Source organism: Rhodoferax koreense (genome assembly GCF_001955695.1).
GTDB classification, from domain to species: Bacteria; Pseudomonadota; Gammaproteobacteria; order Burkholderiales; family Burkholderiaceae_C; genus Rhodoferax_B; species Rhodoferax_B koreensis.
The window spans coordinates 5,594,093-5,800,473 of sequence record NZ_CP019236.1 but is presented as its reverse complement, the minus strand read 5'-3'; the positions used below and the strand labels follow the sequence as shown (position 1 = coordinate 5,800,473).

General features: G+C 66.9%; 188 protein-coding genes and 1 riboswitch (1 of these 189 cut by a window edge). Of the genes, 112 read left to right on the top strand and 76 right to left on the bottom strand.

Going from position 1 to position 206,381, the window contains the following annotated elements:
* Window positions 1-308 precede the first annotated feature (308 nt).
* The 7 genes from rpmH to RD110_RS26745 all read left to right on the top strand — a co-directional run bounded on the left by rpmH (window position 309) and on the right by RD110_RS26745 (window position 5,799).
* Entirely contained in the window at window positions 309-443 is a 135-nt protein-coding gene (gene rpmH / locus RD110_RS26775) for a 50S ribosomal protein L34 (RefSeq protein WP_066096666.1), read from the top strand.
* Between the two features lie 76 nt (window positions 444-519).
* On the top strand, window positions 520-975 hold the full coding sequence (locus RD110_RS26770) for a ribonuclease P protein component (RefSeq protein ID WP_076204084.1): 456 nt from the start codon (window positions 520-522) through the stop codon (window positions 973-975).
* A complete protein-coding gene (yidD, locus tag RD110_RS28435) occupies window positions 972-1,244 on the top strand; it encodes a membrane protein insertion efficiency factor YidD (RefSeq protein ID WP_076204082.1) in 273 nt (90 codons plus the stop codon). The genes RD110_RS26770 and yidD overlap by 4 nt, the downstream gene beginning before the upstream one ends.
* Window positions 1,241-2,956 (top strand): membrane protein insertase YidC, encoded by a 1,716-nt coding sequence (gene yidC, locus RD110_RS26760; protein ID WP_076204079.1) that lies wholly within the window; start codon window positions 1,241-1,243, stop codon window positions 2,954-2,956. Before yidD ends, yidC begins: the two co-directional genes overlap by 4 nt.
* Before the next feature lie 63 nt (window positions 2,957-3,019).
* On the top strand, window positions 3,020-4,393 hold the full coding sequence (gene mnmE, locus RD110_RS26755) for a tRNA uridine-5-carboxymethylaminomethyl(34) synthesis GTPase MnmE (protein ID WP_076204076.1): 1,374 nt from the start codon (window positions 3,020-3,022) through the stop codon (window positions 4,391-4,393).
* A gap of 71 nt (window positions 4,394-4,464) precedes the next feature.
* On the top strand, window positions 4,465-4,956 hold the full coding sequence (locus tag RD110_RS26750; RefSeq protein ID WP_076204073.1) for a Crp/Fnr family transcriptional regulator: 492 nt from the start codon (window positions 4,465-4,467) through the stop codon (window positions 4,954-4,956).
* Window positions 4,957-5,079: 123 nt separating this feature from the next.
* Window positions 5,080-5,799, top strand: a complete 720-nt coding sequence (locus RD110_RS26745) for a hypothetical protein (RefSeq protein ID WP_239467138.1) — start codon at window positions 5,080-5,082, stop codon at window positions 5,797-5,799.
* An 18-nt stretch (window positions 5,800-5,817) separates the two neighbouring features.
* Here the strand turns inward: RD110_RS26745 and RD110_RS26740 are convergent, their stop codons facing one another.
* Complete coding sequence (locus RD110_RS26740; protein ID WP_076204068.1) at window positions 5,818-7,806, bottom strand: monovalent cation:proton antiporter family protein; 1,989 nt, start codon at window positions 7,804-7,806, stop codon at window positions 5,818-5,820.
* A 102-nt stretch (window positions 7,807-7,908) separates the two neighbouring features.
* On the opposite strand from RD110_RS26740, the gene RD110_RS26735 reads away from it, so the two are divergent.
* From RD110_RS26735 to RD110_RS26720, 4 genes are read left to right on the top strand one after another with little or no spacing between them, the layout of a single operon-like run.
* Entirely contained in the window at window positions 7,909-8,910 is a 1,002-nt protein-coding gene (locus RD110_RS26735) for a KpsF/GutQ family sugar-phosphate isomerase (protein ID WP_076204066.1), read from the top strand.
* Between the two features lie 34 nt (window positions 8,911-8,944).
* Window positions 8,945-9,490, top strand: a complete 546-nt coding sequence (locus RD110_RS26730) for a KdsC family phosphatase (RefSeq protein WP_076204064.1) — start codon at window positions 8,945-8,947, stop codon at window positions 9,488-9,490.
* Complete coding sequence (gene lptC, locus RD110_RS26725) at window positions 9,487-10,104, top strand: LPS export ABC transporter periplasmic protein LptC (protein WP_076204061.1); 618 nt, start codon at window positions 9,487-9,489, stop codon at window positions 10,102-10,104. The genes RD110_RS26730 and lptC overlap by 4 nt, the downstream gene beginning before the upstream one ends.
* Window positions 10,105-10,118: 14 nt before the next feature.
* Window positions 10,119-10,895: an SDR family oxidoreductase gene (locus tag RD110_RS26720; RefSeq protein WP_239467137.1), complete on the top strand. Its 777-nt coding sequence runs from the start codon at window positions 10,119-10,121 to the stop codon at window positions 10,893-10,895.
* Between the two features lie 135 nt (window positions 10,896-11,030).
* Here the strand turns inward: RD110_RS26720 and RD110_RS28280 are convergent, their stop codons facing one another.
* Window positions 11,031-11,564, bottom strand: coding sequence for an RNA recognition motif domain-containing protein (locus tag RD110_RS28280; RefSeq protein ID WP_076204058.1), 534 nt, complete (start codon window positions 11,562-11,564; stop codon window positions 11,031-11,033).
* Window positions 11,565-11,821: 257 nt separating this feature from the next.
* Window positions 11,822-12,184: an RNA recognition motif domain-containing protein gene (locus RD110_RS28880; protein ID WP_076204056.1), complete on the bottom strand. Its 363-nt coding sequence runs from the start codon at window positions 12,182-12,184 to the stop codon at window positions 11,822-11,824.
* Window positions 12,185-12,429: 245 nt separating this feature from the next.
* A riboswitch (yybP-ykoY riboswitch) is annotated at window positions 12,430-12,569 on the top strand.
* 94 nt (window positions 12,570-12,663) lie between these two features.
* Here RD110_RS28880 and RD110_RS26705 point away from each other — a divergent pair.
* From RD110_RS26705 to otnI, 9 genes are all read left to right on the top strand, one after another.
* Entirely contained in the window at window positions 12,664-13,236 is a 573-nt protein-coding gene (locus tag RD110_RS26705; protein ID WP_076204053.1) for a TMEM165/GDT1 family protein, read from the top strand.
* A gap of 129 nt (window positions 13,237-13,365) precedes the next feature.
* Window positions 13,366-14,508, top strand: a complete 1,143-nt coding sequence (gene metX, locus RD110_RS26700; RefSeq protein ID WP_076204051.1) for a homoserine O-succinyltransferase MetX — start codon at window positions 13,366-13,368, stop codon at window positions 14,506-14,508.
* A complete protein-coding gene (gene metW, locus RD110_RS26695; protein ID WP_076204049.1) occupies window positions 14,505-15,089 on the top strand; it encodes a methionine biosynthesis protein MetW in 585 nt (194 codons plus the stop codon). Before metX ends, metW begins: the two co-directional genes overlap by 4 nt.
* A gap of 89 nt (window positions 15,090-15,178) precedes the next feature.
* On the top strand, window positions 15,179-15,973 hold the full coding sequence (locus RD110_RS26690) for a FadR/GntR family transcriptional regulator (RefSeq protein ID WP_076204046.1): 795 nt from the start codon (window positions 15,179-15,181) through the stop codon (window positions 15,971-15,973).
* 75 nt (window positions 15,974-16,048) lie between these two features.
* Entirely contained in the window at window positions 16,049-16,966 is a 918-nt protein-coding gene (ltnD, locus tag RD110_RS26685; protein ID WP_239467136.1) for an L-threonate dehydrogenase, read from the top strand.
* A gap of 17 nt (window positions 16,967-16,983) precedes the next feature.
* Window positions 16,984-17,817, top strand: a complete 834-nt coding sequence (locus RD110_RS26680; protein ID WP_076204043.1) for a shikimate dehydrogenase family protein — start codon at window positions 16,984-16,986, stop codon at window positions 17,815-17,817.
* 20 nt (window positions 17,818-17,837) lie between these two features.
* Window positions 17,838-19,112, top strand: a complete 1,275-nt coding sequence (gene otnK / locus RD110_RS26675; protein ID WP_076204041.1) for a 3-oxo-tetronate kinase — start codon at window positions 17,838-17,840, stop codon at window positions 19,110-19,112.
* 4 nt (window positions 19,113-19,116) lie between these two features.
* Window positions 19,117-19,779 carry a class II aldolase/adducin family protein gene (locus RD110_RS26670; RefSeq protein ID WP_076204038.1) on the top strand — a complete coding sequence of 221 codons (663 nt, stop codon included), beginning with the start codon at window positions 19,117-19,119 and terminating at the stop codon, window positions 19,777-19,779.
* A 23-nt stretch (window positions 19,780-19,802) separates the two neighbouring features.
* A complete protein-coding gene (gene otnI, locus RD110_RS26665) occupies window positions 19,803-20,630 on the top strand; it encodes a 2-oxo-tetronate isomerase (RefSeq protein ID WP_076204035.1) in 828 nt (275 codons plus the stop codon).
* Here otnI and RD110_RS26660 read toward each other — a convergent pair.
* Window positions 20,627-21,538 carry a LysR family transcriptional regulator gene (locus RD110_RS26660; RefSeq protein ID WP_076204032.1) on the bottom strand — a complete coding sequence of 304 codons (912 nt, stop codon included), beginning with the start codon at window positions 21,536-21,538 and terminating at the stop codon, window positions 20,627-20,629. The genes otnI and RD110_RS26660 overlap by 4 nt on opposite strands.
* A gap of 96 nt (window positions 21,539-21,634) precedes the next feature.
* Here RD110_RS26660 and RD110_RS26655 point away from each other — a divergent pair, with 96 nt between their 5' ends.
* Both RD110_RS26655 and RD110_RS26650 read left to right on the top strand, forming a co-directional pair.
* Window positions 21,635-23,266: a GMC family oxidoreductase gene (locus RD110_RS26655; protein ID WP_076204030.1), complete on the top strand. Its 1,632-nt coding sequence runs from the start codon at window positions 21,635-21,637 to the stop codon at window positions 23,264-23,266.
* Complete coding sequence (locus RD110_RS26650; RefSeq protein WP_204250011.1) at window positions 23,263-25,011, top strand: FAD-dependent oxidoreductase; 1,749 nt, start codon at window positions 23,263-23,265, stop codon at window positions 25,009-25,011. The genes RD110_RS26655 and RD110_RS26650 overlap by 4 nt, the downstream gene beginning before the upstream one ends.
* 54 nt (window positions 25,012-25,065) lie before the next feature.
* Here RD110_RS26650 and RD110_RS26645 read toward each other — a convergent pair whose 3' ends face one another.
* From RD110_RS26645 to RD110_RS26615, 7 genes are all read right to left on the bottom strand, one after another.
* Entirely contained in the window at window positions 25,066-26,130 is a 1,065-nt protein-coding gene (locus RD110_RS26645; protein ID WP_076204025.1) for an ABC transporter ATP-binding protein, read from the bottom strand.
* Between the two features lie 39 nt (window positions 26,131-26,169).
* On the bottom strand, window positions 26,170-26,988 hold the full coding sequence (locus tag RD110_RS26640) for a carbohydrate ABC transporter permease (protein ID WP_204250010.1): 819 nt from the start codon (window positions 26,986-26,988) through the stop codon (window positions 26,170-26,172).
* A 16-nt stretch (window positions 26,989-27,004) separates the two neighbouring features.
* Entirely contained in the window at window positions 27,005-27,868 is an 864-nt protein-coding gene (locus tag RD110_RS26635; protein WP_076204021.1) for a carbohydrate ABC transporter permease, read from the bottom strand.
* Between the two features lie 89 nt (window positions 27,869-27,957).
* The gene (locus RD110_RS26630) at window positions 27,958-29,271 is read right to left on the bottom strand and encodes an ABC transporter substrate-binding protein (protein ID WP_076204019.1); all 1,314 of its coding nucleotides are present in this window, start codon (window positions 29,269-29,271) and stop codon (window positions 27,958-27,960) included.
* A gap of 21 nt (window positions 29,272-29,292) precedes the next feature.
* Entirely contained in the window at window positions 29,293-30,207 is a 915-nt protein-coding gene (locus RD110_RS26625) for a dihydrodipicolinate synthase family protein (protein ID WP_157900336.1), read from the bottom strand.
* Window positions 30,204-31,073, bottom strand: coding sequence for a GntR family transcriptional regulator (locus tag RD110_RS26620; RefSeq protein WP_239467135.1), 870 nt, complete (start codon window positions 31,071-31,073; stop codon window positions 30,204-30,206). The genes RD110_RS26625 and RD110_RS26620 overlap by 4 nt, the downstream gene beginning before the upstream one ends.
* Window positions 31,070-31,495: an RbsD/FucU family protein gene (locus tag RD110_RS26615; RefSeq protein WP_076204015.1), complete on the bottom strand. Its 426-nt coding sequence runs from the start codon at window positions 31,493-31,495 to the stop codon at window positions 31,070-31,072. The genes RD110_RS26620 and RD110_RS26615 overlap by 4 nt, the downstream gene beginning before the upstream one ends.
* 125 nt (window positions 31,496-31,620) lie before the next feature.
* Here RD110_RS26615 and RD110_RS26610 point away from each other — a divergent pair, with 125 nt between their 5' ends.
* From RD110_RS26610 to RD110_RS26585, 6 genes are all read left to right on the top strand, one after another.
* Complete coding sequence (locus RD110_RS26610; RefSeq protein WP_239467134.1) at window positions 31,621-32,691, top strand: aldo/keto reductase; 1,071 nt, start codon at window positions 31,621-31,623, stop codon at window positions 32,689-32,691.
* Window positions 32,688-33,500, top strand: coding sequence for an amidohydrolase family protein (locus RD110_RS26605; RefSeq protein WP_076204011.1), 813 nt, complete (start codon window positions 32,688-32,690; stop codon window positions 33,498-33,500). Before RD110_RS26610 ends, RD110_RS26605 begins: the two co-directional genes overlap by 4 nt.
* Window positions 33,501-33,617: 117 nt before the next feature.
* A complete protein-coding gene (locus RD110_RS26600; protein ID WP_076204009.1) occupies window positions 33,618-35,609 on the top strand; it encodes a methyl-accepting chemotaxis protein in 1,992 nt (663 codons plus the stop codon).
* 109 nt (window positions 35,610-35,718) lie between these two features.
* Window positions 35,719-37,200, top strand: coding sequence for a M20 family metallopeptidase (locus tag RD110_RS26595; RefSeq protein WP_076204006.1), 1,482 nt, complete (start codon window positions 35,719-35,721; stop codon window positions 37,198-37,200).
* A 26-nt stretch (window positions 37,201-37,226) separates the two neighbouring features.
* Window positions 37,227-38,093, top strand: a complete 867-nt coding sequence (locus RD110_RS26590; protein ID WP_204250009.1) for an alpha/beta hydrolase — start codon at window positions 37,227-37,229, stop codon at window positions 38,091-38,093.
* Between the two features lie 64 nt (window positions 38,094-38,157).
* Window positions 38,158-38,706 (top strand): DsbA family protein, encoded by a 549-nt coding sequence (locus RD110_RS26585; RefSeq protein ID WP_076204001.1) that lies wholly within the window; start codon window positions 38,158-38,160, stop codon window positions 38,704-38,706.
* Window positions 38,707-38,755: 49 nt separating this feature from the next.
* On the opposite strand, the gene RD110_RS26580 is transcribed toward RD110_RS26585, so the two are convergent.
* The 3 genes from RD110_RS26580 to RD110_RS26570 form a co-directional block, all read right to left on the bottom strand.
* Window positions 38,756-39,229, bottom strand: a complete 474-nt coding sequence (locus tag RD110_RS26580; RefSeq protein WP_076205767.1) for a YidB family protein — start codon at window positions 39,227-39,229, stop codon at window positions 38,756-38,758.
* 114 nt (window positions 39,230-39,343) lie between these two features.
* Complete coding sequence (locus RD110_RS26575; RefSeq protein ID WP_076203998.1) at window positions 39,344-40,069, bottom strand: 16S rRNA (uracil(1498)-N(3))-methyltransferase; 726 nt, start codon at window positions 40,067-40,069, stop codon at window positions 39,344-39,346.
* 60 nt (window positions 40,070-40,129) lie between these two features.
* Window positions 40,130-41,251, bottom strand: a complete 1,122-nt coding sequence (locus RD110_RS26570) for an aminoglycoside phosphotransferase family protein (protein WP_083686605.1) — start codon at window positions 41,249-41,251, stop codon at window positions 40,130-40,132.
* Window positions 41,252-41,357: 106 nt separating this feature from the next.
* Here RD110_RS26570 and RD110_RS26565 point away from each other — a divergent pair, with 106 nt between their 5' ends.
* Genes RD110_RS26565 through rsmA form a run of 3 tightly spaced genes read left to right on the top strand, consistent with a single transcriptional unit; the run spans window position 41,358 to window position 45,932 of the window.
* A complete protein-coding gene (locus RD110_RS26565; protein ID WP_394329431.1) occupies window positions 41,358-43,742 on the top strand; it encodes an LPS-assembly protein LptD in 2,385 nt (794 codons plus the stop codon).
* 12 nt (window positions 43,743-43,754) lie between these two features.
* Entirely contained in the window at window positions 43,755-45,122 is a 1,368-nt protein-coding gene (locus RD110_RS26560; protein WP_076203991.1) for a peptidylprolyl isomerase, read from the top strand.
* An 18-nt stretch (window positions 45,123-45,140) separates the two neighbouring features.
* The gene (rsmA, locus tag RD110_RS26555; RefSeq protein WP_076203988.1) at window positions 45,141-45,932 is read left to right on the top strand and encodes a 16S rRNA (adenine(1518)-N(6)/adenine(1519)-N(6))-dimethyltransferase RsmA; all 792 of its coding nucleotides are present in this window, start codon (window positions 45,141-45,143) and stop codon (window positions 45,930-45,932) included.
* A 72-nt stretch (window positions 45,933-46,004) separates the two neighbouring features.
* Here the strand turns inward: rsmA and RD110_RS28205 are convergent, their stop codons facing one another.
* The 4 genes from RD110_RS28205 to RD110_RS26540 all read right to left on the bottom strand — a co-directional run bounded on the left by RD110_RS28205 (window position 46,005) and on the right by RD110_RS26540 (window position 49,611).
* Window positions 46,005-46,217 (bottom strand): hypothetical protein, encoded by a 213-nt coding sequence (locus RD110_RS28205; protein WP_157900335.1) that lies wholly within the window; start codon window positions 46,215-46,217, stop codon window positions 46,005-46,007.
* Window positions 46,196-46,618 carry a barstar family protein gene (locus RD110_RS26550; RefSeq protein WP_076203986.1) on the bottom strand — a complete coding sequence of 141 codons (423 nt, stop codon included), beginning with the start codon at window positions 46,616-46,618 and terminating at the stop codon, window positions 46,196-46,198. Before RD110_RS26550 ends, RD110_RS28205 begins: the two co-directional genes overlap by 22 nt.
* A gap of 72 nt (window positions 46,619-46,690) precedes the next feature.
* The gene (locus RD110_RS26545) at window positions 46,691-47,104 is read right to left on the bottom strand and encodes a guanyl-specific ribonuclease (protein WP_076203983.1); all 414 of its coding nucleotides are present in this window, start codon (window positions 47,102-47,104) and stop codon (window positions 46,691-46,693) included.
* A 176-nt stretch (window positions 47,105-47,280) separates the two neighbouring features.
* Window positions 47,281-49,611: an NADP-dependent malic enzyme gene (locus RD110_RS26540; RefSeq protein ID WP_076203980.1), complete on the bottom strand. Its 2,331-nt coding sequence runs from the start codon at window positions 49,609-49,611 to the stop codon at window positions 47,281-47,283.
* A 184-nt stretch (window positions 49,612-49,795) separates the two neighbouring features.
* On the opposite strand from RD110_RS26540, the gene RD110_RS26535 reads away from it, so the two are divergent.
* From RD110_RS26535 to RD110_RS26515, 5 genes are all read left to right on the top strand, one after another.
* The gene (locus RD110_RS26535; RefSeq protein ID WP_076203978.1) at window positions 49,796-50,827 is read left to right on the top strand and encodes an SPFH domain-containing protein; all 1,032 of its coding nucleotides are present in this window, start codon (window positions 49,796-49,798) and stop codon (window positions 50,825-50,827) included.
* An 85-nt stretch (window positions 50,828-50,912) separates the two neighbouring features.
* The gene (locus tag RD110_RS26530; protein WP_076203975.1) at window positions 50,913-52,430 is read left to right on the top strand and encodes a DUF4178 domain-containing protein; all 1,518 of its coding nucleotides are present in this window, start codon (window positions 50,913-50,915) and stop codon (window positions 52,428-52,430) included.
* A 51-nt stretch (window positions 52,431-52,481) separates the two neighbouring features.
* Window positions 52,482-52,703, top strand: a complete 222-nt coding sequence (locus RD110_RS26525) for a DUF350 domain-containing protein (protein ID WP_076203973.1) — start codon at window positions 52,482-52,484, stop codon at window positions 52,701-52,703.
* Window positions 52,703-54,253, top strand: coding sequence for a polyamine aminopropyltransferase (locus RD110_RS26520; RefSeq protein ID WP_076203970.1), 1,551 nt, complete (start codon window positions 52,703-52,705; stop codon window positions 54,251-54,253). Before RD110_RS26525 ends, RD110_RS26520 begins: the two co-directional genes overlap by 1 nt.
* On the top strand, window positions 54,250-55,821 hold the full coding sequence (locus RD110_RS26515) for an FAD-dependent oxidoreductase (protein WP_076203968.1): 1,572 nt from the start codon (window positions 54,250-54,252) through the stop codon (window positions 55,819-55,821). Before RD110_RS26520 ends, RD110_RS26515 begins: the two co-directional genes overlap by 4 nt.
* A 10-nt stretch (window positions 55,822-55,831) precedes the next feature.
* Here the strand turns inward: RD110_RS26515 and RD110_RS26510 are convergent, their stop codons facing one another.
* The 5 genes from RD110_RS26510 to RD110_RS26490 all read right to left on the bottom strand — a co-directional run bounded on the left by RD110_RS26510 (window position 55,832) and on the right by RD110_RS26490 (window position 61,264).
* The gene (locus tag RD110_RS26510) at window positions 55,832-57,952 is read right to left on the bottom strand and encodes a putative bifunctional diguanylate cyclase/phosphodiesterase (RefSeq protein ID WP_076203965.1); all 2,121 of its coding nucleotides are present in this window, start codon (window positions 57,950-57,952) and stop codon (window positions 55,832-55,834) included.
* A gap of 204 nt (window positions 57,953-58,156) precedes the next feature.
* Window positions 58,157-58,741 (bottom strand): MOSC domain-containing protein, encoded by a 585-nt coding sequence (locus RD110_RS26505; RefSeq protein ID WP_076205765.1) that lies wholly within the window; start codon window positions 58,739-58,741, stop codon window positions 58,157-58,159.
* 14 nt (window positions 58,742-58,755) lie between these two features.
* On the bottom strand, window positions 58,756-60,150 hold the full coding sequence (locus tag RD110_RS26500; protein WP_076203962.1) for an aminopeptidase P N-terminal domain-containing protein: 1,395 nt from the start codon (window positions 60,148-60,150) through the stop codon (window positions 58,756-58,758).
* Window positions 60,147-60,845 (bottom strand): N-acetylmuramate alpha-1-phosphate uridylyltransferase MurU, encoded by a 699-nt coding sequence (murU, locus tag RD110_RS26495; protein WP_076203959.1) that lies wholly within the window; start codon window positions 60,843-60,845, stop codon window positions 60,147-60,149. Before murU ends, RD110_RS26500 begins: the two co-directional genes overlap by 4 nt.
* Window positions 60,842-61,264 carry an S-adenosylmethionine decarboxylase family protein gene (locus tag RD110_RS26490; protein WP_076203957.1) on the bottom strand — a complete coding sequence of 141 codons (423 nt, stop codon included), beginning with the start codon at window positions 61,262-61,264 and terminating at the stop codon, window positions 60,842-60,844. Before RD110_RS26490 ends, murU begins: the two co-directional genes overlap by 4 nt.
* A gap of 102 nt (window positions 61,265-61,366) precedes the next feature.
* Here RD110_RS26490 and RD110_RS26485 point away from each other — a divergent pair, with 102 nt between their 5' ends.
* The gene (locus tag RD110_RS26485; RefSeq protein WP_076203954.1) at window positions 61,367-63,529 is read left to right on the top strand and encodes a transketolase family protein; all 2,163 of its coding nucleotides are present in this window, start codon (window positions 61,367-61,369) and stop codon (window positions 63,527-63,529) included.
* Window positions 63,530-63,580: 51 nt separating this feature from the next.
* On the top strand, window positions 63,581-64,582 hold the full coding sequence (gene gap / locus RD110_RS26480) for a type I glyceraldehyde-3-phosphate dehydrogenase (RefSeq protein WP_076203951.1): 1,002 nt from the start codon (window positions 63,581-63,583) through the stop codon (window positions 64,580-64,582).
* Between the two features lie 74 nt (window positions 64,583-64,656).
* Here the strand turns inward: gap and RD110_RS26475 are convergent, their stop codons facing one another.
* Complete coding sequence (locus RD110_RS26475; protein ID WP_076205762.1) at window positions 64,657-65,130, bottom strand: hypothetical protein; 474 nt, start codon at window positions 65,128-65,130, stop codon at window positions 64,657-64,659.
* A 140-nt stretch (window positions 65,131-65,270) separates the two neighbouring features.
* On the opposite strand from RD110_RS26475, the gene RD110_RS26470 reads away from it, so the two are divergent.
* Complete coding sequence (locus RD110_RS26470; RefSeq protein ID WP_076203949.1) at window positions 65,271-66,668, top strand: tetratricopeptide repeat protein; 1,398 nt, start codon at window positions 65,271-65,273, stop codon at window positions 66,666-66,668.
* Window positions 66,669-66,766: 98 nt separating this feature from the next.
* Window positions 66,767-67,630, top strand: coding sequence for a gamma-glutamyl-gamma-aminobutyrate hydrolase family protein (locus RD110_RS26465; RefSeq protein ID WP_076203946.1), 864 nt, complete (start codon window positions 66,767-66,769; stop codon window positions 67,628-67,630).
* 28 nt (window positions 67,631-67,658) lie between these two features.
* Here RD110_RS26465 and RD110_RS26460 read toward each other — a convergent pair whose 3' ends face one another.
* Window positions 67,659-68,255, bottom strand: a complete 597-nt coding sequence (locus RD110_RS26460) for a TetR/AcrR family transcriptional regulator (RefSeq protein WP_076203944.1) — start codon at window positions 68,253-68,255, stop codon at window positions 67,659-67,661.
* A 102-nt stretch (window positions 68,256-68,357) separates the two neighbouring features.
* On the opposite strand from RD110_RS26460, the gene RD110_RS26455 reads away from it, so the two are divergent.
* The 3 genes from RD110_RS26455 (at window position 68,358) to RD110_RS26445 (ending at window position 71,174) form a co-directional block, all read left to right on the top strand.
* The gene (locus RD110_RS26455; protein ID WP_157900334.1) at window positions 68,358-69,173 is read left to right on the top strand and encodes an SDR family NAD(P)-dependent oxidoreductase; all 816 of its coding nucleotides are present in this window, start codon (window positions 68,358-68,360) and stop codon (window positions 69,171-69,173) included.
* 21 nt (window positions 69,174-69,194) lie between these two features.
* Window positions 69,195-70,337, top strand: a complete 1,143-nt coding sequence (locus RD110_RS26450) for a thiolase family protein (protein ID WP_076203941.1) — start codon at window positions 69,195-69,197, stop codon at window positions 70,335-70,337.
* A gap of 87 nt (window positions 70,338-70,424) precedes the next feature.
* On the top strand, window positions 70,425-71,174 hold the full coding sequence (locus tag RD110_RS26445; RefSeq protein ID WP_076203938.1) for a hypothetical protein: 750 nt from the start codon (window positions 70,425-70,427) through the stop codon (window positions 71,172-71,174).
* A 2-nt stretch (window positions 71,175-71,176) separates the two neighbouring features.
* Here RD110_RS26445 and RD110_RS26440 read toward each other — a convergent pair whose 3' ends face one another.
* The gene (locus RD110_RS26440; protein ID WP_076203935.1) at window positions 71,177-74,116 is read right to left on the bottom strand and encodes a DNA topoisomerase III; all 2,940 of its coding nucleotides are present in this window, start codon (window positions 74,114-74,116) and stop codon (window positions 71,177-71,179) included.
* A 168-nt stretch (window positions 74,117-74,284) separates the two neighbouring features.
* Between RD110_RS26440 and RD110_RS26435 the strand changes: the two genes are divergently transcribed.
* The 3 genes from RD110_RS26435 to RD110_RS26425 are packed head-to-tail and all read left to right on the top strand — an operon-like array spanning window position 74,285 to window position 75,841.
* Complete coding sequence (locus RD110_RS26435; RefSeq protein WP_076205757.1) at window positions 74,285-74,803, top strand: SET domain-containing protein; 519 nt, start codon at window positions 74,285-74,287, stop codon at window positions 74,801-74,803.
* Between the two features lie 7 nt (window positions 74,804-74,810).
* Complete coding sequence (locus tag RD110_RS26430; RefSeq protein WP_076203933.1) at window positions 74,811-75,584, top strand: biotin--[acetyl-CoA-carboxylase] ligase; 774 nt, start codon at window positions 74,811-74,813, stop codon at window positions 75,582-75,584.
* Window positions 75,581-75,841 carry a hypothetical protein gene (locus RD110_RS26425; protein WP_157900333.1) on the top strand — a complete coding sequence of 87 codons (261 nt, stop codon included), beginning with the start codon at window positions 75,581-75,583 and terminating at the stop codon, window positions 75,839-75,841. The genes RD110_RS26430 and RD110_RS26425 overlap by 4 nt, the downstream gene beginning before the upstream one ends.
* On the opposite strand, the gene RD110_RS26420 is transcribed toward RD110_RS26425, so the two are convergent.
* From RD110_RS26420 to RD110_RS26410, 3 genes are all read right to left on the bottom strand, one after another.
* On the bottom strand, window positions 75,825-77,264 hold the full coding sequence (locus tag RD110_RS26420; protein ID WP_076203928.1) for a sensor histidine kinase: 1,440 nt from the start codon (window positions 77,262-77,264) through the stop codon (window positions 75,825-75,827). The two genes, RD110_RS26425 and RD110_RS26420, sit on opposite strands and share 17 nt — an antisense overlap.
* Before the next feature lie 10 nt (window positions 77,265-77,274).
* Entirely contained in the window at window positions 77,275-77,940 is a 666-nt protein-coding gene (locus tag RD110_RS26415; RefSeq protein ID WP_076203925.1) for a response regulator, read from the bottom strand.
* Window positions 77,941-78,030: 90 nt separating this feature from the next.
* Window positions 78,031-78,516 (bottom strand): MarR family winged helix-turn-helix transcriptional regulator, encoded by a 486-nt coding sequence (locus RD110_RS26410; protein ID WP_076203923.1) that lies wholly within the window; start codon window positions 78,514-78,516, stop codon window positions 78,031-78,033.
* A gap of 140 nt (window positions 78,517-78,656) precedes the next feature.
* On the opposite strand from RD110_RS26410, the gene recA reads away from it, so the two are divergent.
* Both recA and recX read left to right on the top strand, forming a co-directional pair.
* A complete protein-coding gene (gene recA / locus RD110_RS26405) occupies window positions 78,657-79,754 on the top strand; it encodes a recombinase RecA (protein WP_076203920.1) in 1,098 nt (365 codons plus the stop codon).
* 25 nt (window positions 79,755-79,779) lie between these two features.
* The gene (gene recX, locus RD110_RS26400) at window positions 79,780-80,235 is read left to right on the top strand and encodes a recombination regulator RecX (protein ID WP_076203917.1); all 456 of its coding nucleotides are present in this window, start codon (window positions 79,780-79,782) and stop codon (window positions 80,233-80,235) included.
* An 8-nt stretch (window positions 80,236-80,243) separates the two neighbouring features.
* On the opposite strand, the gene argC is transcribed toward recX, so the two are convergent.
* Window positions 80,244-81,155, bottom strand: a complete 912-nt coding sequence (argC, locus tag RD110_RS26395) for an N-acetyl-gamma-glutamyl-phosphate reductase (RefSeq protein WP_076203915.1) — start codon at window positions 81,153-81,155, stop codon at window positions 80,244-80,246.
* Window positions 81,156-81,315: 160 nt separating this feature from the next.
* Between argC and sucC the strand changes: the two genes are divergently transcribed.
* From sucC to RD110_RS26340, 11 genes are all read left to right on the top strand, one after another.
* Window positions 81,316-82,479: an ADP-forming succinate--CoA ligase subunit beta gene (gene sucC / locus RD110_RS26390; RefSeq protein WP_076203912.1), complete on the top strand. Its 1,164-nt coding sequence runs from the start codon at window positions 81,316-81,318 to the stop codon at window positions 82,477-82,479.
* Between the two features lie 9 nt (window positions 82,480-82,488).
* Window positions 82,489-83,382: a succinate--CoA ligase subunit alpha gene (sucD, locus tag RD110_RS26385; RefSeq protein WP_076203909.1), complete on the top strand. Its 894-nt coding sequence runs from the start codon at window positions 82,489-82,491 to the stop codon at window positions 83,380-83,382.
* Between the two features lie 89 nt (window positions 83,383-83,471).
* Window positions 83,472-84,167: a TerC family protein gene (locus RD110_RS26380; protein ID WP_076203906.1), complete on the top strand. Its 696-nt coding sequence runs from the start codon at window positions 83,472-83,474 to the stop codon at window positions 84,165-84,167.
* Between the two features lie 275 nt (window positions 84,168-84,442).
* The gene (locus RD110_RS26375; RefSeq protein WP_076205754.1) at window positions 84,443-85,228 is read left to right on the top strand and encodes a Stp1/IreP family PP2C-type Ser/Thr phosphatase; all 786 of its coding nucleotides are present in this window, start codon (window positions 84,443-84,445) and stop codon (window positions 85,226-85,228) included.
* A gap of 42 nt (window positions 85,229-85,270) precedes the next feature.
* Window positions 85,271-85,969: an FHA domain-containing protein gene (locus RD110_RS26370; RefSeq protein WP_076203902.1), complete on the top strand. Its 699-nt coding sequence runs from the start codon at window positions 85,271-85,273 to the stop codon at window positions 85,967-85,969.
* Window positions 85,970-86,038: 69 nt separating this feature from the next.
* Window positions 86,039-88,291 carry a CHASE2 domain-containing protein gene (locus RD110_RS26365; RefSeq protein ID WP_338053078.1) on the top strand — a complete coding sequence of 751 codons (2,253 nt, stop codon included), beginning with the start codon at window positions 86,039-86,041 and terminating at the stop codon, window positions 88,289-88,291.
* A gap of 9 nt (window positions 88,292-88,300) precedes the next feature.
* A complete protein-coding gene (locus RD110_RS26360) occupies window positions 88,301-89,092 on the top strand; it encodes a 3',5'-cyclic-nucleotide phosphodiesterase (RefSeq protein WP_076203900.1) in 792 nt (263 codons plus the stop codon).
* Between the two features lie 159 nt (window positions 89,093-89,251).
* The gene (locus tag RD110_RS26355; RefSeq protein ID WP_076203897.1) at window positions 89,252-89,692 is read left to right on the top strand and encodes a pilin; all 441 of its coding nucleotides are present in this window, start codon (window positions 89,252-89,254) and stop codon (window positions 89,690-89,692) included.
* Between the two features lie 165 nt (window positions 89,693-89,857).
* Window positions 89,858-91,537 (top strand): PglL family O-oligosaccharyltransferase, encoded by a 1,680-nt coding sequence (locus RD110_RS26350; protein ID WP_076203894.1) that lies wholly within the window; start codon window positions 89,858-89,860, stop codon window positions 91,535-91,537.
* 119 nt (window positions 91,538-91,656) lie between these two features.
* The gene (locus RD110_RS26345; protein WP_239467133.1) at window positions 91,657-93,087 is read left to right on the top strand and encodes a PglL family O-oligosaccharyltransferase; all 1,431 of its coding nucleotides are present in this window, start codon (window positions 91,657-91,659) and stop codon (window positions 93,085-93,087) included.
* Window positions 93,088-93,185: 98 nt separating this feature from the next.
* On the top strand, window positions 93,186-94,136 hold the full coding sequence (locus tag RD110_RS26340; protein WP_076203888.1) for an IS481 family transposase: 951 nt from the start codon (window positions 93,186-93,188) through the stop codon (window positions 94,134-94,136).
* Here RD110_RS26340 and moaC read toward each other — a convergent pair.
* A complete protein-coding gene (gene moaC, locus RD110_RS26335; protein WP_076203886.1) occupies window positions 94,133-94,612 on the bottom strand; it encodes a cyclic pyranopterin monophosphate synthase MoaC in 480 nt (159 codons plus the stop codon). The genes RD110_RS26340 and moaC overlap by 4 nt on opposite strands.
* Before the next feature lie 185 nt (window positions 94,613-94,797).
* Between moaC and RD110_RS26330 the strand changes: the two genes are divergently transcribed.
* Entirely contained in the window at window positions 94,798-96,327 is a 1,530-nt protein-coding gene (locus RD110_RS26330; protein ID WP_076203883.1) for a M48 family metalloprotease, read from the top strand.
* A 24-nt stretch (window positions 96,328-96,351) separates the two neighbouring features.
* Here the strand turns inward: RD110_RS26330 and RD110_RS26325 are convergent, their stop codons facing one another.
* Window positions 96,352-96,693, bottom strand: a complete 342-nt coding sequence (locus RD110_RS26325) for a phage holin family protein (protein WP_076203880.1) — start codon at window positions 96,691-96,693, stop codon at window positions 96,352-96,354.
* A 37-nt stretch (window positions 96,694-96,730) separates the two neighbouring features.
* Complete coding sequence (locus RD110_RS26320) at window positions 96,731-97,426, bottom strand: cysteine hydrolase family protein (protein WP_076205748.1); 696 nt, start codon at window positions 97,424-97,426, stop codon at window positions 96,731-96,733.
* A gap of 323 nt (window positions 97,427-97,749) precedes the next feature.
* On the opposite strand from RD110_RS26320, the gene RD110_RS26315 reads away from it, so the two are divergent.
* Window positions 97,750-98,976, top strand: coding sequence for a CaiB/BaiF CoA transferase family protein (locus RD110_RS26315; protein ID WP_076203877.1), 1,227 nt, complete (start codon window positions 97,750-97,752; stop codon window positions 98,974-98,976).
* 25 nt (window positions 98,977-99,001) lie between these two features.
* Here the strand turns inward: RD110_RS26315 and RD110_RS26310 are convergent, their stop codons facing one another.
* The 10 genes from RD110_RS26310 to RD110_RS26265 all read right to left on the bottom strand — a co-directional run bounded on the left by RD110_RS26310 (window position 99,002) and on the right by RD110_RS26265 (window position 112,904).
* On the bottom strand, window positions 99,002-100,222 hold the full coding sequence (locus RD110_RS26310) for an ABC transporter substrate-binding protein (protein ID WP_076203875.1): 1,221 nt from the start codon (window positions 100,220-100,222) through the stop codon (window positions 99,002-99,004).
* 61 nt (window positions 100,223-100,283) lie between these two features.
* Window positions 100,284-101,789, bottom strand: a complete 1,506-nt coding sequence (locus RD110_RS26305; protein WP_076203872.1) for an acetyl-CoA acetyltransferase — start codon at window positions 101,787-101,789, stop codon at window positions 100,284-100,286.
* Window positions 101,786-102,610 carry an enoyl-CoA hydratase-related protein gene (locus RD110_RS26300; protein WP_076203869.1) on the bottom strand — a complete coding sequence of 275 codons (825 nt, stop codon included), beginning with the start codon at window positions 102,608-102,610 and terminating at the stop codon, window positions 101,786-101,788. Before RD110_RS26300 ends, RD110_RS26305 begins: the two co-directional genes overlap by 4 nt.
* A 79-nt stretch (window positions 102,611-102,689) precedes the next feature.
* The gene (locus RD110_RS26295; protein ID WP_076203867.1) at window positions 102,690-103,868 is read right to left on the bottom strand and encodes an acetyl-CoA C-acetyltransferase; all 1,179 of its coding nucleotides are present in this window, start codon (window positions 103,866-103,868) and stop codon (window positions 102,690-102,692) included.
* Between the two features lie 104 nt (window positions 103,869-103,972).
* On the bottom strand, window positions 103,973-104,755 hold the full coding sequence (locus RD110_RS26290) for an SDR family NAD(P)-dependent oxidoreductase (protein ID WP_076203864.1): 783 nt from the start codon (window positions 104,753-104,755) through the stop codon (window positions 103,973-103,975).
* 61 nt (window positions 104,756-104,816) lie between these two features.
* The gene (gene fadB, locus RD110_RS26285; RefSeq protein WP_076203862.1) at window positions 104,817-106,967 is read right to left on the bottom strand and encodes a fatty acid oxidation complex subunit alpha FadB; all 2,151 of its coding nucleotides are present in this window, start codon (window positions 106,965-106,967) and stop codon (window positions 104,817-104,819) included.
* A gap of 92 nt (window positions 106,968-107,059) precedes the next feature.
* Entirely contained in the window at window positions 107,060-108,823 is a 1,764-nt protein-coding gene (locus RD110_RS26280) for an enoyl-CoA hydratase-related protein (protein ID WP_076203860.1), read from the bottom strand.
* A 22-nt stretch (window positions 108,824-108,845) separates the two neighbouring features.
* Window positions 108,846-110,051 carry an acetyl-CoA C-acetyltransferase gene (locus RD110_RS26275; RefSeq protein WP_076203857.1) on the bottom strand — a complete coding sequence of 402 codons (1,206 nt, stop codon included), beginning with the start codon at window positions 110,049-110,051 and terminating at the stop codon, window positions 108,846-108,848.
* A 135-nt stretch (window positions 110,052-110,186) separates the two neighbouring features.
* Window positions 110,187-111,335, bottom strand: coding sequence for an acyl-CoA dehydrogenase family protein (locus tag RD110_RS26270; RefSeq protein WP_076203855.1), 1,149 nt, complete (start codon window positions 111,333-111,335; stop codon window positions 110,187-110,189).
* A gap of 15 nt (window positions 111,336-111,350) precedes the next feature.
* A complete protein-coding gene (locus tag RD110_RS26265) occupies window positions 111,351-112,904 on the bottom strand; it encodes a long-chain-fatty-acid--CoA ligase (protein ID WP_076205746.1) in 1,554 nt (517 codons plus the stop codon).
* A 148-nt stretch (window positions 112,905-113,052) separates the two neighbouring features.
* Between RD110_RS26265 and RD110_RS26260 the strand changes: the two genes are divergently transcribed.
* From RD110_RS26260 to RD110_RS26240, 5 genes are all read left to right on the top strand, one after another.
* The gene (locus RD110_RS26260; RefSeq protein WP_157900332.1) at window positions 113,053-113,697 is read left to right on the top strand and encodes an FAS1-like dehydratase domain-containing protein; all 645 of its coding nucleotides are present in this window, start codon (window positions 113,053-113,055) and stop codon (window positions 113,695-113,697) included.
* Window positions 113,694-114,131: a hotdog family protein gene (locus RD110_RS26255; RefSeq protein WP_076203852.1), complete on the top strand. Its 438-nt coding sequence runs from the start codon at window positions 113,694-113,696 to the stop codon at window positions 114,129-114,131. The genes RD110_RS26260 and RD110_RS26255 overlap by 4 nt, the downstream gene beginning before the upstream one ends.
* Before the next feature lie 93 nt (window positions 114,132-114,224).
* Window positions 114,225-116,909: a winged helix-turn-helix domain-containing protein gene (locus RD110_RS26250; protein WP_076203849.1), complete on the top strand. Its 2,685-nt coding sequence runs from the start codon at window positions 114,225-114,227 to the stop codon at window positions 116,907-116,909.
* Between the two features lie 107 nt (window positions 116,910-117,016).
* Entirely contained in the window at window positions 117,017-118,054 is a 1,038-nt protein-coding gene (locus RD110_RS26245) for a CaiB/BaiF CoA transferase family protein (RefSeq protein WP_204250008.1), read from the top strand.
* Window positions 118,055-118,061: 7 nt separating this feature from the next.
* Window positions 118,062-119,771, top strand: a complete 1,710-nt coding sequence (locus tag RD110_RS26240) for a long-chain-fatty-acid--CoA ligase (protein ID WP_239467132.1) — start codon at window positions 118,062-118,064, stop codon at window positions 119,769-119,771.
* A 34-nt stretch (window positions 119,772-119,805) separates the two neighbouring features.
* On the opposite strand, the gene RD110_RS26235 is transcribed toward RD110_RS26240, so the two are convergent.
* Window positions 119,806-120,273 (bottom strand): hypothetical protein, encoded by a 468-nt coding sequence (locus RD110_RS26235; RefSeq protein WP_076203847.1) that lies wholly within the window; start codon window positions 120,271-120,273, stop codon window positions 119,806-119,808.
* A 69-nt stretch (window positions 120,274-120,342) separates the two neighbouring features.
* Window positions 120,343-121,056, bottom strand: coding sequence for a TerC family protein (locus RD110_RS26230; RefSeq protein ID WP_076203844.1), 714 nt, complete (start codon window positions 121,054-121,056; stop codon window positions 120,343-120,345).
* A gap of 566 nt (window positions 121,057-121,622) precedes the next feature.
* Between RD110_RS26230 and RD110_RS26225 the strand changes: the two genes are divergently transcribed.
* Together RD110_RS26225 and RD110_RS26220 are read left to right on the top strand one after the other, a co-directional pair.
* On the top strand, window positions 121,623-122,084 hold the full coding sequence (locus RD110_RS26225) for a DUF3717 domain-containing protein (protein WP_076203841.1): 462 nt from the start codon (window positions 121,623-121,625) through the stop codon (window positions 122,082-122,084).
* Complete coding sequence (locus RD110_RS26220) at window positions 122,084-122,386, top strand: putative signal transducing protein (RefSeq protein ID WP_076203839.1); 303 nt, start codon at window positions 122,084-122,086, stop codon at window positions 122,384-122,386. The genes RD110_RS26225 and RD110_RS26220 overlap by 1 nt, the downstream gene beginning before the upstream one ends.
* Before the next feature lie 214 nt (window positions 122,387-122,600).
* Here RD110_RS26220 and RD110_RS26215 read toward each other — a convergent pair whose 3' ends face one another.
* Together RD110_RS26215 and purB are read right to left on the bottom strand one after the other, a co-directional pair.
* The gene (locus RD110_RS26215) at window positions 122,601-123,161 is read right to left on the bottom strand and encodes a YaeQ family protein (protein ID WP_076203836.1); all 561 of its coding nucleotides are present in this window, start codon (window positions 123,159-123,161) and stop codon (window positions 122,601-122,603) included.
* Window positions 123,162-123,170: 9 nt separating this feature from the next.
* The gene (gene purB, locus RD110_RS26210) at window positions 123,171-124,550 is read right to left on the bottom strand and encodes an adenylosuccinate lyase (protein WP_076203833.1); all 1,380 of its coding nucleotides are present in this window, start codon (window positions 124,548-124,550) and stop codon (window positions 123,171-123,173) included.
* Window positions 124,551-124,690: 140 nt separating this feature from the next.
* Between purB and RD110_RS26205 the strand changes: the two genes are divergently transcribed.
* Entirely contained in the window at window positions 124,691-125,305 is a 615-nt protein-coding gene (locus RD110_RS26205; RefSeq protein WP_076203831.1) for a glutathione S-transferase N-terminal domain-containing protein, read from the top strand.
* A gap of 138 nt (window positions 125,306-125,443) precedes the next feature.
* Here the strand turns inward: RD110_RS26205 and RD110_RS26200 are convergent, their stop codons facing one another.
* From RD110_RS26200 to glnE, 3 genes are all read right to left on the bottom strand, one after another.
* A complete protein-coding gene (locus RD110_RS26200; protein ID WP_083686721.1) occupies window positions 125,444-125,872 on the bottom strand; it encodes a CinA family protein in 429 nt (142 codons plus the stop codon).
* A gap of 62 nt (window positions 125,873-125,934) precedes the next feature.
* Window positions 125,935-126,471 (bottom strand): phosphatidylglycerophosphatase A family protein, encoded by a 537-nt coding sequence (locus RD110_RS26195; RefSeq protein ID WP_076203826.1) that lies wholly within the window; start codon window positions 126,469-126,471, stop codon window positions 125,935-125,937.
* A gap of 31 nt (window positions 126,472-126,502) precedes the next feature.
* Window positions 126,503-129,205 carry a bifunctional [glutamate--ammonia ligase]-adenylyl-L-tyrosine phosphorylase/[glutamate--ammonia-ligase] adenylyltransferase gene (glnE, locus tag RD110_RS26190; protein ID WP_076203823.1) on the bottom strand — a complete coding sequence of 901 codons (2,703 nt, stop codon included), beginning with the start codon at window positions 129,203-129,205 and terminating at the stop codon, window positions 126,503-126,505.
* A 153-nt stretch (window positions 129,206-129,358) separates the two neighbouring features.
* Here glnE and RD110_RS26185 point away from each other — a divergent pair, with 153 nt between their 5' ends.
* Genes RD110_RS26185 through RD110_RS26170 form a run of 4 tightly spaced genes read left to right on the top strand, consistent with a single transcriptional unit; the run spans window position 129,359 to window position 137,141 of the window.
* The gene (locus tag RD110_RS26185) at window positions 129,359-133,543 is read left to right on the top strand and encodes a YhdP family protein (RefSeq protein ID WP_076203820.1); all 4,185 of its coding nucleotides are present in this window, start codon (window positions 129,359-129,361) and stop codon (window positions 133,541-133,543) included.
* Window positions 133,540-134,352 (top strand): carbon-nitrogen hydrolase family protein, encoded by an 813-nt coding sequence (locus tag RD110_RS26180; protein WP_076203817.1) that lies wholly within the window; start codon window positions 133,540-133,542, stop codon window positions 134,350-134,352. The genes RD110_RS26185 and RD110_RS26180 overlap by 4 nt, the downstream gene beginning before the upstream one ends.
* Before the next feature lie 5 nt (window positions 134,353-134,357).
* Window positions 134,358-136,481 carry a two-component system sensor histidine kinase NtrB gene (locus RD110_RS26175; protein ID WP_394329430.1) on the top strand — a complete coding sequence of 708 codons (2,124 nt, stop codon included), beginning with the start codon at window positions 134,358-134,360 and terminating at the stop codon, window positions 136,479-136,481.
* Between the two features lie 24 nt (window positions 136,482-136,505).
* Window positions 136,506-137,141, top strand: coding sequence for a response regulator transcription factor (locus tag RD110_RS26170; protein WP_076203814.1), 636 nt, complete (start codon window positions 136,506-136,508; stop codon window positions 137,139-137,141).
* A gap of 44 nt (window positions 137,142-137,185) precedes the next feature.
* Here RD110_RS26170 and RD110_RS26165 read toward each other — a convergent pair whose 3' ends face one another.
* From RD110_RS26165 to RD110_RS28430, 3 genes are all read right to left on the bottom strand, one after another.
* Entirely contained in the window at window positions 137,186-137,617 is a 432-nt protein-coding gene (locus tag RD110_RS26165; RefSeq protein ID WP_076203811.1) for a type II toxin-antitoxin system VapC family toxin, read from the bottom strand.
* Window positions 137,614-137,859, bottom strand: coding sequence for a FitA-like ribbon-helix-helix domain-containing protein (locus RD110_RS26160; RefSeq protein WP_076203808.1), 246 nt, complete (start codon window positions 137,857-137,859; stop codon window positions 137,614-137,616). Before RD110_RS26160 ends, RD110_RS26165 begins: the two co-directional genes overlap by 4 nt.
* A gap of 68 nt (window positions 137,860-137,927) precedes the next feature.
* The gene (locus tag RD110_RS28430; protein WP_204250094.1) at window positions 137,928-138,077 is read right to left on the bottom strand and encodes a hypothetical protein; all 150 of its coding nucleotides are present in this window, start codon (window positions 138,075-138,077) and stop codon (window positions 137,928-137,930) included.
* Here RD110_RS28430 and mltA point away from each other — a divergent pair.
* Both mltA and RD110_RS26150 read left to right on the top strand, forming a co-directional pair.
* Window positions 138,010-139,203 (top strand): murein transglycosylase A, encoded by a 1,194-nt coding sequence (gene mltA / locus RD110_RS26155; RefSeq protein WP_083686719.1) that lies wholly within the window; start codon window positions 138,010-138,012, stop codon window positions 139,201-139,203. The two genes, RD110_RS28430 and mltA, sit on opposite strands and share 68 nt — an antisense overlap.
* Window positions 139,204-139,320: 117 nt before the next feature.
* Window positions 139,321-140,073: a TerC family protein gene (locus tag RD110_RS26150; protein ID WP_076203802.1), complete on the top strand. Its 753-nt coding sequence runs from the start codon at window positions 139,321-139,323 to the stop codon at window positions 140,071-140,073.
* A 59-nt stretch (window positions 140,074-140,132) separates the two neighbouring features.
* On the opposite strand, the gene RD110_RS26145 is transcribed toward RD110_RS26150, so the two are convergent.
* The 6 genes from RD110_RS26145 to RD110_RS26120 all read right to left on the bottom strand — a co-directional run bounded on the left by RD110_RS26145 (window position 140,133) and on the right by RD110_RS26120 (window position 145,995).
* The gene (locus RD110_RS26145) at window positions 140,133-140,318 is read right to left on the bottom strand and encodes a CsbD family protein (RefSeq protein WP_076203799.1); all 186 of its coding nucleotides are present in this window, start codon (window positions 140,316-140,318) and stop codon (window positions 140,133-140,135) included.
* Window positions 140,319-140,491: 173 nt separating this feature from the next.
* A complete protein-coding gene (locus tag RD110_RS26140) occupies window positions 140,492-140,740 on the bottom strand; it encodes a hypothetical protein (RefSeq protein WP_076203796.1) in 249 nt (82 codons plus the stop codon).
* Between the two features lie 83 nt (window positions 140,741-140,823).
* Window positions 140,824-142,248, bottom strand: coding sequence for an efflux transporter outer membrane subunit (locus tag RD110_RS26135; protein WP_239467131.1), 1,425 nt, complete (start codon window positions 142,246-142,248; stop codon window positions 140,824-140,826).
* Window positions 142,245-144,209 (bottom strand): MacB family efflux pump subunit, encoded by a 1,965-nt coding sequence (locus RD110_RS26130; protein WP_076203791.1) that lies wholly within the window; start codon window positions 144,207-144,209, stop codon window positions 142,245-142,247. Before RD110_RS26130 ends, RD110_RS26135 begins: the two co-directional genes overlap by 4 nt.
* Window positions 144,206-145,405 (bottom strand): efflux RND transporter periplasmic adaptor subunit, encoded by a 1,200-nt coding sequence (locus RD110_RS26125; protein WP_076203788.1) that lies wholly within the window; start codon window positions 145,403-145,405, stop codon window positions 144,206-144,208. The genes RD110_RS26130 and RD110_RS26125 overlap by 4 nt, the downstream gene beginning before the upstream one ends.
* Before the next feature lie 107 nt (window positions 145,406-145,512).
* Window positions 145,513-145,995, bottom strand: coding sequence for an Lrp/AsnC family transcriptional regulator (locus RD110_RS26120; RefSeq protein WP_076203785.1), 483 nt, complete (start codon window positions 145,993-145,995; stop codon window positions 145,513-145,515).
* Window positions 145,996-146,171: 176 nt separating this feature from the next.
* Between RD110_RS26120 and RD110_RS26115 the strand changes: the two genes are divergently transcribed.
* From RD110_RS26115 to RD110_RS26090, 6 genes are all read left to right on the top strand, one after another.
* Window positions 146,172-149,762 (top strand): indolepyruvate ferredoxin oxidoreductase family protein, encoded by a 3,591-nt coding sequence (locus RD110_RS26115; protein WP_076203782.1) that lies wholly within the window; start codon window positions 146,172-146,174, stop codon window positions 149,760-149,762.
* Between the two features lie 146 nt (window positions 149,763-149,908).
* Window positions 149,909-151,966 (top strand): GumC family protein, encoded by a 2,058-nt coding sequence (locus RD110_RS26110; protein WP_162277376.1) that lies wholly within the window; start codon window positions 149,909-149,911, stop codon window positions 151,964-151,966.
* 195 nt (window positions 151,967-152,161) lie between these two features.
* The gene (yajC, locus tag RD110_RS26105) at window positions 152,162-152,494 is read left to right on the top strand and encodes a preprotein translocase subunit YajC (RefSeq protein ID WP_076203777.1); all 333 of its coding nucleotides are present in this window, start codon (window positions 152,162-152,164) and stop codon (window positions 152,492-152,494) included.
* Between the two features lie 50 nt (window positions 152,495-152,544).
* Window positions 152,545-154,425: a protein translocase subunit SecD gene (gene secD, locus RD110_RS26100; RefSeq protein ID WP_076203775.1), complete on the top strand. Its 1,881-nt coding sequence runs from the start codon at window positions 152,545-152,547 to the stop codon at window positions 154,423-154,425.
* A 104-nt stretch (window positions 154,426-154,529) separates the two neighbouring features.
* Window positions 154,530-155,486, top strand: a complete 957-nt coding sequence (gene secF / locus RD110_RS26095; RefSeq protein ID WP_076203772.1) for a protein translocase subunit SecF — start codon at window positions 154,530-154,532, stop codon at window positions 155,484-155,486.
* 15 nt (window positions 155,487-155,501) lie between these two features.
* Window positions 155,502-157,862: a DUF1631 family protein gene (locus RD110_RS26090; protein ID WP_076203770.1), complete on the top strand. Its 2,361-nt coding sequence runs from the start codon at window positions 155,502-155,504 to the stop codon at window positions 157,860-157,862.
* 6 nt (window positions 157,863-157,868) lie between these two features.
* On the opposite strand, the gene RD110_RS26085 is transcribed toward RD110_RS26090, so the two are convergent.
* From RD110_RS26085 to RD110_RS26075, 3 genes are all read right to left on the bottom strand, one after another.
* A complete protein-coding gene (locus RD110_RS26085) occupies window positions 157,869-158,375 on the bottom strand; it encodes a Smg family protein (RefSeq protein ID WP_076203768.1) in 507 nt (168 codons plus the stop codon).
* A 65-nt stretch (window positions 158,376-158,440) separates the two neighbouring features.
* On the bottom strand, window positions 158,441-159,574 hold the full coding sequence (gene dprA / locus RD110_RS26080; RefSeq protein ID WP_076203766.1) for a DNA-processing protein DprA: 1,134 nt from the start codon (window positions 159,572-159,574) through the stop codon (window positions 158,441-158,443).
* 52 nt (window positions 159,575-159,626) lie between these two features.
* The gene (locus RD110_RS26075; protein ID WP_076205732.1) at window positions 159,627-160,847 is read right to left on the bottom strand and encodes a LysM peptidoglycan-binding domain-containing protein; all 1,221 of its coding nucleotides are present in this window, start codon (window positions 160,845-160,847) and stop codon (window positions 159,627-159,629) included.
* A 205-nt stretch (window positions 160,848-161,052) separates the two neighbouring features.
* Here RD110_RS26075 and def point away from each other — a divergent pair, with 205 nt between their 5' ends.
* The 7 genes from def to RD110_RS26040 all read left to right on the top strand — a co-directional run bounded on the left by def (window position 161,053) and on the right by RD110_RS26040 (window position 166,020).
* On the top strand, window positions 161,053-161,565 hold the full coding sequence (gene def / locus RD110_RS26070) for a peptide deformylase (protein WP_076203763.1): 513 nt from the start codon (window positions 161,053-161,055) through the stop codon (window positions 161,563-161,565).
* 11 nt (window positions 161,566-161,576) lie between these two features.
* Window positions 161,577-162,047, top strand: a complete 471-nt coding sequence (locus RD110_RS26065) for a hypothetical protein (RefSeq protein WP_076205729.1) — start codon at window positions 161,577-161,579, stop codon at window positions 162,045-162,047.
* Between the two features lie 19 nt (window positions 162,048-162,066).
* Window positions 162,067-163,038 (top strand): methionyl-tRNA formyltransferase, encoded by a 972-nt coding sequence (gene fmt, locus RD110_RS26060; RefSeq protein WP_076203761.1) that lies wholly within the window; start codon window positions 162,067-162,069, stop codon window positions 163,036-163,038.
* The gene (locus tag RD110_RS26055; protein WP_076203758.1) at window positions 163,039-163,773 is read left to right on the top strand and encodes an AzlC family ABC transporter permease; all 735 of its coding nucleotides are present in this window, start codon (window positions 163,039-163,041) and stop codon (window positions 163,771-163,773) included.
* On the top strand, window positions 163,770-164,117 hold the full coding sequence (locus RD110_RS26050; RefSeq protein WP_076203756.1) for an AzlD domain-containing protein: 348 nt from the start codon (window positions 163,770-163,772) through the stop codon (window positions 164,115-164,117). Before RD110_RS26055 ends, RD110_RS26050 begins: the two co-directional genes overlap by 4 nt.
* 61 nt (window positions 164,118-164,178) lie before the next feature.
* On the top strand, window positions 164,179-165,372 hold the full coding sequence (locus tag RD110_RS26045) for a phosphoglycerate kinase (protein ID WP_076203754.1): 1,194 nt from the start codon (window positions 164,179-164,181) through the stop codon (window positions 165,370-165,372).
* Window positions 165,373-165,528: 156 nt separating this feature from the next.
* Complete coding sequence (locus RD110_RS26040; RefSeq protein WP_076203751.1) at window positions 165,529-166,020, top strand: hemerythrin domain-containing protein; 492 nt, start codon at window positions 165,529-165,531, stop codon at window positions 166,018-166,020.
* A 78-nt stretch (window positions 166,021-166,098) separates the two neighbouring features.
* Here the strand turns inward: RD110_RS26040 and RD110_RS26035 are convergent, their stop codons facing one another.
* Window positions 166,099-167,274 carry a fatty acid desaturase gene (locus tag RD110_RS26035; protein WP_239467130.1) on the bottom strand — a complete coding sequence of 392 codons (1,176 nt, stop codon included), beginning with the start codon at window positions 167,272-167,274 and terminating at the stop codon, window positions 166,099-166,101.
* Between the two features lie 261 nt (window positions 167,275-167,535).
* On the opposite strand from RD110_RS26035, the gene pyk reads away from it, so the two are divergent.
* Complete coding sequence (gene pyk, locus RD110_RS26030) at window positions 167,536-168,996, top strand: pyruvate kinase (RefSeq protein ID WP_076203749.1); 1,461 nt, start codon at window positions 167,536-167,538, stop codon at window positions 168,994-168,996.
* Here the strand turns inward: pyk and RD110_RS26025 are convergent.
* Window positions 168,989-169,717 carry a phosphatase PAP2 family protein gene (locus RD110_RS26025; RefSeq protein WP_076203747.1) on the bottom strand — a complete coding sequence of 243 codons (729 nt, stop codon included), beginning with the start codon at window positions 169,715-169,717 and terminating at the stop codon, window positions 168,989-168,991. The genes pyk and RD110_RS26025 overlap by 8 nt on opposite strands.
* 102 nt (window positions 169,718-169,819) lie before the next feature.
* On the opposite strand from RD110_RS26025, the gene RD110_RS26020 reads away from it, so the two are divergent.
* The 4 genes from RD110_RS26020 (at window position 169,820) to RD110_RS26005 (ending at window position 174,125) form a co-directional block, all read left to right on the top strand.
* Window positions 169,820-170,503, top strand: a complete 684-nt coding sequence (locus RD110_RS26020) for a response regulator (RefSeq protein ID WP_076203745.1) — start codon at window positions 169,820-169,822, stop codon at window positions 170,501-170,503.
* A gap of 52 nt (window positions 170,504-170,555) precedes the next feature.
* The gene (locus RD110_RS26015) at window positions 170,556-171,926 is read left to right on the top strand and encodes a histidine kinase dimerization/phospho-acceptor domain-containing protein (RefSeq protein ID WP_076203743.1); all 1,371 of its coding nucleotides are present in this window, start codon (window positions 170,556-170,558) and stop codon (window positions 171,924-171,926) included.
* A 96-nt stretch (window positions 171,927-172,022) separates the two neighbouring features.
* On the top strand, window positions 172,023-173,087 hold the full coding sequence (gene fba, locus RD110_RS26010) for a class II fructose-bisphosphate aldolase (RefSeq protein WP_076203741.1): 1,065 nt from the start codon (window positions 172,023-172,025) through the stop codon (window positions 173,085-173,087).
* A gap of 132 nt (window positions 173,088-173,219) precedes the next feature.
* Window positions 173,220-174,125: a phosphoribosylaminoimidazolesuccinocarboxamide synthase gene (locus tag RD110_RS26005; RefSeq protein WP_076203739.1), complete on the top strand. Its 906-nt coding sequence runs from the start codon at window positions 173,220-173,222 to the stop codon at window positions 174,123-174,125.
* A 3-nt stretch (window positions 174,126-174,128) separates the two neighbouring features.
* Here the strand turns inward: RD110_RS26005 and trxA are convergent, their stop codons facing one another.
* Entirely contained in the window at window positions 174,129-175,088 is a 960-nt protein-coding gene (gene trxA, locus RD110_RS26000) for a thioredoxin (RefSeq protein ID WP_076203737.1), read from the bottom strand.
* A 155-nt stretch (window positions 175,089-175,243) separates the two neighbouring features.
* Here trxA and purE point away from each other — a divergent pair, with 155 nt between their 5' ends.
* The 5 genes from purE to RD110_RS25975 all read left to right on the top strand — a co-directional run bounded on the left by purE (window position 175,244) and on the right by RD110_RS25975 (window position 179,524).
* A complete protein-coding gene (gene purE / locus RD110_RS25995; protein ID WP_076203734.1) occupies window positions 175,244-175,732 on the top strand; it encodes a 5-(carboxyamino)imidazole ribonucleotide mutase in 489 nt (162 codons plus the stop codon).
* Window positions 175,729-176,919, top strand: coding sequence for a 5-(carboxyamino)imidazole ribonucleotide synthase (locus tag RD110_RS25990; protein WP_076203732.1), 1,191 nt, complete (start codon window positions 175,729-175,731; stop codon window positions 176,917-176,919). Before purE ends, RD110_RS25990 begins: the two co-directional genes overlap by 4 nt.
* Window positions 176,919-177,944 carry an L-threonylcarbamoyladenylate synthase gene (locus RD110_RS25985; RefSeq protein ID WP_076203730.1) on the top strand — a complete coding sequence of 342 codons (1,026 nt, stop codon included), beginning with the start codon at window positions 176,919-176,921 and terminating at the stop codon, window positions 177,942-177,944. Before RD110_RS25990 ends, RD110_RS25985 begins: the two co-directional genes overlap by 1 nt.
* Window positions 177,913-178,434: a GNAT family N-acetyltransferase gene (locus RD110_RS25980; RefSeq protein WP_239467129.1), complete on the top strand. Its 522-nt coding sequence runs from the start codon at window positions 177,913-177,915 to the stop codon at window positions 178,432-178,434. Before RD110_RS25985 ends, RD110_RS25980 begins: the two co-directional genes overlap by 32 nt.
* Window positions 178,435-178,573: 139 nt before the next feature.
* On the top strand, window positions 178,574-179,524 hold the full coding sequence (locus tag RD110_RS25975) for an SGNH/GDSL hydrolase family protein (protein ID WP_076203728.1): 951 nt from the start codon (window positions 178,574-178,576) through the stop codon (window positions 179,522-179,524).
* A gap of 192 nt (window positions 179,525-179,716) precedes the next feature.
* Here the strand turns inward: RD110_RS25975 and RD110_RS25970 are convergent, their stop codons facing one another.
* The 3 genes from RD110_RS25970 to dacB all read right to left on the bottom strand — a co-directional run bounded on the left by RD110_RS25970 (window position 179,717) and on the right by dacB (window position 183,214).
* Window positions 179,717-180,394, bottom strand: coding sequence for an OmpW/AlkL family protein (locus tag RD110_RS25970; protein ID WP_076203726.1), 678 nt, complete (start codon window positions 180,392-180,394; stop codon window positions 179,717-179,719).
* Between the two features lie 27 nt (window positions 180,395-180,421).
* On the bottom strand, window positions 180,422-181,525 hold the full coding sequence (locus tag RD110_RS25965) for an SGNH/GDSL hydrolase family protein (protein ID WP_239467128.1): 1,104 nt from the start codon (window positions 181,523-181,525) through the stop codon (window positions 180,422-180,424).
* Between the two features lie 162 nt (window positions 181,526-181,687).
* Window positions 181,688-183,214, bottom strand: a complete 1,527-nt coding sequence (gene dacB / locus RD110_RS25960) for a D-alanyl-D-alanine carboxypeptidase/D-alanyl-D-alanine endopeptidase (RefSeq protein WP_076203722.1) — start codon at window positions 183,212-183,214, stop codon at window positions 181,688-181,690.
* A 42-nt stretch (window positions 183,215-183,256) separates the two neighbouring features.
* Here dacB and tsaB point away from each other — a divergent pair, with 42 nt between their 5' ends.
* From tsaB to RD110_RS25945, 3 genes are all read left to right on the top strand, one after another.
* Window positions 183,257-183,973: a tRNA (adenosine(37)-N6)-threonylcarbamoyltransferase complex dimerization subunit type 1 TsaB gene (tsaB, locus tag RD110_RS25955; protein WP_076203719.1), complete on the top strand. Its 717-nt coding sequence runs from the start codon at window positions 183,257-183,259 to the stop codon at window positions 183,971-183,973.
* A 94-nt stretch (window positions 183,974-184,067) separates the two neighbouring features.
* Window positions 184,068-184,535 carry a ribosomal protein S18-alanine N-acetyltransferase gene (gene rimI / locus RD110_RS25950; RefSeq protein WP_076203717.1) on the top strand — a complete coding sequence of 156 codons (468 nt, stop codon included), beginning with the start codon at window positions 184,068-184,070 and terminating at the stop codon, window positions 184,533-184,535.
* Window positions 184,536-184,545: 10 nt separating this feature from the next.
* A complete protein-coding gene (locus RD110_RS25945) occupies window positions 184,546-185,457 on the top strand; it encodes a uracil-DNA glycosylase (protein ID WP_076203714.1) in 912 nt (303 codons plus the stop codon).
* 30 nt (window positions 185,458-185,487) lie between these two features.
* On the opposite strand, the gene RD110_RS25940 is transcribed toward RD110_RS25945, so the two are convergent.
* From RD110_RS25940 to RD110_RS25930, 3 genes are all read right to left on the bottom strand, one after another.
* Window positions 185,488-186,375 (bottom strand): hypothetical protein, encoded by an 888-nt coding sequence (locus RD110_RS25940; RefSeq protein WP_076203711.1) that lies wholly within the window; start codon window positions 186,373-186,375, stop codon window positions 185,488-185,490.
* Window positions 186,376-186,407: 32 nt separating this feature from the next.
* Complete coding sequence (locus RD110_RS25935) at window positions 186,408-186,659, bottom strand: DUF3297 family protein (protein ID WP_076203709.1); 252 nt, start codon at window positions 186,657-186,659, stop codon at window positions 186,408-186,410.
* A gap of 130 nt (window positions 186,660-186,789) precedes the next feature.
* Window positions 186,790-187,329 carry a cysteine hydrolase family protein gene (locus RD110_RS25930; RefSeq protein WP_076203706.1) on the bottom strand — a complete coding sequence of 180 codons (540 nt, stop codon included), beginning with the start codon at window positions 187,327-187,329 and terminating at the stop codon, window positions 186,790-186,792.
* Window positions 187,330-187,455: 126 nt separating this feature from the next.
* On the opposite strand from RD110_RS25930, the gene RD110_RS25925 reads away from it, so the two are divergent.
* From RD110_RS25925 to RD110_RS25905, 5 genes are all read left to right on the top strand, one after another.
* Window positions 187,456-188,973: an efflux transporter outer membrane subunit gene (locus tag RD110_RS25925; protein WP_083686596.1), complete on the top strand. Its 1,518-nt coding sequence runs from the start codon at window positions 187,456-187,458 to the stop codon at window positions 188,971-188,973.
* Between the two features lie 5 nt (window positions 188,974-188,978).
* The gene (locus RD110_RS25920; protein ID WP_076203702.1) at window positions 188,979-190,175 is read left to right on the top strand and encodes an efflux RND transporter periplasmic adaptor subunit; all 1,197 of its coding nucleotides are present in this window, start codon (window positions 188,979-188,981) and stop codon (window positions 190,173-190,175) included.
* Window positions 190,172-193,363, top strand: a complete 3,192-nt coding sequence (locus tag RD110_RS25915; RefSeq protein WP_076203699.1) for an efflux RND transporter permease subunit — start codon at window positions 190,172-190,174, stop codon at window positions 193,361-193,363. The genes RD110_RS25920 and RD110_RS25915 overlap by 4 nt, the downstream gene beginning before the upstream one ends.
* A gap of 140 nt (window positions 193,364-193,503) precedes the next feature.
* Window positions 193,504-194,229 (top strand): heavy metal response regulator transcription factor, encoded by a 726-nt coding sequence (locus RD110_RS25910; RefSeq protein WP_076203697.1) that lies wholly within the window; start codon window positions 193,504-193,506, stop codon window positions 194,227-194,229.
* Window positions 194,226-195,617: a heavy metal sensor histidine kinase gene (locus RD110_RS25905; RefSeq protein WP_076203695.1), complete on the top strand. Its 1,392-nt coding sequence runs from the start codon at window positions 194,226-194,228 to the stop codon at window positions 195,615-195,617. Before RD110_RS25910 ends, RD110_RS25905 begins: the two co-directional genes overlap by 4 nt.
* 1 nt (window position 195,618) lies before the next feature.
* On the opposite strand, the gene RD110_RS25900 is transcribed toward RD110_RS25905, so the two are convergent.
* Window positions 195,619-196,140, bottom strand: coding sequence for a hypothetical protein (locus RD110_RS25900; RefSeq protein WP_076203692.1), 522 nt, complete (start codon window positions 196,138-196,140; stop codon window positions 195,619-195,621).
* A 226-nt stretch (window positions 196,141-196,366) separates the two neighbouring features.
* Between RD110_RS25900 and RD110_RS25895 the strand changes: the two genes are divergently transcribed.
* Both RD110_RS25895 and RD110_RS25890 read left to right on the top strand, forming a co-directional pair.
* On the top strand, window positions 196,367-198,502 hold the full coding sequence (locus RD110_RS25895; protein WP_076203690.1) for a putative bifunctional diguanylate cyclase/phosphodiesterase: 2,136 nt from the start codon (window positions 196,367-196,369) through the stop codon (window positions 198,500-198,502).
* The gene (locus RD110_RS25890; RefSeq protein ID WP_076203687.1) at window positions 198,499-199,653 is read left to right on the top strand and encodes a M14 family metallopeptidase; all 1,155 of its coding nucleotides are present in this window, start codon (window positions 198,499-198,501) and stop codon (window positions 199,651-199,653) included. The genes RD110_RS25895 and RD110_RS25890 overlap by 4 nt, the downstream gene beginning before the upstream one ends.
* On the opposite strand, the gene RD110_RS25885 is transcribed toward RD110_RS25890, so the two are convergent.
* The gene (locus RD110_RS25885; protein ID WP_394329429.1) at window positions 199,654-200,109 is read right to left on the bottom strand and encodes an FKBP-type peptidyl-prolyl cis-trans isomerase; all 456 of its coding nucleotides are present in this window, start codon (window positions 200,107-200,109) and stop codon (window positions 199,654-199,656) included.
* Window positions 200,110-200,258: 149 nt separating this feature from the next.
* On the opposite strand from RD110_RS25885, the gene gorA reads away from it, so the two are divergent.
* Window positions 200,259-201,638 carry a glutathione-disulfide reductase gene (gene gorA, locus RD110_RS25880; RefSeq protein WP_076203684.1) on the top strand — a complete coding sequence of 460 codons (1,380 nt, stop codon included), beginning with the start codon at window positions 200,259-200,261 and terminating at the stop codon, window positions 201,636-201,638.
* 45 nt (window positions 201,639-201,683) lie between these two features.
* On the opposite strand, the gene RD110_RS25875 is transcribed toward gorA, so the two are convergent.
* Window positions 201,684-201,920, bottom strand: coding sequence for a hypothetical protein (locus tag RD110_RS25875; RefSeq protein WP_157900331.1), 237 nt, complete (start codon window positions 201,918-201,920; stop codon window positions 201,684-201,686).
* A 196-nt stretch (window positions 201,921-202,116) separates the two neighbouring features.
* On the opposite strand from RD110_RS25875, the gene RD110_RS25870 reads away from it, so the two are divergent.
* Window positions 202,117-203,616 (top strand): AMP nucleosidase, encoded by a 1,500-nt coding sequence (locus RD110_RS25870; RefSeq protein ID WP_076203679.1) that lies wholly within the window; start codon window positions 202,117-202,119, stop codon window positions 203,614-203,616.
* A 37-nt stretch (window positions 203,617-203,653) separates the two neighbouring features.
* Window positions 203,654-204,820 carry a GGDEF domain-containing protein gene (locus RD110_RS25865; protein WP_076205718.1) on the top strand — a complete coding sequence of 389 codons (1,167 nt, stop codon included), beginning with the start codon at window positions 203,654-203,656 and terminating at the stop codon, window positions 204,818-204,820.
* Window positions 204,821-204,846: 26 nt separating this feature from the next.
* Here RD110_RS25865 and nudK read toward each other — a convergent pair whose 3' ends face one another.
* Window positions 204,847-205,449, bottom strand: coding sequence for a GDP-mannose pyrophosphatase NudK (gene nudK / locus RD110_RS25860; protein WP_076203676.1), 603 nt, complete (start codon window positions 205,447-205,449; stop codon window positions 204,847-204,849).
* A 111-nt stretch (window positions 205,450-205,560) separates the two neighbouring features.
* On the opposite strand from nudK, the gene RD110_RS25855 reads away from it, so the two are divergent.
* Window positions 205,561-206,316, top strand: coding sequence for a DeoR/GlpR family DNA-binding transcription regulator (locus tag RD110_RS25855; RefSeq protein ID WP_076203674.1), 756 nt, complete (start codon window positions 205,561-205,563; stop codon window positions 206,314-206,316).
* Here RD110_RS25855 and RD110_RS25850 read toward each other — a convergent pair.
* Window positions 206,313-206,381, bottom strand: the 3' end of a protein-coding gene (locus RD110_RS25850) for a mechanosensitive ion channel family protein (protein ID WP_076203671.1). Its footprint extends 1,020 nt past the window's final position; the window shows 69 of its 1,089 coding nt (coding positions 1,021-1,089); its start codon lies off the right edge, out of view; its stop codon occupies window positions 206,313-206,315. The two genes, RD110_RS25855 and RD110_RS25850, sit on opposite strands and share 4 nt — an antisense overlap.

Genomic DNA, 206,381 nt, shown 5'->3' with positions numbered 1-206,381 from the left:
TGTGGCGTTCTTCTTCTGTGGATAAATTTGTTTTTGTGCACCCGGCATTATCCTTTATCAAACCCTTATCCACAATCGCGCGCCGACCATTCACGGCAGGCGCCAAGGGCTTGAAACACAAAGTGTCTTGTCGGGGCCGTGGAAATTTGCCATAATCATTGGTTTCCCTGAGCGCCGCATTTTTGTGCTTCATCAGGGGCATTCAACCAGAACACCGGAACAAGCCTCAGGGCTCCGGCTCGCTCTTCGGCGATGTGCTTCTCTCTTTTGTAGGGCGCCGCTGATTCGAACCCTTCAAGGAAGTCATCATGAAACGCACTTATCAGCCATCCAAAATCAAACGCGCCCGCACCCACGGTTTCCTGGTCCGCATGAAGACCCGTGGCGGCCGCGCCGTGATCAACGCGCGCCGTGCCAAGGGCCGCAAGCGCCTGGCTGTCTAAGCCGGCGGCGCTTCAAGGCGCGATCTCGGCCTTTGGGACCCTTGTCTTCAGCTTGTTTCCGTCGTGAGGCCTTGTTGTGCAGCGTTTGAAGACGCGCGCGCAGTTTCAGGCGGTCATGGGCGGCAAAACGGTGTCACGCACGGCGCATTTCGTGCTGCACCGGCTGAATCTTCCCGTGCCGTCACAGCCATCCGCATCCGCTACCGCTGCTTCGGCAGCCACAGGGCCCGAGTCCACGCGACCGCAGGCCCTGTTTGCCGTGGACGGCGTGTGGATCGGTGCGCTCGTGCCCAAGCGATGGGCCAAGCGGGCCGTTACGCGCAACGCCATCAAGCGCCAGATCTACACGGTGAGTCAGGCTTTCGAGCCGCGCTGGCCCGAGGCGGCGCATGTGGTACGGCTACGCAGCGGATTCGACCGCAAGCAGTTCATCAGTGCGACTTCGGAGGCATTGAAGCTGGCCGTGCGAACGGAGCTGTTGCAGTTGTTCGAACGCGCCGAAGTCGCACCTCTTCCGGTTGCCGCCGCATGATCAAGGCCGCGTTGATGGGGCTGGTGCGTGGCTATCGGCTGCTGTTGAGCCCATGGCTGGGCTCGGCCTGCCGTTTCGAGCCCAGCTGCTCGGCCTATTCGCTCGAAGCGCTGGAACGACACGGCGCTGCAGCAGGCACTTATTTGACCGTGCACCGTCTGATGCGGTGTCACCCCTGGTGCGCGGGCGGGCACGATCCCGTGCCGGCGCGGCCACCCCGGTTTTTCACCCAACTGCTTTCTCCCCCTTCACAGAAGAAGTCTTCATGAACGATATTCGCCGAACCATCCTGTGGGTGATTTTTGGTTTCTCCATGGTGTTGTTATGGGACCAATGGCAGGTTTACAACGGGCACAAGGCCACCTTCTTCCCCTCCGGCGCCAAGCCAGCCGAGGTCGTGAAGGCGCCGGCTGCAGGCGCATCGGCGGGTGCTTCCAGCGTGCCCGCGCCGGTGGCGTCGAGCACACCGGGTGCCGCGCTCCCGGCCCAGGTGCCTGGTGCCAACCCACCCGCCGTTGCCGCACCGCGTGAAAAGCTCGAAGTCAGCACAGACGTGCTCAAGCTGACTTTCGACACCGAGGGTGGTTCGCTCATCGGTTCGGAACTGCTGAAGTATTTCGACACGGTCGACAAGGCCAAGAACTTCGTGCTGCTGGATGAGAGTGCCAGCCGTGTCTACCTGGCCCAGACCGGCCTGATCGGCGGTGCCGCGGGCGGCAGCTTCCCGAGCCACAAGACGGTGATGACCGCCGTGCCTGGCGAGCGCAGCCTGAAGGACGGCGTGAACGAACTGGTGGTGAAGTTCGAATCGCCCGAAGTCGGCGGCGTGAAGCTGGTCAAGACCTATACGCTGGAGCGCGGCTCCTACGCCATCCGCGTGCAGCACGACGTGGTCAACGTCGGAACGGTGCCGGTGTCGCCGCAGCTCTACCTGCAACTCGTGCGCGACGGCACCAAGCCGCCGGGCGAGTCGTCGTTCTACTCCACCTTCACCGGCCCGGCGGTCTACACCGATGCCAAGAAGTACCAGAAGGTCGAATTCAAGAAGATCGAGGACAACAGCGTCGACATCGAAAAACATGCGACCAACGGCTACGTCGCCATGGTGCAGCACTATTTCGCTAGCGCCTGGCTGCTGGGCGACAACATTCCGCGCGACCTGTTCATGCGCAAGGTCGATACCAACCTGTATTCGGTCGGCATGATCACGCCGGTGGACAACATCGCACCCGGCACCACCAAGTCGGTGTCGGCGCGCATTTTTGTCGGCCCGCAACTCGAGAAGGTGCTCGAGTCGCTCTCGCCCGGCCTGGAACTGGTGAAGGACTACGGCTGGCTGACGATCCTGTCCAAGCCGCTCTACTGGCTGCTCGACAAACTGCACAGCTTCATCCAGAACTGGGGCTGGTCCATCGTGGCGCTCGTGGTGCTGCTCAAGGCCGCGTTCTACTGGCTCAACGCCAAGGCCTATGCCAGCATGGCCAAGATGAAGGCCGTCAACCCACGTATCACCGAAATGCGTGAGCGCCTGAAGGACAAGCCGCAGGAAATGCAGCAGGCCATGATGAAGATCTACCGCGAGGAAAAGATCAACCCGATGGGCGGCTGCTTCCCGATCATGATCCAGATCCCGGTGTTCATCGCGCTGTACTGGGTGCTGCTGTCCAGCGTGGAAATGCGCGGCGCGCCGTGGGCGCTGTGGATCCATGACCTGTCCTCGCCCGATCCGTACTTCATCCTGCCGCTGGTGATGACCTTCACCAGCTTGCTGCAGACCGCGCTGAACCCCGCGCCGCCGGATCCGATGCAGGCCAAGCTGATGTGGTTCATGCCGCTGATCTTCTCGGTGATGTTCTTCTTCTTCCCGGCCGGCCTGGTGATGTACTGGATCACCAACAACACGCTGTCGATCGCCCAGCAATGGCTGATCAACAAGCGCATGGGTGTGCCACCGAAGTTCCATCTGCCTAAATTCCGCTGATCCGGCGTTAGGCTCAGGGGCCGCCTCCACCGAGGCGGCCTTTTTCATTTCAGGAGATTGCCCATGCTGGCCCGCCACGCTGACCCGATCGCCGCCATCGCCACCGCCCCCGGCCGCGGCGGCGTGGGCATCGTGCGCATCAGCGGCAAGAACCTCGCGCCGCTGATCGAAGCGGTCTGCGCGCGGTCGCTAAAGCCGCGCGAAGCCACTTATCTGCCGTTCCGCGACGCGCAGGCCCAGCCCATCGACCAGGGCCTGGCCATCCATTTCCCCGCGCCGCATTCCTATACCGGGGAGGACGTGCTCGAACTGCAGGCCCATGGCGGGCCGGTGGTGCTGCAGTTGTTGCTGGCGCGGTGCCTGGAGGCCGGCGCGGCGATCTGCGTGCGCGTGGCGCAACCGGGCGAATTCACCGAGCGTGCCTTCCTCAATGACAAGATCGACCTGGCGCAAGCCGAGGCCGTGGCCGACCTGATCGACGCCAGCACCGAGGCCGCGGCGCGCAGCGCGAGCCGCTCCTTGTCCGGGGCGTTTTCCAGCGAGATCCACGCCCTGCGCGATGCCCTGATCCACCTGCGCATGCTGGTCGAGGCCACGCTCGATTTTCCTGAGGAAGAAATCGACTTCCTGCAGAAGGCGGACGCGCACGGGCAGCTATCGAAATTGAAGCACACCTTGGCCGGCGTGATGCGCCGCACCGAACAGGGCGCGCTGCTGCGCGACGGCATCAAGGTGGTCATCGCCGGCCAGCCGAACGCGGGCAAGTCTTCGCTGCTGAATGCTTTGGCGGGCGCCGAACTGGCCATCGTCACGCCGATCGCCGGCACCACGCGCGACAAGGTGGCGCAGACCATCCAGATCGAAGGGGTGCCGGTGCATGTGATCGACACCGCCGGCCTGCGCCACAGCGAGGACGAGGTGGAAAAGATCGGCATTGCGCGCGCCTGGACGGAAATCGAGGCTGCGGACGCCGTGCTGTTCCTGCATGACCTCACCCGCGCAGGCGGCGCGGACTACCAGGCGGCGGATGCCGCGATCGCCGCCCTACTGACCGAAAAACTGCCGCCGCGCGTGCCGGTGATCGATGTGTGGAACAAGGCCGATGTGGAGGCGACGGCGCCTGCCGCTGGCTTGCGCCTGTCGGCCAAAACGGGCGCCGGGCTCGACACCCTGCGCCGCAAGCTGCTGGAGGTTGCGGGCTGGCAATCCGCTCCCGAAGGCGTCTACATCGCCCGCGAGCGCCATGTGCAGGCCCTGCGCCGGGTCGATGCGCACCTGTCGCAGGCCGAAACCCAGCTCGCGGCGCAGGCGCAGATGCTGGATCTGCTGGCCGAGGAACTGCGGCTGGCGCAGAACGCGCTGAACCAAATCACCGGCGAATTCAGCTCGGACGATCTGCTGGGCGTGATCTTCTCCAGCTTCTGCATCGGCAAGTGAGCTTTCCCCCGGCCATCGGGCTCGCAAAAAGACCGCTTGCAGCCCGCGCCCATCCACAGTAACTTCATGCCATGAACACACCACTGCCGGCATCGGACGCACTGGAGGTGCAAGGTCTGATCGATGCCATCACCCACAACCAGGGCGACGACTCGCTCATGCTGGTGTTGTCGCCGAGCCAATGGGAGACCTTGGCGAGCTACATGCAGCCCGTCACCATGGCCGCAGGCCAGATGCTGTTCAAGCAGGGCGCGACCGACCGCACGCTGTACTTTGTCGAAAGTGGTTCCTTGAGCGTGCATTTCGAGGACAGGCAGGGCCACACGCGGCTGGCCACCATCGGTGCCGGCTCGGCCGTGGGCGAAGGTGGCTTTTTCTCTCACATGCCGCGCAGCGCCACGGTGCAGGTCGGCAGCGCCTGCAGGCTGTGGAGCCTGTCGCCGATGCGTTTCGCCGAACTGTCGCACCGCAAACCCGAAATCGCGCTGCAGGTGGCCATGGCCGCGGGTTCGGTGGTCGCCAAGCGGCTGTTCAGCAGCAAATACCGCGCGGCCGTGACCTGATCCCCGCCGGCAGCGCGGCGGAGGGCCGGTTAAACTGGTGTCGCAAAGGTTCCATGGCCTTCCTGCCATCGCCTGGATGAAAGAAGCAGCATGTCCTTGTTGAGTTGGTTTTCACGTAAATCGATGCCCAGGCGCAAGGACGCTGGCGCCACCTCGGGTTTTTCGACGCCCGTGGCGGAACGATCCGTGAAGGGCGGCAGCGGCGGCGCCAACCAGGACCAGGCCAAGATTCTCAAGAACGAACGCATGGAACGCCGCGAATGGCTGTACAGCGTGGTGCGCGAAGCCATGCTGCATGCGGGTGTGCTGACCGCGAGCTTCAAGTTCAAGGTGCTCGCGCTCGACGAACGCGGCCGGCAATTCCTGGTGATGGTCGACCTGGCGCCGCAACTCGGCGGCGACACCGGTCGGCTGTCCAAGATCGAGTCCCAGATCATCCAGACCGCCAAGGCGCGTTACGACCTGGTGATCACCGCCGTCTATTGGCGTACCAACGACCATGTGGCCATGGGCCTGCCGAAGACGACCCCGACCCCGGCCGTGTTCGCGGCCAAGCCCAAGCCTGCACCGGCCAGCACGCCTGCGCCTCTGGCGGAACCCGCGCTCGGCACGCCGGCCAAGTCGACGGGCCGGTTCGAGCCGATCCAGGCCGACGAGGTGGAGGCGTTCAAGCGCGCGCTGGCCGCCGCCGGGCAGGGCGTCGCCATGCCGGGGGGGGCGGTGGTGCGCTCCGGGCCGCGCAGCAAGCCACCTTCGGACAGCGGCTTCGACGACACCGAAATGCAGCATCCCGACCACCGCCCCGACGCGTTGAGCGCCACGCAATACGGCGATCTGCGTTGACGTCGGATCGCCGCGCCTTCAGTGGCCGGCGAAGAACTTGCCCTCGGCCAGCGCCAGCGTCTCGGCCTTGCCCGACAGCACCAGCGTATCGCCATCCTGCAGCAGCAACTCGTCGTTGGCGGGCTCGAGCTTGCCATTCTGGCGGCGCAGGCTGACCACGCGCACGCCCAGCGCATGCAGGGCCAGGCGGCCCAGCGGCTTGCCGAGCGACTTGGCGGCGATGGTCAGCGTGACGGTGGACAGGCGCTCGTGGTGCAGTTCATCCAGCCCGTCGTCGTCGGCGCCGTGGAAATAGCCGCGCAGCAGGTTGTAACGTGCGTCGCGCTGGTCCTGCACCACCCGGATCACGCGCCGCATCGGCACGCCGACCAGGGCCAGGGCATGGCTGGCCAGCATCAGCGAGCCTTCGATGGCCTCGGGCACGACCTCGGTGGCGCCGGCATCGCGCAGGCGTTCGAGGTCGTGGTCGTCCTGCGTGCGCACGATCACCGGCACCTGCGGCGCATGCGCGCGGATGTGTGACAGCACCTTGATCGCACCCGGCACGTCGAGGTAGGTGACGACGACCGCACTCGCGCGCGCCAGGCCGGCGGCGATCAGCGCCTGCATGCGTGCGGCGTCGCCGAACACCACCGAGTCGCCAGCGGCGGCGGCCTTGCGCACGCGGTCGGGGTCGAGGTCGAGCGCCATGTAGGGAATGCCTTCGCGCTCCAGCATGCGTGCCAGGTTCTGGCCGCAGCGGCCATAGCCGCAGATGATCACGTGTTTGTTGGCATTGATCGACTTGCGCGCGATGGTGGTCATCTGGAGGGACTGCTGCAGCCACTCGCTGCTGACCAGCTTCATTACCACCGTGTTGCTGGCCATGATGATGAACGGCGTGGCCAGCATCGACAGCACCATGCTGGCCAGGATCGGATTCAGCAGGTTCGGTGGCACCAGGCGGCTTTCCTGCGCCAGCGTGAGCAGCACGAAGCCGAACTCCCCCGCCTGCGCGAGGTACAGCCCGGTGCGCAGCGACACGCCCGCCGTGCCGCCCAGGCCCTTGGCCAGCGCGGTGATCATCACCAGCTTGAACAGCACCGGCAGGGAGAACAGCAGCAGGACCAGCGCCCAGTTTTCCAGCACCAGCCGCCAGTCGAGCTTCATGCCGATGGTGATGAAGAACAGGCCGAGCAGCACGTCGTGGAATGGCCGGATGTCGGTTTCCACCTGGTGCTTGTATTCGGTCTCCGAGATCAGCATGCCGGCGATGAAGGCGCCCAGCGCCAGGCTCAGGCCGGCCTGTTCGGTGAGCCAGGCCAGGCCGAGCGTGATGAGCAGCAGGTTCAGCACAAAAAGTTCTTCGCTCTTGCGCCGCGCCACGATGGTCAGCCACCAGCGCATCACCTTCTGGCCGCCGACCAGCAGCACCGTGATCAGCACTGCGGCCTTGAGCGTGGCCAGCGCCAGCGCGAAGAAAAGCCTCTCCGGCGAGGAGCCGAGCGCCGGGATCAGCACCAGCAGCGGCACCACGGCCAAGTCCTGGAACAGCAGCACGCCCATCACGCGCTTGCCGTGTTCGGACTCCATTTCCAGCCGCTCGGCCATCAGCTTGACCACGATGGCCGTGCTGCTCATGGCCAATGCGCCCGACAGCGCCAGCGCCGTCTGCCAGCGCATGTTCCAGACCGTCGGCGCCATCGCGGCGAACATCAGCGAGGCGAAGGTGGCCAGCAGCATCGTCAGCGTGACCTGGAACAGGCCGAGCCCGAACACATGGCGGCGCATCGCGCGCAGCTTGGGCAGGTTGAATTCGAGGCCGATCACGAACATCAGGAACACGACGCCGAATTCACCCAGGTGCGAGATGCCCTCGGAGTTCTGCGCCAGCGCCAGCGCGTTCGGCCCGATGATCACGCCGACCACGAGGTAGCCCAGCATCGGCGGCAGCTTCAGCGAACGGAACGTGACCACGCCCAGCACGGCGGCCAGCAGGTACAGCAGCGTGAGTTCGAGCGAGGTCATGTCAGGGGGCGGTTCATGCCACTATGCTAGCAAGGCATAGGCCTGGTACGGCTACCTTTCTGCGCGAGGCTGTGCTCCAGAGTGCGCCGATAGAATCGGCGCATGATCCAAGTGCCCGAGTCTGCCCCGTCCTTCGATGCCGCCGCCATCCTGCGCCGGGCCGGGGAAACCTTCGACATCGAGGCTGCGGCCGTGCTCGGCCTGAAGGCGCGGCTCGGCGACGGCTTCGTGCGGGTGGTGCAGACCATCCTCGCGCTGCGTGGGCGCGTGGTGGTGATGGGCATGGGCAAGAGCGGCCATATCGGGCGCAAGATCGCCGCCACGCTGGCCTCCACCGGCACGCCCGCGTTCTTCGTGCATCCCGCCGAGGCCAGCCATGGCGACTTGGGCATGGTGCAGGCGGACGACCTGGTGCTGGCGATTTCCAACAGCGGCGAGAGCGCCGAACTCACCGTGCTGCTGCCGGCGCTCAAGCGCCAGGGCGTGCCGCTGGTGGCGATTACCGGCGGCCTGCAGTCCACGCTGGCCCGACACGCCACCGAGGTGCTCGACGGCGGCGTCGACAAGGAGGCGTGTCCGCTGAACCTCGCGCCCACGGCCAGCACCACGGCGCAACTGGCGCTCGGCGACGCGCTCGCCGTGGCCCTGCTCGAGGCGCGCGGTTTCGCACCGGATGATTTCGCGCGCTCCCATCCCGGCGGTGCGCTCGGGCGCAAGCTACTGACCCATGTGAGCGACGTGATGCGCATCGGCGACGCGGTGCCGCGCGTGACGGCGGACACGCCGTTCGGCGAGCTCATGCGCGAAATGAGCCGCAAGGGCCTGGGCGCCTCGGCCATCGTCGATGCCAACGACGGGGTGCTCGGCATCTTCACCGACGGCGACCTGCGCCGGCTGATCGAGCGCGGCATCGATCTGCGCGGCCTGCAGGCGCACGAGGTCATGCACCCTGGCCCGCGCACCATCGCCAGCCACGCCCTGGCCGCCGAGGCCGCCGAGCTCATGGAGCAGCACCGCATCACCAGCGTGCTGGTGGTGGACGAACAGCAGCGGCTGTGCGGCGCGCTCAACACCAACGACCTGCTGCGCGCCAAGGTTATCTGATGCTTCGTCTCCGTCTTTTGCTTCCGTCCATCCCATGCTGCCTGCCCTGACCCTGCCCCCCGAATTGCTGCTGAAGGCCCAGGGTGTGCGCGTGGCCTTCTTCGACGTGGACGGCGTGCTCACCGATGGCGGCGTGTATTTCACCGAGTCGGGCGAAACCCTCAAGCGTTTCCACACGCTCGACGGTCAGGGCCTGAAGCTGTTGCGGGCCATCGGCATCACGCCAGCGGTCATCACCGGCCGCGATTCCAAGCCGCTGCGCCATCGGCTCGCGGCGCTGGGCATCCAGCATGTGTTCTACGGTACCGAAGACAAGCGCCCCGCGGCCGAACAGATCCTGGCCACGCTGGGCCTGGACTGGTCCCAGGCCGCGGCCATGGGTGACGACTGGCCCGATCTGCCGGTGCTGACGCGCTGCGCGTTTGCGTGTGCCCCGGCCAATGCCCACGCCGAGGTGGCGGCACGGGTGCACCACGTGACCTTGCGCCAAGGTGGTTTCGGCGCGGCGCGCGAGTTCTGCGACGTGTTGCTGATGGCCAGCGGCCGCTATGCCGGACTGCTGCAGGAGTCGCTCGCGTGATGGCCTTGTTGCGTGCGGCCTGGGAGCGCGTTTCGATCTACCTGCCGCTGATCCTGATGGGGCTGCTCGCGCTGGGCACCTATTGGCTGGTGCGCAACGCGCCCATGCTCGGCCTGCCCGAGGTGACGGCGCCCGTGCGGCACGAGCCCGACTATTTCATGCGCGAGTTCTCGATCAAGACTTTCGATGCCACCGGCCGGCTCAAGAGCGAAATCCTCGGCGTCGAAGCGCGCCACTACCCCGATACCGACACCATCGAGATCGACAAGGTGCGCATCCGTTCGATCAACCCGGAGGGCCGCGTGACCAACGCCACGGCCAACCGGGGGCTGAGCAATGCCGACGGCAGCGAAGTGCAACTGTTCGGCAACGCCGTCGTCACGCGCCAGGCGACGACCGATGCGGCAGGCCGGCGCCAGCCGCAGCTGGAGTTCCGTGGCGAATTCCTGCATGCCTTTTCCGATGCGGAGCGTGTGACGTCGAACAAGCCGGTCACGCTCATCCGCGACAACGACCGGTTCACCGCCGACGCCATGGATTACGACAACCTGGACCGTCTGATGGAACTCAGGGGTCGGGTGCGCGGCGTCTTGCCGGCGCGTGCGGGCAAATAGGCTGGCGAACGGCTGTGTCCAAACTGGTTTTCATCACCGGCGCATCGAGCGGCATCGGCCAGGCCCTGGCCCTGCAATTCTTTCGAGCCGGTTACCGGCTGGCCCTCGTGGCGCGCCGGGAAGAAGTGATCCATTCGTGGGCTAAGGCGCATGGCATCGGCGCAGAGTGGTATCAAATCTATAGCGCCGACGTGGCCGAACCGGGTCGGATCATGGCCGCAGGCGTCCGCTGCCTGGCCGAGCAGGGTTTGCCGGATGTGGTGCTGGCCAGCGCCGGCATCAGCATCGGCATGGACACCCGCTTCGCGTCGGACATCGCGGTGATGGCGCAGACGTTTGCCATCAACAACACCGGCATGGCGGCGACATTCCAGCCATTCGTCCAGAAAATGAGCGAACGCGGCCATGGCGTGCTGGTCGGCGTCGCCAGCGTGGCGGCCATCCGCGGACTGCCCGGCCATGGCGCCTACTGCGCGAGCAAGGCTGGCGTCGTGGCGTATTGCGAAAGCCTGCGCGGGGAATTGCGCGCCAGCGGCGTCAAGGTGGTCACCCTGGTGCCTGGTTATGTCGACACGCCGCTGACGCAGGTCAACCGCTACAGCATGCCATTTCTGATGCGGCCCGAAGATTTCGCCGTGCGGGCCTTGACAGCCATCGAGACGGGCGTGAGTTACCGCGTGATCCCGTGGCAGATGGGTGTGGCCGCCAAGCTGCTGCGGATCCTGCCGAACGCGCTGTACGACCGGCTGCTGCAGGGCCGGGGTCGCAAACCGCGCATCGACGCCACGTAGGGAAGCAAAGAAAGACCGGCAGTTTGGGATTCGGGCGGTTTGCCGCCGCGAGATCTCACCGTGATCGGACGCAAAAAAGGCCCTTGTCGGGCCTTTGTGACAGGAGCGCGCATTGCTCTGCGCGCGCTGCTGCGATCAGTAACCGCCGCGGTTGCCACCGCCGCCACCACCGCCACCACCGCCGCCGCCACGTGGGCCGGAGCCGTAGGGGCTGCGGAAACCGCCGTCGCCACCACCGCCACCGCTGCGTCCGCCGCCGCCACCACCGTAGCCGCCGCCATTGCCGCCACCGCCGCTACGGCCACCGCCGCCACCGCCGCCGTATCCACCACCACCGCCGCCTCCGCCGTAGCCGCCACCACCGCCGTATCCACCGCCGCCACCGCCATAACCGCCGCCGCCGCTACGCGGAGGACGTGGCTCCATGGGGCGAGCTTCATTGACGACGCAGCTGCGGCCACCGAGGGACTGGCCGTTCATGCCATTGATGGCTGCCTGGGCTTCGGCATCGCTGCCCATTTCGACGAAACCAAAGCCCTTGGAGCGGCCGGTGTCGCGTTCCATCATCACCTTGGCGCTGGTCACACTGCCGAATTGGCTGAAGGACTGCTCCAGATCGCTGTCGCGCACCGAATACGGAAGGTTGCCAACGTACAGTTTGTTGCCCATCACGGGACTCCTCAAAAACACATTAATAAAGCGATGGAGTCCTGCAAGAAACAAACCGAACTCTAGGGCGCGAAACCGACCGACACCGCAAACTTGCGCAGTTTTTGCAACCACACTTTTGCATTATGCGACCACTCCGCCTGAAATCAAACAAAAAAAACGTGATGGATTTCCATGCCCGATAAGGGCAACAAAAAAGGGCCCGAAGGCCCCTTTTTGATGCATTGCCTGGCGCGGAGCCAAGCTGGTGCAAGTGCTTAGTAGCTGTTGCGGCCACCGCCGTAACCGCCGCCGCCGCCACCACCACCGTAGCCGCCACCACCGGAACCGCCGCCGTAGCCGCCACCGCCGCCAGTGCGGGGAGGACGCGCTTCCATCGGACGAGCTTCGTTGACAACCAGATCACGGCCGCCGACGGAGTGACCGTTCATGCCCTTGATGGCTGCTTGTGCTTCGGCATCGTTGCCCATTTCGACAAAGCCGAAACCCTTGGAGCGGCCGGTGTCGCGTTCCATCATGACCTTTGCGGAGGTGATCGAACCGAACTGGCTGAAGGCCTGGTGCATGTCGTCGTCGCGGAAAGAATAGGGCAGGTTGCCCACGTAAAGTTTGTTGCCCATGGAAGGACTCCTTGAAAAAAAGCGCAAACGCGATGGAGTCCGATAACCGCAATCAACAAACCAATGAAGACTTAACAGACGCGAAACTGACTAATCACCGCAAACCTGTGCTGCTGTATTCAGCAGGCACGCGAGCATTATGCGCCATCTTCGGCGGTTTTCCTAAAAAGTTCCTCGCAAGTGCAAGTGGTTATTGTTAAAGACTTTTTTTGGGGGTTTACCCGAAGGTTGCAGCAAGCGGCCTTACACTGGGGTTGTCATTGGGGAGTAGCCACCCTTCTTCATTGAGAGGGGCTTGCATCAACAGACTTGTACGACCGTCGCCTTCGCGCTGCGGCCCGGACATGGTGCAAGCGATTCTTCGGATTTCCCGCCCCGGGAAGTTTTCGGATTCAGCGAGACCTTTGACTGCATAGCCTCCGTTTCAGGCCGGGGATGCCGTGCAGTCATTGGTTCGTGTTGACCGGCCGGAGTACCCCATGGAAGCTTTTCTCGTCTCAACCGGTATCGTCGCCCTCGCGGAAATGGGTGACAAAACCCAGCTGCTCGCCCTCGTGCTGGCCGCCCGGTTCAAAAAACCCTGGCCGATCGTGCTCGGCATCCTGACCGCCACCCTGATCAACCACGCGCTGGCCGGCGCGGTCGGCGCCTGGGTCACCACGCAGCTCGGCCCCGATGTGCTGCGCTGGGTGCTCGGCCTGTCGTTCATCGCGATGGCCGGCTGGATGCTGATCCCCGACAAGCTGGACGACGACGAGGCCGACAAGGTGCCGCGTTTCGGCGTGTTCGGCACCACGGTGCTGATGTTCTTCCTGGCCGAGATGGGCGACAAGACGCAGATCGCCACGGTGATGCTGGCCGCGAAGTTCAGCGCCTACGCCTGGGTCGTCGCGGGCACCACCTTCGGCATGATGCTGGCCAACGCGCCTGTGGTCTGGCTCGGTGAACGCGTGACGCGCCTGGTGCCCATCAAGATCGTGCACCGCGTGTCGGCGCTGTTCTTTCTCGCGCTCGGCTTGCTGGCGCTGTTCAACGGCGTTTCGCTGGGCTGAGGCGATGCGCTAAAATTCCAGTCGCGCCGATTTGTTTCCAGCTTGCGGGCGCTTTAGAAATTCAGCTAAAGACGACATCGGACCCCATGACCCGGCCTCGTTTTTAGCGATGCCGGGTTTTTTGTTGCCATGTCCTTTATTGCGATACCCCAATCCATGCCGTTTGCCGAGCCGCTGGCCCTGCAGAGCGGTGCGTCCATCCGCGACTATGCGCTGAGCTACGAGACCTACGGCGCGCTGAATGCGGCGCGTTCCAACGCGGTGCTCGTCTGCCACGCGCTCAACGCTTCCCACCACGTGGCCGGTGTCTACGAAGGCCAGCCCGGCAGCGAGGGCTGGTGGGACAACATGATCGGCCCGGGCAAGCCGCTGGACACCGACCGCTTCTTCGTCATCGGCGTGAACAACCTCGGTTCGTGTTTCGGCTCCACCGGGCCGATGCACACCAATCCCGACACCGGCGAGGTCTATGGCGCCGACTTCCCCGTGGTCACCGTCGAGGACTGGGTCAACGCCCAAGCCCGCCTGCTCGACGCGCTGGGCATCACGCAGCTGGCCGCGGTGATGGGCGGCAGCCTCGGCGGCATGCAGGCGCTGTCCTGGACGCTGCAATACCCCGAGCGCGTGCGCCATGCGGTGGTGATCGCCAGCGCGCCCAACCTCACGGCGGAGAACATCGCCTTCAACGAAGTCGCGCGCCGCGCCATCGTCACCGACCCCGACTTCCACGGCGGCCACTTCTACCGGCACAACGTGGTGCCCAAACGCGGCCTGCGCATCGCGCGCATGATCGGCCACATCACCTACCTCAGCGACGACGTGATGAACGAGAAATTCGGCCGCGAGCTCCGGGAAGCCGTGGTCGGCAGTGCCACCGGCTACCGCTATTCGACGCAGGACGTCGAGTTCCAGATCGAGAGCTACCTGCGCTACCAGGGCGACAAGTTCAGCGAATACTTCGACGCCAACACCTACCTGCTGATCACGCGCGCGCTCGACTACTTCGATCCGGCGCTGGCTTTCAACGGCAACCTGAGCCAGGCCCTGGCGCGCGCTACCTGCAAGTTCCTGCTGGTGAGCTTCAGCACCGACTGGCGGTTCTCGCCGCAGCGCAGCCGCGAGATGGTGCGCGCCTTGCTCGACAACCAGCGCAACCTGAGTTACGCCGAGATCGATGCGCCGCATGGTCACGACGCATTCCTGCTCGACGATGCGCGTTACATGAACGTGGTGCGGTCCTACTTCGAAGGCATCGCGAAGGAATTGGCATGAGCGACATGACCACCATCCACTCGATCGCCGAACTGGTGCCGCCAGGCTCGCGCGTGCTCGACCTGGGCTGCGGCGACGGCGCGCTGCTGGCGCACCTGCAGACGCACCGCGGCTGCACCGGCTACGGCGTGGAGATCGCCGATACCAACGTGCTGGCCTGTGTGCAGCGCGGCGTGAACGTGATCCAGCTCAACCTCGACCAGGGCCTGGCGCTGTTCGAAGACGCCTCCTTCGACGTGGTGCTGCAGATCGACACCTTGCAGCACCTGCGCAACGCCGAAGTCATGCTGCGCGAAACCGCGCGTGTGGGACGTACCGGCATCGTCGCCTTTCCCAACTTCGCGCACTGGCCCAACCGCATGAGCGTGCTGCGCGGCCGCATGCCGGTCACCAAGCGCCTGCCCTACCAGTGGTACGACACGCCCAACATCCGCGTCGGCACCTTCAAGGATTTCGAGGTGCTGGCCGCGAAGAACGGCCTGCGCGTGGTCGATGCCTTCGGCCTGCAGGAAGGCCGCGAGGTGCGCAGCCTGCCCAACCTGCGGGCCAGCACCGCGGTGTTCAAGTTCCAGAAGGGATAGCACCGTCATTGGGTTGCCACCGGGTAGACACTGGGTAGGGCCGCTCGGCAATTGGTTATGCTGGACGCATTCCCGATGCTGTCTTTTGTATGACCACTCAGTTCTCGCCCGTGACCAGCGGCGCCCGCCTCTCCGACCAGGTCGCGCAGCAGCTTGCCGCTGAAATCCACACCGGCCGGCTCGCGCCCGGCGCTCGCCTGCCGCCCGAGGCCCGGCTCGTCGAGCAGTTCCAGGTGAGCCGCACCGTGGTGCGAGAGGCCGTGTCGCGCATGAAGTCGCTGGGCCTGGTCGATTCGCGCCAGGGCAGCGGGGTGTTCGTCAGTGCCACGCGGCCGTTTGCGCCGCTGAACTTCGACGCCCACCATGCCGAGAGCAAGACCGCCGTGATCCAGATGGTCGAAGTGCGCCGCGCGCTGGAAGCCGAGGTCGCGGGGCTGGCCGCCGAACGCCGGCGCGCGGCCGACATCCGCCACATCCGCCAGACGGTGCGCGCGCTGGACCGCGCCGTGCGCGCGGGCGGCGACGGCGTGGAGGAGGACGTGCTGTTCCACCGTGCCATCGCCGATGCGGCGCGCAACCCCTTCCTCATTGGCACGCTCGATTACCTGGCGCAGTTCCTGCGCGGCGCCACGCGGGTGACACGGGCCAACGAGGCCCGCCGCGCCGACTTCATGGAGCAGGTGCTGGCCGAACACGCGGCCATCGTCGACGCCATCGAAGCCGGCGATGCGCTGCAGGCCCGCACCGCGGCCGCGGCCCACATGGGCAATGCCATCCGGCGCATCGAACTCGCCGATTCCTCGTTCTGGCGCCAGGCTGGCGACCGGCTCGCCGAACCGCTGGTCAAGGCCCTGCCGGCAGGCGCGGCGAGCGCGGGACGCTGAGCCGCCACGGGGGTTACCCGGACATCGGCCATGGCCCAAAGTTGTATGATAACCAGCTCAATTCAGGAGGTGGACATGGCAGAACCGGCGGATGGGAACATGGAAGCTCGGCACATCGGCGTGATCGGCCTGGGCGCCATGGGCGGTGGCATGGCCCGGTCATTGCGCCGCGCCGGCCATCGCGTGCATGTGTTCGACGTACGCCGCGAGGCGGCCGAGGCTTTCGCGGCGGAAGGCGGCGTGGCCTGCACGTCGCTGGCCGAACTCGGCGCGGCCTGCGACGTGGTGGTCTCGGTGGTGGTGAATGCCGCGCAGACCGAGGCCGTGTTGTTCGGCCAGGCCGATGGCCCGAGCCTGGCGGCCTCGCTCAAGCCCGGCAGCGTGTTCGTGATGTGCTCCACCGTCGACCCGAACTGGTCCATCGCGCTCGAAGCCCGGCTCGCCGCGCTGGGCCTGCTCTACATCGACGCGCCGATTTCCGGTGGTGCCGCCAAGGCCGCGTCCGGCGAGATGACGATGATGACCGCCGCCACGCCCGAAGCCTATGCCCGGGCCGGCGATACCCTGGACGCCATGGCCGCCAAGGTGTACCGGCTCGGCGACAAGGCCGGCGCCGGCAGCCAGGTGAAGATCATCAACCAGCTGCTGGCCGGCGTGCACATCGCCGCCGCCGCCGAGGCCATGGCGCTCGGCCTGCGCGCGGGCGTGGACCCGGCTTCGCTGTACGAGGTCATCACCCACAGCGCCGGCAACAGCTGGATGTTCGAGAACCGCATGGCCCATGTGCTGGCAGCCGACTACACGCCGCTGTCGGCCGTCGACATCTTCGTGAAGGACCTGGGCCTGGTGCTCGACATGGCGCGCGCGAGCAAGTTCCCGCTGCCGCTGTCCAGCACGGCGCACCAGATGTTCATGCAGGCCTCGACCGCCGGCTTCGCCAAGGAAGACGACAGCGCGGTGATCAAGATATTCCCGGGCATCGAGTTGCCCTAGGCCAAGGCGCACGATTGATGGCCGAGGTGCAGACACAGGTCGATTTCGTCTCGGGCAGGACGCGGCTGTTCGGCATCGTCGGCGACCCGATCGAGCAGGTGCGCTCGCCCGAGATGGCCACCTTCGAGCTGCAGCGGCGCGGCCTCGACGCGTTGCTGCTGCCGCTGCACGTGCGGCAGGCCGATTTCGACCGCGCCATGCCCGAGATCCTGAAGATCCATAACCTCGACGGCCTCATCTTCACCATTCCATACAAGGCCCGCGCGCTGGCGCTGGCGCAGGAGATCGGACCGCAGGCCCGCGCCGTGGGCGCGCTCAACGCCCTGGCGCGCCGGCCCGACGGCCGCTGGGCCGCGGAAATCTTCGACGGCATCGGTTGTGTCGAAGCCTTCCGCCGCCGCGGCTACGGCCTGGCTGGCCAGCGCGTGATGCTGATCGGCCTGGGCGGTGCGGGTTCGGCCATCTGCGCCGCGGTCGCCAGCGAGAAGCCACGCACCATGCGGCTGTTCGACCTGGATGGTGCGCGCGCCGAACACATGGCCGCGCAGGCCCGCGCCATGAGCCCGGCCACCGAAGTGTCCGTCGGGCCGCCCACGGTCGAGCACATCGACATCTTGTTCAACGCATCGCCGGTCGGCATGCTGGACGACCCGCGCCGCCCGATCGAGCTGGACCGCCTGCCCCCCGAACTCATCGTCTTCGATGCCATCGTCAAGCCCGAACGCACGCCCCTGCTGGCGCTGGCCGAAGCCTGCGGTTGCCGCACGGTGCGCGGCCGTGAAATGATGAACGGGCAGATGGCCAAGATCGTCGATTTCTTCGTGCGCACCACCTCGCCCGCCGCGGCCTGAAACCTCCGAGGAGCCCACCCATGCCCATCCGACTCGGCTGCATCGCCGACGATTTCACCGGCGCCACCGACCTCGCCAACAACCTCGTGCGCGCCGGCATGCGCGCGGTGCAGACCATCGGCGTACCGGGAACGCCGCTCGACACCGAAGCCGATGCCGTGGTGGTGGCGCTGAAGTCGCGCACCCTGCCGGCCGCCGAGGCCATCGACCAGTCGCTGGCCGCGCTCGCCTGGCTGCAGGCCCAGGGCGCCGAGCAGATCTACTTCAAGTACTGCTCCACCTTCGACAGCACGGCCGCCGGCAACATCGGCCCGGTGGCCGAGGCGCTGATGGAAGCGCTCGGCACCGATTTCACGATCGCCACGCCGGCCTTTCCCGACAACGGGCGTACCGTGTTCAAGGGTTACCTGTTCGTCGGCGACGTGTTGCTGAACGAGAGCGGCATGCGCGACCATCCGCTCACGCCGATGCGCGACGCCAACCTGGTGCGTGTGCTGCAGGCGCAAAGCCGGAAGAAGGTCGGCCTGATCGACCACTCGGTGGTGGCGCAGGGCGCCGATGCCGTGACGGCGCGCATCGCCGCGCTGCGAGCGCAGGGTGTCGGCCTGGCGGTGGTGGACGCGGTGTCGAATGCCGACCTGCTGCGCCTCGGCCCGGCGCTCAAGGGCATGCCGCTGGTCACCGCGGGCTCGGGCGTGGCCATCGGCCTGCCAGCCAACTTCGGGATCGCGCCTTCGAACACCGCCAGCGTGCTGCCGCCGCCGCGCGGCCGACAGGCCGTGGTGTCGGGCAGCTGTTCGGTCGCGACGAACCGCCAGGTGGCAAATTTCATCGCCAGCGGCCGGCCCGCGCGCGCCATCGATCCGCTGCGCCTCGCCGACCATGGCGATGCCGCCGTGGCCGAGGTGCTGGCCTGGGCCGGGCCGCTGCTCGCCGATGGCCCGGTGCTCGTCTATTCGACGGCCGAGGCCGGCGCCATCCAGGCCGTGCAGAGTCGGCTGGGCGTGGCCGAGGCCGGAGCGCTGGTCGAGCATCACCTGGCGGCCATCGCGCGCGGCCTGGTGGCCGACTGCGGCGTGCGCCAACTGGTGGTGGCCGGCGGAGAAACCTCGGGGGCCTGTGTGCAGGCGCTCGAGGTCACGCAGCTGAGGATCGGCCCGCAGATCGACCCCGGCGTGCCGTGGTGCCATGCGCAGTCGCCGGCCACGCGCGGCGACGGCTTGCATCTCACGCTCAAGTCGGGCAACTTCGGGACCGACGACTTCTTCACCAAATCCTTCCAGCTGTTGACGTGACGCCATGACCGAATCCCAGGCCCGCGAGGAAATCTGCCGCATCGGCGCGAGCCTGTTCGCGCGTGGCTATGTGCATGCCACGGCGGGCAACATCAGCGTGCGGCTCGACGACGGCTTTCTCATCACGCCCACCGACGCCTGCCTGGGGCAGCTCGACCCGGCGCGGCTCGCGTGGCTCGATGCCAACACGCAGCAGCTCGGTGGCGACAAAGCTAGCAAAACCATAGCGCTCCACGCAGGCATCTACAGCGCTGCGGGCCAATTTGATGCCAAAACCCGCTGTGTCATCCACACGCACAGCACCCATTGCGTGGCGCTGAGCCTCCGGGTGGCAGGCGCGGAACTGCTGCCCGCGCTCACGCCCTACTTCGTGATGAAGGTCGGCCATGTGCCGCTGATTCCCTACCACCGGCCCGGCGACCCGGCCGCGGCCGCGCTGGTGGCGCAGGCCATCGCGCGTTATGGCGCAGAAGGCACGCCGATCCGTGCCGTGATGCTGGCGCGGCTCGGCCCGAACGTGTGGCACGACAGCCCCGCGGCCGCCATGGCCACGCTCGAGGAACTCGAGGAAACGGCACGGCTGATGCAGCTTTGCCCGGCGGCCACGCCATCTTTGACCGAAGCACAGATCGCAGAACTGCGCGCCACTTTCGGCGCGCGCTGGTAATCCATTTTCTGAAGCGAGACACCATGCCCAGATTCGCCGCCAACCTGTCGATGATGTACAACGACGTGCCGTTCCTCGATCGTTTCGAGGCGGCCGCGAAAGACGGCTTCAAGGCCGTCGAATTCCTGTTCCCCTACGCCTGGCCGGCCGAGGACATCGCCGCCCGGTTGCAGCACCACGGCCTGGAACTTGCGCTGTTCAACATGCCGCCGGGCGGCACCGACGCGGCGTCCATCGACAAGGCCTGGAACAGCGGCGTGCGCGGCACCACCGCCCTGCCCGGGCACGAGGCCGAGTTCCGCCAGGGCGTGGCGCTGGCCCTGGCCTACCAGCGGCTGCTGAAATCGCCGCGCATCCACCTGATGGCCGGCCTGATCGGCGCGGAGCCCGAGATGATGCGCGCCACCTACATCGCCAACCTGCGCTGGGCCGCCGCCGAGGCCGCGCAGCAGGGCGTGGATGTGCTCATCGAGCCGATCAACACGCGCGACATCCCCGGCTTCTTCCTGAACCGGCAGGACCAGGCGCACCTGATCGTGCACGAGGTCGGCGCGGCCAACCTCAAGGTGCAGATGGACCTGTACCACTGCCAGATCGTCGAAGGCGACGTGGCCATGAAGATCCGCCAGTACGTGCCCACCGGCCACGTCGGCCACATCCAGATCGCCGGCGTGCCCGAGCGCCACGAGCCCGATACCGGCGAGGTCCACTACCCCTATCTGTTCGATGTGCTGGACGAGGTCGGCTACACCGGCTGGATCGGCTGCGAATACCGGCCGCGGCGCGGCGGCGAGCCGGGCGGCACGTCGGCGGGGCTGGGCTGGGTGCAGCCCTACCTGAAGAGGCCCTAGATCGCAGGCCTCGGCTGCGCCAGTTGATGCGCAGCGCGGTGCAGATGGGCCATGAAATGCCGGACCACCGGTGACACCGAGGCGTCGTTGCGCGCGATCGCGCAAACCTTCATCGGTACGCCCGCTTCCTTCAGGGGCACGACTTCCAGCAGGTGTTCGAACATACGGTCGCCGATGAGGTGGCGCGGCATCAGCCCGACGAAATCGCCACCGCCCACCAGCGCCAGCAAGCCCAGCGTCGAGTTCACCACGGCACCCACCGGCGGCGCCGGCAGGCCATGCTGGGCGAAGAAGAGCTGGGCGTAGCCCGAGGCGCCCGCGGGCCCGGTGTAGACCCATTTCGCACCCGCCAAGGCGCCGAGCGACTTCGCCTGCGCCAGCGGGCTGCCGCGGCGCACGACGACGACGGTGCAGGTCGTGATCAGTTCCTCGACGATGAACTCGCCCAGCGGCAGGCCTTCGGGCATGGTGCAGACGGCCACGTCCATCTGGTCCATGCGCAGCTTCTGCAACTGCGAGAAATACAGTTCCTCGCTGAGCCGGATCTGCACCTGCGGGAACTCCGCGCTGAAAGTGCGCAAGGTCTCGGGCATCAGCAGCATCACGGCCAGCGGCATGGCGCCCACATTGAGTTCGCCGGTGAAATGGCCGCCCAGCTGGTTGATCTCGTCGACCGCCGCGCCGATCTCGCGCTGGATGGCGAGCGCGCGCGCGTGCAGCGCCTTGCCCTGCGCCGTGGGTGCCACGCCGACGGTGGTGCGCGTGAACAGGCTGGCCGACAGCTCCACCTCGAGCTCGCGCACCAGCCGGGTGACGGCGGGTTGCGACAGGCCCAGGCGGCGCGCCGCCGCCCGCAGGCTGCCCTCTTCCACGGCGGCCACGAAAGCTTTCAGCCCAGACAACTTCATCGGGTGATGATAACGACCCGTTATCGCCTTGATGCCCGTGGCATCTTCCCTGGCCGGGTGCGCATGGCCATACTCGACCGCCTCAAGAGGAGAACCATGGCGACCAATCCGGGTGACGATGCAGGAACGTTCGACTTCGTGGTGGTGGGCGCCGGCACGGCGGGTTGCGTGCTGGCCAACCGGCTCAGCGCCTCCGGCCGGCACTCGGTGCTGCTGCTCGAAGCCGGCGGCGAAGACCGCAATCCCTGGATCGGTGTGCCGCTGGGCACGGGCAAGGTCTTCAACAACCGCGCGCTGAACTGGAACTACCAGGGCGAGCCCGAGCCGGCGCTGGCCGGCCGGCGCATGTTCCAGCCGCGTGGCAAGGTGCTCGGGGGTTCCGGCGCCATCAACGGCCTGATCTACACCCGCGGCCACCGCGACGACTTCGACGGCTGGGCGCGGGCCGGCTGCACGGGCTGGGCCTACGAGGACGTGCTGCCGTGGTTCATGCGCGCAGAGGACCAGGCGCGCGGCGCCGACCGCTTCCATGGTGTGGGCGGCCCGCTGTCGGTCTCCGGCCCGATCTACCGGCATGCGCTGGCCGACGCCTTCATCGCCGGCGCGGCCGAACTGGGCCATGCGGTCAATCCCGATTTCAACGGCGCCAGCCAGGAAGGCGCGGGCTACTTCCAGTACACCATCCGCAAGGGCCGGCGTTCGAGCCCGGCCTCGGCCTACCTGCGTCCCGCGCGACAGCGGCGCAACCTGACGGTGCTCACCGGCGCGCTCGCGCACCGCGTGGTGTTCGACGGGCGGCGCGCCAGCGGCGTCGTCTTCGAGCAGCAGGGCCGCCGGCGCACGGCCCACGCGCGGGGTGAGGTCGTGCTCTGTGGCGGCGCCTTCAATTCGCCGCAGTTGCTGCAGTTGTCGGGCATCGGCCCGGGCGCGCTGCTGCAGGAGCTGGGCATCGCGGTGCTGCACGACAGCGCCCGCGTGGGCGAGAACTACCAGGACCACTTCGGCCTGCGCATGGCCTGGCGCTGCACGCGGCCCATCACGCTCAACGACCAGGTCGGCAGCTTTTGGCGGCGCATGGCCATGGGAGCGCGCTACGTCTTCACCCGCACGGGCTATATGGCGTCGCCGGGCATCCTCGCCGGGCTGTTCGCGCGCTCCCGGCCCGAACTGGCCGCGCCCGATCTCGAACTCGTGCTTTCGCTCTGGACCATGGTGCAGGGCGACCTGAACAAGGCCCGCATGATCGATCCCTTCTCCGCCTTCGGCATCGTCATCGAAGACCTGCAGCAGCAGGGCCGTGGCTGGGTGCGGCTGCAGAGCCCGGACCCGCGGGTGGCGCCCCGGATCCTGTCCAACCTGTTCTCCACCGGGCGCGACCAGCGGACGATCGTCCAGGCGGTGCGGCTGGCGCGCGCGCTCTTCGCCTCGGCGGCGCTACGCCCCTTCGCCGGTGCCGAGTTGCAACCCGGCCCCGAGGTGCGCAGCGACGAGGATATCGTCGACTACGCGCGGCACAACGGCTTCGGCCTGTACCACCCCGCAGGCACCTGCGCCATGGGGCCCCGCGAGGACGACGTGCTCGACCCGCGCCTGCGCGTGCGCGGGGTGCAGGGCTTGCGCGTGGCCGATGCCTCGGTCATGCCGGCCATCACCCGCGCCAACATCCAGGCCGCCGTCGGCATGATCGGCGAGAAGGCCGCGGCGATGGTGCTCGAAGACCACGCATGAGAGATCCCCATGAAAGCGATGCCATGACCGCCACCACGCTCCCCCGCTGGGACCGGGAAACCGACGTGCTCGTCTTCGGCAGCGGCGCTGCCGGTATGACGGCCGCACTCGTCGCCGCGCAGGAGGGCCTGCAGGTGCTGCTGTGCGAGAAAGCGGCGCAACTCGGCGGCACCACCGCCATCTCCGGCGGCGAGATCTGGCTGCCCAACAGCCGCCAGAGCCGCGCCATCGGCATCGAGGACAGCGTCGAGCGCGCGCTCGCTTACTGGAACGCCGAGGCCGGACAAGCCGCCTCGGCCGAGCACCGGCGCGCCTACCTCGAAACCGGGCCGGAAGCCATCGACTACCTGGCGCGCCACAGCGAGGTGCGCTTCCAGGCCGTGAACCCGCATCCCGACTACCACCAGAGCCAGCCGGGCGCCTCCATCGGCGGCCGGCCGCTGGGCACCGTGGCCTTCGACGGCCGCCGGCTCGGCCCGGACTTCGCGCTGCTCAAGCCCGCACGCAAGGACTTCATGGTGTTCGGCGGCATGATGGTCTCGCGCGACGACATCGCGGCCCTGCTCAAGCCGCTCGCATCCTTCAAAGCCTTCATCCACAGCGCGGCGCTGGTGGCGCGTTACCTGCGCGACCGGCTCAGCCACCCGCGCGGCACCCGCCTGGTGCTGGGCAACGCGCTGGTGGCGCGCCTGCTCTACAGCCTGCGGCAGAAGCAGGTGGGCATCGAGGTGGAGGCCTCGCTGCAGGGCCTGGTGCGCGAAGGCGATACCGTTACCGGCGCCGTCGTGCGGCATCAAGGCCGCGAGCTGCGCGTGCGGGCGCGGCGCGGCGTGGTGCTGGCCACCGGCGGCTTCGCCGGCAATGCCGCGCTGCGCCAGCGCTACATGCCGGGGCTGCCGATCGAGCATGCCTTGTCCGCCGAAGGCAACGTGGGCGACGCGCTCACCGCCGCCTGCGCCATCGGCGCCGCGGTCGATGCCGACATGCAGACGCCCGCCTACTGGATGCCGGCTTCGCTGCGCAAGGTGGGGGATGGCAGCGTGTCCGTGTTCCCCCACATCCGGGATCGCGCCAAGCCCGGGTTGATCGCCATCAACGCCGAAGGCCGCCGCTTCGTGAACGAGTCGGCCTCGTACCACGACGTTTCCCTGGCGCTGTGGGCTGAAGCTGCGCGCAGCGCCGACGCACCGGCCTGGTTCGTCTGCGACCGCGCCTTCATCCGCACCTACGGGCTGGGCATGATCAAGCCGATCTGGCAGCGCCTGGGGCCCTATGAACGCGAAGGCTACCTCATCAAGGGCCGCACGCTGGAACAGCTGGCACGGCGCATCGGCGTGGAGCCGGCCGTGCTGGCGGTCACGGTGGCGCGCCACAACCAGGCCGCGGACACCGGCACCGACACCGCCTTCGGCAAGGGCAGCAACGCCTACAACCGGCATTACGGCGATGCGGCGCATGCGCCCAACCCGTGCCTGGCGGCGATCGCGCACGGGCCGTTCTTCGCCGTGCGGGTCAAGCCCGCGCCGATCGGCACCACCGTCGGCCTCCAGGTCGACACCCAGGCCAACGTGCTCGACACCATGGGCCGCCCGATCGCCGGGCTCTACGCCTGCGGCAACGACATGGCTTCCGTCACGCGCGGCGCCTATCCCGGCCCCGGCTCCACCATCGGACCGGGGATGGTGTTCGCCTACCGGGCGATGCGCAGCCTGACGGCGCGGGCGCAGGCCGCTCGCGCCGTGTGAGGCTGGCGTTTTTCCGGACCCGATCCACCGGCCCCGGAGCGGCCGCCGGTGCGCTTACAAACGCGCCTGCGTGGCTTCGTCGAACACGTGCACCAGGTGCGGTTCGATGGCCAGGGTGACGGCATCACCGGTTTTCACCAGCAGCCGGTCGTGCACCAGCGCCTGCACCATGTGGCCCTGGGCATCGCAGGTCAGCAGCGTGTCGGCGCCGCTGAATTCGACCACCTTGACGGTGCAGGGAATGCCGCTGGCCGCGCCAGCTTCGCGCACACGCAGGTGTTCGGGCCGCAGGCCAAGTACCACGCGGCGCTCGCCGAGCGAAGCGAAATTGGCCGTCAGCGCCAGCGTGCCGCCCGCGTCTGCCGTCGCGGTGGCGCCATGGACGCGGCCCGGCACCAGGTTCATCGACGGTGAGCCGATGAAGGTCGCGACGAAGGTGTTGCACGGGTTGTCGTACAGGTGGGCCGGCGTGCCGATCTGCTCGACCAGGCCGTCGCGCAGCACGATGATGCGGTCGGCCATGGTCATGGCTTCGATCTGGTCGTGGGTCACGTAGATCGACGTGGTCTTCAGGCGCTGGTGCAGCGCACGGATCTCGGTGCGCATCTGCACGCGCAGCTTGGCGTCGAGGTTGGACAGCGGTTCGTCGAACAAGAACACCTGCGGGTCACGCACCATGGCGCGGCCCATGGCCACGCGCTGGCGCTGGCCGCCGGAGAGCTGGCGCGGCAGGCGGTCGAGGAGTTTGTCCAGGCCGAGGATCTTGGCCGCGCCGGCGACCTTGCTGCCGATGGTGCTCTGGTCGGTGCCGGCGATCATCAGGCCGAAGCCCATGTTGTCCTTGACCGTCATGTGCGGGTACAGGGCGTAGGTCTGGAACACCATGGACACGCCGCGCTCCTTCGGTGGCAGGCCGTTGACGGTGCGCTCGCCGATGCGGATGGTGCCGGCGGCCGGGTCGTCGAGCCCGGCGATCATGCGCAGCAGCGTGGACTTGCCGCAGCCGCTCGGGCCGACGAAGACGGCGAACTCGCCGTCGCCGATGGCGATGTCCACGCCCTTGATGACGCGGGTGTCGCCGAAGTTTTTCTCGATGCCGGAAAGGGTGACTGATGCCATTTGGGGAACTCTTGAATTTCTAGGAAGACACGGAGGCGATCAGCCGCCCTTGACGCCGCCGGCGGTCAAGCCACCGACGATCTCTTTTTGAATCACCAGCGTCAGCAGCAACACCGGCAGCGTGACCAGCAGCGCCGCGGCCGCCAGCGGCCCCCAGGCGATCTGCTCGAAGGTCAGCACGTTGTAGATGGCCACCGGCAGCGTGCGCGTCTCGCGCCCGGCCAGCACCGCGCCGAAGATGAAGTTGTTCCACGAGAAGATGAAGGCCAGGATCGCCGCCACGGTGATGCCGGGCCGGGCCAGCGGCAGCGCGATGTGCTTGAAGCGCTGCCAGGGCGAGCAGCCGTCGACCACCGCGGCTTCTTCCAGTTCGTGCGGCAGCGTCTCGAAATAGCCGGAGACGATGTAGACCGTGATCGGCACCGTGATCACCAGGTGGGTGATGATCACCGGCGCCAGCGTGCCGGTCAGGCCCAGCGCCTGGAACAGCGTGAACAGCGGGATCAGGAAGCTGATGGCCGGTGTCATGCGCGCGATCATGATCACCATCAGCAGCTTCTTGGCCTTGAGCCGCGCGATGCCGTAGCCCGCGGGCACGCCGATCAACAGCGCGATACCCGTCGCCAGGCCCGAGACCACGATGCTGTTCAAGAGGTACTTGAAGAACGGGCCGCTGTCGAACACCTTCACGAAGTTGGCGAAGGTCGGCGGGCTCGGGATGAATACCGGCGGATAGGCCAGGTTGTCCACCTCGTTCTTGAAAGCGAGGGACAGCATCCACAGGAAGAAGCTGATGGCCGGCGACACCAGCAGGATGACGCAGACGCCGAGCAGCAGTTTGTCGAGTGTTTTTTTCATGATGGTTCAGCCTGCTTCACTCGTAGTATTTGGAACGCTCGCGCAGCCAGAACAGCAGCATCGACAGCGCCACCACCAGTACGAAGAACACCACGACAACGGCCGATGACTTGCCGATCTGGTAGAACGAGAACGCCTGCAGGTAGAGGTAGATGTTGATGGTTTCCGACGCGGTGCCGGGGCCACCTTGGGTGATCACGTAGATGGTGTCGAAGGTCTTGAGCGCGTCGATCATGCGCACCACGCCGGCCACCAGGATGAAGGGCAGCAACATCGGCAGCGTGACGTAGCGGAAGGTCTGCCAGCGGCTGGCGCCTTCCATCAGCGCGGCTTCGAAAGGGTCGGCCGGCAACGAGGCCATGCCGCCGAGCACGATCAGCATCACCAGCGGCGTCCACTGCCAGATGTCGACCAGCACCAGGCAGGCGATGGCCAGGCGCGGCGAATACACCCATTCGCTCGGGCCGATGCCCACCAGCGACAACAGGTAGTTGAGCACGCCCTGCTGCGGGTGGAACATCATCACCCACACCAGCGCGATCGCCACCGGCGTGGCCATCATCGGCAACACGAAGGCACCGCGCAGGAAGCCGCGCATCGGGAATTCCTGGTGGAACACCAGGGCCGCGGCGGTGCCCAGCACCAGCGGCGCGGCCACGGCCAGCGCGGTAAAGATCAGCGTGTGCGCGATGGATTCGAGAAACCGGGTGTTGGTGGCCAGCTCGGCATAGTTGGAGAGGCCGGCGAAGCGCGGCACGGAGCCGATCTTCCAGTCGAACAGGCTCATCCACAGCGTGAACAGCCAGGGGAAGACGATCACCGCGACGATGACGATCACGGCCGGCACGATGAACCAGATGAAAGGCGAAATTTTCCGCATGCAGGGGTATCCCGTCCGCCCGAAGGCGGCGTGCGTTGGTCGAATCAGACAGAAAAAGCCGGCGACCGCAGCCGCCGGCCGCTAAACCATCAGCTGGCCTTGGCCAGCACCGGCGCGAATTCCGTGGTGGCCTTCTTCAGCTCGGCACCCACGTCGTTGCCGGTCAACATGTTGTTCAGTGCGATGCCATAGGTGTCGCGGAACTCGGTCACGGGCTCGATGATCGGCAGGCCGGGCCGGGCGATCTTCAGCGATTCGGCCACGGCCGTCAGCCATTCCGGCGGCACCGTCAGGTTGGCGATGGCTTCGGCGTTGGAATAGGCCGACAGACGCACAGGCGCCCCCGAGCCCGTGGCCAGCATGCGCGCCTGCATGGCCTTGCCCGTGGCCCACATGATGTAGTACCAGGCCGGGCCCTTCTTGTTCGTATAGGCCGAGACGCCGATGCCATCGCCGAAGGTGGCCGACACCTGGGCCTTCGGACCGGGCGGCATCACGCCGTAGCCGACCTTGCCCTTGACCTTGGACTTGGAGGCATCTTCCAGCGGTGGCGCGAAGCCCGAGCCGTCGATCCACATCGCCGCCTTGCCTTGCAGGAACAGGCTTTGGGCTTCGTTCCAGTTGTAGCCCGCCACGCCGGCCGGGCCGGTGTTCTTCAGCAGGTCACGGTACATCGTGGCCGAGGCGATGGCCTCCGGTGTCTCCGTGGCGAGCTTGCCGTTGGCATCGAAGAACTGGCCGCCATAGCCGAGGAAGAAACCGGTCCACAGCGGCACGTTGGCGTTCTTCAGCCCGCGTCCCACGAAGCCGACCACGCCGGTGGCCGGGTCGTGCAGCTTCTTGGCCGCGGCCATGATTTCGGCGAAGTTCTTCGGATAGGCCACGCCCTTGGCGGCGAACAGTTCCTTGTTCCAGTACAGGATCCACGGGTCCAGGTTGAATGGCAGGCTGTCGATGCGGCCGTCGGCCTGCGTGGCGTAGAACATGCCGCCAGCCGAAAAATCCTTCACGTCGAAATCCGCGGGCGCACCCGAGGCGATCAGCGGGCGCAGATCCTCCATCCACTTGCCCTTGGCGAACTGGCTCTTCTGCACGTGGTAGCTCAGGTGCACCACGTCGAAGCTGGTCTTGCCCGAGTTGAACTCGATCACCGTCTTCTGGCGCGACTGCTGCTCGGGCACCTGCTCGGCACCGACCTTGATGCCGGTCATGTCCTCGAATTCCTTCTGGTGCTTCTGCAGCAGCTCGCCGCGCGGGCTCTTGATCAGATGGACTTCGATGGTCTGGCCGCTGTAGCGCTTCCAGTCGAAGCCCGCCTGGCCGAACACGGTGGGCACGGCCGACAGGGCCGTGGCGCCCGCGCTCGCCTGCAGGACGGTGCGGCGGTTGATCTGGTTCTTCATGGCTTGTCTCCTGGTGTTGATTTAGATGGTGTCGAAGCTCTGATTCGTCGCGCGGTACACCTCGCGCACGGCTTTTTCTTCTTCGGGCTCGAGTTTGGTCAGCGGTGCACGCACGTTGAGCCAGACGTCGTCGCCCATCTGCTCGGCCAGGCCGACCTTGTAGGCGCTGACGAAAGGCATGCCGGGCAGCACGGTCATCAGGCGCAGCAGGTCGAGCACCAGTTGTTCGTCGGCCTTGGACACGGTCTGCGGCGAAGAGATGATGCGGCGCAGCAGGTGTGGTGCCACGTTCGCCATGCCGTTGACCGAACCCGAGCCGCCAGCACGCATCACCGGCGCGATGTGCGGCTCGGAGCCGACGAAGATCGACAACGCGGGGAAAGCCTTCACCAGACCGAGCGAATGTTCGAGGTCGCCCGAGCTGTCCTTCACGCCGATCACCTGTTTCGGATGGCGGCGCACCAGCTCGGCGATGGCCGTGTGCGAGAAGCCCACGTTGGCCAGCGACGGAAAGTGGTAGAGCAGCATCTGCAGGCTGTCGTTGCCGATGCCCTGGATGACCTGGCTCACGCATTCGACCACACCCGCATCGCGCGGATGGTTGAAGAAGAACGGCGGCATGTAGAGCTGGCGCTTCACGCCGAGCGCGATCGCGTGGCGGCCGAGGTCGATGGCCTCCTCGAGCGCGCAGGCCGTGGTGGTGGTGATGACCTGGTCGGGCGTGATGCCGGCGGCCAGCACCGCTTCGAGCACCCGCTTGCGCTCGGCCACACTGAAGGCCAGGCCTTCGCCCGTGGTGCCGAACAGCGTGACGCCGTCGCTGCCCGCGGCCATCATGCGTTTGGCGTGGGCGATGGTGCGGGGAAGGTCGAGCTGGCCGTCCGGTTGGAACGGCATCAGCAATGCGGGCCAAAGGCCTTCGATGGCATGGGTCAAGGGTGTCTCCTGGTGGTGTTCGAGGGGGTGGTTTTGCGGGGTGCGGCGGGCGCTGCGGTGGCGGCAGGCCAGTCGCTGCGCAGCACGTCGGGCGAGGTGCTGAGCACACGGCTACGCGCGCTTTCCATGTGTTCTTCGAGCCCGGCGATGGCGGCGGCCTCGTCGCGCCGCTTCAGGGCCGAGATGAAGACCAGGTGCTCTTCCATGGCCGGGATCAGCCGTGCGGGGGTGATCACCGTCTGCTCCAGCGTGATGAGCCGCACGCGCAGGCTGTTCACGCGGTAGATCTCGGAGAGGATTTCATTGCCCATGGCGTCGACCATGCGGTCGTGCAGACCCCAATCGACGGACTGCGCGTCGTCGAGCAGGTCGGCGTCGGGCCGGTCCACGCCGGCGCGGCGCGCGCGGTTCAGGATGTCGTGGTGCGCGGCCTCGATCTCGTCGAGTTCGGTCGCGCTCACGCTGCGCACGAACAGCCGCACCGCCTCGCGCTCGATCATGGCGCGCAGCTGGAAGGCGTTGCGGATCAGCTTCAGGTCCACATGCGCGATCTGCAGGCCGCGCTGGGGCACGGTCTTGACGAGGCCGCCGGCTTCCAGGCGCGGGATCATCTCGCGCACCGCACCGAGCGGCATGTCGAGCAGCGTCATGAGTTCGCGTTGCGACACGAACTGGCCGGGGCGGATGCTGCCGCTCAGGATCTGCTGGGTGAAGCCCTGGTAGGCGCGCGCTCGCTGGCTCGATGCGCCCGAAGGCACGGCGGCCAGCGTGCGGTTGGCCACCGACTTGGCCACCGGCTTGGCAGCGCTCTTGCGCGGCGCGGCGCGGGCCGGCGCCATCGCCGGGTTGGATGCGCGTGCGTTCATGGTGCGGCCACGCCTTTCTTCAGCAGGATGTTGCCGTAGGTCCGCGTTTCGCCGGTGGCCACGATGGCGAAGGCCTGGGCCGCACGTTCGTAGAAGGCGAAGCGTTCGAGGGTGGCCGGCGCATCACCGCCATGGCGCCGCAGCGTGGCGGTGAAATCGGCCACGGCCGGCGGAACGGCGGTCGCGTCGCCCACCACCTGCATGGTGAACGCGGCATGCGGCACGAAGTCGTCGAGCGGGAACACGGACAACACGGCATTGAGTACATCGTTCGCCGCCACACCGGGCAGCCGCACCAGGCGCTTGGCATGGGTGGCCGCGGGGAAGAATGCGTCGGCCAGCACGATCTCGTCGCCATGGCCCATCGAGGCGAGCACGTGCAGCAGATCGGGAGACAGCAGGGGAGACAGGCCTTTGAGCACGGTGACGTGAGCTGGAAATGAATGGATCGACGGGGGTGGCGAGCTTCTGGCGATTTCAGGGAATCTACTGTAGACGCACTGACATGTTAGTTCTACTATAGGTCAACGCAAACGATCGCCTATCCGTGAAAACCCCTGCCTCCACCACGACGCCCACTGTTTCCGGCCCGCCGCCCTGCGCGGCAGCCAACATCTACCCGCCGATGGCGAATGGCCTGCCGCTCGGCCTCGGCGGCGCCGCGCTCGGCAACCTGTTCACCGCCATCTCGGACGAAGCCGCCGAAGCCGTGATCAGCGCCGCGCTGCAGGCCGGCTGCCGCACCTTCGACACCGCACCGCATTACGGCAACGGACTGAGCGAGCACCGTTTTGGCCATGCGCTGCGCGGCGTGCCGCGCGAGAGTTTCGTGTTGTCCACCAAGGTCGGCCGCGTGCTCGTGCCCGATGCGCACGCCGCGCGCGCGCAGAACAGTTACATCGAGGTGTTGCCTTTCAACCAGCGCTGGGACTATTCCGCCGCCGGCGTGCGCCGCAGCGTGGAAGACAGCCTGCAGCGGCTTGGCCTGGCGCGGCTGGACGTGGCCTATGTGCACGACTGCGACGCTGCCTGCCATGGCGATGCCTATCCGCAGGTGCTGCGCCAGGTGATCACCGAAGCGCTGCCCGAGTTGCGGCGCATGCGGGCCGAAGGCCTGGTGCGCCACATCGGCCTCGGGGTGAACGACGTACAGGTCTGTCTCGACGTGTTGCATGAAGCCGAGCTGGACTGCCTGCTGCTCGCCGGTCGTTACAGCCTGCTCGACCACGCGGCCCTGCCGGCGTTGCTGCCGCTGTGCGAGCAGCGCGGTGTGCGCATCGCATTGGGCGGCGTGTTCAATTCCGGCATCCTCGCCACGGGTGTGAAAGGCGTGACGGCCGGGCATCCGGTGCGCTTCAACTATGGGCCGGCGCCGGAGGCGTGGATCGCCCGCACCGCTGCGATCGAGGCCGTTTGTGATCGCTTTCAGGTTCCGCTGCGTGCCGCGGCGCTGCGGTTTCCGTTGGCGCATCCCGCGGTGGAGATCGTCATGGCCGGTCCGCAGACCATCGCGCACTGGCAGGACGCGGTGACGATGATGGGCCACGCCATTGCGCCGGCCTTCTGGCAAGCCCTGCGCGACGAAGCGCTGATGCCTGCCGAGGCGCCGCTGCCATGATCGACGCGCATTTCCACATCTGGCGACTCGCGCGCGCCGACTACGGCTGGCTCACACCGGCACTCGCACCGATCTACCGCGACGTGGCGTTCGACGACTGGCGCGCCGTGAGCCGGCCCTGCGGCTTCCGCGCCGGCATCGTGGTCCAGGCCGCGCCGACCGAGGCAGAGACGGCCTTCCTGCTCGAGCAGGCCGATGCGGCGCCCGACGTGCTCGGTGTCGTGGGCTGGGTCGACATGCTCGCGGCCGATGCGCCGCGGCGTATCGAGATGCTGGCGCGCCGGCCCAAGCTCAAGGGCCTGCGGCCGATGCTGCAGGACATCGCCGACCCCGACTGGATCCTACAGCCGGGCGTGCAGCCGGCGCTGCACGCCATGGCGGCGGCCGGCCTCGTCTTCGACGCGCTGGTCAAGCCGGTGCACCTGCCGCGCATCCTCGCGCTGGCCATGCGCCATCCCGACCTGCGCATCGTGATCGACCATGGCGCCAAGCCCGACATCGCCGCGGGCCAGTGGGACGACTGGGCCGAAGGCCTGCGTCGGCTGGCCGGCGACACCTCGGCCTTCTGCAAGCTTTCGGGCCTGTGGAACGAGGCCGGTCCCGGCGCGAGCGGACAGGCACTGCGGCGCCATGCCGGCTTCGTGCTCGAATGTTTCGGGCCCGCGCGCACACTCTGGGGCAGCGATTGGCCGGTGCTGGAACTCGCCGGCGGCTACGCCGAGTGGTTCGGGCTGGCGCAGGCGCTGGTGCCGCCCGAGGCGCGGGAGCAGGTCTTCGGCGCAACGGCGCGGGTCGCCTACGGTCTGTAGCCAGGGCGGGCCGGCGCAGGAATTGCTTCTGGTCAGGACGGTACGGCCGTATAGCATGCGCGCTCACTGCGCCGTGCGGCGTCTTGCACCGCCCACGATTCAACCTGGAAGGAAGCCATGAAACCCACCTCGACCGGCTCCCGCTCCGTCGCCCGCCAGCTTGCATGGCGCGCCATCGCGCTGCTGGCCATCGTCCTGTTCGCCATCAGCATGGCCCTCAGCGTCATCGAAGAACGCAACGCGCGCGCCGACGTGCGCCGCAATGTCGCCGACAAGGTGCAGAGCATCGTGACCGTGGTGGATTCGGCCGACCAGATGAGCCGCGACATCCTGTTGCGGGCCTTCGGCGGATTCAAGGCGTATTTCGATGCGAAGCTGGTGCTGGAGCCGTCCAGCGGCGAACTCCTGAGCGGCGGCAAGCCCATCAACAACGATTTCAGCACCGTCGACAAGTTCACCCGGGACACGGGCAGCGTGGCCACGGTGTTCGCGCGCAAGGGCGACGATTTCCTGCGCGTCACCACGTCGCTGAAGAAGCAGGACGGCGAACGCGCCATGGGCACGCTGCTCGACCGCGCGCATCCGGCCTACGCCTTGATGCTCGCCGGCCAGACCTACACCGGCCGCGCCGTGCTGTTCGGCAAACCCTACATGACCCATTACGAACCGGCGCTGGATGCGGCCGGGCAGGTGGTCGGCATCCTGTTCGTCGGCACCGATGTCTCGGCTTTCGATGCGTCCGTGGCCAAGCAGGTGGCCGAAGTGCGCTTCTTCGAGACCGGCGGCCTGTATGTGGTCGACCCGCGCTCGGGCCTGTCGGAGGCGGTGTTCCTGGTGCATCCGCAGGCCAAGGGCAAGAAGGTCCTCGAGGCTTTCCCGCAGGCCGAGAAATTCCTCGCCGCACTGGCCGCCGCGCCCGACGGTTACGCCGAGGCCGCGCCCAACCTCGTCGGCCCGCCGGCTGACGACGAATGGTCGCTGCTGCGCAAGGCACAGGCGAGCAAATGGTGGGTGGTGGCCGAGGTGTCGGACGCCGAGGCCATGCGCGCGCCACGCGAGGCCATGCGGGTGATCTGGGGCTTGCTGGCCTTGGCCACCGCATTGCTGGGCCTCGGCCTGTACCTGACGATCCGCCGGATGGTGAGCCAGCCGCTGGCGGGCCTGACCACGGCCGTGACAGCGGTCGGGCAGGGCGACCTGACCCAGGCCTTCCACAGCGACCGCACGGACGAGATCGGCACCCTGGTGCGCGAGGTCGAGGGCATGCGGCGGCGCTACCTCGACACCCTGCGCCAGGTGCAATCGTCGGCGCAGCGCATCCATGCGGCCAGCGCCGAAATCGCGGGCGGCGCACAGGACCTCTCGGCACGCACCGAGCAGACGGCCAGCAGCCTGCAGCAGACGGCGGCCAGCATGGAGCAGCTCACCAGCACCGTGCGCCAGTCGGCCGATGCCTCGCAGCAGGCCAACCGGCTGGCGGCTTCGGCTTCCGAGGTGGCCGCGCGCGGCGGCGAGGTCGTCGGGCAGGTGGTGGCGACGATGAGCGACATCAACGACAGTTCGCGGCGCATCGGCGACATCATCGGCGTGATCGACGGCATCGCCTTCCAGACCAATATCCTGGCGCTCAATGCCGCGGTCGAAGCCGCGCGCGCCGGCGAACAGGGCCGGGGTTTTGCGGTGGTGGCGAGCGAAGTGCGCAGCCTGGCGCAGCGCTCGGCCACGGCCGCGCGTGAGATCAAGGCGCTGATCGGCAGCTCGGTGGAGAAGGTGGACAACGGCGAGCGCCTGGTGCGCCAGGCTGGCAGCACCATGGACGAGATCGTCGCCTCGGTGCAGCGGGTCGGCGCGATGCTGGCGGAGATCACGGCGGCCGCCTCCGAGCAGTCGCAGGGCATCGCGCAGGTCAACACCGCCGTCACCCAGCTGGACCAGATGACGCAGCAGAACGCGGCCCTGGTCGAGGAGTTTGCCGCCGCCTCGGAGAGCCTGAAGGAGCAGGCCGAGCGGCTGTCGGAGGCGGTGAAGGTGTTCCATCTCGGCCACGCCGCGGACCCGACCGCTCGGATCGCTCCACCGCCGGCCAACGCCCATCCCCGGTTGAAGTAACACCGCGTTACCGAAGCCCCGGCGAATGGCACGGCGGGGCGGGCTTGTGGTGCAATAAGGCATACGGTTTCCGGCCTGGAAAACCCAACCCAACCTGCAGGAGCCCACCATGAACGCCCGTGTCCCCGCCGCCGTGTTGAACGCGACCGAAGCCTTGTCCCAGGTCAGCCGCGCCTGGGACGAAACGCTCGTACCCGAGCTCACCAGGTACATCGAGATTCCCGCCAAATCGCCGTCCTTCGACAAGGAATGGGCGGCCCATGGCTACCTGGAAACGGTGATGCGCAATGCCGCGGCCTGGGTGGAGTCGCAGAAGGTCGAAGGCCTGAAGCTCGAGATCGTGCGCCTGGAAGGCCGTACGCCGGTGTTGTTCTTCGAAGTCGCGGCCAGCGGCACGCAGACGGTGGAGACGGTGCTGATGTACGGCCACCTCGACAAGCAGCCCGAGTTCAACGGTTGGCGCAACGACCTCGGCCCATGGACGCCGAAGTACGAGGACGGCAAGCTGTTCGGCCGCGGCGGCGCAGACGACGGTTATGCGGTCTACGCCAGCATCACCGCGATCCAGGCGCTGAAGGCGCAGAACGCACCGCATCCGCGCATCGTCGGCCTGATCGAGACCTGCGAGGAAAGCGGCTCCTACGACCTGCTGCCCTACGTGGACGCGCTGCGGCCGCGCCTGGGCGAGGTGGCGCTGGTGATCTGCCTGGATTCGGGCGCGGGCAACTACGACCAGCTCTGGCTCACCAGCAGCCTGCGCGGCATGGCCAGCGGTGTGCTCAAGGTCGAGGTGTTGACCGAAGGCGTGCATTCCGGTGACGCCAGCGGCCTGGTGCCGTCGAGTTTTCGCATCATGCGCCAGGTGCTCGACCGGCTGGAAGACAGCGCCACCGGCCGCCTGCTGCCGGCCAGCTTCCACTGCGAGGTGCCGGCCGACCGGCTGGCCCAGGCGCGCGCCACGGCCGCCATCCTGGGCGACGAAATCTACAAGCGGTTTCCATGGGCGCACTACGATTGCGACGGCGCCACCGCCTTTGCGCTGCCCACCACCACCGAGCCGGTTCAGGCGCTGCTCAACCGCACCTGGAGTCCCACGCTGAGCGTGACCGGCGCCGATGGCTTCCCCGAGCTCAAGAACGCCGGCAACGTCCTGCGCCCCTACACCGCGTTCAAGCTGTCGCTGCGCCTGCCGCCCCTGGTGGATGCGCCCGAGGCCGTGCAAAAGCTCAAGGCCCTGCTCGAGGACAACGCGCCCTACCAGGCCAAGGTCACCTTCCACCCCGAAGGCGCGGCCACCGGCTGGAACGCGCCGAGCACCGCACCCTGGTTCGAACAGGCGCTGAACGAGGCCTCCTCCGCGCACTTCGGCGCACCTTGCGGCTACATCGGCCAGGGCGGCACGATCCCGCTGATGAACATGTTGTCGCAAGGATTCCCGAAGGCCCAGATGATGGTCTGCGGCGTGCTCGGCCCCAAGAGCAATGCCCATGGCCCGAATGAATTCCTGCACGTGCCGTATGCGAAGAAGCTCACCGCCGCGGTGGCGCAGGTGATTTCGCGCTTCGGCCAGGGCGGTGCCAGCGGCTCCTGAAATCACGTTCCGACGACGGCATCCGGATGAACGTCGAATCCACGCTGTCCACCTTCACCGCCGGCGACGGCGAAAACCTGGCGGTGCAAGACTGGCCGCTGGGCGAAGACCGGCCGATGCGTGGCGTGGTCGTGCTGGTGCACGGCCTGGGTGAACACGCCGCGCGTTACGACCACGTCGCCCAGCGGCTCAATGCCTGGGGTTTCGCCGTGCGCGGCTACGACCAATACGGCCACGGCGAATCCGGCGGGTCCCGTGGGCGGCTGCCCAGCGCCACGCGGCTGATCGACGATCTCGATGACGTGCTCGAGAGCACCCGCGCCCGCATGCCGCGCGGCATGCCGCTGGTGGTGCTCGGCCACAGCCTGGGGGCGCTGGTGGCCGCGCGCTTCGCCGCCATGGGGCGACGCCCGATCGAAGGATTGGTGCTGTCTTCCCCGGGGCTGGACCACGGCCTGAACGCGGTGCAGCGGCTGGCCCTGGCCACCGTGCCCGCCATCGCGCCGCATCTGCGGCTGCACAACGGGCTCGACCCGGCCTTCCTGTCGCACGACCCGGCCGTGGTGCAGGCTTACCGCGCCGACCGGTACTGCCACAACCGCATGTCCGCGCGCATGGCGCGCTTCATCACCGACAGCGGGCCGATCCTGCTCGCGCGCGCGGCGACCTGGGCGGTGCCGACCCTGCTGCTGTATGCGGGCGGCGACAAACTCGTGCCACCCGATGGCAGCCGCGCCTTCGCCAGCGCCGCGCCGCCGCGCATCGTCACGGCCCATTGTTTCGAGGGCCTGTACCACGATCTCTTCAACGAGCTCGACAGCGAGCCGGTGTTCGCCCTGCTGCGGCAATGGCTCGACCGGCGTTTTCCCATGGGCCGCGATACCGCAGCCTAGGGCAAGCGGGGTAAGAAATTGTGGCCCGGCTGTCAAAAAGACCGGGCCGCGTCACAATGCCAGCATGTCCAAGCCAGCCCCCAATCCCCTGCTCGCCATCGACCGCGCCACCGACCACGTGCTGGGCTCGCCCGACGCGCGGGTCAGTCTTGTCGAATATGGCGACTTCGAATGTCCGTCCTGCGGCCAGGCCCATGCGGCGGTGAAGATTTTGCGCGAGCATTTCCACGACCGGGTGGCCTTCGTCTTTCGCCATTTCCCGTTGCGGGAAGTGCATCCGCATGCGGAACTGGCCGCAGAGGCGGCCGAGGCCGCTGGTGCGCAAGGCAAGTTCTGGCCCATGCACGATCTGCTGTTCGAGCACCAGCGCCATCTGGACGCCGGCCATTTCCTCGGCCATGCCAGGGATCTCGGCCTGGACGTCGTCCGCTTCGAGAACGAAATGCGCGACCACGTCTACCTGCAGCGTGTGCAGGAACAGATCGCCGTGGCCGAGCAGTTGCGTGTGCGCGCCACGCCCACCTTCTATGTGAACGGCGTGTTCGTCGACGTGTCGATGGGCCTGGCCCATCTGCGCGATGCGATCGACGCGGCGCTGGCCAACAGCGGCTGAGCAACCGGCCACCGCGTCTCAGGGCGCCATGCGCACGGCGCCCACCCTGCTATTTCTGCTGCAGCAGCCCGCCGAGCATGCCGAACAGATCGCCTTCGTTGCCCAGGCCCTGCGCAGGGGCTTGGCCCTGCGGCGTGAGCTTGTCGATCAGGCCGGGCAGCACGTGCGACAGCTGGCTGGCGGCTTCATTCGGCTGCACGCCGAGTTGGGACGCGATGTTGGACAAGGTGTCCGAACCCAGCACCTGGCCGAGCTGATCGCCGGAAATCGGTTGGTTGTGGCCCGCACCGATCCAGGAGCCGATCACGTCGCCCATGCCGGCCTGCTGGAATTTTTCCACCAGGCCGCCCAGCCCGCCCTGGGCGCTGCCATTGCTCAACATGCCGGTGATCACCTGCAGCAGTTGCGGATTGCTGGCGAGCACGCCGAGCAAGCCGCCCAGGCCACCCGCCTCGCCCGGCTGTGACGGTTGCTGTTGGCCGTTGTTCAGGACGGCGCCGAGTACGGAATCGAGTAAGCCCATGGTGTTTCCTTTGGTGGTGGCAAAAATCCGCTGTGCGGGCAGCATGCAACGCGTGTACAAAAATCGCGTTGACCGATCATTGTCAACCACTTCGCCTCATTGTGACCAGCGGTTTCAGCACAGCAGGCGGGCCAGCACCGCCAGCGGCGCGGTTTCGGCGCGCAGGGTGCGCGGCCCCAGGGTCACCGGCGTGAAGCCGCAGGCAATGGCGGCGTCCTCTTCCGCAGGGCTGAGGCCGCCTTCGGGCCCGCTCAGGAACTGGACGGCGCCGTCGTCGCCCTCGAACGACGACAGCTGCCGTGTCCCGGGGCGCAGCGACAGCAGGCCACGCGCCTGTCCCTGGGCGGGCGGCAGGCCGCGCAGCCATTCGGCCAGGCTCTTGACTTCGAACACCTGGGGGACGTGGTTGCGGCCCGACTGTTCGCAGGCGGCCACGGCCACGCCCCGCCAATGGGCGATCTTCTTTTCCGCGCGCTCGCCGGCCAGGCGCAGCACGCTGCGTTCGGTGATCAGCGGCTGCAGGCTGGCCATGCCGAGTTCGGTGGCCTTCTCGACGAGCCAGTCCATGCGGTCGTTGGCCGGCATGCCCAGGGCCAGGTGCACCGGGCGCTGGGCCGCGCGGGGATCGTCGGGCTGGTAGGCGCCGATGCGCACCACCACGTCGCTGCGGCCCATGCTTTCGATGCTGGCCTCGAAGCTGCCACCCGCGGCGTCGTCGCCGAACAGGGTCAGCGTCTGGCCGGGTTGCATGCGCAGCACCTGCACGTGGCGCGCCGGGCCGGGTGGCAGTTCGACGCGTGTGCCGGTGGCCAGCGGCGCGGCGCAATGGAAACGGGGCATTTTGCTATGTTTTTGGAAGCTACTGGCGCAGCATCCATCTGCGTCAGCGGCTGATTTGGTTCACATCCGGCCGTAGGCGAAGCCGGTCACCGGCGTCGTGCCTTCGATGTCGTCGATCAGGCGCATCAGCGGGCGCAATTCGTTGTAGCGGCCCGTCGTGGCGCGGATATAGGCGATGAAGCGGGGGGTATCGGCCAGGTAACGGGGTTTGCCGTCGCGCAGGGTCAGTCGGGCGAAGATGCCGGCCACCTTCAGGTGGCGCTGCAGGCCCATCCATTCGACGCCGCGGTAGAACTCGCCGAAGTCGTCGCCCACCGGCAGGCCGGCCTTGCGCGCGCGCTCCCAATAACGGATGGTGATGTCGAGCACGAAGTTCTCTTCCCAGCTCAGGAAGGCGTCGCGCATCAGGCTCGCGATGTCGTAGGTGATCGGGCCGTAGACGGCGTCCTGGAAGTCGAGCACGCCCAGGCCCTGGTCGGCGAGCATCAGGTTCCGGGGCATGTAGTCGCGGTGCACGTAGACGCTGGGAGCGGCCAGGTTGTGGGCGACGATCTTGTCGAAGGCCGTGTTCAGCGTGGCCGTTTGCGCGGCGTCCAGCACCACGCCTTTGTGCTGGACAAGGTACCAGTCGGGAAACAGCGCCAGTTCGCGCCGCAGCAGCGCCTCGTCGTAGGGTGGCAGCACGCCGGGCCTGGAGGCGACTTGCAGGCGGATCAGCGTGTCCACCGCCGCCATGTACATGGCGTGGCTGGCCTGCGGCACCTCGGGATCGATGACCTCCATCATGGTTTTCGCACCGAGGTCGCTGAGCAGCATGAACCCGTTGGCCTCGTCCCAGGCCAGCACCTCGGGCACGCGCAGGCCGGCGTCGGCCATCAACCGTGCGATGCGCACGAAGGGTTCGCTGTTTTCCTTGGCCGGCGGCGCGTCCATGACGATGCAACTGCCCTGGGCGGCGTCGATGCGGAAGTAGCGGCGAAAACTCGCATCGGCCGAGGCGCTGCGCAGGGATGGCACCCGGAGCTGGAAAGCGGGCGCGGTCGCGGCCAGCCAGGCCCCGAACGCGGCCTCGCGTGCCGCATCGGCCCAGGCGACAGGGCCGCCGGCCGCCGGCGAAGGCACTGGATCGGTGGCCGTATCGGCGGCGGTTGCCTGACTTGGGGAGGGAGTAATAGGGCTCATGGATAATCCATTCTACAAATCCGGTTCCTGCGGACGGTGCCGTGCCGCCCCGATGGACCGCCAGAACCGTTGAACCCTTCGATCCACCTGACCGATGCCCGCCCCGATGCCTGACCGCCTGCGTCTCCCCCGCCCTCCGAGCCGCGGCCGTTTTGTCCTGACTCCCGTTGCCATGGTCGCCGCGGCGGTGTGCGCATGGCTGCCAGCGGTCGGCGTACACGCGCAGACGGACGACGGCCTGGTGCTCAAGCCCTCGGCGCAACTGCAGGAGCAGCTCCCGCGCACCGCGCGCGACCAGGTGCCGATCTTTTTCTCGGGTGACAGCACCACCGGCCGGCCGGATCTGGACACGGTCATCGAGGGCAATGCGGTGATGCGCAAGGGCGACCTCGTCATCAAGGCCGACCGCATGGAGTACTACCAGCCGGACGATCTGGCCAAGGCGCGCGGCAACGTGCACATCAACCAGGCCGGCAACATCTATGAAGGTGAAACGCTGGAACTCAAGGTCGAGGCCTTCGAGGGGTTTTTCCAGAAGCCGAGCTACCAGTTCCTCGCCAACGGCGCCTACGGCAATGCGGACCGGGCCGACTTCATCGACGACAAGCGCATGGTGATGCACAACGCCACCTACAGCACCTGCCGGCGCGAGGGCGGCCCGAGCTGGATGCCGGCCTGGATCCTGCGCGCGACCACGCTGCGCATCGACAACGACGAAGAGGTCGGCATTGCCGAAGGCGGTGTGCTGCGCTTCCAGGACGTGCCGATCCTGGCGCTGCCGGAGATGAGCTTTCCGCTGTCCAACAAGCGCAAGTCGGGTTTCCTGCCGCCGACCATCGCGGTGGACAGCGTCAACGGCGCCGAACTCACCGTGCCCTACTACTGGAACATCGCGCCGAACCGCGACGCGACCTTCTTCCCCACGGTGATGGCCCGCCGCGGTGTCGATCTCGGCGGTGAGTTCCGCTACCTCGAGCCCTCGTACAGAGGCCAGGTCCGCCTCGACTACATGCCTACCGATTCGCTGCGCGACCGCTCGCGCTGGAGCTACGGCCTGCTGCATTCGGGCACGATCCAGACCGGTCTGGCGCCGATCGGCGCGCTGGGGCTGAACCTCAACCTGAACCGCGTCAGCGATGACAACTACTGGAGCGATTTCGGCCGCGAAGGCACCTCGCTGACCCAGCGGCTGCTGACCAGCGAGGCGGGGCTGTCCTGGGGCAAGGGCAATTTTTCGACGAGCATTCGGGCGCTCAAGTACCAGACGCTGCAGGACGTGACGGCGCCGATCGTGCCGCCGTACGACCGCATGCCGCAGGCTCAGGCCCGTTACGCGCGCTACAACGTGGGCGGATTCGATTTCTCGCTGGACGGCGACTACTCCGATTTCCGCGCCGACCGCAGCCTGACGCTGCAGCCCAATGCGAAACGCAGCTATGCGCTGGGCCAGATCAGCCGGCCCTGGGTGCGGCCGGGCTGGTTCGTCACGCCCAAGGTGATGCTCAACACCACCAACTACCAGTTCGACGCGCCGCTGGCGGCCAACGCCGCCACCAGCGCCAACCGCACGGTGCCGACCTTCAGCCTGGACAGCGGGCTGATCTTCGAGCGCGATGCCAACTTCTTCGGGCGCGCCCTGCGCCAGACCCTGGAGCCGCGCGCGTTCTACGTGAACACGCCGTACCGCGACCAGAGCGCGCTGCCGATCTACGACACGGCGCAGAACGACTTCAACCTGGCGACCATCTATACCGAGAATTCGTTTTCGGGCAACGACCGCATCGCCGACAACAACCTGCTCACGCTGGGCGTGAACTCGCGTTTGTTCGAGCCCGACACGGGCGCCGAACTCCTCAACGTGGGCGTGGCCCAGCGCCTGCGTTTCAAGGACCAGCGCGTCGTGCTGCCCGGCCAGCCCGTGGTGACGGACCGCATCAGCGACTTCCTGGCCGGGGCCTCCATCAACTGGGACCCGCGCTGGACCTTCGACGGCACGGTGCAGTACAACCAGAAGACCAACCGTTCCGAGCGCGCCTCGATCAGCGGGCGCTGGAGCCCGGGCAACTACCGGGTGATCAGCGCCGCCTACCGGTACCAACGCGGCCTGAGCGAGCAGATCGACGTCGGCTGGCAATGGCCGATCAACGACCTGTGGGGCGACAAGGGCAAGGATCTCGGCCCGGGAGCAGGTCTGGGCGAAGGCCGCTGGTACAGCGTGGGCCGGCTCAACTACAGCATGTACGACCGCAAGCTCGTCGATTCGGTCCTCGGGTTTGAGTACGATGCGGGTTGCTGGCTCGGCCGCATCGTGCTGGAGCGGCTGCAGACCAGTTCCAATTCGACGAACTCGAAGATCCTGTTCCAGCTTGAATTCGTCGGCTTCACGCGCCTGGGTTCGAGTCCGCTCAGGACCCTCAAGGAAAACATCCCGCGTTACCAGTACCTGCGGGAAACCATCACCACCCCGAGCCGCTTCGGGCAATACGACTAGAACCCTCACAACATGATGCATCGTTTCTTCGCTGTGACGCTGGCCGGCCTGGCCACGCTCGCGACCTGGCCCGCGCAGGCCCAGGGCCTGCGGCCTTCGCTCCCGTCCGGCATCTCGCTGTCCCCAGGCCTGGCTCGCCCCGCAGGGCCGCGCCAGGCCGACTACATCGTGGCCGTGGTCAACTCCGAGCCGATCACCAACAACGAGGTCCGCGCGCGTGTCGTGCGCGTGGCGCAGCAGATGGCCCAGCAGGGCGCCAACGCCATGCCCAGCGAGGCCGAACTCACTCGGCAGGTGCTGGAGCGGCTGGTGCTCGAAAAGGCGCAATTGCAGGCGGCGCGCGAGGGCGGCATCAAAGTCGAGGACACCGCGGTGGACCTGGCCGAGCAGAACGTGGCGCGGCAGAACCGGATCGACGTGCCCGAGTTGCGCCGGCGCCTGGCGCAGGACGGCCTGACCCTCGCGCAGTTCCGCGAAGAGTTGCGCAACCAGCTCATCGTGTCGCGGCTGCGCGAACGCGAGGTGGACGGGCGCGTCAAGGTGAGCGACCAGGACATCGACACCTACCTGCGTGAACAGCAGAGCGAGGGCGCGCAGGCGCCGCAGGAAATCAACCTGGCCATGCTGCTGGTCGCCGTGCCGGAAAACGCGAGCGCCGAACGCGTCAAGGAACTGCAGGCCAAGGCCCAGGGCCTGCTCGACCGGGCCAAGGCCGGCGAGGATTTCGCAGCACTGGTGCGCCAGTACACCGATGGCCCCGACCAGAAGGGCGGCGGCGTGCTCGGCATGCGCAGTGCCGAACGCTATCCGCAACTGTTCGTGGATGGCGTGCAGGATCTCCCTGTCGGCGGAGTGAGCCCCCTGCTGCGGTCGGCCGCGGGTTTCCACATCCTGAAGCTGCTGGACAAGCGCCAGGGCGGGGTGCCGGCCGCCGTGCCGCAAACCCATGCGCGGCACATCCTGCTGCGCCCGAGCCCGCAGCTCAGCGAAGCCGCGGCGCGCGACAAGCTGCTCGATTTCAAGAAACGCGTCGAAGCCGGCACGGCCGACTTCGCCGCGCTGGCCCGTGAGAACTCGCAGGACGGCAGCGCCAAGGAAGGCGGCGATCTCGGCTGGGCCAGCCCGGGGCAGTTCGTGCCCGAATTCGAGGAAGTGCTCGATTCGCTCAAGCCAGGCCAGATTTCCGACCCGGTGGTCTCCCGCTTCGGCATGCACCTGATCCAGCTGCTCGAAACCCGCGAGCGCGCACTATCGCCGCGCGAGCAGCGCGAAGTGGTGCGCAACATCGTGCGCGAGAAGAAGCTCGACGAGGCCTATGCCAACTGGGCGCAGGAACTGCGCGCGCGGGCCTACGTGGAATATCGGGAGCCGCCCCAGTAACGGGGTGCCACCGGCGTTTTGAAATCCAGTTCCCACATCCCGCGCAAGCGTTTCGGCCAGCACTTCCTGTCCGACCAGGGCATCATCGGCGCCATCGTCGACGCCATCGCGCCCGAGCCCGGCCAGCCCATGGTCGAGATCGGCCCCGGCCTGGCCGCGCTGACCCAGCCTCTGGTCGAACGCCTGGGCCACCTGACGGTGATCGAGCTCGACCGCGACCTGGCGGTACGGCTGCGCGCCCACGGGCAGTTGACGGTGATTGAATCCGATGTATTGAAAGTCGACTTCACGCAGATCGCTGCTGCGTTGGTTGCTCCTGATTCAGGAGCGGTCGTGAAGCCAAAGCTGCGTGTCGTCGGCAACCTGCCCTACAACATCTCGACGCCCATCCTGTTCCATCTGCTGGCCCAGGTGGACGTGGTGCAGGACCAGCATTTCATGCTGCAGAAGGAAGTCATCGACCGCATGGTGGCGCGGCCGGCCACCAGCGACTACGGCCGGCTCAGCGTGATGCTGCAGTGGCGCTACGCCATGGAAAACGTGTTGTTCGTGCCGCCCGAGTCCTTCGATCCGCCGCCGCGGGTCGACAGCGCCGTGGTGCGCATGGTGCCGCTCTCCGCGCCGCCGGCGGTCGATGTGGGGTTGCTGAGCGAACTGGTGCAGGTCGCGTTCAGCCAGCGCCGCAAGATCTTGCGCCACACCCTGGGCCGCTGGCTCGAGGCGCGTCATTTCGCGGGGGCGTTCGACGTGCAGCGCCGCGCTGAGGAAGTCCCCGTGCAGGAATACGTGGATCTGGCGCTCACGGCGTGAACAACGCCAATTGAAAAAGCCCGTCAGCTTGCGCTGACGGGCTTTTTCAATTCTGACGACGCGGTGCGTTGCTTACGCTGCCGCCAGCCAGTACCCCGCGTTGAAAGGGCTGCTCATGCGCAGCGCCAGCGGTGAAACATCGACCAGCTTGTCCGTCGGCATCTTTTCGCCGGACTCGGTGGTGTTGTTCAACTCGATGCCCGAGACGACGTTGCTGTCTGCCTCGTTCGCCCGTTCTGCTTGGCTGTTTTGTGCAGAACGGGCTACAGAAAAGAATAGAAGCACCGGAACGGAATCTTCCGGTCCCCCCAGTAGTCAGCGGCATCACGGAAGATGTCCAGCAATTGTTCGCGGGCTTCCTTGTCGAACTTCGCGTGCGCCGGGATCTGTTCCAGCACCACGATGAAGCCCGGCTGCGGGCCCGATTTGTGCAAGGGATCCGTCATGCAGTCGTACAGCGCATCGAAGTTCTTGCCGAAATGCGTCGGGAAGGTGAACTGCTGGGCGATCATGTCCAGGACGTCCTGCTTGCTCTGGGCGTTGGCCAGGTTGGCATACAGAAAGTGCTGGCCGAGCCCGAGCGCCGCGTCCTGCAGATCCTGCACACGGAATGCGCGGATCGACTGCACGATGTTGGTTCTGACATTGCGGAGCGGCAAATCCGTCTCCGCCTTTTTCTCATTCATCAAAGGTACCCCGGCTTCTGATCTATTGGGCGTCTGCGACGCATTGCTTAGCATGATTAACTCGACAATCTCTCATTCGACGATCTTGCGAAAACTCGCATAGTGGTCGCTCGTGTAATAACAACCGTCCGGCGTGCGGGGCTCGCCGCCGCAGACGATGCGGCGCGCGCCACGATGGCTCAAACCCGAAGTCTCCACGGTGTATTCACGGTAATAACCACGCGGCTGCCGGGGCAGGATGCGTTCGCGATTACCGAAAACCACACCGTCTTTGCTATAGCGGAACGGTCCTCCCTGCCGGATCAACTTGTAAGTTTCACGGCCCTGCGGTGGCAACTCGACCACCGAAATGGTGGCAATCGACACATCAGGTGAAGGAGAACGGGGGGAACGGGCTTGCACCAAACCAGTGCAAAAAACCAGCGCAATCCCGGAAACTACCGCCAGAAGATGCTTGGCTATCTTCTTTTTCTCTTTCTGCGCCATGCGTTCCAACCTTTAGAACCTTCCGATGCTTCTTGGCGACCTCGGGTTTACCCCGAAATTTCAAGGCGCTAGTGTGACGCATGCGCCCCCAAAAAGCAAGGGGCTGCCCAAATATTGGGCAGCCCCCAGGGGTCAATATCGACCTGAGTTAGTACTTGCTATCTCATTGCGGGCGGTTAACGCACCACATTGGCGTCCGCTACCGTCAAGGCTGTCATGTTCACAATCCGGCGAACCGTGGTGCTGGCCGTCAGGATGTGTACAGGTTTTGCGGCGCCGAGCAACACGGGCCCGATGGCGATGTTGCCGCCCGCCGCCGTCTTGAGCAGGTTGTAGGAAATGTTGGCGGCATCGATGTTGGGCATGACCAGCAGGTTCGCATCGCCGGCGAGCGTGCTGTGCGGCATGGTCGCCGCGCGCGCGGCACCGTCGAGCGCCGCGTCGCCGTGCATTTCACCATCGACCTCGAGCCATGGGGCCTGGGTCTGCAGCAGCCCGAGCACGCGGCGCATCTTGATCGCGCTCGGCTGGTTGCTCTGGCCGAAGTTGCTGTGCGAGAGCAACGCCGCCTTGGGCTTGAGGCCGAAGCGCATCATCTCCTCGGCTGCCATCACGGTGATCTCGGTCAGTTCCTCGGCGGTCGGATCGTAGTTGACATGGGTGTCGACCAGGAACACCTGCCGGCCCGGCAGCATCAAGCCGTTCATGCAGGCGTAGATCTGCACGTCCTGCGGCGTGCTCGGGCTGCCGCCAGGCCGCTTGCCGATCACCTGGTCGATGTATTGCAGGTGGTTGTGCGTCGTGCCCCAGGTGCCGCAGATCATGCCGTCGACCTCGCCCTTTTGAAGCAGCATGCTGCCGATGAGCGTGAGGCGCCGGCGCATTTCGATCTTGGCCACCTGCACCGTGACGCCCTTGCGCTCGGTCATGCGGTGGTAGGTCTGCCAGAAGTCGCGGTAGCGATGGTCCTGCTCGACGTTGACGATGTCGTAGTCGAGTTCCTCGCGCAGGCGCAGGCCGAACTTGGCGATGCGCTCGGCGATGACGGTGGGCCGGCCGATCAGCGTCGGCCGGGCGATGCCTTCGTCGACGACGATCTGCGCCGCGCGCAACACGCGTTCCTCTTCGCCTTCGGCATAGGCCACGCGTTTGCGGGTCGCCTTCTTGGCCGCGTCGTAGATCGGCTTCATCATCGTGCCCGAGGCATAGACGAAGCTCTGCAGGCGGTCGCGGTAGGCGTCCATGTCCTTGATCGGACGCAGCGCCACGCCACTCTCTTCGGCGGCCTTGGCCACGGCCGGCGCGATCTTCATCATCAGCCGCGGATCGAAGGGCTTGGGGATCAGGTATTCGGGGCCGAAGGCCAGCTTTTCACCGGCGTAGGCCGCGGCCACGACTTCGCTCTGCTCCGCCTGTGCGAGGTCGGCGATGGCGTGTACCGCCGCGATTTCCATCTCGTCGGTGATGGTGGTGGCGCCCGAATCGAGCGCGCCGCGGAAGATGTACGGGAAACACAGGACGTTGTTGACCTGGTTCGGGTAATCGGTGCGGCCCGTGGCCATCACCACGTCACCGCGCACGGCATGTGCGTCTTCCGGCGAAATTTCGGGATTCGGGTTGGCCAGCGCGAAGATCACCGGGTTCGCCGCCATCTTCGACACCATGGCCGGCTTGAGCACCCCCCCCGCCGACAGGCCGAGGAACACGTCGGCGCCTTCGATCACGTCGGACAGCGTGCGCGCCGTCGTGTTCTGCATGTACTGGCGCTTGTCGTCGTCCATCAGCTCGGTGCGGCCCTCATAGACCACGCCGGCCAGGTCGGTCACGTAGACGTTCTCGCGCTTGAGGCCGACCTTGAGCAGCAGGTTCAGGCAGGCCAGTGCCGCGGCGCCGGCGCCCGAGGTGACGAGCTTGACTTCGCCGATGTTCTTGCCGACGACCTTCAGGCCGTTGAGCATGGCCGCCGCCACGGTGATGGCCGTGCCGTGCTGGTCGTCGTGAAACACCGGGATCTTCATGCGCTTGCGCAACTCGCGCTCCACGTAGAAGCAGTCGGGCGCCTTGATGTCTTCGAGGTTGACGGCGCCGAAGGTGGGCTCGAGCGAGGCGATGATGTCGACCAGCTTGGCCGGGTCCTTTTCATCGATCTCGATGTCGAACACGTCCACCCCGGCGAACTTCTTGAACAGCACGCCCTTGCCTTCCATCACCGGCTTGGACGCCAGCGCGCCGATGTCGCCCAGGCCGAGCACGGCCGTGCCGTTGGTGATCACCGCCACCAGGTTGCCGCGGCTGGTGTACTTGAACGCGGCGTTCGGGTCCTTGACGATTTCCTCGCAGGGCGCGGCCACGCCGGGCGAGTAGGCGAGTGCCAGGTCACGCTGGTTCACCAGTTGCTTGGTGGCTGCGACGGCAATCTTGCCCGGAGTGGGAAACTCGTGGTATTCGAGCGCGGCGCGGCGCAGTTCTGCGCGTTTTTCTTCGGTGTTCACCGTCTTGTCGGTCATCAAAAGTCTCCCCGCCGAAACCGGACTTGCACCACGCGGGCAGCCGTCAGCATCGTAAGTCATGGGATTGTAGACCTCTGCAATCGACGAATTTCATGCGGTTTGTACGCAGATGGCATGCGAATTCAGCATGCGCCCGCGGGTATCATTCCGCGACCATTGCCCATCCCCACAGGAGACTCTCATGGCCTTGATGGACTTCATCCGCAAACAGTTCATTGACATCATCCAGTGGACGGAGTCCGGCGATGGCACGCTGGCCTGGCGCTTCCCCATGGCCGACATGGAAATCCAGAACGGCGCCTCGCTCACCGTGCGTGCATCGCAGATGGCCGTGTTCGTCAACGAAGGCCAGGTGGCTGATGTGTTCGGCCCCGGCACCTACAAGCTGACGACGCAGACGCTGCCGGTGCTCACCTACCTCAAGAACTGGGACAAGCTCTTCGAGTCGCCGTTCAAGAGCGACGTCTACTTCTTCAGCACGCGCCAGCAGATCGACCAGAAGTGGGGCACGCCGCAGCCCATCACGATTCGCGACCAGGACTTCGGCGCGGTGCGGCTGCGCGCCTTCGGCAACTACAGCTTCCGCGTGGCCGACCCCAAGCTGTTCCACACCGAGATCTCGGGCACGCGCGACGTGTACGGCGTGGCCGACCTCGACGGCCAACTGCGCGGCCTGGTGATGCAGAACATCAGCAACGCCATCGCCGCCAGCGGCATTCCGTTTCTGGACCTGGCGGCCAACCAGATCATGTTCGCGCAGGCCCTGTCGACGCAGCTCGCGCCCGAATTCGCCAAGATCGGCATCCAACTCGACGGCCTCACGGTGCAGAGCGTGTCGCTGCCCGAGGAACTGCAGAAGATTCTCGATCAGAAGATCGGCATGGGCATGGTCGGCAACGACATGGGCAAGTTCATGCAATACCAGACCGCGCAGGCGATCCCGAAATTCGCCGAAGGCGCGGGTGGCGGCGGCGGCGTGGCCGGGGACGCCATGGGCCTGGGTGCCGGCGTGGCGCTGGGCCAGGTGCTCGCGCAGAACCTGCAGGCCGGCCTGCAGCCCCAGGCCGCCGCGCCGGCGGTTGCGGCGGTGGGGGTCAAGCCCGAGGAGGTGATGGCCACGCTGGAGAAACTCGGCGAACTCAAGGCCAAGGGCATCCTCACGCAGGAAGAATTCGACAGCAAGAAAGCCGAACTGCTGAAGAAGCTCGTCTGACTTTTTGCTATGTTTTCCGGAGCTGCACGCGCAATATCCATCAGCGGTGAAGGCATCAAAGACTTGAAGCCAAGCCGCGCACCCCATGGCTGAGGGCGCGATCCAGCGCCTGTACAGCGTGCCCTGCCCGGGTTGCGGCGCGCCGGTGGAATTCCGCAGCGCGCAGTCCACCCATGCGGTCTGCGCCTATTGCCAGAGCACGGTGGTGCGCCAGGGCGAAACCCTGACCCGCATCGGCAAGATGGCCGAGCTGTTCGACGACTTCAGCCCGTTGCAGCTGATGGCCTCGGGCCTGTTCGGGCAGCGCCGCTTCACGCTGGTGGGACGGCTGCAATACCAGTACCCCGAAGGCCGCTGGACCGAATGGAACGCCGCGCTCGACGACGGCACCGTGGCGGTGCTCAGCGAGGACAACGGCGCCTACGTGTTCAGCCGCCCGGCCGACGCTTCTGTGGCCGCTGCAGCACTGCCCGCGGCCGAACACTTCCGCGTCGGCGCCACCACTGCGGTGGGCGGCAAGGCCTACACCGTCACCTCCAACCAGACGGTGTCGCTGTGCTCGGCGCAGGGCGAACTCGGGCATCTGCCTGCGCTCGGCACACCGTTCGCCATGGTGGAACTGCGCAGCGACGACGGCGAGGTGCTGAGCATCGACTACGGCGCAGCGGTACCGGCTGCATCCACGGGCCGTGCCGTGTCGCTCGAAGAACTGAAGCTCAGCGGCCTGCGCGACACCAGCACCAAGCAAGACACCGGCCGGCAGTTCAACTGCCCGAACTGCGGCGCGCCCGTGACGGTGCAGCTCGGCAGCAGCAAGAGCATCGCCTGCCCGGCCTGCCACAGCCTGATCGACCTCTCCCAGGGCATCGGCGGCGAACTCGCGCATGCCCTACAGGACGAGCCGGTGGCGCCGCTCATCGCGCTCGGCAGCCTGGGCCAACTGCAGGGCGTGTCGTGGCAGGTGGTGGGCTTCCAGCACCGCATGGGCTATACGCCACAAGACCCGGACGAACACTTCGGCTGGAGCGAATACCTGCTCTACAATCGCCAGCGCGGCTTTGCCTTCCTGGTCGATTCCGAGGAAGGCTGGAGCCTCGTCAAGCCCACCACGGGGGCGCCGAAGATGAGCCCGGGCAATACGCAGCAGGCCACCTACCTCGGCACGCGCTACCAGCTCAAGGAGAGCTACTACGCCGAGACGGCCTATGTGGCTGGCGAGTTCTACTGGCAGGTCACGCGCGGGCAGAAGACCAGCAACCGCGACTTCGCGAGCGGGCGCAACCTGCTGTCGTCGGAGCAGTCGGCGAACGAGCTGACCTGGTCCGCCGGCAGCCTGATCGCCAGCGACGCGGTCGCCGCCGCCTTCAAGATCGAAGGCAAGAAGGATTTGTTCCAGCGCAGCGATGCCTCCCCCGTGAGCCGCAGCGGCGGCGTGGGCTGCATCACCGTGATCCTCGTGGTGGTGGTGATCCTGGTGCTGCTGGCGCTCATGAGCCGCTGCACTTCCTGCGATCCGCGGGTGGAGAATTGCAGCACTTCCTCCTCATCGCGCAGCTCGGGCGGCTCTTTCGGCGGTTTTTCCAGCGGCGGCGGGCACAAATGAAAAGCCGTCCCGCCGCCCTTCAACGACATCGTTTTTCACCAGGAGATTCCCATGGCACTTGAATGGCTCCGGCCCGCGGCCTTCCTCGGCTCCATCCTGTTCGCGCTGATCGGCGTGGTCATTTTCTGGCTGTGTTTCGTGCTCATCGACAAACTCACGCCTTACGACCTCTGGGCCGAAATCGTGGAGAAACAGAACGTGGCGCTCGGCCTGGTGGTGGCGGCGATGAGCCTCGGGATTTCGATCATCGTGGCGGCGGCGATCCACGGGTGATGACTTCGGCGCCGCCCTTGCGCCCCGCGGTCGCGGCCCCCCGCCCGATGGAAGTCGCGCTGCTCGCCAGCGTCTTCGTCGTGGCCGCCTGCGGCCTGGTTTACGAGCTGGCGGCGGGTGCCCTGGCTTCCTATCTGCTCGGAGACTCGGTGCTGCAGTTCTCGACCATCATCGGCACCTACCTGTTCGCGATGGGCGTGGGCTCCTACCTGTCGCGGTTCTTCGAGCGGCAATTGCCCGCGCATTTCCTGCGCATCGAGTTGCTCGTGGCGTTGGCCGGCGGCGCCTTGCCGGCGGTGCTGTTCCTGGCCAATGCCTACCTGCCCGGCAGCTTTCGTGTGCTGCTGTACGGCCTGGTGTTGCTGGTGGGCATCCTCGTGGGGCTGGAGATTCCGCTGGTCATGCGCATCCTGAAGCGCAATGTGGCGCTGAAGGACCTGGTGTCGCAGGTGCTGACCTTCGACTACCTCGGCGCGCTGGCGGTGTCGGTGGCGTTCCCGCTGGTGCTGGTGCCGCAGCTCGGGCTGATCCGCACCGGCCTGCTGTTCGGCCTGATGAATGCGGCCGTGGCGCTGTGGGCGCTGTGGCTGTTCCGGCACGAGTTGCCACGCCTGGGCGCCCATGCGGCGGCGTGTGCAGCGGTACTGCTGGCGCTGGCGGGAGGTTTCATCGGCGCGGACCACATCACCAAGGCGGCCGAAGACAAGTTCTACCAGGACGGCATCGTCTTCAGCACCACCTCGCCCTACCAGCGCATCGTGGTGACGAACGGCAAGGCCGGTCATCGGCTGTTCCTGAACGGCAACCTGCAGTTCGCCGAACGCGACGAATACCGCTACCACGAGGCCCTGGTGCACCCGGCGATGGCGGCCCACGGTGCGCCGAAGAAGGTGGCCGTGCTCGGTGGCGGCGACGGCATGGCGGTGCGCGAGATCCTGAAGTACCCGAGCGTCGAGCGCATCACGCTGGTCGAGCTCGATCCGGCCATGACGAAGCTGTTCAGCGAGCAACCGACGCTGGCGCGGCTGAATGGCCATTCGCTGTCGTCACCGAAGTTGAAGATCGTCAACACCGATGCGTTCCAGTGGCTGGACAAGACCGACGAGACCTTTGACGTGATCGTCGTCGACTTCCCCGATCCGACCAACTTTGCCATCGGCAAGCTCTACACCAACAGCTTCTATGCCCTGCTGGACCGCCACCTGTCGGCCAGCGGCTACGCCGTGGTGCAGACCACCTCGCCGCTCGTGGCGCGCCAGAGTTTCTGGACCGTGGTGCGCACCATCGAAACCGTCGGGCTGACGGCCACGCCCTACCACGCCCACGTGCCGAGTTTCGGCGAGTGGGGCTATGTGCTGGCCAGCCGCCGGCCCTGGCGCCTGCCGCCCGCGCTGCCCGCCGGACTGCGTTTCCTCGATCTCAACAGCCTGCCGTTGCTGTTCGACTTTCCGCTCGACATGGCGCGGGTGCCGGCGGAGGTCAACCGTTTATCGAACCAGATCCTGGTGACGACCTACGAGCAGGAGTGGGGCAAGGTGGTGGCGCATTGAAACGCCGTGACTTCCTGGCCGCCGCGGCCTTGCCGGTTTTGACGGGTTGCGAGGCGCCGGCCGAAATCGCAGGCGGCTTCACCGGCATCAACTTCGAACGCGGCCACCTGCTGCGCGACCGCCGCAGCTGGCCCGCGCCCGCGAGCACGCAGCGCACGGGGGTCGTGATCGCCGGTGGCGGCGTGGCGGGGCTGGCCGCCGCGCGTGCGCTGCGCCAGCGCGGCATCGAGGATTTCGCCTTGCTCGAACTCGAAGACCAGGCCGGCGGCAACAGCCGTGGCGGCGCGGTGAACGGCGTCCCTTGTCCGCTGGGCGCGCATTACCTGCCCGTGCCCGGCGACGACGCGCGCGAGGTGCAGGATCTGCTCGAGGAATTCGGCCTGCGCCAACGGGTGGCCGGGCGGTGGCGATACGACGAGCGCCACCTGTGCCACAGCCCGCAGGAGCGGCTGTTCTTCAACGGCGCCTGGCAGGACGGCCTGTTGCCGCTGCAGGGCGTGGAGCCCGAGACGCTGGCGCAATACCGGCGGTTCGCCCAAGGCGTGGCGCGCGCGGGTTGGTTCGCAATTCCTGTGTCAAAAGTGTCGTTGGCGCAGGTGGATCCTGCGTTGGATGCTATGACATTCGGAGCGTGGCTGGACTTGCAGCAACTGACCGACCCGCACCTGCGCTGGTACCTCGACTACTGCTGCCGCGACGATTACGGCGCCGGCATCGCCACGGTTTCGGCCTGGGCCGGCCTGCACTACTTCGCGAGCCGGCATGGCTTCCATGCGCCGGGCGACGGTGTGGCCGAGAGCGAAGGCGTGTTGACCTGGCCCGAAGGCAATGCCTGGCTCACCCGGCGCCTGGCCGCGCCGCTCGGCGGGCGCCAGCACACCGGCCAGGTGGTGGCGCGCATCGCGGTGGGCCGGCACGGCGTGGAGGTCGATGCCTTCGATGCGGCCACATCGACCCTGCGCCGCTGGCAGGCTGACCACTGCATCGTGGCGCTGCCACTGTTCGTTGCCGCGCGCCTGGTCGAGAACCCGCCGCCCGCGCTGCGCGAGGCCGCCGCCCAACTGCGTTATGCGCCGTGGCTCGTGGCCAACGTGCACCTGCGCGCGCCGCTGGACGACCGGCCCGGTGCCGCGCCGAGCTGGGACAACGTGGTCTACGACAGCCGCCCGGGTGCGGAAGGCCTGGGTTATGTCGATGCCATGCACCAGAGCCTGCTGCCGGTGCCCGGCGCGACCGTGCTCACCTGCTACCGCGCCCTGGGGCTGGCGCCGGCGCGCAGGCAGGTGCTGTTTGACGAGCCGTGGACCCATTGGCGCGATGTGCTGTGGGCCGAGTTCGCCGCGCCGCACCCCGACCTGCCCGCCAAGGCCACGCGGATCGACATCACGCGCTACGGCCATGCGATGAGCACGCCGGTGCCGGGCATCCGCCGCAGCGCGGCGCTGGCGGCCTTGCAGTCGCGTGCGGCCGGGCAGCGACTGTGGTTCGCGCACAGCGACCTGTCGGGTTATTCGATTTTCGAGGAGGCCTTGACGCACGGCCACCGCGTGGGCAGCCGGGTCGGCTGAGCCGCGTGGTTCAGAGGTCGACGAAAGTCGAATTCGCGAACTTCATGTCGGTGGGCGGGTCGATGTCCAGCGCCCACTGGCCCATGAGCGCCGCCGTCATCGGCTTGGCGTACAGGTAGCCCTGCAGCTCGTCGCATTTCAGCGCGGTCAACACGTCGCGCTGGGCTTCGGTTTCCACGCCCTCGGCCACCACGCTGAGGTTCAGCGCATGGGCCAGGCCGACCACGGCCTTGACGATGGCGCGGGCGTCGGCGCTGGTTTCCAGGTCGCGCACGAAGGACTGGTCGATCTTCAGCTGGCTCACCTGCAGCTGGCGCAGGTAGGACAGGCTGGAATAGCCGGTGCCGAAGTCGTCGATCGACAGCTTCACGCCGATGCCGCCGAGCCGCTCGAAGGTCGCCAGCGTGCCGGCCGCGTCCTCCATGGCCACCGACTCCGTGACCTCGAAGATCACCAGGGCCGGGTCGAGATGGTGGGTACGCAGCGCCTTTTCCACACGCGGCACGAGGTCGTCCTGGCGCAACTGGTGGACCGACAGGTTGATCGCCACGCGGATGCGCAGGCCCTGGTCGCGCCATCGGCTGACCTGATGGCAGGCTTCTTCGATCACCCAGTTGCCCAGCGCGTTGATCAGGCCGAAGCGTTCGGCAATCGGGATGAACACGCCGGGGCTCAGCATGCCGCGCACCGGATGTTTCCAGCGCGCAAGTGCCTCCACGCCGGTGATCACGTTGCGCCCGGAGCTCACCTTGGGCTGGTAGTGCAGCTCGAGTTCGCCGCGCTCGATGGCCTGGCGCAGGTCGCGCTGCAGTTCGATCTGCTCGCGTACGCCGGCATTCATGTGCGGCTCGAAGAACGCATAGGCCGTACCGCCGCCGCGCTTGGCGGCGTACATGGCGGCGTCCGCATGGGCCATGAGCTGCTCGCGCGGGCCGTCGGACGGGTACATGGCCACGCCGATCGAGCACGACAGCCGCACCTCGTGTTCGGCGCCGGTTACCGGCATGGTGATCGCGTCGATGATGCGCTGCGCGATCTGCGCCGTGGCGGTGGTGTCGGGGTTGCCTTCGAGCAGCAGCACGAATTCGTCGCCGCCGACGCGCGCCACGGTGTCGGTGCTGCGCGCCTGTGCGGCAACGCGCCGCGCCATCTCGCGCAGGACCTCGTCGCCGAAGCGGTGCCCGAAGGAGTCGTTCACCGGCTTGAACCCGTCCAGATCGACGAACATCACGGCCAGGCCCGAGCCATCGCGCGCGCAGCGTTCCACGGCCAGCGTCACGCGGTCGTCGAACAGCAGGCGGTTGGGCAGGCCGGTGAGCGCGTCCCGGAAGGCGAGCTGCTGCAGTTCGGTGTTGGCGGTCTGCAGCGAGGCCGCCAGATCGGCCGCCTTGCCCTGCATGCGCGCGTCGATGGCCGAGGTGAACATGGTGAGCGTGAGCAGCACGATGGTCGCCACCGACACCAGCAGCCCGAGGCTGTCGCCGCGCAGTTCATTGGCGCTGAGGCAGACCGAGCCCTCGGCGAATCCGGCCGCGGCCATGCCGGTGTAGTGCATGCCGCAGATCGCCGTGCCCATCACCAGCGCGGCCGCCAGTTGGCCCCAGCGTGCGGCGTTGCCGCTCAGCCTACGCAGCCCGAAGAAGATCATCAGGGCCACGGCGGAGGCGGCCACGGCGATGAAGATGGAGGCCGCCACCCAGCCGGCCGACCAGCGGATCCCCGGCGCCATGTCCATGGCCGCCATGCCGGTGTAGTGCATCACACAGATGCCCGCACCCATCGACAGCGCTCCCACGGCCAGCCGGAACCGTGTCAGCCGGGCCCGGCTGGCAATGAACAGCGCCACCGCCGAAACCGCCACGGCTGCCACCCACGACAGCCCGGTGACCGCATAACCGAAGCCCACGGCGAACGGGAAGGCGGCCGCCTGCATGCCGACGAAATGCATGGACCAGATGCCGGTGCCCATGGCCGCCGAGCCGCCGATCCACCAGCCGCGCGCCAGCATCCGGTCGGGCGTGCGCACACGTTTGGCCAGGTCCAGCGCCACATAGGACGCGAAACTGGCGATCAGGAACGACAGGCCGACGACCCAGAGGTTGTAGTGAACGGCAATGAAAAGCTGGGCCATGGTCGGCGGACGCGAACGCGGGGTGGGGTGGTCGACATCGCCGCGGGCACGGCGTGGGAAGGCGGAATTATCCCGTGGTGTTCGCAACCGTGCACAGCACTGTGCGCAGTTCTTGACTATTTCGCCACAACTCCGTCACAAAATAGACTGGGAAGTCACTTTTTCCGAGGAGCGCGTGCGGCCGGGATCGAATGCCCGGCCCGTTCAAAGGCTGCGGCGGGCCATGCTGGCGGCGAAGGCCAGTGCCACCGAGGTCCGGCGTGGTCCCGTCACGAGCCGCGCCGTTTCGCCAGCGGCGATCGGCCCCGGTCGCGTCACCGCCAGGTAGAAGCCGCAGCGGCCGGATTGCACCATCGCCTTCGCCGCCTGCGAGAACCCCATCACGGCGTTGAATTTGAAGCAGGGTTCGCGCGGCGCGGTGATGCGCAACGTGCATTGCGGGAAATGCAGTTCGTCGCCGATGAAGGCGGCGTCCTCCAGCAGACCGTCGATGCTGAGGTTTTCGCCGACGAAGCCATGGGGCAGTGTTTCGTCGAAAAGGCTTGCGCCATGGTCGAGCCGCTGCTGCCGCCAGAAAGCGTAGTGCGCGGCCGGATAGGCGTACACCGCCTTGTCCGGTCCCCCGTGCACGGCGAGGTCGGCCTGCATGTCGCCCGCCAGCCCGAGCGGTCCGGCCAGCAGCGGGCCATCGACGGCGGTCTTGCCGATGGCCGACGACACCTTGCGGTGGCCGGCGCGCAGCGGCCGTGCCGTGCCGACCTGGATGCCCAGGAGCTGGATGTCGGGCATGGCCGGCGCCGCGTTCAACCGCGCATCAGGGCTTCGATCTCGTCGGCCTTCACCGGTACGCCGCGCGTGATCAGCTCGCAGCCGGTTTCGGTCACGATGGCGTCGTCCTCGATGCGGATGCCGATGTTGTGGAAGGCCTCCGGCACACCCTCGCCGGGGCGCACGTAGAGGCCGGGTTCGATGGTCAACACCATGCCCGGGCGCAGGATGCGGCTGGGGCGGTTGGTGATGGTTTCACCGGACAGCGGGTCCTTGCGTTCGCTGCTGTTGCCGAGTTCCGACGCTTCCACGTAGCTGCCGCAGTCGTGCACGTCCATGCCGAGCCAGTGGCCGGTGCGGTGCATGTAGTAGGCGAAGTAGGCGCGCGATTCGATCACGTCGTCCACCGTGCCGACCTTGTTTTTGTCGAGCAGGCCGACGTCGAGCATGCCCTGCGCCAGCACCTTGACGGTGGCCTCGTGCGGGTCGGTGAAGCGGGCGCCGGCCTTGGTGGCGGCGATGGCGGCGTCCTGGCTGGCCAGCACGAGGTCGTACAGCGCGCGCTGCGGGCCGGTGAACTTGCCGTTGGCCGGGAAGGTGCGGGTGATGTCGCTGGCGTAGCCGTCGAGTTCGCAGCCGGCGTCGATCAGCACCAGCTCGCCGCTGCGCACCGGCGCGGCATCGGCACGGTAGTGCAGCACGCAGGCGTTGGCACCGGCGGCGACGATGGAGCCGTAGGCCGGGTACTGAGAGCCATGGCGGCGGAATTCGTGCAGCAGTTCGGCGTCCAGGTGGTATTCGCGCACTTCTTCGCCGGCGCGCAGCATGCGGGCGGAGAGCTGCATCGCGCGCACATGGGCGCCGGCGCTGATGGCCGAGGCGCGGCGCATCACTTCCTTCTCGTGTTCGTCCTTGATCAGGCGCATCTCGTCGAGCACCACGCACAGGTCGCGCTGGGTTTCGGGGCACAGCGCACCGTAGCGCACGCGTGCCCGCACGCTGGAGAGCCAGCCATCGATCTTGGCTTCCAGGCCCTTGTGCGTGGCGAACGGGTACCAGACGGTGCTGCGGTTTTCCAGCAGCCGCGGCAGGCGGGTGCCGAGTTCGGCCACCGGGTGCGCCGACTGCACGCCGAGCGTAGGTGGCGCGGCGTCGGGGCCGAGGCGAAAGCCATCCCAGATTTCGCGCTCCAGGTCCTTCGGCGCGCAGAACAGCGTGGCATGGCCCTCGCCGGTCAGCACCAGCCAGGCGTTGGGTTCGTTGAAGCCGGTGAGGTAGTAGAAGTAGCTGTCGGCGCGGAACTGGAAGTCGCTGTCGCGGTTGCGCTGCTGCTCGGGCGCCGTGGGGATGATGGCGATGCCGCCGGCGCCGAGCCGGCGGGCGACCTGGGCACGGCGGTCGGCGTAGAGGTTCTTGAGGTCGGTGGTCATGGTGCGTTCAGGTGGTGGAGTTGTTCAGGTGTGCCAACGTTGTGCCAGGGCCCTTTATAAGCCTCCACGCCGATGCGTTGCTGGCGCATGCCTGCAAAGAGCAGCGGCCCGAGGGGGACTTTTTCGCCCACCGGCACGTGCTCGCAGAGCGCACCGCGCACCAGGGCGAGGTTGCTGTAGGTCCAGCGCACACCGTCCGGCCCGGGGCTGTCGGCCAGGCCCAGGCCGTCGGGTCCGATGCCGAAGTCGCCCTGCGGGTGGTACGGCGGATTCGGCACCAGCCATAGGTGAGCGAGCCGGTCGCCGGCCTCGAAAGCGGCCGCGGCCAGCGGGTCGAAGCGGAATTGCGGCGCATGGATGTCGCCGGAAACGAGCCAGAAGTTGTCGCCCAGCAGCGGCAGCGCCTTGGCAATGCCGCCGGCCGTCTCCAGCGCGCCGCCGTGGTCGCGGCCTTCCATCGAGTAGTGGATGGAGAGGCCCCAGCGCGCGCCGTCGCCGAGTGCGGCGGGAATCTGCGCTTCCAGCCACGCGGTGTTGATGACGACCTGCCGCACGCCATCCCGCGCCAGCGCCTCCAGGTGCCATTCGATCAGTGGTTTGCCGTGCACGGGCAGCAGGGGTTTGGGGATGGTGTCGGTCAGCGGGCGCATGCGTTCGCCGCGGCCGGCGGCCAGGATCAGGGCAGGGAGGATCATGAAGTCAGGGAGGAAACGCTGTCGGGAATCGGAGGGCTCGGCATGCCGCGCACCAGCTGGTTCTGCCGGGTCTGCGCGGGCTCGAAAAGGGTGATCAGGGTCTGCATCAGGGCCTGCGCGCGCGCCGAGTGGTCGCCACTGAAGTTGCACACGTACACGTCGAGCGTGACCGCACCGAGCTCGGGCCAGGTGTGCACGCACAAGTGGGATTCGGCGAGCAGGATGGTGGCGGTGACCCCGCCCGGGCCACCGGCGTCGCTTCCTGCGGGCGTAAAGGTGTGAAACAGTTCGCCGACCGCCTGCAGGCCGGCCTGCGCCACGGCCTGGCGGCAACGGGCGCCGAGCCGAGCCGCGTCGGTCAGCCACTCGGGTGCGCAGCGGCATTGGTACAGATCGGCGGTGAGGTGCAGGCCTTGCATAGAGGTTCGGTGTTGGAGCGTAGCGTATCAGCCCGCCGTGCGGCGCCCGGTAAAATGCGGGGTTTCCCCCGATCCCTCGGAACCTTCCCCGGAGCAGCCCTGATGGCGAACAATCAATTGATGGCGAATGCGATCCGCGCACTCGCAATGGACGCGGTACAACAAGCCAACTCGGGCCATCCCGGCGCGCCGATGGGCATGGCCGACATGGCTGTCGCGCTGTGGGGCCGCCATCTCAAGCACAGCCCGCGCAATCCGCAGTGGATCGACCGCGACCGCTTCGTGCTCTCCAACGGCCACGCCTCGATGCTGCTGTACGCGGTGCTGCATCTCACCGGTTACAAGCTGCCGATGAGCGAGCTCAAGAACTTCCGCCAACTGGGCAGCAAGACGCCTGGCCACCCCGAGCACGGCCTCACGCCCGGCGTCGAGACCACCACCGGCCCGCTGGGCCAGGGCATCACCAATGCCGTGGGCTTCGCGCTCGCGGAGAAGCTGCTGGCCAAGGAGTTCAACCGCGTGGATGCCGCTCCGGGCGGCGAAGTGGTGCACAACATCATCGACCACCACACCTATGCCTTCCTCGGCGACGGCTGCCTGATGGAAGGCATCAGCCACGAAGCCTGCGCGCTGGCCGGCGCCTGGAAGCTGAACAAGCTCATCGCGCTGTACGACGACAACGGCATCTCCATCGACGGCAAGGTCGCGCCCTGGTTCATCGACAACACGCCCGAGCGTTTCCGCGCCTACGGCTGGCACGTGATCGGCCCGATCGAAGGCAACGACGCCGACGTGGTGTCCGCAGCCATCACCGAAGCCAAGAAGTCCGCCGACAAGCCCACGCTGATCGTCTGCAAGACGGTGATCGGCAAGGGTTCGCCCAACCGCGGCGGCACGGCCAAGGCCCATGGCGAAGCGCTCGGCGCCGAAGAGATCAAGCTCACGCGCGAAGCCATCGAATGGCCGTACCCGCCGTTCGTCATCCCGAAGGAAGTGGCCGAGGCCTGGGACGCCCGCGCCAACGGCCTGGCCGCCGAGACAGCCTGGGACGTGCGCTTCGCCGCCTACAAGGCCGCACACCCGGCCCTCGCCAAGGAACTGCTGCGCCGCATGAAGGGCGACCTGCCGCGCAACTTCGTGCAGACCGCCGTCGACACCGTGCTCGGCGCCCATGCCAAGGCCGAGACCGTGGCCTCGCGCAAGGCTTCGCAGCTGGCGCTCGAATCGTTCACGGCCGCGCTGCCCGAGATGCTCGGTGGCAGCGCCGACCTGACCGGCTCCAACCTCACCAATACCAAGGCCACACCCGCGCTGCGCTTCGAAGCCAATGGCGACGTGGTGCTCGGCACGCCGGTGGAACATGCCAAGCAGGGCGCGGAAGACGAGCCCAAGGCCAGCGCCGGCAGCAGCGCGGCGAACAGCCAGCCGCCGGTGATCATCGGCCGCCACATCAACTACGGTGTGCGCGAGTTCGGCATGGCCGCCATCATGAACGGCGTGGCGCTGCATGGCGGCTACATCCCCTACGGCGGCACCTTCCTCACCTTCAGCGACTACAGCCGCAACGCCATCCGCATGGCCGCGCTGATGAAGCTGCGCGTGGTGCACGTGTTCACGCACGATTCCATCGGTCTGGGCGAAGACGGCCCGACCCACCAGTCGATCGAACACGCGGCCAGCCTGCGCCTGATCCCCAACCTGGACGTCTGGCGCCCGGGCGACACGGCCGAGACCGCCGTGGCCTGGACGGTCGCGCTGCAAAACAAGGACCGCCCCACCGCGCTGCTGCTGAGCCGCCAGAACATCGCCTACATCCCCAAGGCCGACTCCGCCGCCGCGCCCGACGCTTCGGGCCTGGACGCGATCGACAAGGGCGCCTATGTGCTCGCCGAGCCCGCCGACGTGGGCCTGAAGAAGAAGGCCCAGGCGGTGATCATCGCCACCGGCTCCGAGGTGCAGTTGGCCATCAAGGCGCAAGCCCTGCTGGCCCAGCGCAGGATCGCCGTGCGCGTGGTCTCCATGCCCAGCACCACCACCTTCGACCGCCAGTCGGCCGACTACAAGACCACCGTGTTGCCGGCCGGCGTGCCGCGCATCGCCGTGGAAATGGGCTGCACCGGCGGCTGGTGGAAATACGGTTGCGCGGCCGTGGTCGGCATCGACACCTATGGCGAATCCGCCCCGGCGCCCGAACTGTTCAAGCACTTCGGCTTCACGCCTGAAAATGTGGCCGACACCGTCGAACAGGCTTTGCGGAACAAGTAACGCCGAGCAGCGCTCGCGCAGGTTTTTATTTCAACTACTGGAGAAACAGCAATGACGATCAAGATTGGCATCAACGGCTTCGGCCGTATTGGGCGCATGGTGTTCCGTGCCGCGGTGAAGAACTTCAAGGACATTGAAATCGTCGGCATCAACGACCTGCTCGAGCCCGACTACCTGGCCTACATGCTGCAGTACGACTCGGTGCACGGCCGCTTCGACGGCGACATCGCGGTCGACGGCAACACGCTGATCGTCAATGGCAAGAAGATCCGCCTCACGCAGGAACGCGATCCGGCCAACCTGAAGTGGGCTGACGTCGGTGCCGAAGTCGTGGTCGAATCCACCGGCCTGTTCCTCACCAAGGAAACGGCGCAGAAGCACATCGACGCCGGCGCCAAGAAGGTCGTCATGTCCGCCCCGAGCAAGGACGACACGCCGATGTTCGTCTATGGCGTGAACGACAAGACCTATGCCGGCCAGGCCATCATCTCCAACGCCTCGTGCACCACCAACTGCCTGGCCCCGCTGGCCAAGGTGCTCAACGACAAGTGGGGCATCAAGCGCGGCCTGATGACCACCGTGCACGCCACCACCGCCACGCAGAAGACCGTGGACGGCCCGAGCAACAAGGACTGGCGCGGCGGCCGCGGCATCCTGGAAAACATCATCCCTTCGAGCACCGGCGCCGCCAAGGCCGTCGGCGTGGTGATTCCCGAGCTCAACAAGAAGCTGACCGGCATGAGCTTTCGCGTGCCGACGTCCGACGTGTCGGTGGTCGACCTGACGGTGGAACTCAACAAGGATGCCAGCTACGCCGACATCTGCGCCGAATTCAAGGCCCAGAGCGAAGGTGCCTTGAAGGGCATCCTCGGCTACACCGACCACAAGGTGGTCTCCACCGACTTCCGCGGCGACGCACGCACCTCCATCTTCGACGCCGAAGCCGGCATCGCGCTGGACGGCACCTTCGTCAAGCTTGTGAGCTGGTACGACAACGAATGGGGCTATTCGAACAAGACGCTGGAAATGGCGCGTGTGATCGCTGCGAAGTAAGCGGTCCTTCCCTCAAGGCAAAAGCCCATGTCCGCGAGGACATGGGCTTTTTTGATGGGCCGGACTGGCCTTTTTTATTGCGGCACCAAAATCACCGGTGCCGCCGTCTTGGGCTCGACGATCACATTGGCCTTGTCCTTTGGCAGGACGACGGTTTCCACCTCGCGGATGACGCCGCCACCGGCCACGCTGCCGCTGGTGCTGCCGTAGCCCAGGATGCGCGCTTCACAGGCCGCGCGGTCCTCGCCGGCCAGGGGTTCGCAACGCGTCAGCGCATTGACGGCCACCGGACCTTGGGTGGTGAGTTCGCCCTTCTTCTTGTCGGCGGCGGCATTGTTGGCTTCCCGCAGGCAGGTGGCCTCGTCCTGCTGCGTGCGGCCGTTCATGCAGGCCGCGCGCTCGGCCGTGGTGCTGCCCGAGGCGTCGATGCCAGTCGTGCCGGCCGTTGGCTGGGCGTAAGCCGCAGCGCAGGCCAATGTGGCGGCCAGGCCCCAGTACATGATGCCCTGGCGCAGGCCGGTGGTGTTTGATTCGGATGTCTTGGACATGGTGAACTCCTTGGTTTCCATGCGTCCAGTTTAGAAATGGGTGATGCTGCCGCTCGCGGGATAGGCAGCAGCCCGTGCCTCCGCGCACGCCGCGTTCGGGTGTAGGACAGGCTCCTGCCCGGCCGCGTAAGCTAGGGGGCATGCCGGAAAAACCGCAAATTTCCCCCCGTACCCTGGCCGAAAAGCTGTTCTTCGAAGGGGCGCGCCAGATGGCGGCCGAGTTGCCGGCCGAAGCCGAACGGCTCTTTCGCGGCGCCTTGGCGGCGGCACCCGACCTGGCCGAAGCCTGGGTCAACCTGGGCCTCGTGCTGGAACAGCGCGAGCAGGACGGCGAAGCCGAAGCCTGCTACCGCCGTGCGCTCGCCTTGCGGCCCGAGATCGCCGAAACCCATGTCAATCTGGGCGGCCTGCTGGCCCGGCACAAGCGCCTGGACGAGGCCGAGGCCGCCTATGCCCAGGCCCTGCGACTCGCACCGGACCAGCCCGGCACCTGGTCCAACCTCGGCGTGTTGTACGCCAGCATGCGGTTGGACGACGAGGCCGAAGCCTGCTTTGAAAAAGCCTTGGCCCTGGCCCCGGACCTGCCCCGCGCCCGCTTCAACCTGGGCGTGATGCGGCTGCGCCAGGGCCGGCTCGAAGAAGGCTGGGCGGGGCTGGAGGCGCGCGACTGGTACGCGGGGCTGAAAAAGCAGCTGCGTTGTCCGCGCTGGCAAGGCGAGCCGCTGGCCGGCCGCTCGGTGCTGGTGGGCTACGAGGTCGGCCATGGCGACATGGTGCAGTTCGGCCGGTACGCGGCGCAGCTGAAGGCACGAGGTGCGGGGCCGGTCAGCCTGTTGTGCCATCCGGCGCTGAAGCGGCTGTTCGCCACGCTTGCGGGCGTGGACCACGTGCTTGGTTTCGACGAGCCCTGGCCCGAGGCGCAGTGGGACGTCTGGACGCCCCTGATGAGTCTGCCTTACTACTTCGAAACCCGGCTCGACACGATTCCCGCATCGCTGCCTTACCTGAAGACCGACCCCGCGCTCGCGCTGCGGTGGGCGGCAGAACTGCCGCCACGTCCGTCCTTGCGCGTCGGCCTGGTCTGGAAGGGTAATCCGCGCTTCGAGAACGACGCCGACCGGTCGCTCGCTTCGCTGGCGGTGCTGGCACCGCTGTGGCAGGTGCCGCGTGTGTGTTTCGTCAGTCTGCAGAAGGGCGCTGGCGAAGACCAGGCGGAAAACCCGCCGCCCGGCCAGCCGCTGCTGCACCTGGGCGGGCGCATGCGCGACTTCGCCGACGCCGCGGCCATCATGGCCGGGCTCGACCTGGTGATTGCCGTCGATACGGCGATGGCGCATCTCGCCGGTGCATTGGGAAAACCGTGCTGGCTGCTGCTGCCGCGCTACCAGACCGATTGGCGCTGGCTGGAAGAGCGCACCGATTCGCCCTGGTACCCCGGCGTGATGCGGCTGTTCCGCCAGACCGGGCCCGGCGACTGGCAGCCCGTGATGGAAGAGCTCACGGCCGCGCTGCAAACCCTTGTGAATGCTGCAGATTAGTGACGAAAACAACGCCGATTTTCCTGTTTGGCGCAGAATGAAAACCAAGGCCGAGCGCCTGCACGCTCGCCTCCAATGCACCGCGACAAAGGAAATCCATGAGTGCCAAGCGTCTGAAAATCGGCCTCTCGGCCTGCTTTTCCCATGCCGACCCCGCGCGTTCGCTGTTCACCAACAAGACGTTGCAGTACGTCGAGCAGTCCATTGCGCACTGGATCATGTCGGCCGGCGCGATGGTGGTCATGGTGCCTTGCCCGACGGGCGAGACCGCACGCGGCGACGTGTCGCTGTCGCACTATGCGGAATGGCTGGACGGCGTGGTGATGCACGGCGGTGCCGACGTCTGGCCCGGCAGCTACGGCGAGGAGCCGCTCAAGGACGCGTGGATCGGCGACCGCATCCGCGACCTGTACGACCTCGCCGTGGTGGAGGCCTTCGCCCAGGCCGGCAAGCCCATCTTCGGCGTATGCCGTGGGCTGCAGCTCATCAACGTGGCCTTCGGCGGCACGCTGTACCAGGACATCGAAACCCAGGTCAAAGGCTCGCTGCGGCACCGCGACGCCACCACCTACGACCAGAATTTCCACGAAATCGACATCGTGCAAAACAGCCACCTGGCCCACCTGTACCCCGGTGTGCTGCGCGCGCGCGTCAACAGCATCCACCACCAGGGCATCAAGGATCTCGCGCCCGGCTTCGACGTGGAAGCCTGGAGCAGCCCCGACCGCGTGCCCGAGGCGATCCGCCGGCGCGGCGGCCTCAACAAGGGCTACATCGCCGCCACCCAATGGCATCCGGAATTCCACAAGGCAGGCGCGACCGATACGCTCAACGACACGGCCATCCTCGACGACTTTCTCGGCGCCGCGCGCGCCGCCCGCGTGAAGCCGCAGCCGGGCCATCTGCCCGGGCGCATCCGCGACCGTGCGGCGCGGCTCCTGCGCCAGGCGCTGTTGCGCTAACACGCTAACACGCTAACACGCTAACACGCTAACGCGCTGACGGCACTGAAGCGGGCGGCGGCACGCCCAGCGAAGCGGCCGTGGCCTGCAGGATTTCCTCCGAGAGCGCCGGGTCGTCCACCGCGCGCGCCAGCACCAGCGCGCCCACCATGCTCGCGTAGGCCGCGAGTGCCTTCTGCTGCCGTACGGCCTTGCTGCGCCCCGGCATCAGGCGCGCCAGCAGCCCGGCCATCGACCGGACGCCCTCGGTGACGGCCTGGCGCACCGGCGCACCCTGGCGCGCCGTTTCGGCGCCCAGCGCCGCCATGAGGCAACCCGCACCGGGATGGTCGCGGTGCTTCGTCGACAGATATCTGGCCTGCAGCGCAGCGAGCGGCTCGTCCTTTACCTGCTCCGCCAGGTTTTCCCAGTACGCCAGGCCGTTGGCCAGTGCGCGCGCGCTGGACTGCGCCATCAGATCTTCCTTCGAGGCGAAGTGGCCGTAGAAGCCGCCGTGCGTGAAGCCCGCGGCCTTCATCAGGTCGGCCACGCCGATGCCGTCGAAGCCGCGTTCGCGGAACAGCTTCGCTGCCGTGTCGAGGATGCGTTCGCGGTTCTCCGCCATCTGCTCCTTGCTGACTTTCATGGTGGGTTCTCCTATCGGATGGATAGCTTGTATTTTAAATGACGGTCGTCATATAATTCAAACATGACGATCGTCATTTAAAAGTCAACCAAAGGATCCACCATGAACATGACCTCCAACACGAGCGCCGCCAACGGCACGGCATTGATCACGGGCGCCTCTTCCGGCATCGGCGCCGTCTACGCAGACCGCCTGGCGCGCCGCGGCTACGACCTGGTCCTGGTCGCTCGCGACCAGCAACGCCTGGCCGCCCTGGCCGACAAGCTGGCCACCGAAGCAGGCGTGAAGGTCGAGGTGCTGCAGGCCGATCTCACCGTCAAGGCCGATCTGTTGCGTATCGAGCAACGCCTGCGCAGCGACGCGAGCCTGAGCCTGCTGGTGAACAATGCCGGCAATGCCGTCGTCGGCCCGCTGCTCACGGCCGACATCGACAAGGTCGAAGCCATGCTGCAGCTCAACGTGGTGGCGCCGACCCGCCTGGCCGCAGCCGCGGCCGCCAATTTCGCCGCGCGCAAGACCGGCACCATCGTCAACATCGCCTCGGTCGTGGCCTATGCGCCGGGCAACGTGAGCGGCAGCTACAGCGCCACCAAGGCCTTCGCGCTGAACTTCACGCAGGCCATGCAGGAAGAGTTCGGCCCGCAGGGCGTGCGTGTGCAGGCCGTGCTGCCCGGCGCCACCCGCACCGAGATCTGGGAGCGTGGCGGCCTGTCGGTCGACAACCTGCCCGCAAGCATGGTGATGGAAGTCGGCGAAATGGTCGATGCGGCCCTGGCAGGCCTGGACAGCGGCGAAGCCATCACCATCCCCGCGCTCGAGTCGCTGGCCGACTGGCAGGCCATGGAGACAGCGCGCAAGGCACTCGGCCCGAACCTGTCGACCAGCCGGTCGGCCTCGCGGTACCGCCGAGCCGCCTGACCCCGCGAGCGAGAGGTCGCCATGAAAGCCCTGATTTCCGCCTACGCGCGCACCCCGTTCCATTTCGCGCGCAAGGGCGCGTTGGTCGGGATGCGGCCCGACACCCTGGCCGCGCAGGCGGTCACTGGCCTGCTGCGCCGCACCGGCGCGAGCGGCATCGACCCGGCCACACTCGACGACGTGATCGCCGGCTGCGCCTACCCCGAGGCGGCGCAGGGCAACAACATCGCCCGCATCGTGGCACTGCTGGCCGGCCTGCCGTTCGAGCTCGGCGGCATGACGGTGAACCGCTTCTGCGGCTCGTCGATGTCGGCGGTCCACATCGCCGCGGCCAACATCGAAGCCGGGCTGGGCGATGCCTACCTGTGCTTCGGCGTGGAGTCGATGAGCATGGTGCCGCAGGGCGGCTTCAACTTCTCGCCGAATCCACAGTTGCTCGAACACAGCGATGCCTACATCGCGATGGGCCTCACGGCCGAGAACGTGGCGCAACGCTTCGAAGTGAGCCGCGCCGACCAGGAGCAGTTCGCCTTCGCATCGCACCAGAAGGCCGCCAATGCGCGTGAATGGGGTCACCTGACCGGCGAGATCGTGCCCGTGCAGCTGGCCTCGGGTGATTACGTGACGCAGGACGGTTGTATCCGCCCGGGCACCACCCTCGACGCGCTGGCCCAGCTCAGGCCCGTGTTCAAGGACGGCGGCGTGGTCACTGCCGGCACGTCTTCGCCGCTCACCGATGGGGCGGCCGTGGTGCTGGTCACGAGCGAAGACTACGCCGCGCGCCACGGCCTGGCGCCGCTGGCCCGTATTCGCGCCATGGCCACGGCCGGCGTGGACCCGGCGCTGATGGGCATCGGCCCGGTCCCGGCGACGCAGAAGGCGCTGGCCCGCGCGGGCCTGGCGCCGGCCGATCTCGACGTGGTCGAGATCAACGAAGCCTTCGGCTCGCAGGCGTTGGCGTGCATCCGTGCCCTCGGCTTGCGGCACGAAACGGTGAACATCGACGGCGGCGGCCTCGCCATCGGCCATCCCCTGGGCGCCACCGGCGCGCGTATCACCGGCAAGGCGGCGTCATTGCTGGCGCGTGAAGGCGGCCGCTATGCGCTGGCCACGCAGTGCATCGGCGGCGGGCAGGGCATCGCGACCATCCTGGAGCGCCTCTGATGGGCTGATCGCGGCCAGCCTTGCCGGACAGGGGGCAGGGAGGCCCGGACCGGGGTCAAGTACAGTCTGCGCTTTGCCCGTCCCGCCATGAACAGACTGCAGACCGAATTGCATCGCCTCTACCTTGTCGACCAGGCAGTCGGCGCCGGCACCAAGGGCGAGCCCGGCGTTGTCGATGAGAACGGTCAGGTGCGCGCGTTGGTGCTCGAACTGGCGCGTCCAGCCGACTGGCGCGTCCTGGCGCTACTGTGGCACGGTGTCCAGGATGATCTGGCGCTGCCCGCGCCAGCGATCGTGGCGAATGGCGTCGACGGCTACCAACTGTGGTTTTCGCTGGCGGAGCCGGTCCCTGCGGGCGACGCAGCGCTTTTTCTCGACCGCTTGCGGCTGCGCTACCTCGTCGATGTCGCAGCCGCACGCGTCACCCTGCAGCCCGCCTCCGAGATGCCGCCCGCACCGAAGGCGGGAGGTGGGCAGTGGTCGGCGTTCATTGCGCGCGATTTGGCGGCGGTGTTCGCCGACGAACCCTGGCTCGACGCATGCCCGAGCCCGGAGGCCCAGGCCGATGTGCTGTCACGCCTGAAAAGCATCAAGCCGGGCGAATTTCGAGCCGCCCTCGCGCTTCTGGCGCCCATCGGGTCCACGGTCACACCTCATCCGACGCCCCAGACGCCCAGCGCCGGACAGGACGGCCGGGTGGCGACATCGCCCGCAGGCCCGTCGGCGCCGAAGCAGTTCCTGCTCGACGTCATGGCCGACCCGAGCGTCGACCTGCACCTGCGCATCGAGGCCGCCCGGGCCTTGCTGCCCTATTTCGAGAAGCCGCGCGGCGCCTGAAGTCAGCTCAGGTGCTTGCCGATGATGCCGGCCAGCTCGAACATCGTCGCCTGCGGCTTGCCGAACACCGGCAGCAGTTTCGCATCCGCGTTGATGGCGCGCTTGTTGGTCGCGTCCTGCAGGTTGTTGGCCTTGATGTAGTCCCACATCTTCTTGACCACCTCCGTGCGCGCCACCGGCTCGGCGCCGATCACCGCAGCCAATGCGTCGCTCGGCTTCAGTCCGCCGCCGGCCGGCGTCTTGCGCGGGGCTTTCTTCACGGCGGTCTTGGCCGCGGATTTAGCGGCGCTCTTGCCCGCCACCTTTTTCGCGGCGGTCTTGCCGGCGGCCGCACGTGCCGGCGCGGCCCCTGCGGCCGTCTTGCGCGGCGGGAATTTGCTCGGCGCGAATTCGAAGTTCACCTTGCCGGCTTCCGCGTCCCAGGCCAGGAAGGCCTTGAACGCGCGGCGCGTTCGCATGCTGACGAATTTGTCGAGCAGGTCGGTCTTGCCGGTGGCGAGCAGCTTTTCCATCTGCGCAGGCTCCACCGGCTGCTGCAGGATGATCTTGCCGCTCTTGAAGGTGCAGCTCGGCGTGGGCTGATCGTGGGTCGGCACGGCCTTTTCGCAGACGTAGTTGCTGCCGTGCTCGAACACGTTGGCGCCGCAGATCGGGCAGGGGCCGAGCGTGTCCTGCTGGCTGAAATCGACGATCTCGCCCGACTCGGCATTCTTGTCGTCCCCGAAGTCGAATTCCAGCTTGAAGTTCTTTGCCTCTTCGTCGAACTTCAACACGATCTCCGAGGTGAACGGCCAGCCGGCCTTGGAGCGGAAGCCGTCCAATGGGCCGACGTGCTTGTCGCGCAGCAGGGCCTCGGCCTCGGCCAGCTCGAAAGTCCGGCCCGCCGGCGATTTGCCGAACGAGAAGCCGCACCCCTCGGGTTGCCCGGGCAGGCCGGTGCACGTGTAGCGGCGGTAATTTTCCTTCACCACGCCGCCGCAGTTGGGGCAGGGCGTGGACAGGGTGGCGTAGTCGCCGGGGACGGTGTCGCGGTCGTATTCCTTGGCCTTCTTGACGATATGTTCCGTCATCTGCGCGATTTCGCGCATGAAGGTCTCGCGGCTCAGCGCGCCCTTTTCCATCTGCGCGAGCTTGTATTCCCAGTCGCCGGTGAGTTCGGCCTTGGAGAGTTCCTCCACGCCCAGGCCGCGCAGCAGCGTCATGAGCTGGAAGGCCTTGGCCGTGGGGATCAGCTCGCGCCCCTCGCGCAGCATGTATTTCTCGGCGATCAGCCCTTCGATGGTGGCCGCGCGCGTGGCTGGCGTACCCAGGCCTTTTTCCTGCATGGCTTCGCGCAGCTCGTCGTCGTCGATGGTCTTGCCCGCGCCTTCCATGGCGCCGAGCAGCGTGGCTTCCGAATAACGTGCGGGGGGCCGCGTCTTCAGGCCCTTGAGTTCGGCGGATTCGGTGCGGACCACTTCGCCGGGCTTCACGATCACCAGGTTCTTGCCGTCCTTCTCGTCCTCGTCGTTCACGGCTTCCTTGCCGTAGATCGCCAGCCAGCCCGGCTTGACCAGCACCTTGCCGTCGGTGCGAAACGGGTACTTCTTGTCGCCTTGCACGACGGTGCTGATGCGTGTCGTGACCTGGTACTCGGCACTCGGGAAAAACACCGAAAGGAAACGCCGCACCACGAAGTCGTACAGCTTTTGCTCGGCCTCCGACAGGCCACTCGGTGCCTGCAGCGTGGGGATGATCGCAAAGTGATCGCTCACCTTGGCGTTGTCGAAGATGCGCTTGATCGGCTTCACGTAGTTGCCGTCCACGGCCTGCTTGGCGAACGGCGCCAGGTGTTTCATGCCGCTTTCCGCGAGCATCTTCATCGTGTCCTTGACGACCGGCAGGTAGTCCTCGGGCAGGGCGCGCGAATCGGTCCGCGGATAGGTCAGCGCCTTGTGCCGCTCGTACAGGCTTTGCGCCAGTGCCAGCGTGGTCTTGGCGCTGAAGCCGAAGCGGCTGTTGGCCTCGCGCTGCAGCGAGGTCAGGTCGAACAGCGCGGGCGAGGCCGAGGTCGTGGGCTTGCTTTCCTCGGTGACGGTGGCGGGCTGGCCCCGTGCCGCGTCGGCGATGGCGCGGGCCTCGCGCTCGTTCCACACCCGGTCGGCACGTTGCTCGGGATCGGGCACGCCGTCCGGGCCGGGCGGCGGCTTCTTCCAGGCCGGGTCGAACCACTTGCCAGGGTACTGGCCGGCCTCAGCCTGGAACGTCCCGTGCACTTCCCAGTAGTCGCGGCTCACGAACTTGCGGATCTTCTCCTCGCGCTCTACCACCACCGACAGCGTGGGCGTCTGCACCCGGCCGACGGTGGTGAGGAAGAAGCCGCCGTCGCGCGAGTTGAAGGCGGTCATGGCGCGGGTGCCGTTGATGCCGACCAGCCAGTCGGCCTCGGAGCGCGAACGCGCCGCGTCGGCCAGGCCCTGCATCTGCTGTTCGTTGCGCAGCTGACCGAAGCCGTCGCGGATGGCCTGCGGCGTCATCGATTGCAGCCACAGCCGCTGCACGGGCTTGCCGAGCGGCTTGGCGCCGCCGGCGTACTGCTCGATCAGGCGGAAGATCAGTTCACCCTCGCGGCCCGCGTCACAGGCATTGATGAGCTTCGTCACATCCTTGCGCTTGGCCTGCTTCACCACCGCGTTCAGGCGCGACTTGGTCTTGTCCACCGGCTTGAGGTCGAAGAACGGCGGGATCACCGGCAGGTTGGCGAAGCTCCACTTGCCGCGCTTCACGTCGAACTGCTCGGGGGCCTGGATTTCCACCAGGTGGCCCACGGCGCTGGTCACGACGTAGCTTTCGTTCTCGAAATGGTCTTCGTGTTTGTCGAACTTGCCGGCCGTCGGCGTGAGCGCGCGCACGATGTCCTGCGCCACCGACGGTTTCTCTGCAATCACCAGGGTCTTGGTCATAAGCTTTTCGTTGATTCTCGAATTCCGTGGAGCCGTTTGCCAAGGCGCCCGCGCGGCCGTCTGTGCGGCGCAGGCGAAAAATCGGCATGAGACTCCTACAATCTGGCTCTCGCGCATGTACGCACACGCGCGCACCTGTGCACCTTTTAAGTTAACAGAGTTTTGCCCGTGCCTCCAAAAACCAGCCAAAAGCCCGCCGCCGCGGTCCCCGCCAAGCCCGTCGTCACCCCTGGTCGCCGCGTCCAGACCCGCCGCTCCGGCGTGCATGGCAAAGGCGTTTTCGCCGTGCAGGACATCGCCGCCGGCGAGACCATCATGGAATACGTGGGCGAGATCGTGAGCTGGCAGGAAGCGCAGGACCGGCATCCGCACGACCCCAACGACCCGAACCACACCTTCTACTTCCACATCGACGAAGACCGCGTGATCGACGCCAAGTTCGGCGGCAACTCCTCGCGCTGGATCAACCATTCGTGCGACCCGAACTGCGAGGCCGACGAGCAGGACGGCCGCATTTTCATCAAGGCGCTCAAACCGATCAAGGCCGGCACCGAACTCAACTACGACTACGGCCTGATCATCGAGGAACGCTACACCAAGAAGCTGAAGGCCGAGTACCCCTGCTGGTGCGGTGCCAAGAACTGCCGCGGCACCCTGCTCGCGCCCAAGCGCGGCTTCAGGCGTTGATCCGGAGATGAGCGTGATCAAATGGCCCGCCGAGGCGATCTGGGAAGCCGTGGCGCCGCTGCTGCCCGGCTTCACGGTGGAAGTGCTGCCCGAGATCGATTCCACCAGCAGCGAACTCATGCGCCGCCTGCGCGCCGGGCAGCCGGAGCCCACGCTGCTCGTCGCCGAGCGCCAGACCGCGGGCCGCGGCCGCCTGGGGCGCGACTGGAAAAGCGCCGTCGGCGACTCGCTGACCTTTTCACTGAGCCTGCCGTTGGCACCGGCCGACTGGTCCGGCCTGTCGCTGGCGGTCGGCGTGAGCGTGGCCGAGAGCCTGCATCCCGACCTGCAGCTCAAGTGGCCCAACGACGTGTGGTTGGAGGGCCGCAAGCTCGGCGGCATCCTCATCGAAACCGCGGGTCCGGGCTCGACCGGGCGTCATGTGGTGATCGGCATCGGCATCAACATCGCCGTGCCGTCCGCGGATGCGGCGCAGGGCCTGTCCACCCCGCCGGCCGGCCTGCGCGAACGGCTGCCCGGCATCGACGCCGCCACCACCCTGCTGCAACTGGCCGAGCCGCTGGTGCGTAACGTGTTGCTGTTCGAACAGCACGGCTTCGCGGCGTTCCAGACGCGTTTCGCCCGCCACGACCTGTTGCTGAACCGGCCGCTGCGGCTGAGCAACGGTGTGGAGGGCATCGGCCGCGGCGTGGACGCCGGTGGCGCTCTGCAGGTGATGACTTCCGAAGGCCTGCAAGCGATCACCAGCGCCGAGGTCAGCGTGCGGCCGGCGGGCGATTGAAGATGCTGCGCCTGGCCGTCCTGTTGCTGCTGCTGGCCAACGGCCTGTATTTCGCCTGGGCGCACAATCTGCTCGCCGGCTGGGGGCCGACGCCGGCCACCGAACCGCAGCGGCTGCAGCAGCAGGTCAAACCCGAACTGCTGCAATTGCTGCCGCGCGCGAACCCGGCTTCCGCGCCCGCGAGTTCGGCGCCTGCGGCGGACGCGGGCGGCCTGCAGCACGTGGCGCACCGCGGCGCGGTTACCCGCGCGAGCTGAAGCGCACCGTGAAACGCACGCCGGGCGGCACCAGGCCCGGCCGGGCTTCTTCGAGGGTGATGCTGGCGTGGTGCTGGCGCGCGATCTCCTGCACGATGGGCAGCCCCAGGCCAGAGCCGTCGGCGTCGGTGCCGAGGGCGCGGTAGAACGGCTGGAACACCAACTCGCGTTCCGCTTCCGGGATGCCCGGGCCGGAGTCCTCCACCTGCAGCAACAGCACCTTGCCGAAGGGATCGGCCAGCACCCGTGCCGTCACCACACCGGGCCGCTCCGTGCTCGACGGCGTGTAGTTGATGGCGTTGTCCACCAGGTTGCGGATCATCTCCTTCAACAGCGTCGGATTGCCTTCGAGCAGCACACCTGGCGCGCCGGGGCTGGCGCCGTCGTAGCCCAGGTCCACGCTTTTCTCGAGCGCGCGCGGCACCGAGTCGCGGACCACTTCCATGGTCAGGCGCGCCAGATCGCAGCTCTGCAGGCTCAGGCTCACACCGCTGTTCTCGGCGCGCGCCAGCGCCAGCAGCTGGTTCACCGTGTGCGTGGCGCGGATGCTGGAGCGGCCAATCTGCTGCAGCGAGAGTTTGAGATCGTGCGCGTTGGCGCCCTCGCGCTGCGCCAGGTCGGCCTGCATGCGCAAGCCGGCCAGCGGTGTCTTGAGCTGGTGGGCGGCGTCTGCCAGGAAGCGCTTTTGCGTGGCGATGGAATCCTTGAGCCGGTTCAGCAGGTCATTCACGGAGGACACCAGCGGCGCCACTTCGAGCGGCACGGCTTTTTCGTCGAGCGGGCTCAGGTCGTCGGGCGTGCGCGCGCGAATCCGCTCCTCAAGCTGGGAGAGCGGCTTGATGCCGCGTGCCAGCGCCAGCCACACCAGCAGCACGGCGAGCGGCAGGATCACGAACTGCGGCAGCATCACGCCCTTGATGATTTCCGCGGCCAGCACCGAGCGTTTCTCGCGCGTCTCGGCCACCTGCACCAACGCGGTCTGCGTGCCTGCGAGGTCGAGCCGCACCCAGATGTAGGCCACACGCACGTCCAGCCCGCGGAACTCGTCGTCGCGCAGCTGCACCACGCCGTCGATCGGCTTCTCGTCCTCGGCCGGCTTGGGAAAGTCGCGCTCGCCGCTCAGGAACTCGCCTTTGCCGCCCAGCACCTGGTAGTAGACCTGGTCGGAATCGTCGGCGCGCAGGATTTCGCGTGCGGGCTGCGGCAGGTTGAACTGGGCGCGCTGGTTATGCGGCACCACCACCAGCTGGGCCAGTGCCTGCACGTTGTATTCGAGCGCGCGGTCGAAAGGTTTGCCGGCAATGCTCTGCGCAACGAGCCAGGTCAGCGCCAGGCTGACCGGCCACAGCAGCAAGAGCGGCGTGAGCATCCAGTCGAGAATCTCTCCAAAAAGCGACCGTTGCTCGCGCTGGAAAATTTTCATGCAGGCGGCGTTATATCTTCTCTAAGCAGTAGCCCAGGCCGCGCACCGTGGCGATGCGGATCGGGCCCTTCTCGATCTTCTTGCGCAGCCGGTGGATATAGACCTCGATGGCGTTGTTGCTGACCTCTTCGCCCCATTCGCACAGGCGTTCGACGAGCTGGTCCTTGCTGACCAGGCGGCCGGCGCGCTGCAGCAGCACTTCGAGCAGGCCGAGTTCGCGCGCCGAGAGCTCGACCATCTTGCCGTCGATGGTGGCCACGCGGCCGGCCTGGTCGTAGCTCAGCGGGCCGTGTTTGATGCTGCTGCTGCCACCCGTGCCGCGCCGGGTAAGCGCACGCACGCGGGCTTCGAGTTCCTGCAACGAAAACGGCTTGGCCATGTAGTCGTCGGCGCCGTAGTCCAGGCCTTTCACGCGTTCTTCCACGCTGTCGGCGGCGGTGAGGATCAGCACCGGCAGGGTGGAGCTTCGCCCGCGCAGCTTCTTCAGCACCTCCAGGCCGTGCATCTTGGGCAGGCCGAGGTCGAGGATCAGCAGATCGAACTCGCTGTTGGTCATGAGCGCGGCGTCGGCCTCGGTGCCGCTGGACACGTGGTCCACCGCCGCGCCCGAAGCCCGCAGCGCCCGCAGCAGGCCGTCGGCCAGGACCTGGTCATCTTCGGCAATGAGGATTCGCATGCTTGTCTCCTTGATTTTTTATCCGGCACAGTGTGCGCCTGAAATTCTAGGTCGCCTACCTTCGATCGGCTTGACAAGTCTCAACCGGGCTCAACTGGCATAGGCTTCCAGACCCAAGGCCACGACGGTGGCCACTTCCGGGCCCACCGCACCGCGGAACTCGTCCTCGGCCTGCGCCACGGCGTCCCTGAAAGCCTGCAGCCAGGCCAGGCCGGTGGTCGTGAACCGCACCACGCGCGCGCGCGCGTCCAGCGGATCCGGTTCACGCGTGACCAGTCCCCAGGCCATGCACTGGTCCACCAGGTCGCCCATCGCCTGTTTGCTCATGCCGGCGCTGGCGGCGAGCTCGGTGAGCCGTGCGCCTTGCGGTGGAAGATGGCGGGTGATGTGCACATGGGCGGCGCTGACCTGGGCGCGCGCGGCCAGGTTGCTCAAGGCCAGCGGCACCTCGATGTTGCGCGCCATCAGCGCCAGCACCCGGGCGTCGAAGCGGCGCAGCGCATCGCCCATGAGGCGGCCCAGATGGGTATCGCGCCAGGGGTTTTCCGGAACGTTTTCACGCAAAGCGGAGGACATGGCAAATAATAAGGCAAACTGACCAAATAAAGCCATTGTGAAATACAACAGCTGGCTTAAACTACTGTTCAAGCATCCAGGCTGTGCTCAATCACAGTTCATGAGATGTGCCAACTCATTGATTTTCAAAAGGAATTCTCATGGACGCACCCGTCAAGAACCTGACCGCCGGCAACCCCGAAAAAGCCAAGGCCCTGCAAGCCGCGCTCGCGCAAATCGAAAAGCAGTTCGGCAAGGGCACGATCATGCGGCTTGGCGAGGGTGAGGTCATCGAGGACATCCAGGTGGTGTCCACGGGTTCGCTCGGCCTGGACATCGCGCTCGGCGTCGGCGGCCTGCCGCGCGGCCGGGTGATCGAGATCTACGGCCCGGAATCCAGCGGCAAGACCACACTCACGCTGCAGGTCATCGCCGAGATGCAGAAGCTCGGCGGCACCTGTGCCTTCGTCGATGCCGAACACGCCCTCGACACGCAGTACGCGCAGAACCTCGGTGTCAACCTGCAGGATCTGCTGATCAGCCAGCCCGACACCGGCGAGCAAGCGCTGGAAATCGTCGATTCGCTGACGCGATCTGGCGCGGTCGACCTGATCGTGGTCGACTCGGTGGCCGCGCTCACGCCCAAGGCCGAACTGGAAGGCGAAATGGGCGACAGCCTGCCCGGTCTGCAAGCGCGTCTGATGAGCCAGGCGCTGCGCAAACTCACCGCGCACATCAAGAAGGCCAATTGCATGGTCATCTTCATCAACCAGATCCGCATGAAGATCGGCGTGATGTTCGGCTCCCCCGAAACCACCACCGGCGGCAATGCGCTGAAGTTCTACGCCTCGGTGCGCCTGGACATCCGCCGCACCGGCACCATCAAGAAGGGCGACGATTCCATCGGCAACGAAACCAAGGTCAAGGTGGTGAAGAACAAGGTGGCGCCGCCGTTCAAGATGGCCGAATTCGACATCCTGTTCGGTGAAGGCATCAGCCGCCACGGTGAGATCATCGACATGGGCGTCGAGGCCAAGATCATCGACAAGTCGGGTGCCTGGTACGCCTACAACGGCGAAAAGATCGGCCAGGGCCGCGACAACGCACGTGAATTCCTGCGGGAGAACCACGATCTTTCGCATGAGATCGAGAACAAGGTGCGCGAATCGCTGGGCATCCCGCTGCTGCCCGCGCTCGAGGGCAGTGCGCCCGAGGCCAAGGCCAAGGGCAAGAAGGACAAGGACGCGGAACTGGCGTAGGCCTCACGCACACCAGGATTCGCCGATGGCCTTCGATCCGCGCCAGCCTTCGCTCAAGGGCCGCGCCCTGCGCTACCTTGCCGGCCGCGAGCATTCGCGCGCCGAGCTGGAACGCAAGCTTGTGAAATTCGAGGAAGAGCCGGGTGAGTTGCAGCGTGTGCTCGACGAACTGCAGGCCAAGGATTTCATCAGCGAAGCGCGCGTGGTCGAGTCGGTCCTGCACCAGCGCGCACCGCGCATGGGTGCGGCACGGGTGCGTCAGGAACTGCAGCACAAAGGCGTTGCGCCGGAGGTTATTTCCGAAGCGGTGGACAGCCTGCGGGACACCGAGTTCGCACGTGCCAGCGAGGTCTGGCGGCGGCGCTTTGGCGCATTGCCGCAAGACCCGAAAGAGCATGCCAGGCAGGCACGTTTTCTGATGGCGCGGGGTTTTTCCGGTGCGGTGGTCGGCAAGCTGCTGCGTGCACCGCAGGATGATTGAGCGGCGCCTTACAGGCCCAGCATCAGCTTGAGGTTTTGCACCGCCGCGCCGCTCGCGCCCTTGCCCAGGTTGTCCAGCCGCGCGATCAGCACGGCGTGACGAAACTCCTCGTTGGCGAAGACGCGCAACTCCATCTTGTTGGTGTCGTTCAGCGCCAGTGCGTCGAGCTTGCCGGTGTCCGTTGGCGGCTCCACCGTGACCCATTCGCTGCCTTCGTAATGCTGAACCAGGGCTTCATGCAGGTCGGCCGCGGTCGGCTGGCCGGGCAACAGGTCCAGGTGCAGCGGCAACTGGACCAGCATGCCCTGCTTGAAATTGCCGACCGACGGCACGAAGATGGGCCGACGCGTGAGGCCGGTGTACTTCATGATCTCGGGCAGGTGCTTGTGCTTCAGGCCCAGGGCATAGACCTCGAACAGCGGCGCCTCGTTGCGTTCGTAGGCCTCGATCATGCCGCGCCCCCCGCCTGAATAGCCGCTCACCGACGGCAGTGCCAGCGGCGCGTCCTTGTCGAGCAGGCCGGCGTCCACCAGCGGCCGGATCAGCGCGATCGCGCCGGTGGCGTAGCAGCCCGGGTTGCCGACACGTTCCGCGCGAGCCACGGCCTGCTTCTGCCCTGGCACCAGTTCGGGAAAGCCGAAGACCCAGCCGGGCGCCGTGCGGTGCGCCGTGGAGGCGTCGATGATCTTGGGCTTCTTGCCGGGCAGCGAGTCGATCATGGCCACGGATTCGATGGCCGCATCGTCGTGCAGGCACAGGATCACGAGGTCGACTTCACCCATCAACGCACGTTTGGCGGCCGGGTCCTTGCGCAGTTCGGGCGCAATGCTGACCAGCTCGATCTGCGGCATCAGCTGCAGGCGCTCGCGGATTTGCAGGCCGGTGGTACCGGCTTCACCGTCGATAAAAACTTTGGGCATATCGGATTCCAGCCAGTTTCGGGTAAATCAGTATGGTCAGCCTGCGTCAGGTCTGGTTCAGGTTCACCATGATACATTCACGGGTTGACACCCGAGCGCCCGCCGCGGAGCGTCCAACATTTCCCGCGGGCGAAGATCATCCATTCCTGAGAGAGTCCTCATGAAGATTCACGAATACCAAGGCAAGGAAATCTTGCGCAATTTTGGGGTGCCGGTGCCACGCGGCATTCCGGCCTTCACCGTGCAAGAGGCGGTGGAAGCCGCCCAGAAACTCGGCGGCCCGGTGTGGGTGGTCAAGGCGCAGATCCATGCCGGTGGTCGTGGCAAGGGCGGCGGTGTCAAGGTCGCCAAGACCATCGATGACGTCAAGAAGCTGGCCGGTGAGATCCTCGGCATGCAGCTCAAGACGCACCAGACCGGCCCCGAAGGCCAGAAGGTCCGCCGCCTCTACATCGAGGACGGCGCCGACATCAAGAACGAACTGTATGTCTCGCTGGTCACCGACCGCGCTACGCAGAAGGTGGCCTTCATCGCTTCGAGCGAAGGCGGCATGGACATCGAGGAAGTGGCGCACGCCACGCCCGAGAAGATCATCACCGAGTACATCGACCCGCTGACCGGCATCACCGCCGAGCAATCGAAGAAAATCGCCGCGGCCATCGGCCTGACGGGCGCTTCCGTGGACCAGGCCGTGGACCTGTTCGCCAAGCTCTACAAGTGCTACATGGACACCGACGCGTCGCTGGTGGAAATCAACCCGCTGAACTGCGATTCCAAGGGCAAGCTGACCGCCCTGGACGCCAAGTTCAACTTCGACGCCAACGCCCTCTTCCGTCATCCCGAGATCGTCGCCTACCGCGACCTGGACGAGGAAGACCCGGCCGAAGTCGAAGCATCCAAGTTCGACCTGGCCTACATCAGCCTGGACGGCAACATCGGCTGCCTGGTGAACGGCGCCGGCCTGGCCATGGCCACCATGGACACCATCAAGCTGTTCGGCGCCGAGCCGGCCAACTTCCTGGACGTGGGCGGCGGTGCCACCCCCGAGAAAGTGACCGAAGCCTTCAAGATCATGCTCAAGAACGACAAGGTCAAGGCGATCCTGGTCAACATCTTCGGCGGCATCATGAAGTGCGACACCATCGCCACCGGCGTGATCACCGCTTGCAAGGCTGTGAACCTGTCCGTGCCACTGGTCGTGCGCATGAAGGGCACCAACGAAGAACTGGGCAAGAAGATGCTGGCCGAGTCCGGTCTGCCGATCATCAGCGCCGACAGCATGGCTGAAGCGGCTCAAAAAGTGGTTGCCGCTGTCAAAGGCTAAGGAAAAAACATGTCGATCTTTATCAACAAAGACACCAAAGTCATCACCCAAGGCATCACCGGCAAGACCGGCCAGTTCCACACGGAAAAGTGCCAGGAATACGCGAACGGCAAAAACGCCTTCGTCGCGGGCGTGAACCCCAAGAAGGCCGGCGAGTCGATCTTCAACATCCCGATTTACGCCTCCGTGAAGGAAGCGGCCTCGGAAACCGGCGCCACCGTGTCGGTGATCTATGTGCCGCCCGCGGGCGCTGCTGCGGCCATCTGGGAAGCTGTGGAAGCCGATCTGGATTTGGCGATCTGCATTACCGAAGGCATTCCGGTCAAGGACATGCTCGAAGTGCGCAACAAGATGAAGGCCAAGGAAGCAGCCGGCGGCAAGAAGACGCTGCTGCTCGGTCCGAACTGCCCCGGCCTGATCACGCCCGACGAAATCAAGATCGGCATCATGCCCGGTCACATCCACCGCAAGGGCCGCATCGGCGTGGTTTCGCGCTCCGGCACGCTGACCTATGAAGCCGTGGCCCAGCTCACCGAAATCGGCCTGGGCCAGTCCAGCGCCGTCGGCATCGGTGGCGACCCGATCAACGGCCTGAAGCACATCGACGTGATGAAGGCTTTCAACGACGATCCGGACACCGACGCCGTCATCATGATCGGTGAAATCGGCGGCCCGGACGAAGCTGAAGCCGCGCGCTGGTGCAAGCTCAACATGAAGAAGCCGATCGTCGGTTTCATCGCCGGCGTGACAGCACCTCCCGGCAAGCGCATGGGCCATGCCGGTGCGCTGATCTCCGGCGGTGCCGACACGGCGGACGCCAAGCTGGCGGTGATGGAAGAGTGTGGCTTCACCGTCACGCGCAATCCGTCCGAAATGGCCAAGCTGCTCAAGGGCCTGCTGTAAGCATCCTGTCTCCGCGTATACGCATTTCTACGGTCTTGGGCCGCGGTTTGGCCCGTTAGACTTTTGGATCGTATTACGCAGGAGACAGCATGTTCGGACTCGATTTCACTTCGCCCATCTTCTGGAGCGCCTTCGGCTCCATCGTATTGGCGAACATCGTGCTCTCTGGCGACAATGCGGTCGTGATCGCCATGGCGGCCCGCACACTGCGGCCCGACCAGCAGAAGAAGGCCATCGTCTGGGGTAGCGCGGCAGCCATCGTCATGCGGATCGTGCTGACGGTGCTGGCGATTCGCCTGTTGACCCTTCCGTTTCTCAAGATCGTCGGCGCGTTGCTGCTGGTCTACATCGGCGTCGATCTGCTCAACGGTGACGAAGATGGGGGCGACGACGATGGCAAGCAAATCAACGGCATGTTCGCCGCAGTGCGCACCATCCTGATCGCCGACTTGGTGATGAGCCTGGACAACGTGCTGGCGGTCGCGGCGGCTGCCAAGGGCGACGTGCCATTGCTGGTGTTGGGCCTGCTGGTCAGCATTCCGCTGATCGTGTTCGGCGCGACACTGCTCACCAAGGTGATGGAACGGTTTCCGATCATCATTACCATCGGTGCGGCACTGCTCGGTTTCCTGGCCGGCGAAATGCTGCTGACCGATCCTGCGGTCACGGCGCAGTTCGGGGTGGTCCATGAACACATTGTGTCCATTGCCGGTGTAATCGGTGCCATCCTGGTCGTCGCACTGGGTACCTGGATGAAGAAGCGGCGCGAGGCGGCCCACGCCTGACCCTGCAAGGTTGGCGCCATATAGCGTTATCTCATTCCCTCCAAATGGCCCCAGACGGGGCCATTTTTTCGCGCTCGATGTAACAAATCATGACCGAAGTGAGCCTTAGTACCTTGTTGCGAAAAGGTCGCTCTGTTACGGTCATGGCTCGCGGTTCAGCGGGTACATGCAGTGCACGTGGCCGATCGACAAACCACGCTGCGCGCCTGTGGCGACGAGGCAAAGCCCATCAAGAAACAACTGTGTTCGTTGACATCGAAGAAGCCCCTGCCAACATGATCTATGAGTTCTGCACGCAAACCGACACCGGCTTGCTGCGCGAAAACAACGAAGACGCCGCGCTCGCGGACGAGGCCAATGCCATCGCCGTGCTGGCCGATGGCATGGGAGGTTACAACGCAGGTGAGGTCGCCAGCGACATGGCCACCAAGATCATCTCAGCAGAGTTGGGCCGCTGGTTGTCCGACGTCGGCAGGCAGGCCAACGTCAAGGAAGTCCGCAAGGCGATGGACATCTGTGTCCACAACGCCAATCTGGCGGTGTATACAGCGGCCGCTGAACACGCTCAATATGCCGGCATGGGAACGACGCTGGTGGCCGGCGTATTTTTAGAGTCGCGGATGGTGCTCGGCCATATCGGCGACTCGCGCTGTTACCGCAGCCGAAACAGGCAGTTCGTGCAACTGACCAAGGATCACTCCCTGCTGCAAGAGCAGCTCGACGCCGGCCTGATCAGCCCGGAACAGGCCGCCATCTCCTCGAACCGGAACCTGGTGACCCGCGCGCTCGGCATCGACGAATTCGTGCAGCTGGAGATCCATGACCACGCGGTAGAACCGGGTGACCTCTATCTGATGTGCTCGGATGGCCTGTCCGACATGGTCGACGACGACTTCATCGCCAAAGTGATGGAAACCGACGCCACCCTTGAACAAAAAGCCAAGCAATTGATCGGAAGTGCGAATGCCTGCGGCGGGCGCGATAATATTACGGTCTTGCTGGTGCAAGCGAATGCGGGCTCTAAAAAGCGCGGGCTGATGGCCAGGCTGATTGGAAGTTGATTTACCAAACACGAAGCCAATGAACAGACACAGGAGCCGAACATGCCGAAACTGATCGTATCGATCGACGGCGTCGTGATCAAGGAGGTGCAGTTGACCAAAGACCGCACGACCCTGGGCCGCAGGCCCTACAACGACGTGGTCATCGATAACCTGGCGGTCAGCGGCGAGCATGCGGTGGTGTCGATGGTCGGCCACGAGGTTCAACTCGAAGACCTGAACAGCACCAACGGCTCTTACATCAACGGCAAGGCCGCGCGCAAGCAGATGCTGCAGCACAACGACTTGCTTGAAATCGGCAAATACAAGATCAGGTTCATCAACGAGCTCGCCGACAACGGCAGTGACCAAAGCGTCAACGCCGGCTTGTCCATTCCGGGTGCGCTTTTGCCCACGCCGCCCGCTACGCCAGCCTACGGTCGTCGTTCCTCCGACCATTCGGCGCCCATTCCTTTGGCCAGCCTAGAGGCCGAGCCACAGAACAACGCGGCCATCAAGGTGATTTCCGGTGCGGCGGCCGGCCGCGAAGTGACGCTCACCAAGGTCGTGACCACCATCGGCAAACCTGGTATCGCTGTGGCCGCCATCACGCGCCGCCCCCATGGCTACGTGGTCGTGCACGTCGAGGGAGCGCAACAGCCCACGCTCAATGGGTCGGCCATCGGTGCCACGCCCGTTTCTCTCAAAAACGGCGATGTGCTGCAACTGGCCGGCACCGAAATGCAGTTCCTCCAGCCCTGACGGGGCATCGCTGCATCATCCGTCGCTGCCTCGTCGACAGGGCTTTGAGATTTCCATGACGGAGCGGGCGTGAGGGCCTTCATTCGGCCTTTTCTACGCCAGCATGGCGTGCGTATCGTGGTGACCATGGTTCCCGTGGTGTGCGCGTTGCTGTACGCGGTGGGAGCTGTGCGTATGGGAGTGCTGCAGCGTCTGGACGACATCATCTACGACGCGCGGCTACGCGCGACGATGCACAGTAGCCTCGACGAGCGCATCGTGATTGTCGATTTCGACGAAAAGAGTCAGGCGGAATTCGGTTGGCCGTGGAGCCGAAAAAAGCTCGCCGAGCTCACCAATGAGCTTTTCGAGCGCCAGAAGGTGGCCATCGCCGGCTTCGACATCGTTTTTCTCGAGCCCGACGAGAGTTCCGGCCTTGCGCGACTGCAGCAACTGGCGACAACGGAATTGCGCGATGAACCAAGCTTCGTCGCCAAGGTCGGCCGCCTCAAGTCTGCGCTCGACCATGACGCTGTCTTCGCCCGTGCGCTCCAGGACCGGCCGGTGGTGCTCGGCTACTACTTCACCAGTGACCGCGACGGCCACACCGGGGGCGTGCTTCCCGCGCCTGTGATGCAAGCCGCGGCGTTGCCAGCGGGGTTTGCCGGTTTCACTCGCTGGAACGGTTTCGGCGCCAATATTCCCGAGATCGCCGCCGCGGCACCCGTGGCCGGGTTTTTCAATGCCATCGCCGACCCGGACGGTGTGACCCGCTCCGTGCCGCTGATTGCCGACTACCGCGGCCGTCACTACGAAGCGCTTTCGCTGGCCATGTTCCGGATGCTGGCGGGTGGACCCCTGGTCTCTGCCGGGTTTTCGGCGGATCGCGGCGCCTTCAGTGGGATCGACAGCATTCAGCTCAAGAAAGACGGGAAGTCCCTGCACATCCCAATCGACGAGCGCGGTGCCGCCCTGCTGCCGTTTCGCGGCGCTGGCGGCGCACGCGGCGGCGCCTACCGGTACATTTCGGCCGCCGACGTGCTGCATCGGCGTCTGCCCCCGGCCAGCCTGACCGGGAAGATCGTGCTGATCGGCACCACGGCGCCCGGCTTGTTGGACCTGCGCGTCACGCCGGTTGGTGAAACCTATCCGGGCGTCGAGATGCATGCAAACCTGCTCACGGGCATGCTGGACAACCGGATTGCCGTGCGCCCGAGTTATGCCGCTGGCTACGAAGTGCTCGTGCTGTGCATCACCGGCCTCGCATTGGCGCTGTTGCTGCCGCAGCTCGGCGCATTGCACGCGGTGCTGTTCAGCATCGGCATCGGTGCCGCGGTCGTCGGGCTGAATTTTGGGCTTTACCTGGCGCATGGCTTGGTTCTGCCTCTGGCTTCGGTGCTTTTGATGACTGCCACCGCCTTTGCGCTGAACATGAGTTATGGCTATTTCGTCGAGAGCCGTGCCAAGCGCAAACTGGCCAGCCTGTTCGGCTCGTACGTACCCCCCGAACTCGTCGACGAAATGCTGCAGGAGCCGCAAAGCTACAGCATGAAGGCTGTCAACAAGGAGTTGACCGTCATGTTCTGCGACATGCGCGGCTTCACGCAGATCGCCGAACAAATGGGGCCGGGCCAACTCCAGTCGCTCTTGAATGGCGTCTTCACCCGATTGACGGCTCGCATTCGTGAGCAGCGTGGCACCATCGACAAGTACATGGGTGACTGCATCATGGCGTTCTGGGGGGCGCCGGTCGAAATGGCCAACCATGCCAATCTGGCCGTGCATACCGCGTTGGCATTGATCGATGAAGTGCGTCTCTGGGGCGCCGAGCGTCGCACGGCCGGGCTCCCCGAAATCGGCATCGGCATCGGCATCAATACCGGCACCATGTGTGTCGGCGACATGGGCTCGGAGATCCGGCGCAGCTACACCGTCATCGGCGATGCGGTCAATCTCGGCGCAAGGCTCGAAGGATTGACCAGCTTTTACGGCGTCGACCTCGTGGTGGGTGAAACCACGCGGCGCCAGGCCGACGAATTCATCTGGCAGGAGCTTGACAAGGTGCGGGTAAAAGGAAAAGGTCAGGCCGTCACGATCTTCTGGCCGATCGCTTCCGCGGCGCAATTCACAGCCCGCCAGGCTGCTGAACTCACTCAGTGGAATGCATTCCTCAAGGCATACCGGCGTCAGGACTGGGATGTTTGCAACGAAATGCTACGTAATTTACAAGCCTTCCATGCGACAAAATACCTTTACCAAATGTATGCCGACCGTGTAGCCTCTATGCGCATGTTGCCTCTCGATTCTGCCTGGGACGGGGCGACCAGTTTTGAAACCAAATAAAGGACGCCCATGAAAGTGCGCGTGTTGGGGTGTTCCGGCGCCATCGCCAAGGATTGCCGCACCACCTCGTTCCTGCTGGACGCCGACATGCTGATCGACGCAGGCACCGGGGTGGGGGATCTCACGCTGGAAGAAATGCGCGACATCGACCACGTCTTTCTTACCCATTCCCACCTCGACCACGTCGCCGCACTCCCGCTGATGGTGGACGCCATCGCCGCGCAGCGCCAGACCCCCCTGCAGATCTATGCCCTCGCCGGCACGATCGCCGCGCTCAAGCAACACATCTTCAACAACGTGATCTGGCCGGATTTCAGCGTCATTCCCACGCCCGCCGCGCCCTTCATTCGTTTCAATGAAATCGCGTGCGGGGAGATCCTTGACATCAACGGCAAAAGCGTTGAAGCCTTGCCGGCGGTGCACACCGTGCCGGCGCTCGGCTACGCCGTCTCGGGCGGCGGCCCGTGCTGGGTCTTCACCGGCGACACCGAACGCAACGCGGCGTTCTGGAGCCGCTTCAACCAGCTCGATGTGGCCATGCTCGTGATCGAAACCGCCTTCAGCAACCGCGAAAAAGAGCTTGCCCACCGCAGCTTGCATCTTTCACCCGGCGTCCTGGCCGACGAACTCGAGGGCATCGCCGACGGCAAATCCTTCCCGATCTACATCACGCACACCAAGCCGTCGGAAACCGAACTCATCATGGCCGAGATCGCTGAATTCGATGTGACGCGGCCCGCAGAACTCCTGGCCACGCGTGACATTCGGTGGCTGAATGCCGGGCAGATTTTTATCGTGTGAGCGACTGAGGCTGACAAAATTGTCAGAACTTGGCAAAAAAGGCACTTTGCAGCGACGCACCTTGTTGAAAACGCAGTCAGCGGAGCCGTTTGGTGCAGATTGCGGGCTGGCACGACAAGTGCTGTTAGTTATGTATCAATTTCCAACCAAGGAGCTTTCATGAAGCGTTCTCTGCAACAAGGTTTCACCCTCATCGAGTTGATGATCGTCGTGGCGATCATCGGTATTTTGGCTGCCGTGGCTTTGCCGGCTTATCAGGATTACACGGTGCGGGCGAAGGTGTCTGAAGTGATTCTGGCCGCTTCATCGGCAAAAACTTCGCTGTCCGAATACGCTCAGGTCAATGGTCAAATGCCCTCCGACACAAGCTCCGTTGACACGCAATCATCTGCTTTCGTGACCAGCGTCACGTATGCTCGGACCAATGCATCTGTCGGCGTGGTTACGGTCACGGCTTCGGCAAAAGAACCAAAGATCAGTGGCAAAACGTTGACCCTGACGGGGACATTGGGGAGCACGGGCCAAGTCTCTTGGGTGTGTGGACCAGGCGCGACTTCTGGTATCGACGTGAAGTATCTACCTGCAAGCTGCAAACCCTGATTTTTTGTAGTTTGAGAAAAGGCCCTTATGGGCCTTTTTTTATTCCCCTGCGTTTGTATTTTTAACTGATCAACGATGCGGTCATTCAGGATTAACGCGCCAGGGCCAGACGTCAAGTCGATCCATGGCCTACGAGCACGCGGATCGCTGTCGCCCACGCCTCCGATGTCGAGTTTCTGGCTCACTGTATGGGCCACGACGCTTTCCTGCTCCTGGCTCCTGCCGAATCACTACCTGCCGTGGACAGCATTCCACACGGATGCGTGGAGCGGCCTTGCATTCCTTGGGGCCGCAATAGTCGTTTTGCTGCGGTTCAAGAAGCCTGTGGAATGGCATCTAAGTGCTGTTGTTGTGGCTGTGGCTTGTTTCATCCCTGCAATTCAGCACCTCGCAGGGTTGGTATTGTTTGCGGGCCAGGCCTGGATCGTTTCGCTCTATCTGCTTGGCTTGCTAGGTGCGCTGCTGCTCGGGCAGCGTTGGGAACAGGCTCAAGCCGGCCAGTTGGCCGATGGATTGCTCCTTGCCATCGGACTCGCATCCATCGTTTCGGTCACCTTACAGCTCCAGACCTGGCTCGGTTTGATCGATACCGGGATTTTCGATATCTGGACGATGGGTTTGAGCGGCGCCAGGCCTTATGCCAATCTTGGCCAGCCCAATCAGTTGGCTACGCTTCTGCTTTGGGGTCTGCTCGGCGGTGCATGGGCGGTTCATACACGACGCATTGGCGCCATCGCTTTTCTGTCATTTGCCATGTTTCTATTAATGGGCATTGCGTTGACGCAATCTCGTACCGCCTGGATCGGCCTGAGCTTTCTGGTGGCCTGTACTTGGTACTGGAGGCACCTTTGGCGCAGCAGGCGTCTGCCATGGATCGCTACCGGACTGTTTATTTGCTTCTGGACCATCAACCCCTTGTTGCACATGCTTCAAGAGTTTTTAGGTTTTGAAACTTCAGGCGAGTATTTTCGGCAAGGGCCCCAAGGCGACCTCAGGTTTGCCGCTTGGGAATTATTTTCCAGAGCAGTGACCGAGCATCCTTGGCTAGGCTACGGCTGGACGACTGTCGGGCGGGCGCAATTGAGCCTGGCTGAGGCGTTCCCTCCGCTTTATCCGACATTTGGACATTCCCACAATCTATTTTTGGATTTTGCACTGTGGCTAGGTTTGCCGCTTGGCCTTCTTTTTTCTGCTTCACTGATTTGGTGGTCTGTGCGTACCTTCCTCAAGGTTTCAGACGCAGGAAGCGCGATTCTGGTGATGTGTCTGGGTGCAGTCGGTATTCACGCGATGCTCGAATTTCCGTTGAATTACGCCTATTTCCTGCTCCCGGCCGGTGCAATGGCTGGCATTTTGAACCAGCGTGGGGGCGGGCGTGTGTGGGAAACGCCGCGCTGGAGCTTTTTGGCCATATTGACAATCGCAGCCTTGCTTCTCGCCGTGGTCATTCGCGACTATTTTCGAGTTGAATCCAGTTACCGTGAAGCCAGGTTTGAAAACGCTCGTATTGGCACCTTGCCAATCGGCCAACCACCCGATGTGATCGTGCTCGATCAACTGAGTGAAAACATCAATTTCATGCGGTACGACGTTAAAGAGGGGATGTCAACCTCTCAGCTTGATGCATTGGTCAAGGTCGCCACGGCTTATCCGGGGGGCGGCCGCTCTTACAAAGTTGCAAAAGCGCTGGCGTTGAATGGCCGCGCCTCAGACGCATCCAGATGGCTGCGGACCGTGTGCAAAATTTCGGACCCAGCGGAGTGCGCGGTGATCCAACAGGTGTGGGCACGGGATGCCGCCAACAATCCTTTGATCGCCGCCGTACCTTGGCCGACCTCTAAATAGACGATTCCGCCCTTTCGATGTCCATACGCTTTCCGACTGCAAGGGCCCACCTGTGCGTCGCTTGGGCGCTGGTGGTGCTGCCTTGGTGCTTCCCTTTTACCACCGGTCCCTCCTCCGCCTTGCTGCCTTGGCTCGTCGCAGTACTCGCCTCGAGCGGACTTTTATTGGTACGTTTCGCGTCGCTTTTTGCCACGAGCAAAGGCGATGGTGGCGCATATTCCCGTCCGTCTGAATATGCCGCCCAAGCCTGGCTCATCGCCGGCCTCCTCAGCAGCCTCATCGCCCTCATCCAATACGCCGGGGCCTCCGCCGCTTTCGCCCCCTGGATCAACTACACCGAAGCCGGTGAAGCCTTCGCCAACCTGCGCCAGCGCAACCAGTTCGCCACGCTGACCAACATCGCACTGGCGGCGCTGTTGTGGTGGACGGTTCAGCCACGCCCGCTGGCGCGGCAGGCCGATGCCTACGGCGCGGCCTTGTTGATGGCCGTGGTCCTGGCGCTGGGGAATGCGGCCTCATCCTCCCGCACGGGGCTGCTGCAGCTTGTGATGCTGATCGCCTTGGTTGCCTGGTGGGGCGGCTGGCGCCTGGCTGCGGTGCGGCGCCTGTTGCTGGTGTTCTGCGGGGCCTACGCCGCTGCGTTGTGGGTGTTGCCGTGGGCCATCGGGCTCGACCCGTTATCGCACGGCGCCTGGGCTCGCATGCAGGCCGGTGACGCGATTTGCTCAAGTCGAATCACGCTCTGGCGCAACGTCTTGCATCTCATCAGCCTGCGCCCCTGGTTCGGCTGGGGCTGGGGCGAGCTCGATTACGCCCACTTCGTCACGCCATACGATGGCCCGCGTTTCTGCGACATCCTCGACAACGCGCACAACCTGCCGCTGCACCTCGCCGTGGAGTTGGGGATTCCGGTCGCGGTGACGGTGTGCGGCTTGTTGACCTGGCTCGTGCTGCGGGCGCGGCCTTGGCAGGAAACCGATCCGACGCGGCAGCTGGCCTGGGCGGTGCTCGCGCTGATCGGCCTGCACAGCCTGCTCGAATACCCACTTTGGTACGGTCCTTTCCAGATGGCCGTGGGCCTGTGCATCGTGCTGCTGTGGCCGCGCAGCGCCGAGCCGGCTTCTGAGAAAAAGAGGCGTTTGATGCAATGGAGCTGTGCGCTGATTGCTTCAATTTTGCTAGCGGCCTGCGCCTACACCGGCTGGGACTATCGCCGCATCAGCCAGATCTACCTGCCGCCGGAATCCCGCGCCGAGGCCTACCGTGGCGACACGCTGGCGAAGATTCGCGATTCCTGGCTGTTCAGCGAACAGGTGAAGTTCGCCGAACTCACCATCACGCCGCTCACCCCGCAGAACGCCGAGCACATGCATGCCCTGGCGGAAGACCTGCTGCACTTTTCGCCCGAACCGCGTGTCGTCGAGAAACTGATCGAGAGCGCGCTGCTGCTGCAGCGCTACGACGAGGCCCGGATCAACCTCGCGCGGTTCCGCGCGGCATTTCCCGATGCGCACGACCGGTGGGCGGCAACGCACCCGCTGCCGTTCTAGGTGTGAAGTTCCAATAGGTTGTTGCGGGTGTTCACCCGGAGAGGTTCTGAGAGACTGGAAATCGCCAAACCCCCAGTCAACTCAAATTACCAAACCGAATGAACACTCATAAGAATGCCCGATTGACCTACCTGCGTCGCTTGGAGATGGTCCAAGACCTCACAAAACGTGGCATGAGCGCATCAGATGCGGGCGCCAAGCATGGCGTCAGTGCCGTGACTGCACGCAAATGGCTGGCTCGCTACCTGGCAGACAGTGCCAATGGTCTGCTGGACAAGTCCTCGCGTCCCGAGAAGTCACCGCGCGCCATCGAGCCGCATGTCGCGCTGGCCATCGTGAAGCTGCGCCGCAAGCTGTGCCTGCAAGCCTATATCGCCTCGTACATGGGCGTGTCCAAGGCGACGGTCAGCCGTGTCCTGCGCCGAGCCGGGCTGTCGCGGCTAAGCGATCTGCGGCTCAACGAGCCTGTGCAACGGTACGAGCGCGAGAACCCCGGTGAGCTGCTGCACATCGACATCAAGAAGCTGGGGCGCTTCGAGCAGGTCGGCCACCGCATCACCGGGGACCGGACCCAGCGCGCCCGCAATGTCGGCTGGGAATACATCTTCGTGGCCGTGGACGACCACGGCCGGCTGGCCTTCACGCAGGTCTACCCCGACGAGACGAAGATCAGTGCCGGGGCGTTCCTGCGGGCCGCAGTCGCCTACTTCGCCGGCTTGCGCGTACCCATCCAACGCGTGCTCACTGACAACGGCATGTCGTTCCGATCGGCGCTGTTCGCTGAGGCGTGCCTGGAACTGGGCATCACCCAGAAGTTCACACGGGCCTACCGCCCTCAGACCAACGGCAAGGCCGAGAGGTTCATCCAATCTGCCCTGCGCGAGTGGGCCTATGGCCACACGTACGAGAACTCACAACAGCGCTGTGCGGCCTTGCCAATTTGGACTCATTTCTATAACCGGCACCGACCGCACCACGGCATTGATCTCGTGGCACCCATCTCTCGCCTCTCCATGTCTCGAAACAACCTCTTGACACTTCACATCTAGGCCATAAAACTTCCCGATTTGCCGCCGTGCTTCTCGGTGACGCGCACGCCGGTGATCGTCATCCCGCGGTCCACGGCCTTGCACATGTCGTAGATGGTCAGCAAGGCGATCTGCACCGCCGTGAGCGCCTCCATCTCCACCCCGGTCGGGCCGACGGTTTCCACCGTGGCCGTACAGACGACGGATGGCACGGCCGCGCTTTCCTCGATCGCAAAATCCAAAGCCACCCGCGTCAGCGCCAGCGGATGGCACAGCGGAATCAGGTCACTCGTTTTCTTCGCAGCCTGGATGCCGGCGATGCGCGCGATGCCCAGCACGTCGCCCTTTTTGGCCGTGCCGCTCTGGATCAGCGCCAAGGTTTCGGGACGCATGTCGATGCGGCCGGTGGCGGTGGCCACGCGGTGGGTATGGGCTTTGCCGGCCACGTCGACCATGTGGGCCTGGCCTTGGGCGTCAAAATGCGTCAGGGAGCTCATCGGGGTGTGTATTTGGATGACAGAACATTTACGGGCTTCGGCGATCATACGATCAGGGTGATGGCGTCCGGCACCGACGGTTCGGGTCTCCAGCAACAGGATTGGCATTTCATTCGGCTGTATCCATCGTGAAAAACTTCAAGTCAAAAGGGGCATTTGCGCAATACCGGCGGGCGGGGGTTGCTATGTTGTCCATAGCAAGCCTCGTGCTGCCGTCCGCGCCGTCGCGGGCGCAGACGTCCGCCCCCCCGGCCTCGGTCTCCCAGCTCCCCACCCTCGGCGACGGCAGCGACATGACGAGCGCGGCGGAGCGCCGCCTGGGCGAACGCATCGCGCGCGAGATCTACCGCGATCCGGACTACATCGACGACCCGGTGCTGGTCGAGTACGTGCAGACCATCTGGCAGGCCCTGCTCGACGCGGCGCGTGCGCGCGGCGAGCTGTCGGCCGAGCTCGACCAGCGGTTCGCCTGGGAGATCATGATGGGCCGCGACCGCACCATCAATGCGTTTGCGCTGCCCGGTGGCTACCTGGGCCTGAACCTGGGGCTGGTGGGCGTGGTCACCAGCCCGGACGAACTGGCCTCGGTGCTGGCCCACGAGCTGAGCCACGTGACGCAGCGGCACATCTCCCGGTTGATGGCCCAGCAAGGCAAGCAGATGCCCTGGCTCATCGGCGCGATGATCCTGGGCGCGCTGGCCGCAAGCAAGAATCCGGACGCGGGCAACGCCATGATCGTCGGCGGCCAGGCCGCGGTGGCGCAGAACGGGCTGAATTTCTCGCGCGACATGGAGCGCGAGGCCGACCGCGTCGGCTTCGGCGTGATGACCCAGGCCGGCTTCGCGCCCCAGGGTTTCGTGAGCATGTTCGAAAAGCTGCAGCAGGCTTCGCGGCTCAACGACAACGGCGCCTTCCCGTACCTGCGCAGCCATCCGCTGACCACCGAGCGCATCGCCGACATGCAGTCGCGCCAGGTGCTGGATGCCCGGCCCGCGGCCGCACCACCCAACATCCCGACCGGTCTGGTGCACGCCATGATGGCGGCACGCGCCCGCGTGTTGACGCGCCCCGGCATCGACGTGCTGCGGTCGTGGCTGGCCGACGCGCAGGCCATGGCCCGCGGCACCGTGCCGGTCGATGCGCGCAGCGTCGGCGTGTTGTACGCCGGTGCGACCGCGGGCCTGCAGCAGCGTGACTTCGTCGCCGCGCGCGCGCTCGCGGCGCGGCTGACCGCACTGACCGCGGGCGACGCGCCGGCCCAGCGGCTGGCGAAGCTGCTGGCCGCCGAGGTGGAGTGGAACGCGGGCGATCTCGCCGCCACGGCGGGGTTCATCGACGCCAATGCGCCCGGCCGCCCGGAATTGATCCTGGGCTCGCAGCTGCGGGTGCGCACCGGCCAGGCGCGGCAGGCGGCCACACGGCTGCAGACCTGGGTGTCGCTGAACCCGCGCGACGGCACGGCCTGGCAACTGCTGGCCAGTGCCTACGCGGCGCAGGGCCTGCTGTTGCGCTCGGTGCATGCCGAGGCCGAGATGCAGGTGGCGCGGCTCGACTACCAGGCCGCGCTCGACCGCTTCAAGGCCGCGCAGGACCTGGTGCGCAAGCCCCCGCCCGGCGCCGGGCCGATCGACCACATCGAGGCCTCGATCATCGACACCCGCACGCGCGAGGTGGAGGCCATCGTCAAGGAACAGGCCAAGGAAAAGCCGCTGTAGAGGCCGCCGTCGACCGGCGGTTCGTTACTTGCGACCGAGCGCCGACTCGATCAGCACGCCCAGGGCCGAATACATCAGCGAGCCGAGCAGCGCGGCACCGAAGCCGCGCACGTGGAAGCCGCCGAGCAGGCCGGAGGCCGACCAGAACATCAGCGCGTTGATCACGAACATGAACAGGCCGAGCGTGAGGATGGTGACCGGCAGCGTCAGCACCACCAGCACCGGGCGCACGATGGTGTTGAGCAGGCCGATCACCAGCGAGGCGATCAGCGCCGAGGTGAAGCTGTCGACCACCACGCCGCTGTACAGATGCGCCACCAGCAGCAGGGCCACGGCGCTCAGGAGCCATTTGAGGATCAGTTTCATGCGGCCAGCATAGCACCGGCCGGCGTCCTTCGTCGCATCAGCCGGCGGGCTGCGAGGCCTCGATGAGGTCGATGATCTGGTCGGTGCCGCGCACGTCGGCGAACCACAGCAGCATGTTGGCCAAGGTGGCGTTGTGGTCGGCATCGGTGCGCGTGGCGTTGGCGTCGGCAATGAAATGCACCTTGTAGTTGAGCATCATGGCATCGCGCGCGGTGGACTCGCAGCAGACGTTGGTGGCGGTGCCGGTCACGATCACGGTATCGATGCGGCGCCGCTGCAGCCGCTCGTGCAGGTCGGACGAGCCCTGGATGAACGCGCTGAACCGCGTCTTGTCCACGATGTCGTCCTCCGGGCGGGTCTGCAGCGAGGCATGAAGCGCATGCCCTTCCTGGCCGGGCACCAGCGCGGCGTTGAGCGCGTCGCCCCAACCGGCCGCCGAGAATTCGACGAAGCGTGGCCAGGGGTTGCCGCCTCCGCCGGGCACATGGGTATGCCGGATCCAGACCACGTGGCCACCGGCGGCGCGCAACGCGCCCGCGATGCGGTTCACGTTGCCGACGATCTCGCGCGCGTTGGCGAGCTCGCAGGGTTGCCCCGGCGCCATGAAGCCGTTCTGCAGGTCCACGACCAGCAGCGCCGTCTTCGCGGGATCGATGTCGCGAAAGACCTCGATCGCGCCTCGGCGCGCCAAGGCCCGGTCGAGAATGTCCTGTGGCATATGGACCTCATGCATGGCATTGGCCTCCGAGTGCCTGCGCCGCACCCATGCGCGCGACCGAAATGCGTCGAAGAAGATTCATGGTGGTTCTTGCTCTTTCAAGGTTCGTTGAGAGGTCGGCCCATGCTAGGCGGCCCGCGCGGCGGCGGGATCGTCGCTTCGGACGATTCGCGAAAATCCGCCGTGCGTCACATTCGGGGCGCCCGATTCGACGCCTTCGCGCGAAGGGCTGGAGAACCAAACATGAATTTCACGCACAGTCCCGTCCAGGCGGCCTTCCCCGACGGCATCCACCGCCTGCACGAAGCCGGCATCCCCGTCTCCGAAGGCGCCAATCCATGAGCGCCGCACACTCCCTCGCGCCAGCCGGCAAGGGCGCGCTGCACGGCATTCGGGTGCTGGACCTGTCCTCCGTGGTGCTCGGCCCGCTGACCACGCAGATGCTGGCCGACATGGGCGCGGACGTGATCAAGGTCGAAGCCCCGCAGGGCGACCTGGCCCGCTCGGTCGGCCCGGCGCGCAACAAGGGCATGGCCTCGGTCTTCCTGGCCTGCAATCGCAACAAGCGCAGCCTGGTGCTGGACCTCAAGCACCCGGGCGCCCGCGACGTGCTCGACACGCTGGTGCACGGCAGCGACGTGCTGGTGCATTCGGTGCGCGCGGATGCCGCCGAACGCATCGGCATCGACGCGGCGCGGCTGCAGCAGCTCAACCCCCGGCTGGTGCATGCGCACGTCAAGGGGTTCTCGGACGTGGGGCCCTGCGCCGGGCTGCCGGCCTTCGACGACATCATCCAGGCCGCTTCCGGGCTCGCGCAACTGCAGGCCATCTACACCGGGGAGCCGCGCTACGTGCCGGCGCTGCTGGCCGACAAGACCACAGCGCTGTATGCCGCCTACGCGATCATGACCGCATTGTTCCACCGCGAGCGCAGCGGCCGGGGACAGGCCGTGGACGTGCCGATGTTCGAGACCATGGCCGCCTTCAACCTGCTCGAGCATCTCTGGGGCCATACCTTCGAGCCGCCGCTGGAGGACATGGTCTACGGCTCCATCCGCGCCGGTGTGCGCAAGCCCTTTCGCACGCAGGACGCGCACATCGCGCTGGTGCCCTACACCGACGCGCAGTGGTTGCGCTGCTTCGAGGTCATCGGCCGCCCGGAACTGCGCGAAGACCCGCGCTTCGCCACGCTGGCCGCGCGCGTGCGGCACCACACCGTGGTCATGGCCGAGCTGGAGCGCGCCATGGCCACGCGCACCACGGCCGACTGGGTGGCGATCCTTCGCGCTGCCGACATCCCGGCCATGCCGATCCAGTCGCTGCAGGACCTTCCTCGTGATCCCCAGCTCCTGGCCAACGGCCTGTGGCAACTGATGGACCATCCGAGCGAAGGCAAGCTGCGGTTTCCCGGCGTGCCCTACACCCTGTCGGAAACGCCCGGCGGCATTCGCATGCTGGCGCCGCGCCTGGGCGAGCACACAGCCGACGTGCTGGCCGAGTTCGGCTTCGGCGCAGCGCAGATCGGGGCGTTGGTGGCCGACGGCGTCGTCGCCCCGCTGGGCTGATGCCCGATGAACGGGCGATGGAAACCTATTGCCCGTTCAGCACCGGTCCGAAGGGCTCGAACACCTTGCCGTTGAAGCGGACCGGCTGCATGCCCTTGACGGGCGCAAAGTCGTTCGGCCCCGTCTTGATCGCGACGCCCGGCAGCAACATCGGCAGCGTCATGTCGAGGTTGGCGGCCTGCTTCATCACGTTCTCGCGCGTGAGGTTGTCGCCAGCCTGCTTGAGTGTCTGCGCCAGCGTCTGCGCCATGCTGTAGCCGATCACGTTGGACGGGTCTTCGATGTTGCCGCCCGGGTAGTATTTCCGGAACCAGGCCTGGTACTGCAGGTACTCCTTGCTCGCCTGCCAGGCCGGATCGGCGGGGTCGCGCACATACGCGATCGAGATCACGCCGAGCGCGTTCTCCGGGCCTGCCGGTTTCATCACCATCGGCACGGAGTTCGACACCTGGGTCACGTACTGGGCCGGCTTCCACCCGATGTCCGCCGCCTTGCGGATGGCCTGCGCGGCGGCCTTCGGCGTGGCGATGTTGATGAAGGTGTCGGCGCCCGAGGCCTTCAGGCTCACCACCTGGCTGTCCACCGTCGGGTCGGTCGTTTCGTAGGTCGTCTGCGCCACCACCTGGCCCTGGGCCTTCTCGCCCAGGCCGTTCATCACGCCCTTGAGGACGTCGCGTCCGAAGTCGTCGTTCTGGTAGAGGATCGCGATCTTTGCGTTCGGATTGCTGGCGAGGATGTGCTGCGCGTAGATGCGGCCCTCCGCCTGGTAGGTCGGCTGCCAGCCCATCGTCCACGGGAAATTCTTCGGGTCGCCGAAGCGTGTCGCCCCGGTGCTGATGAACAGCTGCGGCACCTTTCTGGCATTCAGGTATTTCTGGACCGCGGCGTTGTGCGAGGTGCCCACCAGGCCGAACACCGCCAGCACTTCGTCCTGTTCGACCAGCTTGCGCACCCGCTCCACGGTCTTCGACGGCACGTAGCCGTCGTCGAGCGTGATGAAGCTGATCTTCCGCCCGTTGATGCCGCCTTCGGCATTGACCATGTCGAAGTAGGCAGCCTCCGCCTTGCCGACTGTTCCGAAGGCCGACACCGGCCCGCTGTACGGCATGGTGTTGCCGATCCTGATCTCGGTGGCGCTGGCGCCGGGGTCGTACCTGGGCTGCGCGTTCGCAGCGGGCACGAGGCCCAGGCCGGTCGCGAGGGCCATGCAAGCGTGGACGAGCGCGGTGCGCCGATGAGGGTTCATGGTTTTCTCCGTGATGATGGTTTTGTGGGTGGGGAATGAAAATCCGGCTGCCGTCGCCTGCTCAGGCGGCGCGCCACCTGAGCAGACCGTCCTCGCCCGCGGTGACGTCACCCTGGCGGCCCACCGGGCTGCGGTCCAGGTCGGTCAGCACCGCCAGCGTGGCCGTGTCGTCGGGGGCGACCCGTGCCATCAGGCGCTGACCCTGTGGCGTGCGTGCGATCACCACGCCGTGCGCAACACGGCCGTCGCGTCCATGGATGACGGTGAACGTCTCCAGCGCGGCCTGCCCGGCGTAGTCCAGCACGAGCGGGGGCACTGCGCCTCGTCGCGCATCGGCCTGCGCCTGCACGCGGTAGTCCTGGGCCGGCAGGCCCTGTGGCGCCGGCTGCGTACCCATCACCAGGGCGTGGTGCTTGGTCACGTACTCGCCCTGGCCATAGAGCAGCGCCGTCTTGCCCGGGGCCGCGCGCAGCGCATGCACCAGGCCGGCCGCCGCATGGGTCATGTAGTTGCTCAGCGGTGCGCCGAAGAAGCTCAGCCCACCGGTGGACGTCATCTGCGCATCCGGCCCGAGGCCCAGCGTGCGCCGCGCCATCTTGGGCACCACCGGGAAGCAGCTGTAGAGTTCGAGCATTTCGAATGGCGAGACACCGCCGGTCTGCTGCAGCACGGTTTCCAGCACGAGGTCCTGCGCATGCGAGCGGTGGTACTGGTCGCGCAGCAGATAGTCGCGCGGTTCCTCGGCGGCGGCGCCGCCCCACACGTACACCCAGCGCTGCGGTGCAATGCCGAGCGCGCGCGCATGGCCGACGCTGGTGAGGAACACCGCCGCGCCCATGTTGACCAGCGGGTTCGCGACCATGCGCTTGGTGTAGGGCCATGCGATGCGCCTGTTGTCCGGCGTCACCTGCGCGATGTCCTGCGCCGTGAAAGCCTCTCTTCGCCAGGCATGGGGGTTGCGCGCAGCCACTTCCGAATAGCGCGCCCAGAGCGCGCACGACTCTTCCCACGCCTGTCGCGGCGTCTGGCCCCAATGCGCCAGCGTGGCGTTCTCGTAGAACGGGTAGACCGTGATCGGCTGGAAGACGCCGTGCTTCACCACCAGCGGGGGCAGGTAGTCCGCGCCTCGCAGCAGCTTGGCGTTGTCGTCACGCGCCGACCAGGGCAGTCGTGCACCGAGCTGCGCCGCCGCACTCACGCTGTACTGCGCTTCCGCACCCACGACCAGCGACACCCGGCTCTCGCCGCGGGCGATGCGCAGCGCGGCTTCGTGGAGGGCGCGCACCGGCGCTTCGCCACCGACGACGCCATACACGTTGCGCGCGGGTTGGCAGCGCAGCCGGCGGGCCAGCAGGCCGGGTGCGTCGGCGTAGGGCCACGAGTATTGGCACACCACGTCCACCGAGTCCAGGCCGGCCAGCAGCTTGGCGCCGGCGTCCTGTTCGGCGGCACGCACGGCGCGCGCCATCAGCGCCACAGGTTCGAGCCCGGCTTCGGGGCGCTTTTCGCGATGGGTGATCTCCCCGACGCCGACAATGACCGGCGTGTGTTCGTCAATGGGTTTCATGCATTTCCTGGGGTGGCGGACGCCACCGGGTGGAACACGGGCTCGCGCTTCTCCTGGAAGGCGCGCACGCCCTCGGCGAACGCGGGGCCGTCGAGCAGTTCGCGCTGGCGCCCGGCCTCATAGCGCATCTGGGCCAGCAAGGGCTGGCTGCCAGCGGATTCGTAGACGGCGCGGATCTCTTGCGCGGCATGCGTCGGAAGCGGCGCGAGCCGATGCGCCAGCGCCAGCGCCTCCTGCTTCAACGCCGCATCCTCCACGCAGGCCCAGACCAGCCCCCACTGCGCGGCCCGCTCGGCCGGCAGCCGGTCGCCCAGCAGCGAGAGGCCCACGGCTCGGGCGCGGCCCACCAGGCGTTCGAGGAACCAGCTGGTGCCGAGGTCGGGCACGATGCCCAGGCGCGGCATGAAAGGCAGCAGGAAATACGCGGAGCGCGCGGCCAGCACCACGTCGGCGGCCAGCGCCAGGCCCACGCCCGCACCCACCGCTGCGCCATTCACCGCGCTGACCACCGGAAACGGCAAGGCACGCAAGTCCTCGATGATGCGGTTGCCGCGCGTTTCCATGAGGTCGCCCACGCGCTCGCCCAGGCTGCGTGCCGGATCCGGCCCCATGCCGTCGAGGTCCGCACCGGTGCAGAAGGCCCTGCCGGCGCCGGTCAGCACCAACGCGCGCACATGGCCGTCGGCCTGCATCTGCAGGCACCTGGCGCGCAACGCATCCTGGATCTCGGCGGTGAGCGGGTTCATGCGCGCCGGCACGTTGAGGGTGAGCACCGCGACGTCGCCGTCGCGTTCGTACAGAAGCGCTTCGGATGGGCTCATTTCAGGTTTCCATGAATGCGGTGACGGGATGAAGTGCGGAGGCGGCCGCAGAGACCGCTGGGAAAGGCGTCGTCCCGCATCAGAGCCGCTCGACGATCGTCACGTTGGCCAGGCCGCCGCCTTCGCACATCGTCTGCAGGCCATAACGCTTGCCACGCTGGCCCAGCGCATGGACCAGCGTGGCCATCAGCCGGGTGCCCGAGGCGCCCAGCGGGTGGCCCAGCGCGATCGCGCCGCCGTTCACATTGAGGCGCGCCGGGTCTGCCCCGGTCGCCTGCAGCCATGCCAGCGGCACCGAGGCGAAGGCCTCGTTGACCTCGAAGAGATCGATGTCGTCGATCTTCATGCCCGCGCGCCGCAGCGCGTGCAGCGTGGCGGGAATCGGCGCTTCGAGCATGATGACCGGGTCGTGCCCGAGCACCGTCATGTGGTGGACGCGTGCCAGCGGCTGCAAGCCCAGTGTCTTCAGCCCCCGCTCGTTGACCACCAGCAGGCCGCTGGCGCCATCGCAGATCTGGCTGGCCGATGCCGCCGTGAGGCGACCGCCTTCCTGGATCAGCTTGACCCCGGCGATGGACTCCGATGTGGCGTCGTGTCGGATGCCTTCGTCGATGGCGTGGATCTCGCCCGGCGCGCTGCCATCGGCCGGTCGCACCACCACAGGCACGATTTCGCCGGCGAAGCGGCCGTCGCGCGTTGCCGCGAGGGCTTTGCGGTGGCTCAGCAGCGCGAACGCGTCGAGTTGCGTCTTTTCGAGCGCGTAGTTGCGCGCCAGCATTTCGGCGCCGGTGAACTGGCTGAACTCGACGCCAGCGTAGCGCGCCTGCATGACCGGGCTCACGGACGTGCCCAGCCCGCTTTTCGCCGCCAGCGCCGACGGTGTCCCCATCGGCACGCGCGTCATGCTTTCGACCCCGGCCGCGATCACGATGTCCATCGTTCCCGACATCACGGCCTGCGCCGCGAAGTGCAGCGCCTGTTGCGAGGAGCCGCACTGACGGTCCACCGCGGTCGCCGGCACCGACTCGGGCAGCCTGGAGGCCAGCACGGCGTTGCGGGCCACGTTGGACGCCTGCTCGCCGACTTGGCTGACGCAGCCCATGATGACGTCTTCCACGAGGGCCGGATCGATGCCGGTGCGTTCGATCAGCGCATCGAGCACCTGGGCGGCGAGGTCGACGGGGTGCCAGCCGGCAAGGCGGCCGCCGCGGCGGCCACCCGCGGTGCGCAAGGCGGCGACGATATAGGCTTCAGGCATGGTGTTTCTCCAGTCTCGAAAATGGGCGGGCGAAGTTGCACGCCCGGATTGTCGGGGCCGTGACCCCGCATGGCGTCGTCGGAAGGGACGAGCGCCCGCTGCCATCAGCGCGGCGCCATGCGCAGCGCGCCGTCCAGGCGCACGCACTCGGCGTTGAAGTAGCCGTTGGTGATCAGCAACTCGGCCAGCGCCGCGTATTCCGCCGGACGGCCCAGCCGCTTGGGGAACGGCACCGAGGCCGCCAGCGCCGCCCGCACGTGCTCTGGCGCGCCCATCAGCAGCGGGGTATCGAAGAGGCCGGGCAGGATGGCGTTGACGCGGATGCCCTCGTTCATCAGGTCGCGTGCGATGGGCAGCGTCATGCCTGCGACGCCGGCCTTCGACGCCGAGTACGCCGCCTGTCCCATCTGCCCGTCCACCGCCGCCGCCGAAGCGGTGTTGACGATGGCGCCGCGCTCGCCGTCCTCGAGCGGGTCGAGCGTGAGCATGCCGGCCGCCGATTTCGCGATGCAGCGGAAGGTGCCCACCAGATTGATCTGGATGGTGCGGTCGAAGTTGGCCAGCGGCAGGTGCTTGATCTCGCCCGTGGCCTTGTCGCGGCTGGCGGTCTTCACCGCGTTGCCGGTACCGGCGCAGTTGACCAGCACGCGCTCCTGTCCGTGCGCGGCGCGGGCCTTGGCGAAGGCCGCATCGACCTGCTCTTCGGAGGTCACGTCGACCTGGCAGAACACGCCGCCGATCTCGCGGGCCAGTGCTTCGCCCTGTTCCGCGTTGAGGTCGAACAGGGCGACCTTCACGCCGTGGCCGGCCAGGCGCCGCGCGGTGGCGGCGCCCAGGCCCGAAGCGCCGCCGGTGACGATGGCGGCAATGCTGGAATCGAGTTGCATGGTGAATTCCTCTGTCGATGTTCTCGGAGTGAAAGATGAAAGATGCTTGTTGGAAACGGGCTCAACGCGGGTAGTAGCGCAGGCCGCGTGCGGCCATCCCGCGCATCCGGGCGGTCGGTGCGTATTGGGGGCCGAGCGCCGCATGCCGGTCGCACCGCGCGACCACCTGCGCGAGCCCCAGCCAGTCGGCGTATTGCAACGCGCCACCCGCATGGGCCGGGAAGCCGACGGCCAGCAGCAAGGCCATGTCGAGCTCGGCCGCGGTGGCGACCACGCCTTCCTCCAGTGCGTGCGCGGCTTCGACGATCATCGGCAGCATCATCCTTTCGACGATCTCGCCATCGCTGAATGCGCGGGGGCCCCCGGGTTGCAGCGTGGCGACGAGCGCGTGCGCCTCGGGCGCCGAGACGCGGCGCGGCCGGCCCGTCGCGTCGGCTTCGTAGCGGTAGAAGCCCGCGCCGTTCTTCTGGCCGTAACGCTGGTGCGCCACCATGAGCTTGATGGCGTGGCGCGCCACCCGCGGCATGCGGTCCGGGTAGCCTGCCGCGATCAGGTCGCCCACGTGCGCGGCCACATCCATGCCCACCACGTCCTGCAGGTAGGCCGGCCCCATGGGCCAGCCGAAGACTTCCATCGCACGGTCCACTTGCTCGAAGTCGGCACCATCGGCCACCAGCTGCACGAAGGCGCTGACATAGGGCGTCAGGATGCGATTGACCAGGAAGCCCGGGCAGTCCTTGACCACGATCGGCGTCTTGCCCATCGCGACCGCGTAGCCGACGGCCGTCGACACCGCGGCGTCGCTGGTCCGGGTTCCCCGGACCACCTCGACCAACTTCATCGCGGGCACCGGGTTGAAGAAATGCATGCCCACGCAGCGTTCGGGTCGTGCGAGCGCTGTCGCAATGTCATCGATGCGCAGGCTGGAGGTGTTCGACGCGATGACCGTGTCGGGGCCCACCGCGTGTTCCAGTGCGGCCAGCACCTTGCGCTTGGTGGCGAGGTCTTCGACCACGGCCTCGATCACGCAGTCGACCGCATCCAGGCCCGCATCGTCGAGTTGCGGAACGATCGACGCCAGCACGGCATAGGCCCTGTCCTGTGCGATTCCGCCATTGCGGACCCGTTGGTCCAACTGCCTGGCGGCCTCCTGCATCCCGACCTCGAGCTGCGATGCCGCGATGTCCTTCAGGCGCACCGGCACGCCGTGCAGGGCGCTGGTGTAGGCAATGCCACCGCCCATGATGCCTGCGCCCAGCACCGCCGCATGCCGCACGGCGCGGCCTTTGCGCAGGTGCTGCATGAAAAGCCTCTTCAGCGCCTGGTCGTTGAGAAAGCCCTGCACCAACGACGCCGCGGCCTGCGTCCTGGCCAATTGGCCGAGAGCGGTGGCCTCCTGGTCGAGCGCGGCATCGCGCTCGCAGGCCGCGGCTTCGATCATCATTCCCAGCGCCGTGTGCGCGGCCGGCTGGTGCCTCGGGCGGCGCGTGACCAGCCGGCTGCGTGCGGCCTGCGCGATGCGGTCGATCTCTTCCGTCTTCACCGGCAACGCCCTCCGCTTGCGCTGCTGACGGTCCTGCCAATCGATTTCGCCACCCGCCGCGCGCTGCAGGAGCTGGAGCGCGCGTTCGCGCAACGCCTCGGCGGGCACCACCTCGTCGACCACGCCGGCGGCCAGCGCGGCCGCCGCCTCGGCCGGCTTGCCGCCGGTGACCCAGTCGATGGCGGTGGCCAGCCCCGCCACGCGCGACAGCCGCACGGTGCCGCCCAGGCCCGGCAGCAGGCCCAGCCGAACCTCGGGAACGCCCACCTGTGCCGTGCCGGCCATGACGCGGAACGTGCCGAGCAGCGCGAGCTCCAGTCCGCCGCCGAGTGCGAAGCCGTTGAGCGCCACCACCGTGGGCACCGCGAGGTCCTCGAAAAGACAGAAGTGCTTGCTGTTGGCGCGCACCGCGGCCGCAATGTTTTCGGCCGGCTGCTGGAACAGCGCGCCGAACTCCGCGATGTCCGCACCGACGATGAACGCGTCCTTCGTGCTGGTCACGAGCACGCCGCGTACTTCGGGTGCGGCGGCGATGCGCTCGGTGGCCTGCCGAAATTCGTCGATGGTGCGCGCGTCGAGCTTGTTGATGCGCTCGCCTCGGCGGTCGAAACGCAGTTCGACGAGGCCGTCCTGCAGCGGCAGGACTTCAATGGTTTCACCTTGGAACAAGGAACGTCTCCTGATGGTGGACCTTGCAGGTCCTGTGGAAAATGGAAATGCCGTGCGGTGCCAACGCAGCGGCGCAGGTGCAGCCCGCCCGCTCAGTTCGGCAGGTCCGCGGTGCGTTTCGGTGCCGGCCCGGGATACAGGCCTTCTCCATTCAGTGCCCTCTGGCGCAGGCCCGCCGGGGGGCGGAAGCGTCCGCCGTGCCGCTCGGCGAGCCGGTCGCAACGCGCGACGAAGGTGGAGACACCGACGGTCTCGATGTAGGACAGCGGCCCGCCCGTCCAGGCCGGAAACCCGCAGCCCAGGACGCCCCCGAGATCGGCATCGGCGGGGTCGCTCAGCATGCCCGCTTCCATGCACTGCACGGCGGTGAGCGCCTGGATGCACAGCAGCCGTTGCTGCAGCGCCTCCACGCCCGGCTGGGCGGCTGGCTGCGCCGTGGCCACCGGCGTCGGTCGCGCGCCGTCCAGCGGGCCGGCGGCATAGCCCGCCCGCCGCGCAGCGTTGTTCACCAACGCCGGCAGGACACCCTCTTCGCACATGGCACGGCTTTCCTGCGCGTACGCCCGCGCCAGGTGCGCGGTGTACGCTCCCAGTCCACCCCGGACCACGATGGGTGTGGCGCGCAGTTGCTGCGCCAGGTCCAGCGCCCGCGCCAGCACGATGGGTGCGGTGCGCACGCCGGCGACGATTTCCATCAGCGGCGCGTCCGGCCGCAGCGTGTGCAGGCGCAGGCCGACGACATCGCCCGGTGGTTTGTCTCCCAGGTCTGCATCGGCCACCAGGTCACAGGGCATCGGCGGCATCGCGCCCGCAGCGGCGCGAACGATCTCGATGCGGGCCGCCGCGGCGGCCTCGGCCAGGGCATCGGCGTGCGGGCCCGTCCCGATCAAGCCCAGGCGCGCCACATCGGCGCGCGGCAGCGTGACGGCGCCGCGCGCCCGCTTGCCGGCCGCGCCACGGTTCACGAAGAGCGTGCGCATCAGGTTGCGCGACACCGGGTTCGCCAGCAACTGGCCGAAGTACTGCGCCTCGATGTGCAGGCCACGCTCGAACGGCAGTTGCGTGCCTTCATAGACGGCCGACAGAATGGCCTGCGGTGCGGGATAGTTGTCCTGCGTCTCGGCCCGCAGGCGTGCCAGCGTGAGACCGAAGCTTTCGGCTGCATGGGATGCCATCGGACCCGCCCCCCCGGGGAGCCGGTAGCCCTTGAGGTCCCATGGCTGCTGCGTGCCCGGGTGACCGAGCACCCAGCGCCGCGCCGCCGGCAGCAACCCGGAGGCCGGCGCCACCGCATCCACCAGGCCCAGCATCAGCGCTTCGGCCGGCGCCACACGCCGGCCGGACAACAGCAGCGGCAAGGCGCTTGCGATGCCCAGCAGGCGTGGCAGGCGCTGCGTGCCGCCGCCGCCCGGCAGCAGGCCCACGGTGACCTCGGGCAGGCCGACGAATGCGCGCGAGTCATCCAGCAGCACGCGGTGGTGGCAGGCCAGGCACAACTCGTAGCCACCGCCCAGCGCCAGCCCGTTGATGGCCGCCGCGACCGGCTTGCCGCAAAGCTCCAGCTCGCGCAGGGCCAGCGCGCCGGGCGCGGCCTGCTGCGCGCCTTGCGCGGCCGTCAGCCCTTGCGCATACAGGCCGGCGAAGTCCTTCAGGTCGGCGCCGGCGAGGAAGCCATTGGCCTTGCCCGAGGTGATGACGGCACCGCGGATGTCGGCGCGTTGCGCGATCTGCGCCACCGCCGCGCGCAGGTCGACCGTGAAGCCGGGTGTGAAGACGTTCATCGGCCGGTCGGCGAGGTCGAGAGTCAGGAGCGCGACGCCGTCGGCATCGACTTCGAGTTTCAGGTGCTTGTACATGGCAGGCGTCTTGTGGTGCGGATCAGACCCGTTCGATGACGAGCGCGGTCGATTGCCCCGCCGCCGAACACAGCGTGACGAGGCCTGTGGCCTGGCCGCGGCGCTCGAGTTCGTCGAGCAACGTGCCCAGCAGGATCGCGCCGGTCGCGCCCAGCGGATGGCCGAGCGCGATGGCGCCGCCATTGACGTTGATGCGCTGCGGATCGATGCCGAAGTGCCGCGCATGGCGGATCGGCACCACGGCGAAGGCTTCGTTGACTTCGTACAGGTCGATGTCGGAAGCCGCCATGCCGCATCGGGCGAGCAGGCGGGCGGTCGCGGGAATCGGCCCGTCCAGGCTCAGCAGCGGTTCCGAAGCGCACGAGATGGCGCCGACGATGCGTGCGCGCGGCTTCAGGCCGTTGCGCTCGCCGTAGATGCGGCTGCCCAGCAGCACCGCGCAGGCGCCGTCGACGACGCCGCTCGAATTGCCGCTGGTGTGGATGTGTTCCACGCGGGCCAGGTGGGGGTAACGTTGCAGCACGATCGCGTCGTAGCCCTGCTCACCCATCGCGGTGAAGGCGGGCTTGAGCCTGGCCAGGTCGGCCAGCGTGGTGCCCGGCCGGTTGGCCTCGTCGCGCGCCAGCACGGGCTGGCCCCATCCGTCGAGCACGGGCAGCAGGGCGCGGTCGAAATGCCCTTGGGCCTGCGCCGCCGCCGCGCGGCGCTGGCTTTCGAGCGCATACGCATCGACCTCGTCGCGCGTGATGCCGTGCAGCGAGGCCAGCAGGTCGGCGGCGACGCCGTTCGGAATGTAGGGAAAGTGGCGGCCCACCGCCGGATCGGTGTAGACCGCGCCACCGTCGCAGCCCATCGGCACGCGGGACATCGACTCCACGCCGCCACCGATCACGGCTTCTGCCTGGCCGGAGGCGACCAGGCCGAAACCCATCTTCACCGTGTCCAGGCCCGACACACAGAAGCGGTTGAGCTGGTAGCCGGCCACGCCCTCGCCGTAGCCCGCGATGAGCAGCGCCGCGCGCGTGATGTCCGCGCCTTGTTCGCCCACCGGCATCACCACACCCAGGCCCACGTCCTCGATCTGTGCGGTGTCGAGGGCATGGCGCTCGCGCAGGGCGCGCAGCACCTGGGCCGCGAGCTGGACGGGCGTGATGGCGTGCAGGGCCCCGTCGGGGCGGCCCTTGCCGCGCGGCGTGCGAACGTGGTCGTAGAGGAATACGGCGGTCATCGTCGGGCCATCGTGGCGTGGCAGGCGGGCCGCGGCGGATGGTTCAGAGTTGTGGTGCGGGCCAGTCTAGGACGCCATCCCGGTGCGCGCATCGTCGGAAAAGACGGGCATCCCCGCGGCATGCAGGCCATTCCTTCAGATCGCGCGAGCGATCACTTCCTTCATGATCTCGCTGGTGCCGCCGTAGATGCGCTGGATGCGCGCGTCGGCATACATGCGTGCGATCAGGTACTCGTTCATGTAGCCATAGCCGCCGAAGAGCTGCACGCATTCATCGACCACGCGGCCCTGGGCCTCCGTGCTCCAGAGCTTGGCCATCGAGGCGGTGACGGTGTCGAGCCCGCCGGCCAGAAAATCCGCCACGCATCGGTCGATGAAGGCCCGGCCGACCTTGATCTGCGTCGCGATCTCGGCCAGCTTGAAGCGGGTGTTCTGGAAATCGGCGATCGTCTTCCCGAAGGCCTTGCGTTCGTGCACATAGGCACGGGTTGCCTCGTAGGCACCTTCCATGGCGGCCAGCGCGACGACGCCGAGCATCAGGCGTTCGTATGGCAGATCGGCCATGAGCTGGAAGAAGCCCTGTCCTTCGCGGCCGCCGAGCAGCTGGCCGGCGGGCACGCGCACGTCGTCGAAGAAAAGTTCCGAGGTGTCCTGCGCCTTCAGGCCGATCTTGTCCAGCACGCGGCCCACGCGGTAGCCCTCGCATTGTTCGGGTTCGACGATCAGGATCGAGGTGCCGCGTGCCCCTTGCGCCGGATCGGTCTTCGCCACCACCAGCACCACGCCGGCCAGCAGGCCGTTCGAGATGAAGGTCTTGGCGCCGTTGAGCACATAGTGCCCGTCGCGCAGCTCGGCGCGGGTGCGCACACCCTGCAGGTCGGAGCCGGCGCCGGGCTCGGTCATCGCGATCGCACCCACGATCTCGCCACGGGCCATGCGCGGCAGGTAATCCCGCTTCTGTTCCTCCGTGCCGTGGTTCAGGAAGTAGTGCGCCACGATGGAGTGCACCGAGGTGCACATGCCCGTCAGCGAGCGGCGGCCCAGTTCCTCGAAAAAGATGGCCTCATGGCGGAAATCCCCGCCGCCGCCGCCGTACGCCTCGGGAATGTCCGTGCACAGCAAGCCCAGGGCGCCGGCCTTGCGCCACACCGCGTGGCCGACGTCGCCGCGCCGGCGCGCCTCTTCGTCGTGCGGAAGGATCTCGGTCTCGATGAAGCGCACCACGGTGTTGCGGTAGTCCGCCAGGTCCTGGTCGTCCCAGGCGCGTTGAAATGCAATGGGCATGTCTGTTTCCTTCTTTCAGTTGACTTTGCGTCCGCGGTCGTGCCAATACGGCTCGCGCAGCGCGTGCTTGAGCAGCTTGCCCGCGGCCGACAGCGGCATGTCGGCGCGGAACTCCACGCTGCGCGGGCACTTGTAGCCCGCGAGGTGTTCGCGACAGTGGGCCATGACCTGCGCGGCCGTCAGGGCCTGGCCCGGGCGCACCACGATCACGGCATGCACGCGTTCGCCCCAGGTGTCGTCGGGCACGCCGATCACGCCGCACATCGCCACCGGTTTCAGCATGGCGATGGCATTCTCCACTTCGGCGGAATACACGTTCTCGCCGCCCGTGACCACCATGTCCTTGAGGCGGTCCACCACGTAGATGAAGCCATCGTCGTCCATGTAGCCGCCATCGCCCGTGTGCATCCAGCCGTCCTTCAGGGCCTCGGCCGTCTGCGCGGGCTGCCCCCAGTAGCCGGCCATCACCTGCGGGCCGCGCGCGACGATCTCGCCGACCGTGCCGTTGGGCACCGGCCTTCCGTTCGCATCGACGATCCGCACTTCCGCGATGGGCACGGGCAGGCCAGCCGAACGCAGCCTGCCTGCCTGCCCGGGTTGGCGATGGCACCAAGCCGGCAAGACCGCGAGCACAGGGGAGAGTTCTGTCATGCCGTAGGCCTGACAGAAGTCGGCGCACGGCAAGGCCTTCATCGCTTGTGCGAGCAGGTCCTCGTCGATCGGCGCCGCGCCGTAGAGCACCTGCTTCAGGCCGCGAAGGTCGAAGTCCACGAAGCGCGGATGCTCGATCAGCCGCTTGACCATCAGGGGGACCAGGAAGAGTTCGCTGACGCCTTCGTCGCGGATGGCTTCAAGGACCGCGACCTCGTCGAAGGCCGGCAGCACCACCTGTTTGCACAGCCGCGCCATGAGCTGGAAGACGTGGCCGGCGCCGCCGATATGGAACAGCGGGGCGTTCAGCAGGCCCACGGCCTCGACCGCCCGCGGTGCCGCGGCATTCGCACTCAGCGCATTCAGATACAGGTTGGCGTGTGTGAGCATCGCGCCCTTCGAACGGCCCGTGGTGCCGCCGGTGTAGAAGATCGCGGCCAGGTCGCTGCCACTGCACATGGCATCGGCCACCGGCGCCGTCGCGGTGATCAGGGCTTCGTAGCCGAGCATGCCCGCGGGTGGATCCCCGTCGCCCATGTGGACGATGGTGCTCAGCGCCTGCGACAGTCCCGGCAGGCCCGCGGCACACGCGGCGAACTGATCGTCGGCCAGCAGGATGCGCGTGTCGCAGTCGTCCAGCGCATACGCGACTTCCTTCGGGCTCCATCGCACGTTGACGGTGTTGACCACACCGCCCGCCCACCACACGGCGTAGAAGAACTCCACGTAGCGATCGGAGTTCAGCGCCATGATGCCGACCCGGTCGCCCGGCTGCAGGCCCAGGGCCCGCAGCGCGCCGGCGAAACGCGCCACGCGGTCCGCGAACTGCGCGAAGGTCTTGCGCCGCGGCCCGCAAACGAGCGCCGTGCGCTGCGGCCGTTCGATGAGGGCCTTGTGCAGGGGCTGGGTCATGTACATCGTTGTGTCTCCATCTTCTTGGTGTGCCGGGCGATGGTAGAAACGCGGCGCCGCCGAAGCCTCGTCGAAAGCGACGATCATCGGCGCGGCGTGTCTGCCTAGACTCGCACCATCGATGCCCTGCATGACCCAAAGGAGTCCGCCTTCCATGAGCGATACCACCATCGTTGCGCCAGCCACGCCGGATGCCACAGCGGGGGCCGATGCGGCCAGCGCAGGCGGCGCGGACGACTGGCAGGTCGCCTGGCAACCCATGGTCGCGCTGGTCGGGCAGGACCTGTCGGATGGCAGCGTGTGCTGGGGCGCCGACCTGGTCGAGCCAGGGGCCATCCGTCGCTACCTGGAGCCGTTGGAATTCGATTGCCCGCTGCACTACGACCGCGAGACGGCACGCCGGCACGGCTTCGACGATGTCACCGCGCCCTATACCAGCATCGGTACCTTCTCGCTGCCGGCGCAGTGGCGTCCGGGCGAGCCGCTGTTCGTCGATGCCGGGCGCAACGCGCAGCCCGCCTACAGCCCGCTGCGCGGCACGCGGGTGGCCGTGGCACCTCCGACCACGGGGTTCTTCGCCACCGAATATGGCGCCGAGTACCTTCGCGCGCCGGTCGTGGGCGACCGGCTGGGCCGACGCGGCAACCGCCTGTTGCGCTGCGATCCCAAGGCCACGCGCGTGGGGCGCGGCGCGTTCACCCTCTGGGAATACGAGGTGGTCAACCAGCGCCTGGACGTCGTGGCGCGCTGCCGCCTCGGCTTCTTTTTCTACAACCCCCTGCCCGCGACATCCGCATGAACAGACCGCCCCAACGCCGCTGGTCCGACATCGAGCCCGGCGATGCGCTGCCGCCGCTCGCGTTCCCGCTCAGCCTCTATCGCCTGGTGATGGCCGCGGGTGCCAACCGCGACTTCAACTCCATCCACCACAACACCGAACATGCACAGTCCACGGGCGCGGCCGACGCCTATGCCAACGTCCTGCTGCTGCAGGGCATGTGGGAGCGCAGCGTGCGGGCGTACATCGGCCTGGCCGGCGTGCTGCGCAGTCTGCAGGGCTTCCGGATGAAGTCGTTCAACACGGTGGGAAGCACGGCCGTGGTCCAGGGCAAGGTGCTGCGCAAGTGGCGCGGCGATGGGGGCGAGCACCTGGTGGAGATCGAGATCTGGACCGAGAACGACGGGGCCGTGACCGTCGGGCCAGGCCAGGTCGTGGTGGCCTGGCCCGAGTGAAAAATGCACCGTGGCCCGCACGCGGGCGGCCGTCGTCAGCAGGGCACAAGTGCAAAATAGGCCATGTCCAACCACCCTCCGGAAACGCGTTCCATGATTGAATCCGCCGTCGCCGATGCGCCGTGTATTTCATCGGTGCTGGCCGCCAAGCTCTCACCGCCCGTTACCGGCATCGCGCAGGTGCGGCGCAGGAGTCTCGTCGACAAGGTGGCTGGCGCCGGTGCGGTTCGGCTGACGGTGTTTCGTGCGCCGGCCGGCTTCGGCAAGACCACGGCGATGCTGCAGTTGCGCGAGCGCCTCGCCGCCCAGGGCGTGCGGACGGCCTGGCTCACGCTGGACACCACCGACAACGATGCGAGCCGCTTCCTCGATTGCTTCAGTGCCGTCGCCTGCAGCCTGGTCCCGGCATCGCGCGGCGATGCCGCGCCGATGCAGAAGGTGGAGTCGCTCTATGCGCTTGCCGCACCGTTCGCGATTTTTCTGGACGACTTCGAGGCGATCCATGAAACGGCCGTGCTCGCGCTGCTGCGCGCGACCATCGAGCGACTGCCACGTGGCGGGCAGGTGATCGTCGGTTCGCGCAACCTGCCCGATCTGGGGCTGGCGCGGCTGCGCGCGCACGGCCAGTTGCTCGAACTCGATGCCGAGGCCATGCGCTTCAGCCTGGAAGAAGCCCAGGCCTACTTCCGGCTGCGCAGGCTGCCCGAGCTGCCGTTCGAGGCCATACGTCGCCTGCACCAGAAGACCGAGGGCTGGGTCACCGCCTTGTGGCTGGCATCGCTGTCGCTCGAAAGGGAAGGGCCCGGCAGCGACTTCGTCGAGCAGTTCTCCGGCTCGAGCCGCGCGGTGGCCGACTACCTGGCCGAGGACGTGCTCGCTCACCAGCCGGCGGAGTTGCGCGAGTTCCTGCTGCGCACGAGCATCCTGCGCAGTCTCGATGCCTCCGTGTGCCAGGCCCTGATGCCGAAGGTGGATGCCGAGCACCTGCTGCGCACGCTGGACGAGCAGCATCTTTTTCTCGTCTCCCTGGCAGGCCAGGATCGCAGTTACCGCTACCACGGGCTTTTTTCCGACTACCTGCGGGCCCGCCTGGCGCGCGAGCTTCCCGACGACCTGGCACGACTGCATCTCGCGGCCTCGGGCTGGTACGAATCGCAGCACCGCCGCGTGCCGGCGATCGAGCATGCGATCGAAGGCGGCGACTATCCGCATGCGCTCGCCCTGCTCGAAGGCACCGTGCAGGATTTCCTCGAAGACGGCCGCATGCGGATGCTGGCGCGGTGGTTCGACGCGATACCGGCGAGCGACCTGCGCGCCTATCCCTTGTTGCAGGCCATGTCCGTCTGGCCGGTGCTGTTCACGCGTGGCGCCTGGGAGGCCGCGGCCACCCTGGCGCAAGCCGACCTGGGCGGCAGCACGGACCCGCAGGTGATCGCGCACGTCAACGCGCAGGGCCCGCTGCTGCTGGCCATGCAGGACCGCTACGACGAAGCCTATGCCAGCGGCACGGCGAGCATGGCGCAGCTGCCGACGCACAACGCGTTTGCCGACAGCATGCTGCGCAACGCGATGGCGGCCGTTCTTTCGGTCATGGGCGAAGACCGCGAGGCGCAGCGGCTGATCGATGGCGCGCGCCGGGTTCGCGGCGGCAGCACCTTCAACCGCATGTATGCGGAGTCGCTGGACGGCATGCTGGACTTCCAGCGCGGCCGGCTGCGGGAGGCCACGGCGCGTTTCCGCATTGCGATCAGCACCACCCACAGGGCCTCGTACGACTACGCCAGCGGCAACGCCTGGGCCGGCATGCTCTATGCGGCGACGCTGTACGAAGCCAACGACTTGAACGGCGCCGACCACCTCGTCAACATCTATCTGCCACTGGCCTGCGATGTCGGCCTGCCCGACCACATGATCCTCGGCCAGGTGATCCGCACCCGCATCGCCTTTCACCGGGGAGACGTGGGCAAGGCGTTCGAGACGCTGTCGGCGCTCGAGCAGTTGGGCCATGCGCGCCAGTTGGACCGCCTGGTGGCCAGCGCCAAGCTCGAGCGTGCGCGCCAATTGTTGATGCAGGGCAACGAGCAGGCCGCCACCGAAGAGCTGGAACGCGCCGCCGACCCGGCCGTGTGGGAACGCATCCGGCGGCAACGCCTGCCGGCGCACGAGGTCGAGTACCTGGAACTCGCGCGCATCCGGCGCGACATCCATTTCGGCGATGCGCGTTCGACGCTGGAGCCGCTGGAGCGTGAGATGGAACTGGCGGCCCGGCAGTCGCGCCAACGCCGCCTGCTGCAGCTGCGTGTGCTCTACAGCCTCGCGCTGCAGCGCAGCGGCAAGCCCGCCGCTTCGACCGAAATCCTCGCGGGCGTGCTGCGGCAAGCCAGCCAGGAGGGTTTCGTGCGCATGTTCGTCGACGAGGGCGAGGCCATCGGCCGGCTCGTGCACCACTACTACGCGGTGCTGCACGAGACACCGGCCAGCCGCAGCGACCCGATCCTGGTCGCGCATGTCCAGCGGTTGATCGAATCCTTCGGCCCGATGACACTCGACAGCGCGGGCACGCCCGCGCCGCACGCGCTCATGGAGCCGCTGACGCGCAAGGAGATCCAGATCCTGCAGCTGGTCGAGCAGGGGAATTCCAACAGCGGGATTTCCGAAAAACTCAAGCTCTCCGACAGCACCGTCCGCACCCATCTGCGCAACGTCAACACCAAGCTCAACGCCCGCAGCCGCGCGGAAGCGGTGGCGATTGCGCGGCGGCTCGACGTGATCCGCTGAGCGGCGCCCGGCGGCGCCTTGCCGGCGCGGGCGGTCGTCGGTAGCGACGATGCGCCGCTTCGCGCCCCCGACGAACATGCCCACCGTCCCAGGTTCTCTTCCACGACATGATGGTCCAAAGTTTTCCCCCCTTGCACGGCGTGCGCATCGTCGAGTTCGAAGGCATCGGCCCGGGGCCGCTGGCCGCCCGCATGCTCGCGGACATGGGTGCTGACGTGACGACGCTCGTGCGGCCCGGTGCGGCGGTGGTCAACGAAAGCCTCGGTGTCGCGGGCGAGAACCCGTTGCGGCGCGGCAAGCGCGTGGAACAGGTCGACCTGAAATCGACGGCGGGCCTGGCCCGGGCGCTGGACCTCGTGGCCGACGCCGACGCCCTGGTCGAAGGCAACCGCCCCGGCGTCATGGAGCGCCTGGGCGTAGGCCCGGCGCCATGCGCGGCGCGCAACCCACGCCTGGTCTACGGCCGCATGACCGGATGGGGCCAGTGCGGGCCGCTCGCGCAGGCGGCCGGCCATGACCTCAATTACGTGGCGCTGACCGGGCTGCTGTCGCTCGCGGCCCCCGCGGGGCAGGCGCCCAGGGTGCCGCCCACCGTCGTCGGCGACGCCTGCGGTGCGTTGGGACTGGCGTTCGGCATCGCATGTGCATTGTTCGAGGCGCGCCAGAGCGGGCGCGGCCGCGTGGTCGATGCCGCCATCGTGGACATCGTGGCGATGCTGGGCACGCTGGTGCAGTGGATTCGCGGCGGCGGGCAGATCGACGGCGCGCAGCCCAGCCCGTTCCACGACTCGCCGTTCTACGACAGCTACGCATGCGCCGACGGCGGCTTCATCACCGTCGCGGCGCTCGAGCCGCAGTTCTATGCGCTGTTGCTCGACAAGCTCGGGCTTGCGGATGTCGACCCGGCCCGCCAGCACGACAAGGCCGCCTGGCCCGCGCTCAAGGCGCGGATGGCCGCCCGTTTTCGCAGCCAACCGCGCGCGCACTGGTGCGCCCTGCTCGAAGGCAGCGACGCGTGTTTCGCGCCCGTGCTGAGCCTGGCCGAGGCCGCGCACCATCCGCACAACGTCGCGCGCGGCATCTATGCCCCTGGCGCGGACGGCGCCATCGCCGTCGCCGCCGCGCCGCGCTTCGCCCCCCTGTGAACGCCTGATGCTCATGACCACCTTGACCACCCTGACCACGACATCCCATCGCGACGGCATTGTCCGAGGCTGCCCCTCGACGATGGGACACGACTACCAGCTCAACACGACCACACTGATCCGGCACGCGGCGCGCACGCATCCCGAGCAGGAGATCGTTGCCAGGCGCGCGGACGGCGGCTGGGACCGCTACACCTACCGCGATTGCTACCAGCGTGTGTGCCGCGCGGCCAATGCGCTGCGTGGCCTGGGCATCGGCCCGGGCGACCGCGTGGGCGTGCTCGACTGGAACAGCCGCCGGCACTTCGAGCTCTACTACGCCATCCCGGGTCTTGCCGCCGTGTTGCTGCAGATGAACCTCCGGCTCGGTGTCGAAGACCTGGGCTACGTCGTCACGCACAGCCAGGCCGCGTTGATCTTCGTCGACGAGAGCCTGCTGCCGGTCGCGGAGTCGATCGCGCCGCACGTGCCCGGCGTGAAGGGCTGGGTGGTGATGACCGACAAGCCGCTGTCCGAGATCCGGACCTCGCTGGCACCGCTGCACCACCACGAGGACCTGCTCGCCGCGGCGGAGCCCGCCATCGACTGGCCGATGGTCGATGAACACGCGGCCTACAGCGCCTGCTACACCACCGGCACCACCGGGCGGCCGAAGGGGGTCTATTACTCGCACCGCGCGATCTACCTGCATTCCATGTCGGTGGCCGCGAACATGGGGATGACGCTGGACGACTGCACCATGCTGCTCACCCCGATGTTCCACGGCCAGTGCTGGGGGTTGCCGCAGGCCGCCACCATGATGGCCAACAAGATCGTGCTGCCGGGCTGCTACTCGGTGGAGGACATGAGGCCGCTGGCCGACGCCATCATGGCCGAAGGCGTCACCATCACCAACGGCGCGCCGGCGATCTTCCAGCCGATGCTGCAGTACATCGAGACGCTGCCGGTCAAGCCCGACTTCCGGCGCCTGCGCATGATGTCCGGCGCCACCGAGCCGCCGCTGCCGATGATGATCGGCTTCCACGAGACGACGGGCGCCGAGGTGGTGCACGGCTACGGCGCCACCGAGACCACGCCGCTGGTGGCGCTCAACCGGCTCAAGCCCACGCTCAAGCAACGCCTTTGCGCCGAGGCGGCGTGGGATCTCAAGCGCAAGCAGGGCCTGCCGGTGTGCGGTGTCGACATTCTGCTGCTGGGCGCGGACGACCAGGCCTTGCCGCACGACGGCCAGGCCGTCGGCGAGATCTGCCTGCGCGGCCCGTGGATTTCCACCAGCTACCACGACATGCCCGACGCGGCGGACCGGTTCTTCAACGGCTACTGGCGTTCGGGCGACGTGGGCACCATCGATACCGACGGCTATGTGAAGGTCACCGACCGGCTCAAGGACGTGATCAAGAGCGGCGGCGAATGGATTTCATCGATCGACATGGAAAACGCGCTGCTGGGGCATCCGGCCGTGCGCGACGCGGCGGTCGTGGGCATTCCGCATCCCCGGTGGCAGGAACGGCCGCTGGCGCTGGTGGTCCTGAAGCCGGACCGACAAGCCACGCTGCAGCAGCTGCATGCGCACCTGTCGAAGACTTTCGCCAAATGGCAGTTGCCCGACCGCATCCTGTTCGTGGATGCGATACCGAAGACCGGCGTCGGCAAGCTCGACAAGAAGGTCATCCGCGCGGCCCATGCGAATCTTTACGCCGGCGAATCTCCCGGATAGCGCGATCCTGTCGAAGCCAGGGCCGAAATCGCGCTCAGTCCAGGCCCAGGCTCAGCACCAGGCCGAGGCCGGCCAGGACACCGGCGAACGACCAATGCTGCTGGCCCATGACCGTGGTCGATGCCGACTGTCCGGGGCTGAGCTTGGGCCGCCGCACGTCCAGCAGATGGTTCGTGCCATGTTCGGCCATCAGCCCTTCGGTGAGTTCGGGCAGCGGGCCGGTGGCCACCACCGGCGTCCACACGTCGCCATGCCGCTGCAGCCAGGGCGCGAGTTCGGCGAACAGCCGGTCCGACCACTTGGTGCGCCAGTTCTCGCGCGAGCGGTGGCTCACCCATTTGCTCACGCGCTGCGTCATGCGCGGCGCACAGGCCACCACCACCCAGTGCGTGTGCCGCCCGGAAAGCGTGGCCGGCGACAGGCCGCAGGCGCGGCCCAGCATCGGGCGCAGATGGTCCTGGGCGTAGGCCACGTCGTCGATCAACACAATGACTTTGTCCATGCAAGCTCCTGGTAGTGGCTCGGTTGCGGGGCGGCGGTTGCCGCCCCGGTTTGGCGCTCTGGCGGGCGCTCAGGTATTGGCGACCTGCTCCGTGGCCGTCGCCTGCTGGTTGCGCCTGGCGGCCCATCGGCCTGCCAACAGCACGCCCAGCACGGCCACGGCATAGACCGCCCAGCGTGCGGCGGTGTGGATCATCTCCGGCGGGTCGAACACGGCGTCGAGCAGCGGCTCGCTGACGATCATCTTGGCGGCGGTGAAGGCCAGCACGGCGGCGCCGGCCTGGATGATGATCGGGAAGCGTTCGACCAGCTTGAGCACCATGGTGCTGCCGAAGACCACGATCGGCACGCTGATCAGCAGGCCCAGGATGACCAGGTCGAAGGCGCCGTGCGCCGCGCCGGCCACGCCGAGCACGTTGTCGATGCCCATCAGCGCATCGGCGATGACGATGGTCTTCATTGCGCCCCAGAAGGTGTTGGCCACGGGGCCTTGGTGCTCGCCGTCCGACTGATCGGACAGCAGCTTGTAGGCGATCCAGACGAGGCCGAGGCCGCCGGCCAGCATCAGGCCCGGGATCTTCAGCAGCCAGACCACGCCCACCGTCATGATGGAGCGCACGACGATGGCGCCGACCGTGCCCCAGATGATGGCCTTGCGTTGCAGGTGGGTGGGCAGGCTGCGTGCCGCCAGGGCGATGACGATGGCGTTGTCGCCGGCGAGAACCAGGTCGATCAGGATGATGGCCAGCAGGGCCGACCACCAGGGCGCCGATAGAAATTCCATGTGAAAACTCCGTTTGTTGTGGGTTGATTTGTCGAAAACCACCTGAAACCGGAGCCGAGGAAACCGGGCAAAATCTGCGCGGAAAACCTTCGACCCACCTGTGACAGTGTGGATCGAAGGTCTTGCCCGACACGGTGCGATGCACACGTGCCCGATCAGCCGGAAGCCGCACCCCGTGCGTTGAAAGCTTCGTATTGACGGCGGACCGATGCCTGCTGCGGCTGCGCCGTCCTGCGGGACGATCTTTGCCGCAACAAGCGGGAGCTACTCCCCCTCGAAGCGCGGATTAGAGCATCGCCACGCCGGTTTGCGCAATGGACGATTTCCCGCGATGCCCGCCATGCGGGCGCGAGCATCGCTGGAGCCTGGAATCGGGCTTGAAGCGTTTTCGTGCCCTGGCGCAATCCAAGTGTGCTGGGTTTGCTCCGATTTCGATAGCAAATGCGGAGCCTGTGGCCGTCCGGCCAATCCCCCGCAACGTCTGGGGGTTAGCGGTGCAGTGCACCGCGTAACATGGGCGCTATCATCGCCCTCCCTTCGCAAGACCCACCTCTCATCCTGCATCCATGGCCGGCATCCACATCACCGATATCGAAGCCGCCATCAACCACTGGCGCGAAAAGAAACCCTCACCCGACGGCGTGACGCTGTGCGCCGAATTGCGCGCGCTGGCCGAGGTGTACGCACTGATGGTCTATTACCGCCAGGACGAAGCCGACGAGGCCACGATGCCGCCTGCCGCCCGCGCAGCCTGGCTGGGCTGGTATGAAAGCACGCCCGACACGCCCTGCATCGCCATCTGCTCCACCAGCCAGGGCGACGATCTGTGCAAGGGCTGCGGCCGCACCTTCGACGAAGTGCAGCACTGGCCGTCGATGACGCCCGGCGAGAAACGCGCCACCTGGCGCCGCATCACGCTCGAAGCCGATGCGTGGCGCTTCAACCGGTACGCCGAACGCGCCGCCGAAGGGCCGCAGCCTGGCGCCGTGGCAGCGGAGCCGGCCGAAAAACCGCCGGTCGCACCCTGATGCTGCGACTGGTCCAGGCGCCCAACATCGCCCTGGCCACGCTGTGGGTCGATACCTTGCTGGAGGCCGGCATCGCCGCCTCGGTGCAGCGCCAGTACCTCGGCGCCGCGGCCGGCCATCTGCCCCCGGATCAGTGCCTGCCCGAGATCTGGCTGCGGCACGAGGAGCAGGAAGACCGTGCACGGGCCCTGCTCGACGACCTGCAGCATCTGCCCCAGCGCCTGTGGTGGTGCCACTGCGGCGAAAAGGTGGAGGGTGGCTTCGAGCAGTGCTGGCGGTGCGGGGCTTTGATGCCCGGTTGAAGCGGGTTCGGTCGACAACCGTGCGGGCTGGGCCCGTCGAAGCCGCTCACTTCTTCAACCAGGTGCTTCGACAAGCTCAGCACGAACGGGATTAAACGGCTGCCGTGGCGCCCTTCCAGAACGCCGCGGAACCGGCTTTGCCGGGCCGCCAGCGTTGCCCCCTGCAAGGGGGTGGGCGGCTACACGCAGTGAGCCAACCTGGGGGTGAGCCAAGCTATTTCCAGCGGACGCATTCGATCTCGACCGTGCGCTGGTCGTCGCTCAGCGTCAGCGCGCTTTCCTGCACCGTCGCCTGCAGCTGCATGCTGCGTTGCGCGAGCGCGGCCAGGGCCTGGGCGGCGTCGGTGGGCACGCGCCAGACCTGCAGCTTGTCGAGCCGCGTGAGTTTGTTCTCGATGCCGCGCCACCACACTTCGGCCGCATGGCCGAAGGCGTACAGCAGCACCTGGTCGGCCTTGTTGCAGGCCTTGGCGATGGGTTTGTCCTCGGGCTGGCCGACCTCGATCCACAGCCGCGTCTGGCCGGTGAAGTCGCGCAGGCTCACGTCCGGGTCGTCCGGGTTCGACAGGCCGGCGCCGAAGGCCAGCACGCCGTCGCCACCCAGCACGGTCTGCAGCCGGTGCGCGTTCAGCGCCAGCGCCACCAGCCGCACCATCATGCGCTCGTCGGTCTCGCTCGGGTGGCGGGCGAGTGTGAGCGCGTGATCGGCGTAGTAGCTGTGGTCGATGTCGGCGATCGAAAGGTTCGCCTTGAAGATGGTTGCCTTGAGCGCCATGCCGGTCGTTCAGGCCCGGCGCGCCAGCTCGGCCGCCTTGCCCACGTAGCTCGCCGGCGTCATCGCCAGCAGGCGTTCCTTCTCGGCATCTGGAATCTCCAGCGAACGGATCAGCCCATGCAGATCTTCGGCGCGCACGGTCTTGCCGCGCGTTACTTCCTTGAGTTTCTCGTAGGCGCCCTGCACGCCGAAGCGGCGCATCACGGTCTGGATCGGCTCGGCCAGCACTTCCCACGACGCATCCAGGTCGTCGGCGATGGCTTCCTCGTTGATCTCGAGCTTGTTCAGCCCGGTCAGCAGCGAAGCGTAGGCCAGCGTGGCGTAGCCCACGGCCACACCCATGTTGCGCAACACGGTGGAATCGGTCAGGTCGCGCTGCCAGCGGCTGATCGGCAGCTTTTCGCTCAGATGGCGCAGCAGTGCGTTGGCCAGGCCCAGGTTGCCTTCGGCGTTCTCGAAATCGATCGGGTTGACCTTGTGCGGCATGGTGCTGGAGCCGATCTCGCCGGCCTTCAGGCGTTGCTTGAAGTAGCCCAGGCTCACGTAGCCCCAGACGTCGCGCGACCAGTCGATGAGGATGGTGTTGGTGCGCGCCAGCGCGTCGAACAGCTCGGCCATGTAGTCGTGCGGCTCGATCTGGATGCTGTAGGGCTGGAAGGTCAGGCCCAGGCCCAGCGGCTCGGGCGTTTCGATGACCTTCTTGCTGAAGGCTTCCCAGTCGAAGTCGGGCCAGGCCGAGAGATGCGCGTTGAAGTTGCCGACCGCGCCATTCATCTTGCCCATCAACGGCACGGCGGCGATTTTTTCGCGCGCGGCCACCAGGCGCACCAGCACGTTGGCCACTTCCTTGCCCACCGTGGTCGGGCTGGCCGTCTGGCCATGGGTGCGGCTGAGCATGGACACATCGGCATAGGCATGCGCCATCTCGCGCAGCTTGGTGATGAGCGCGTCCAGGCCCGGCAGGATCACCTGGTGGCGCGCACCCTTGAGCTGCAGCGCGTGGCTGGTGTTGTTGATGTCTTCGCTGGTGCAGGCGAAGTGCACGAACTCGGCCGCCGCCAGCAGTTCGGGCCGGGCCTCGAACTTGGACTTGATCCAGTATTCGACGGCCTTCACGTCGTGGTTGGTGACCTTCTCGATGTCCTTGATGGCCAGGCCGTCGGCTTCGCTGAAGTTCTTCACCAGGCTCAGCAGGTAGGTGCGCGCGCCCGGGCTCAACGGCTTGAACTCATTGAAACCGGCGTCGCTCAGCGCGATGAACCAGGCCACTTCGACCTGCACGCGGCGTTGCATGTAACCCTGTTCGCTCATCAGCGGGCGCAGGGGGGCGAGTTTGGCGGCGTAGCGGCCGTCCAGCGGCGACAGGGCCGAGATCGGTGAGAAAGTCATGTTGCGGATTGTAGGATGCGCGCCACGGTTGCACGCGGCGCGCGAATCGTGTCAGCCGACGAGGGGGGGTGAATCGATAGAATGGCTGGACCCCAGGGGCTTTCCCGAAGGCAGCCTGTCCCCGCCGTTCTCGACCACCCATGAAACTCATCGGATCTCTTACCAGTCCCTACGTGCGCAAAGTGCGCGTGGTCATGGCCGAAAAAAAGCTCGATTACCAGTTCATCCTGGAAGATCCCTGGTCGCCGGACACCGTCATCCGCGAATCGAACCCGCTGGGCAAGGTGCCTTGCCTGGTCATGGAAGGTGGCGAGGCGATCTTCGACTCGCGCGTGATCGTGGAATACCTGGACACGCTGTCCCCGGTGGGCAAGCTGATTCCCGCGCTGAGCCGTGAACGGGTCGAGGTCAAGACCTGGGAGGCGCTGGCTGACGGCCTGGCCGATGCCGGCGTGGCCGCGCGGATGGAGCGGGTCTGGAGCGAGCGCACGGATGCGGAACGCAGCCAGAAGTGGATCGACCGGCAGATGGTCAAGATCGACGCCAGCCTCAAGGCCATGAGCCGCGGCCTGGCCGACAAGCCCTATTGCAGCGGCATCCACCTGAGCCTGTCCGACATTGCCGTGGGTTGCGCGCTGGGCTGGCTGGAGTTCCGTTTTCCGGAAATCGCCTGGCGTACGGCGCATCCGAATCTGGCCAAGCTGCAGGACAAATTGATGCTGCGCCAGAGTTTCATCGATACACGGCCTGCATAACGGCCTGCGTCGAATCGAACCAGACCCTTCGACAAGCTCAGGGCGAACGGGAAAAACAAGCCTGCTCGTTGAGATAGACAAGCCGTTCGTGCTGAGCCTGTCGAAGCACTGTCGATCGCCTTAACCCCTTCAGTCCCTTCAATCCGGCGCGGCCGCCACAAGATCGCGCAACCGCCGCAACGCATGCCGCACCGTCGCCTGGCGGATGGCGGCGCGATCGCCGTCGAACAACTTCCTCTCGCTGGTCAGGATGCCGCGGATCGACCAGCCGAACCACACCGTACCCACCGGTTTCTCCACGCTGCCGCCGGTCGGGCCGGCCACACCGGTCACCGCCACCGAGACCTGCGCATTCGAATGCCGCAGCGCGCCGGCCGCCATGGCCCGGGCCACGGGTTCGCTGACCGCGCCGTGGGTGGCGATGAGCGCCGGGTCGACGCCGAGCATTTCGCTCTTGGCTTCGTTGGAGTAGGTGACGAAGCCGCGTTCGAACCAACCGCTCGAGCCCGCCAGGTCGGTGCAGGCGCCGGCGATCAGGCCGCCGGTGCAGCTCTCGGCCGCGGCCATGAACCAGCCTTTTTGCAGCAGCAGATCGGCCAGCGGCACCACTTCATCTTCATGGTTGGAACTCACCAGAACCTCCAGAGTGCAATCACCAGCAGCGTGCAGAAGGCCGCCACCAGGTCGTCGAACATGATGCCGAAGCCGCCGCGCGCGTCGAAGCCCTTGAAGGCCTCGTCGGCCCAGGCCACCGGCCCGGGTTTCACCGCGTCGAAGAAGCGGAACAAGGCGAAAGCCGCCACCTGGCCGACCAGGCCGGCCGGCATCACCAGCCAGAGGATGATCCAGAACGCCACCACCTCGTCCCAGACGATGGCGCCCGGGTCGGCCACGCGCAGGTGCTGCGCACACACCGTGCACGCCCACCAGCCGACCACCAGCGACGCCGCGATGAGCCAGCCCATCTGCATGCTGCTCAGGTAGGACTGCAGTACCAGGTAGGCCAGCCAGGCCCAGAGCGTACCGGCCGTGCCCGGTGCCACCGGGCTCAGACCCGAGCCGAAACCGAGGGCGATGAAATGCGCGGGATGCGACAGCATGAAGCGCACCGAAGGTCTGCGCGATGGCGCGGCATCTGGAGGCGGCGCGGATGTGGACGGGAGCATGCGCGGATTATCGCGGCGCGCGGCCCGGGAATCAGCCGAACACCGCGTTCCAGAGGGCCAGCACCGCCTCTCGCTCCGCCTGCAGCGCGGGCAGCTCGACTTGCGTCGGCGCCTCGTTGAGCCGCGCCTTGTGCTGCACCCGGCGCAGTTCCCGATAGGCGCTGGCCGCGGCTTCGCCCACACCTGCGGGCAGCAGGCCGCAGGCTTCGGCACGCTGCAGCAGCGCGATGTTGCCGACGTTGTCCTGCAATTCCGGGTAACGCCGCGAATGGGCCAGCACCAGGTATTGCACGGCGAATTCGGCATCGACCATGCCGCCGGGGCTGTGTTTCACGTCGAAGGCGTGGGCCTTGACCGGTCGCGCCGCACGCACCTTGTCGCGCATGGCGACGATCTCGCCGCGCAGCGCGGCCTCGTCGCGTGGCGCGGTGATCACCGCCTGGCGCACGGCGTCGAAGCGGGGGCGCAGCTTGTCCAGGCCGAGAATGAAACGGGCACGGGTCATCGCCTGGTGTTCCCAGGTCCAGGCCGTGTTGCTGCCGCGCTGCTGCTGGTAATTGGCGTAGGCGTCGAAGGTGGTGACCAACAGGCCCGAATTGCCGTTCGGCCTGAGCGCGGTGTCGATCTCGAACAGATCGCCTTCTCCGGTCTTCACCGTGAGCCAGTTGATCATGCGACGCACGAAGGCGGCGTAGACCTCGGGCGCGCGTTCGTCGGCATCCTCGTAGACGAAGACGATGTCGAGGTCGCTGCCGTAGCCCAGTTCCTTGCCGCCGAGCTTGCCGTAGCCGATGATGGCGAACTGCGGCGACTCAGCGTGCCGGTTGCGCACGTGTTCCCAGCCCCAGCGCGCCGTCACGCGCAGGATCACTTCGGCCAGCGCGCTCAGGTCGTCGGCCACCTGCTCCACGGTGATGCGGCCCTCCACGTCGCGCGCCAGCGTGCGAAACAACTCCGCATGGTGGGCGCGGCGCAGCAGGTTCAGCAGGGCCTCCTCGTCGTCCTCGCCGGTGGTCTTCAGCGAGGCGCGGCGCTGCACCAGTTCTTCCTCGAACTCGCCCGGCACGAAGCGCTCGCTGAGCATCGCGTCGCTGGCCAGTTCGTCGATCACGCCCGGGTGTTGCAGCAGGTAGCGCGCCGGCCACTTTGCCGCGCCGAGCAGGCGCAGCAGGCGTTCGTGCACGGTGGGCCGCTCGAGCAGCAGCGCCAGGTAACTTTCGCGGCGCAACAGCGGCTCGATCCAGTCGGCCAGGCGGATCGCGGCTTCCTCGCTGCATTTGCCGTCCTTCAGCCAGGCGGCCGTGCGTTGCACCAGCCGCACCAGGCGGGCGCGCGATTCGTCGCGCAGCGCGAGCACGCGCGGGTGTTCGCACCACTGCCCGATACGTTCCCCAAACGCGCCCTTGAGCTGCTCCTTCAGCGTGTCGATGCCGATCGGCGCGGCACGCTCGCCCTTGGGGCCGCCGCAGCCGCCGGTCTTGCAGGTCTTGCCTTCGGCCGGGCCGCCGAGCAGCTTGTCGAATTCCTGCGCCACCAGTTCGCGATGGCTGTCGAGTTCGCCGAGGAACGGGCAGCAACTCGCATAACCCATGCTGTGCGCGATCCAGGCCAGGTCCTCGTCGTTGGTGGGCAGGACGTGGGTCTGCTGGTCGTCCAGGTACTGGATGCGGTGTTCGACCTTGCGCAGGAATTCATAGGCGCGGGCCAGCGCGTCGGCCGTGGCCTGCGGCATCAGGCCGGCGCGCGCCAGGCGCTGCAGGGCGTCGAGCGTGGAACGCGTGCGCAGCTCGGGGAACTGGCCGCCGCGCACCACCTGCAGCAGCTGCACGGTAAATTCGATCTCGCGGATGCCGCCGCGCGAGAGCTTCACGTCGTTGGCGCGTTCCGGATGGCCGGCGCTGCGCTTGGCCGCGTGTTCGCGGATCTGTCGGTGCAGGCTGCGCAGCGAGTCGAACACGTTGTAGTCGAGGTAACGGCGGAACACGAAGGGCAGCACCACGCTGCGCATCTCGTGGGCCGTGCCGTTGACGATGCAACTGCGCGGCGCCACCACCCGGCTCTTGAGCCAGGCGAAACGCTCCCACTCGCGGCCCTGCACCTGCAGGTATTCCTCCAGCGCGGCCAGCGACACCGCCGGTGGGCCGGAGCTGCCATTGGGCCGCAGCATCAGGTCCACGCGGAACACGAAGCCGTGTTCCGTGGTGTCGCCCACCAGCGCGTAGATCAGCTTCACGGCCTTGGCGAAATACTCCTGGTTGGCGATGCGGCCGCGGCCATCGGCCTTGCCTTCGGTCTCGCCGTCGTGGTCGTAGATGTAGACCAGGTCGATGTCGCTCGACACATTGAGCTCGCGCCCGCCGAGCTTGCCCATGCCGACCACCCACATCTCGGCGCGCTGGCCGTCGGTGCCCATCGGGGCGCCATGGCGCTCGTCGAGTTCGCGCCGCGCCTCGGCGCCGGCGGTCTCCAGCGCGAGTTCGGCCAGTTCCGTGACGGCACGCGTCACCACGGCCAAAGGCGCCTGTTCGTCGCAGTCGAGCGTGACCAGGCGCTCCATCACCAGCTGGCGCAGCGTGCGCAGCGCGGCGCCGACCTCGAGGCCGGAGGCCAGCAGCCCTTCGAGCGTGGCCGTCATCGTGGCCCGCACCGGTGCGCCGGGCGGCAGCAGCGGCAGCTCCTTGGCATACCGCCGGCGCAGCCGCTGCACGAAACGCGAATAGGAAGAGAGGGCCATGGCGTCGGTCCGGGGCAGGCTTAACAAATCGTCACCGCGTCGCGTTGAACCCCCGGCCGCAGCCGATGGTCGTAAGTTGAACCGTCCGGCTCTCCTGCGTCCACGAAGGGAAAGGGACCGAAGGTCATAATTCCTGTTGCATCCATTTGTCCAATGACCGAATCAAAGCCTTCTCCCTCGCGCCTGCTGCAATTGGCTGCCCGTGCGGCCCCCTGGTGTCTGGGCCTGACGGTCGCGGCCTGGCTGCTCTTCGGGCTCGCCTGGGGCGCGTTGCACGGCTGGATTGTGCCGCGAATCGGCGAATTTCGCCCGCAGCTCGAAGCCAAGGTCAGCCAGGCCCTAGGGGTACCCGTTCGGATCGGCGCGATCTCGGCACAGTCCACCGGCCTGATTCCATCGTTCGAACTGCGCGACGTGTCCCTGCTCGATGCGGATGGCCGCACCGCGCTCCTGCTTCCGCGCGTGCTGGCGGCGCTGTCGCCGGCCTCGCTGTGGAAGCGCGGTTTCGAGCAGCTCATCATCGACCAGCCCGAGCTCGACATCCGCCGGCGTGCCGACGGCAAGATCCTGATCGCCGGGCTGGACGTCACCCACACCAGTCCCGGCGACACCAGCGCCACGGCCGACTGGCTGTTCGCGCAGACCGAGGTGGTGGTGCGCCAGGGCACATTGCGCTGGACCGACGAACGCCGCGCCGCGCCGCCGCTGGCGCTCGAAGGCGTGGACCTGGTGCTGCGCAACCGCGGCCGGCGCCACGCCATGCGCATCGACGCGACGCCGCCGGCGGGCTGGGGCGAGCGCTTCAGCATCGTCGGCCAGCTGCGTCAGCCGCTGTTGACCACGCACCATGGCCGCTGGCAGGACTGGGACGGCCCCGCCTACGCCAACTTCCCGCGCGTGGATGTGTCGCAACTGCGCCAGTACCTCGATCTCGGCGCCGACCTCGGGCAGGACGTGCAGGGCGTGGGCGCGCTGCGCGTCTGGGCCGATGTCGGCTCGGGCCAGCTGCTGGCCGCCACCGCCGATGTGGCGCTGGCCGACGCACGCGTGACCCTCGCGCCCGACCTGCAGCCGCTGGCGCTGGCCTCGCTGCAGGGCCGTGTAGGCGGGCGGCGGATGGCCAATGGCTTCGAGTTCTCGACCGAGGGCCTGGCCTTCACCACCGCCGATGGCCTGCGCTGGCCCGGCGGCAACGTGTTCCTGAGCGTGCTCGAAGGCGAAGGCCGCGTGCCGGGCCAGGGCCAGTTCCGTGCCGACCGGCTCGACCTCGCCACGCTGGCGCAGATCGGCAACCGGCTACCGCTGGCCGCGGCCACCCACCAGGCCCTGGCCACCTATGCGCCCAAGGGGCTGGTCGAAAAGGTGGATGCGAACTGGCAGGGCCGCATGGAAGCGCCTTCGACCTACCGTGCGAAGGGCCGGGTCAGCCAGCTCGAGATCGCGCCCGGCGCCGCGCCCGTGCGCACCTGGCCCGTGCCGCCCACCGGCCGGCCCGGGCTGCGCGGCGCCACCGTGGATTTCGACCTGACCCAGTCCGGCGGTCGCGCCACGCTGGCCATCGAGCAGGGTGCGCTGAGTTTCCCGGGCATCTTCGAAGAGCCCGAGGTGCCGTTGACCAGTCTCTCCACGGACGTGAGCTGGCAGAGCGACGGCGACAAGCTGTCGGTGAAGGTCAGCGGACTCAAGTTCGCCAATGCCGACGCCGAAGGCACGGCGCAGGCCACCTGGCGCACCAGCGACCCGGCCAGGTCGACCAGCCGCTCCCGCTTTCCCGGCGTGCTCGACTTGAGCGGCAACCTGAGCCGCGCCGACGGCACGCGTGTGCACCGTTACCTGCCGCTGGAACTCGGCCCCGAGGTGCGCCATTACGTGCGCGACGGCGTGGTGGCCGGCACCGCCAACAGCGTGAAGTTCAAGGTCAAGGGCGACCTGTGGGACTTCCCGTTCTCCGACGCCCATCCGGGCGACTTCAACATCGCCGCCAGCGTGCAGAACGCCACCTACGCCTTCATTCCGCGCAGCATCCAGCCTGCCGACGCCTTGCCCTGGCCGCCGCTGACCCAGCTGGATGGCGAGCTCATCTTCGATCGCCAGGCCATGCGCATCCGCAACGCGGCCGGCAAGCTCGGCGGCGTGGCCGGCATGCCCGCCTTGCCGGTGAGCCGTGCCGAAGCCGAAATCCCCAACCTCGCCCATTCCGTGGTCAACGTGAATGCGGACGCGCGCGGCCCTTTGACCGACATGCTGGCGATCGTGCGCGGCTCGCCGATCGACGCGCTGACCGGCCGGGCGCTGAGCCAGGCCAGCGCCACCGGGCCGGCCGACCTGAAACTCAAGCTCTCCCTGCCGATCGCCACCATCGACAAGAGCAAGGTGCAGGGCAGTGTGACACTGGCGGGCAACGACCTGCAGCTCGCGCCCGACACGCCGCTGCTCGGCCGTGCCAAAGGCGTTGTCGGCTTCAGCGAAACCGGGTTCAGCGTTGCCGGTGGCCAGGCGCGCGTGCTTGGCGGCGACCTGAAGTTCGAGGGTGGTGCGCAGCCGCCAGCATCGCCGGGGGCGGAGCCTGGCCTGCTGTTCCGCGGGCAGGGCGTAGTCACGGCCGAAGGCCTGCGCCAGGCGCGTGAACTCGAGGGTCTGGCGCAGGTCGCCGCCAACACCAGCGGCAGCACGGCCTACAACGCCGTGCTGTCGTTCCGCCGGGGCGTGCCCGAGTTGACCCTCACCAGCAGCTTGCAGGGGCTGGCGCTCAATCTGCCGGCGCCGCTCAACAAGAGCGCCGACAGCAGCCTGCCATTGCGGTTCGAGCGCAGCCTGACGGCCGCCTCGGCCTCTGCGTCCGCGGCCAATGCGAAGGTGCCGATGCAGGACCAGTTGGCGCTGGACATCGGCCGCGTGGTGTCGGTGGCTTACACACGCGACATCAGCGCCGCGGTGCCCCGGGTGTTGCGCGGCACCATCCGCGTCGGCGCCCCGATCACCGACGCGGCGCCCGCGCCTGCCGATGGCGTGTCGGCCCAGGTGAACCTCGACGTGCTGAATGTGGACGCTTGGGAGAGCCTGCTCGGTTCGAGCCCGGCGGCTTCGCCAACGCCTGCCGGCGCGCCGCCGAAGGCGTCCGGTCCGAGTGCGATGCAGGCGTACCTGCCCTCGACCATCATGCTGCGCGCGAACGAGTTCGCCACCGACGGGCGGACGCTGCACAAGCTCTCGGCGCGCGCCACGCGCGAAGACCAGTCGTGGAAGGCCGATATCGACGCCACCGAACTCAACGGTTATGCCGAATACCATCCGCCCGGCGCGGGTGGCGGCAATGCAGGCGCGGGCAAGGTCTTCGCGCGGCTCACGCGGCTGACGATCGAGCCCAGCGCCACCACGGCGGTCGATACATTGCTCGACGCACCGCCCGAGAGCGTGCCCGCGCTCGACATCGTGGTCGACGACTTCGAGCTCAAGGGCCACAACCTGGGCCGCGTCGAGATGGAGGCGGTGAACCGCGGCGGCAACCTGGCGCAACGCGATGGTGCCGCCGCGCGCGAATGGCGGCTGAACCGGCTCAGCGTGAGCAACCCGCAAGCGAGCTTCAGCGCGTCGGGCAACTGGGCCGCGCTCAATGCGCAGGCTGGCGGATCACGGCGCACGGTGATGAACTTCAAGCTCGACATCGTGGACGCCGGCGGGCTGCTCGGCCGCTTCGGCATGAAGGACGTGTTCCGCCGCGGCAAGGGCCATATGGAAGGGCAGATCGCCTGGGTCGGCTCGCCGCTGTCGCTCGACTACCCCACGCTCGGCGGCCAGCTCAACGTGAACGTCGAGAGCGGCCAGTTCCTCAAGGCCGACCCGGGCATCACCAAGCTGCTCGGCGTGTTGAGCCTGCAGGCCCTGCCGCGCCGGCTCACGCTCGATTTCCGCGACGTGTTCAGCGAAGGCTTCGCGTTCGACTTCATCCGTGGCGACGTGCACATCGAGCAGGGCATCGCCACCACCAACAACCTGCAGATGAAGGGCGTGAACGCCGCCGTGCTGATGGACGGCCGTGCCGACATCGCCCATGAAACGCAGGACCTCAAGGTGGTCGTCATTCCCGAGATCAACGCCGGCACGGCCTCGCTCGTGGCCACGGTGATCAACCCGGCCATCGGCCTGGGCACCTTCCTGGCGCAGATGTTCCTGCGCAAACCGCTGATGGAGGCCGCCACCCAGGAATTCCATGTGGACGGCGCGTGGGCCGACCCGAAAATCACCAAGGTCGCGCGCCGCTCCCTGCTTTCCCCGGGTGGCGCGACGGAAGACAAAACCGAAGCCCTCGGCCCCGCCAAGAATGGAGTTCCACGTTGAAAGTCGCCGCCATCCAGATGGTCTCCTCGACGGACCTGGCCGCCAACCTCGCGCACGCGCGGGCCTTGCTGGCCCGGGCCGCCGAAGCCGGTGCCGAACTCGCCGTGCTGCCCGAGTATTTCTGCATCATGGGCCGCGTCGATACCGACAAGCTCCAGGTGCAGGAGCCGTTCGGCGACGGGCCGATCCAGCGGTTCCTGTCCGAAGCCGCACGTGAATTCCGCCTCTGGCTGGTCGGCGGCACGCTGCCGATCACCGCCGATGGCGGCCGCGTGCGCAACAGTTCGCTGGCGTTCGAGCCCGGCGGCGCCTGCGTGGCGCGCTACGACAAGATCCACCTGTTCCGCTTCGACAACGGTGTCGAGCGCTTCGACGAGGCGCGGGTGCTTGAACACGGCACCACGCCGCAGATGTTCGAAATGACCGCGCGCGACGGCCGCCTGTGGCGCATTGGCATGAGCGTCTGCTACGACCTGCGCTTTCCCGAGCTGTATCGCGACTATGCGGCCCGGGGCGCCGATCTGCTGCTGGTGCCCAGCGCCTTCACGCAGGCGACCGGGCTGGCCCATTGGGAACTGCTGCTGCGCACGCGCGCGGTGGAGAACCTGGCCTTCGTGATGGCGCCGGCACAAGGCGGCCTGCACGAGAGCGGCCGGCGCACCTGGGGCCATTCGATGCTCGTCGACCCCTGGGGCCAGGTGCTGGCCGAACACGCCGAGGGTGAAGCCGTGGTGCTGGCCGAGCTCGATGCCGCAAGGCTCGAGACCTGCCGCACCCAGCTGCCGGCACTGGGGCACCGCGTCCTGTGAATGCCGTGGCGCCAACCGTGCCGTCCTGGTGGCGTCGCCTGGGCAGCCTGAACCGGCTGTGGCACCGCTGGTCGCTGTGGGTCTGGCTGATGCTGCTGGTGGTGTCGGTGCTGGTCACGCTGGTCTGGCTCGCCGGGCGCTACGAGGCCAGCCAGGTGCAGAGCCGGCTGGAGGCCGATGCCGCCGAGGCGGTGAATGACATCCGCACCGGCCTGGCGCGCAACGTGCAAAGCCTGCAGGCGCTCAGCGCCAACGAGCCCGACAGTGCGGGCTGGGCCAAGGCCGCGGCCGAGCTGCTGCGCGAGCGCCGCGAGCTGATGCGCATCGAACTGCGCAACCCCGCGCTGGCGGTGCTGGCCCAGGCCGATACGCCGTACCGCGCCCCGGTCTTCGAGTTGCTCGGCCGCGAGAATGCCCAGACGGACGTGGGCCTGGCCTGCGCCACTGCCCGGCGTTTCAGCGGGCCGATCTATTCCACGAGCTTCTTCCTGCCGCAGACCGACGGCCTGGGCCTGGAGATGGTGGAGCTGTGCCTGCCGCTGATGGTCTCGGGCCGCGTCAGCGGCTACCTCGTCGCCACGTATTCGCTGCCCGGCGTGCTGGCCGACCTGGTGGGCCGGCAGCTCACGCGCAGCCAGGAGGTGTCCTTCGTCGAGGCCGACGGCACGCGGCTGGCGCTGCACGGCACGGCGCGGCGCGGCACGCGGGTCTTCACCGCGCAGCAACTGCTCGACCTGCCGGGTAACACGCTGGTGCTGCGAATGGACAGCTGGCACGGCGCACCCGACGTGTTCCCCAACATCATGACGGCCCTGGTCACGCTGATGTCCATCGCCCTGGTGTCGGTGACCATCCTGCTGGTGAAGGACACGCGGCGCCGCCTGCGGGTGGAGCGCGACCTGGCCGACGCACTCGCCTTCCGCAAGGCGATGGAGGATTCGCTGCTCACCGGCCTGCGCGCGCGCGACCTGGAGGGCCGCATCACCTACGTGAACCCCGCGTTCTGCCAGATGGTGGGTTTCGCGCCCGAGGAATTGTGGGGGCGCAGTGCGCCCGCGCCGTACTGGCCACCCGAACTCGCCGACGAATACCGGCAGCGCCAGACCATCCGCCTGGCCGGCAACATGCCGCCGCGCGAAGGCTTCGAGTCGGTGTTCATGCACAAGGACGGTTCGCGTTTCCCGGTCCTGGTGATCGAGGCGCCGCTGATCAACGCGCACGGCACGCAGACCGGCTGGATGAGCGCCGTGCTCGACATCTCCGAGCAGCGCCGGGTGGAAGAGCTCTCGCGCACCAGCCAGGACCGGCTGCAGGCCACGGCCCGGCTGGCCACGGTGGGCGAGATGGCCTCGCTGCTGAGCCATGAGCTCAACCAGCCGCTGGCCGCCATTTCGAGCTACGCCACGGGTTCGTTGAACCTGCTGGGCGGCGGCCCGCACGGCGCGCAAGGGCATCCGCAGGCCGATGCCGAAGACCTGAAGGACCTGCGGGTCGCCATGCAACGCATCGCCGAGCAGGCCGAACGTGCGGGCCGGGTCATCAAGAGCGTGCACGGCTTCGTGCGCCGCCGCGCGCAGGCGCGCGAGGCTGTGGCCCCGGCCGCGTTGTTCGACGCCATCATGCCGTTGGTGCACCTGCAGGCGCGTAAGCTGGCGGTGCGCGTGCAACTCGATCTATCGCCGAACCTGCCGGCGGTGCTGTGCGACCGCACCATGGTCGAGCAGGTGCTGCTGAACCTGGCGCGCAACGCCATGCAGGCCATGGACGGCCCGGTGCCGCCTGCGGTGCGCGAACGCCTGCTGCTGATGCGGGTGCGCCCGGCCGGTGCCAACCTGGGCGCCTCGCGGCCCCTGGGCTGGCTGGAGTTCTCGGTGGCCGACGTCGGCCCGGGCATCCAGCCCGACGTGGCCGACCGGCTGTTCACGCCCTTCTTCACCACCAAGGTCGAAGGCATGGGGCTGGGCCTCAACCTGTGCCGCACCGTGATCGAGCAGCACGGTGGTTTCCTCGGCTTCGAGGACAACCAGCCCCAGGGCACGGTGTTTCGCTTCACCCTTCCCACCTGCAGCGGACAGGACGCGTCGACCTTGCATGACGCGCCGGCTGCGCTCGGCTCCGCCAACCTCTAGACAGCCCATACGGACTACACCGCCATGCAACCCATCCTGGATGCCACCGTATTCATCGTCGACGACGACGCCGGCGTGCGCGACGCCCTCTCCTGGCTGCTGCGCTCGCGCCGCCTGTACAGCGAAAGCTTCGACAGTGCCGAGGCCTTCGAACGCATGCTGCTCGGCAGCGGCAACGGTTTTTCGCCGCGCCAGGCCTGCTGCCTGCTGCTCGACGTGCGCATGCCCGGCATGAGCGGGCTGGCCCTGTTCGACAAGATCATCGCGCTCGGCCTGCAGGTGGCGATGCCGGTGATCTTCCTCACCGGCCATGCCGACGTGCCCACCGCGGTGGATGCGGTCAAGCGCGGCGCCTTCGATTTCTGCGAGAAGCCGTTTTCCGACAACGCGCTGGTCGACCGCATCGAACAGGCGCTGGCGAAGTCGCAGGAGGCCGTGCAGTCGCTCACGGCCAAAGTCGGTTTGAAGATTCGCCTGGGCGAACTCACCGAGCGCGAACGCGACGTGATGCGCCTGGTGGTCGAAGGCCTGCCCAATAAACTCATCGCCGACCAGCTCGACATCAGCGTGCGCACGGTCGAAGTGCACCGCGCCCGCGTGTTCGAAAAGATGGAAGTGAAGTCGGCGGTGGAGTTGGCTAATCTGCTGCGAAGTTTGTAGCGATGGGCGAAGCATTTGCCTGCGTCAGAGGCTGATTCGATGCTTCAATCTTGGGACGCGGTCTGCCAGGGGTTGGTCAATACAAGACCGAGACCGGCGAAGTCCTTGGTGTTGCGCGTCGCCAGGTCGGCGTGCGTGCCAAGGCAGATGGCGGCGATCTGCGCATCGGCCATGCCGATCGGCCGACCTGAGCGCTCCCGTTGGGCCGCGAGCCATGCGTAACGAGTGGCCGCCGCGCCGTCGAATGGCAGGATGCGGCCATCGAAATCCTCTTCCAACATCGTCCACGCGGTCTCACGCAGGCTGTCTTTGCGCCGGCCCTCGGGCAGGCGCTCGATGCCGTACATGAGTTCGGCCACCGTCACCGCGCTGACGAACAAGGTTTCGGTCGGCTGGGCGTCCAGCCAGGCCAGCACCTGGCGATCCGGCTGCTGGCGCATGAGTTCGGACAACACATTCGTGTCCAGCAGCATCATGGCTTCAGCTTCGCGGCTCGGGCTGGTTCGGTGTGCGCAGGCAACTCGAGATCGACGCCACCGATGGCGGCGAAACGTTGATGGATACGGCTGCCGAGGCCGCGTGCGGGCGCCGCTTTTTCGAGTGCCTGCCGAAGAATCGAGCGAACCTCTTCTTCCATCGAACGCCCATGTTCGGCGGCCTCGATGCGCAGGCGTTGTTTCAGCGTCTCGTCAAAATTTCGGATGGTCAAAGTGGCCATGCCTCGCTCCAGTCTGCTATCAATGAAAGCATTGCCAGCATATCATCGCCTGCAAATTCGGTGCAAGCTCAAGGTTTCTGATGGTTGTCGGCATCATTTTTGGCCGCATCATTCGCCTCCGGCAGCTCACCCCCCTTGCGCCCCGAAAACATCGTCCACCAGACAATCAGCACCAGCACCAGACCGGCACCCAGCGCTTCGAGTAAAAGCAACACCATGAACCGTATCCTCAGTTTTGTATTGGCCGCGATTGTAGGAATGCTGGCCGGTTGTGCCTCGCGGCCTTCGTTCGAGCCGGAACCGGAGGTGGCCACGCCTGCGCCTTCAGCGGCCACGCCGTGGGCCGGCGGCACCATCCAGCATCCGCGCAGCCGCTGGACCCCGGTCGCGTGGACCGAACTGCCGGGCTTCAACGACGATCCGCTGTTCGAGGCGTGGAACGCCTGGATCAAGAGTTGCGAACGGCCGGGCCCCATCTTCGCGCCGCTGTGCAGCGAGGTGCGGCGGCTCAGCATCGGCAGCGGCGAGGAGCAGCGGGCCTGGATGCAGCAGCGGCTGCAGCCCTATCGCGTGGATGCCTTGCAAGGGCCGACCGAAGGCCTGCTCACGAGTTATTACGAACCGGTGTTCGAAGGTTCGCGCCTGCCGAGCGCCACCTTCGTCGCGCCGCTGTACCGCCCGCCGGCCACGCTCGGCCAGCGCAAGCCCTGGTACACCCGCCAGGAAATGGACACCCTGCCCGAGGCGCGCGCCGCCTTGGCCGGCCGTGAAATCATCTGGCTGGCCGACCCGGTGGACGCCCTGGTGCTGCAGATCCAGGGCTCAGGCCGCATCCGGGTGACCGAGCCGGACGGCCGCCAGCGCGTGGTGCGCCTGGCCTTCGCCGGCACCAACGACCAGCCTTACAAAAGCGTGGGCCGCTGGCTGCTTGACCAGGGCCTGATCCGTGACGCGTCCTGGCCGGGTATCAAGGCCTGGATCGCGCAGAACCCCCAACGTGTGAACGAACTGCTGTGGGCCAACCCGCGCATGGTGTTTTTCCGCGAAGAAGCCCTGCCCGAACTGGACGCGATGTTCGGCCCGCGCGGTGCCCAGGGTGTGGCGCTCACGCCTGGCCGCTCCATCGCCGTCGACCCCGGCAGCATTCCCTATGGCACGCCGGTCTGGCTGGCCTCGCCCGGGCCGCTGGTGCCGCTGCAGAAGCTGGTGATGGCGCAGGACACCGGCAGCGCGATCACCGGCGCGGTGCGCGCCGATTATTTCGCGGGCTGGGGCGTGGAGGCGGGGGAGCTGGCCGGGCGGCTGAAGCAGCCGTTGAAGCTGTGGGTGTTGTGGCCGAAGTGAGCCTCGTGCAGCCCCGAAATTGCCATCACGGTTTGTCGGGCTGTGACGGGTGCAATCGAGTTACTGCACCAGAATGACACCCTCACTTCGCCAACACGGACATCACCGGATAAAGCCATGCTCCAACTTCTCTCCGATCCCCAGGTCTGGATCGCCTTCGCCACCCTGACCGCGCTGGAACTGGTGCTGGGCATCGACAACATCATCTTCATCTCGATCCTGGTCGACAAGCTACCGTTGGCCAAGCGTGAATTCGCGCGCCGGCTGGGGCTTTTCATGGCGATGTTCATGCGCATCGGGCTGCTGCTGGTGCTGGCCTGGATCGTCGGGCTGGTGGAGCCGCTGTTCAGCATATGGGGCAAGGGCATCTCAGGGCGCGACCTGATCTTGATCCTCGGCGGGCTGTTCCTGATCTGGAAGAGCACCAGCGAGGTTCACGAGTCGCTCGAAGGCGGGCACGAGACGCAGACGAAGAGCGTGGTCAAGGCCACTTTCACCGCGGTGATCCTGCAGATCATGCTGATCGACCTGGTGTTCTCGCTGGATTCGATCATCACGGCCGTGGGCATGGTGGACGACGTGCGGATCATGATTGCGGCCGTGATCGTCTCCGTGGGGCTGATGATGCTGTTCGCCGGCCCGATCGGGCGTTTCGTCTCGGCCCATCCCACCATCAAGATGCTGGCGCTGTCCTTCCTGGTGGTGGTCGGCGTGGTGCTGGTGGCGGAGGGTTTTGGCCATCACGTACCCAAGGGTTACGTGTACTTCGCCATGGCCTTCTCGCTCGGCGTGGAGATGCTCAACATCCGCATGCGGAAGAAATCGGCGAAGAAAGTGGAGTTGAACCCACCCCACATTCCGGGCGATTGAGCCCCGGCAGGGCGAAAAAAAAACGCGGCCGGAGCCGCGTTTGTCCGATCTCAAGGCACTCAGGCCTTGTCGATCTTGTCCTTCAGCACTTCCTTGGCATCGCCGACGTTCTTTTGCGTCTTGCCTTCCACCTGCTTGGCCAGGCCCTTGGCCTGTTGTTCCGGGCTGTCGATCAGCTCGCCGGTTTTCTGTTGAACCTTGCCGGCAGCATCTTTCAACGTGCCCTTGACTTGATCGGTATTCATGGTCGTTTCCTTTCAATGAAATGCCGCGTTCGCGGCGGATGGCTGTTGATTCAGCGCCTATGAAAGATAAGCGAGGGAGCGGGTCGAAGGCGCCGGTCATCGCCCAACAATGGCGTGGGTTTTGGCCTACTTGCAGGTCAGGCGCTCATACACCTTCCTTCAAGCGCCCCGCCTCAACCCGTGTTTTTCAGGGCCTGCTTGGCCTTGTTCGCCGAATTTTTCGACCGGTTCTTGTGGTATCCGGACTTGACGCTGTTCACCGCCTTGCCCACGGGCCCGCTCTTCTTGGCCTCGCGGTCCGCGCGTTTCTCGTCGATCTTGTGCTTGACGGCATCGGTGCCTTCCGACGCGGCCTTGCCCACCTGGGCGCTGGCGCCGAGCACGGTGAGCGACGCGGCGACTGCCAACAGAATCTTCTTCATCGGGTTCTCCTTCGGGTCAATGGACACACCCGATTCTTGCGCCCCTGGCGGCGCGGGCGTGTCAGCCGTGGCCGCATTCCGGTTCAGGGTGCGACCGCATCGCCACCCAGCGCCTGCACCAGCACCGCATGGTTGTTCAGCCGGTTCAATCGGTTTTCGGCCACGGCGATCTCGGCGCTGCGGCGCTTTTCCTGGGCGTCGAGCCAGGGCTTGAGCGCAACGGAGCCGGCGCGGTAGCGGATCTCGTACAGCCGCTCGGCCTGGCGCGCGGCGGCGAGCGCCTGTTCGAGCAGCGTGGCCTGCGCCGCAAGCTGCTGGCGTGACGACAGGGCGTTGTCCACATCGCCGAACGCGGTATACAGCGTCTGCCGAAAGTTGACCACGGCCTCGTCGAGTTGCGATTGGGAAATCTTGATGTCCAGGTCACGTTGCGTGCGCTGCAGGAACGGCATGGTGATGCCCAGGCCCAGGCTGGCCACCGGGTTCTTCAGGATGTTGACCAGCGAAGCGCTCGACGTGCCCAGGCCGCCGGTGAGCGACAGTGCGGGGTAATAACTGGCGCGGGTGGCGTCGATGCTGGACTTGGCTTCGCGCAGCCGCAGCTCGGCCGCACGCAGGTCGGGCCGGCGGCCGAGCAGCGAGGCGGGCAGGCCTGCGTCCACGGGCGGCAGCGTGGTGTCCGGCAGCCGGGAAGGCAGCGGGCCGGCGAGGATCGAGGCCATCGGCGCGCCGTCGAACAGCAGGCCCAGTGCGGTGGTCGCCTCCACCTGCTGTTGCTGCAGCGTGGTCTGGCTGGCCTGCTGGCTGCTCAGGTTCTGCTGTGCCTCGGCGAGTTCCAGGCCGGAGACGGCGCCGGTGCGGTATTGCACCTGTACCAGTTCCAGCGTCTTCTGCGCCACGGCGATGCTCTGCAGGTTGGCGGCCAGGCGCTGGTTCAGGTAGCCGATCTGCCAGTAGAGCTGCGCGGTGGTGGCCACCAGCGACAGCGCCGTGGCCTCGCGGTCCTGCACCGTCGCCAGGGCCTCCCATTGGGCCACGTCGCGCTGGCTGCCGAGGCGGTTCCACAGGTCGACCTCGTAGCTCGCGCCGAGCGAGATGCCGCTGGACTTCACTGTGCCGCCACCGTTGAGGCCGCGGCTCGCGCCGGTGCTGATGCTGCCGCTGAAGCTGGGGCCGAACTGGTTTTCCGCCAGGCCGACCTGCAACTGCGCGCGGCGCACACGGATGGCGGCGGCCGCGAGGTTGTTGTTGCGCTGCAGGGCCTGTTCGATCAACTGGCTGAGCGCGGGGTCGTTGAAGCCGGTCCACCAGGGCGACAGCGGCGCCGGTGTTTGGCCGTGGCCGCCGTTGGCGCCGGCGGCGTATTGCCACTGCGTCGGCACGCTGGTGGCGGGCGCGGCGTAAGGCGTGTGCAGCGAGGAGGCACAGCCTGCGGCAAGCAGCGCCAGGCACAACGCGCCGAGGCGGAAGGAGGTTTGAAGGCTGGATGGCATTTTGGAAGAACTCATTCGCGGGCCAGTGCTTCGACCGGATCGAGCCGCGCGGCATTGCTCGCGGGCAGGAAGCCGAAGATCACGCCGATCAGGGTGGAGCAGGCAAAGGCCGCGACCATCGAAGTGGTCGAATACACCATCTGGAAGTTGCCGCCGAGCTGGGCAAAGCCCCAGCCGATGGACAGCGCCAGCCCAATGCCGAGCACGCCACCGAGCAGGCAGACCAGCACCGCCTCGATCAGGAACTGCTGGCGGATGTCGCCCTGGCGCGCGCCCACGGCCATGCGCACGCCGATCTCGCCGGTGCGCTCGGTCACCGAGACCAGCATGATGTTCATCACGCCGATGCCGCCCACGACCAGCGAGATCAGCGCGATGGCGGAGATCAGCAGGGTGAGCGTCTGCGTCGTGCTCTCGATGGTCTGGCGGATGGTGTCGGTGTTGAGCACGTAGAAATCGACGACGCCGTGGCGCTGTTTGAGCAGGGTATTGATGCCCTGCTCGGCCGTGGCCGTGGCCACGTCGTCGCTCACGCGCACGGTGATGCTGCGCAGGTAGTTCTGGCCGAGGATGCGGCTCATCGCGGCGGTGTAGGGCACGTAGACGTTCAGCGCCTCGCTGTTGCCGAAGGCCGATTCGCTTTTCTTGGCCACGCCGACCACGCGGCACGGAACGGCACCGAGCAGGATCACCTCGCCCACCGGGTTCGGGTTGTTGGGAAACAGCTGTTTGCGCGTGTTGTCGTCGATCACCACTTCCTGCGCGAGTGCGGCCACGCTGTCCGCGTCGAACGCGCGGCCTTGCGCGATCTCGATACCGCGCACCCGGAAATACTGCTCGCCCACGCCGTTGATGGTGCCGGTGACGGCCACGTTGCCGTAACGCAGCGTGGCCGAACTGGTGAGCGTGGGGGTGACGCTGTCCACATACACCTGCTGGGCCAGCGCGTCGGCGTCGCTCGGCACCAGGGTGCGTACGCGGGCCGCGCGCTGGTCGCCGAAGCCGGAGCCGGAAAAGATCTCGATGGTGTTGGTGCCGATGGCGCTGATGTTCTTCAGCACCTGCTGGCGCGAGCCTTCGCCGAGCGCCACCACCGACACCACCGAGGCGATGCCGATGATGATGCCCAGCATGGTGAGGAAAGTACGCAGCCGGTGCGAACGCATGGCCAGCACGGCCATGCGGAAGGCCTCGGCGAAGCGGTCCCACACGGCGCCCCAGGTGTTGCTTTCGGCCGGGGGCGGTGGCAGCGTGGCCGTCGGTGCGGCGGCTTCGGGCTTGCGCCGGTCGGCCACGATGACACCATCGCTGATCTCGATGATGCGGTCGGCGTGCTCGGCCACGCCCATGTCGTGCGTCACGAGGATGATGGTGTGGCCTTCGGCGTGCAGTTCCTCGAGGATCTTCATCACCTCGGCGCCGCTGCGGGTGTCCAGCGCACCGGTCGGCTCGTCGGCCAGGATCACCCGGCCGCCGTTCATGAGTGCGCGCGCAATGCTGACGCGTTGCTGCTGGCCGCCCGAGAGCTGGCCGGGCCGGTGGGTCAGCCGGTCGGACAAGCCCAGTCGGCCGAGCAGCGCCGCCGCGCGTTCGTGGCGCGCGCCGCGGTCGCGACCGGCGTAGATGGCCGGCACTTCCACATTGCCGAGTGCGTTGAGGTCGGCCAGCAGGTGGTAGCGCTGGAAGATAAAGCCGAAGTGTTCGCGCCGCAGCTCGGCGAGCGCATCGGGGTCGAGCTGGCCGGTCTCTCGGCCGGCCACGCGGTAGGAGCCGCTGGTGGGCCGGTCCAGGCAGCCGAGGATGTTCATCAGCGTCGACTTGCCGGAGCCCGAGGCGCCGACGATGGCCACCATCTCGCCCGAGGCGATGTCCAGGTCGATGTCCTTCAGCACGGCGATGGTGCCCTCGCCGGCCGGGAATTCGCGGCGCAGCGCCCGCAGCGAGAGCAGCGGGGCTGCCGGCGTGGCAACGCTCACAGCCGCATCCCGCCGGGCGGCCGGCGCGTCTGCGCGGGCGGCGAACCCGGGGCTGGCGCTTCGCTCACCACCACCTTGTCGCCGGCCTGCAGGCCTTCGAGGATCTGGGCGCGCACGTTGTTGTTGATGCCGACCTTGACCTGGCGCGGCTGGGCCTTGCCTTCGGCGTTCACCACCCGCACGGTGGTCAGGCCCTGCCGGTCGGTGTCACCGAGTGCCGAAGACGGGATGCTCAACGCCTGCTTGGCTTCACTCAGCACGATGTAGACCTGGGCCGTCATCGAGATGCGCAGCCGGCCGTCCGGGTTGGGTACGTCGAGCAGGCCGTTGTAGTAGATGGCGGTGGCTGCGCTGCTCGAGGTCGAGGTGGTGGTGTCGGTGAGGATGGAGTCCGGCGCGGGCTCGACCGTGCGCAGCGTGGTGTAGTAGCGTTTGTCCGGCGCGCCGAGGATGGTGAAGTAGACCTTCTGGCCGGGCTTCACGCGCACCACGTCGGCTTCGGAGATCTGCGCCTTCACGGTGATGGTGTCGAGTGTGGCCAGCTTGATGATGGTCGGCGTGCTCTGGTTGGCGTTGACGGTCTGGCCTTCCTGCGCGACGAGCGCCACCACCACGCCATCCATCGGCGCAAGGATCTTGGTGTAGCCGAGGTTGATCTGCGCCGTGTCGGCCGCGATCTTGGCCTGGGCGATTTGCGCCTGCGTGGCGTTCACATCGGCGCGTGCGGTGTTGAGCGCGGCCTCAGCAGCCTCGAAGGTGGCGCGCGAGCTCGCATCGGAAGCGAGCATTTCCTGCTCTCGCTTGAAGGTCAGCTCGTTCTGCTTGAGCGCAGCCTGCTTGGCCAGCAGTTGCGCCTGCACGTTGGCTAGGGCCGCCTGCGTGTTGCGCAGGTTGTTGGCCTGCGTCAGCGAATCGATCTCGGCCACGAGCTGGCCCTTGGTGACCTTGTCGCCCAACGCCACCTTCAGCGACTTCACCTGCCCCGACACCTGTGAGCCCACGCTCACCTGCTTGAACGCCTGCAAGGTCCCGGTGGCCAGCACGGCCTGTTCCAGATCGGCCGGCGCGGCAGCGGCGGTGATGAAGTTGGGCTTCTCGGCCTTGGGGAAGAAGACCAGCTTCACCGCGATGCCCACCGCCAGCACGGCGGCGAGGATCAGCGCGTAACGCAACCAGGGAGATTTTTTGTTGAACATGGGTCCGTTGGAAAAAGGGGAAGGCAGAGGCGGCCTGTCAATCGACTTTACAAGCCGGGCGTGATGCCCTTGCCCGCGACGGGGCAAAGCTTCGTAAAGTTTCGGCCTCAGCGGGAGGGCAACACATGACCCAGCGGCAGCGCGCTGCTGGCCTTGACCTGGCCCAGCGAAAAGCTGGTGTGCAGGTCCTTCACGTTCGGCAGGTTGATCAGCACCTTGCGCGCGAATTGCGAGAACGCGTCGAGGTCGCGCGCCACCACCTGCAACTCGAAGGTGCCGGCGCCGCTGATGTAGTGGCAGCTCACCACCTCGGGAATCTGCTTGATGGCTTCTTCCAGTTCGCGCGTCACATCGCCGGTGTTGCGGTCGGCGTCGAGCCGCACGAACGCCAGCACGCCCAGGCCGATCTTGTGCCGGTCGATCTCGGCGTGGTAGCCGAGGATGTAGCCGGCTTCCTCCAGTGCCCGCACGCGCCGCCAGCACGGTGCCGCACTCAGGCCCACGCGTTGCGCAAGCTCCGCGTTGGTCAGGCGGCCGTTCGCCTGAAGTTCTTGCAGGATGGAGAGGTCAAACTTGTCTAGCATTTCCAGATTCTAGGCTTTGGCGCAAGATTCTTTCAGAATTGCCGCCAATTCGGGCATCAAACGCAAAGACATATCGGCGCCTCAGGCATACACTTTGCCAAGCAGGCGAATGACCTGCGCCGCGCGGCAAAGTCCGCAGTCCGCTCACGAGGCGGTCCGAACGATATGGAGACCCACAAGACATGAATGCACCCCTGCCCGAGCACATCCGCAAGGCACTGGAGACAGTGACGCTGGATGACAAGTACAGCCTGAATTACGGACGTGCCTTCATGAGCGGGGTGCAGGCCCTGGTCAAGCTGCCGATGCTGCAGCGGCTGCGCGACCAGCAGGCCGGCAAGAACACGGCCGGCTTCATCAGCGGCTACCGGGGTTCGCCGCTCGGCGGCTATGACCAGGCCTTGTGGAAGGCCAGCAAATACCTCAAGGCGCAGAACATCGTGTTTCAGCCGGGCGTCAACGAGGAGTTGGCCGCCACGGCGCTGTGGGGCACGCAGCAACTGGGCTTTTCGCCGCCGGGCACCAACAAGTTCGACGGCGTGTTCGGCATCTGGTATGGCAAGGGTCCGGGCGTGGACCGCTGCTCCGACGTGTTCAAGCACGCCAACATGGCCGGCACGACCGCATTCGGCGGCGTGATCGCGGTGGCCGGCGACGACCACATCTCCAAGAGTTCCACCGCCGCGCACCAGAGCGACCACATCTTCAAGGCCTGCGGCACGCCGGTGTTCTTCCCGACCACGGTGCAGGAAATCCTCGACCTCGGCATCCATGCGTTTGCGATGAGCCGCTTCTCGGGCGTGTGGTCGGGCATGAAGACGATCCAGGAGATCGTGGAATCGAGCGCCACGGCGATGATCGATCCGGAACGCGTCGAGATCGTCATCCCCACCGACTTCCAGATGCCACCCGGCGGCCTGCACATCCGTTGGCCCGACCATCCGCTGGAGCAGGAAGCCCGGCTGATGCACTACAAATGGTACGCCGCGCTGGCCTACATCCGCGCGAACCGGCTCAACTACAACGTCATCGAAGGCCCCAACGACAAGCTCGGCATCATGGCCAGCGGCAAGGCCTGGAACGACACACGCCAGGCCCTGCTGGATCTGGGCCTGGACGACGCGGCCTGCCGGCAGCTCGGCATCCGGCTGCACAAGGTGACCGTGGTCTGGCCGCTGGAGGCGCAACTCACGCGCGAATTCGCCACCGGCCTGCAGGAGATCCTGGTCGTCGAGGAGAAGCGCCAGGTCATCGAATACCAACTCAAGGAAGAGCTGTACAACTGGCGCGCCGACGTGCGGCCCAACGTGCTGGGCAAGTTCAACGAGCTGGACGGTGACTTCTCCGGCGGTGAATGGGCGATGCCCAACCCGACGGCCAACACGCTGCTGCGCGCCAACGCCGACCTGAATCCGGCGCTGATCGCCAAGGCCATCGTGCAGCGGCTGAAAAAGCTCGGCATCCTAGAGGCCGGCGGTGCCGACATGGTGGCGCGCATCGAGGCGCAGATGGCCATCCTCGAGGCCAAGGAACGCGCGATGGAAGTCATGCAGGTCGGCGGGGTGACGGATGCACGCCAGCCCTGGTTCTGCTCCGGCTGCCCGCACAACACCAGCACCGTGGTGCCCGAAGGTTCACGTGCCATGGGCGGCATCGGCTGCCACTACATGGCGACCTGGATGGACCGCTCGACCATCGGCTTCACGCAGATGGGCGGAGAGGGCGTGCCGTGGGTCGGGCAGCAGCCCTTCACCACCGACCAGCATATCTTCGCCAACCTCGGCGACGGCACCTATTTCCACAGCGGCCTGCTGGCGATCCGCCAGAGCATTGCCGCTGGTGTGAACATCACCTACAAGATCCTCTACAACGACGCCGTGGCCATGACCGGCGGCCAGCAGGTCGGCGAGCGCCCCGAAGGCCATTCCGTGCTGCAGATCGCCGAGAGCCTGCATGCCGAAGGCGCCAGGAAGGTCGTGATCGTGACCGACGAGCCGGAGAAATACGACGGCGTGAAGGTGCCTGGCGACCATGTGGCGGTCAGGCACCGCGACGAGCTCGACACCATCCAGCGTGAATTTCGCGAACTGCAGGGCACGACCGCCATCATCTACGACCAGACCTGCGCCACCGAGAAGCGCCGCCGCCGCAAGCGCGGCACGGCGGTCGATCCGGCCAAGCGGGTGGTCATCAACGAGCTGGTGTGCGAAGGCTGCGGCGACTGCAGCGTGCAGAGCAACTGCCTGAGCGTGGAGCCGCTGGAGACCGAATTCGGCCGCAAGCGCGCCATCAACCAGAGCACCTGCAACAAGGACATGAGTTGCCTCAAAGGCTTCTGCCCGAGCTTCGTCACCGTCGAAGGCGGTCAACTCAAGAAGAAGTCGAAGGCCAAGGCCTTGATGCCGGCCGAGCTCGGCATGCTCGACGAACCGATCGTCCCTTCGATCGCTGGCGGCCACGTCTGGGGCATCGTAGTGGCCGGCGTGGGTGGCACCGGTGTCATCACCATCGGACAACTGCTCGGCATGGCCGCGCACATCGAAGGCAAGGGCATCGTCACCCAGGACGCGGCCGGGCTCGCGCAGAAGGGCGGCGCCACCTGGAGCCATGTGCTGATCGGCGAGACGCAGAACGACATCCGCACCACGCGCGTCGGCACCGCCGCCGCCGACCTGGTGCTGGCCTGCGATCCGCTGGTCACGGTGAACGGCGAGACCATGGCGCGCATGCGCGAAGGCCGCACCCATGTGGCGCTAAACAGCCACAGCGCGCCGACGGCTGCCTTCGTGCGCAACGCCAATTGGCAGAACCCGCAGGAGGCCTGCACGGCACAGATCGCCGCCGCGGTGGGGCGGGAAGCGCTGGGCGTGTTCGACGCCGATGCCGCGGCCACGGCGCTGATGGGCGACAGCATCTACGTGAACCCGATGATCCTCGGCTACGCCTGGCAGAAAGGCTGGATTCCGCTGGACCATGCCTCGCTCATGCGCGCCATCGAGCTCAACGACGTGGCCATCGAGAACAACAAGACCGCCTTCGCCTGGGGCCGGCAGGCCGCGCAGCGGCCGCAGGAGTTCGTCAAACGCGTCTCGCCCGGACAGGTGGTCGAATTCAAGAAGCGCGAGACGCTGGAGTCGCTAGTGAACCGTCGCGTCGAATTTCTTACCGCGTACCAGGACGCGGCCTATGCCGAGCAGTACCGGACCTTCGTGGCCCAGGTGCAGCAGGCCGAGGCGCCGCTGGGCAAGACCTTGCTGGCCGAATCGGTGGCGCGGTATCTGTTCAAGCTCATGGCCTACAAGGACGAATACGAGGTGGCTCGGCTGCATGCCGACACGGCCTTCCTGGCCAAGGTCAACGGCATGTTCGAGGGCGATTTCAAGCTCAACTACCACCTCGCGCCACCGATGATCGCCAGGAAGAATGCGAAGGGCGAATTGCAGAAGCAAAAGTTTGGCCCCTGGATGTTGACTGGCTTCCGTTTGCTGGCGAAATTGAAGGGCCTGCGCGGCACGGCGCTCGACATCTTCGGCAAGACCGAGGAACGGCGCACGGAGCGTGCGCTCATCGGCGAGTACCGGGCCAGCATCACGCAACTGCTGCCGGCGCTCACGGCGGCCAACCATGCCACGGCGGTGGAGATCGCGCGCATCCCCGAGCTGATTCGTGGCTATGGCCACGTGAAGGAACGCAACCTCGTCGAGGCACGTGCCAAATGGGCGGCGCTCACGGCCGAGTTCCATCAGCCGCAGGGACAGCGGCAAGCGGCCTGATGCGCAGTGCGGGTCGCGCGGTGCCGCCTGTACCGCGCGGCGCCATCGGCTTATAGTGCGAGGCCATTCCTGGGCAATCCGCTTGCCCAGCCAGTCATCCGATGGCGTCGCTTCGACCCGTGGCGCCGAGAAGACAGGGGGCTACCGTGCAAGAACCGCGACTCTCCAGCCGCCGTGATCCATCCCGTGGCGACCATGTGAACGACGGCTTCGGCCCGCCGCCGAGAAGCCGCGCCATGCGCCGCCGTGTGGTCGTGTTCTCGGCCGTATTCCTCGTGTGTGCACTGCTGAGCTTGGCCTACACGTTTTCGCGCCCGGCCGTCTACCAGGCTGGGGCAAAGGTCCAGGTCACGCCGCAGATACGCTCGGCCGTCAACGATGCGGCCGCGCAGCAGGACAACACCCAGGCCTTCCTGGTCGAGATGCAGGTGTTCACCAGCCGGCCGCTGCTTGAGAAAGTGGCGGCGCGGCTGAAGGAGCGTGGGCGCCAGCTTGGTCCGGCGGACGAAACCGATCCCGTGCCCATGCTGCAGCAGATGCTGACGGTCGACCCGCTGGTCGGCACGAACGTGGCGCAGATCGAGGCCCATGGCCCGGAGCGCCTGCTGGTGGCCGACCTCGTTAACACCGTGATCGACGTCTACCGCGAGGAACAGGTGCGTGGCGGGGAAGAGGACTCGCGCCGTCTGCTCGCCGACGCGCGCGAAGAAGCACGGGTGATGGATACACGGGTCGCCGAACGCAGGAAAGCGGTCGAGGCCTTTCGGCTGCGGGCCGACATCGTTTCCGCCGAACGCGACGAAAACCAGGTCCTGGCCCGCCTCAAGGGCATGGGCACTTCGCTGGCCGCGGCCAACGATCGCGAGGCCACCGCTGAAGGCAGGTTGCGCGCGATCGAACAGGCGGCCGCCGAGGGCCGGCTCGCCCCCTTGTCCAAGGACAATCCGACGCTGGCCTCCATGGAGCAGCGGCTGTCGCAGTGGCGCGAGGAATGGCGTGCGCTCGAGCGCCAGTTCACGCCGAACTACCTGGGCATGGACCCCGACGCGCGGGCGCTGAAGATGCGTATCGACAGCCTGGAGCAGCAGATCGAGACGGAACGCGGCAAGAGCCTGCAGAACGCGCTGGCCATCGCTCGCGAGGAACTGGCCGGCGCGCGGGCTGCGAGCAAACGATTGCAGCAGCAAGCCGCCGAGGATCGGCAGTCGGTGCAGAGCTTCAGCCGCAACTTCGGGGAATTCAAGACCATGCAGGACGAACTCGACGGCCTGGAGAAACTGCGCCAGGCCGCACAGCAGCGGCTGATGGCCCTGGAGGCCAGCGAGAACACGCGCCGGCCGCGCGTGCAGGTGCTGGAGCGCGCGACCACGCCCGAGTCCGCCTGGCGACCGCTGTATGCGCGGGACGCGGCCATCGGCGTGGCCGCGTCGCTGGTGCTGGCTTTCCTGGCCGTGTGGTTCGTGGAATTCTTCAACCGCGTCGAGGCGGTGCCAGCGGCGCCGTCGACCGTGTTGGTGCCGCAGCCTTGGATGCCGTATCCAGACCCGCGCCTGGCGCCAGCCACGTCTGCCGCGCCCCTGTTGGCCCGGGACCTTGGAGCCGCCGACGCAGCTACCGATCTGCCGCTGCTGGCGCAGCCTCTGCCGAGGGAGCTCCATGCCACCGAAGCCGAGGCGCTGCTGGCGGCGGCCGCGCCCCAGGATCAGCCGCTGCTGGCCTGCCTGCTGTGCGGCTTGCGGCCGGCCGAGATCGCCACGCTGCGGGCCGCGAACGTGGACCTCGCTGCGGGCACGCTGGTGGTGGCCGGTGATTCGAGGCGTGTGTTGCCCCTGCCCGCGGCATGGCTGGAGGCGATGCAGGCCGACAAATCGGCCGACGCCTGGTTGTTTCCCGGGCCGGATGGGGCGGAAATGCAGCCCGAGGACATCGAGGCGCTGGTCACGTCGAGCGCCCACGACGCCCATCTGGTCAGGCCGCATGAAGTCACGGCCGAGACGCTGCGACATACCTATATTGCGCACCTGGTGCGCCAGGGCCTGCGCTTCAGTGAACTGAGCCGCTTGGTCGGCCGCCTGTCGGCCGAGGCACTGAACCGCCTGGCCGCTCTCGCCCCTGCATCGCAACGGGTGTCGCTCGACGCTGTCGAAACCCTGCTGCCCGGCGTGCGGCAGTGGGTGGCGAGCGCCGCCGGTTCCGAAGCCTGAACAAAAGTCGGCACGGGCGCGCCGGGATCCGGCCAGTGGTTGGCCGAATCGGCCAGGTACACGCCTTAGGTCTTCCAGGGGCTTGTGTACGGCCGGCGCACCGCGCCGCATACAATCGGGCCCACTTTGCACAGCCGGCCCGTGTTTCACACGCCGGTTGCGTGTCCGTTTTTTGACTTTCCCGTGGAGCCTGCCTTGTTCATTTCTTCCGCCTTTGCCCAGACCGCCCCCGCCGCCGCTCCCGCCGGCGACATGATGTCTTCGCTGACGAGCATGCTGCCGCTGGTGCTGATGTTCGTGGTGCTGTACTTCGTGATGATCCGTCCGCAGATGAAAAAGCAGAAGGAGCATCGCGCCATGATCGAAGCGCTGGCCAAGGGCGACGAAATCGCGACCGCGGGCGGCCTGCTGGGCAAGGTCAGCAAGCTCGGCGATGGCTACCTGAGCCTGGAAATCGCCAATGGCGTCGAAGTGCAGGTGCAGCGCAGCGCCGTGATCCAGGTGCTGCCAAAGGGCACGATCAAGTAAGCCATTACTTAGCATTCAGCCGTTCTGCAACTGGAAACTCAAGCGCGATCATGAACCGTTATCCGGCATGGAAGTACGCGATCATCCTGGTCGCGCTGCTGGTGGGGGCCATCTACACCCTGCCGAATTTTTTTGGGGAATCGCCAGCCGTGCAGGTGTCTGCCGCGCGCGCCAGCGTGAAGATCGACGCCACCACACAGGCGCGTGTCGAGGAGGCGCTCAAAGCCGCCAACCTCACGCCCGAACTCGTGGGCCTGGACGCCAACTCGGTCAAGGCGCGTTTTGACTCGACCGATACCCAGCTCAAGGCCAAGGACGCGATTGAAAAGGCGCTGATCCCCGATCCGGCCAACCCCGGCTACGTGGTGGCGTTGAACCTGCTGTCGCGTTCGCCGGCCTGGCTCACCGCGCTGCATGCCGGCCCGATGTACCTCGGCCTGGACCTGCGCGGCGGCGTGCACTTCATGCTCCAGGTGGACATGCAGGCCGCGCTGACCAAGAGGGCCGAGTCCCTGGCCGGCGACCTGCGCAGCAGCCTGCGCGAGAAGAACGTGCGCCACGGCGGCATCAACCGCAACGGCCAGACCATCGAGGTGCGGCTGCGCGATGCGGAAACCCTGGCCGCGGCCAAGGCTGTGCTGCAGGACCAGTTCCCCGACCTTCAGAGCACGGATGCGCCCGACGGTACCGAATACAAACTCGTTGCCACCATCAAGCCCGAGGCCGCACGCCGCGTGCAGGACCAGGCACTGAAGCAGAACATCACGACGCTGCACAACCGCATCAACGAACTCGGCGTGGCCGAGCCGGTGATCCAGCAGCAGGGCCTGGACCGCATCGTCGTGCAGTTGCCCGGCGTGCAGGACACCGCCAAAGCCAAGGACATCCTCGGCCGCACTGCCACGCTGGAAGTCCGGCTGGTCGACGAGAGCACCGAAGCCCGCTCGGCCGAGAACGGCAGCGGCGCCGTGCCCTTCGGCGACGAGCGTTACCTGGACCGCAGCGGCCAGGGCGTGATCGTGAAGAAGCAGGTGATCCTCACCGGCGAAAACCTCACCGATGCGCAGCCCGGCTTCGAGAGCCAGACCCAGGAGCCGACCGTCAACCTGACGCTCGACGCCAAGGGTGCGCGCATCTTCAAGGACGTGACGCGCGAGAACATCAACAAGCGCATGGCCATCATCCTGTTCGAGAAGGGCAAGGGTGAAGTGGTCACCGCGCCGGTGATCCGCAGCGAGATCTCGGGCGGACGGGTGCAGATCTCGGGCCGCATGACGACCCAGGAAGCCAACGACACCTCGCTGCTGCTGCGCGCCGGTTCGCTGGCCGCGCCGATGGAGATCATCGAGGAGCGCACCATCGGCCCGAGCCTGGGCGCGGAAAACATCTCCAAGGGTTTCCACAGCGTGACCTGGGGCTTCGTTGCGGTGGCCATCTTCATGTGCTGCTACTACATGCTGTTCGGCGTGTTCTCCAGCATTGCGCTGGCGGTCAACCTGCTGATGCTGGTGGCGGTGCTGTCGATGCTGCAGGCGACGCTGACCCTGCCCGGCATGGCCGCCATGGCCCTGGTGCTGGGCATGGCCATCGATGCCAACGTGCTCATCAACGAGCGTGTGCGCGAGGAACTGCGCGCCGGGGCGTCGCCCCAGGGCGCGATCCACGCTGGCTACGACCGCGCCTGGGCCACCATCCTCGACTCCAACGTGACCAGCCTGATCGCGGGTGTGGCCTTGCTGGCCTTCGGCTCCGGCCCGGTGCGTGGCTTCGCGGTGGTGCATTGCCTGGGCATCGCCACGAGCATGTTCTCGGCGGTGTTCTTCTCGCGCGGCCTGGTGAACCTTTGGTACGGCCGCAAGAAGAAGCTCAAGACGGTTTCCATCGGCACCGTGTGGCGCCCCGACGCCCAGGCCGCCGAAGCCAAGGCTTGAGACCGGCCGCCACCAAGCACCATCCACCTATGCAACGGGCAGCACGGTCCAGCTGATCGGCGCTTCAAGGCGCCACCGCTCCGACTGCCCCCAAAGGAACCTCCATGGAGTTTTTCAAGATCCGCCGCGACATCCCGTTCATGCGGCATGCGCTGGTATTCAACGTGATCTCTTTCGCCACGTTCTTCGCGGCGGTGTTCTTCCTGTTCTCGCGCGGACTGCACCTGTCGGTCGAATTCACCGGCGGCACGCTGATGGAAGTGACCTATTCGCAGCCGGCCGACCTGGACAAGGTGCGCAAGCTCGTGGCCGGACTGGGCTACAACGACGTGCAGGTGCAGAACTTCGGCACCTCGCGCGACGTGCTGATCCGCATGCCGGCCATCAAGGGGGTGAGTTCGGCACAGCAGAGCGAGAAGGTCATCGGCGCGCTGAAGACCGAGGACGCGTCGGTGGGCTTGCGACGCACCGAATTCGTCGGGCCGCAGGTCGGCGACGAACTCACCGTGGACGGGCTCAAGGCGCTGGCCTTCGTGGTCGGCGGCATCATCCTTTACCTCGCGATACGTTTCGAATGGAAATACGCCGTGGCGGCGATCATCGCCAACCTGCACGACGTGGTGATCATCCTGGGCTTTTTCGCGTTTTTCCAATGGGAGTTCTCGCTGCCGGTACTGGCCGCCGTGCTCGCCGTTCTGGGCTATTCGGTGAACGAATCCGTGGTCATCTTCGACCGGATCCGCGAGAATTTCAGGCGCTACCGCAAGATGAACACGGTCCAGGTGATCGACAACGCCATCACCTCCACCATCAGCCGCACTATCATTACGCATGGATCAACCCAGATCATGGTTTTGTCGATGTTCCTTTTCGGAGGTCCGACACTGCATTACTTTGCGCTGGCACTTACCATCGGCATCTGTTTCGGCATCTATTCGTCGGTCTTCGTGGCAGCTGCCATCGCCATGTGGCTGGGCATCAAGCGCGAAGACCTTGTCAAGTCATCCTCGGCCAAAAAAGAAGAAGACCCCAACGATCCCAATGCAGGTGCCACCGTCTGACCTGCGCTCGAGAACATGGCAACCAGCACGTCCAGCTCCTACCACCGATCGTTAGCCCAGAAAGCCCGAGAAAACTTCGTCGCGCTGGCGAGTGATGCCCTGGCTGCGGGGCGGCTGGCCGTGCGGGAGCGTCTGGCGGTGCTGGTGGACGAAGTACGCACCGCGCGCGAAATGCAGGAGCGCCGCGACATCTGGACGGCCTACCAGCAACGCGGTGTCGCCTGGGAAACCGCCACGCTCGCGGCCTGGCAGAAACTGCTGCACGTCCCTGCGGCCCCTGCGCGGCAGACGGCCAGCACCTTCGAGCTCATGGGCGACGATGTGGTGGAGAACAAGATCATCGCCTCGCGCCTGGGTCAGGTGATCGCAGACCGCTCGGCCGAAGAGTTGGCCGATCTCGGCGCGCGGCTGCAGCAACTCGAAGGCACGGAGGAAGTCTCCACTTCCGATGTCATCCGGCCCGAGGTCCTGATGTTGACCCTGGTGGAGCAATGGGCCGCCGCCGGCCTTTCGCGTGGCGCGCTGGCCTTGGTTTCCGACGTGCTGCAACGTGAACTGGCGACGCGGTTTCTCGAAGCCTACAAGACCGTCAATACCTTCCTGACCCAGAACGGCATCACGCCTTCGACCGATCTGCGCTCGCGGGTACGTCGCACCGACGGCGGTTCGTCGCCGGCCGGCGCCGCCATGCGGGCCTTCAACGAGGGCGGCGCGAGCGGATTCGAGCCCTCCGGCTGGGCCCCGAGCGGTCGCATGCCGACCGGTGCCATGGGTGGCGGCGCAGGTCCGCGCGGCGCACCAACGCAGAACGGCCCGATGCGCAGCGCTGCCTCGGCTGCCGAAGAGACGCGCATGATGACCGTGGCGTCACCGCTGGCGCGTGCGCGCCGCCGCGCCCAGGGTGTGATGGTGCACCTGAAGCGGGTGCTGACCGACCACATCAGCGATTTCGACAAGACCGTGCAGCAGCCGATCTCGCCCACGCTGGCGCGGGCGATCGCGCGCAAGCAGGACGGTGGCGATACCGATCCGCTGTATGGCAGCGTGCCCGGTACAGGCGCGCTCGACTATGGCCGCATGGAGGTTTCGCAGGTCGCAGGCCACTTGCGCGAGCGGTCCAACCAGTTGAAGAAAGCCGCGGCCACCACCGCGGAAAAGGCCACGATCGAAGTCGTGGCGCTGATGTTCCAGAGCATCCTGGCCGAAGAGCGCATTCCACCTTCGGTGCGGGTCTGGTTCGCACGGTTGCAGTTGCCCGTCTTGCGCGTGGCGCTGGCCGAACCGGAATTCTTCGGCACGCTGAACCACCCAGCGCGCCAGCTCATCGACCGCATGGGCTCGTGCGTGATGGGCTTCGACGCCAGCGCCATCAACGGCAGCGCGCTCGAAACCGAGATCAAGCGCGTGGTGCAGGTGATCGAGCAGTATCCGGAGACCGGGCGACGCGTGTTCCAGCTGGTCTACGACGAATTCCAACAGTTCCTCTCCAAGTACCTCACCGAAAAAGGCAGCACGCTGCGTGTGGCCACGCTGGCGCAACAGGTCGAGCAGAAGGAGACGCTGGCCATCCAGTACACCATCGAGCTGCGCAACATGCTCAAGGAACTGCCGGTGCGCGAAGACATCCGCGAATTCCTGTTCAAGGTCTGGGCCGAGGTGCTGGCCATGGCCGCAGTGCGCAACGGCCCGCAGCACGAGGAAACCATCGCGCTCAAGAAGGCCGCGTCCGAACTGGTGTGGGCCGCAAGCGCCAAGCCCAACCGTGCCGAACGCGCGCGCGTGATCCAGAACTTGCCCCTGCTGCTGCAGCGCCTGCGCCAGGGCATGACGCTGCTGAGCCTGGAATCCACGGTGCAGGAAGCCCACATCAAGCGCATCAGCGACACGCTGGCCGACGCCTTCATGTCCAAGACCGAGGCGATCCCGCAGGCGCGCATCGAGTCCATGGCCGCGCGGCTGGCCAATCTGGAGGATTTCGTCAGCGACGACAGCATGGGCGACCTGCCGCTGGACAACGAAAACATCGAGATGATGCTCGGCATCGACGCGTCTTCGATCGAAGTGATTGCCGATGGCGGCTCCAAGCCTACCGAAGCCATGCTGGCCTGGGCACAGGAACTCGAACTTGGCCATTGGTTCATGCTCGACCACAGCAACCGCATCAACCAGGTGCAGTTCGCCTGGCGCAGTGACCGCAAGCAGCTGCATCTTTTTGCTTCGATGGACGGACGCAGCTATCTCATCCAGGCGCGTCGGTTGGCGGCGTATCTGCAGGCGGGCCTGCTCGTCCCGCAGGAAGAAGAGGCGCTGACGCTGCGGGCCACGCGCGATGCGCTGGCCAAGCTCGATGCGAATCCGGAACGCCTGCTGAACTGAGCTTTTTCAGTGGGCGAGGCGGCCTTCCGTGTCGTCGCAGAGTTCGTCGAGGATCAACGCATCCGGCTCTTCGCCGAAGCTCCAGTAGACCATCAGCACGATGATCTTCAATTCGTCGAGCGTGATCGGATCGCCTCCCGTGGCCATGGCGCGATCCAGGGTGATCTCGCGCATGTGCGGCGGCAGCACACCCGCCGCTTCGAGGAAACTGACGAAGCCCAGGCAGTCGGCGCCCAGGTGGTCCTGCTCCGCGACCGAGTAAATGCGCAAGCTGTCGGCCGCGGGTGCCAGCGGCGGCGACGCGGCTGCCGTTTCCAGCGCGATCTCAGCCGGCACATGGATCATGCCGGTGCTGAGCGTGGCCGAATTGAGGCCGGCCAGCCAGGTCAGCGCCTGCGCGATCTCGTCGCTTTCAAAACCGGCCGCGCTCAACTTGCGCCCGAGATGTTGCGGCTCGGGGCAGGCATCGCCTCGCCAATAGTTCTCGTACACGAAAACAAGCACTTCAAACATGGCTTCAATATAGCGCAGAACGAATGCCACCCCACAAGTGGTGGCGTACGGTGAGACTCGCGTTGTCAGGCCGCGACGGTGCGCTGGAACAGGCCACCGGGCAGGCGCGCCACCTGGTGTTCGAGCTCGAGTTCGAGCAGCCGCACCTGCAGTTCGGCCGCCGAAATGCCGGTGCGCGCCACAAGTGCGTCGAGGCTGATCGGGTCATGGCCCATGCGTACCAGGAAAGGATCGTCGGGCTCGTCCGAGTCGGCACTCTGTGCTGCGGCCCTGGCGTGCGAAGGCCGGATCTCATCGAGCACGTCCTGGATGTTTTCCACGAGTTTCGCGCCCTGCTTGATGAGCGCATGGCAGCCGCGCGACTGCATTGCGTGGATCGAGCCCGGCACGGCGAACACGTCCTTGCCCTGCTCCAGCGCCAGCCGCGCGGTGATCAACGAGCCCGACTTCAGGGCGGCCTCGACCACCAGTGTGCCCATGCTCAGCCCGGCGATGATGCGGTTGCGCCGGGGGAAGTTTTCCGCCAGCGGCGGCGTGCCGAGCGGGTATTCGCTGAGCAGCAGGCCTTGCGCGGCGATGCGGTGGGCCAATGCCAGGTTGCGCTTGGGATAGACCCGGTCCAGGCCGGTGCCGACGATGGCGATGGTGGCAAGGCGGTCCGCGCCCGCGGCTGCGCCCAGCAGCGCCCCATCGTGCGCGGCGCTGTCGATACCCAGCGCCAGGCCGGAGACGATGCACAGGCCGGCCTCGGCGCAGCCCCGGGCCAGATCGCGCGCCGTGACTTCGCCCTGTGGTGTCGGATTGCGGCTGCCGACCATGGCCAGGCAATGTGCGGCGTCGAGGCCGGCCAGCAGGTCGGTGCGGCCGAGCGCGTACAGCATCAGCGGCGGGTCTTCCATCGCGAGCAGCGATGAGGGATAAGCAGCGTCGCCGAGCGCGACCACGGCGCGCCAGCCCGAGGCTGCGCTGCCGCCTTGCAGCCATGACCCTGTGGCCTCGAGCTGGGCCTGAAAGTCCTTCGGCGGTGAGAGCAACGCCGCCGCCTGGGCCGGTGTGACGACCTGGCGCAAGGCCGTCGCGGATTGGGTGAAGATGTCCTGCGGCAGTCCGAAGGCGGCCAGCAGCCTGCGCGCCGAGATGTTGCCGATGCCCTCGCTCAGGCTCAACCGCAACCAGCATTCCAGTTCATCACGTTCCACGTTCCCCTCCCTCGGCCCACACGGATCGAGGCCGGCCTGCGGCCGGTCCGTCTCAGCGCGGGTTGCCCAGCCGGTCGCCGACCTTCACGCCGTTCTTGATTTCCATGATGAGTGCGTAGGACACGCGCTCGAAAGGCCGGAACACCATCACCAGGCCGTTGCGTTCATTGGGCAATGTGATCGTCGGCTTCTTCGGATCCGTGCGGTCGACCATGTTGCCGCCGTCGGACAACACACTCAACACATGGCCGCGTTCGATGCCGTCGCGCGTGCCGCGGTTGATCACCACGATCTGATTCTGCGCTGCGTTGGCCACGGCGCTGCCGTACACGGAGACGATGCGGCCGTCGATGGGCTGTGCCGGCGCGCGTGGCACGTAGTTCAGCAGTTCGCGCGGCGGCTCGGGCAGCAGCTGGTCGCCGACCTGGGTTTCCTCCTTGGAGGCGACGATGTCGATGGTGGCCGGCACGATCTCCACGGCGCGCTTGCCGTCCTTGTCGACCTCCTTGGCCACGCGGATGGATTCGCCCACGGCCAGCCTGGCCTTGCCCGCGTATTGCGCCTCGTAGCCGAGGATCTCGCCCGTGCCCGGGTCCTTCAGCGCCACGGCGGTGCGGAAGATGCGGAAGTCGCGCGGTTTGCCGCGTTCTTCGGAAAGCGGCGCTTCCAGCGAGCCCCGTGCATAGGCTCGGTCGCCGCGGCTCAACAGGACGCGGTCTTCCTGCGTGGCGACGATGCGGGCCGCCTGCTGCAGCGTGGCTTCGTCGACGACGATGGGTTCGGCCAGGAAGGGTTCGATCAGGTTGGTCTGCAGCGTGGGCAGTGCGCTGTCGGAGAGCGATTCGTAGCGCGTGCGCGGCGACACCCGCACCGTCTGCGGCGTGCCCTGGCCGCCGGCCATGGCCGAACGCAGCGTGGCCCGACCGTTGGTCTTGTCGAGGAACAGCTGCTGGCCGGGATAGATCAGGTGCGGATTGCGGATGTCCTGCAGGTTCATGCCCCACAGCTCGGGCCAGCGCCACGGGCTCGCGAGGAACAGCCCGGAGATGCCCCACAGGGTGTCGCCGCGTTTCACCGTGTAGCTGTCGGGTGCGTTGGGTGCCAGATCGGCCACCGGCACGCCGGCCTGCGCCACCTGGGCGGCCGTGGCCTGCTGCGAGGCCGTGATCGGGTAGTTCTGCGCCTGGGCTGCCCCGGCGACGCCGAAGATGCCGGCGAGTGCCAGCGAAGCCAACAAGCTACGGGAGGCCAGGACTGGGGCCGTCCCCGCCATCGTTTTTTTCATAGGTTTTTGCACCACAAATGCGCACTGGGACGCGGACCGGAGCCCGCGTCGCAAAAGCACGGATCCGGCGGAGACTCTTCAGTAATCACGCGCGATTTTGCGCCCAAGCCCTTGGTTGGGCAACGATTTTGAACTTTGCCAATCCTTCAAAACTCAAAAGTGGCGAAAATAGCGACACATTCGTTGAGATTCCATGGCCTTACTTTCCATCCTTCAATACCCCGATTCCCGATTGCATACCCTGGCACGCCCGGTGAAGCAGGTGGACGATCGCATCAAGGCCTTGATCGCCGACATGCGCGAGACCATGTACGACGCCGCCGGCATCGGCCTGGCCGCCACCCAGGTCAATGTGCACGAGCGCGTGATCGTGATCGACGTCTCCGAGCAGCGCGACAGCCCGCTGGTGCTGATCAACCCCGAAATCACCTGGGCCAGCGCCGAAAAAGTGGTGAACGAAGAGGGCTGCCTGTCCGTGCCCGGCATCTACGACGGCGTGGAGCGCTCCACGCAGATCAAGGTCACCGCGCTCGACGGCGATGGCCAGTCGCGCAGCATCGAAGCCGAAGGCCTTCTGGCCGTGTGTATCCAGCACGAGATGGACCACCTGCTGGGCAAGGTCTTCGTCGAATACCTCTCCCCGCTCAAGCGCAATCGCATCAAGACCAAGATGCTGAAGTCGCGCCGCGAAACCGAAAAGACATGATCGGAGACCCCATGCGCCGCCTTGCCCTGCCCCTGATCGCCCTGCTGCTGACCGCCCTGGCGGGCTGTGCCGTCAAGCCCGGCATGACGCGTGACGAAGTCGTGTCGCAGTGGGGCCGTCCCACGGCCGAACTCGACCGGGGTGGTGTGCACCGCCTGCAGTATTCGCACGAGCCGATGGGCCAGTCGGTGGTCATGGTCGACCTGGACGCGACCGGCCGCGTGGTGCAGTCGCGCGAGGTGATGAACCTCAACGAGTTCTCCAAGATCGACATTTCCGGCACCACCACGCGCGACGACATTCTCTGGGCCTTCGGTCCGCCGGCCAAGGTCGACGGCGTGGCGTCCTGGAAGGGCGACATCTGGTCCTACCGCTGGAAGGACACGCAGGACATGTGGTTCTGGGTGTATTTCGACCCGAGCGGCGTGGTGCGGCGCACCCAGCAAGGCCTCGAGCTGCCGCTTTTCCCCAATATCCGCTGATCCACGGTTTTCCTTTTCGATGCGCATCATCTTCGCGGGCACGCCCGAGTTTGCCCGCGTGGCACTGGCCCGGCTCGCCGCGGCCGGCTTCGAGATTCCGCTGGTCCTGAGCCAGCCCGACCGGCCGGCCGGCCGTGGCATGAAGCTGCAAGCCTCGCCAGTGAAGCAGTTCGCGCTGGAGATCGGTGCCGCCGTGGCCCAGCCGCGCAGCCTGCGGCTCGACGGCAAATACCCCGATGACGCCGCCGCCGCACGCGAGGCCATCCTGGCCGCGAAGGCCGATGCGATGGTCGTTGCCGCCTATGGGCTGATCCTGCCGCAATGGGTGCTCGATGCGCCTCGGCTCGGCTGCCTCAACATCCATGCCTCCCTGCTGCCGCGCTGGCGTGGCGCGGCGCCGATCCACCGCGCCGTCGAGGCCGGCGATCGCGAGACCGGCGTCACCATCATGCAGATGGACGCGGGGCTGGACACCGGCGACATGCTGCTGGTCGAGTCGCTGCCGATTGCGGCCAGCGACACCACCGCCAGCCTGCACGACCGCCTGGCCACCCTGGGCGGCCGGCTGATCGTCGAGGCGCTCGAACTCGCGGCCTGCGGCGGCCTGCGCGCCGTGCCGCAACCGGTCGAGGGCGTGACCTATGCGCACAAGATCGAAAAGGCCGAAGCGGCCATCGACTGGGCGCTGCCCGCCGAGGTGATTGTGCGCCGCATCCACGCCTTCGACCCGTTTCCCGGTGCGGCCTCGGTGCTGGCTGGCGAAAGCCTGAAGATCTGGGATGCCTCGGTGTCGTCCCTGCCGCGGCCCGCGGATGCAAAATCTGGAGAAATCGTGGCTGTGACGCCCAAGGGCATTGCGGTGGCTGCTATGGATTCTGTAGTGAATTTGATCCGGGTGCAGCGCCCTGGCGGCAAACGTCTGGCGGTGCAGGACTTCGTGCGTGGCGCTGGCGTGAGCGTCGGCCAGAATTTCGAAGCGCGGGGCATCTGAGTGTTCCTGCGCCGCGCGTTACGAGAACACCCCGACTTCGCCCAGGGCCTGCGCGACACCTGGCCGCAGGTGCCGGGCGTGGCCGCCTGGGGGTTGATGACCGGCGTGGCCATGGTCAAGTCGGGCATGAGCGTGGTCGAGGCGCTGGCCATGGCGATGCTGGTGTTCGCCGGCAGTTCGCAGCTCGCGGCGATTCCGTTGCTCGTGGCCGGCGCGCCGATGTGGATCATCCTGGCCACGGGCTTCTGCGTGAACCTGCGCTTCGTGGTGTTCAGCCTGCACCTGCGACCCTACCTGATGCACCTGCCGCTGTGGGAGCGGCTGGTGCACGGCTACCTCACGGCCGACATGAGCTACGTGCTGTTCACGCGGCGTTTCCCGCATCCGAGCGCCGACCCGGCACAGCGCATCGCGCAAGAGGCGTATCTGGCGGGCAACTGCGGGCTCAACTGGTTCAGCTGGGTGATTGCCAGCGTGGTCGGCGTGGCCTTGACGAATGCGATCCCGACGAGTTGGGGCCTCGGCTTCGCGGGCATCCTGTGCCTGGTCGGCATCCTGTGTTCGCTGGCGAGCACCCGGCTGCGCCTGGTCGCGGCCAGCGTGGCGGCGGTGGCGGCGGTGCTGACCTATGCCCTGCCGCTCAAGCTCAACATCATCGCGGCCATCGCCGTGGCGGTGCTGCTGTGCCTGAGTCTCGAGAAGCTGCGGCCTGACAACAAGAAAGTTGCGACATGAGCCATGAACCTGGCGTCACCGACCTGTGGACCATGGTCACCATCGTCGGCCTGGCCTGCGTCACCGTGATCGCGCGCTGCTTCTTCTTCATCTCCAACCGATCGTGGAACCTGCCGCACTGGGCGCAGCGCGGCCTGCAATATGCGCCGATCGCCGCACTGGCCGCCGTGGTGCTGCCCGAAGTGGTGATGACCAACGGCCATCTCGTGGCGACCTGGGCCGATGCCCGGCTGTTCGGTGCCGCAGCCGGTGCCTTGGGCTTCTACTGGAAGCGCGACGTGCTGATCACCATCGTGGTCGGCATGGCGGTCTACCTTCCCTTGCACATCGGGCTGGGCTGGTAGGCGGTGCCGGGGTGCCGCGCTTCTAGAATGCGCGCATCCTTTCACTCCAACCCCTCCTGCCATGAACGTTCTTCGCTTCTCCGATCTGTGTGCCCAAGGCCGTGTCAAAGGCCAACGTGTCTTCATCCGGGCCGACCTCAACGTGCCGCAGGACGACGATGGCCGTATCACCGAGGACACCCGCATCCGTGCCTCGGTGCCGTGTATCGAACTCGCGCTCAAGGCCGGCGCCGCGGTGATGGTGACTTCGCACCTGGGGCGCCCGACCGAAGGCGCGTTCAAGCCCGAGGATTCGCTCGCCCCCGTGGCCAAGCGCCTGAGCGAATTGCTGGGCCGTGAGGTTCCGCTGGTCGCCGACTGGGTCGACGGCGTGACGGTCGCGCCCGGCCAGGTCGTGCTGCTCGAGAACTGCCGCGTCAACGTCGGCGAGAAGAAGAACAAGCCCGAACTCGCGCAGAAGCTGGCCAAGCTGTGCGACATCTTCGTCAACGACGCCTTCGGCACCGCGCACCGCGCCGAGGGCACGACCTACGGCATCGCCGAATACGCCAAGATCGCCTGCGCCGGCCCGCTGCTGGCCGCCGAGATCGACGCCATCACCAAGGCCCTGGCGCAGCCGCAGCGGCCGCTGGTGGCCATCGTCGCCGGCTCCAAGGTGTCGACCAAGCTGACCATCCTCAAGGCCCTCTCGGAGAAGGTGGATCAATTGATCGTCGGCGGCGGCATCGCCAACACCTTCATGCTGGCCGCCGGCCTGAAGATCGGCAAGAGCCTGGCCGAGCCCGATCTGCTGGACCAGGCCCGCGCCGTGATCGACGGCATGAAGGCGCGCGGCGCCGAGGTGCCGATCCCCACCGACGTGGTCACGGCCAAGACCTTTGCCGCCGATGCGCCGGCCACCGTCAAGGCCGCCGCCGACGTGGCCGAGGACGACCTGATCCTCGACATCGGCCCCGAAACGACGGCGAAGCTGGCCGCACAGCTCAAGGCCGCGGGCACCATCGTCTGGAACGGCCCGGTGGGTGTGTTCGAATTCGACGCGTTCTCCAAGGGCACCGAAGGCATCGCCCGGGCGATCGCCGAAAGCAAGGCCTTCAGCATTGCCGGCGGCGGCGACACGCTGGCCGCGATCGCCAAATACGGCATCGAGAAGGACGTGGGCTACATCTCCACCGGCGGCGGCGCCTTCCTGGAAATGCTGGAAGGCAAGACGCTGCCGGCGCTGGAAATCCTGGAGAAGCGGGCGGCCGGCTGATTGCTATGAATTCATGAGCTTGTCACGCAGCTCCACTCTGCGTGACAGGCCGATTTCATGCATGAAAACCAGGCCTGCCCCAGACGCTGACCTGGATCAAGGCGCCCGCGCGGCCGGGCCCCTAAGCTCCGAGAGCCTCATCTCTGGAGAAACCGCATGGCCCAGCTCGAATGGTCCGACGCCCTGTCGCTCGACCTGCCCCTCATGGACGACACCCACCGCGAATTCGTCGATCTGCTCGCGGTGGTGCAATCCGCGCCCGATGGGCAACTGCCCGCAGCCTGGCTGCAACTGATCGCCCACACCGAAGACCATTTCGGCCAGGAAGACCGCTGGATGCTGGCCACGCGCTTCGCCTCGGGCAACTGCCACAGCCTGCAGCACAAGGTGGTGCTGCAGGTGATGCGCGAAGGTGCGGTGCGGGCAGCGGCCGGCGACCTGGCCAGCGTGCGCGAGATGGCCCGTGAACTCGCACTGTGGTTTCCCCAGCATGCGCAAAGCATGGACGCGGCGCTCGCGCTGCACTTGCGCCGTGCCGGCTTCGATCCCGCCACCGGTGTGGTCAGCAGCCCCGACGCCCTGCCCAAGGAGCCGGTGCACGGCTGTGGCGGCGCGTGTACCAGCGCCCGGGACACGGCGCAGGCCTGAAGAACTGCTGCGAGGGGCCGTGCCGAGCCCATGAAAAAAGCGCCCGCGGGCGCTTTTTTCATGGCGGCGAGATCCAACTCAGGCCGGCATCGCCCGGGGGGCGCTCGTGGCCCGTCCCTTGAAGTCGGTCCAGCAGTTCTGGGTGAAGTCGTACAGCTTGCAGGCGCGCGCGGTGTCGAAGTACCAGCGCCAGGAAAACGGCTGCACCACGATCCGGCCCGGCAGCAGTTCCTCCAGCTTGGCCTGCGCGGCCTTGAGCTTGTAGAGCGGGATGCTCATGTCCACGTGGTGCGCGGTGTGCTCCATGATGTGGTGCAGCATGTTGCCGATGTGGGCCGGGAACGTGAGGTGCACCGTGGTCGAGACGAAGGGCTGGGCCCGTTGCCAGACCGCGCGGTCGTCATGCCACGACACCCGCACATGGGTGTGGTGGCCGTAGATCACGAAGCCCATCATGTTGAACCAGAAGAACATGGGCACGACGAAGCCGAGCAGGAGCAGCAGGGTGACCGATTGGTCGGTGACCAGCGCGGCGGCCACCAGGGCGGCGATCCATACTGCGGCGAAACCGGTGACGAGCAGGCAGTCCCAGGTGAAGATGGCGCGGTTGGTGGAGCCCATGACCGACTTGCGCGGGAACATCATCTTCTTCCACCAGATCTCGATCATGTAGTACATGCCCGGCCCCCAGCCACTGCGGTAGATGCGCTGCATCAGCCGGCCCAATGGCGACAGCGCATCGTATTCCTCGCGCGTGAGCGGCGCCCACACGAAATCCACGCCCTTGAGGTTGGTGAAGCCGTGGTGCACGACGTTGTGGCCCACGTCCCACAGGCTGTAGGCGGTCAGCGATGGCAGGAAGGCAATGCGGCCGAGCCATTTGTTGAGCTTGCGGTGCGGCGTGAGGCTCTGGTGGCAGCCGTCGTGGCCGACCACGAACAGCCGGCCGATGACGAAACCCGCGGCCAGGCCGCACAGCAGCATCAGCCACACCGAATCGAACAGCACCACGCCGGCCAGCAGCGCGGCGAGCAGCGCGTAGTCGAAGGCCAGCAGCACCAGGGCGCGCCAGGTGGAGCGCTCGGACAGCGGCAGCAACCAGGAGCGGATCACCTTGCGGTGCGGCAGCGGCGCCGTGGGCGCGAGCGGATCGGGCCAGGTCGCCGTGCGGGCGGCATCGGCCACGGAGGCCGTGGTGGGTTTTGTCACAGGTGTGCCCATCACGGGCACGCGGGGTTCAGACACTGGGGTCATGCGCGGAGACAGAAGAGTTGGAGGATGGCCTAGCGAGCCGGGGCGGCTGGTGCATGGGTTCGCGTTTTCGGCCCCCTGATCGTACCGGCACCGGATGAGCCGGTGATGACGGGGATCAAGGTATGGCGAGTTGCCGGGCCGTCGAAGTTTTTACCACGTTTGGTGTAACCGGAAGAAAACGATGCCAAAGCCCGTGCAAGTGGTAACTCGTTCGTCACTTTTTTCATGTGAAAATAGAAATTAAATTACATCGGAGACCCCATGCAAAGCGACACCCGTGATACCCGCATCTCGCGCCACGCCACCAAGATCGTTGCCACCCTCGGGCCGGCGTCCAGCGACATGGAACTGCTGGTGAAGATGATCCAGAACAAGGTCAGCGTGGTGCGGCTGAACTTCAGCCACGGCAAGGCGCAGGACCACATCGACCGGGCGCAGATGGTGCGCGAGGCCGCGCGCCGCGCCGGCCGGGAAGTGGCCATCATGGCCGACCTGCAGGGGCCGAAGATCCGGGTGGGCAAGTTCGCCGAAGGCAAGGTCTGGCTCGAGCCCGGCGCCAAGTTCGTGCTCGATGCCGCGCGCAGCGAGCCGGGCGACCTGGACGGCGTCGGCCTCGACTACAAGGACCTGCCGCGCGACGTGAAGGCCGGCGACCGGCTGCTGCTCAACGACGGCCTGATCGTGCTCACCGTGGACGCCGTGCGCGGCGAGCAGGTGCACACCACGGTCAAGCTCGGCGGGGAGCTCTCCAACAACAAGGGCATCAACAAGGAGGGCGGCGGCCTCACCGCGCCGGCGCTCACCGCCAAGGACATGGAGGACATCAAGACCGCGATGAGCTTCCAGGCCGACTACGTCGCGGTGAGCTTCCCGAAGAACGCCACCGACATGGAAATGGCGCGCCAGCTGTGCAACGTGGCGGCCGCCGAGTTCGGCCACAAGCCCGGCATGATCGCCAAGATCGAGCGTGCCGAGGCCATTCCGCGGCTGGAAGAGATTTTGCGCGCGAGCGACGGCATCATGGTGGCGCGCGGCGACCTGGCGGTGGAGGTCGGCAATGCGACCGTGCCGGCACTGCAGAAGAAGATGATCCGCATGGCGCGCGAGATGGACAAGGTGGTCATCACCGCCACGCAGATGATGGAGTCGATGATCACGAATCCGGTGCCCACCCGCGCCGAGGTCAGCGACGTGGCCAACGCCGTGCTCGACGGCACCGACGCGGTCATGCTCTCGGCCGAGACCGCATCCGGCAAATACCCGCTCGAGACCGTGCGGGAGATGAGCCGCATCTGCGAAGCCGCCGAGGCTGCGGAAGACCTGGAGCTCGATGCCGACTTCAGCGGCAAGAAATACGCCCGCATCGACCAGTCGATCGCCATGGGCGCGCTGTTCACCGCCCACCACCTCGGCGCCAAGGCCATCGTGGCCCTCACCGAGTCAGGCTCGACGCTGCTGTGGATGAGCCGGCATCGCGCCCACATCCCGATCTACGCCTTGACCTCGCGCATCGCCACGCAGCGCAAGCTCGCGCTGTACCGCAACGTGCGGCCGCTGCTGATGGACCCGCAGACCGATCGCGACACCGCGCTGGAACAGGCCGAGGCCCACCTGAAGAAGCGTGGCCTGGTGCAGTCTGGCGATATCTACGCCATCACCTGCGGCGAGCCCATGGGCGCGCCCGGCGGCACCAACATGCTGAAGATCTGCAAGGTCAGCTGACCGTCGCTGCGGCTGGCGACTGCGCCAGCCAGCGGCGCAGCGCCGCATGGGCCAGCCCCGCCACGGTCCAGCAGATCCAGGCCGTCCACAGGGTGTGGCTGGTGAAATGCGCACCGCGCATCTGCTGCACCAGTCCCAGGCCGAAGCCGGTGGCCAGCGCGGCCAGCAGCCACAGGCGTGCTGCGCGCGGCGCCTGTTCGCGCAGGCCGAAATAGCCCGTCACCAGCGCAAAACCCGTGGACGCATGGCCGCCGGGGAAGCAGTGGCCGCCGCCGCCGTCGCGCAGGCTCCAGTTCCAGTGCGAGACGTAGGTCGCCGTGCCGCCGAATTCCGACAGATCCCATGGGCAGCTGGTGTGGCTGGCGAGCTTGAGCCAGATGATGGCCAGCAGCGCCACCAAGGTGCCGCCGACCATGCCGGCGCGTTCGACGCGGCTGAGCCGGCGCATGAAGCCCACCGGCCAGAACACCGCCAGCGTCATGACGGCCAGCCAGATCCAGCCCAGGCGCTGGGCCGAATCGTGCAGCACCTTGACGACGAACCAGTTCTCGCGCCAGGGGAACCCCTCGGCCGTGCCGAACCAGCGCGCGAGGGGCAGATCCAGGCCCGAAGCGTCCCAGGCCAGCAACAGCAGCAGGCCGACCAGGGTGACGCGCCAGAAATGGCTGCGCGGCGCGGGCAGTGGCGGCGCGAGGGGGGGATTCGGGGCGTTCAGGAGCATGGCGGCTTGGGCAGGCGAGGGCAAACCTGCGAGCGTAGGCCGGCGTCCTTAACGCAGGCTTAAGTGTCCGGCCGCGGTCTCCTTTCGCACACAATAGAGCTTATGCGCATCCTGGTGGTGGAAGACGACGACGGCATCGCGGAAGGCCTGCAGGCCAACCTGCGCCAGCGCGGCTACGCGGTGGACGTCTGTTTTTCCATCGCCGCCGCCTGGGAGGCGCTCGGCCAAGAGGCGTTCGACCTGGTGTTGCTCGACCTGGGCCTGGTCGATGGCGACGGTGTCGAACTGCTGCAGCGGCTGCGCCACGCGCCCGGCGGCAAGGCCCTGCCCGACCCGCAGACCCCGGTACTCATCATGACCGCGCGCGACCAGGTGAGCGACCGCATCAGCGGGCTCAACCTCGGCGCCGACGACTACCTCACCAAACCCTTCGACGTGGACGAACTCGAGGCCCGCATGCGCGCCCTGCTGCGCCGTGCCGCGGGCCGTGCGCATCCGCTGCTGTCGCATGGCGAACTCGTGGTCGACCCGGCGAACCATACGGTGCTGCGCCGCGGCCGGCCGGTGGACCTGTCGCCACGCGAATTCACGCTGCTGCTGGTGCTGCTCGAATCGCGCGGCCGGGTGCAGTCGCGCGCCCAACTCGAGGCCCGGCTCTACAACTGGCAGGACACGGTGGAGAGCAACACCGTGGAGGTGCACGTGCACCACCTGCGCCGCAAGCTCGGCGATGGCGTGATCGTCACCATGCGCGGCGTGGGCTATTTCATTCCCAGGGAAGAATGAAACACGCGCGGCCGCCACTTCGCCCCCTGCGCGCCAAGGCGGGCAGGCCGCGATGACGCGCCCCTCGCTGAGCCGGCATCTGCTGCTGTGGGCGCTCGGCGCCCTGTTCCTGGTCTGGGGCAGCTTCGTGGTCGTGGCCTACCGCACCGGCATCCACGAGGCCGACGAGCTCACCGACGGCCATCTGGCCAGTGCTGCCGCCATGCTGCTCAACCTGCGCGAGGCCCAACTCATGCCGAGCGAACGCAGCACCTCGCGCATCCCCATGCCCGGGCTGCGCAGCCACGACTACCAGCAGTCGCTGAGCATCGTGGTCTGGAACGCGCAGGGCGCGCTCGTCAACCATACCGGCGAGGCACCCTTGCCTGCGTTCAGTGCCGGGGAGGGCTTCGCCGATCTGCAACTCGGCATGCCGCCGGTCGCGTGGCGCAGTTTTTCGCAGTGGGATACCGACCACGGACGCAAGGTGATGGTGTTGCTGGCCGTGCAGGAGCGCGACGACCTGGCCTCCGACATCGCCGAGCAGATCGCCGAGCCCGGCATGTGGCTGCTGCCGGTGGTGTCCCTGGCGCTCGGCCTGGCCGTCTGGCGCGGCCTGAGGCCGCTGTACCGCTTGTCGGACGACGTGGCGCGGCTCGACGCGGCCAAGGCCGAGCGGCTGATCGCGCGCCATCCGTACCGGGAGTTCGATTCGGTCGTGCATTCGATCAATACGCTGATCGACGGCCAGCAGGCCGCGTTGCTGCGCGAACGCCAGCTCGCCAGCGAAGTGGCGCACGAGTTGCGCACGCCGCTGGCCTCGCTCGCGCTGCAGGCCAAGGCGCTTCAGAGTCCGATGGCGCCCGACGAACACGGCCAGGCATTGCAACGGGTGGAGCGGGACGCGCTCAAGGCCGGCCACGTCCTCGCGCAGTTGCTGGCGCTGGCCCGTGCCAGCCGCAGCGAACTGGCCGAAGCCGCGCAGCCGGTGGAACTGCAGGCGTTGGCGCAGCGCGTCGCGGCCGAATATGCGCAGGCGGCCTGGGACGGCGGGCAGGAGATCGGCGTGAGCGATACCGGCAGCGTGGTCGTGTCCGGCCATCCGCTGCCGATCGAGATGGCGCTGCGCAACCTCGTGGAGAACGCCTTGCGGCATACGCCGGCGGGCACGGTGATCGAGATCCAGACCGGACAGGACGCCGGCTCGGCCTGGCTGCAGGTCTGCGACCGTGCCGGAGAAGGCACCGGACAGGGCGCCGAGCCTGGTGCCGAAGCCCATGCGCCCCGCGCCAGATCCGCCGAGAGCCTCGGCCTGGGCCTGAAGATCGTGGCCCGCGTGGCCGAGGTGCACAGCGGCCATTTCGAGCGGCTGGCGGACGCGCCGGATTGGCGCAGTTGTTACAGGCTGTCTTTCGCAGTGGCTGCCAATGCGGGGGAACGTTAAAATCTGACAAAGTTACCAAGCGGTTACCACGGCCCGCCGCGTTGCCGCCCGGCCATCGATCTATTTCTGAATCCTCAACTCTCTGGAACCACCACCATGGCACTTGTTTCGATGCGCGAACTGCTGGACCACGCGGCCCTCAACGGCTACGGCATTCCGGCCTTTAACGTCAACAACCTGGAGCAGGTGCAGGCCGTGATGTCCGCCGCCCATGAAGTCGGCGCCCCGGTCATCCTGCAGGCCAGCGCCGGCGCTCGCAAATACGCGGGCGAACCCTTCGTCAAGCACCTGATCGAAGCCGCCATCGAAACCTGGCCCAACGTGCCGCTGGTGATGCACCAGGACCACGGCCAGAGCCCCGACGTCTGCCGCGGCGCCATCGACCTGGGCTTCAGCTCGGTGATGATGGACGGCTCGCTGCAGGCCGACGGCAAGACCATCGCCAGCTACGACTACAACGTGGAAGTCACGCAGAAGGTCGCCGACATGGCGCACCGCGTCGGCGTCACCGTCGAGGGCGAACTCGGCATGCTCGGCTCGCTCGAGACCATGCGCGGCGACAAGGAAGACGGCCACGGCACCGACGCCACCATGACCCGCGACCAGCTGCTCACCGATCCCGAGCAGGCCGCCGACTTCGTCAAGCGCACGCAGATCGACGCCCTGGCCATCGCCATCGGCACCAGCCACGGCGCCTACAAGTTCACGCGCAAGCCCACGGGCGACATCCTGGCCATCGACCGCATCAAGGAAATCCACCGCCGCATCCCCAACACCCACCTGGTGATGCACGGCAGCTCCAGCGTGCCGCAGAACCTGCTGGAAGAGATCCGCAAATACGGCGGCGCCATGAAGGAAACCTACGGCGTGCCGGTCGAGGAAATCCAGGAAGCCATCAAGCACGGCGTGCGCAAGATCAACATCGACACCGACATCCGCCTGGCGATGACGGCCGCGATCCGCAAGTTCTTCTTCGAAAACCCCGAGAAGTTCGACCCGCGCGAATACCTCAAGCCCGCCCGCGAAGCCGCCAAGGCCATCGCCCGCCAGCGTTATGTGGAATTCGGCTGCGAAGGCCAGGGCAGCAAGATCAAGGGTGAAAGCCTGCAGGTCGTGGCCGGCAAGTACGCCAAGGGCGAGTTGGCGCAAGTCGTCGCTTGAACCTCGGCGCGTTGCGCCCTCTAGAAAGCCACCGCCGCGCGGTGGCTTTTTGCTTGGCGCGGCCCTTGAGGGACAATAGCCGACTGCCTTTCGCGCCTCCCACTGCACCTTGCACACCGGACTTTCCAAGACATGACCACTTCCGCCCCGTCCCTCCACACCTCCTCCCTCAAATCCCTGCCGCTGCTGGCGCGCGGCAAGGTGCGCGACAACTATGCCGTGGGCACCGACCGCATCCTGATGGTGGCCAGCGACCGGTTGTCCGCGTTCGACGTGATCATGGGCGAGCCGATTCCCGGCAAGGGGGTGCTGCTGACGCAGATGGCGTTGTTCTGGTTCGACAAGCTCGGCCATCTGGTGCCCAACCACCTCACCGGCGAGGCCCCCGAAAGCGTCGTCGCGCCTGACGAAGTGGCGCAGGTGACCGGTCGTTCCATGCTGGTCAAGCGCCTCAAGCCGATTCCGGTCGAAGCCGTGGTACGCGGCTACCTGGCCGGCAGCGGCTGGCAGGAATACCAGCAGAACCAGGCCGTCTGCGGCGTGGCGCTGCCGCCCGGCCTGAAGAACGCCAGCCGGCTGCCCGCGCCGATCTTCACGCCGGCGGCCAAGGCCGAAGCCGGCGAACACGACGAGAACATCACCTTCGAGAAAGTCGTCGAGATCGTCGGTCCCGATCTGGCCGCCCGCATCCGCGACATCAGCATCGCGATCTACCTCGCGGCCAGCGACATCGCCCGTGCCAAGGGCATCATCATTGCCGACACCAAGTTCGAATTCGGGCTGGACGAGCACGGCACGCTGCACCTGATGGACGAGGTGCTCACCCCCGATTCCTCGCGCTTCTGGCCTGCCGAAAGCTACCGGGAAGGCAGCAATCCGCCGAGCTACGACAAGCAGTTCGTGCGCGACTGGCTGGAGCAGGCCCTGGTCGACGGCAAGCCCTGGAGCAAGACCCCGCCCGCGCCGCGGCTGCCGAAGGAAGTGGTGGAGAAGACGGCCGCCAAGTACCAGGAAGCCTGGGACCGCCTGAAGGGTTGAGCCTCAGTTCAGCGCCATGCTGAGCTTGCGCCGGTAGCTGTTGAGCAGCGTCGTGGTTTCGTCCTGCTGCATCGCGGCCTGGCCCATGAGTTCGATGCCGCCGGCGCTCTTGCCGGTCGCGGCCGCATCGGCCTTGGGCTTGGGCGGGGTGAGCAGTTCCAGGATGGCCACGTAGGCCTTGCGCGGCGCCTCGTCTTCCCACTTGCGGTCGCGCATGATGATCTCCAGCAGCTCGTCCATGGCCTCGGTCCATTCGCCGCGCGACATCAGCACGCGGCTCTTCGCGAAGCGGGTTTCGAAATCGCGCTTGTTCTCGGCGATCTTGGCATCGAATTGGCCGACCGACCAATCGCGACGGGCGTCGTGTGCTACGAAATGCAGAGCATTCAGCCATTGCGACAACGCGTCGAAACGGATCTGCACCGGGATCTGCACCAGCGCCGGCTGCAGCGCCGGGCCGGCTTCCTCGAGGTAGCCGCTGGCGATCAGCAGCTTCACGTAGTCGTAGCGCGCGTCGTCGTTGGCGGGGTTCACGGCCAGCGCTTCCTGCAGCTTCATCAGCGCGGCGTCGGTGTCCCCGGATTCGAGCAGGGCCTGGGCCTCCTCGGCTTCGCTGGGCATGAGGCCCAGGCCGTCGCCTTCGGGCACGTGTTTGTCGAGGAATTCGCGCACCTTGCTCTCGACCTGGGCGCCGGTGAAACCATCCACCGGCTGGCCGTTCATCACCAGGATGCAGGTCGGGATGCTGCGGATGCCGAAGGCCTGGGCCAGCTGTTGTTCCTGGTCGGAGTCGATCTTCACCAGCTTGAAGCGGCCCGCGTATTCGGTCTCGAGTTTTTCGAGGATGGGGCCGATGACCTTGCACGGGCCGCACCAAGGCGCCCAGAAGTCGACCAGCACCGGGGTCTGCATCGAGGCGGCGATGACCTCGTTTTCGAAATTTTGGATTGTGACGTCGATCATGGAAGTGTCCGGGGGCGTGGCCCATTGGTTGGCGTGAAGATGCGCGATGTTACCGGCAGCTTCTTGTCCCTATTTTGGGCGGGGCGCGGCGCTTTTCAAACCGCTTTCGCGCCGCACGGGCGCAAAAGTAAAATTCAGCCTTTAGAGGAAACCGCATGACCGTTCAGATTGGCGTGGTAATGGGCTCCAGCAGCGACTGGGACACGATGCAGCACGCCGTACAGATTCTCCAGGAGTTCGGCATCGCGCACGAGGCCCGCGTGGTTTCGGCGCACCGCATGCCCGACGACATGTTCGCCTACGCCGAAGCCGCCGCAGGCCGCGGCCTGCAGGCCATCATCGCCGGCGCGGGCGGCGCGGCGCACCTGCCGGGCATGCTGGCCGCCAAGACCACGGTGCCCGTGCTGGGCGTGCCGGTGGCAAGCCGTCACCTGCAAGGCGTGGATTCGCTGCACAGCATCGTGCAGATGCCCAAGGGCATTCCGGTGGCCACGTTCGCCATCGGCACGGCGGGTGCGGCCAATGCGGCGCTGTTCGCCGTGGCGTTGCTGGCCAACCACGACCCGGCCTTGCGCGCCAAGCTGGAGGCCTTCCGCTCGGCGCAGACCGAAGTCGCGCGCAACATGACCCTTCCTCCGGCATGAGTGCCTCCTTCGACCGAATCCTCCCCGGCGCCACGCTCGGCGTGATGGGCGGCGGCCAGCTGGGCCGCATGTTCGTGCACGCGGCGCAAAGCATGGGCTATTTCACCGCCGTGCTCGACCCGGACGTGTCGAGCCCCGCCGGCCGCGTGAGCCACCACCACATCCGCGCCGACTACCTGGACCCGCAAGGGCTGGCGCAGCTCTCGGCCGTTTGCGATGCGATCACCACCGAATTCGAGAACGTGCCCGCGCCCGCGCTGGCCGCGCTGGCGAAGAGCCGGCCGGTTGCGCCCGATGCCGCCGCCGTCGGCATCGCGCAGGACCGCGCCCAGGAGAAGGCGCACTTCGTGCGCTGCGGCGTGCCGTGTGCGCCGTACGCGGTGATCGACAGCGCCGAGGCGCTGGCCGCCGTGCCAACCGAGCTGCTGCCCGGCATCCTGAAGACCGCGCGCATGGGCTACGACGGCAAGGGCCAGGTGCGTGTGGCGGATGCTGCCACGCTGGCCGCCGCTTGGGCCCAGTTCAAGCACGTGACCTGCGTGCTCGAGAAGATGCTGCCGCTGGCCGCCGAATGCTCGGTGATCGTGGCGCGCGGCCGCGACGGCGCCATGGTGCACCTGCCGCCGCAACGCAACCTGCACCGCGAGGGCATCCTCGCCGTCACCGAAGTTTATGAAGGAAATCTGCCGCTGGCGCAGATGGCGTCAGCGGTGACTGCTGCCAAATCGATAGCAGAAGGCCTGGCCTACGTCGGGGTGCTCTGCGTCGAATTCTTCCTGCTGCAGGACGGCGCGCTGGTGGTCAACGAGATCGCGCCGCGCCCGCACAACAGCGGCCACTACAGCATGGATGCGTGCGATGTGTCCCAGTTCGAGCTGCAGGTGCGCACGCTCGCCGGCCTGCCGCTGGTGACGCCGCGCCAGCACAGCCCCGCCATCATGCTGAACCTGCTCGGAGACCTGTGGTTCGATGCGAATGGCGTGCGCCCCGCGGCGGTGACGGCGCCGACCGCGCCGCCCTGGGCCGAGGTGCTGGCCCTGCCCGGCACGCATCTGCACCTGTACGGCAAGCTCGAAGCCAAGCCCGGCCGCAAGATGGGCCACCTCAACATCACCGGCGCCACGGTGGAAGAAGTGCGTGCCACCGCGCTGCAGGCTTCGCAACTGCTCGGCCTGGACGCTTTTTGATGATTTTGGACGGCGCCGATCCGCTGGCCGTGTTGCGCGCTGCGCAGGCCCTGGCCCGGGGCGACCTGCTTGGGCTGCCGACCGAGACCGTGTATGGCCTCGCCGCCGATGCGGGCAGTGACACGGCCGTGGCCCAGATCTTCAAGGCCAAGGGCCGGCCCAGCGACCATCCGCTGATCGTGCACGTGGCGCCGGCCGAGGGCGATGCGGCCGTGCCGGCCGGTGTCGGCCATTACGCGGCCACCGTGCCCGGCTTCGCCGAAAAACTGATCCGTGCCTTCTGGCCCGGCCCGCTGACGCTGATCCTGCCGCGCCGCGCGGGCATGGGCGCGGCGGCGGCGGGCGGGCAAGACTCGATCGGCCTGCGCTGCCCCTCGCACCCGGTGTGCGTGGCCGTGCTGCGCCAGGCGGCCGATCTGGGCGTATTCGGCGTGGCGGCTCCCAGCGCCAACCAGTTCGGCCGCGTGAGCCCGACCACGGCCGCGCACGTCGCCAGCGAATTCGGCGATGCGTTGCTGGTGCTCGACGGCGGCCCCTGCGAGGTCGGCATCGAATCCACCATCGTCGACTGCACGCGCGGCGTGCCGGTGCTGTTGCGCCCCGGTGCCATCACGCGGGGGCAGATCGAGCAGGCCTGCGGCCAGCCGCTGCGCGGCAAGGACGACATGGCCGCGCCGGACCCGCGCGCCTCGGGCACGCTGGAGGCGCACTACGCGCCCACGGCCAAGGTCCGGCTGATGACGGCCGCCGAACTGCAGAAGGCGCTCGACCTGCTCGGCAGCGAAGCGGGGCGCACGCCCGGCGTGGCCATCGCCGTCTACGCGCGCAGTGCACTCGTGAGTCTTTCGCCCAAGGTGATGCTGCACGCCATGCCGGCCGACGCCGAAGGCGCGGCGCGGCAGTTGTTCGCCGATCTGCGCGAACTCGACAGCTGCGGCGTGCAGTTGATCTGGGTCGAAACGCCGCCCGAAGCCGCCGACTGGGAGGGTGTGCGTGACCGCCTGCAACGCGCCGCCGCGGCCTGAGCACCCCGAAGGCCCCGACCGCCTGTCGATCCGCGATTTCCGGCCCGGCGACGAAGCCGCGCTGCGCGACGTCTTCTTCACGGCGGTGCATGGGCTGGCCAGCCGCCACTACAACCCGGCCCAGGTCACGGCCTGGGCGCCCGTGCACTACGACGCCCTGGCCTGGGCGGCGCGCCTGCAGGCCAACCGGCCCTTCGTGGCCGAGATCGATGGCCAGGCCGCCGGTTTCGCCGATCTGCAGGATTCGGGCTACATCGACCAGTTCTTCGTGGCCGCCGCCTTTGCCGGGCGCGGCGTCGGCCAGGCATTGATGGCGCACATCCTGGCATCCGCCGGGCAGCGCCGCATCGGCGTGGTCTGGGCCAATGTGAGCCTGCGCGCGGAGGCATTCTTTGCACACCATGGCTTCGCAGTGGAACGGCGCCAGGTGGTGCAGCGGCGCGGTGTGCGGCTGCGCAATGCGCGCATGACGCTGCGCATCGACCCGTGAATCCGGCGCGCTGCGCCTGCCTCGCCGATCTTTACACCGGCGCAATGGGCCGGCTCGTTAAACTACCCGTTGCCGTTTGCCACGCGGGGCGCAGCTTGCCGGGCGTGGCAGATCCGACTTTCGTCTTTTGGAGTAATCAATGACCTTATTCAGCTTGCGACGCGCCATCCTGGTCGCGGCCTGCGCCTCGGCCGCCCTACTGACTGCCTGCGGCTCCGGCTCCACGGAAAATGCGCTCTCGCCGAGCCGCTTCGTCGTCTTTGGCGATGGGTTTTCCGACGTCGGCCAGACCGGGGCGGTCTACAGCGTGAACGACGGCTCGGTCGATACCTGGCCGCAGCAGATGGCTGCCCGTTTCGGGCTGACCATTGCCCCTTCCAGCAGCGGTGGCACCGGCTACGCCCGCGTCAATGCGCGCGTCACGAACAAACCCGACGCCGCAGGTGTCAGCACCACGCTGACGATGACCGAACAGATCGACAGCTTCCTCGCTTCCAACACCATCGGCGGCAGCGACGTGATGGTGCTGTCGGCCGGTGTCGCCGACGTGGTGGCGCAGATGAACGCGGTGACGGCCGGCAGCCAGACCGAAGCGCAGATGACCGCGAACCTGCAGCAAACCGGCAAGGACCTGGGCGCGCAGGTGCGCCGCCTCGTGAACGCCGGCGCCAAGCAGGTGATCGTGGTCGGCCCCTACAACGTGGGCCGCTCGCCCTGGGCCACGGCCATCAACAGGGTCAGCCTGCTGACCGACGTCTCCAACAAGTTCAACGACGCCTTGCTGGTGTCCATCGTCGACCTCGGCTCCAACGTGCTGTACGTCGACGCGGCCTATTACCTGAACCTGGTAACGGGCGAGCCGACCTCCTATTCGCTGATCAACTCCTCCACCGTGGTCTGCAACTCGGTGGATGCCGGCGTGGGCATCGGCACCGGCACCGGCCAGATCAATTCCGCGCTGTGCAATACCGGCACCGTCGGCGCCTTGGCCTACAACAGCTATGTCTTTGCCGACCAGCTGTTCTTCACGCCGGTGGTGAACCGGCTGTTCGGCGACTATGCCTACAGCAAGGTCCGAGACCGGTTCTAAAGACCTGGCATACCCCCAAGTCGCTCACGTCGTGTAGCTCCCCCCCTGCAGGGGGCAACACCTGCGGCCTGGCAAAGCCAGTTCCACGGTGTTTCTGGAATGGGGGCTGCGCTTCGCTTGCTGTGGGTGTTGCTGGTGGAAACGAAAAAGCCGACCCAAGGGTCGGCTTTTTCATTGGCGAGGTTCGATTTCTCAAAACCGGTAGCCCAACCCCAACTGCACCGCGGTCGGGTTCAGCTTCAGGCCGATGCTCTGGCCGGTGGACAGGGTGGCGGTGGTGCGCAGCAGCGTCTTGCTCACGAAGCCATCCACGTACCAGTGGTCGTCGATGGCCACCGTGGCGCCGACCTGCAGGGTCATGCCCCAGCGCGAGTCGGCGGACAGCAGGGTGGGCTGGCTGGGCGAGCCGCCGGTCAGGCCGCTGAGCGTGGCCGAGCCGTGGGCCTTGTAGAGCTTCGCATAGGTCGGACCGAGGCCCAGGTAGGGGCGCAAGCGGGCCGTGGGTTCGAAGAAGCGGTATTGCGCCAGCAGCGTGATCGGCAGGGAGCGGATGTCGCCGATCTTGCCCGCCCCGGCGATGGCGCCGTCGCCCGTGATGTCCTGCGTGAACGGCAATGACAGCGGGAAGTCGAGCGAGACGTTGGGGGTCAGCATGTAGCTCACACCGCCCGACAGCCGGGTGCTGCTGCCCACGTCGACCTTGGTGCCGGGAATGCTGGGGGCGCTGAGATCGCCGCTGTCGACGTCGGGCGTGATGCGGGTGAAGCCGCCACGCAGCATCCAGTTGCCGGTGGTCTGTGCCTGCGCCGTGGCCGTGGCCGTGGCGGCCAGGACCAGCGTTGCAAGGACCCAGGTGGGGTGAGGTTTCATCGAAGGCTCCAGGTTGAAACGGCGCGCTCAGAGCCAGCCGGCGCGAGACATGCCCAGCGACACCAGCCGTGCCAGCAGGCTGTGGCCGAACGGCGTCGGGTGCACGCCGTCGGCGTACAGGTAATGCGACACGTCGACCGGCAGCGTGCTGGCCGTGGTGCAGGTCAGCGAATAGCCGGGCAGCGGGTTCAGCGCCGACGTGCTGCTGCAGGCCGGCGTGGTGACGTTGGAGAGCGCGTAGGCGGCGGGGTTGACGGTCTGGTCGGTGCTCTGCGCATAGGCATCGACCTGCACCACCCCGGCCGTGCCCGCCAGGCCCGCGGCCAGCTGGTTGTTGAAGGCCTTGGTGACGGTATCGGTCAGTGCCTTGGTGCCGGGCGCCGTGGCCTCGGCGGCCAGGGTGCTGGGCGTGAGGCTCACGTTGGGCAGGTTGACCACCACCACGTATTTCGCGCCCTTGGCCAGGATCTGCGTCTTCACCAGCGCTGCCAGCTCGGCGCCGGCCGTGCCCATGGCGGTGGCCGCCTGTTCAGGCGTGGTACTCACCCCCACCGTGGCCAGGTTGCTGAACACGTCGTTGCCGCCGGCCATCACCAGCACCAGTTCGCTGCCGCTGAAGCTGCCTGCGCTGCGTGCCAGGTGGGTGGCGATCTGGGTGGCCACCGGCACCGTGAGCTGGCCGAGCTGGCCCTCGAAGGCGGTGTCGGGATCGGGCGAGGCGAGCAGTGCGGCATTCCACGGCCCGATCGGATTGGTCACGCGCGAGCCGCCCTGGGCGTAGCCGGTGCAGCCCGGATGGTCGACCACCGGGCCGGCGAAGGCGGCGAGCTGGCCGCTTGCGTTGAGGCCGGTCTGCGCGGCGCAAGGCGCTGGCAGGGAGAGCTGGCTGGCGATGCGCTCGACCCAGATCTGGCCGTCGGTGCCGTTCACCGTGTATTTGCCGCCGCCCACAGCGGCGATGCCCGGCGTGCGGTAGCTGCCGACGTCGCTCAGGCTGTCGCCGAACGACACCAGCGCCGAGAATTTGACGGTGGGCGACTGGTCCCCGCCGCCGCCACCGCCGCAGCCCGTCAGCACCAGCGCCATCAGTCCCGCCGCCAGCCCCGAGCCGAACATCCTGTTCCAAGCCATACCGTGCTCCTGTGGTTTTTCGACGGTCGGGCACGCAGCCGTGGCGTCTGTGTTGGTGCCGCCGATATTACGCCTGCCGGTGTGTCCGGCGCACTTTTTTGCTGTCGAAACCGCGCCCGCCATCGCCCCATCTGGCAGCTGTTTCACAGCCTTTTCAAGGCTTCAGCGGTCCTTCACGGCCCATTCCACCAAGGCGTCCAGCGCCGGGCGCGCCGCGCCGGCGTTCGGATGGTTGACGATGCCCACCACCACGTAGCGCTGGCCGCTGCGGCCGGTGGCGTAGCCGGCCACGGCCGCCACGTCGCGCAGCGTGCCGGTCTTGAGCCGGGCGTTGCCCATGGCCTCCGGCGCGAGGCCGCGGTTTCGCATGCCGAGGGCGGTGCCGTCCACACCGGCCAGCGACAGCGAGTTCAGGAACACGGTGGCCTGCGGGTGCACGGCCGCACGGCGCAGCAGCCGGCCCAGGCCGGCGGCGGTGATGCGTTCATCGCGGCTCAGGCCCGAGCCGTTTTCCACGAGTGGCGGCGGCACGGCCGGCCGCGCCGCGCCCATGGCCAGCGGCCACCAGGCGGCGATCGCCTGGCGCGACCCCTCCTGCGTGGCCTGGCCCTTGGCCGGGCGCTTGCCCGGCACGTCGCGGGTGTCGGGAGCGCTGAGGGTGAGGAAGATCTGCTGCGCCATCACGTTGTTGCTGAACTTGTTGACGTCGGCAATGATGTCGGCCAGCGGCAGCGACGGCGAATCCATGAGCCAGCGCGCGCCGCCCGGCACCGCGCCTTCGCGGGCCGTGCCATCGACCACGCCGCCGGCGGCCACGAACATCGCCAGCAGTGCGCGCCGCGCGTAGCTCGCCGGGTCGGCATAGGCCAGCGGCCAGACGCGTTCGCCGCATTTGGCGGAATAACTGCCCGCGAAAGTCACGCGGCTCGGATCGCCGAAATCGGCCTGCAGCCCACCCCGCCAGTCGCCGCACGGGGCCGTGTTCATCGGCACGGTGGCGTCGATGGCCACGCCGGCCAGCGGTGGCTCGCTGCGCACGCGGGCCGTGCCGCTGGCGCCGTCGGGCGTGAAGGTGAGGATCAGCGCCTTGAAATTCACCAGCAGGGCGTCGGGCGTGCTGTTGTAGGGGCGCAGCGGTTCGCCGTCGAATTCGGCCGGATCGCGCGCCACCGGGGCGAACAGGCTGTTGTCCAGCACCAGGTCGCCGCGCACCTCGCGGACCCCGCGCTGCTGCAAGGCCTTGAACATCGCATCCACGCGCTCCAGCACCAGCTTGGGGTCGCCGCCGCCGCGGATGTAGAGGTTGCCGCGCAACACGCCATCAGCCAGCGGACCATCGGCGTAGAAGTGGGTGGTCCAGGTGTAGTCGGCGCCGAGCAGGTCGAGCCCGGCATAGGTGGTGACGAGTTTCATCACCGACGCGGGGTTCATGGGTGCGTCGGTGCGCAGGGCCAGCCGCGGGGGGCCGCTCTCCGGCCCGTCCACTGGCGCCACCAGCAGGCTCACCGCGTCGCGCGGTACCTTGGCGCGGGCCAGCGCACTGGCGATTTCGGGCGGCATCACAGGCGCGGCGGCGTGCGGCACGGCTTTGGGCACGGCCTGCACGCCGACCACCGTGCAAACACAAAGGCATATCGTGGCCAGCCGGGCGATGAAACGGTGTGAGGCGGGCGGAGACAGTCGGGGCATAGCGGCCGAGTCTACCGTCCGGCCTGCGTCGATAATCGCCCGATGAACCTCCTGGCCTTCGACACCAGCACCGAACACCTGTCCATCGCGCTCACAGATGGCCGCCAGGTCTGGCAACACACGGGCGCTGGCGGCGCCAAGGCCTCGGCCGCGCTGATCCCGGCCGTGCTCGCGCTGCTGGCCCAGGCCGGGCTGCGGCTCGCCGATCTGCAGGCCATCGCCTTCGGTGCCGGGCCGGGGTCCTTCACCGGGTTGCGCACCGCCTGTTCGGTGGCGCAGGGCCTGGCCTTCGGCGCGAAGCTGCCGGTGCTGCCGGTCGATACCCTGTTGGCCGTGGCCGAGGAGGCCCGCCATACGCAGGGCGCGACCCGCGTGGTCGCCGTGCTCGACGCGCGCATGGACGAGATGTACACCGGCCGCTACCGCTGGACCGACGGGCGCTGGCACGCCGAGGCCGATTTCAGCCTGGTGCGGCCAGAGGCACTGTCCATTCCCGCCGGCTGGGTGCTGGCCGGCAACGCCATGCCCGTCTACGGCGAACGGTTCGCGCCGCGCGTTGATGCCGAGCCCGACGTGTTTGCCCTGCCCACCGCCACAGCCATGCTGCGGCTGGGACCGGCCCTGCTCGCCGCTGGCGCCGCGGTACCGGCCAGTGAAGCGCTGCCGCGCTACATCCGCGACAAGGTGGCCCAGACCACGGCCGAACGCCTGGCCGTGAAGCAGGCCGTGGCCGACGCCAAGATGGCGGGGAACGGATAAAGTCGTAGGATGGAAACCCCCACGCTCATTGCTTCGCGTCTCGCGGCTCCCCAGGGGGCGCGTCTGTGGCTTCGGGCGGCCGGGCGCCACTGACATGAGCGCATTGCCCCAAGTCCAGGAAGCCAGCTTCGAGCCGATGGAGCCGTCCTGGCTCGACGCCGTGGTGCGGGTCGAGCAGACGGCCTATGCCCATCCCTGGTCGCTGCTCAACTTCCAGGACGCGCTGAAGTCCGGCTACCAGGCCCAGGTGCTGGTCGCCGGCGGGCAGGTGCTCGGTTATTTCGTGGCGATGAAGGGTGTGGACGAAGTGCATCTGCTCAACATCACGGTGGCGCCGGCCTACCAGGGCCAGGGCTGGGCGCGGGTGATGCTCGACGCACTGGGCGTGTGGTCGCGCGGCCAGGGCATGCAGTGGCTGTGGCTGGAGGCACGCGTCAGCAATGTGCGCGCGCTGCAGGTCTACACCACGCATGGCTTCCAGCGCGTGGGCCTGCGCAAGAAATACTACCCCGACGGCTTCGGACAGCGCGAGGATGCGATCGTGATGAGCCTGAAGTTATGAGAAAGCAGCCATGAGCCTCGACCTCGACGCCCGCCAGCGCGCGATGCTGGAGGAAATGCACGTCCACGTTTGGTGGCCGGAGTCCGGCGAAGGCGCCGTCTCCGCTGCCGCGCCAGTGGCCGCTCCCGGGCCGGTGCGCGCGGCTCCGAAGAACATCGCCGAGGCCATGGCCGCCGCGCCGGAACTGGCCGCGGCCCATGCCTCAACGCCGCCGGCAACGACGATCGTTGCACGTGCCAGCGCCGGCGACATCGAGGGCATGGACTGGCCCGCGCTGCAGCAGGCCGTGGCCGGCTGCGTGGCCTGCGCCCTCAGCAAGAGCCGCAAGAACACGGTGTTCGGCGTCGGCCCCGCGGCCCCCGCCGATGGGCGTCCGCCGCAGGCCGACTGGCTCATCATCGGCGAAGCACCCGGTGAAAACGAGGACATTCAGGGCGAGCCTTTCGTCGGCCAGGCCGGCAAGCTGCTCGACAACATGCTCAAGGCCATCGGCGTCAGCCGCCACGGGGCGGAAGATGGTCAGCCGCACAAGGCCGCGTGCATCGTCAACGTGCTCAAGTGCCGCCCGCCCGGCAACCGCAACCCCGCGCCCGAAGAGGTGGCGCAGTGCGCGCCTTACCTGCGCCGCCAGGTCGAACTGCTGCAGCCCAAGGTCATCATCGCCATGGGCCGCTTCGCCGTGCAGTCGCTCCTGCAGGACACCGTGCCCGACGTGGTCGCCACGCCACTGGGCCGGCTGCGCGGCAAGGTGCATCAGTACCACGGCGTGCCCGTCGTCGTGACCTACCACCCCGCCTACCTGCTGCGCAGCCTGCCCGAGAAAGCCAAGGCCTGGGCGGACCTGTGCCTGGCGATGGATGTGTGGAAGAAGCGCAAGGCCGCGGAGACGGCGCAGCTGGCCGTGCAGGCCGAGATCGGCTGAACCAGCGCCGGGCTTCGCCGCACGTCTGGCCTATTGGCCCTGCGCCAGCTTCTGCGCGCGGATCAGGTAGGCCACGAGGTTCTTGTCCTTCAGCAACGCAATTTCGCGGCGCCTGGATTCGACGGCGATGGCGATGCCACCCAGCGCGGCGGTGGCGCCCACCACGGCGGTGCCGATGGGCGCGCCGAAGATGGCCAGCCCCAGTGCGTCGGCAAAGGCGGTCGAAACCCCGCCCGACAGGCCGATGGTGTAGACGCTGCGGCGGGTCGGGAAGTCCCAGAACTTCGTCGTCTTGGCGTAGGCTTCGATGTCTTGCTGCAGCTTGTCGCGGATGAAGGCCGGATCGAAGTTTGTGTACTTTTCATAGACCAGGCCGCGCAGGCGCTGCAATTCCGTGCGAGAGGCCTGGTCGCGCCGCAACTCGATGATCTGGGCCCAGCTGAGCCTGGACGTGTCGATCAGGTCGAGGTTGGACAGCACCAGGCTGACCTCGGCGTCCGCAGCCTTGGCTCCGGACAGCAGGTTGACGCCGTAGATCGACATCAGTTGCGGATCGATGCCAGTCGCCTTCACGTAGTCGGTGTACGCCGCCTGGACTGCGGGCCTTTGCTTTCGCGCGCGGTCCTCCATCGACTCGCCTTGCGGCAATTCCTCGATGCCCAGGATGTGCGGAAACGCGACCAGGTAGTTGGCCAGGTATTGCGTGACCTGCGGTGCCAGGCCGGTCAGGTTCGACGCGGTGGGCTCGGTGCACAGCGAGGGCGGCAGGATGCTGCGCAGCACCTCGGCGTATTGCGGCCCCTCGGCGTCTCGCGCCATGGTTTCCACCATGTCCGCCGGCACGACGTGATCGAAGTAGACCGCGGCGCCCTTGGCGTCGGACCAGGCCAGTGAAACAGGCGTCTTTTGGTACTGCATCGGCCGAAAATACCACCGCGCCCGTTTGGCGGCTATCGGTAGAAAGCCTCGACCTTGCCCTTGAGCTTCAGCATCAGCGGCCGTCCCTTGCGGTCCAGCGTCTTGCCGGCGGGTACTTTCACCCAGCCTTCGCTGACGCAGTATTCCTCCACGTCCACCCGCTCTTTCCCGTTGAAGCGGATGCCGATGTCGTGCTCGAAGATGGCGGCGACGTGGTGCGGGCTGCGTGGATCGACGGACAGGTGGTCAGGGAGTGCGGGGCGTTCGGGGCTGGTGTCGGTCATGTTCGTCGGTAGCTCGTAAAACCGTCTATTTTCAGGCCATTCGGCGTGGCGGCCACTCGGCGCATGCGCCCGGATGGTTCAGGCCCTGGTCCGAGGCAGGCGAAGGTAGCAATTGTCCCATTTGCATGTTTCACGCTGCAATGACCAGGTCTGCACTGGCCACCGCCCGCACCCGCGGTCCGAAGCTCGAAATGTTCGTCAAGGTCGCGTTGTGATGCGCGATCACTTGCTCGGCGGGAATGGCGCCGTTGCCGGCCGAGGTGTGAGCGTCCGACACCAGTACCACGGGAAAACCCAGCGCCAGCGCGCGGCGTGTGGTGGTGTCCACGCAGAATTCGGTATGCATGCCGCAGATGACGAGATCCTGCACGGCCAGGCCGCGCAACACCGCTTCGAGTTCGGTGCGCAGGAACGCGTCGGGCGTGGTCTTGCGCAGCCTGATGTCGGTCGCCTCCACTTCGAGTCCCCTGGCGAGTTGCCAGGCCGCCGAGCCGTGTTCCAGGTCATCCGGGCCGGATTCGTGCTGGATGAAGACCACCGGCGCCCCGGCGGCGCGGGCCTTGGCGGTCACCTGGTTGATGCGGGCGATGGTGCCGGCGCAGTCGAAAGCTGCGCCTGGGCCTTCGCACAGGCCTTGCTGGACATCGATGACGAGGACGGCGGTGTGCATGGGCACGTTCCTGTGGCTGCTGGGTTGTGCGAATTATCGGATGACCCGCCCGGCGCCCGAAACTGACAAAACCGTCATTTGACCGACAGCGTCCGGTCTGAGGCCCTGCCTATAGTGGGATGCGCCATGAATCTTTTTGACGCACCCCTCCGGCCGCTCCGGCTTCGCCGTCTCCGCAGCCCGCTGCTGTTGACCGCGGTCGCCGTGGCGGCTCTGCTTTCCGGTTGCGCCGCCGTCGGTCCCGACTATGCGCGGCCGCCGTTGGACCTGCCCCTTGCCTACAAGGAAAACGCCGGCTGGAAACCCGCCACGCCGCAGCTCATCGACGCCAGCCAGCCGTGGTGGGAGGTCTACCACGACGCCACGCTGAACGCGTTGATGGCGCAGGCGAACCGCGCCAACCAGAACATCCAGCAGTCCGAAGCCGTCTACCGTGAGGCCCAGGCCATTGCCGCGGCGGCGCGGGCGAACTTCTTTCCCACGCTCGGCGCGAACGCGGGCGCCACACGCGCGCGGACCAACAGCAGCGGGGCGGTCAAGCTTGGTGACGACTACAGCCTGGGCCTGTCCGCCAGCTGGGAGCCAGACGTCTGGGGCTCGGTGCGACGCGCGGTGGAGGCCGGGGACGCGGGCACCCAGGCCAGCGCCGCCGACCTAGCCGGCGCGCGGCTCAGCATCCAGTCCACGCTCGCACAGGACTACATGCAGGTGCGCGCGCTCGACCTGCAGAAGAAACTCTACGCCGCCAGCATCGATGCCTACGCCAAGTCACTGGCCCTCACCCAGCACCAGTACGCGGCCGGCGTCGTGCTGCGTTCGGACGTGGCGCTGGCGCAGAGCCAGCTCGCGCAGGCCCAGGCACAGGCGGTGGACCTGCAGGCGCAGCGCACGCAGCTCGAGCATGCCATCGCCGTGCTCACCGGCCAGTCGCCCTCTCGCTTCACGCTGGCCGCGCTCGACGACCAGGGCACGGCGCAGATGGCCGTTCCGGTGGTTCCGCCCGGCTTGCCCTCCACGCTGCTCGAGCGCCGGCCCGACATCGCCGGTGCCGAGCAACGCATGCGTGCCGCCAACGCCAACATCGGCGTGGCGCAGGCGGCGTTCTATCCGCAGATCATGCTCAGCGCCAGCGGCGGCTTCAGCAGCGCCACCATCGGCGCGCTGTTCAACACGCCGAGCCGCATCTTTTCGCTTGGTGCCGCGCTGGCGCAGACGATCTTCGACGGCGGCCTGCGCCGCGCGCACAGCGACCAGGCCATTGCCACCTATGACGCCAGCGTGGCCCAGTACAAGCAGACCGTGCTGGCCGGCTTCCAGCAGGTCGAGGACAACCTGGCCACGCTGCGCCTGCTCGATGAGGAAGCCGCCTACCAGGCCAAGGCCGTGGAAGCCTCGCAGCTCTCCGAACGGCTGGCGCTGAGCCAATACCGCGCCGGCACCGCCACCTACCTCGGCGTGGTCACGGCGCAGAACCTGTCGTTGACCAACCAGCGCACCGCGGCCCAGTTGCGCGGCCGCCAGCTCGTGGCCAGCGTGGCGCTGATCGCCGCCACCGGCGGTGGCTGGAACGCCACCGATCTCGCCACCTCTTCCCCGTCCAGTTCTTCCACCGCTTCCAAAACGCCCGCCCGCGCGGGAAGTTGATTGCCATGACGACCACCACCACCCCGCTTTTCCAACGCCGCGCCATCTGGCTCGCCATCGCCACCACGCTCGTCGCCGTGGCCGGCGCCGCCTGGCTGATCCATGCCCCGGCCGCGATGGCCGCCAAGACCGAGGCCGCGCCGAAGACACCGCCGGTGCAGGTGACGACGACGCAGGTGCAGCAGCACGACGTGATGGTCTACCGCGCGGGCATCGGGGCCGTGAGTTCGATGGCCACCGTCACCGTCAAGGCGCGCATCGACGGCCAGCTCGAGAAGGTCGGCTTCACCGAAGGCCAGGACGTGAAGGCCGGCCAACTGCTTGCGCAACTCGATCCGCGCACCCTGCAGGCCCAGCTCGCGCAGGCCCAGGCCACGCGCGCCAAGGACCAGGCCACCCTGGCCAACGCGCGCGCGGACCTGGCGCGCTACACCACGCTGATCGGCCAGGACGCGGCCACGCAGCAGCAGGTCGATACGCAGAAGGCGCTGGTGAACCAGCTCGAGGCCGCCGTGCAGACCGACAACGCCGCGGTGCAATATGCCGAGGTGCAGCTCAGCTTCACGCGCATCGTGTCGCCGATGAACGGCCGCGCCGGTGCGCGCCTTGTCGATCCCGGCAACATCGTGCATGCGGCCGACGTCAACGGCCTGGTCGTCATCAACCAGATCGATCCGATCGCCGTGCAGTTCACGCTACCCGAGGAGGCGGTGCAGGACATCAACCGCGCGCAGCAAAAGAGCAGCCAGCCGCTTTCCGTGGTGGCCTACGACCGCAGCGGCACCGAGATGCTGGGCACCGGCAAATTAATCCTGGTGAACAACCAGATCGACACCACCAATGGCACGGTGCAGCTCAAGGGCAGCTTCGCCAACCCGCAGCACACGCTGTGGCCCGGCCAGTTCGTGAACGTGCGGCTGCAGCTGGGGCACCGTGAAAACGCATTGACCGTGCCCGCGGCTGCCGTGCAGCGCAGCCAGGACGGCACCTATGTCTGGACCATCGGCGACGACAGCACGGCCAGCAACACCGCCGTGCATGTGGCGCAGATTGCCGATGGCGTGGCCGTGATCGACAAGGGCCTCGTGGCCGGCCAACGCGTGGTGGTCGACGGGCAGTACAAGCTCAAGGCCGGCGCCAGCATCGTCGAGCCGAGCAAGCGCAGCGCGGCCAAACCGGAAGTGGTCGGGAGCGCCAAGTGAGCATTTCCGCCAATTTCATCAAGCGCCCGATCGGCACCACGCTGCTGGCCATCGCGCTGCTTCTGATCGGCGCGGCGGTGTTCCCGCTGCTGCCGGTGGCGCCGCTGCCGCAGGTCGATTTCCCGACCATCCAGGTCTCGGCCAGCCTGCCCGGTGCGAGCCCCGAGACCATGGCCTCCAACGTGGCGCAGCCGCTGGAGCGGCAGTTCTCGCTGATCGCCGGTCTGTCGCAGATGACGTCCACCAGTGGCCTGGGCTCGACGCAGATCACGCTGCAATTCGACCTGGACCGCAGCATCGACGCCGCCGCGCTCGACGTGCAGGCGGCCATCAACGCCTCCAGCGGCCAGTTGCCGGCCACGCTGCCCAGCCCGCCCACCTTCCGCAAGGTCAATCCGGCCGATTCGCCGATCCTGATCCTGGCCGTGCAGTCGAAGACGCTGCCGCTCACCGAGGTCAACGACTACGCCGACAACATCCTCGCGCAGCAGATCTCGCAGATCTCGGGCGTGGGCCTGGTCAACATCGGCGGCGTGCAGAAGCCGGCCGTGCGGGTGCAGCTCGACCCGGCCAAGCTCGCCGCGCTGGGCCTGGGCCTGGAGGACGTGCGCACCGTGCTGGCCTCGGCCACGGTGAACCAGCCCAAGGGCACGATCGACGGGCCGAACCAGAGCTTCACCGTCTACACGAACGACCAGATCCTGAAGGCCGCGCCCTGGAACGACGTGATCCTGGCCTACCGCAACGGTGCGCCGATCCGCGTGCGCGACCTCGGCGTGGCCGTGGACGGGCCGGAGAACGCCAAGATCGCCGGCTGGGCCTATGCCGGCGCGGCCGCCCCCGCCGGCAACACGGTGCAGAACGGCCGCTCCATCGTGCTGGCCATCACCAAGCAGCCGGACGCCAACGTGATCGAGACCGTGGACCGCATCAACGCCGCGCTGCCACGGCTGAAGGCGTCCATCCCGCCGACGGTGGAAGTCAACGCCATCATCGACCGCACCGAGACCATCCGCGCCTCGGTGAAGGACGTGGAGTTCACGCTGCTCTTGACCATCGCGCTGGTGGTGCTGGTGATCTTCGTGTTCCTGCGCAATGTGCCGGCCACGCTGATCCCGAGCGTCACCGTGCCGCTGGCGCTGCTGGGCACGGTGGGCGTGATGTACCTGCTGGGCTACAGCCTGGACAACCTGTCGCTGATGGCGCTGACCATCGCGGTCGGCTTCGTGGTGGACGACGCCATCGTCATGCTGGAGAACATCTACCGCTACATCGAGGAAGGCATGGCGCCGATGGAGGCCGCGTTCAAGGGCGCGGGCGAGATCGGCTTCACCATCATCTCGATTTCGGTGTCGCTGATCGCGGTGTTCATCCCGCTGCTGCTGATGGGCGGCATCGTCGGGCGCCTGTTCCGCGAGTTCGCCGTCACGGTGACGCTGACCATCGTGGTCTCGGTGGTCATCTCGCTCACGCTCACGCCGATGCTGTGCTCGCGCTTCCTGAAGAATGAACATGCGCGCAAACACGGCCGGCTGTACATGCTGTTCGAGCTCGGCTTCGACAAGCTGCTCGGCGGCTACAAGCGTGGCCTGCACGTGGTGCTGGAACACCAGTTCATCACCTTGTGCGTGTTCATCGCCACCGTCGCGGCCACGGCCTGGCTGTTCGTGATCATTCCCAAGGGCTTCTTCCCGCAACAGGACACGGGTTTCATCTCGGGCTTCGCCGAGTCTTCGCAGGACAGTTCCTTCTCCGCCATGAACCAGCGCATGCTGGCCCTGGCCGACGTGGTGCGGCGCGACCCGGACGTGACCGGCTTCGGCATGAACGGCAGTTCGTCCACCTACAACACCGGCAACTTCTACATCGCGCTCAAGCCCAAGGAGGAAGGCCGCACGGCCAGCGCCGACCAGATCATCGCGCGGCTGCGCCCGCAACTGGCCAAGGTGGAAGGCGTGAACCTGTTCCTGCAGGCCGGGCAGGACATCCGGGTCGGTGGCCGCTCCTCGCGCACCCAGTACCAGTACACGGTGACCGATGCCAACCTGGACGAACTCAACACCTGGGCGCCGAAGATGATGCAGCGTTTCCGTCAGTTGCCCGAGCTCACCGACCTGGCTTCCGACCAGCAGAACGCGGCCGCCTCGGCCGTGCTGACCATCGACCGCGACCGCGCGGCCAGCTTCGGCATCACGCCGGCCACCATCGACGCCACGCTGTACGACGCCATCGGACAGCGCCAGGTGGCGCAGTACTTCACGCAGTTGAACAGCTACCACGTGGTGCTCGAAGTCACGCCCGCGATGCAGCAGGATCCGGCGCTGTTCTCCAAGCTCTACCTGAATTCGCCGCTGACCGGCCAGCAGGTGCCGCTGTCGACCTTCGTGAAGGTCGACACGGGCAAGACCGCCTACCTGGCGATCAACCACCAGGGCCAGTTCCCGGCGGTGACGATCTCCTTCAACCTCGCGCCCGGCCATGCGCTCGGCGAAGCCGTGGATGCGATCAACGCCGCCCGTGCCGACATGGGCCTGCCGCAGTCCGTCAGCGGTGCGTTCCAGGGCACGGCCCAGGCCTTCCAGGATTCACTGTCCAGCCAGCCCTACCTGATCGCCGCGGCGCTGGTGGCGGTGTACATCGTGCTCGGCCTGCTGTACGAGAGCTACATCCACCCGCTGACCATCCTCTCGACCCTGCCCTCGGCCGGCGTGGGTGCGCTGCTGATCCTGATGGCCGGCGGCTACGACCTGAGCGTGATTGCGCTGATCGGCATCATCCTGTTGATCGGCATCGTGAAGAAGAACGGCATCATGATGATCGACTTCGCGCTCAAGGCCGAACGCGAGCAGGGCATGTCGCCGCACGACGCGATCTACCAGGCCTGCCTGCTGCGCTTCCGCCCGATCATGATGACCACCATGTGCGCGCTGCTCTCCGGCCTGCCGCTGATGCTGGGCCACGGCTCGGGCTCGGAGTTGCGCCGGCCGCTGGGCTACGCCATGGTCGGCGGGCTGATCCTGTCGCAGGCGCTCACGCTGTTCACCACGCCGGTGGTCTACCTCTACCTCGATCGGGCACACTACTGGTACGAGAAGCGCAAGGCCGCGCGCGCCGCCAGGAAGGCCGCCAAGGCCGGGCATGAACCCCTGCCGGCGTCGGTACCAGCCCATCGCATAGCGACGGACTGACCAGCGATGGAACAACGATTCTTTGCCAGGAAACCCGTGGAACCGGCTTCGCCGGGCCACTGGGTTTGCCCCCTGCAAGGGGGTTGGCGAAGACACGCAGTGCGTAGCCTGGGGGTGAGCATTGCTAGCCATGGAGTGAGATGAAGATCCTGATTGTCGAAGACGAAGTCAAGACGGCCGACTACCTGTACAAGGGTTTGACCGAGCAGGGCTGCGCCGTCGACATCGCGCACAACGGCCTGGACGGCCAGCACCTGGCGATGCAGCACGACTACGACGTGATCGTGCTCGACGTGATGCTGCCGGGGCTGGACGGCTTCTCGGTGCTGCGCTCGCTGCGCACGCTGAAGCAGACGCCGGTCATCATGCTCACCGCGCGCGACGGCGTGGAAGACCGCGTCAAGGGCCTGCACGAAGGCGCGGACGACTACCTCGTCAAACCCTTTTCCTTCCTCGAGTTGCTGGCCCGGCTGCAGGCGCTGAACCGGCGCGGCCGCAGCCAGGAGCCGATGCAGCTGGCCATCGCCGATCTGCAGATCGACCTGCTCAGGCGCAAGGCTTTCCGTGGCGGTAGTGGTGGCAGTGGCGGTGGCGGTGTGCGCATCGACCTCACGGCCAAGGAATTCGCACTGCTGGCGGTGCTGGCGCGGCGCAAGGGAGAGATCCTGTCCAAGACGGCCATCGCCGAGCTGGTGTGGGACATGAACTTCGACAGCAACACCAACGTGGTCGAGGTGGCGATCAAGCGGCTGCGCGACAAGATCGACGTGCCCTTCGCAGCCACCTCGCCCAAGCTGCTGCACACCATCCGCGGCATGGGCTACGTGATGGAACTGCGAGACCAAGATGGGGGCACGCTGCCTTGAAGCGCTCCATCACGGCGCGGCTGGTGCTGATGTTCGCGGCGGCGGCGCTGCTCACCTTCGCGCTGATCGGCGCTGCGCTCTATACCGTGCTGGACCGCGAACTCACGCGCCACCAGGACAACGAGTTGCGCATCGCCCTCAAGAGCATGGCGTATTCGATCCAGCACGTCGGCCGGGCCGACCGCTGGGCCCGCGTGCAGGCGCGCATGGACACGCTGGCGCCGCAGGACGGCAACCTGCGCTTCTGGGTGCTCAGCGACGATCCGCGCTTCGGTTATGGCACGGGCCTGGCCGACGTGCAGCGCATGACGCAGGACGCGGACGGCCGCGGTGCCATTACCTTGCCCGGACAGGCGGACGCCATGCGCACCCAATCGGTCTACATCGAGCCGCTCGACGAACGGCCCGGCGTGCGACTCATCATCGGCGGCGATTCCACGCCCTACCGCCATACGCGCGAGGCCTTCCTCACCGCGCTGCTGGCCTTGAGCCTGGCCGCGGTGCTGGCCGTGGCCTGGGCCGGCTACTGGATCACGCGCGTCGGTCTCAAGCCACTGGAGCGGCTGTCGGCGGAAGCGCTCGCGCTGCGGCCCAAGACCCTGTCGCAGCGGCTGGAAGTGGCGGCGCTGCCGGTGGAGCTCACGGCGCTGACCGAGGCCTTCAACGGGGCGCTGGCGCGGCTCGAGGAAGCGTATGCGCAACTCGAGGCCTTCAATGCCGACGTGGCCCACGAGCTGCGCACCCCGTTGGCCAATCTCATCGGCGGCACCCAGGTGGCCCTGTCGCGCCAGCGCGCGGCGCCCGAGTTGGAGGACGTGCTGGCCTCCAACCTCGAAGACCTGGAGCGGCTGCGCTCCATCGTCAACGACATGTTGTTCCTCGCGCGCGCCGACCGCGGCGAGGTGGCCACCGCCCTGGTGGAGACGCCCGTGGCGGCCGAAGTGCGCAAGACCATCGAGTTCTTCGAATTCGTGCTCGACGAAAGCGGCTCGCAGGTGCGCATCGAAGGCGACCTGGCGCTCGAGGCGCGGCTGGAGACGGCGCTGTTCCGCCGCGCCATGTCCAACCTGCTGCAGAACGCCATCGACCATTCGCCGCCCGGTGCGCAACTGGTGGTGCGGCTGCGCGAGGAGGCCGGCGCGATCTGGATCACGGTCGCCAATCCCGGCGAACCGATCGCCCGCTCCCACCTGCAGCACCTGTTCGACCGCTTCTACCGGGTGGACGCCGCGCGCACCGGTCCGGGCCAGCACCACGGCCACGGCCTGGGCCTGGCCATCGTGAAGGCCGTGGCCGGCATGCACGGCGGCCAGGTGGCGGCGCTGAGCGCAGCTGGTGTCAATACCTTCGGGTTCAGCGTGGCCAAGGCGGTAGCGCTGCCGAACTGAGTCAGCGCCGGCCTTTCAGCGCCAGCTTCCAACCGCGCGGGCTGCGCTTGAGCCGTGCGATGCACAGCCCGTGCGGCTGGCCGCAGCCTGGCGTGCCGGTGCCCCGGCCGCTGTGGCCGGCGCCCGGATCGGTCGTCACGATCTCGATCTGCAGGCCCTCGCGGATGCGGCCGAACGCGGTGTCGCCGTTCACGCCATCGAGACCGGCGGGCGCCGGCGCCGCCAGCGTCTCCTCGTAACGCAGCACCACGAACTGCAGATCCCCAACGGACGGGATCGGCAGGCGCCAAGGCGTGTCCAGCTCGATTTCGTTGCCCGCGCAATCGACCGCGAAGCCCGGCGCCACCACCACCTCGGCGCCACTGTCGATGTGTACCGCCAGGCCGCTTACGACGCCCCAGCCGTGCTGGTGGCGGTTGTGCCGCCTGAGCTTGCGGAGGAAATAGTCCTGCTCGGCCTGCAGGTCGGCAACAGACAAGATCTGCCCAGCAAAGTAGTTCAGACGTTCGAGCGCGGGTGGCATGGCGTCTCCTGGTGGGTGTGCGACCGGCACACCATACCGCAACGCCACCGGCCCGGCCCCTGTCCGTGCGGCTGGTCGGCGGTTGCGTCATCTCAATTGGCGCGTATTTTGTACAAATAAATGGTGGGCGGGTGATCACCTAGCGTTCGAATCGAGCCGCTGCGGCACAATCTTCGCATCGATGAAGGGTTGTTTCATCACACGCCGACAATACGAGGAATGCTGCATGGCTGAGTGGGGCGAAGTGCCGAGGCTGGCGCCGGATCAGGCCGCGCCCCCCAACGGCTCGCGCGACGCCATGCTGAGGCTCATCGCCGACGCTGTACCGGCGCTGATGGCCTATTACGACCTGCCTTCGCTGCGCTGTGCGTTCGCCAACCGCCGCTACGCCGAGGACTATGGCTGGACGCCGGACGCGATCCTCGGGCAGACGCTGCGCCAGGCGGTCGGCGATGCGGCCTGGGATGTGATCGAGCCGCACATCCGCCGCGCGCGCAGTGGCGAGCCGGTGCATTACACCCGTGAACAGCGCCTGCCGAGCGGTGCCTTGCGCGTGATCGAGGTCAACCTGATCCCCCATTTCTCTTCCGATGAGGCTGCTCCGCGCCGGCAGATCGGCATCTTCGTGCTGATCAACGACGTCAGCCACCATGTCGAGGCCGAGGGCGCGCTGCGCGACAGTGAGGAGCGTCTCCGCAAGTTCGCCGAGGTGACCAACGAGGGCATCGTGTTCCACCTCAAGGGCATCATCACCGACGTCAATCCCGCACTGCTGGCGATGACGGGCTATGCGCTGGCCGACCTGCTGGGCCGCCATGCCATGGATTTCGTGCCCGATTCCTGGCGCCAGGTGTCGATCGACTACCTCGCCGCGGCCCGCGAAGACCCCTACGAGACGGCGTTGATCCACAAGGACGGCCACGAAATCCCGGTGGAGATGATCGGCAAATCGATGTCGCTCAGGGGCGAGGTCCACCGCATCGTGGTGGTGCGCGACATCACCACCCGCAAGGAAGCGCAACGGCGCATCGAATTCTTGGCGTTGCACGACCCGCTCACGCAGCTGCCCAACCGCATCTACCTCAAGGAGCGCCTGGCCCAGGTGCTCGCGCTGGCCCGACGGCGTGATGGGCTCGCGGCGGTGCTGTTCATCGATCTGGACAATTTCAAGACGGTGAACGACTCCCTCGGCCACCATGCCGGCGATCTGTTGCTGCGCGAGATGGCGCGCCGGCTCAGCGCTGCGGTGCGCGAGGCCGACATGGTCTCGCGCCTGGGCGGCGACGAATTCCTGGTGGTGCTGGCCGACATCGGTTCGCGCGAGGACGCGGCCGGCGTCGCCGACAAGCTGCTGGCCATCGTCAACGAGGCGGTGGAGATCGAAGGGCACCTGCTGTCGGTCTCGCCGTCGATCGGCATCGGCCTGTTCCCCGACGACGGCGACAACGCCGACGACCTGATCCGCCACGCCGACGCCGCGATGTACCACGCCAAGGACAGCGGCCGCGGACACTACCAGTTCTTCACACCCGACATGTCGCAGCGCGCCTTCGATGCCCTGCACATGGAAAGCCAGTTGCGCGAGGCCATCGCGGGCGAGCAGTTCGTGCTGCATTACCAACCCCAGCTGTCCCTGGCCGACGGCCGGCTGGTGGGCCTGGAGGCGTTGGTGCGCTGGCAACACCCGCAGCGCGGCCTGATCGGGCCCGACGCCTTCGTGCCGTTCGCCGAGGCCCGCGGCCTGATCGCCGGCATCGGCCGCTGGGTGCTGTGCGAGGCCTGCCGCCAGCTCAAGGCCTGGTTCGGCGCGGGCTGGCCGATGGTGCCGGTCGCGGTGAACCTGTCGGCCATCGAATTCCGCCAGCCCAGCCTGGTGCAGGACATCACCGAGATCCTGGCGGCCGCCGGCCTGGCGCCGCAGTACCTCGAGATCGAACTCACCGAGTCGGTGCTGATGGATCCGGGCGGTTTCGCGCTGGGGACGCTCTCGAAGCTGAAGGCACTGGGCGTGGGGCTGGCCATCGACGATTTCGGCACCGGCTATTCGTCGCTCGCCTATTTGAAGCGTTATCCCATCGACAAACTCAAGATCGACCGCTCCTTCGTGTGCGACATTCCAGGCGACGGCGATGATGTGGCCATCACCACGGCCATCGTCCAGATGGCGCACAGCCTGAAGCTGTTGACGGTGGCCGAAGGGGTGGAGACGCCGGAGCAGCGCGCGCTGCTGCAGAGCCTGGGTTGCGACGAATACCAGGGCTACCTGATCGCGCGGCCGATGGACACGGCTGCGCTGCAGGCATGGATGGCGCAACGGTCCGACAATGCGGTCCAGCCCTCATCCAACAGCCCATCCCCATGACCCTTCCAACGCTTGCCATCACCAGCCGGTTCGACGCCGGCGCCATCGACGTCGTGAGCCTGGCCGACCCGCGCGACATCCAGCTGCGCATCCGACCCGACAACGCCAGCGAATTCGCGCAGTGGTTCCATTTCGCGTTGCACGGCGCGGCCGGCGTGCCGCTGCGGCTGCGCTTCGTCAATGCCGGTCAGTGCGCCTATCCCAAGGGCTGGGAGGGCTACCGCATCGCCGCGAGCCATGACCGCCAGCACTGGTTTCGCATCGACACGGCCTACGACGGCGCCGAGCTTTCGGCCGAGATCACGCCGCAGACCAACACCGTCTGGTTTGCGTATTTCGAGCCGTATTCCCACGAGCGCCACCTCGACCTGATCGGCTCGGCCGCGTCGTCCGAGCTGGTCACGCTGCAACACCTGGGCACCACGCTCGACGGCCGCGACATGACGCTGCTGCACGTCCGCGAGCCCGCGCTGCCGGCCGATGCCGCGTTGAAGCAAGTCTGGCTGATCGCACGCCAGCATCCGGGCGAAACCATGGCGGAGTGGTTCGTCGAAGGCTTCCTCGAGCGGCTGCTGGACGCGGACGACCCCGTGAGCCGCCGCCTGCTGCAGACCTGCGAGTTCCACGTGGTGCCGAACATGAACCCCGATGGCGCGGTGCGCGGCAACCTGCGCACCAACGGCGCGGGCGCCAACCTGAACCGCGAATGGCTGGAGCCCGCCGCGGAACGCTCACCTGAAGTGCTGCTGGTGCGCCAGAGCATGCTGCAGACGGGCGTGGACCTGTTCCTCGACGCGCACGGCGACGAAGGCCTGCCGTACAACTTCGTTGTCGGCACCGACGGCATCGAAGGGTTTTCCCCGCGCGTCCAGGCGCTGCAGGACGATTTCAAGGCAGCCTGGCTGGCGGCGAGCCCGGACTTCCAGGTGGCGCACGGCTACCCGCTGGCGCGCCCCAGCACCGGCAACACCGCGTTGGCCACCAATTGGGTCGGCCAGCGGTTCGGCTGCCTGGCCTTCACCATCGAGATGCCGTTCAAGGACAACGCCAACCTGCCCGATCCCGGCACCGGCTGGAGCGGGGAACGCTCGAAGAAGCTCGGGGCGAGCGTGTTGCAGCCCGTGCTGCATGTCTCGGGCCAGCTGCGGTAGCTATTTGCCTTTGACGCTGATGAGTTCGACTTCGAACTGGAGCGTGGCGTTCGGGGGGATCACGCCGCCAGCGCCGCGCTCGCCATAGGCGATGGCGGGCGGGCAGGTGAGCCGGGCCTTGCCGCCGGCCTTCATCTTCTGCACGCCTTCGGTCCAGCACTTGATCACGCCGTTCAGCGGAAACTCGATCGGTTCGCCGCGTTTGTACGAGCTGTCGAATTCACGGCCGTCGAGGAAGGTACCGCGGTAATGCACCTTGACCACGTCGGTCGAGGTCGGCGCGGCGCCGGCACCTTCGCCGAGCGAGCGGTAGATCAGGCCGCTGGGCGTGACCACGGCGCCGGGTTCCTTGGCCGCTTCAGCCGCGCTGGTGGCCTGTGCCACGGCGCCGCCGGCAGCGGAGACGACGGCCAACACGATGGCCAGGTGGGCCAGGCTGCGAATGGGTGATTTCAAGGGGGTCTTCTTTCTCAAGGTGGGGAGGACGCCGGATTATGGTCTGCGGCTTGTCTTTCGCCTGTAACGCCGTAGAAACAAGCACCCACGCTGGCGGGGCTCGTCGGATGCAGGCATGCTTGCGGTTTTGACTGGATGAGCAGACCGACATGAGCAGCACAAAATTCGATTTCGATCTCTTCGTCGTGGGCGGCGGCAGCGGCGGCGTGCGTGCCGCGCGCATGGCGGCGCAGCGCGGCGCGCGCGTGGCCCTGGCCGAGGTGGCCGCGCTCGGCGGCACCTGCGTGAACGTTGGCTGCATTCCGAAAAAACTCTACAGCTTCGCCGCGCATTACGCCGAGTATTTCGAGGAAGCGGCCGGTTTCGGCTGGAAGGTCGGCCATCCCACGTTCGACTGGGACGTGCTCAAGGCCAATCGCGCGGTGGAAATCGGCCGGCTCAACGCGATCTACCAGCAATTGCTGGTGGGGTCGGGCGTGGAGATCGTCACCGGCTGGGCGTCGCTGGTGGATGGCCACACCGTGAAGGTGGAAAACAGGCGCTACACCGCGCGCCACGTCCTGATCGCCACCGGTGGCACACCGAACGTGCCGGCGGTGGGTGGTCACGAACATATCGTGACCTCGGACCAGATGTTCGACCTGAAACCGTTTCCGAAACGGCTGCTGGTGGTCGGCGGCGGCTACATTGCCTGCGAATTCGCCTCGATCTTCAATGGGCTGGGTGCCGAGGTCACGCTGGTGCAGCGTGGCGGCCGGCTGCTCACGGGTTTCGACCAGGACGTGAGCCGTTTTCTCGAGCTCGAGATGCGCAAGGCCGGCGTGGACGTACGGCTCAATGCCAGCGTGGCCAACATCGCCAAGATCCGCCACGGCCTGGACGTGACGTTGTCACAGGGCGGCGTGGTGCAGGCCGACACCGTGCTCTACGCGGTCGGGCGCACGCCCAACACCAGCGGGCTGGGCCTGCAGGCGGCGGGTATCAAGACCACGGAGAAAGGCGCGATCGTGGTCGATGCGCACTACCAGACGTCGCTGCCGTCGGTGTTCGCCCTGGGGGACGTGTCGACGAAGCTGCAACTCACGCCAGTGGCGCTCGGCGAGGCCATGGCCCTGGTCGACCACCTGTTCGGGGCCAAGGCGGGCAAGAAGGCCCGCGAAATGGATTACGACTTCGTTCCCACCGCTGTCTTCACCCATCCGAACATCGGCACCGTGGGGTACACCGAGGCGGCGGCAAGAGCCAAATTCGGCGACATCACCGTGTTCCGCAGCGAATTCAGGGCCCTCAAACACACGCTCAGTGGTAGCCAGGAGCGCACGCTGATGAAACTCGTCGTCGACACCGCTTCGGACCGTGTGGTGGGCCTGCACATGGTCGGGGCGGACGCCGGCGAGGTGGTGCAGGGCTTTGCCGTGGCCATGCGGGCCGGGGCGACCAAGGCAGTGTTCGACACCACCATCGGCATCCATCCGACGATGGCCGAGGAATTCGTGACCATGCGGGAGCCGGTGCCCGACGGAGAGTAGGCCGGACACCGGGGCGGCCAGCACCCGCCCGGGCGCGGGATCACCCTATCGCAGTTCCATTTCCTGGGCGGGCTGCGGCACCGGCACATGCCAGGGCGATGCCGCATCGAGCGCGGCGTCGTAGGCCGCGAGCTCGGCGTCGGGATTGGGGCGCGCCTTGTCCATCAGGTGGTAGGCGCGCTGCTGCAACTGGCGCAGCGATTCGGAGCGGCGCATCGCCTGTTTGACCTGCCGGGGAGCGAGCATCAGCGCGAAGGGATTGAGGGCGGCTGGGTTGCGCATGCGGCTTCCTTGTGTGTTGTTGTCCATCTGGCGAGCCGGGCACCGGGCCCGTGCCCGGCGCTTCTCGGCTCGCGTCGATGATCCCCTGGGCCTGCGCGTCGCGCTGTGGGCGCGGCGCGGCTGGTGTTGTAGGAACGCGCCGCCATCGGGGCCATATTCACCGTTCACGTTTCTTGCGGCGTTGCACAATAGGCGCATGCCTTACCTTCCCGCCTTCATTGCCCCCAGTCGATTCACGGATCCCGCCGCCGCGCTGGCGCAGGTACAGCACATCTATCAGCAGCAGATCGACCATTTGCGTCACGCCATGCAGCGCTTCGTCGCTGGCGACACTTTGCCGGGTCATGTGCGCGCCTGTTACCCCTTCGTCCGCGTGCATACCGAAACGGTTGCCCGCGCGTCCAGTGCGCCGCTGGAAAGTGCGCACCTGAGCTACGGCTTCGTGGCCGGCCCGGGCCGTTTCGAAACCACGCTCACGCGGCCGGACCTGTACGGCGACTACTACCTCGAGCAATTCCGCCTGTTGCTGCAGAACCACCAGGTCGAACTCGAGGTCGGCACCAGCACGCAGCCGATCCCTGTGCACTTCTCGTTCGCCGAGCACGACCACGTGGAAGGCAGCATGAGCGCCGAACGCCGCATGCTGATGCGCGACGTGTTCGACCTGCCCGATCTCGCCTCCATGGACGACGGCATCGCCAATGGCACCTACGAGCCGAAGGCGGGCGAGCCGCAGCCGCTGTCGCTGTTCACCGCGCCGCGCGTGGACTATTCCCTGCACCGGCTGCGCCACTACACCGGCACCGCGCCCGAATGGTTCCAGAACTTCGTGCTGTTCACCAACTACCAGTTCTACATCGACGAATTCGTGCGCATGGGGCATGAGGCCATGGCCGATCCGCACAGCGAATACGTGGCCTTCATCGAGCCGGGCAACGTGGTGACGCGCCGCACCGGGCTCGCGGCCGAGGCGCTGGACGCGCTGGGCGTGCCGCCGCCGCGCCTGCCGCAGATGCCGGCCTACCACCTGGTGCGCGCCGACAACCGCGGCATCACCATGGTCAACATCGGCGTCGGCCCGGCCAATGCCAAGAACATCACCGACCACATCGCCGTGCTGCGCCCGCACGCCTGGATCATGCTCGGCCACTGCGCCGGCCTGCGCAACAGCCAGCAACTCGGCGACTACGTGCTGGCCCACGGCTACGTGCGCGAGGACCACGTGCTCGACGAGGAGCTCCCGCTGTGGGTGCCGATCCCGGCGCTGGCCGAGATCCAGGTGGCGCTGGAGGCGGCGGTGGCCGACGTCACCCAGATGAAGGGCACGGCGCTGAAGAACATCATGCGCACCGGCACGGTGGCCAGCACCGACAACCGCAACTGGGAACTGCTGCCCAACAACCAGCCGCAGCGCCGATTCAGCCAGAGCCGGGCGGTGGCCCTGGACATGGAAAGTGCCACCATCGCCGCCAACGGCTTCCGCTTCCGCGTGCCCTACGGCACGTTGCTTTGCGTGAGCGACAAACCTTTGCATGGCGAGATCAAGCTGCCCGGCATGGCCAACCATTTCTACCGCGAACGCGTAGACCAGCATCTGCGCATCGGTATCCGCGCCATCGAACTGCTGCGCGCGCAGGGGGTGGACCAATTGCACAGCCGCAAGCTGCGCAGCTTCGCCGAAGTGGCTTTCCAGTAAGCGCGCAGAACAACAATCCAACGGGATGGGCCCTACGATGCAGCTCGACATTCTCACCCTGCTGGTGATGACGGCGGTCAACCTGCTCATGGTGTCGGCGGCGCTGCCGGTGATCATGGGCCCGCGCATCAGTGTTGCCGCGCGTTGCGCGCAGCTGAGTCTGCTGGCGCAGTCGATCGCCTGGTGGGCGGTGATCGCCGCAGGCCACGGGTATGAGTTGGTGATGATGACCTTGGCGGTGGGCTTCACCTGCATCAGCCAGTGGCTCATGCTGCGCGCGCTCGGTGGCTGGCTCGGCCATCGTCCTGGTGAACGCTGGTTGCGCGCGCTGGTGGTGCTGGCGCCACTGGGTTATTTGATCGGCGGCAGTTTCAATGGTGTTTTCCGCTCCGGCTGGGGCAATGCCTGCGTGGCCCTGGCCATGCTCATCGTGGCGCGCGGCACGCTGATGCCACTGCGCCAGAGCACGCGGCCGTGGCGGTGGCTGCTGTTCGGCTGCATGCTGGTGATGGCCGGGCTGGTGGTTGCGCGCGGCGTGATGGGCACGTTCTTTTCCGAGAGTTATCTGTCTTTCCAGACGCCGCAGGCCGTGAACCTGGCCATGGCCGCCGGCGCCAACCTGAGTCTGGTACTGGTGACGGTCGCCATTCTGGTGGCCTGGCGTGAAGAAGCCGAAGGCAAGCTGCGCACCATGGCCATGACCGATGGCCTCACCGGCCTGTTCAACCGCCGCGGCTGGACCGATCGCGCCGAAGCCATGTTCGCCAACGCCCAGCGTTACCAGCAGCCGCTGACGATGATCATGCTCGACCTGGACCACTTCAAGCGCATCAACGATACCCACGGCCACGAGGTGGGCGACCAGGCGCTGAAGCTGTTCGCCCGGCTGCTGCGCGAGACCCGCCGCACCGGCGACCTGGTGGGGCGCCTGGGCGGCGAGGAGTTCTGCATCGTCCTGTCCAACACCCACAAGTCGGCCAGCACCGGCTTCGACCAGCGCCTGCGCGGCCGGCTGCGCGAAGTGGCGCACAAGGAATTGGGCTTCACCATGGATTTCAGCGCTGGCGTGGCCGTGCTGAAAGACGGCGATGCCACGCTGGCCGGCCTGCTCGCGCGTGCGGACCTGGCGCTCTACCAGGCGAAGAACAGCGGCCGCGGTCGGATGGTGATGTCCGAAGGCGGCCTGGGCGCGACCGTCATCTGAGACGGCGCGCGAGAACCTGACGCGCCTTATTCGACGAGGCCGTTGAGCTTCGCGTATTGCAGCAGCATGATGGTCTTGCCATCGCAGATCTCGCCGCTGGCCACCATCGCCAGCGCCTGGTCGAGCGGCAGTTCCAGCACCTCGATGTCCTCGCCTTCGTGGGCCTCGCCGCCGCCGGCCGACACCCGGTCCGCCGCCGCATATTCCCCGACGAAGAAGAACAGGCGCTCCGTCACCGAGCCCGGGCTCATGTAGGCCTCGAACACCTTGCGCACGTCGCGGATGCGGAAGCCGGTTTCCTCCTCCACCTCGCGGCGGATGCAGGTGACCGGGTCGTCCTGGTCGAGCAGGCCGGCGCAGGTCTCGATGAGTCGCCCGCCGGGCGTGCCCGTCACATAGGCGGGGAAGCGGAACTGCCGCGTCAGCACCACGGTGCGCCGCGCGCGGTCGTAGAGCAGGATGGTCGCGCCATTGCCGCGGTCGTAGGTCTCCCGGCTCTGGCGTTGCCACCGGCCGTCGCGGCGGCGCAGGTCGAAGGTGTTCTTCTTCAGCACGTACCAGTCGTCGGACAGCACCTGCACATCGACGATGCGGATGTCTTCCGAATCCGAAATTTCAGCGGTTTGCATGTTTGAGGCTCCTGGAAGTCTGCGGAATGCCCGATTTTAATCAAATCATGCAAATTCGTGCAATATCAAGAAATAACGTGCAGATCCGTGTGCACGATTTAAGATGCCGGCATGCTCACCCAGCAACGCAAACAACTGATCCTCGACAAGCTGCGCCAGGACGGCCGCATCGTGGCCGCCAGCCTCAGCGAAAGCCTCGGGCTGTCGGAAGACACCATCCGCCGCGATCTGCGTGCGCTGGCTGCCGCCGGCCTGCTGCAGCGCGTGCACGGTGGCGCGCTGCCGGCGTCTCCTGCCGCGGCCAATTTCGCGGCGCGCAGCGGGCTGGAGATCAGCGGCAAACAGGCCATCGCACGCGCCGCGTCGGCCATGGTGCAGGAGGGCCAGGTGGTGTTCATCGACGGCGGCACGAGTTGCCAGCAGCTGGCGCTCCACCTGCCGCACGCCCTGCGCGCCACCGTGGTCACCCACAGCCCGACGATTGCGCTGGCGCTGGTCGACCACCCGCTGGTCGAGGTGCTGCTGGTCGGCGGCCGCTTCTACAAACATTCGGTGGTGGCGGTGGGCGCGGCCGCGGTCGAGGCCATCGGCCGTGTCCATGCCGATCTGTTCTTCATGGGGGCCTCGGGCATCAGCGCCAGCGTGGGCCTGAGCACCGGCGACATGGAAGAAGCGCTGGTCAAACGCGCGATGATGGCCCACGCGGCCGAGACCTGGGTGCTGGCCTCGGCCGAAAAGCTCAATGCCGCATCGCCCTATGTCATCGCCGCCTGCAACGAAGCCACCGGCCTGATCGTAGAAAACGGCACGGCCGAAAAAGCCACGGCGGCGTTCGCGGCGCAGGGGTTGGTGATCGTGCGGGCTTAGACCGGGGCCGGCGGCGGCCGGATGTCGCCAGGATTCCCGGAGACCTCGGCCCGCAGCTGCGGCAG

What these genes read in the sequence shown, in the direction of transcription:
- RD110_RS25945 (WP_076203714.1), top strand. Translation starts at nt 184,546, where the DNA reads ATGAGCCTCGACCTCGACGCCCGCCAGCGCGCGATGCTGGAGGAAATG.
- RD110_RS25855 (WP_076203674.1), top strand. Translation starts at nt 205,561, where the DNA reads ATGCTCACCCAGCAACGCAAACAACTGATCCTCGACAAGCTGCGCCAG.
- RD110_RS26315 (WP_076203877.1), top strand. Translation starts at nt 97,750, where the DNA reads ATGAGCGCCGCACACTCCCTCGCGCCAGCCGGCAAGGGCGCGCTGCAC.
- RD110_RS26185 (WP_076203820.1), top strand. Translation starts at nt 129,359, where the DNA reads ATGACCGAATCAAAGCCTTCTCCCTCGCGCCTGCTGCAATTGGCTGCC.
- RD110_RS25895 (WP_076203690.1), top strand. Translation starts at nt 196,367, where the DNA reads ATGGCTGAGTGGGGCGAAGTGCCGAGGCTGGCGCCGGATCAGGCCGCG.
- RD110_RS25970 (WP_076203726.1), bottom strand. Translation starts at nt 180,394, where the DNA reads ATGAAACCTCACCCCACCTGGGTCCTTGCAACGCTGGTCCTGGCCGCC.
- RD110_RS26580 (WP_076205767.1), bottom strand. Translation starts at nt 39,229, where the DNA reads ATGGGCTTACTCGATTCCGTACTCGGCGCCGTCCTGAACAACGGCCAA.
- RD110_RS26135 (WP_239467131.1), bottom strand. Translation starts at nt 142,248, where the DNA reads ATGAGTTCTTCCAAAATGCCATCCAGCCTTCAAACCTCCTTCCGCCTC.
- RD110_RS25990 (WP_076203732.1), top strand. Translation starts at nt 175,729, where the DNA reads ATGAGTGCCTCCTTCGACCGAATCCTCCCCGGCGCCACGCTCGGCGTG.
- RD110_RS28280 (WP_076204058.1), bottom strand. Translation starts at nt 11,564, where the DNA reads ATGGGCAACAAACTGTACGTTGGCAACCTTCCGTATTCGGTGCGCGAC.
- RD110_RS26230 (WP_076203844.1), bottom strand. Translation starts at nt 121,056, where the DNA reads ATGGAATTTCTATCGGCGCCCTGGTGGTCGGCCCTGCTGGCCATCATC.
- RD110_RS26270 (WP_076203855.1), bottom strand. Translation starts at nt 111,335, where the DNA reads ATGCCCATTGCATTTCAACGCGCCTGGGACGACCAGGACCTGGCGGAC.
- mnmE (WP_076204076.1), top strand. Translation starts at nt 3,020, where the DNA reads ATGCTGGCCCGCCACGCTGACCCGATCGCCGCCATCGCCACCGCCCCC.
- RD110_RS26630 (WP_076204019.1), bottom strand. Translation starts at nt 29,271, where the DNA reads ATGAAGAACCAGATCAACCGCCGCACCGTCCTGCAGGCGAGCGCGGGC.
- sucC (WP_076203912.1), top strand. Translation starts at nt 81,316, where the DNA reads ATGAAGATTCACGAATACCAAGGCAAGGAAATCTTGCGCAATTTTGGG.
- tsaB (WP_076203719.1), top strand. Translation starts at nt 183,257, where the DNA reads ATGAACCTCCTGGCCTTCGACACCAGCACCGAACACCTGTCCATCGCG.
- RD110_RS26670 (WP_076204038.1), top strand. Translation starts at nt 19,117, where the DNA reads ATGACCGAATCCCAGGCCCGCGAGGAAATCTGCCGCATCGGCGCGAGC.
- RD110_RS26065 (WP_076205729.1), top strand. Translation starts at nt 161,577, where the DNA reads ATGCGCCGCCTTGCCCTGCCCCTGATCGCCCTGCTGCTGACCGCCCTG.
- RD110_RS26505 (WP_076205765.1), bottom strand. Translation starts at nt 58,741, where the DNA reads ATGCCCGACATCCAGCTCCTGGGCATCCAGGTCGGCACGGCACGGCCG.
- RD110_RS28880 (WP_076204056.1), bottom strand. Translation starts at nt 12,184, where the DNA reads ATGGGCAACAAACTTTACGTGGGCAACCTGCCCTATTCTTTCCGCGAC.
- RD110_RS26475 (WP_076205762.1), bottom strand. Translation starts at nt 65,130, where the DNA reads ATGTCCAAGACATCCGAATCAAACACCACCGGCCTGCGCCAGGGCATC.
- recX (WP_076203917.1), top strand. Translation starts at nt 79,780, where the DNA reads ATGGCCTTCGATCCGCGCCAGCCTTCGCTCAAGGGCCGCGCCCTGCGC.
- RD110_RS26160 (WP_076203808.1), bottom strand. Translation starts at nt 137,859, where the DNA reads ATGGCCACTTTGACCATCCGAAATTTTGACGAGACGCTGAAACAACGC.
- RD110_RS26660 (WP_076204032.1), bottom strand. Translation starts at nt 21,538, where the DNA reads ATGAAGTTGTCTGGGCTGAAAGCTTTCGTGGCCGCCGTGGAAGAGGGC.
- RD110_RS25930 (WP_076203706.1), bottom strand. Translation starts at nt 187,329, where the DNA reads ATGCACACCGCCGTCCTCGTCATCGATGTCCAGCAAGGCCTGTGCGAA.
- rimI (WP_076203717.1), top strand. Translation starts at nt 184,068, where the DNA reads ATGAGCGCATTGCCCCAAGTCCAGGAAGCCAGCTTCGAGCCGATGGAG.
- RD110_RS26005 (WP_076203739.1), top strand. Translation starts at nt 173,220, where the DNA reads ATGACCACTTCCGCCCCGTCCCTCCACACCTCCTCCCTCAAATCCCTG.
- RD110_RS26200 (WP_083686721.1), bottom strand. Translation starts at nt 125,872, where the DNA reads ATGGCCGCGGCCGAGAGCTGCACCGGCGGCCTGATCGCCGGCGCCTGC.
- RD110_RS26225 (WP_076203841.1), top strand. Translation starts at nt 121,623, where the DNA reads ATGGCCGGCATCCACATCACCGATATCGAAGCCGCCATCAACCACTGG.
- RD110_RS26650 (WP_204250011.1), top strand. Translation starts at nt 23,263, where the DNA reads ATGAGAGATCCCCATGAAAGCGATGCCATGACCGCCACCACGCTCCCC.
- recA (WP_076203920.1), top strand. Translation starts at nt 78,657, where the DNA reads ATGGACGCACCCGTCAAGAACCTGACCGCCGGCAACCCCGAAAAAGCC.
- metX (WP_076204051.1), top strand. Translation starts at nt 13,366, where the DNA reads ATGTCCTTTATTGCGATACCCCAATCCATGCCGTTTGCCGAGCCGCTG.
- RD110_RS26640 (WP_204250010.1), bottom strand. Translation starts at nt 26,988, where the DNA reads ATGAAAAAAACACTCGACAAACTGCTGCTCGGCGTCTGCGTCATCCTG.
- RD110_RS26460 (WP_076203944.1), bottom strand. Translation starts at nt 68,255, where the DNA reads ATGAAAGTCAGCAAGGAGCAGATGGCGGAGAACCGCGAACGCATCCTC.
- RD110_RS26320 (WP_076205748.1), bottom strand. Translation starts at nt 97,426, where the DNA reads ATGCATGAGGTCCATATGCCACAGGACATTCTCGACCGGGCCTTGGCG.
- RD110_RS26585 (WP_076204001.1), top strand. Translation starts at nt 38,158, where the DNA reads ATGTCCAAGCCAGCCCCCAATCCCCTGCTCGCCATCGACCGCGCCACC.
- argC (WP_076203915.1), bottom strand. Translation starts at nt 81,155, where the DNA reads ATGCCCAAAGTTTTTATCGACGGTGAAGCCGGTACCACCGGCCTGCAA.
- fmt (WP_076203761.1), top strand. Translation starts at nt 162,067, where the DNA reads ATGCGCATCATCTTCGCGGGCACGCCCGAGTTTGCCCGCGTGGCACTG.
- RD110_RS26445 (WP_076203938.1), top strand. Translation starts at nt 70,425, where the DNA reads ATGAACAGACTGCAGACCGAATTGCATCGCCTCTACCTTGTCGACCAG.
- RD110_RS25875 (WP_157900331.1), bottom strand. Translation starts at nt 201,920, where the DNA reads ATGCGCAACCCAGCCGCCCTCAATCCCTTCGCGCTGATGCTCGCTCCC.
- RD110_RS26645 (WP_076204025.1), bottom strand. Translation starts at nt 26,130, where the DNA reads ATGGCATCAGTCACCCTTTCCGGCATCGAGAAAAACTTCGGCGACACC.
- RD110_RS26330 (WP_076203883.1), top strand. Translation starts at nt 94,798, where the DNA reads ATGTTGTCCATAGCAAGCCTCGTGCTGCCGTCCGCGCCGTCGCGGGCG.
- RD110_RS26595 (WP_076204006.1), top strand. Translation starts at nt 35,719, where the DNA reads ATGAACGCCCGTGTCCCCGCCGCCGTGTTGAACGCGACCGAAGCCTTG.
- RD110_RS25940 (WP_076203711.1), bottom strand. Translation starts at nt 186,375, where the DNA reads ATGCAGTACCAAAAGACGCCTGTTTCACTGGCCTGGTCCGACGCCAAG.
- RD110_RS26295 (WP_076203867.1), bottom strand. Translation starts at nt 103,868, where the DNA reads ATGCCTGAAGCCTATATCGTCGCCGCCTTGCGCACCGCGGGTGGCCGC.
- RD110_RS26265 (WP_076205746.1), bottom strand. Translation starts at nt 112,904, where the DNA reads ATGTACATGACCCAGCCCCTGCACAAGGCCCTCATCGAACGGCCGCAG.
- RD110_RS26420 (WP_076203928.1), bottom strand. Translation starts at nt 77,264, where the DNA reads ATGAAAATTTTCCAGCGCGAGCAACGGTCGCTTTTTGGAGAGATTCTC.
- RD110_RS25935 (WP_076203709.1), bottom strand. Translation starts at nt 186,659, where the DNA reads ATGACCGACACCAGCCCCGAACGCCCCGCACTCCCTGACCACCTGTCC.
- RD110_RS26570 (WP_083686605.1), bottom strand. Translation starts at nt 41,251, where the DNA reads ATGAGCCCTATTACTCCCTCCCCAAGTCAGGCAACCGCCGCCGATACG.
- RD110_RS26430 (WP_076203933.1), top strand. Translation starts at nt 74,811, where the DNA reads ATGAGCGTGATCAAATGGCCCGCCGAGGCGATCTGGGAAGCCGTGGCG.
- RD110_RS26350 (WP_076203894.1), top strand. Translation starts at nt 89,858, where the DNA reads ATGTCGAGTTTCTGGCTCACTGTATGGGCCACGACGCTTTCCTGCTCC.
- RD110_RS26250 (WP_076203849.1), top strand. Translation starts at nt 114,225, where the DNA reads ATGATTGAATCCGCCGTCGCCGATGCGCCGTGTATTTCATCGGTGCTG.
- fba (WP_076203741.1), top strand. Translation starts at nt 172,023, where the DNA reads ATGGCACTTGTTTCGATGCGCGAACTGCTGGACCACGCGGCCCTCAAC.
- RD110_RS26380 (WP_076203906.1), top strand. Translation starts at nt 83,472, where the DNA reads ATGTTCGGACTCGATTTCACTTCGCCCATCTTCTGGAGCGCCTTCGGC.
- otnI (WP_076204035.1), top strand. Translation starts at nt 19,803, where the DNA reads ATGCCCAGATTCGCCGCCAACCTGTCGATGATGTACAACGACGTGCCG.
- RD110_RS26735 (WP_076204066.1), top strand. Translation starts at nt 7,909, where the DNA reads ATGATCCAAGTGCCCGAGTCTGCCCCGTCCTTCGATGCCGCCGCCATC.
- gorA (WP_076203684.1), top strand. Translation starts at nt 200,259, where the DNA reads ATGAGCAGCACAAAATTCGATTTCGATCTCTTCGTCGTGGGCGGCGGC.
- RD110_RS26205 (WP_076203831.1), top strand. Translation starts at nt 124,691, where the DNA reads ATGAAACTCATCGGATCTCTTACCAGTCCCTACGTGCGCAAAGTGCGC.
- RD110_RS26375 (WP_076205754.1), top strand. Translation starts at nt 84,443, where the DNA reads ATGATCTATGAGTTCTGCACGCAAACCGACACCGGCTTGCTGCGCGAA.
- RD110_RS26575 (WP_076203998.1), bottom strand. Translation starts at nt 40,069, where the DNA reads ATGCCCCGTTTCCATTGCGCCGCGCCGCTGGCCACCGGCACACGCGTC.
- RD110_RS26085 (WP_076203768.1), bottom strand. Translation starts at nt 158,375, where the DNA reads ATGTTTGAAGTGCTTGTTTTCGTGTACGAGAACTATTGGCGAGGCGAT.
- RD110_RS26020 (WP_076203745.1), top strand. Translation starts at nt 169,820, where the DNA reads ATGCGCATCCTGGTGGTGGAAGACGACGACGGCATCGCGGAAGGCCTG.
- RD110_RS26620 (WP_239467135.1), bottom strand. Translation starts at nt 31,073, where the DNA reads ATGAACGCACGCGCATCCAACCCGGCGATGGCGCCGGCCCGCGCCGCG.
- RD110_RS26050 (WP_076203756.1), top strand. Translation starts at nt 163,770, where the DNA reads ATGAGCCATGAACCTGGCGTCACCGACCTGTGGACCATGGTCACCATC.
- RD110_RS26260 (WP_157900332.1), top strand. Translation starts at nt 113,053, where the DNA reads ATGAGCGATACCACCATCGTTGCGCCAGCCACGCCGGATGCCACAGCG.
- RD110_RS26510 (WP_076203965.1), bottom strand. Translation starts at nt 57,952, where the DNA reads ATGGCCCAGCTTTTCATTGCCGTTCACTACAACCTCTGGGTCGTCGGC.
- purE (WP_076203734.1), top strand. Translation starts at nt 175,244, where the DNA reads ATGACCGTTCAGATTGGCGTGGTAATGGGCTCCAGCAGCGACTGGGAC.
- RD110_RS26605 (WP_076204011.1), top strand. Translation starts at nt 32,688, where the DNA reads ATGATCGACGCGCATTTCCACATCTGGCGACTCGCGCGCGCCGACTAC.
- RD110_RS26040 (WP_076203751.1), top strand. Translation starts at nt 165,529, where the DNA reads ATGGCCCAGCTCGAATGGTCCGACGCCCTGTCGCTCGACCTGCCCCTC.
- RD110_RS26565 (WP_394329431.1), top strand. Translation starts at nt 41,358, where the DNA reads ATGCCTGACCGCCTGCGTCTCCCCCGCCCTCCGAGCCGCGGCCGTTTT.
- trxA (WP_076203737.1), bottom strand. Translation starts at nt 175,088, where the DNA reads ATGATCGACGTCACAATCCAAAATTTCGAAAACGAGGTCATCGCCGCC.
- RD110_RS26600 (WP_076204009.1), top strand. Translation starts at nt 33,618, where the DNA reads ATGAAACCCACCTCGACCGGCTCCCGCTCCGTCGCCCGCCAGCTTGCA.
- murU (WP_076203959.1), bottom strand. Translation starts at nt 60,845, where the DNA reads ATGATCCTCCCTGCCCTGATCCTGGCCGCCGGCCGCGGCGAACGCATG.
- RD110_RS26125 (WP_076203788.1), bottom strand. Translation starts at nt 145,405, where the DNA reads ATGTTCAACAAAAAATCTCCCTGGTTGCGTTACGCGCTGATCCTCGCC.
- RD110_RS26410 (WP_076203923.1), bottom strand. Translation starts at nt 78,516, where the DNA reads ATGTCCTCCGCTTTGCGTGAAAACGTTCCGGAAAACCCCTGGCGCGAT.
- RD110_RS26280 (WP_076203860.1), bottom strand. Translation starts at nt 108,823, where the DNA reads ATGTACAAGCACCTGAAACTCGAAGTCGATGCCGACGGCGTCGCGCTC.
- RD110_RS26415 (WP_076203925.1), bottom strand. Translation starts at nt 77,940, where the DNA reads ATGCGAATCCTCATTGCCGAAGATGACCAGGTCCTGGCCGACGGCCTG.
- RD110_RS26255 (WP_076203852.1), top strand. Translation starts at nt 113,694, where the DNA reads ATGAACAGACCGCCCCAACGCCGCTGGTCCGACATCGAGCCCGGCGAT.
- RD110_RS26195 (WP_076203826.1), bottom strand. Translation starts at nt 126,471, where the DNA reads ATGCTCCCGTCCACATCCGCGCCGCCTCCAGATGCCGCGCCATCGCGC.
- RD110_RS26150 (WP_076203802.1), top strand. Translation starts at nt 139,321, where the DNA reads ATGCTCCAACTTCTCTCCGATCCCCAGGTCTGGATCGCCTTCGCCACC.
- RD110_RS25900 (WP_076203692.1), bottom strand. Translation starts at nt 196,140, where the DNA reads ATGCCACCCGCGCTCGAACGTCTGAACTACTTTGCTGGGCAGATCTTG.
- rpmH (WP_066096666.1), top strand. Translation starts at nt 309, where the DNA reads ATGAAACGCACTTATCAGCCATCCAAAATCAAACGCGCCCGCACCCAC.
- RD110_RS26170 (WP_076203814.1), top strand. Translation starts at nt 136,506, where the DNA reads ATGCAACCCATCCTGGATGCCACCGTATTCATCGTCGACGACGACGCC.
- RD110_RS26340 (WP_076203888.1), top strand. Translation starts at nt 93,186, where the DNA reads ATGAACACTCATAAGAATGCCCGATTGACCTACCTGCGTCGCTTGGAG.
- RD110_RS26140 (WP_076203796.1), bottom strand. Translation starts at nt 140,740, where the DNA reads ATGAAGAAGATTCTGTTGGCAGTCGCCGCGTCGCTCACCGTGCTCGGC.
- RD110_RS26075 (WP_076205732.1), bottom strand. Translation starts at nt 160,847, where the DNA reads ATGGCGGGGACGGCCCCAGTCCTGGCCTCCCGTAGCTTGTTGGCTTCG.
- RD110_RS26535 (WP_076203978.1), top strand. Translation starts at nt 49,796, where the DNA reads ATGGCCTTGATGGACTTCATCCGCAAACAGTTCATTGACATCATCCAG.
- RD110_RS26635 (WP_076204021.1), bottom strand. Translation starts at nt 27,868, where the DNA reads ATGCGGAAAATTTCGCCTTTCATCTGGTTCATCGTGCCGGCCGTGATC.
- RD110_RS26470 (WP_076203949.1), top strand. Translation starts at nt 65,271, where the DNA reads ATGCCGGAAAAACCGCAAATTTCCCCCCGTACCCTGGCCGAAAAGCTG.
- RD110_RS26115 (WP_076203782.1), top strand. Translation starts at nt 146,172, where the DNA reads ATGAATGCACCCCTGCCCGAGCACATCCGCAAGGCACTGGAGACAGTG.
- RD110_RS26485 (WP_076203954.1), top strand. Translation starts at nt 61,367, where the DNA reads ATGGCGAACAATCAATTGATGGCGAATGCGATCCGCGCACTCGCAATG.
- RD110_RS26590 (WP_204250009.1), top strand. Translation starts at nt 37,227, where the DNA reads ATGAACGTCGAATCCACGCTGTCCACCTTCACCGCCGGCGACGGCGAA.
- RD110_RS26325 (WP_076203880.1), bottom strand. Translation starts at nt 96,693, where the DNA reads ATGAAACTGATCCTCAAATGGCTCCTGAGCGCCGTGGCCCTGCTGCTG.
- RD110_RS26730 (WP_076204064.1), top strand. Translation starts at nt 8,945, where the DNA reads ATGCTGCCTGCCCTGACCCTGCCCCCCGAATTGCTGCTGAAGGCCCAG.
- RD110_RS26540 (WP_076203980.1), bottom strand. Translation starts at nt 49,611, where the DNA reads ATGACCGACAAGACGGTGAACACCGAAGAAAAACGCGCAGAACTGCGC.
- RD110_RS25965 (WP_239467128.1), bottom strand. Translation starts at nt 181,525, where the DNA reads ATGGCTTGGAACAGGATGTTCGGCTCGGGGCTGGCGGCGGGACTGATG.
- RD110_RS26450 (WP_076203941.1), top strand. Translation starts at nt 69,195, where the DNA reads ATGAAAGCCCTGATTTCCGCCTACGCGCGCACCCCGTTCCATTTCGCG.
- RD110_RS26465 (WP_076203946.1), top strand. Translation starts at nt 66,767, where the DNA reads ATGAGTGCCAAGCGTCTGAAAATCGGCCTCTCGGCCTGCTTTTCCCAT.
- RD110_RS26355 (WP_076203897.1), top strand. Translation starts at nt 89,252, where the DNA reads ATGAAGCGTTCTCTGCAACAAGGTTTCACCCTCATCGAGTTGATGATC.
- RD110_RS26745 (WP_239467138.1), top strand. Translation starts at nt 5,080, where the DNA reads ATGCCCAGGCGCAAGGACGCTGGCGCCACCTCGGGTTTTTCGACGCCC.
- RD110_RS26370 (WP_076203902.1), top strand. Translation starts at nt 85,271, where the DNA reads ATGCCGAAACTGATCGTATCGATCGACGGCGTCGTGATCAAGGAGGTG.
- RD110_RS26015 (WP_076203743.1), top strand. Translation starts at nt 170,556, where the DNA reads ATGACGCGCCCCTCGCTGAGCCGGCATCTGCTGCTGTGGGCGCTCGGC.
- RD110_RS26520 (WP_076203970.1), top strand. Translation starts at nt 52,703, where the DNA reads ATGACTTCGGCGCCGCCCTTGCGCCCCGCGGTCGCGGCCCCCCGCCCG.
- moaC (WP_076203886.1), bottom strand. Translation starts at nt 94,612, where the DNA reads ATGAGCTCCCTGACGCATTTTGACGCCCAAGGCCAGGCCCACATGGTC.
- RD110_RS25910 (WP_076203697.1), top strand. Translation starts at nt 193,504, where the DNA reads ATGAAGATCCTGATTGTCGAAGACGAAGTCAAGACGGCCGACTACCTG.
- RD110_RS25920 (WP_076203702.1), top strand. Translation starts at nt 188,979, where the DNA reads ATGACGACCACCACCACCCCGCTTTTCCAACGCCGCGCCATCTGGCTC.
- RD110_RS26275 (WP_076203857.1), bottom strand. Translation starts at nt 110,051, where the DNA reads ATGACCGCCGTATTCCTCTACGACCACGTTCGCACGCCGCGCGGCAAG.
- purB (WP_076203833.1), bottom strand. Translation starts at nt 124,550, where the DNA reads ATGACTTTCTCACCGATCTCGGCCCTGTCGCCGCTGGACGGCCGCTAC.
- RD110_RS26655 (WP_076204030.1), top strand. Translation starts at nt 21,635, where the DNA reads ATGGCGACCAATCCGGGTGACGATGCAGGAACGTTCGACTTCGTGGTG.
- RD110_RS26045 (WP_076203754.1), top strand. Translation starts at nt 164,179, where the DNA reads ATGAACGTTCTTCGCTTCTCCGATCTGTGTGCCCAAGGCCGTGTCAAA.
- RD110_RS26165 (WP_076203811.1), bottom strand. Translation starts at nt 137,617, where the DNA reads ATGATGCTGCTGGACACGAATGTGTTGTCCGAACTCATGCGCCAGCAG.
- RD110_RS26740 (WP_076204068.1), bottom strand. Translation starts at nt 7,806, where the DNA reads ATGACCTCGCTCGAACTCACGCTGCTGTACCTGCTGGCCGCCGTGCTG.
- RD110_RS26545 (WP_076203983.1), bottom strand. Translation starts at nt 47,104, where the DNA reads ATGGCGCAGAAAGAGAAAAAGAAGATAGCCAAGCATCTTCTGGCGGTA.
- RD110_RS26290 (WP_076203864.1), bottom strand. Translation starts at nt 104,755, where the DNA reads ATGCAACTCGATTCCAGCATTGCCGCCATCGTCACCGGCGGCGCTTCG.
- RD110_RS26550 (WP_076203986.1), bottom strand. Translation starts at nt 46,618, where the DNA reads ATGAATGAGAAAAAGGCGGAGACGGATTTGCCGCTCCGCAATGTCAGA.
- RD110_RS26310 (WP_076203875.1), bottom strand. Translation starts at nt 100,222, where the DNA reads ATGAACCCTCATCGGCGCACCGCGCTCGTCCACGCTTGCATGGCCCTC.
- yidD (WP_076204082.1), top strand. Translation starts at nt 972, where the DNA reads ATGATCAAGGCCGCGTTGATGGGGCTGGTGCGTGGCTATCGGCTGCTG.
- ltnD (WP_239467136.1), top strand. Translation starts at nt 16,049, where the DNA reads ATGGCAGAACCGGCGGATGGGAACATGGAAGCTCGGCACATCGGCGTG.
- RD110_RS26025 (WP_076203747.1), bottom strand. Translation starts at nt 169,717, where the DNA reads ATGCTCCTGAACGCCCCGAATCCCCCCCTCGCGCCGCCACTGCCCGCG.
- RD110_RS25925 (WP_083686596.1), top strand. Translation starts at nt 187,456, where the DNA reads ATGAATCTTTTTGACGCACCCCTCCGGCCGCTCCGGCTTCGCCGTCTC.
- secD (WP_076203775.1), top strand. Translation starts at nt 152,545, where the DNA reads ATGAACCGTTATCCGGCATGGAAGTACGCGATCATCCTGGTCGCGCTG.
- RD110_RS26530 (WP_076203975.1), top strand. Translation starts at nt 50,913, where the DNA reads ATGGCTGAGGGCGCGATCCAGCGCCTGTACAGCGTGCCCTGCCCGGGT.
- RD110_RS26500 (WP_076203962.1), bottom strand. Translation starts at nt 60,150, where the DNA reads ATGACCACCGACCTCAAGAACCTCTACGCCGACCGCCGTGCCCAGGTC.
- RD110_RS28430 (WP_204250094.1), bottom strand. Translation starts at nt 138,077, where the DNA reads ATGGTGTTGCTTTTACTCGAAGCGCTGGGTGCCGGTCTGGTGCTGGTG.
- def (WP_076203763.1), top strand. Translation starts at nt 161,053, where the DNA reads ATGGCCTTACTTTCCATCCTTCAATACCCCGATTCCCGATTGCATACC.
- RD110_RS26525 (WP_076203973.1), top strand. Translation starts at nt 52,482, where the DNA reads ATGGCACTTGAATGGCTCCGGCCCGCGGCCTTCCTCGGCTCCATCCTG.
- RD110_RS26440 (WP_076203935.1), bottom strand. Translation starts at nt 74,116, where the DNA reads ATGACCAAGACCCTGGTGATTGCAGAGAAACCGTCGGTGGCGCAGGAC.
- RD110_RS26090 (WP_076203770.1), top strand. Translation starts at nt 155,502, where the DNA reads ATGGCAACCAGCACGTCCAGCTCCTACCACCGATCGTTAGCCCAGAAA.
- RD110_RS26455 (WP_157900334.1), top strand. Translation starts at nt 68,358, where the DNA reads ATGAACATGACCTCCAACACGAGCGCCGCCAACGGCACGGCATTGATC.
- RD110_RS26035 (WP_239467130.1), bottom strand. Translation starts at nt 167,274, where the DNA reads ATGACCCCAGTGTCTGAACCCCGCGTGCCCGTGATGGGCACACCTGTG.
- glnE (WP_076203823.1), bottom strand. Translation starts at nt 129,205, where the DNA reads ATGGCCCTCTCTTCCTATTCGCGTTTCGTGCAGCGGCTGCGCCGGCGG.
- RD110_RS26145 (WP_076203799.1), bottom strand. Translation starts at nt 140,318, where the DNA reads ATGAATACCGATCAAGTCAAGGGCACGTTGAAAGATGCTGCCGGCAAG.
- RD110_RS25975 (WP_076203728.1), top strand. Translation starts at nt 178,574, where the DNA reads ATGACCTTATTCAGCTTGCGACGCGCCATCCTGGTCGCGGCCTGCGCC.
- RD110_RS26750 (WP_076204073.1), top strand. Translation starts at nt 4,465, where the DNA reads ATGAACACACCACTGCCGGCATCGGACGCACTGGAGGTGCAAGGTCTG.
- RD110_RS26245 (WP_204250008.1), top strand. Translation starts at nt 117,017, where the DNA reads ATGATGGTCCAAAGTTTTCCCCCCTTGCACGGCGTGCGCATCGTCGAG.
- RD110_RS26490 (WP_076203957.1), bottom strand. Translation starts at nt 61,264, where the DNA reads ATGCAAGGCCTGCACCTCACCGCCGATCTGTACCAATGCCGCTGCGCA.
- nudK (WP_076203676.1), bottom strand. Translation starts at nt 205,449, where the DNA reads ATGCAAACCGCTGAAATTTCGGATTCGGAAGACATCCGCATCGTCGAT.
- dacB (WP_076203722.1), bottom strand. Translation starts at nt 183,214, where the DNA reads ATGCCCCGACTGTCTCCGCCCGCCTCACACCGTTTCATCGCCCGGCTG.
- RD110_RS26680 (WP_076204043.1), top strand. Translation starts at nt 16,984, where the DNA reads ATGGCCGAGGTGCAGACACAGGTCGATTTCGTCTCGGGCAGGACGCGG.
- RD110_RS26300 (WP_076203869.1), bottom strand. Translation starts at nt 102,610, where the DNA reads ATGAGCCCATCCGAAGCGCTTCTGTACGAACGCGACGGCGACGTCGCG.
- RD110_RS26240 (WP_239467132.1), top strand. Translation starts at nt 118,062, where the DNA reads ATGCTCATGACCACCTTGACCACCCTGACCACGACATCCCATCGCGAC.
- RD110_RS26305 (WP_076203872.1), bottom strand. Translation starts at nt 101,789, where the DNA reads ATGAAACCCATTGACGAACACACGCCGGTCATTGTCGGCGTCGGGGAG.
- RD110_RS26705 (WP_076204053.1), top strand. Translation starts at nt 12,664, where the DNA reads ATGGAAGCTTTTCTCGTCTCAACCGGTATCGTCGCCCTCGCGGAAATG.
- RD110_RS26220 (WP_076203839.1), top strand. Translation starts at nt 122,084, where the DNA reads ATGCTGCGACTGGTCCAGGCGCCCAACATCGCCCTGGCCACGCTGTGG.
- RD110_RS26215 (WP_076203836.1), bottom strand. Translation starts at nt 123,161, where the DNA reads ATGGCGCTCAAGGCAACCATCTTCAAGGCGAACCTTTCGATCGCCGAC.
- RD110_RS26235 (WP_076203847.1), bottom strand. Translation starts at nt 120,273, where the DNA reads ATGGACAAAGTCATTGTGTTGATCGACGACGTGGCCTACGCCCAGGAC.
- RD110_RS25985 (WP_076203730.1), top strand. Translation starts at nt 176,919, where the DNA reads ATGATTTTGGACGGCGCCGATCCGCTGGCCGTGTTGCGCGCTGCGCAG.
- pyk (WP_076203749.1), top strand. Translation starts at nt 167,536, where the DNA reads ATGCAAAGCGACACCCGTGATACCCGCATCTCGCGCCACGCCACCAAG.
- metW (WP_076204049.1), top strand. Translation starts at nt 14,505, where the DNA reads ATGAGCGACATGACCACCATCCACTCGATCGCCGAACTGGTGCCGCCA.
- RD110_RS26560 (WP_076203991.1), top strand. Translation starts at nt 43,755, where the DNA reads ATGATGCATCGTTTCTTCGCTGTGACGCTGGCCGGCCTGGCCACGCTC.
- RD110_RS26690 (WP_076204046.1), top strand. Translation starts at nt 15,179, where the DNA reads ATGACCACTCAGTTCTCGCCCGTGACCAGCGGCGCCCGCCTCTCCGAC.
- sucD (WP_076203909.1), top strand. Translation starts at nt 82,489, where the DNA reads ATGTCGATCTTTATCAACAAAGACACCAAAGTCATCACCCAAGGCATC.
- otnK (WP_076204041.1), top strand. Translation starts at nt 17,838, where the DNA reads ATGCCCATCCGACTCGGCTGCATCGCCGACGATTTCACCGGCGCCACC.
- gap (WP_076203951.1), top strand. Translation starts at nt 63,581, where the DNA reads ATGACGATCAAGATTGGCATCAACGGCTTCGGCCGTATTGGGCGCATG.
- RD110_RS26360 (WP_076203900.1), top strand. Translation starts at nt 88,301, where the DNA reads ATGAAAGTGCGCGTGTTGGGGTGTTCCGGCGCCATCGCCAAGGATTGC.
- RD110_RS25890 (WP_076203687.1), top strand. Translation starts at nt 198,499, where the DNA reads ATGACCCTTCCAACGCTTGCCATCACCAGCCGGTTCGACGCCGGCGCC.
- yidC (WP_076204079.1), top strand. Translation starts at nt 1,241, where the DNA reads ATGAACGATATTCGCCGAACCATCCTGTGGGTGATTTTTGGTTTCTCC.
- secF (WP_076203772.1), top strand. Translation starts at nt 154,530, where the DNA reads ATGGAGTTTTTCAAGATCCGCCGCGACATCCCGTTCATGCGGCATGCG.
- RD110_RS25870 (WP_076203679.1), top strand. Translation starts at nt 202,117, where the DNA reads ATGCCTTACCTTCCCGCCTTCATTGCCCCCAGTCGATTCACGGATCCC.
- RD110_RS25865 (WP_076205718.1), top strand. Translation starts at nt 203,654, where the DNA reads ATGCAGCTCGACATTCTCACCCTGCTGGTGATGACGGCGGTCAACCTG.